At 68.5% G+C, this 166,811-nt stretch carries 176 protein-coding genes and 2 pseudogenes; 75 read left to right on the forward strand and 103 right to left on the reverse strand.

Annotated elements, in window-relative coordinates:
• Positions 1–983, reverse strand: a pseudogene (locus ACSMFO_RS30065) (hypothetical protein); the annotation flags it as partial.
• Positions 984–1,137: 154 nt separating this feature from the next.
• Between ACSMFO_RS30065 and ACSMFO_RS30070 the strand changes: the two are divergent.
• Complete coding sequence (locus ACSMFO_RS30070; RefSeq protein WP_034304513.1) at positions 1,138–1,437, forward strand: DUF3017 domain-containing protein; 300 nt, start codon at positions 1,138–1,140, stop codon at positions 1,435–1,437.
• 4 nt (positions 1,438–1,441) lie between these two features.
• Here the strand turns inward: ACSMFO_RS30070 and ACSMFO_RS30075 are convergent, their stop codons facing one another.
• Positions 1,442–2,614 (reverse strand): MFS transporter, encoded by a 1,173-nt coding sequence (locus tag ACSMFO_RS30075; protein WP_038519557.1) that lies wholly within the window; start codon positions 2,612–2,614, stop codon positions 1,442–1,444.
• A gap of 197 nt (positions 2,615–2,811) precedes the next feature.
• Positions 2,812–3,126 carry an ArsR/SmtB family transcription factor gene (locus ACSMFO_RS30080; RefSeq protein ID WP_436461348.1) on the reverse strand — a complete coding sequence of 105 codons (315 nt, stop codon included), beginning with the start codon at positions 3,124–3,126 and terminating at the stop codon, positions 2,812–2,814.
• Positions 3,127–3,302: 176 nt separating this feature from the next.
• Here ACSMFO_RS30080 and ACSMFO_RS30085 point away from each other — a divergent pair, with 176 nt between their 5' ends.
• On the forward strand, positions 3,303–4,472 hold the full coding sequence (locus ACSMFO_RS30085) for an MFS transporter (RefSeq protein WP_436461349.1): 1,170 nt from the start codon (positions 3,303–3,305) through the stop codon (positions 4,470–4,472).
• Positions 4,473–4,475: 3 nt separating this feature from the next.
• Here ACSMFO_RS30085 and ACSMFO_RS30090 read toward each other — a convergent pair whose 3' ends face one another.
• A complete protein-coding gene (locus ACSMFO_RS30090) occupies positions 4,476–4,664 on the reverse strand; it encodes a DUF1918 domain-containing protein (RefSeq protein ID WP_436461350.1) in 189 nt (62 codons plus the stop codon).
• A gap of 102 nt (positions 4,665–4,766) precedes the next feature.
• On the opposite strand from ACSMFO_RS30090, the gene ACSMFO_RS30095 reads away from it, so the two are divergent.
• Genes ACSMFO_RS30095 through ACSMFO_RS30110 form a run of 4 tightly spaced genes read left to right on the forward strand, consistent with a single transcriptional unit; the run spans position 4,767 to position 7,092 of the window.
• Positions 4,767–5,285 (forward strand): TrmH family RNA methyltransferase, encoded by a 519-nt coding sequence (locus tag ACSMFO_RS30095; protein WP_378415595.1) that lies wholly within the window; start codon positions 4,767–4,769, stop codon positions 5,283–5,285.
• Positions 5,286–5,307: 22 nt separating this feature from the next.
• Entirely contained in the window at positions 5,308–5,952 is a 645-nt protein-coding gene (locus ACSMFO_RS30100) for a spermidine synthase (RefSeq protein ID WP_038519549.1), read from the forward strand.
• A complete protein-coding gene (locus tag ACSMFO_RS30105) occupies positions 5,934–6,515 on the forward strand; it encodes a hypothetical protein (RefSeq protein ID WP_436461351.1) in 582 nt (193 codons plus the stop codon). The genes ACSMFO_RS30100 and ACSMFO_RS30105 overlap by 19 nt, the downstream gene beginning before the upstream one ends.
• 7 nt (positions 6,516–6,522) lie before the next feature.
• Positions 6,523–7,092, forward strand: coding sequence for a GNAT family N-acetyltransferase (locus ACSMFO_RS30110; protein WP_436461352.1), 570 nt, complete (start codon positions 6,523–6,525; stop codon positions 7,090–7,092).
• On the opposite strand, the gene ACSMFO_RS30115 is transcribed toward ACSMFO_RS30110, so the two are convergent.
• The 15 genes from ACSMFO_RS30115 to ACSMFO_RS30185 all read right to left on the reverse strand — a co-directional run bounded on the left by ACSMFO_RS30115 (position 7,093) and on the right by ACSMFO_RS30185 (position 20,184).
• Positions 7,093–7,581 (reverse strand): quercetin 2,3-dioxygenase, encoded by a 489-nt coding sequence (locus tag ACSMFO_RS30115; protein ID WP_038519542.1) that lies wholly within the window; start codon positions 7,579–7,581, stop codon positions 7,093–7,095.
• Positions 7,582–7,589: 8 nt separating this feature from the next.
• Positions 7,590–8,135, reverse strand: coding sequence for a VOC family protein (locus ACSMFO_RS30120; RefSeq protein ID WP_436461353.1), 546 nt, complete (start codon positions 8,133–8,135; stop codon positions 7,590–7,592).
• On the reverse strand, positions 8,132–9,646 hold the full coding sequence (locus tag ACSMFO_RS30125) for an iron-containing alcohol dehydrogenase (protein ID WP_436461354.1): 1,515 nt from the start codon (positions 9,644–9,646) through the stop codon (positions 8,132–8,134). The genes ACSMFO_RS30120 and ACSMFO_RS30125 overlap by 4 nt, the downstream gene beginning before the upstream one ends.
• A 2-nt stretch (positions 9,647–9,648) precedes the next feature.
• Complete coding sequence (locus tag ACSMFO_RS30130; protein ID WP_436461355.1) at positions 9,649–10,884, reverse strand: DegT/DnrJ/EryC1/StrS family aminotransferase; 1,236 nt, start codon at positions 10,882–10,884, stop codon at positions 9,649–9,651.
• Entirely contained in the window at positions 10,853–12,430 is a 1,578-nt protein-coding gene (locus ACSMFO_RS30135; protein ID WP_436461356.1) for a GMC oxidoreductase, read from the reverse strand. The genes ACSMFO_RS30130 and ACSMFO_RS30135 overlap by 32 nt, the downstream gene beginning before the upstream one ends.
• 19 nt (positions 12,431–12,449) lie before the next feature.
• The gene (locus ACSMFO_RS30140; RefSeq protein WP_073847387.1) at positions 12,450–12,836 is read right to left on the reverse strand and encodes a cupin domain-containing protein; all 387 of its coding nucleotides are present in this window, start codon (positions 12,834–12,836) and stop codon (positions 12,450–12,452) included.
• Positions 12,833–13,552, reverse strand: coding sequence for a cupin domain-containing protein (locus tag ACSMFO_RS30145; protein ID WP_073847388.1), 720 nt, complete (start codon positions 13,550–13,552; stop codon positions 12,833–12,835). The genes ACSMFO_RS30140 and ACSMFO_RS30145 overlap by 4 nt, the downstream gene beginning before the upstream one ends.
• Positions 13,545–13,946, reverse strand: coding sequence for a cupin domain-containing protein (locus tag ACSMFO_RS30150; protein WP_436461357.1), 402 nt, complete (start codon positions 13,944–13,946; stop codon positions 13,545–13,547). The genes ACSMFO_RS30145 and ACSMFO_RS30150 overlap by 8 nt, the downstream gene beginning before the upstream one ends.
• Entirely contained in the window at positions 13,943–14,269 is a 327-nt protein-coding gene (locus ACSMFO_RS30155) for a hypothetical protein (RefSeq protein ID WP_038519521.1), read from the reverse strand. Before ACSMFO_RS30155 ends, ACSMFO_RS30150 begins: the two co-directional genes overlap by 4 nt.
• Positions 14,266–14,682: a cupin domain-containing protein gene (locus ACSMFO_RS30160; RefSeq protein ID WP_436461358.1), complete on the reverse strand. Its 417-nt coding sequence runs from the start codon at positions 14,680–14,682 to the stop codon at positions 14,266–14,268. The genes ACSMFO_RS30155 and ACSMFO_RS30160 overlap by 4 nt, the downstream gene beginning before the upstream one ends.
• Positions 14,679–14,936, reverse strand: coding sequence for a phosphopantetheine-binding protein (locus ACSMFO_RS30165; protein ID WP_007032082.1), 258 nt, complete (start codon positions 14,934–14,936; stop codon positions 14,679–14,681). Before ACSMFO_RS30165 ends, ACSMFO_RS30160 begins: the two co-directional genes overlap by 4 nt.
• A 1-nt stretch (position 14,937) precedes the next feature.
• Entirely contained in the window at positions 14,938–16,566 is a 1,629-nt protein-coding gene (locus tag ACSMFO_RS30170) for a (2,3-dihydroxybenzoyl)adenylate synthase (protein WP_436461359.1), read from the reverse strand.
• Between the two features lies 1 nt (position 16,567).
• Positions 16,568–17,611, reverse strand: coding sequence for a ketoacyl-ACP synthase III family protein (locus ACSMFO_RS30175; protein ID WP_436461360.1), 1,044 nt, complete (start codon positions 17,609–17,611; stop codon positions 16,568–16,570).
• Positions 17,608–18,954, reverse strand: a complete 1,347-nt coding sequence (locus tag ACSMFO_RS30180; RefSeq protein ID WP_436461361.1) for a salicylate synthase — start codon at positions 18,952–18,954, stop codon at positions 17,608–17,610. The genes ACSMFO_RS30175 and ACSMFO_RS30180 overlap by 4 nt, the downstream gene beginning before the upstream one ends.
• 66 nt (positions 18,955–19,020) lie before the next feature.
• Positions 19,021–20,184, reverse strand: coding sequence for a 3-deoxy-7-phosphoheptulonate synthase (locus tag ACSMFO_RS30185; RefSeq protein ID WP_436461362.1), 1,164 nt, complete (start codon positions 20,182–20,184; stop codon positions 19,021–19,023).
• A 307-nt stretch (positions 20,185–20,491) separates the two neighbouring features.
• On the opposite strand from ACSMFO_RS30185, the gene ACSMFO_RS30190 reads away from it, so the two are divergent.
• On the forward strand, positions 20,492–20,953 hold the full coding sequence (locus tag ACSMFO_RS30190) for an Rrf2 family transcriptional regulator (RefSeq protein ID WP_436461363.1): 462 nt from the start codon (positions 20,492–20,494) through the stop codon (positions 20,951–20,953).
• 519 nt (positions 20,954–21,472) lie between these two features.
• Positions 21,473–22,966, forward strand: coding sequence for a DHA2 family efflux MFS transporter permease subunit (locus ACSMFO_RS30195; protein ID WP_436461364.1), 1,494 nt, complete (start codon positions 21,473–21,475; stop codon positions 22,964–22,966).
• Between the two features lie 71 nt (positions 22,967–23,037).
• On the opposite strand, the gene ACSMFO_RS30200 is transcribed toward ACSMFO_RS30195, so the two are convergent.
• Together ACSMFO_RS30200 and ACSMFO_RS30205 are read right to left on the reverse strand one after the other, a co-directional pair.
• On the reverse strand, positions 23,038–23,814 hold the full coding sequence (locus ACSMFO_RS30200; protein WP_436461365.1) for an SDR family NAD(P)-dependent oxidoreductase: 777 nt from the start codon (positions 23,812–23,814) through the stop codon (positions 23,038–23,040).
• A 201-nt stretch (positions 23,815–24,015) separates the two neighbouring features.
• The gene (locus ACSMFO_RS30205) at positions 24,016–24,642 is read right to left on the reverse strand and encodes an LmbU family transcriptional regulator (RefSeq protein ID WP_228694724.1); all 627 of its coding nucleotides are present in this window, start codon (positions 24,640–24,642) and stop codon (positions 24,016–24,018) included.
• A gap of 469 nt (positions 24,643–25,111) precedes the next feature.
• Here ACSMFO_RS30205 and ACSMFO_RS30210 point away from each other — a divergent pair, with 469 nt between their 5' ends.
• Positions 25,112–26,800, forward strand: a complete 1,689-nt coding sequence (locus ACSMFO_RS30210; protein WP_436461366.1) for an FAD-binding oxidoreductase — start codon at positions 25,112–25,114, stop codon at positions 26,798–26,800.
• A gap of 7 nt (positions 26,801–26,807) precedes the next feature.
• Here ACSMFO_RS30210 and ACSMFO_RS30215 read toward each other — a convergent pair whose 3' ends face one another.
• On the reverse strand, positions 26,808–27,395 hold the full coding sequence (locus ACSMFO_RS30215) for an HhH-GPD-type base excision DNA repair protein (protein ID WP_038519499.1): 588 nt from the start codon (positions 27,393–27,395) through the stop codon (positions 26,808–26,810).
• A 95-nt stretch (positions 27,396–27,490) separates the two neighbouring features.
• Entirely contained in the window at positions 27,491–28,369 is an 879-nt protein-coding gene (locus ACSMFO_RS30220) for a LysR family transcriptional regulator ArgP (RefSeq protein ID WP_436461367.1), read from the reverse strand.
• Between the two features lie 66 nt (positions 28,370–28,435).
• Here ACSMFO_RS30220 and ACSMFO_RS30225 point away from each other — a divergent pair, with 66 nt between their 5' ends.
• Positions 28,436–29,050, forward strand: coding sequence for a LysE/ArgO family amino acid transporter (locus ACSMFO_RS30225; protein WP_037332475.1), 615 nt, complete (start codon positions 28,436–28,438; stop codon positions 29,048–29,050).
• On the opposite strand, the gene ACSMFO_RS30230 is transcribed toward ACSMFO_RS30225, so the two are convergent.
• Together ACSMFO_RS30230 and ACSMFO_RS30235 are read right to left on the reverse strand one after the other, a co-directional pair.
• A complete protein-coding gene (locus ACSMFO_RS30230) occupies positions 29,051–29,875 on the reverse strand; it encodes an aldo/keto reductase (protein WP_436461368.1) in 825 nt (274 codons plus the stop codon). It abuts the gene before it with no gap.
• 5 nt (positions 29,876–29,880) lie between these two features.
• Entirely contained in the window at positions 29,881–30,720 is an 840-nt protein-coding gene (locus ACSMFO_RS30235) for an NAD-dependent epimerase/dehydratase family protein (protein ID WP_436461369.1), read from the reverse strand.
• A 115-nt stretch (positions 30,721–30,835) separates the two neighbouring features.
• Between ACSMFO_RS30235 and ACSMFO_RS30240 the strand changes: the two genes are divergently transcribed.
• Together ACSMFO_RS30240 and ACSMFO_RS30245 are read left to right on the forward strand one after the other, a co-directional pair.
• Positions 30,836–31,270, forward strand: coding sequence for an Lrp/AsnC family transcriptional regulator (locus ACSMFO_RS30240; protein WP_198941760.1), 435 nt, complete (start codon positions 30,836–30,838; stop codon positions 31,268–31,270).
• A 108-nt stretch (positions 31,271–31,378) separates the two neighbouring features.
• A complete protein-coding gene (locus ACSMFO_RS30245; RefSeq protein WP_436461370.1) occupies positions 31,379–32,233 on the forward strand; it encodes an esterase/lipase family protein in 855 nt (284 codons plus the stop codon).
• 3 nt (positions 32,234–32,236) lie between these two features.
• Here the strand turns inward: ACSMFO_RS30245 and ACSMFO_RS30250 are convergent, their stop codons facing one another.
• The 3 genes from ACSMFO_RS30250 to ACSMFO_RS30260 all read right to left on the reverse strand — a co-directional run bounded on the left by ACSMFO_RS30250 (position 32,237) and on the right by ACSMFO_RS30260 (position 34,440).
• On the reverse strand, positions 32,237–33,232 hold the full coding sequence (locus tag ACSMFO_RS30250; RefSeq protein ID WP_436461371.1) for a DUF2203 family protein: 996 nt from the start codon (positions 33,230–33,232) through the stop codon (positions 32,237–32,239).
• Positions 33,233–33,253: 21 nt separating this feature from the next.
• Positions 33,254–33,847: a hypothetical protein gene (locus ACSMFO_RS30255; RefSeq protein ID WP_436461372.1), complete on the reverse strand. Its 594-nt coding sequence runs from the start codon at positions 33,845–33,847 to the stop codon at positions 33,254–33,256.
• Between the two features lie 83 nt (positions 33,848–33,930).
• Complete coding sequence (locus ACSMFO_RS30260; RefSeq protein WP_436461373.1) at positions 33,931–34,440, reverse strand: hypothetical protein; 510 nt, start codon at positions 34,438–34,440, stop codon at positions 33,931–33,933.
• 247 nt (positions 34,441–34,687) lie between these two features.
• Here ACSMFO_RS30260 and ACSMFO_RS30265 point away from each other — a divergent pair, with 247 nt between their 5' ends.
• Together ACSMFO_RS30265 and ACSMFO_RS30270 are read left to right on the forward strand one after the other, a co-directional pair.
• A complete protein-coding gene (locus tag ACSMFO_RS30265; protein ID WP_038519480.1) occupies positions 34,688–35,911 on the forward strand; it encodes an NADP-dependent isocitrate dehydrogenase in 1,224 nt (407 codons plus the stop codon).
• A 189-nt stretch (positions 35,912–36,100) separates the two neighbouring features.
• Complete coding sequence (locus ACSMFO_RS30270) at positions 36,101–36,406, forward strand: hypothetical protein (RefSeq protein WP_083650038.1); 306 nt, start codon at positions 36,101–36,103, stop codon at positions 36,404–36,406.
• Between the two features lie 60 nt (positions 36,407–36,466).
• Here the strand turns inward: ACSMFO_RS30270 and ACSMFO_RS30275 are convergent, their stop codons facing one another.
• Positions 36,467–37,210: an MBL fold metallo-hydrolase gene (locus ACSMFO_RS30275; RefSeq protein WP_436461374.1), complete on the reverse strand. Its 744-nt coding sequence runs from the start codon at positions 37,208–37,210 to the stop codon at positions 36,467–36,469.
• 45 nt (positions 37,211–37,255) lie between these two features.
• Between ACSMFO_RS30275 and ACSMFO_RS30280 the strand changes: the two genes are divergently transcribed.
• Entirely contained in the window at positions 37,256–38,062 is an 807-nt protein-coding gene (locus tag ACSMFO_RS30280) for an exodeoxyribonuclease III (protein WP_143202621.1), read from the forward strand.
• 28 nt (positions 38,063–38,090) lie between these two features.
• Complete coding sequence (locus tag ACSMFO_RS30285; RefSeq protein ID WP_436461375.1) at positions 38,091–38,936, forward strand: hypothetical protein; 846 nt, start codon at positions 38,091–38,093, stop codon at positions 38,934–38,936.
• Here ACSMFO_RS30285 and ACSMFO_RS30290 read toward each other — a convergent pair.
• Positions 38,930–39,430, reverse strand: coding sequence for a cupin domain-containing protein (locus ACSMFO_RS30290; RefSeq protein ID WP_436461376.1), 501 nt, complete (start codon positions 39,428–39,430; stop codon positions 38,930–38,932). The genes ACSMFO_RS30285 and ACSMFO_RS30290 overlap by 7 nt on opposite strands.
• A gap of 65 nt (positions 39,431–39,495) precedes the next feature.
• Between ACSMFO_RS30290 and ACSMFO_RS30295 the strand changes: the two genes are divergently transcribed.
• Positions 39,496–39,999: a MarR family winged helix-turn-helix transcriptional regulator gene (locus ACSMFO_RS30295; protein WP_360129161.1), complete on the forward strand. Its 504-nt coding sequence runs from the start codon at positions 39,496–39,498 to the stop codon at positions 39,997–39,999.
• Positions 40,000–40,055: 56 nt separating this feature from the next.
• On the opposite strand, the gene ACSMFO_RS30300 is transcribed toward ACSMFO_RS30295, so the two are convergent.
• Positions 40,056–40,943, reverse strand: coding sequence for a glycoside hydrolase family 19 protein (locus ACSMFO_RS30300; protein ID WP_436461377.1), 888 nt, complete (start codon positions 40,941–40,943; stop codon positions 40,056–40,058).
• 401 nt (positions 40,944–41,344) lie between these two features.
• On the opposite strand from ACSMFO_RS30300, the gene ACSMFO_RS30305 reads away from it, so the two are divergent.
• Positions 41,345–41,668 carry a hypothetical protein gene (locus ACSMFO_RS30305; protein ID WP_436461444.1) on the forward strand — a complete coding sequence of 108 codons (324 nt, stop codon included), beginning with the start codon at positions 41,345–41,347 and terminating at the stop codon, positions 41,666–41,668.
• A gap of 470 nt (positions 41,669–42,138) precedes the next feature.
• Here the strand turns inward: ACSMFO_RS30305 and ACSMFO_RS30310 are convergent, their stop codons facing one another.
• Positions 42,139–42,885, reverse strand: coding sequence for a S1 family peptidase (locus tag ACSMFO_RS30310; protein WP_360129166.1), 747 nt, complete (start codon positions 42,883–42,885; stop codon positions 42,139–42,141).
• Between the two features lie 163 nt (positions 42,886–43,048).
• Here ACSMFO_RS30310 and trpS point away from each other — a divergent pair, with 163 nt between their 5' ends.
• Together trpS and ACSMFO_RS30320 are read left to right on the forward strand one after the other, a co-directional pair.
• The gene (gene trpS / locus ACSMFO_RS30315; RefSeq protein ID WP_038519455.1) at positions 43,049–44,068 is read left to right on the forward strand and encodes a tryptophan--tRNA ligase; all 1,020 of its coding nucleotides are present in this window, start codon (positions 43,049–43,051) and stop codon (positions 44,066–44,068) included.
• 41 nt (positions 44,069–44,109) lie between these two features.
• Entirely contained in the window at positions 44,110–45,132 is a 1,023-nt protein-coding gene (locus tag ACSMFO_RS30320) for a YhjD/YihY/BrkB family envelope integrity protein (RefSeq protein ID WP_436461378.1), read from the forward strand.
• A gap of 1 nt (position 45,133) precedes the next feature.
• On the opposite strand, the gene ACSMFO_RS30325 is transcribed toward ACSMFO_RS30320, so the two are convergent.
• Positions 45,134–45,331, reverse strand: a complete 198-nt coding sequence (locus ACSMFO_RS30325) for a hypothetical protein (RefSeq protein ID WP_436461379.1) — start codon at positions 45,329–45,331, stop codon at positions 45,134–45,136.
• A gap of 85 nt (positions 45,332–45,416) precedes the next feature.
• Positions 45,417–46,655, reverse strand: coding sequence for a D-alanyl-D-alanine carboxypeptidase family protein (locus tag ACSMFO_RS30330; protein ID WP_436461380.1), 1,239 nt, complete (start codon positions 46,653–46,655; stop codon positions 45,417–45,419).
• A 43-nt stretch (positions 46,656–46,698) separates the two neighbouring features.
• On the opposite strand from ACSMFO_RS30330, the gene ACSMFO_RS30335 reads away from it, so the two are divergent.
• Entirely contained in the window at positions 46,699–46,953 is a 255-nt protein-coding gene (locus ACSMFO_RS30335; protein WP_184899326.1) for an SCO4848 family membrane protein, read from the forward strand.
• A gap of 78 nt (positions 46,954–47,031) precedes the next feature.
• Positions 47,032–48,444, forward strand: a complete 1,413-nt coding sequence (locus ACSMFO_RS30340) for a S8 family peptidase (protein ID WP_038519448.1) — start codon at positions 47,032–47,034, stop codon at positions 48,442–48,444.
• Between the two features lie 52 nt (positions 48,445–48,496).
• Here the strand turns inward: ACSMFO_RS30340 and ACSMFO_RS30345 are convergent, their stop codons facing one another.
• Entirely contained in the window at positions 48,497–49,414 is a 918-nt protein-coding gene (locus ACSMFO_RS30345) for a hypothetical protein (RefSeq protein WP_436461381.1), read from the reverse strand.
• A gap of 140 nt (positions 49,415–49,554) precedes the next feature.
• Between ACSMFO_RS30345 and ACSMFO_RS30350 the strand changes: the two genes are divergently transcribed.
• The gene (locus ACSMFO_RS30350) at positions 49,555–50,769 is read left to right on the forward strand and encodes a M14 family zinc carboxypeptidase (RefSeq protein WP_436461382.1); all 1,215 of its coding nucleotides are present in this window, start codon (positions 49,555–49,557) and stop codon (positions 50,767–50,769) included.
• 73 nt (positions 50,770–50,842) lie between these two features.
• Here the strand turns inward: ACSMFO_RS30350 and ACSMFO_RS30355 are convergent, their stop codons facing one another.
• The 5 genes from ACSMFO_RS30355 to sdhC all read right to left on the reverse strand — a co-directional run bounded on the left by ACSMFO_RS30355 (position 50,843) and on the right by sdhC (position 55,390).
• Entirely contained in the window at positions 50,843–51,808 is a 966-nt protein-coding gene (locus ACSMFO_RS30355) for a hypothetical protein (RefSeq protein ID WP_436461383.1), read from the reverse strand.
• A gap of 160 nt (positions 51,809–51,968) precedes the next feature.
• Positions 51,969–52,739, reverse strand: a complete 771-nt coding sequence (locus tag ACSMFO_RS30360; RefSeq protein WP_038519442.1) for a succinate dehydrogenase iron-sulfur subunit — start codon at positions 52,737–52,739, stop codon at positions 51,969–51,971.
• Positions 52,739–54,493 carry a succinate dehydrogenase flavoprotein subunit gene (sdhA, locus tag ACSMFO_RS30365; RefSeq protein WP_436461384.1) on the reverse strand — a complete coding sequence of 585 codons (1,755 nt, stop codon included), beginning with the start codon at positions 54,491–54,493 and terminating at the stop codon, positions 52,739–52,741. Before sdhA ends, ACSMFO_RS30360 begins: the two co-directional genes overlap by 1 nt.
• Positions 54,494–54,524: 31 nt before the next feature.
• Complete coding sequence (locus ACSMFO_RS30370) at positions 54,525–54,944, reverse strand: succinate dehydrogenase hydrophobic membrane anchor subunit (RefSeq protein WP_007032045.1); 420 nt, start codon at positions 54,942–54,944, stop codon at positions 54,525–54,527.
• Positions 54,945–54,946: 2 nt separating this feature from the next.
• On the reverse strand, positions 54,947–55,390 hold the full coding sequence (sdhC, locus tag ACSMFO_RS30375; RefSeq protein WP_360084213.1) for a succinate dehydrogenase, cytochrome b556 subunit: 444 nt from the start codon (positions 55,388–55,390) through the stop codon (positions 54,947–54,949).
• A 544-nt stretch (positions 55,391–55,934) separates the two neighbouring features.
• On the opposite strand from sdhC, the gene ACSMFO_RS30380 reads away from it, so the two are divergent.
• The 6 genes from ACSMFO_RS30380 to ACSMFO_RS30405 all read left to right on the forward strand — a co-directional run bounded on the left by ACSMFO_RS30380 (position 55,935) and on the right by ACSMFO_RS30405 (position 62,757).
• Complete coding sequence (locus ACSMFO_RS30380) at positions 55,935–57,074, forward strand: BMP family lipoprotein (RefSeq protein ID WP_038519437.1); 1,140 nt, start codon at positions 55,935–55,937, stop codon at positions 57,072–57,074.
• An 81-nt stretch (positions 57,075–57,155) separates the two neighbouring features.
• On the forward strand, positions 57,156–58,736 hold the full coding sequence (locus ACSMFO_RS30385; protein WP_073847419.1) for an ABC transporter ATP-binding protein: 1,581 nt from the start codon (positions 57,156–57,158) through the stop codon (positions 58,734–58,736).
• Positions 58,733–59,821 (forward strand): ABC transporter permease, encoded by a 1,089-nt coding sequence (locus tag ACSMFO_RS30390; protein WP_007032042.1) that lies wholly within the window; start codon positions 58,733–58,735, stop codon positions 59,819–59,821. Before ACSMFO_RS30385 ends, ACSMFO_RS30390 begins: the two co-directional genes overlap by 4 nt.
• A 38-nt stretch (positions 59,822–59,859) precedes the next feature.
• A complete protein-coding gene (locus tag ACSMFO_RS30395; protein ID WP_436461445.1) occupies positions 59,860–61,089 on the forward strand; it encodes an ABC transporter permease in 1,230 nt (409 codons plus the stop codon).
• A 1-nt stretch (position 61,090) separates the two neighbouring features.
• Positions 61,091–61,480, forward strand: a complete 390-nt coding sequence (locus tag ACSMFO_RS30400) for a cytidine deaminase (protein WP_016331264.1) — start codon at positions 61,091–61,093, stop codon at positions 61,478–61,480.
• Positions 61,477–62,757 carry a thymidine phosphorylase gene (locus tag ACSMFO_RS30405; protein WP_436461385.1) on the forward strand — a complete coding sequence of 427 codons (1,281 nt, stop codon included), beginning with the start codon at positions 61,477–61,479 and terminating at the stop codon, positions 62,755–62,757. Before ACSMFO_RS30400 ends, ACSMFO_RS30405 begins: the two co-directional genes overlap by 4 nt.
• A 476-nt stretch (positions 62,758–63,233) precedes the next feature.
• On the opposite strand, the gene ACSMFO_RS30410 is transcribed toward ACSMFO_RS30405, so the two are convergent.
• Positions 63,234–64,322: a PA containing protein gene (locus ACSMFO_RS30410; RefSeq protein WP_436461386.1), complete on the reverse strand. Its 1,089-nt coding sequence runs from the start codon at positions 64,320–64,322 to the stop codon at positions 63,234–63,236.
• 209 nt (positions 64,323–64,531) lie between these two features.
• On the opposite strand from ACSMFO_RS30410, the gene ACSMFO_RS30415 reads away from it, so the two are divergent.
• Both ACSMFO_RS30415 and ACSMFO_RS30420 read left to right on the forward strand, forming a co-directional pair.
• Complete coding sequence (locus ACSMFO_RS30415; protein WP_436461387.1) at positions 64,532–65,632, forward strand: adenosine deaminase; 1,101 nt, start codon at positions 64,532–64,534, stop codon at positions 65,630–65,632.
• Positions 65,633–65,697: 65 nt separating this feature from the next.
• Positions 65,698–66,903 (forward strand): MFS transporter, encoded by a 1,206-nt coding sequence (locus ACSMFO_RS30420; protein ID WP_436461388.1) that lies wholly within the window; start codon positions 65,698–65,700, stop codon positions 66,901–66,903.
• Positions 66,904–67,089: 186 nt separating this feature from the next.
• Here the strand turns inward: ACSMFO_RS30420 and ACSMFO_RS30425 are convergent, their stop codons facing one another.
• Positions 67,090–68,331, reverse strand: a complete 1,242-nt coding sequence (locus ACSMFO_RS30425; RefSeq protein ID WP_436461389.1) for a primosomal protein — start codon at positions 68,329–68,331, stop codon at positions 67,090–67,092.
• A gap of 151 nt (positions 68,332–68,482) precedes the next feature.
• Here ACSMFO_RS30425 and ACSMFO_RS30430 point away from each other — a divergent pair, with 151 nt between their 5' ends.
• The gene (locus ACSMFO_RS30430) at positions 68,483–71,002 is read left to right on the forward strand and encodes a DEAD/DEAH box helicase (protein WP_436461390.1); all 2,520 of its coding nucleotides are present in this window, start codon (positions 68,483–68,485) and stop codon (positions 71,000–71,002) included.
• Here ACSMFO_RS30430 and ACSMFO_RS30435 read toward each other — a convergent pair.
• On the reverse strand, positions 70,965–71,624 hold the full coding sequence (locus tag ACSMFO_RS30435; protein WP_436461391.1) for a hypothetical protein: 660 nt from the start codon (positions 71,622–71,624) through the stop codon (positions 70,965–70,967). The genes ACSMFO_RS30430 and ACSMFO_RS30435 overlap by 38 nt on opposite strands.
• Before the next feature lie 54 nt (positions 71,625–71,678).
• A complete protein-coding gene (locus ACSMFO_RS30440) occupies positions 71,679–72,269 on the reverse strand; it encodes an NADPH-dependent F420 reductase (RefSeq protein WP_436461392.1) in 591 nt (196 codons plus the stop codon).
• A 76-nt stretch (positions 72,270–72,345) separates the two neighbouring features.
• On the opposite strand from ACSMFO_RS30440, the gene ACSMFO_RS30445 reads away from it, so the two are divergent.
• A complete protein-coding gene (locus tag ACSMFO_RS30445) occupies positions 72,346–72,708 on the forward strand; it encodes a winged helix-turn-helix transcriptional regulator (protein WP_436461393.1) in 363 nt (120 codons plus the stop codon).
• A 57-nt stretch (positions 72,709–72,765) separates the two neighbouring features.
• Here ACSMFO_RS30445 and ACSMFO_RS30450 read toward each other — a convergent pair whose 3' ends face one another.
• Positions 72,766–73,746, reverse strand: a complete 981-nt coding sequence (locus tag ACSMFO_RS30450; protein WP_436461394.1) for a sugar-binding transcriptional regulator — start codon at positions 73,744–73,746, stop codon at positions 72,766–72,768.
• A gap of 127 nt (positions 73,747–73,873) precedes the next feature.
• Here ACSMFO_RS30450 and ACSMFO_RS30455 point away from each other — a divergent pair, with 127 nt between their 5' ends.
• From ACSMFO_RS30455 to ACSMFO_RS30470, 4 genes are read left to right on the forward strand one after another with little or no spacing between them, the layout of a single operon-like run.
• Positions 73,874–74,878 (forward strand): zinc-dependent alcohol dehydrogenase family protein, encoded by a 1,005-nt coding sequence (locus ACSMFO_RS30455; RefSeq protein ID WP_436461395.1) that lies wholly within the window; start codon positions 73,874–73,876, stop codon positions 74,876–74,878.
• On the forward strand, positions 74,871–76,211 hold the full coding sequence (locus ACSMFO_RS30460) for an ABC transporter substrate-binding protein (protein WP_436461396.1): 1,341 nt from the start codon (positions 74,871–74,873) through the stop codon (positions 76,209–76,211). Before ACSMFO_RS30455 ends, ACSMFO_RS30460 begins: the two co-directional genes overlap by 8 nt.
• Positions 76,211–77,146 carry a carbohydrate ABC transporter permease gene (locus ACSMFO_RS30465; protein ID WP_038519394.1) on the forward strand — a complete coding sequence of 312 codons (936 nt, stop codon included), beginning with the start codon at positions 76,211–76,213 and terminating at the stop codon, positions 77,144–77,146. Before ACSMFO_RS30460 ends, ACSMFO_RS30465 begins: the two co-directional genes overlap by 1 nt.
• On the forward strand, positions 77,143–77,958 hold the full coding sequence (locus ACSMFO_RS30470) for a carbohydrate ABC transporter permease (protein ID WP_360125699.1): 816 nt from the start codon (positions 77,143–77,145) through the stop codon (positions 77,956–77,958). The genes ACSMFO_RS30465 and ACSMFO_RS30470 overlap by 4 nt, the downstream gene beginning before the upstream one ends.
• Positions 77,959–78,031: 73 nt before the next feature.
• Here ACSMFO_RS30470 and ACSMFO_RS30475 read toward each other — a convergent pair whose 3' ends face one another.
• Together ACSMFO_RS30475 and ACSMFO_RS30480 are read right to left on the reverse strand one after the other, a co-directional pair.
• A complete protein-coding gene (locus ACSMFO_RS30475; RefSeq protein ID WP_037332400.1) occupies positions 78,032–78,226 on the reverse strand; it encodes a ferredoxin in 195 nt (64 codons plus the stop codon).
• An 8-nt stretch (positions 78,227–78,234) separates the two neighbouring features.
• Positions 78,235–79,449 carry a cytochrome P450 gene (locus tag ACSMFO_RS30480; RefSeq protein WP_436461397.1) on the reverse strand — a complete coding sequence of 405 codons (1,215 nt, stop codon included), beginning with the start codon at positions 79,447–79,449 and terminating at the stop codon, positions 78,235–78,237.
• Positions 79,450–79,664: 215 nt separating this feature from the next.
• Between ACSMFO_RS30480 and ACSMFO_RS30485 the strand changes: the two genes are divergently transcribed.
• On the forward strand, positions 79,665–80,303 hold the full coding sequence (locus ACSMFO_RS30485; protein ID WP_436461398.1) for a TetR/AcrR family transcriptional regulator: 639 nt from the start codon (positions 79,665–79,667) through the stop codon (positions 80,301–80,303).
• Positions 80,304–80,417: 114 nt separating this feature from the next.
• On the opposite strand, the gene ACSMFO_RS30490 is transcribed toward ACSMFO_RS30485, so the two are convergent.
• From ACSMFO_RS30490 to ACSMFO_RS30510, 5 genes are read right to left on the reverse strand one after another with little or no spacing between them, the layout of a single operon-like run.
• On the reverse strand, positions 80,418–81,284 hold the full coding sequence (locus ACSMFO_RS30490) for an aldehyde dehydrogenase family protein (protein WP_038519387.1): 867 nt from the start codon (positions 81,282–81,284) through the stop codon (positions 80,418–80,420).
• The gene (locus ACSMFO_RS30495) at positions 81,277–82,710 is read right to left on the reverse strand and encodes an aldehyde dehydrogenase family protein (protein WP_436461399.1); all 1,434 of its coding nucleotides are present in this window, start codon (positions 82,708–82,710) and stop codon (positions 81,277–81,279) included. The genes ACSMFO_RS30490 and ACSMFO_RS30495 overlap by 8 nt, the downstream gene beginning before the upstream one ends.
• Before the next feature lie 3 nt (positions 82,711–82,713).
• Entirely contained in the window at positions 82,714–83,688 is a 975-nt protein-coding gene (gene deoC / locus ACSMFO_RS30500; protein WP_436461400.1) for a deoxyribose-phosphate aldolase, read from the reverse strand.
• Between the two features lie 19 nt (positions 83,689–83,707).
• The gene (locus tag ACSMFO_RS30505) at positions 83,708–84,868 is read right to left on the reverse strand and encodes a serine hydrolase domain-containing protein (protein WP_436461401.1); all 1,161 of its coding nucleotides are present in this window, start codon (positions 84,866–84,868) and stop codon (positions 83,708–83,710) included.
• A gap of 24 nt (positions 84,869–84,892) precedes the next feature.
• Positions 84,893–85,504, reverse strand: a complete 612-nt coding sequence (locus ACSMFO_RS30510; RefSeq protein WP_436461446.1) for a DUF1707 SHOCT-like domain-containing protein — start codon at positions 85,502–85,504, stop codon at positions 84,893–84,895.
• A 105-nt stretch (positions 85,505–85,609) separates the two neighbouring features.
• Here ACSMFO_RS30510 and ACSMFO_RS30515 point away from each other — a divergent pair, with 105 nt between their 5' ends.
• From ACSMFO_RS30515 to ACSMFO_RS30530, 4 genes are all read left to right on the forward strand, one after another.
• A complete protein-coding gene (locus ACSMFO_RS30515) occupies positions 85,610–86,053 on the forward strand; it encodes a protein-tyrosine phosphatase family protein (protein WP_073847435.1) in 444 nt (147 codons plus the stop codon).
• 18 nt (positions 86,054–86,071) lie between these two features.
• On the forward strand, positions 86,072–86,695 hold the full coding sequence (gene upp, locus ACSMFO_RS30520; protein ID WP_350573163.1) for a uracil phosphoribosyltransferase: 624 nt from the start codon (positions 86,072–86,074) through the stop codon (positions 86,693–86,695).
• 80 nt (positions 86,696–86,775) lie between these two features.
• A complete protein-coding gene (locus tag ACSMFO_RS30525; protein WP_436461447.1) occupies positions 86,776–87,369 on the forward strand; it encodes an RNA polymerase sigma factor in 594 nt (197 codons plus the stop codon).
• Positions 87,366–88,622, forward strand: coding sequence for a hypothetical protein (locus ACSMFO_RS30530; protein ID WP_436461402.1), 1,257 nt, complete (start codon positions 87,366–87,368; stop codon positions 88,620–88,622). Before ACSMFO_RS30525 ends, ACSMFO_RS30530 begins: the two co-directional genes overlap by 4 nt.
• Positions 88,623–88,636: 14 nt before the next feature.
• On the opposite strand, the gene ACSMFO_RS30535 is transcribed toward ACSMFO_RS30530, so the two are convergent.
• A complete protein-coding gene (locus ACSMFO_RS30535; protein ID WP_038519371.1) occupies positions 88,637–89,233 on the reverse strand; it encodes a TetR/AcrR family transcriptional regulator in 597 nt (198 codons plus the stop codon).
• 84 nt (positions 89,234–89,317) lie between these two features.
• On the opposite strand from ACSMFO_RS30535, the gene ACSMFO_RS30540 reads away from it, so the two are divergent.
• From ACSMFO_RS30540 to ACSMFO_RS30550, 3 genes are read left to right on the forward strand one after another with little or no spacing between them, the layout of a single operon-like run.
• Positions 89,318–89,719: a MerR family transcriptional regulator gene (locus ACSMFO_RS30540; RefSeq protein WP_436461403.1), complete on the forward strand. Its 402-nt coding sequence runs from the start codon at positions 89,318–89,320 to the stop codon at positions 89,717–89,719.
• Positions 89,716–90,699: an aldo/keto reductase gene (locus tag ACSMFO_RS30545; RefSeq protein WP_436461404.1), complete on the forward strand. Its 984-nt coding sequence runs from the start codon at positions 89,716–89,718 to the stop codon at positions 90,697–90,699. Before ACSMFO_RS30540 ends, ACSMFO_RS30545 begins: the two co-directional genes overlap by 4 nt.
• Before the next feature lie 25 nt (positions 90,700–90,724).
• On the forward strand, positions 90,725–91,726 hold the full coding sequence (locus ACSMFO_RS30550; protein ID WP_436461405.1) for an aldo/keto reductase: 1,002 nt from the start codon (positions 90,725–90,727) through the stop codon (positions 91,724–91,726).
• A gap of 48 nt (positions 91,727–91,774) precedes the next feature.
• Here the strand turns inward: ACSMFO_RS30550 and hisS are convergent, their stop codons facing one another.
• The 8 genes from hisS to ACSMFO_RS30590 all read right to left on the reverse strand — a co-directional run bounded on the left by hisS (position 91,775) and on the right by ACSMFO_RS30590 (position 99,475).
• Positions 91,775–93,061, reverse strand: coding sequence for a histidine--tRNA ligase (gene hisS / locus ACSMFO_RS30555; protein WP_436461406.1), 1,287 nt, complete (start codon positions 93,059–93,061; stop codon positions 91,775–91,777).
• A gap of 36 nt (positions 93,062–93,097) precedes the next feature.
• Positions 93,098–93,487 (reverse strand): hypothetical protein, encoded by a 390-nt coding sequence (locus ACSMFO_RS30560; protein WP_038519358.1) that lies wholly within the window; start codon positions 93,485–93,487, stop codon positions 93,098–93,100.
• Positions 93,488–93,747: 260 nt separating this feature from the next.
• Positions 93,748–94,941: an amidohydrolase family protein gene (locus ACSMFO_RS30565; protein ID WP_436461407.1), complete on the reverse strand. Its 1,194-nt coding sequence runs from the start codon at positions 94,939–94,941 to the stop codon at positions 93,748–93,750.
• The gene (locus ACSMFO_RS30570; RefSeq protein WP_360092435.1) at positions 94,938–96,071 is read right to left on the reverse strand and encodes an MAB_1171c family putative transporter; all 1,134 of its coding nucleotides are present in this window, start codon (positions 96,069–96,071) and stop codon (positions 94,938–94,940) included. The genes ACSMFO_RS30565 and ACSMFO_RS30570 overlap by 4 nt, the downstream gene beginning before the upstream one ends.
• Positions 96,068–96,589 carry a hypothetical protein gene (locus tag ACSMFO_RS30575; protein WP_016331300.1) on the reverse strand — a complete coding sequence of 174 codons (522 nt, stop codon included), beginning with the start codon at positions 96,587–96,589 and terminating at the stop codon, positions 96,068–96,070. The genes ACSMFO_RS30570 and ACSMFO_RS30575 overlap by 4 nt, the downstream gene beginning before the upstream one ends.
• On the reverse strand, positions 96,586–96,978 hold the full coding sequence (locus tag ACSMFO_RS30580; protein ID WP_038519350.1) for a helix-turn-helix domain-containing protein: 393 nt from the start codon (positions 96,976–96,978) through the stop codon (positions 96,586–96,588). Before ACSMFO_RS30580 ends, ACSMFO_RS30575 begins: the two co-directional genes overlap by 4 nt.
• A gap of 405 nt (positions 96,979–97,383) precedes the next feature.
• On the reverse strand, positions 97,384–97,836 hold the full coding sequence (locus ACSMFO_RS30585; protein WP_436461408.1) for a flavodoxin family protein: 453 nt from the start codon (positions 97,834–97,836) through the stop codon (positions 97,384–97,386).
• 1 nt (position 97,837) lies between these two features.
• Positions 97,838–99,475, reverse strand: coding sequence for a phospho-sugar mutase (locus ACSMFO_RS30590; RefSeq protein ID WP_436461409.1), 1,638 nt, complete (start codon positions 99,473–99,475; stop codon positions 97,838–97,840).
• A 29-nt stretch (positions 99,476–99,504) separates the two neighbouring features.
• On the opposite strand from ACSMFO_RS30590, the gene ACSMFO_RS30595 reads away from it, so the two are divergent.
• A complete protein-coding gene (locus tag ACSMFO_RS30595) occupies positions 99,505–100,662 on the forward strand; it encodes a glycosyltransferase (protein ID WP_436461410.1) in 1,158 nt (385 codons plus the stop codon).
• 73 nt (positions 100,663–100,735) lie between these two features.
• Here the strand turns inward: ACSMFO_RS30595 and ACSMFO_RS30600 are convergent, their stop codons facing one another.
• From ACSMFO_RS30600 to ACSMFO_RS30610, 3 genes are read right to left on the reverse strand one after another with little or no spacing between them, the layout of a single operon-like run.
• The gene (locus ACSMFO_RS30600; protein ID WP_073847445.1) at positions 100,736–101,521 is read right to left on the reverse strand and encodes a purine-nucleoside phosphorylase; all 786 of its coding nucleotides are present in this window, start codon (positions 101,519–101,521) and stop codon (positions 100,736–100,738) included.
• Entirely contained in the window at positions 101,514–101,945 is a 432-nt protein-coding gene (locus tag ACSMFO_RS30605) for an ABA4-like family protein (protein WP_436461411.1), read from the reverse strand. The genes ACSMFO_RS30600 and ACSMFO_RS30605 overlap by 8 nt, the downstream gene beginning before the upstream one ends.
• Positions 101,942–102,916: a hypothetical protein gene (locus ACSMFO_RS30610; RefSeq protein ID WP_436461412.1), complete on the reverse strand. Its 975-nt coding sequence runs from the start codon at positions 102,914–102,916 to the stop codon at positions 101,942–101,944. Before ACSMFO_RS30610 ends, ACSMFO_RS30605 begins: the two co-directional genes overlap by 4 nt.
• 76 nt (positions 102,917–102,992) lie before the next feature.
• Here ACSMFO_RS30610 and ACSMFO_RS30615 point away from each other — a divergent pair, with 76 nt between their 5' ends.
• Complete coding sequence (locus ACSMFO_RS30615; protein WP_436461413.1) at positions 102,993–103,715, forward strand: MerR family transcriptional regulator; 723 nt, start codon at positions 102,993–102,995, stop codon at positions 103,713–103,715.
• Here ACSMFO_RS30615 and ACSMFO_RS30620 read toward each other — a convergent pair.
• Complete coding sequence (locus ACSMFO_RS30620) at positions 103,659–105,425, reverse strand: serine/threonine-protein kinase (RefSeq protein WP_038519342.1); 1,767 nt, start codon at positions 105,423–105,425, stop codon at positions 103,659–103,661. The genes ACSMFO_RS30615 and ACSMFO_RS30620 overlap by 57 nt on opposite strands.
• Positions 105,426–105,786: 361 nt before the next feature.
• Here ACSMFO_RS30620 and ACSMFO_RS30625 point away from each other — a divergent pair, with 361 nt between their 5' ends.
• The 6 genes from ACSMFO_RS30625 to ACSMFO_RS30650 all read left to right on the forward strand — a co-directional run bounded on the left by ACSMFO_RS30625 (position 105,787) and on the right by ACSMFO_RS30650 (position 113,812).
• Positions 105,787–107,667, forward strand: coding sequence for a methylmalonyl-CoA mutase family protein (locus ACSMFO_RS30625; RefSeq protein ID WP_436461414.1), 1,881 nt, complete (start codon positions 105,787–105,789; stop codon positions 107,665–107,667).
• On the forward strand, positions 107,667–109,835 hold the full coding sequence (gene scpA, locus ACSMFO_RS30630) for a methylmalonyl-CoA mutase (protein WP_038519340.1): 2,169 nt from the start codon (positions 107,667–107,669) through the stop codon (positions 109,833–109,835). Before ACSMFO_RS30625 ends, scpA begins: the two co-directional genes overlap by 1 nt.
• Positions 109,836–109,838: 3 nt before the next feature.
• The gene (gene meaB, locus ACSMFO_RS30635) at positions 109,839–110,837 is read left to right on the forward strand and encodes a methylmalonyl Co-A mutase-associated GTPase MeaB (protein WP_038519337.1); all 999 of its coding nucleotides are present in this window, start codon (positions 109,839–109,841) and stop codon (positions 110,835–110,837) included.
• A gap of 57 nt (positions 110,838–110,894) precedes the next feature.
• The gene (locus ACSMFO_RS30640; RefSeq protein ID WP_436461415.1) at positions 110,895–111,194 is read left to right on the forward strand and encodes a hypothetical protein; all 300 of its coding nucleotides are present in this window, start codon (positions 110,895–110,897) and stop codon (positions 111,192–111,194) included.
• A 238-nt stretch (positions 111,195–111,432) separates the two neighbouring features.
• Positions 111,433–112,731, forward strand: coding sequence for an amidohydrolase (locus ACSMFO_RS30645; RefSeq protein WP_360092461.1), 1,299 nt, complete (start codon positions 111,433–111,435; stop codon positions 112,729–112,731).
• Between the two features lie 238 nt (positions 112,732–112,969).
• Complete coding sequence (locus ACSMFO_RS30650; RefSeq protein WP_436461448.1) at positions 112,970–113,812, forward strand: DUF559 domain-containing protein; 843 nt, start codon at positions 112,970–112,972, stop codon at positions 113,810–113,812.
• 83 nt (positions 113,813–113,895) lie between these two features.
• Here ACSMFO_RS30650 and ACSMFO_RS30655 read toward each other — a convergent pair whose 3' ends face one another.
• On the reverse strand, positions 113,896–114,348 hold the full coding sequence (locus tag ACSMFO_RS30655; protein WP_007031956.1) for a gamma-glutamylcyclotransferase: 453 nt from the start codon (positions 114,346–114,348) through the stop codon (positions 113,896–113,898).
• 127 nt (positions 114,349–114,475) lie between these two features.
• Here ACSMFO_RS30655 and ACSMFO_RS30660 point away from each other — a divergent pair, with 127 nt between their 5' ends.
• From ACSMFO_RS30660 to ACSMFO_RS30675, 4 genes are all read left to right on the forward strand, one after another.
• Positions 114,476–115,879, forward strand: coding sequence for an NAD(P)H-quinone dehydrogenase (locus ACSMFO_RS30660; protein ID WP_016331316.1), 1,404 nt, complete (start codon positions 114,476–114,478; stop codon positions 115,877–115,879).
• A gap of 103 nt (positions 115,880–115,982) precedes the next feature.
• Complete coding sequence (locus tag ACSMFO_RS30665; protein WP_436461449.1) at positions 115,983–116,423, forward strand: hypothetical protein; 441 nt, start codon at positions 115,983–115,985, stop codon at positions 116,421–116,423.
• Between the two features lie 151 nt (positions 116,424–116,574).
• Complete coding sequence (locus tag ACSMFO_RS30670) at positions 116,575–117,228, forward strand: class F sortase (protein ID WP_436461416.1); 654 nt, start codon at positions 116,575–116,577, stop codon at positions 117,226–117,228.
• A 5-nt stretch (positions 117,229–117,233) separates the two neighbouring features.
• Positions 117,234–117,776 carry a hypothetical protein gene (locus ACSMFO_RS30675; RefSeq protein ID WP_436461417.1) on the forward strand — a complete coding sequence of 181 codons (543 nt, stop codon included), beginning with the start codon at positions 117,234–117,236 and terminating at the stop codon, positions 117,774–117,776.
• Between the two features lie 81 nt (positions 117,777–117,857).
• Here ACSMFO_RS30675 and ACSMFO_RS30680 read toward each other — a convergent pair whose 3' ends face one another.
• From ACSMFO_RS30680 to ACSMFO_RS30690, 3 genes are all read right to left on the reverse strand, one after another.
• Entirely contained in the window at positions 117,858–118,334 is a 477-nt protein-coding gene (locus ACSMFO_RS30680) for a hypothetical protein (RefSeq protein WP_228694718.1), read from the reverse strand.
• A 118-nt stretch (positions 118,335–118,452) separates the two neighbouring features.
• Entirely contained in the window at positions 118,453–119,964 is a 1,512-nt protein-coding gene (gene glpK, locus ACSMFO_RS30685) for a glycerol kinase GlpK (RefSeq protein ID WP_038519322.1), read from the reverse strand.
• A gap of 13 nt (positions 119,965–119,977) precedes the next feature.
• Positions 119,978–120,733, reverse strand: a complete 756-nt coding sequence (locus ACSMFO_RS30690; RefSeq protein WP_436461418.1) for an MIP/aquaporin family protein — start codon at positions 120,731–120,733, stop codon at positions 119,978–119,980.
• Positions 120,734–120,981: 248 nt separating this feature from the next.
• On the opposite strand from ACSMFO_RS30690, the gene ACSMFO_RS30695 reads away from it, so the two are divergent.
• Both ACSMFO_RS30695 and ACSMFO_RS30700 read left to right on the forward strand, forming a co-directional pair.
• Entirely contained in the window at positions 120,982–122,721 is a 1,740-nt protein-coding gene (locus ACSMFO_RS30695) for a glycerol-3-phosphate dehydrogenase/oxidase (RefSeq protein WP_052120197.1), read from the forward strand.
• Between the two features lie 98 nt (positions 122,722–122,819).
• Positions 122,820–124,283 carry an aldehyde dehydrogenase family protein gene (locus ACSMFO_RS30700; RefSeq protein WP_436461419.1) on the forward strand — a complete coding sequence of 488 codons (1,464 nt, stop codon included), beginning with the start codon at positions 122,820–122,822 and terminating at the stop codon, positions 124,281–124,283.
• Positions 124,284–124,377: 94 nt separating this feature from the next.
• On the opposite strand, the gene ACSMFO_RS30705 is transcribed toward ACSMFO_RS30700, so the two are convergent.
• The 5 genes from ACSMFO_RS30705 to ACSMFO_RS30725 form a co-directional block, all read right to left on the reverse strand.
• Entirely contained in the window at positions 124,378–124,908 is a 531-nt protein-coding gene (locus tag ACSMFO_RS30705) for a GNAT family N-acetyltransferase (RefSeq protein ID WP_125732402.1), read from the reverse strand.
• Between the two features lie 21 nt (positions 124,909–124,929).
• The gene (locus ACSMFO_RS30710) at positions 124,930–125,304 is read right to left on the reverse strand and encodes a DUF1707 SHOCT-like domain-containing protein (protein ID WP_038519317.1); all 375 of its coding nucleotides are present in this window, start codon (positions 125,302–125,304) and stop codon (positions 124,930–124,932) included.
• A gap of 41 nt (positions 125,305–125,345) precedes the next feature.
• Complete coding sequence (locus ACSMFO_RS30715; RefSeq protein ID WP_436461420.1) at positions 125,346–125,810, reverse strand: DUF1707 SHOCT-like domain-containing protein; 465 nt, start codon at positions 125,808–125,810, stop codon at positions 125,346–125,348.
• A 46-nt stretch (positions 125,811–125,856) separates the two neighbouring features.
• Positions 125,857–127,647 (reverse strand): acetyl/propionyl/methylcrotonyl-CoA carboxylase subunit alpha, encoded by a 1,791-nt coding sequence (locus tag ACSMFO_RS30720; protein ID WP_073847456.1) that lies wholly within the window; start codon positions 127,645–127,647, stop codon positions 125,857–125,859.
• 109 nt (positions 127,648–127,756) lie between these two features.
• On the reverse strand, positions 127,757–128,041 hold the full coding sequence (locus ACSMFO_RS30725) for an SAV_915 family protein (RefSeq protein WP_037332331.1): 285 nt from the start codon (positions 128,039–128,041) through the stop codon (positions 127,757–127,759).
• Positions 128,042–128,124: 83 nt separating this feature from the next.
• Between ACSMFO_RS30725 and ACSMFO_RS30730 the strand changes: the two genes are divergently transcribed.
• On the forward strand, positions 128,125–128,808 hold the full coding sequence (locus tag ACSMFO_RS30730; protein ID WP_083650026.1) for a hypothetical protein: 684 nt from the start codon (positions 128,125–128,127) through the stop codon (positions 128,806–128,808).
• Positions 128,809–128,926: 118 nt separating this feature from the next.
• On the opposite strand, the gene ACSMFO_RS30735 is transcribed toward ACSMFO_RS30730, so the two are convergent.
• Positions 128,927–130,291: a dicarboxylate/amino acid:cation symporter gene (locus tag ACSMFO_RS30735; RefSeq protein WP_436461421.1), complete on the reverse strand. Its 1,365-nt coding sequence runs from the start codon at positions 130,289–130,291 to the stop codon at positions 128,927–128,929.
• Positions 130,292–130,391: 100 nt separating this feature from the next.
• Positions 130,392–131,018, reverse strand: a complete 627-nt coding sequence (locus ACSMFO_RS30740; RefSeq protein WP_436461422.1) for a Maf family protein — start codon at positions 131,016–131,018, stop codon at positions 130,392–130,394.
• A gap of 166 nt (positions 131,019–131,184) precedes the next feature.
• On the opposite strand from ACSMFO_RS30740, the gene ACSMFO_RS30745 reads away from it, so the two are divergent.
• Positions 131,185–132,990 carry a glycoside hydrolase family 3 protein gene (locus ACSMFO_RS30745; RefSeq protein WP_436461423.1) on the forward strand — a complete coding sequence of 602 codons (1,806 nt, stop codon included), beginning with the start codon at positions 131,185–131,187 and terminating at the stop codon, positions 132,988–132,990.
• A 123-nt stretch (positions 132,991–133,113) separates the two neighbouring features.
• On the opposite strand, the gene ACSMFO_RS30750 is transcribed toward ACSMFO_RS30745, so the two are convergent.
• The 11 genes from ACSMFO_RS30750 to ACSMFO_RS30800 all read right to left on the reverse strand — a co-directional run bounded on the left by ACSMFO_RS30750 (position 133,114) and on the right by ACSMFO_RS30800 (position 142,588).
• Positions 133,114–134,724, reverse strand: a complete 1,611-nt coding sequence (locus ACSMFO_RS30750) for a DHA2 family efflux MFS transporter permease subunit (protein ID WP_436461424.1) — start codon at positions 134,722–134,724, stop codon at positions 133,114–133,116.
• Positions 134,705–135,331: a PadR family transcriptional regulator gene (locus ACSMFO_RS30755; RefSeq protein ID WP_038519299.1), complete on the reverse strand. Its 627-nt coding sequence runs from the start codon at positions 135,329–135,331 to the stop codon at positions 134,705–134,707. The genes ACSMFO_RS30750 and ACSMFO_RS30755 overlap by 20 nt, the downstream gene beginning before the upstream one ends.
• A 99-nt stretch (positions 135,332–135,430) precedes the next feature.
• A complete protein-coding gene (locus ACSMFO_RS30760) occupies positions 135,431–135,751 on the reverse strand; it encodes a hypothetical protein (protein ID WP_016331336.1) in 321 nt (106 codons plus the stop codon).
• Positions 135,748–135,954: a DUF397 domain-containing protein gene (locus tag ACSMFO_RS30765; RefSeq protein ID WP_038519296.1), complete on the reverse strand. Its 207-nt coding sequence runs from the start codon at positions 135,952–135,954 to the stop codon at positions 135,748–135,750. Before ACSMFO_RS30765 ends, ACSMFO_RS30760 begins: the two co-directional genes overlap by 4 nt.
• Before the next feature lie 197 nt (positions 135,955–136,151).
• A complete protein-coding gene (locus ACSMFO_RS30770) occupies positions 136,152–136,985 on the reverse strand; it encodes a helix-turn-helix domain-containing protein (protein WP_436461425.1) in 834 nt (277 codons plus the stop codon).
• 61 nt (positions 136,986–137,046) lie between these two features.
• A complete protein-coding gene (locus tag ACSMFO_RS30775) occupies positions 137,047–137,265 on the reverse strand; it encodes an acyl-CoA carboxylase subunit epsilon (RefSeq protein ID WP_037332313.1) in 219 nt (72 codons plus the stop codon).
• Positions 137,262–138,899, reverse strand: a complete 1,638-nt coding sequence (locus ACSMFO_RS30780; protein ID WP_016331340.1) for an acyl-CoA carboxylase subunit beta — start codon at positions 138,897–138,899, stop codon at positions 137,262–137,264. Before ACSMFO_RS30780 ends, ACSMFO_RS30775 begins: the two co-directional genes overlap by 4 nt.
• A 168-nt stretch (positions 138,900–139,067) precedes the next feature.
• A complete protein-coding gene (locus ACSMFO_RS30785) occupies positions 139,068–139,730 on the reverse strand; it encodes a response regulator (protein ID WP_038519287.1) in 663 nt (220 codons plus the stop codon).
• Positions 139,727–140,878, reverse strand: coding sequence for a sensor histidine kinase (locus ACSMFO_RS30790; RefSeq protein WP_436461426.1), 1,152 nt, complete (start codon positions 140,876–140,878; stop codon positions 139,727–139,729). Before ACSMFO_RS30790 ends, ACSMFO_RS30785 begins: the two co-directional genes overlap by 4 nt.
• Before the next feature lie 68 nt (positions 140,879–140,946).
• Positions 140,947–141,765 carry an SRPBCC family protein gene (locus tag ACSMFO_RS30795; protein ID WP_436461427.1) on the reverse strand — a complete coding sequence of 273 codons (819 nt, stop codon included), beginning with the start codon at positions 141,763–141,765 and terminating at the stop codon, positions 140,947–140,949.
• A 52-nt stretch (positions 141,766–141,817) separates the two neighbouring features.
• Positions 141,818–142,588, reverse strand: coding sequence for an NAD(P)H-dependent oxidoreductase (locus ACSMFO_RS30800; RefSeq protein WP_436461428.1), 771 nt, complete (start codon positions 142,586–142,588; stop codon positions 141,818–141,820).
• A 43-nt stretch (positions 142,589–142,631) separates the two neighbouring features.
• On the opposite strand from ACSMFO_RS30800, the gene ACSMFO_RS30805 reads away from it, so the two are divergent.
• From ACSMFO_RS30805 to ACSMFO_RS30825, 5 genes are read left to right on the forward strand one after another with little or no spacing between them, the layout of a single operon-like run.
• Positions 142,632–143,642, forward strand: a complete 1,011-nt coding sequence (locus tag ACSMFO_RS30805; protein WP_436461450.1) for a GlxA family transcriptional regulator — start codon at positions 142,632–142,634, stop codon at positions 143,640–143,642.
• A 52-nt stretch (positions 143,643–143,694) separates the two neighbouring features.
• Entirely contained in the window at positions 143,695–144,393 is a 699-nt protein-coding gene (locus ACSMFO_RS30810) for a lysoplasmalogenase family protein (RefSeq protein WP_436461429.1), read from the forward strand.
• Between the two features lie 59 nt (positions 144,394–144,452).
• Entirely contained in the window at positions 144,453–144,770 is a 318-nt protein-coding gene (locus ACSMFO_RS30815; protein ID WP_436461451.1) for an ArsR/SmtB family transcription factor, read from the forward strand.
• Positions 144,767–145,207, forward strand: a complete 441-nt coding sequence (locus ACSMFO_RS30820; RefSeq protein ID WP_038519273.1) for an SRPBCC domain-containing protein — start codon at positions 144,767–144,769, stop codon at positions 145,205–145,207. Before ACSMFO_RS30815 ends, ACSMFO_RS30820 begins: the two co-directional genes overlap by 4 nt.
• Positions 145,208–145,211: 4 nt before the next feature.
• The gene (locus ACSMFO_RS30825; RefSeq protein WP_436461430.1) at positions 145,212–146,972 is read left to right on the forward strand and encodes a prolyl oligopeptidase family serine peptidase; all 1,761 of its coding nucleotides are present in this window, start codon (positions 145,212–145,214) and stop codon (positions 146,970–146,972) included.
• Here ACSMFO_RS30825 and ACSMFO_RS30830 read toward each other — a convergent pair.
• From ACSMFO_RS30830 to ACSMFO_RS30850, 5 genes are all read right to left on the reverse strand, one after another.
• On the reverse strand, positions 146,969–147,394 hold the full coding sequence (locus ACSMFO_RS30830; RefSeq protein ID WP_436461431.1) for a VOC family protein: 426 nt from the start codon (positions 147,392–147,394) through the stop codon (positions 146,969–146,971). The two genes, ACSMFO_RS30825 and ACSMFO_RS30830, sit on opposite strands and share 4 nt — an antisense overlap.
• A gap of 46 nt (positions 147,395–147,440) precedes the next feature.
• Complete coding sequence (locus ACSMFO_RS30835; RefSeq protein ID WP_436461432.1) at positions 147,441–148,064, reverse strand: LysE/ArgO family amino acid transporter; 624 nt, start codon at positions 148,062–148,064, stop codon at positions 147,441–147,443.
• Positions 148,065–148,466: 402 nt separating this feature from the next.
• Entirely contained in the window at positions 148,467–148,802 is a 336-nt protein-coding gene (gene trxA / locus ACSMFO_RS30840; protein WP_350573221.1) for a thioredoxin, read from the reverse strand.
• A complete protein-coding gene (locus tag ACSMFO_RS30845; RefSeq protein WP_436461433.1) occupies positions 148,803–149,198 on the reverse strand; it encodes a MerR family transcriptional regulator in 396 nt (131 codons plus the stop codon).
• A 42-nt stretch (positions 149,199–149,240) separates the two neighbouring features.
• Positions 149,241–149,636: a nitroreductase/quinone reductase family protein gene (locus ACSMFO_RS30850; protein ID WP_436461434.1), complete on the reverse strand. Its 396-nt coding sequence runs from the start codon at positions 149,634–149,636 to the stop codon at positions 149,241–149,243.
• Between the two features lie 27 nt (positions 149,637–149,663).
• On the opposite strand from ACSMFO_RS30850, the gene ACSMFO_RS30855 reads away from it, so the two are divergent.
• A complete protein-coding gene (locus ACSMFO_RS30855) occupies positions 149,664–150,494 on the forward strand; it encodes an alpha/beta fold hydrolase (protein ID WP_436461435.1) in 831 nt (276 codons plus the stop codon).
• Between the two features lie 389 nt (positions 150,495–150,883).
• On the opposite strand, the gene ACSMFO_RS30860 is transcribed toward ACSMFO_RS30855, so the two are convergent.
• Both ACSMFO_RS30860 and ACSMFO_RS30865 read right to left on the reverse strand, forming a co-directional pair.
• Entirely contained in the window at positions 150,884–151,360 is a 477-nt protein-coding gene (locus ACSMFO_RS30860; protein WP_436461436.1) for a hypothetical protein, read from the reverse strand.
• 53 nt (positions 151,361–151,413) lie between these two features.
• Positions 151,414–152,529 carry a C40 family peptidase gene (locus ACSMFO_RS30865; RefSeq protein WP_174492066.1) on the reverse strand — a complete coding sequence of 372 codons (1,116 nt, stop codon included), beginning with the start codon at positions 152,527–152,529 and terminating at the stop codon, positions 151,414–151,416.
• An 80-nt stretch (positions 152,530–152,609) separates the two neighbouring features.
• Between ACSMFO_RS30865 and ACSMFO_RS30870 the strand changes: the two genes are divergently transcribed.
• The 5 genes from ACSMFO_RS30870 (at position 152,610) to ACSMFO_RS30890 (ending at position 156,231) form a co-directional block, all read left to right on the forward strand.
• Positions 152,610–153,434 carry a biotin--[acetyl-CoA-carboxylase] ligase gene (locus ACSMFO_RS30870; protein ID WP_436461437.1) on the forward strand — a complete coding sequence of 275 codons (825 nt, stop codon included), beginning with the start codon at positions 152,610–152,612 and terminating at the stop codon, positions 153,432–153,434.
• Between the two features lie 97 nt (positions 153,435–153,531).
• Positions 153,532–154,104 (forward strand): PH domain-containing protein, encoded by a 573-nt coding sequence (locus ACSMFO_RS30875; RefSeq protein WP_436461438.1) that lies wholly within the window; start codon positions 153,532–153,534, stop codon positions 154,102–154,104.
• Positions 154,104–155,036 (forward strand): hydroxymethylglutaryl-CoA lyase, encoded by a 933-nt coding sequence (locus tag ACSMFO_RS30880; protein ID WP_436461439.1) that lies wholly within the window; start codon positions 154,104–154,106, stop codon positions 155,034–155,036. Before ACSMFO_RS30875 ends, ACSMFO_RS30880 begins: the two co-directional genes overlap by 1 nt.
• Before the next feature lie 119 nt (positions 155,037–155,155).
• Entirely contained in the window at positions 155,156–155,956 is an 801-nt protein-coding gene (locus ACSMFO_RS30885; RefSeq protein WP_436461440.1) for a TNT domain-containing protein, read from the forward strand.
• Positions 155,953–156,231, forward strand: a complete 279-nt coding sequence (locus ACSMFO_RS30890; protein WP_350573240.1) for a hypothetical protein — start codon at positions 155,953–155,955, stop codon at positions 156,229–156,231. The genes ACSMFO_RS30885 and ACSMFO_RS30890 overlap by 4 nt, the downstream gene beginning before the upstream one ends.
• A gap of 219 nt (positions 156,232–156,450) precedes the next feature.
• Here the strand turns inward: ACSMFO_RS30890 and hisN are convergent, their stop codons facing one another.
• On the reverse strand, positions 156,451–157,236 hold the full coding sequence (hisN, locus tag ACSMFO_RS30895) for a histidinol-phosphatase (RefSeq protein ID WP_378412521.1): 786 nt from the start codon (positions 157,234–157,236) through the stop codon (positions 156,451–156,453).
• Between the two features lie 42 nt (positions 157,237–157,278).
• On the opposite strand from hisN, the gene ACSMFO_RS30900 reads away from it, so the two are divergent.
• The 3 genes from ACSMFO_RS30900 to ACSMFO_RS30910 all read left to right on the forward strand — a co-directional run bounded on the left by ACSMFO_RS30900 (position 157,279) and on the right by ACSMFO_RS30910 (position 159,845).
• A complete protein-coding gene (locus ACSMFO_RS30900; protein ID WP_038519243.1) occupies positions 157,279–157,983 on the forward strand; it encodes a response regulator transcription factor in 705 nt (234 codons plus the stop codon).
• A 1-nt stretch (position 157,984) separates the two neighbouring features.
• A complete protein-coding gene (locus ACSMFO_RS30905; RefSeq protein ID WP_360098038.1) occupies positions 157,985–159,268 on the forward strand; it encodes an ATP-binding protein in 1,284 nt (427 codons plus the stop codon).
• Positions 159,269–159,332: 64 nt separating this feature from the next.
• Entirely contained in the window at positions 159,333–159,845 is a 513-nt protein-coding gene (locus ACSMFO_RS30910; RefSeq protein ID WP_436461441.1) for a hypothetical protein, read from the forward strand.
• Here the strand turns inward: ACSMFO_RS30910 and ACSMFO_RS30915 are convergent.
• From ACSMFO_RS30915 to ACSMFO_RS30950, 8 genes and pseudogenes are all read right to left on the reverse strand, one after another.
• Positions 159,823–160,236, reverse strand: a complete 414-nt coding sequence (locus ACSMFO_RS30915) for a hypothetical protein (RefSeq protein WP_037332271.1) — start codon at positions 160,234–160,236, stop codon at positions 159,823–159,825. The genes ACSMFO_RS30910 and ACSMFO_RS30915 overlap by 23 nt on opposite strands.
• A gap of 4 nt (positions 160,237–160,240) precedes the next feature.
• Entirely contained in the window at positions 160,241–160,873 is a 633-nt protein-coding gene (locus tag ACSMFO_RS30920; protein WP_016331368.1) for a helix-turn-helix transcriptional regulator, read from the reverse strand.
• Between the two features lie 135 nt (positions 160,874–161,008).
• Complete coding sequence (locus ACSMFO_RS30925; protein WP_037332268.1) at positions 161,009–161,656, reverse strand: response regulator; 648 nt, start codon at positions 161,654–161,656, stop codon at positions 161,009–161,011.
• Between the two features lie 220 nt (positions 161,657–161,876).
• Positions 161,877–162,713, reverse strand: a complete 837-nt coding sequence (locus ACSMFO_RS30930) for an NAD(P)H-binding protein (protein WP_436461442.1) — start codon at positions 162,711–162,713, stop codon at positions 161,877–161,879.
• An 11-nt stretch (positions 162,714–162,724) separates the two neighbouring features.
• The gene (locus ACSMFO_RS30935; protein ID WP_436461443.1) at positions 162,725–164,083 is read right to left on the reverse strand and encodes an MDR family MFS transporter; all 1,359 of its coding nucleotides are present in this window, start codon (positions 164,081–164,083) and stop codon (positions 162,725–162,727) included.
• A 248-nt stretch (positions 164,084–164,331) separates the two neighbouring features.
• Positions 164,332–164,871, reverse strand: coding sequence for a GtrA family protein (locus tag ACSMFO_RS30940; RefSeq protein ID WP_016331373.1), 540 nt, complete (start codon positions 164,869–164,871; stop codon positions 164,332–164,334).
• Between the two features lie 261 nt (positions 164,872–165,132).
• On the reverse strand, positions 165,133–165,633 hold the full coding sequence (locus tag ACSMFO_RS30945; protein WP_038519230.1) for a GtrA family protein: 501 nt from the start codon (positions 165,631–165,633) through the stop codon (positions 165,133–165,135).
• Between the two features lie 10 nt (positions 165,634–165,643).
• Positions 165,644–166,811, reverse strand: a pseudogene (locus ACSMFO_RS30950) (sigma-70 family RNA polymerase sigma factor); the annotation flags it as partial.

The following is a 166,811-nucleotide window of genomic DNA, read 5'->3' on the forward strand; positions in this document are numbered from 1 at the left end:
CCCGGACCACCGGGACCGGGCTGACCCGGAGCGCCGGGACCGGCCTGCTGCGAAGGCGCCGGGCCGTTCTGCGGCGGGCCCTGCGGAGGCGGGCCCGCGGGCACGCCGTTGGGTCCACCCGGGCCACCGGGGCCGGGGCGCTGCTGCGGGGGCTGATTCCCCCGGGTGAGGTACCCCGCCGCGGCCTGCAGCGTCGGGGCGTCGACCTCGGGCAGCGCGAAGTCGTTCTGCCGGACGTGGTCGATCAGGTCGAGCTCCGGCGAGACGCCGTACTCGCGCAGGTAGAAGTTGACGGCGGCGGGCCAGATCCACTGCCCGTCGCTGTGGAAGGCGACCGGGACGGTGGCCTCGGGCGTCTGGGCGAGCCTGTCGATGTCGTAACCGCGTTCGGTAACCACCAGCGGCGCGTGGTCGAGGTATTCGAGCAGCCTGTCCTGCTCCTCGATCTCCAGGTCGGGCCGGTTGATCACCGGACGTCCGGCCGGGCCGATGGTGTCGAAGATGCGGGCGATGCGGAAATGCGGTCCTGGCTGCTCGGGGCCGAGGCCGGACATGCGCCGGATCAGCCATTCGGGCACGTTCTCCTCGGAGCGGGGGAACATGCGCAGTTCGTCGGAGAGCGCCTGCGGAGGCGGCGCGAGACGCCACTGCGGCTCGTCGCGGTTGTATTCGAGGTTGTAGCTGGACGGGTGGTCGAGCTGGTAACGGGCGTTGAACCAGGTGCCGCGGCCGTCGCGGTACATCCCGGCACGGAGCCTGCCGAACAGCGTCGCGATGTCGTGCGTCGCGACCCACTCGTGCGAGGTGCCGTCCTCGGTGATGATCTCGCCGGTCATCTCGTGGTACCTGCCGACGGCTCGGTACTCGGCGGTCACCTTCCGCCAATCACGCGGAGCGGCCCGCAGCAGGGCGAGGCCGATCTGTTTGACCAGGGTGTCCTGCTCGGTCGCGTTCAACTGAGTCGTCGGTTGTGCCACGGTCACATTTTGACCGTATCCGCGCTCCTGTGCACCCCGCATGTGGGTTTTGCCGCTATTGACTCCCCCGGAAGTCGCCCTGACCTGCTGCCCGATCACTCACCCGGGATACTGACGGGGTGAACCGATTTGCCGGCGAGACCCCGAAGGACGAGGACTGATGGCGGTGGCCGGACAGCGGCGTGACCGTGGGGCACTGCTCCATCACCTGCCGTTTCTGCTGGTGATGCTGGTGGTGGCGGTCGCCGCCCTGCGGATCGGCCAGTACCACTGGCGGCAGGGGGCCGCGCTGATCGGCGGGGCGTTGCTGCTCGCCGGCCTGCTCCGGGCGGTGCTGCCCGAAGCGAAGGCCGGGTTGCTGGCGATCCGGGGCAAGCCGGTCGACGTCCTGACCTACGGCGCGCTGTCGGTGTTGATCCTCTTCATCGCGTTCACGATCACCGGCGGGCCCCTGTCCTAAGAGGTCAGGACGCCATCGCGGGGGCCAGGCGTGCTTCGCGGCGGTCCATGCCGCCGGACACGACGGCCAGCGAGAGCCCCAGGACGGCCAGCGACGCGCCGACCCAGTTCGGCGCGACCAGGCCGAAGCCGCCCGCGATCACCAGTCCGCCCAGGTAGGCGCCGATCGAGTTCGCGATGTTGAACGCCGACTGCACGGCCGCGGAGACCAGCGACGGCGTCCCGCCCGCCTTCTCCATGATCCGGGCCTGCATCATCGGGCCGATCATGAACCCGGCGAGGCCCACGAAGAAGATCGTCACCGCCGCGCCGACCTTGCCGTTCGCGGTGAAGGTGAAGATCGCCAGCACCGTGGCCAGGCCGAACAACGAGACGTAGAGGCTCGGCATCAGCGCCTTGTCGGCGAGCCTGCCGCCGAGGATGTTTCCGATCGTCATACCGACCCCGGCCAGCGAGAGCAGCAGGGTGACGTTCGACGGCGAGTAGCCGGTGACGTCGGTCAGCATCGGCGCGATGTAGGAGAGGCAGGCGAACACGCCGCCGAGGCCGAAGGTGACGATCGCGAGGGCGAGCCACACCTGCGGACGGCGGAACGCGCCGAGTTCGCCGCGCAGCGACGGCTCGGCCGGTTTGCCCTGGTGGGGGACCAGTTTCGCGATCGCGGCCATGGCGATCAGGCCGATCACGGCGACGACGCCGAAGGTCGCGCGCCAGCCGACCTTCTGGCCGAGCAGCGTCCCCAGCGGCACGCCGACGACGTTGGCCAGGGTCAGGCCCAGGAACATCATCGAGACGGCCTTCGCGCGTTCGCCCGGCTTGGCCAGGCTGGACGCGACCACCGCGCCGGCGCCGAAGAACGCGCCGTGCGGCAGGCCGGCGAGGAAGCGGAAGGCGACACCGAACTCCTGGTTCGGCGAAAGCGCGAAGAGGGTGTTGCCGAGCGTGAACAGCCCCATCATCGCCAGCAGCATCGTCTTGCGTGGCAGCCGGACGGCGGCGGCGGTGAGCAGCGGTGCGCCGACCACGACGCCCAGGGCGTAGCCGGAGATGAGGTAACCGGCGGACGGGATCGACACGCCGAAGTCGGCGGCGGCTTCGGGCAGCACGCCCATCATGACGAATTCGGTGGTCCCGATGCCGAAGGCACCGATGGCGAGCGCGAGCAGCGCGACGGGCACGGCTCTCCTTCCGGGGGTCGTACGTGAGTAAACGATTACTCGCCCAGCGTCGCGGATGGGGAGCTGAATCGATTTAGGTCTCGGGCACAAAAGAAGACAGCGCGCGTGCGGCCCCAGCGTCGACGAGCTGTCCTGCGTCCAGTTCAACGGATCGAGGGGGCGTTTGTCATCCCGGTTTCGGGTGAGGCTGACCACCCTCAGCGGCGGGCGGCGAGCACGCCCTGGAGCAGTCCCGGGAAGAGCTCGTCGAGATCGTTGCGGCGCAACGAGTTGTAGCGGGCGGTGCCCTGCTGGCGGCCCATGATGATGCCCGCTTCGCGCAGTGTGCGCAGGTGATGGGTGAGTGTGGACTTGGTCACGGCGACGTCGAAACCGCTGCACGAGATCTCGGATCCGGCGTCGGCCAGCTGGCGGACCATGTCGAGCCGGACCGGGTCCGCGAGCGCGGCGAGGACCGCCTCGATCCGGATCTCGTCCCGATCGGGATAGGCGTACTGCTGCGTCGCGGCCATCCGTCCATAGTACGACGCCCCTCGAACTTCCCGCCTATCCGTAGTACGGTCACCATCGAACTACGACAACCATCGAACAACGACCCCGTGTCGCCTTTCGCGGGCTAACCGCGATCCGGCGCCGACCTGCGTTTAGCGGGCTAAACGCGATCTGTGGGGTCTGGAGCTGGGGAGTCATGACTTTCGCACCACCCAGGACCGCGGTGCTGGCGCTCGGCACCTTCGCGGTCGGGACCAGCGGCTACGTCGTCGCCGGGCTGCTGCCGGCGCTGACCGGCGAGCTCGCCGTCTCCGAGACGGCCGCCGCCCAGCTGGTCACCGCCTTCGCCATCGCGTACGCGGTCGGCTCGCCCTTGTTCGCCGCGGTCACCGGCCGCTGGGAGCGCCGCACGCTCCTGGTCGCCGCGCTCGTCGTCACCGCCATCGGCAACGCGCTCGCCGCCCTCGCGCCCGGCTACGTGACCCTGCTGCTCGCGCGCGTCGTCACCGCGATCGGCGCTGCGGTCTTCACCCCGGCCGCGAGCGCCGTCGCCGCCGAGCTCACGTCGCCGGAACGCCGGGGCCGCGCGGTCGCGCTCGTCTTCGGCGGGCTCACCGTCGCGACGATCCTGGGCGTCCCGCTCGGCAGTGTCCTTTCGCAGAGCGTCGGCTACCAGGCCGTCTTCGCGCTCGTCGCGGCCTTCTCGCTCCTCGGCGCCTTCGCCGTCCGGATGGTCTTGCCCGCCGTCCCGGCGCCGCCCCCGGTCCGGCTGGTCGAACGGTTCACCGTCGCCAAGGATCCACGTGTGCTCGCCATGCTCGGCGCGACCGTGCTCGGCTGCCTCGCCGCGTTCTCCGTCTACACCTTCATCTCGCCGGTCCTGTCGGCCACCGCGGGTATCCACGGCACGACGGTCAGCCTGCTGCTGTTCGTCTACGGCGCGGGTGGCGCGCTCGGCAACGTCCTCGGCGGCCGCGCCACCGACCGCTGGGGCGCGAGGGGACCGCTGCTGATCGTGTTCGGCGGGATCACCGTGGTGCTCGCGATGCTGCCGCTGGTGGCGACCACCGTCGCGGGCGCGGCCGTCGTCCTCTTCCTCTGGGGCCTGGCCACCTGGTCGGTCAACCCACCGATCCAGCACCGGCTGATCGAGCTGTCCAAGCAGAACGCCGGGCTCGTGCTCTCGCTCAACGCGTCCGCGATCTACCTCGGCGTCGGCCTCTCCGGCCTGGTCGGGGGAGCGGTGCTCAGCGGCGGCGGGCCGCTCCTGCTGCCCGAGATCGCGGCGGTGCTGACCGCGCTCGGCGCGGCCGTGGTCGTGGCGGGCTGGCGGAGCCGCGTGAAGCAGCCCGCCATGGCCGAGTGACGACTACTCGGCGCGCGTCTGGACTTCGCAGTCGGGGCCGGGGAAGACCAGCCCTTCGTGTCCGTCCGCGAACCGGACGAGATACGGCGGGGCACCGTGTTCGCCGCGTACCTCGAGGATCTCGCCGCGTTGTCCGGCCGAGCCCACCGTGCGTCCGTGCACGTGGATCTCGTCTCCGACGGTCGCCTGCATGAGAACCACCTCCGACGTTTCAAGGTTAGGAGCGTCGGACTGATCCCGCTACAGTGTCGGCATGATCCTCGAAATCCTTGGAGGCGCGACGCCTCACGTCCGGTGAGCCCGTCGATCCGGGTCCGCACGCCCTCGGAGCTGCGTGCGGCCAGAAGAAGGAAATCCCATTCCTGCTGGGGGCATCTCGTCGCGGCACCGCTGTGGCCGCTGCACGGCGCGAACCTCGGCACCCTGCTGCGGACCTGCGACGCCGTGGGCGCTTGCCTTGCCGTACCGAGGTTTCCCTGGGTGCCGGAGGCGCTGCGCCGGGGGAACACGTTGCGGCGTCCGGCTTGTGTGCACTGGGTGCACGATCCACCCGGCTGGCTGACGCGGGAGAAGGCGGCGGGCACGGTGATCGTCGGCGTCGAACTCGCCGACGAGGCCGTGCGCCTCGCCGATCTCCCGCCCGCGCGAGGGCGGACGATCGCCGTGCTCGGCCATGAGCAGCAGGGGATTCCGCCGGAAGCGCTCGACCTTCTCGACACCGTCGTCGAAATCCCGATGGTGGGCACCGGCGCGAGCCTCAACGTCGCCGTCGCCGGCAGTCTGGTGTTGTACAAATTGGCGGGCTTGCTCTGACCGTCGTCGATAGGCTGCCCGGATGACCGACGTACTCGACAAGGTGGCCGGGAAGAGCGGCGAATTGGTGCTCCGCAGGGCGGGCGATGATTTCGAGGTCATCGCCAACGGCGTCTTCCTGATGGACACCCGTAACGGTGAATCCGAACGGTTGCTCGTCTCGGTGGCCGCGGATCTGGTGCCGGGCAAGGCGCGGATGCTGATCGGCGGGCTCGGGGTCGGCTATTCGCTGCGCGCCGCGCTGGACCACCCCGGTGTCGGCGAGGTCGTGGTCGTCGAGCGCGAGCCCGCCGTGATCGGCTGGAACCGCGAGGGCCCGCTCAAGGACGTCCACGACGACGCCCTGTCCGACGAACGGGTCACCGTGGTCGAGGCCGATCTGGTGAAATGGTTGCGCCGTACGGAAGAGCGGTTCGACGCGCTGTGTCTCGACATCGACAACGGTCCTGAGTGGACGGTCACCGACGGCAACGCGAAGCTGTATTCCGACGCCGGTCTCGATATGCTCACCGCGCGGTTGCGGCCGGGCGGCGTGCTCGCGGTGTGGAGTGCCGAGTCGGTGCCGTCGTTCGCGAAACGGCTGCGGGCGCGGTTCGGCGAGGTTCGGGAGCTGAAGATCCCGGTGCCGCAAGGAGAACCGGACGTGCTGTGGTTCGCGCGGGTGTAGCCGACGCCGCGCGCGTCAACGCCCGCTGGTGCGATGTGGTGTGCCGGACCGGCACCTTCACCGCTCGCGTCTGGAAGTCGCCGATCCGGACGCCGCCGCTGTACCCCGACGCGGTGACTCTGACTCCCGACGCGACGGTCGCGGAGGTGCTGGACGGGATCGACGCCTCACCGGGCTGCGCGGTGAAGGACAGCTTCGCCTGCCTGGATCTCGCGCGCGAAGGTTTCGAGGTGCTCTTCGAGGCGACGTGGATCGCGCGGATGGCCGACGTGCCGCTCGAACCGGGCTGGGCCCGGGTCGACGACCGGTTCGACGATCCGTCCGTCGCCGTGTGGTCGAACGGCGTCGCCGGAGTGACGGCCAATCGTGACGGCGGCTTCGCTGGACTGTCCAATTTGTACACTCAGGGCGACCTGGACGAGGCCTGGCGCGGCGCGACCTCGGCCGTCGCGGCGAGCTTCCCCGGCTTGCCGATCACCGGCTACGAACGCGGCGAAGATCTCGACGCCGCCCTCCGCGACGGCTACACGGCGCTGGGGCCGCTGCGGGTCTGGCTGAAATGATCCCCGCATGGAGATCACCACCTGGCACCTCGAACAGACCTCACCGGACGACCTGAGCGCGGCGAAGCCGCCTGCCGTCCCGGTGACGGTCACCCGCGCCGAGCTGGTCAGCCCGGAGCTGAACCGCTACCTCTACACCGCCGTCGGCGGCGACTGGTTCTGGATCGATCGGCTCGGCTGGTCGTGGGATCAGTGGATCGAGTGGCTGGACAGGCCGGGCGTCGAGACCTGGGTGGCGTACGCGCAGGGGACGCCGTGCGGGTACTTCGAGCTCGACGGCACTGTCGAGGGCGAAGTGGAACTCGCGTACTTCGGCCTGATGCCGTCCTTCGTCGGCAAGGGCCTCGGAGGGCATCTGCTGACCGTCGCGCTGCGGGAGGCGTGGACGCTCGCGGAGCGCTGGCCGGGCAAAGCGCCGGCGCGCCGCGTCACGGTCCACACGTGCACCACCGACGGCCCGGCCGCGCTCAAGAACTACCAGGCGCGCGGCTTCCGGCTGTTCCGCACCGAGGTCGAGCAGGCCGAACTGCCCGCCGAGACGCCGGGACCGTGGCCGGGAGCCGGGAAGAGGAAGTAGCTACCGGCCGGCCTCCTGCTCCGTCCTCGGCCCCTCCCAGCCGTGCCGGGCGGCGATCTCCGCCGCCCGTTCGAACTCCGCGGGCCCCCACTTCGGGACCGGCATGCCCGGCACGGCCGGATCACCCGCCTCCTGGAAGAACTTCTCGAACCCGGCGGGGGTGTAGACGAAGATCGTGTGCGCGACGTGGGCGCTGATGTTCTTGAAGCAGTGCGGGACGCCGCGGGGGACGAGCACGAAATCCCCCGCCTTGCCGAGGAACTGCTCGTCGCCGACGGTGAAACTCAGCTGGCCGGACAGGACGTAGAACGCCTCGTCCTCCTGCGTGTGGACGTGCAGCGGCGGACCGCTTCCCGGCAGGATCGAGGACTCCAGGACGGACATGGCGCCGTTGGTGCTCTCGGCGCTCGCCTTCACGGTGTAGACGTTGCCGTCGAACCAGGTCGTCGGCCCGTGGCCGGCGGGAACGAGCGCGGATGGTTCGGTCATGCTGCTCCTTAGCGGTTGGCCCATGGCCGGTCGGACTGGTACGGGCGCGCGGCGGTCTCCTGTTCGAACGGCGCGCCCGCGGGGATGTCGATCAATTCCATCTGCATCCCCCACGGCGTCAGGAAGTACACCCATCGATCTCCCGCGATCGGCCCGTCGGTGATCGTTTCCGGGTCGCCGAGGACACGGACACCCGGTCGGGTCCGCAGATAGGCCGCGGCGGCGTCGACGTCCGTGACGTGGATCGCCAGGTGGTGACCGCCCCAGTCGCTGTTGCGGGGAAGCTCGCGGCGCTGATCCGGCGCGGTGTACTCGAAGAGCTCCAGGTTGGTCACCGGTCCCATCCGGAGCATGGCGACCCTGGCGACGGCCGAGGCGTCCACGGCGAGTTTGCGGGTCATCCAGTCGCCTTCCCGGTCCTGCACCGGGCCCTCGGTGTAGATCAGCTCCGCGCCGACGACCTCGACGAAGAACTCGACCGCCTGCTCCAGATCCGGGACGGTGTAGGCGACATGGTGCACCGCCCTGGCCCCGGGGATGCCCCGCCGGGTCATGCCACGCCGCCGGGCACTTCGATCATCAGCCAGTTCAGGTGTTCAGTGCCCTGATTCGCGAAACGGTGCACCGCACCGGCTCGGGTGGCGATCAGGTCGCCGGGGCGCAAGTCGTGCGACACCTCGTCGACCCGCAGCGCACCTTCGCCCGACAGCACGAAACAGAACTTGTCGGTCCCGGCCCGCGTGTCCTCCACCCGGAGGCCGCCGGGCGGCAGCGAAGCCCAGTGGATCGCCTGCCAGGTGCTGCTCAGCCCACCCCGGTCGATCAGGCGGTTCCCGTCGGCGTCGGACCGGCCGCCGACGTCGGTGACGATCACCTCGTCCGCCCCCGTCTCGTGCAGCGTACGAAGGTTCTCCGCCGCATGGGCGAGTTCGGCGGCGGTGAGGTCGTTGAGGAAACAGGCCGCACCGATCCCGACCGGGATCGGCATCCGTTGCAGCCCGTCCCGGTGCCGGACCGTCTCCCGTAGCGCGTGGTCCAGCAGTTCGGCCTCCATCAACGGATGCCAGACGGGCAGGCGCAGCCGACGCATGAGCCGGAAGATCCGCTCGCGGTCCACTGTGGACACCAGGCCGCGGGCCTCGGCGAGCACCGTGGTCAGCGCCATGTCGATGGTCACGGCCTCGCCGTGCAGCAACGCGGGAAGCGCCCGCATCTCCAGCGTGGGACTGAACGAGTGACCGTAGTCGACCACCCGTTCCAGCTGCTTCTCCCACAGGTTCGGCTGCAGCTCCTCCAGCATGCCGCCCACCGCCCGGCTGAACACCTCGCCGGCGACGAGGTCGCCGGTCTGCGTCTGGCCTGTGAGCCGTTCGGCGAGGAGCAACTCGGCGTGGTCCTCCAGCAGCCGGAACAGCCTCGCGTCCTTGATCAGCGCGATCTTGAGGATCTCGGCGAGGCCGTTGCTGATGTGCCGACCGTCCACTGTGGCCAGGAAATCGCGGTCCAGCAACGCCACCGTCGGCGCGAAGTACGAGCCGAGACGGTTCTTGTGGTCGCCGTGGTTCACGCCGGTCTTGATGCCGACGCCGGCGTCGACCAGCCCGATCAGTGAAGTGGGGACCCGGACGTACGGGGTCCCGCGCCGGTACAGGCTGCCGACCAGGCCGACGATGTCGAGCACGACGCCGCCACCGATGGCGATGATCGGCTCGTTCCGGCGGGAGATACCGAACGAGTCGAGGTCGTTCACCACGGTGAACACCGACTCCATCGTCTTGGTCTCCTCCGAGACGGGCAGGACGCAGAGGCTGTATTCGACGTTGTGGTGTTCCAGGTATTTGCGCACGTTGTCGCCGTAGATGGCGTAGACCTCGGCGTCGACCACGACGAACCGCCGAAGCCGTTCGGCGCGGACGAGGGTGCCCGCGTCGAGCAACGCCGGGTTGGACGGGTCGAGTACGCCGGTGGTCAGCCGGACTTCGTAGTCGACGGGGAGCTGGGCCTCGACCCGCCAGTGGTGGGCGGGCGGACCCGTCTCCACCGGTTTCGATTCGACCGGTTGCATGTTCACGTCCTCGCGACCACTTCGTTGACGGCTGATTTGACTGCGGTGGCGACGGCCTCGATCTCGTCGGCCGTCGAGAGCGGTGTGATGCCGAATCCGGCGCCGAGATAGCCGTCGACCACGCCGACGGACAGCGTGATCGACCGGCCGAGGATGTCGTCGGTACGCGGCAGCATGTGCGGTTCGTACCGGACCTCGGTGGGATGGGCCTGGCAGCCGAAAGGATGTTCCGACGCGGTGGGCATGCGACGGCTGATCAGCTGGGGCATGTTCCCGTAGTAGTGACGGCCGGAATCGATGAGCGTGGAGGTGCCGAGCTTGGCGGCCACCGCCCGCGCCGTCTCGACGGTTTCGAACCGCAGCACGAAGAAGGAATGGCATTCGCCGTCCGGATCGTTGAGCCGCCTCCGCTCGACGCCGGGCAGCTCACCGATCGCCTCGGCGAGCGCGGTCTTCTGCTTGCGCAGGGTTTCCAGGATGAGATCGATCTTGCGCAGCTGGCCGAGCGCGACGGCGCCGCTCAGCTCGTGCATCCGCAGGTTCAGCCCGAACAGCGAGTCGGCGTCGGCGATGCCGTGGCGCATCGGTTTGAACCCGTGGTCGTGGAAGGCGAAAGCACGTTCGTAGGCCTCGTCGTCCGCGATCGTGAGAAGCCCGCCGTCACCGCTGGTGATGATCTTGAAGAGGTTGAGGGAAAAGGCGCCGGCGTCGCCGACGGTGCCGAGTGCGCGGCCCCGGTACCGTCCGCCGGTGGCCTGGGCGGCGTCCTCGATCAGGAACAGGCCGTGGTCGTCCGCGATCCGGCGCAGCTCGTCCAGCGCGGCGGGCGCTCCCAGCATGTGCACCGCGAGAATGGCCTTGGTCGCGGGGGTGATCCGGCGCGCCACGTCTTCGGGGTCGAGGGTCAGCGATTCGTCGATCTCGGCGAGCACCGGGACCGCGCCGCGGTGGACGATGGCGGCGATGGACGCGATGAACGTGTAGCCGGGGACGATCACCTCGTCGCCGGGGCCGACGCCCAGCGCCGCGAGCGCGGTGAGCAGCGCGGAGGTGCAGCTGTTCACCGCCAAGCAGTGGGCGGCGCCGGTCCGCTGCTCGAATTCGCGTTCGAGCGTGAACACCATGGACGGTTCGGCGTTCTCGTCGAACCGGTACCTGTTCAGCTGCCAGGTGTCCAGCGCACGAGTGACCAACGCCTTCTCTTCGTCACCGAGGAACAAGTAGCCCGGGCCGCTCATCTGCGCGCCTTTCCGCCGAGGATGGATGTTCAGTGCCGAGAATTCCGCGCGCCGCCCGCAACGCCATCGCGACGCTGGTCAGGGTCGGGTTGCTCGCGTTGGGGGTCGGGATGAGGCCGTTTCCGCCGAGATAGAGGTTTTCGACGCCCCAGACCCGCGAACCGGGGCCGACCACGCTGGTGTCCGCGTCGGTGCCCATCCGGGTGGTTCCCGCGATGTGCAACGGAAGCGTGGGAACGATGAACCGTGGTTCCGACCCCGGCAGGTACGACCCGAGCGCGGCCGCGGCCCGCCGGAGGTCCGCCATCATCCGATGCTGCCGTTCGCGATCCCGTTCGCCGAGCGAGAAGTCGAAGCCCGGTCGCGGCAGGCCGAAGACATCCTGTTCGGTGTCGGAGAACCGCACCCGGTTCTCCGGGCGCGGGTCGACGAGCCCGAACCAGCGCAGGTCGACCACCAGCCGCTTGTCGATTTCCCGGTTCGGCACCAGATCGGCGTAGGGCAGGTCGCGATGGATCTGGCAGTGCCACGGACGGTCCGCCGACACCGGGATCCAGACGTTCGGATCGGCGTCGTCCACCGGGATGGGCAGGGGATCGGCGGGACGGCTCGCCCGGTGGGCGGCGACCCGCTCGGCGAAGCGCTCGTCGGCCGCCACGCGAGCGACGAGGTCGTCGCGGAGCACGACCTGGCAGAAGGCGACCGGCTGTTCGGTGAGGTAGCGGCCGAGCGCCGGCGGACGGATACCGGAGGCGTACAGCAACTGTGGGGTGAGCACGGCGCCGCAGGCGAGGACGTACGTGTTCGCCGTGACCCGCAGCGTCCGCCAGTCGCGGTGGTCCTCGATCTCGGCGTACTCGATCCGCCCGCCGTCCGCCGACGGTACGAGACGGCGGCACAGATGCTGTTCGCGCAGCACGAAATCGTCCCGCCCGCCGTCCGCGAGCGGGCCGAGAACGGTGTCCGTCCCGGTCCAGCGCACGAGCCGCGGGTTGTCGGCACGGCGTCGCGCCGCCATCGGCAGATGCCGGACCCCGTATGCGTCGGGCAGCTCGCGGTATTCCGAAGCGAGCGCGTCCAGGACGATCCGATGCGAGACGGCGTCCGCGGTCAGGTCGGCTCCGGTGTGAAGCAGTGCCTCGGCGTCGTCGTAGAGCCGGTTCCACTCGGCGGCGGTGAAGGCGTCGGACAGTTCGACGGCCGGGTGGTGCCGTGGGGTCACCCCGGTCCAATGGGTGGCCATCCCGCCGACCGCATAGGTGGCGACGCCCGCGTCCAGGCTGATCAACCGGCCGGGCTCGGCAGGCTCGGCGGCCGGAACCGACAGCGGGTGCAGATGCCCGCTGACCAGACCGCCGAAGCGCTCATGGCTGTGCTGGTAGGCGAAGTGGTTCTTCAGGTGCTCGCCAGGACGGCTGGAGAGCTGCGGACCGGCGTCCACCATCATGACGCTGCGTCCGCCTTCGACGAGCGTGCGCGCGAAGGTCGCGCCCACCGGCCCGGAACCGACGACGAGAACGTCGACCTCGATTCGCTGGTGACTCATGGGACTCTCCTTTCCCTGGTCAGTCGGACGGGGTGCGGGTCGGCAACCGCAGGCTCACCGAAGCGGGCATCAACGCCAGGAACAGCATTTCCAGCGGGGAGTCGCCGACGTTCCGCCAATGACCGGCCGACGCGTGCGCGCAGAAGACCAGTTCGCCTTCGCGGGCGCGCAGCGGGTCTTGGCCGTCCTCGACGAACTCGGCCTCGCCGCGAAGCACGAACCAGGCTTCTTCGATGTCACTCCGGCCACGTCCGTCGAGGACCGCGCCCGGTGCGAGGCGGACGAAATCGAAGGATTCGCATTCACTGAACAACATCCCGCGGCGCCCGAGGCACCGCCACACCGCTTCCCCGGCGTCGCCGTCGAGGGTCCGGGTGAGTCCGTCGCCGGAGTCGGAGACGATCATTCCGCACCTCCCGCGTCAGCCGGGACGACCAGGCTGACCACGAAGAACTCCAGTCCGTCCGGCCCGCCCTCGACGGTGACGGAACCGCGGAACGGCACCCCGACCGATACCCCGTAGCGCAACGGGACGGTGGTGGACCCGGATTTCGCGGATCCGGTGCCGCCGAGCGTGAAAAGCACGTGCTCCTGCTCGTCGGCCACCAGGGTCTCGGCCTGCCCTGGAGCGAGCTCGATCAGCCGGGCCCGGCGAAGCGGCCCGGACAGATAGTCCAGCGCGTCGACATCGCGGACCTCGCGGAGCTTGATCACCTCGGCGCGGTCGCCGCTGGTGTCCTGTGCGGGTACCTCCGGCACCATTCCCGGGCCGGAAACCTCGATGACCAGCCAGATCAGGTCTTCGTCACCGACATTGCGGATACCGTGCCGGGTGCCGAGGCAGGTGGTGAGCAGATCGCCGGCGGTGACCGGATGGTCGACGCCGTCGATCGTCATCACGCCGCTGCCGGAGACCACATAGTCGAATTGCTCGGTCCGGCTGTGCAGGTGCACGCCGCTGGCCCCGCCCGCGGGCAGGAAGGAACACTCCACCGCTTCCCATGCCCCGAACAGATTGTTCCGCCTGGCAAGGCATTTCCACCGGGCGACCTTCTCGCCGCCGTGCATTTCGTAGACCTCGGACAGCTCGTCCAGCGTCGTGACGGTCAGCCGGTCAGCCATGGTCGGCTCCGGTCAACGGCGCGGGCGCCACCGGGATCCGCGCGGGGAGCCGGTCGGTCACCGCGGTGGGCAGCACCGCGAAGGAAAGCAGTTCGAGGTGACCGGTGGACGGGTTGTGCACCGAACCGCGCGTTCCGCCCGACCAGAGCACCAGGTCGCCAGGGTGCAGCGGGACGGAATCCTCGGCACCTGGCCTGAATTCTCCTTCGCCGCTGAGCACGAACCAGACCGCGTCGACCCCTTCCCGGCCGCGCCCGTCCCTCGTCCCGCCCGGCGGCAGGCGGAGATAGTCGAAGGCCTCGCATTCGCTGTGCAACATCCCGCGCCGGGCCAGACAGCGCCAGGCGCCGCCGTCCTGGCTCCGGCTCAGCCCCTCGGCGTTGGTGACGATCACCGCGCCGCCCCGGCGGTCTGCGGTGTGGTGAGGCTGGCGATGAACAGTTCCAGGCCTTCGTCGCCCGCTTCCACCGTGACACTGCTGCCCAGCGGCAGGGTCAGGGCGACGCCGGCGCGCAGCGGCACCGTCGTCGATCCGGTCACCGCGGTTCCGTTGCCGCGCACGATGAACAGGGTGTGCTCCTGGTCCTCGGCGATCAGCGTCTCCTGCTGGCCGGGCTCGAACTGCGGCAGCCGGATCCGGCCGAGCGGTCCGCTCAAGAAGACACGCGCGTCGATCTCCCGTACTTCACGAAGATTGATCACCACGGCGTTGCTCATCGTTTTCCCCCGTTTTCGGTCAGTTTCTGGTGTTCGGAATAGACGGCGGCCATAAGCGGGCCGACCACTTCGACGACCAGCCAGGTCAGCCGGTCTTCGCCCGAGTTGATCAGGCCGTGCCGGGTGCCGATGCCGTTCAGGATCAGGTCACCGCCCCGCACCGGGTGCTCCTGACCGTCGAGGAGCATGGTCCCCGTGCCGGAGATGACGAAATAGAGTTCTTCGGTCCGGGTGTGCACGTGTTCGCCGCTGATCCCGCCGGGCGGCAGCGCGGCCCATTCGACCGCCTCCCACGAGCCGAACAGGTCATGGCGGCGGGCGAACGCCTTCCATTCGGAGGCGCCGTCCGCGCCGTGCACGCCGTGGACCACCGACGCCTGGTCGAGGTCGGCGACCACCATGCCGCGGCTCATTTCCGCAGTCCGTCGAAGTGGGCGAGCCAGCCGTTCAGCGTGGGAGCGGAAGCCAGCTCTTCGAAGACGACCGGCACCTTCGCCCGGCGCCAGCGACCGACCAGCCGCATCATGTCGATCGAAGTCAGGCCCTGCAGGATCAGGTTGGCGTCGCCGGGAACGTCCTCGGGCCGGGTGTCCAGCAACGGGGCCAGGAGTTCGCGCAGTTCCTGCTCGCCGGGTGGTTGCGTACTCGACGGGGAATCGGTGTCCATGTCAGCCTTTCCGGTTCGTTACCGACAGACGGGATCGCTCGGCGAGCCGCACCAGCGCCACCTTGTCGACCTTGCCCAAGGGGGTGACCGGGAGTTCGTCGACGAACTCGACCCGGTCGGGAAGCTTGTAGCCGGCCAGCCCGCAGTCGTGCAGGGCCCGCTTGAGGTCGGGCAATGACGGGCGTTCGCCTGCCACCACGAGATAGGCGCAGGTCCGTTCCCCGAGGAGGTCGTCCGGCACGCCGACCACCGCCGCGCGGAGCACTCCCGGATAACCGAGCAGGTGCCCTTCCACCTCGGCCGCGGAGATCTTGTCGCCGCCCCGGATGATCACGTCCTTGATCCGGCCCTCGATGACCAGATCGCCGTCGGCGGTCAGCCGGGCGAGGTCCCCGCTGCGGTAGAAACCGTCCTCGGTGAACGCGATCGCGTTGTGCTCGGGCGCGCGGTAGTAGCCCCGCAAGGTGTAGGGGCCGCGGGTGAGCAGTTCGCCGATCTCGCCGTCGGCGACATCGCGGTCGTCCGGGCCGACGATCCGGATTTCGTCCTCTTCGGACAGTGGCCTGCCCTGGGTACCCAGTACCACCTCCGGTGCGTCGCCGAGCCTGGTGAGGGTGAGCAGCCCCTCGGCCATACCGAAGACCTGCTGGAGCTCGCAGCCGAGGACCGGGGTGATCCGCTCGGCGACCGACCGCTGCAGTTTGGCGCCGCCGATCTGGACCACCCGCAGGCTCGACAGGTCCGCCTCGGACCACTCCGCCGCCTCCAGCCACAGCTGGGCGATGCTCGGCACCACCGAGGTCACGGTGACCCGCTCGCGTGAGATCAGGGCGAAACAGTCGTCGGCCGTCGGGTCGTCGGCGAGTACCACCGTGCCGCCGGAGACCAGCGTGCCGAGCACTCCGGGGCAGCCCCAGGTGAAATTGAACTCCAGCGGCAGGACCGCGAGGTAAACGTCCGAAGTGGACATTCCGAGCACCGCGGACGTGGCGCGGATCTGGTAGGCGTAATCGTCGTGGGTGCGCGGGATGACCTTCGGCAAGGCCGTCGTCCCGCCGGAGAGCAGGAAGAACGCCGCGTCCGACGGATCCTGCCCGGGGAGCTCGACCGGTTCCGCGTCCACCGTGGACAGATCGATGACATCGCCGCCCTTGCCGCTGAGGCTGAACAACAGCCGGAGCGAGGGTGCTCCCGAGCGGACCTCCTTCGCCAGCACCCGGTGGTCGAACCCGCGGTGCACCCCGGGCAGCACATACGCCACCGCGCCGGTGATCCGGCACAGATGCCCGATCTCCTGCGAGCGGTGCGCGGTCAGCGCGAACACCGGTTTGGCGCCGAGCCGGAACAAGGCGAAACACACCGCGACGAACTCCGGCACATTGGGCAGCTGGACCACGACCCGGTCGCCGGGGGAGATGCCGTACCTGGCGAAGCCCGCCGCCATCCGATCCGCCCAGCGGTCGAGTTCGGCGTAGGTGATCCGGCGGTCGCCGTGCACCAGCGCGATGGCGTCGCCGTACTCGGCGGCGGCCGTCCGCAGCACGGTGCCGAGTGTCTCGCCCCGCCACAGCAGGGCTTCCCGGTAGCGCCGCGCCGGATCGGCGGGCCAGGGGGTGCATCCTTCCAACACGTCAGTTCTCCGTCGCTGGCTGAGGGGCGGTGAGGATTTCGACGACGGCGGCGCCCATGGAGGCGCCCGCTCCCGAGGACACCAGGAGTACGCGGTCACCGGGGCCGACCTGTCCGGAGGTCCACAGATGTTCGAGGCCGAGGAACACCTCGGTCACCCCGGCGTGCCCGACCTTCCTGATGTAGTCCCAGATCCCGCGTTCGGCGTCGATCCCCAGCGGATCGAGGAACATCGTTTCCAGCGATTCCCAGCCGAAACCGGGATGCGCGACCCTCGCGATCTCGTCGAAGGTGACATCCGCTTCCTTGAGCACCGACTCGGTGACGGCGACGATCTTGTCGCCGAAGTAGCCGATGGGCGGGGTGACCCCCTGCGCCCATTGCTCGCGCATGTACTCCCGCCGCTTGGTGAAGTCCAACGGCTCCCCGACGGTCACCCCCGGCGGGAACAGCGGGTCGCCGCCGCGGTCGAGCGCCTCCATCCGGGCGTCGGACACCGAACCGATCGCCAGCAGCCGGGCGAATCCGCCGCCGCGGGACAGGGCCACCGCCGCGGCGGAGTCGGCGAGCACGAACGCCGAGGAGGTGCGCCAGCGGTCCACCAGCGGGATGGAGAAGTTGTCCGCGGCGGTCACGAGCGCGGACGGGTGGCTCGGATTGGCCAGCAACCGGGTCGCGGCGAGTTCGAGCGCGGCCAGCCCGCCGAGGCAGCCCTGTTTGACCTCGATCGCCGGGATCGGCCGGTCCAGGGTGTTGTTCAGGATGTAGTGCGCGGGCGACCAGGCGTCCGGGCCCTGGTGATGGGCGTGGCTGTGGAACAGGACACCGAAATCGTCCGCGGTCCGGCCGGAACGCCGGATCGCCACGTTCGCGGCCTCGACCGCCATGTCCGGCGCGGGCGTCGACCCGGCGACCGTGACCGACAGGATCCCCGACGCCTCGCGGTCCGCCTCGTCGTACCAGCCTCGCGTCACCGCGGATTCGGTGCTCACCCGGTCCGGCAGGACGCTGCCGATCCCGGAAAGGTAGACGTCCTCCGTCCTCACGCGGGCACCTCCGCCTTGATCTCGGCGGCGACCAGGAAACGCGCGACGCTGTCGAGCTTCTCGCAGGTCTCCTCGAACTCCCGGTCCGGCTGCGACCGGCCGACGATGCCCGCACCGGCCCTCAGCCAGGTCCGGCCGTCCTGGCGGTAGACGGTCCGCAGCACCAGCGCGGCGTCCATCGCTCCTGACTCGTCCACGGTCAGCACGGCGCCGCTGTACAGGCCGCGACGTTCGGTCTCATAGCGGCGAATGGCCTCGTACGCGGCCTCTTTCGACACCCCGGACGCGGTCACCGCGGGAAAGACGGCGGAGAAGGCGTCCCAAGCGTCGTGACCGGCGGAGAGCTTGCCGGTCACCCGGGAGGCGATGTGCTGGACACTGCCTCGTTCTTCCAGCGTCATCAGGTTGCGGACACCCACCGAGTCCGGTTCGCAGACGGTGAGCAGTTCGTCGTTGCCGACCTTCACCGAGATCGCGTGCTCGTAGATCTCCTTCTCGTCCGACAGCAGTTCCCCGCGCAGCCGGTCGTTGGTCGCGGCATCCGCGGTGAGCGCCCTGGTGCCGGCCAGCGGCTGGCTGACGACCGTGCCGTCCTCGGTCACGCTGACCACGATCTCCGGGCTGAACCCGGCGGCTTCCAGGCCGCCCAGCCGGATGAGGAAGGACCGGGCCGGGGTGTTCCGGCGGCGGCCGAGCACATAGGTGCCGACCAGGTCGATGTCCTCGTCCACCTGTACGAGCCTGGACAGGATCACCTTCTGCAGCCGCGCGTCGGCGATGTCCTGTACGGCGCCCGCGACCGCGGCGCGGTACTCGTCGCGGCCGGTCTGCCTGACGTCCAGCGGAACGGCGTCGCTCTCACGGCCTTCGGCGGGGCGGCCGAGCAGGTCGACGAGGACGGCGAGGGTGTCGGGGTCGGTGGAGCGCACCCATGCCCGGCCGGAGCCGATGCGCACCTCGCTCTTGGGCACCACGAGATGCAGCAGGGGCTGGTCGTCCACATGCTTCAGGTCGCCGTCCTTGGCGTAGGACAGCTCGAACGTCGCGGCACCGTAGGCCCGCCAGCCCCGGACGGGCACCATCCCGAGCAGTTCCTTGACCTGACGCAACGGCCGATCACTCCAGGGCAGCCGCGCGGTCCGCACGCCGCCGAGCCGGGCCCCGTCCCGGTCGAGCGTCACTTCGGCGAGCACTCCGCCCGCATAGGACCACTGCCCGTCCTTCTCGTAGATGACGAATTCGCCGTGCGGGCCCGCCTCGGCCAGCCTTGCCGACACCTCCAGCGGATCACCCGCCACCTCGATCGACGTCTCGACGTAGTGCGCCCACTCTGTCCCGCCCATTACAAAGCCCTCGATTCTGCTGACACGACGACAGGAAAGGAATACGGATCCGAATCAGCCCTGGTGCTACCGGCGCCAGGCGGAAACCACTTCGATCGCCTGTTTCGGGTTGAGCCTCGGATCACAGAAACTGGTGTATTTGTCGCCGACATGGCCGATCATCGACTCGTCGGCGACACATTCGGTGACCTCGTCGGGAGTGGTCTCCAAATGCAGCCCGGCGGCCACTCCTCGTCCTTCGGACACCGCACTCCTGAATTCGAGGATCTCCCGTACGACGGTTTCCACGAACCGGGTCTTCAGCCCGTCCGGGCCGCTCACGGTGTTGCCGTGCATGGGATCGGTGAGCCAGCCTGCCCGATGGCCGGCCTCGCGGACCGCGGCGACCAGTGGTGGCAGGCGCTCGGCCGCCTTCCCGGCGCCCATGCGGGAGATGAGGGTGAGCCTGCCGGGGACGCGGAAGGGGTCGAGGCGCTCGCAGAGCGCGACCAGCGCGTCCGGCGTCATATCCGGCCCCACCTTGCAGGCGATCGGGTTGTCGATCGTGGCCAGCAGGGCGGCGTGGGCACCGTCCGGCTGGTTGGTGCGGTTGCCGATCCATGGCCAATGCGTCGAGGTGAGGAGCCATCGGCCCGCCTCGGTCCGGCGCAGCATCGGCAGCTCGTAGTCGAGCAGCAGTGCCTCGTGGCTGGTCCAGACCGACGCCTCCGGCCGTTCGCCGTTGCGCAGGCGCAGGTACTCCATCGCCGCGTTCGCCGCGTCGTAGCACTCGAGCAGGCGCTCCGGATCCGGCCTGCGAAGCACGGGATCCGGCTCCGGGCTGTTGACCAGGTGACCGCGATAGACGGGCAGGTCGACGCCACCGACCCGCTCGGCGGGCCGGGACCGCGGCTTGGCGAACTGGCCCGCGATCCGCCCCACTCGCAGTACGGGTTTGCCGGTGGCCATCTTCAACGCCCCGGCCAGCATGTCCAGCAAGGCGATCTTGCGGGCCACGTACCCCGGCGTGCATTCCGCCGGATCCTCGGCACAGTCGCCCGTCTGCACGACCAGGAGTTCCCCTGCCGCGACCCTCGACAGGTGAGAACCCAGCTTGTGGACATCGTCCGCGTACACCAGCGGCGGCCGATCGGCGAGTATCTCTCTCACCATTCGCGCATGCTGGTGATCGGGCCATTCCGGCTGTTGCAAAGCCGATTCGGCCGAAATCACCGGTAGATCACTCCGCACCAGAGCCTCCCCCAATGAGCCGAGTTCGCCGGAATTCGATCGCTTGATCGGCGGCGTTCGACCATTACTTAATCGCTGGGCATGAGCGGCGAATTCACTCGCCAGACACCGCTGAATTTTCGCGGCGGATTCGATCACCGAATCTATCAGAACACCGGGCACCTGAGTAGATCCGCGGTTCCCCGCCGTCTCGCCAGCGGGACAAATGCGGCCCGCCCGCTATCGGCGACGAATCCGGCAGTTCGCCGGTCGTTGACGCCTGCTCCAACTGAAACTATGCTGGTTGCAGTTTCGAAGGGGGGATGAGGTGGCTCTCAGCAGCAGGAGCGCGGCGGCCATTCACGCGCTGACGATGCTGGCGCGCTGGGAGGATTCGCTGACCTCCGCGGAGATCGCGGACAGTCTGGCGAGCAATCCGGTGCTGGTCCGGCGCATTCTCGGCAGCCTTCGCGACGCCGGGCTGGTGCGGTCGACGGAGGGACGTGGCGGCGGTTGGACGCTGGCGCGTCCGCCGGGGGAGATCACGCTCTACGACGCGTACACCGCGGTCGAGCAGGGGCCGATCCTGACGCGCCATGCCCATCCGCCCAGTACGACGTGCGATGTCGGCCGCCATATGCGCGCTCTGCTCGACGCGGAGTTCCGGGAAGCCGAACAGGCCATGGAAGAACGGCTCGGCCGCACGACGATCGCCCATCTCGTCCAGCAGGTGCTGGCCAAGGGACGCGAGCTCGCCCGCGAAGAAGGTCTTCGCGCCGGCCGCGTCTGAGGTCGGAGCCCTGGTATGGCGTCTCGGGTTCCCGGTCGCGCCCGTGTCTTGGCGTGCGTGGGTGGCGATGTCGCGTGATCAGCGGGACGACACGCGTGACGGGATGGACGACACGCGTGTCCAGGGGGACGACCCGCCGTGCAGCCCGGTCGCGCCCGTGTCGTCCGTTCAGTCACGCGTGTCGTCTACCCGATCACGCGTGTCGTCCGTTCGGTCATGGGAAACGAGAAGCGCCGCAGGCCGGAACACCTGGGATGAAGGGACTTTCTTCGCATGCGATGACGCGGTTGTTCAGTCGAGACTGGGCCGATCAGGCCCACCGCAGCAGAACCCGGTCAAGTCCATCCATAAAGGACGGTCAATGAGCGCGAAACGTCTGATCCGTACCTATCGGTGCGGTGTTCCTGCCGCTGCGCGCGGGCTGAAGGCTCCAGCGGAAGTACATGAAGGACCCCTTCCTTGCGCCTAGGTACAGGAAGGGGGCCTTCATGTACAGCGGAGACGACCAGAACGGAAGCCATGTCCTCGAAATCCAACCCGTGGCCCGCGCTCTACGCGGTCATCGTCGGTTTTTTCCTGCTCCTGCTGGACATGAGCATCGTCGCGGTGGCCAACCCGGCGATCATGGCGGATCTGCACGCCGACATCTCCCAGGCGATCTGGGCCACCAGCGCGTACCTGCTGGCCTACGCGGTGCCGCTGCTGATCACCGGACGGCTCGGCGACCGCTTCGGCCCCAAGAACGTCTACCTGCTCGGCCTGGTGGTGTTCACCGGCGCCTCGCTCTGGTGCGGAGCGTCCACCAGTATCGACATGCTGATCGCGGCGCGCGTCGTGCAGGGACTGGGCGCGGCCCTGATGACGCCGCAGACCATGGCCGTCATCACCCGGACCTTCCCGCCGGACAAGCGCGGCGCGGCCATGGGGCTTTGGGGTGGCGCGGCCGGGCTGGCGGCGCTGGTCGGCCCGATCGTGGGCGGCGTGCTGGTGGATTGGCAGGGCTGGCAATGGATCTTCTACGTGAACGTGCCCATCGGCATCCTCGCCTTCGTACTGGCGGTCTGGCTGGTGCCCGCGCTGGAGACCCGGGAGCACAAATTCGACATCACCGGGATGGCGCTGTCCGCGATCGGCATGTTCCTGCTGGTGTTCGGTATCCAGGAGGGCAACGCCAGGAACTGGGACCTCGTCATCTGGGCGCTGATCGTCACCGGGGTCGCCGTGCTGATCCTGTTCGTCGTCAACCAATCCCGCAACACGCGGGAACCACTGGTCCCGCTGAGCCTGTTCAAGGACCGCAACTTCTCACTGTCCAATGTGGCCGTCACTTCGATGGCCTCGGCGGTGAACGGCCTGTTCGTGATCGCCTACTTCTATCTGCAGCAGGTGCGTGACCTGTCACCGACGAAGTCGGCGATGGTCTTCGCGCCGATGGCGATCCTCACCGGCTTGCTCGCGCCCTTCGTCGGCAAGATCGCCGATCGGCTGCCGCCGCGGATGATCCCGACCATCGGTTTCGCCTTGTTCGCCGGGACCTTGTTCGGCTACACGTGGGTCATGACGCCGGATTCGTCCCTGGCGCTGTTCGTCGTCCTCGGCGCGATCGCCGGTATCGCGAACGCCTTCGTCTGGGCGCCGCTCGCGGCCAACGCGATCCGGAACCTGTCCATGCATCAGGCGGGAGCAGGCTCCGGCGTGTTCCTGACCACCCGCCAAATGGGTTTCACGCTCGGCTCGGCCGCCATCAGCGCGCTGCTGTCGACGCGCATCGCGGCACAGGGGCTTCCCGCCGGTCCGATCGGCGAAACCGGTGACGGCACCAGTGTGCGCGACCTGCAACCCGAACTGCGCGAAACGGTGCTGCACAAGCTGAGCAGCGCGCTCAGCCAGTCCATGTACCTGCCGGCGTTGGTCCTGCTGGTCGGTTTGGTGGCGTCCGCGCTGTTCGTGGGACGGCCCCGCGCCGCGGAAGTCTCGACGGCGCAGGCGGAGAAATCCCCCGCGGGGCGTTGAAGCCCCGCACACCACAGAATGCGGAAAAGCCCCTTTCGCTTCGGCGAAAGGGGCCTTTTCGGTCGACCGGCTCAGACGGTCTTCATCATTCCGCCGTCGATCACCAGATCCGCACCGCTCATATTGGCCACCTTGCCGGAGGCGAGGAACACCACGAGCGCCGCGATCTCCTCCGGGTCGGCGAACTCGCCGGTCGAGGTGCCGACGGTGGCGGGCAGCTGATCCTTGAAGGTGTCCAGCGTGGCACCGGCTCGTTGGGCGATCATTTCGCCGGGACCGCCGGGCGAAGTCCACAGATCGGTCCACACCGGGCCGGGTGAAATGGTGTTCACCCGCAGACCCTGTCCGCCGAACTCCTCGGCGAGTGCCTTGCCGAGATTCGACACCGCGGCCTTGACCGCGGATTGCGCGACCAGCCGGGGCTGGGGCAGTTTCGCGTTGACCGAACTGATGTTGATCACCGCGCCGCGGCGCTCGAGAAGGCTCGGCAGCGCGGCCCGCGTCGCACGGACATTCGACATGAACGTCACATTGAAGGTGTGCAGGAAAGCCTCGTCGTCGAGCTGGAGAAATCCGCCGGGCGGCGTCGACGTGCCCGCGACATTGTTGACCAGCAGGTCGATTCCGCCATGCTGGTCGAGAGCGTGCCGTACGACGCGGGCGGGCTCGTCGGGATGGCCGAGATCGGCCTCGAGCGCGTCCGCGGTCAGTTCCTTCAATCCGGCGGTGACGGTGCGGCTGCCCGCGACGACGGTGTATCCGTCTTCGACCAGCGCGCGAACGATCGCGAGGCCGATCCCCCTTCCGGCTCCGGTCACTACAGCGACACGTGTTTTCTTCGTCGTCATGAGAGGTGTCCTCCACCGCTTCAGCGGCAATAGTCGTGCTGGATCGAATCCCGCATCGGCCCGAACAGGCGACCGTCCCGGAGGTTCGTCCCGCCAGCGGGACGAACCTCCGGCCGTCGATCGGGCTCTGTGAAAACCGCGTTCACGTGTAATATCCCTTTCGGTGAGCGTCTCCGCGCCGCCGACAGGCATTTACCGTCATCACGTCGATTTCGTACTCAATATATCCTCTGCCGCCCGGTCGAGTATCAGGACCATCCAGTTCTCCAGATGATCATCCGCCTGTTGTGCGGCGGCTCGCCAGCGCTCGACGCGTTCCCTGGCGACGGCCAGTCTCGGCACCACCGAGGCAGGCTCCGCACCGGTCTTCTTGTTCGCTTTGATCCCCCGCAGCCGGCGGCGTAGCTCATTGCGCGACCATCTTTCTTTCTCGGCACGGTCCAGCCAATGGTCCTGTTCCCTGGTGTCGAGTGCGGCGACCTCGGCGTGATGCTGGAAACTCAGCAGTTCACGGCGTCTCTCCAGTTGGAAACGGCGCGTGACCCAGGCATAGTTACGCAGGGTCTGATAGTCGAGGCCCGCGGCGTCGATCGCCCGGACATAGCGATCGGCGTAGTTCTCCTGACCGCAGACCAGCCAGTCGCCAAGGCACCAGGCCGATGAATCGAAGATCCGGGAAAGCTGCAGTCCCGCTCGTTCCCAGTCGCCATAGGTGAGGCTGGGCGGAATACGCAGGCCAAGGCGCGAGATCAGCACCTGGTCGGCGCGGACCTGCGGTTTCGGTTCTACTTGCGCCGGCTCGAGAACATCTCGGTTGGTTGGTGGCACAGTTCCCCCTGAAGGGTCGGACATTGTCGTTTGGTGTACTCGCGATGAATTCCAGACGGCGTGGATCGACGCGGCAGACAATGGGCGACCTGACGGAGCCGTCGATGAAACGATAATGGACGGCCCCCGCGCGTCTCACTCCGTGAAACCGCTCCGGGTATACCGGCTGGACGCCGTGAACTCACCGCATGGACACCCCCCATAGGCCACCTCCGATAGTAGCCCAGTCGTTACTCATGTGCGTTGCCCGTGACACCTGTTACGGGCTACTCCGAATGCGCACCCAATCGTCGCAGTGCTCTGGTAGGCTCGCGCTCACTTGGTGGCATGGGGGCCCGCCGAGGATGGGGTGTTGTTGGGGGCAGTTGCGCATTTTCTCCGACGGCTCGTCTCGATGACGACGTCCGTCGTCCTTGTTCTGCCCCCTGGTCTACAGCGCGTATTCGACATGACTTCAGTGGGGAAAACAATGGAAGAAAGAATCGCCGATGCCGCGCGCGGAAAGGGCAGGCGGGCATTTCTCAGCGCAAGCGCCGGGTTGGCCGTCGGCGCCGCCGCGCTCCCGTTCCTCGGCTCCGGGACCGCGAACGCGACCGATCGTACGACCGACGCGTTCGGTCCCTTCACCGTCAAGCCGGGCGACCCCCGTTACGGGGAATTGATCACCGGCAACAATCAGCGCTGGGTGGGTTCTCCCGACTGTTTCCAGCTGGTCGGCTCGACCCAGCAGGTCGTCGACGCCGTCCAAGCCGCGGTCACGTCGGGCAGGCGGATCGCCGTGCGCAGCGGCGGACACTGCTACGAGGACTTCGTCAGCAATCCCGACGTGCGCACGGTGATCGACATGTCCGAAATGGACTCGGTCTCCTACGACCCGAACATGAAGGCCTTCGCCGTCGAACCCGGTGCGCGGCTGCTGAATCTGTACGCCACCCTGTACAAGGGCTGGGGCGTGACCCTCCCCGGTGGACGGTGCTACTCGGTGGGCGCGGGCGGCCACATCTGCGGCGGCGGCGATGGTCCGCTGTCCCGGCGCCTCGGGCTCACCGTCGATCATCTGTACGCCGTCGAGGTCGTCGTGGTCGATCAAACGGGCAAGGCGCGCAGTGTCGTGGCGACCCGCGAGCCCGCCGATCCCCATCGTGATCTGTGGTGGGCGCACACCGGTGGCGGCGGCGGGAACTTCGGCGTGATCACCCGCTACTGGCTGCGCTCGCCCGGCGTGAGCGGTGCCGATCCGGCGAACGCGCTGCCCAAACCGCCGTCGACCGTCCTGGTCAACGGAATGTCGTTCTCCTGGGCGGAACTCACCGAGGCGAAATTCGCCAGGCTGGTGAAGAACTTCACCGGATGGCACGAGCGCAACAGCGCACCGGATTCGCCGGGTACGGCATTGTCGGCTTCGCTCGCCCTCAATCACAAGTCCAACGGCAACGTGGGCATGTTCGTCCAGGTCGACGGCGACGTTCCGAACGCGGAGCAGTTGCTGCAGGATTTCGTGACCGAGATTCGCGACGGCGTGTCGGCGACGATGCTTCCGCTGAGCGGAAACGTGGGCGAATACAGCGCGATGCCACAGCTGGTCAATGCCCAGCGGCTGCCCTGGTTCCAGTCGGTTCGGCTGCTGGCGACCAATTCGCCCATGCTGACGAATCCGACGCTACGCGCCGACCACAAGTCGGCCTACCACCGCAAGGCGTTCACCGACGCGGACGTGGCGGTCGTCTACAAGCACCTCACGAGCACCACGATCGACAACCCGAACGCGATGCTGCTGTTGCTTCCGTACGGTGGGAAGGTGAACGCCGTGGACCAGGCCGCGACCGCCGCCTCGCACCGGAGTTCGGCGTTCCAGGCGCTCTGCCAGACCTTCTGGTCCGCTCCCGGCGACGACGCCAAGAACCTGGCCTGGGTCCGCGCGTTCTACGCCGAGCTCTACGGCGCCACCGGGGGCGTGCCCGTCCCCAACGACCGCACCGACGGCTGCTACGTCAACTATCCCGACACCGACCTGTCGGACCCCGCGTACAACTCTTCCAAGGTTCCCTGGCACGACCTGTACTACAAGTCCAATTACGCACGCCTGCAACAGGTCAAGGCCAAATGGGACCCGAAGGACATCTTCCGGCACAAGCAATCCGTCAAACGTCCGTCCTGATCCGTGCTTATTCGGCGCTCGCCCGGGAGGCCTCTTTGGCCGCCTTCTTGAAGGCGCGGACCTGGGCGAGCGTTTCGGGGCTGGTGACGTCGGCGATGGAACGGCGGGAGCCGCGGTCGCCGTAGGCGCCGGCGAGGGCGCGCCAGCCTTTGGGCTGGACGCCCAGTTGTTTGCCGAGGAGCGCGAGGAGGATCTTGGCCTTCTGCTCGCCGTAGCCGGGGAGTGCTTTGAGGCGTTTGAGGACCTCTTCGCCGTTGGGTTTGGGGCGGCCTGCCGTCCAGATCGCGGTGGTGTCGCCGTCGTAGTGCTCGATGACGTGCCGGGCAAGGGTCTGGACGCGCCGGGCCATGGAGCCGCCGTAGCGGTGGATGGCGGGTGGGGTGACGCAGAGTTCGACGAACGTCTCGGTGTCGGCTTCGGCGATTTTGTGGATGTCGAAGCCGTCCATCCGGTCGGCGATCTTCTTCGGTCCCCGGAAGGCGTGTTCCATGGGGTACTGCTGATCAAGGAGGAGCCCGGTCACCAGGGCGAACGGATCGTCGTTGAGCAGCTTGTCGGCGTCGGCGTCGCCGGTCAGTCGGAGCTCGTTCGGCATGACATCATCTTCCCGGATCAGTGGTGGCGCGGCGGTTACCCGCGATACGCGCGTCCTGCGCCCAGGATCTCACGATCTGGCCGGAGCGCGCGTCCTCATCCGTGCGGATCCACCAACAGGTCCGCCGCCGCGGTCGTGACGGCGTCCGACACCGCCGCCAGCGCGGGGGAGTCGAGTTTCCACTGCTGCCAGAACAGTGGTACGTCGATCGGGTGATCCGGGTCGAGGCAGGCGAAGGTGCCGTCGCGCAGCCGGTCGCCGATCTGCGCGAGCGGCACCATGCCCCAGCCCATGCCGGCCGCGACGGCGTCGAAGAACCCTTCGGACGACGGGACGTAGTGCCGCAGTGAGCTCGCGATCGTGCCGCGCTCGCGCGCGAAGCGGTCCTGAAGGTCGTCACGGCGGTCGAAGACGACGACGGGTGCTTCGGCGAGGTCGAGGTCCGTGCCGAGCGCCGGGCTCACGACGGCCAGGTAACGCATGTGCCCGAGCCGGTGCACCGAACACCCCGCGACCGGATCGGGTGACGACGTCACGGCGGCCATCACCAGGCCCTCCCGCAGCAGGGTCGTGGTGTGGTCCTGGTCCTCGCGATGCAGTTCGAAGCAGATCTTCTGCTCGGGCGGCACCCGCGTGAGGGCGGGCAGGAACCAGGTCGCCAGCGAATCCGCGTTCACCGCGATCGGCAGCCGGACCGGTTCGTCGCCGGCGGTCAGGCCGAGTTCGGCCCGGGTGTCGGCCTCCAGCAGGGCCATCTGACGGCCGAACCGCACCACCGCCTGCCCGGATTCGGTCAGGCGCACCGGTTTCGTGCGGATCATCAGGACAAGGCCGGTGCGCTGTTCGAGCGCCTTGACGCGCTGGCTGATCGCCGACGGCGTCACGTGCAGCGCCGACGCCGCCGCGTCGAACGTGCCTTCGTCGGCGACCACCAGCAGCGTGCGGACCAGGTCGAGCGGCAGATCTGTCATCACGAACGCTAATCTTACGTAAGAATCTTTAGCTGTACTGTTGACGATCGGCTTCCTAGCCTGGTCCGTATGGGAGACGTTCTGTTCAGCCTGGGCGCCGGATTCGGCGCCACCATGGCCCTCATCGTCGCGATCGGCGCCCAGAACGCGTTCGTGCTGCGCCAGGGCATCCGTCGCGAGGCGGTGCTCGTGGTGGTGCTGATCTGCATCTTCTCGGACGCCATCCTGGTCAGCCTCGGCGTCGGCGGGGTCGGCGCGCTGGTCGGGACGTCACCCGAAGCGCTGACCGTCGTCGCCCTGATCGGCGGCGCCTTCCTGCTTTGCTACGGCGCTCTCGCGGCCCGCCGCGCGTTCAAACCGGCCGCGCTGGAGACCGGCGGCCCGGAGACCGGCGGATCGCTGCGCCGCATCGTGCTGACCACGCTGGCGATCACGTGGCTGAACCCGCACGTCTACCTCGACACCCTCCTCCTGCTCGGCGCGATCGCGGCCGGGCACGGCAGCGACCGGTGGGCGTTCGGGGTCGGTGCCGTGTCGGCCAGCGTGCTCTGGTTCCTCGCGCTCGGTTTCGGCGCGCGGCTGCTCAGCGGGTTCTTCCGCAAACCGTCGTCGTGGCGGGTGCTGGACGGCCTGGTCGCCGCGACGATGATCGGTCTGGGCGTGGCGCTGGTGGCCGGCGCCTGATCACGGCAGGCGGGCCAGCTCTTCGGCGGTGAGCACGAGATCGGCCGCGGCCGCCGAATCGCGGATGGTGACGGGCCTCGTCGAGCCGGGGATCGCGATCATCGACGGTGACTTCGCGAGCAGCCACGCCAGGCACACCCGCTGGGCGCTGACGCCGCGTTCCTCCGCCACGGCACGGAATTCCGCGCCGATCCCGCGGAGCGGGCCCCACGGCAGATACGCGAGCCCGAGTTCGGTGCACAGAGCCAGCTCCGGTTCGTGCACCAGATGCGCGGGCGCGTGCTCGTTCTGCACCGAAACCAGTGTCTCGCCGAGGATCTCCCGTGCTTCGAGGATCTGCGCCCGGGACACGTTGGAGATCCCGGCGAGCCGGATCTTGCCTTCGTCCGCCAGTTCCTTGATCGCGCCGACGGACTCCGCCCACGGCACGTTCTCGTCGGGCTTGTGCAGCTGGTAGAGCCCGATCGCGTCGACGCCGAGCCGGTTCAGCGAACCCTCGCAGGCGGCCTTGAGATGCGCGGGAGTCCCGGTGACGGTCCATGAGCCGTCACCGGGACGGCCACGGCCGCCCTTGGTCGCCACGAGCACCGCGTCCGCTCCACTGTGGACTGACAGTGCGGCGGCGATCAGCTCCTCGTTGTGGCCGATTTCGTCCGCGTGCCAGTGGTAGGAATCGGCCGTGTCGATCAGCGTGACCCCGGCGTCGAGCGCGGCGTGGATGGTGGCGATCGCGCGGTCGCGATCCGGTCGGCCTTCGATCGACAGCGGCATCGCGCCAAGGCCGATCGCGCTCACTTCGACGTCTCCGATGCTGCGATAACGCATGGGGGTCAAGCCTTTCTGAGTTCTTCGACGGCTTCGCCGAGCCAGTCGGTGGTGGTGGAGAAGGAGAAGCCGAGGCCGGTCGCGCGCGAGGTGTCCAAGACGGCGTAGCGGTCGAAGGAGAACGGCGAGGCGTCCTGCTCGACGACCCGGAACTCCGGCTCCGCGCTGATCGCGGCGGCGAGCTCGAGCACCGACAGTTCTCCGTGCGAACCCGCGTTGACCGGACCGGTGAAGTCCGCGAGCGTGGCCCAGGTCAGGAAGTCCGCGATTTCACGCGCATGGATGAACGTCGAGGGTCGCGGATCCGCGTGGATGTCCACGGCGTCCCCGGCGTCCAGCCGTTCGACGTAATGCCGCAGCCGCCCGGTGAAGTCTTCGCCACCGAGGACGTGCGCGACGCGTACCGGGACGAACGGTGTGTCTCCCGCGGCGAAGACCGTCTCGGCCTGCCGCTTGCCATCGCCGTAGTCGTACTCGGGAAGTTCGAGATCGACGGTCGCCGGGGTGACCAGCGATTCGGTCATCGGGGTCTCGGTCCGGACCTGGTCGTAGACCTCGATCGTGGACGTCATGACGTAGCGGTCCGCGCGCAGGACACGGCGCGCGATCTCCGCCTGGACCGGCGTGTAGCAGACCTGGTCGAGCACGACGTCGAACGAACGGGAACCCAGCGCGGCCTTGAGTTCGACTTCGTCGTCGCGGTCGGCGATCAGCTGCGCGACGCCGGACGGCGCGGGGGTGGAGCCGCGGTTCAGGACGGTGACGTCCATCCCGGCATCGCGCAGCCGCTCGACCACCCCGCGGCCGAAGTACCGGCTTCCGCCGAGAACGAGCACTTTCTTCATGGGCACCAGTGTTACGGTGGTGATCCAGGTGTTTAAAGGGGAAAACATGGGTGAAACAGCCGGATCGCTGAAAGAACCTCGGTCGAATCGAGGATCCACTGAAAACTCACTGGACGTGATCGATCGGCGACTTCTCGAACTCCTTCAGGAGGAAGGCCGCATCACCCTGAGCGAACTCGGGCGCCGTGTCTCGCTGAGCCCCGCCGCCGTCGGCGAACGCGTCAAACGCCTCGAAGCCGACGGCACGATCACCGGCTACGCGGCCCTCGTTTCGCCGTCCGGGATCGGTCTCGGGCTGCGGGCGTTCGTGCGGATGGCGCCGCACAGCGGGTTCACCGTCCGGCATCCGCGCACGCGGAAGATCATGGACCGCCCCGAAATCCTCGAACTGCACCATGTGGTGGGGGAGGACTGCTGGATCCTGAAGATCGCCGTGCGGGACACGAGCCACCTGGAAGAACTGCTGGAGGACCTGTCCGCATTGGGCGCCACGACGACGTCGATCGTCATGTCCAGCCCGATCGAGAGGCGCGTGGTACTGCCCTTGTGATCTGTCACAAGAGGCGGCGTGTAAGTCTGGTCGTTCTCCCGGTTCCGCTCGTCGATTTGTGACGCATGATGACTTGCATCACATACTGACGAGTAACCGGAGGCAGGGATGCGGGCTCGGATCCTCACCACGCTTGTCGCGGCCTTGACGTTCACGATCGCCGTCCCGGCGGTGGCGAGCGCGGCGCCGTCGAGCGGTTGGAACGACTGGTCGTGCGAGCCGAGCGCGAGCCATCCCGAGCCGGTGGTGCTGGTGCACGGCCTCGGCGGCAACGCGACGACCAACTGGTTCTACCACGCGCCGAAGCTCAAGGACGCCGGCTACTGCGTCTATTCGCTGACCTACGGCTCCACCGTCCTGGGTGGACGGTTGTTCGGCGGGCTCGCCTCGATGCGGAAGAGCGCGGCCGAACTCGGCGCGTTCGTCGACCGCGTGCGCACGAGCACCGGCGCGGACAAGGTCGACATCGTCGGGCATTCCGAGGGGACGACGATGCCCGCGTACTACCTCAAATTCGAGGGAGGTGCGGAGAAGGTGAAGCATTTCGTCGGCTTCGGCTCGAACTTCAAGGGCACGTCGCTCAACGGCTTCTCCGAGCTCGCGAAGGCCGTGCTTTCGCTGCCAGGGATCGACCTGCTCGCCGACGGCGTCTGTGGGGCGTGCCGTGAATACCTCGCGCCATCGGCGTTTCTCGACGACCTCGCCCGCGGTGGGGTGAGCGTGCCTGGGCCGACGTACACGAGCATCGTGAGCCGACACGATCGAGTGGTCACGCCGTACACCAGCGGTGTGCTCGGCGAGCCGGGCACGACCGACATCGTGTTGCAGGACCGGTGCGGCGTGGACGTTTCCGGGCATCTCAGCCAGGCGATCGACCCGAACGTGACAGGCCTGATCCTCAAGGCGCTCGACCCGGAAGGCGCTCCCGCGCCGAAGTGCGTGCCGTTCTTCGCGCCGCTGTAGACCTCAGGGCCTGGTCGCGTGCACGACGAACACCGACCGGACCCGATCGTCGGACTCGACGTCGAGCCGCTTCACGGTCACCTCGGTGAAGCCGGCTTCGGTGGCCAGTTCCGCCGCGTCGTCCTCGGTTTCCGGCAGCTTCAGGTCGGTGGGGACGATCGCGGCGAACGCCTCCGACGGCCGGAACGCGGACGCGATCGGCAGGCTGAAACCGACCCGTCCGCCCGGGCGCAGCGCACGCAGCCAGTCGCGCAGGGCGGCCGCGCCGAGGAAATGCAGCGAGGACGCGCACAGCACCGCGTCCGCGCCCTCGTCCTCCACCGGCGACGGGACCGCGGAGGCGACCTGCCAGGTGATGCGCTTGCCGGGATCGTGAGTCGCCGCCTTCGCCTCGGCCTGGGCGATCATGCCCGGCGAGATGTCGATCGCCAGCACTTCGCCCGGCTCCAGGCGCAGCGCGGCGAACGCGGCCACCCCGGTCCCGGTCGCGACGTCGAGAACGCGCTCGGGCGCGGTGCTGCCGAGACCGTCGACGAGCGCGTCGGCGACGAGGCCGTGGAAGGTGTCTTCGTCGTAGTGCGCGGCGATGCCGTCGAACAGCCCGGCCGCGATCTCCTCGCTCACGACCGCGACCCTATCCGGGAGGCGGCGCCGCCCGGCGAAACCCAGGTCGACGCGGTGATACCAGCACAGCTCCGGGTCGCCTTCGAGCCAGCACAGCAGGACGTCGACGCCGTCGAGCTCGGCGGGGAAGTCGATCAGGAGCGGGGCGAACCCCTTCAGCTCCGCACCCGTCCGCTGGACGGTGGTCATCAGGTCGTCCAGCCGGGCCTGCGCGGCCTTCCACTCCGGCATCCCGCCGAGCGAGGTCTCCCGGCCGCCCGGGCGCAGGGAAGCGGCGAGCTCGGCCGCGTCGGCGCGGAGACGGACGAGCTCATCGAGCACCGGGCGTAGCCGGGCGAGCTCGGCGCGGGCTTCGGGAACGGTGAACAGACCCATGCGCCGATGGTCCCAGCCCGCTCAGCGGCGCCTCCGGGCGAGTCTCGACGCGAGGCCCGCGCCGATCAGGAGGAAACCGGTCGCGAGCAGGCCGCCGATGAACAGCCAGCTCGTGACGCCGTAGGTGACATCGTTCTGCGGCAACAGCTTCACCAGCCGGAAACCCCACTCCGGGACGGCGATGGTGGCCACGCCGGGTGCGACGCCCCAGACGAGACCGCCGAGGATCGGGCCGGTCGCCGAGAGCGCGCCGAGCAGCCCGACGGCGAACAGGAGGATCCCGCCGCCCACGAGCAGGCCGATGCTGAAGACGTCACGCTGGGTGCTGAGCGTCGCCTGGACGAGCATCTGCTGCCGCAGCCCGCCCCAGGCCAGCAGGCCGAGGGCGACCGGCGTCAGGATCAGGCCGCCCGCGCCACTGAGGACGCGTCGCACACCTCGGCCGGCGCGCGGGTCTTCGGCGCCCAGGTCGTCGTCGAACGGCTCGTACGGTTCGTACGACTCGACGTCCTCGTACGGTCTCCGGGGATCTCGCGGGTTTTCGGGTTGCTCGTACTCGCCGTACTCCTGGTAGTCCTCGTCGTCGTACTCCGCGACGTACCGGTGCGATGACATGGGCGGGTCACCTCCCTTGCCCCGGACTACGGACGCCGGCCCCCTTCGGTTCACTTTGATCTCCGCGGAGCGCGTTTAGCCCGCTAAACGCGATTTGAACGACGGCGCGAGAGGGTGCCCACCAGGCCCGCCCCGATCAACAGGAAACCGCTCCCGACCAGCGCGCCCATGATCAGCCAGGTCAGCAGGCCGACGCCGAGTTCCCTGGCCCCGACGTCGTAGACGAGGCTCATGATGTCGTGAGGGCTCAAGAAGAACGCGAGGCCCGGCAGCACACCCCACAGCAGCCCGCCCAGCACCGGCCCGATCCCGGACAGCGCCCCGAGGAACGCGACGCCGAGCAGAAGCAGGCTGCCGACGATCAGCAGGATCAGGCCGAGCGGGTCTTCGGCGACGCTGTAGGCACGCGAGAAGCCCTGCTGCAGCCGCGAGCCGCCGTAGATCGTGACGCTCAACGCGACCGGCGTGAGCAGGAAACCGCCGAGCCCGCTGATCACCCGGGGCACCGCCCGGCTGCTTTGCCTAGGCTGGGGGTAAGGCTCCGGCGTCGCCGGCTGCCCGTGCGGTGGCACGGCGTAGGGGTCGGTGGTCATGAGGTCCGCCTTTCCGGTGGCCGACGTGCCGATTGTCGGGTTCGGTTCGATGATGGCGCGGTCGCCGCCGTTCCCGTGACGGCCGGATGGCCGTCGTACGACCGGGTGACGTCGGACACATCAGCCTCGTGGAGACTTGATACCGACCACTACTGGAACCATCCAGGACCGTTAAGCAGTACGCTTGTACCGCTACCGGAGAGACTGAAGAAGAACGCGAAGATCCGCGGAAGGAGCACCGCTGCTCATGGCCAAGATCAAGGTCCAGGGCACCGTCGTCGAGCTCGACGGTGATGAGATGACCCGCATCATTTGGCAGTTCATCAAGGACAGGCTGATCCACCCGTACCTGGACGTGAACCTGGAGTACTACGACCTGGGCATCGAGGAGCGGGACCGCACCGACGACCAGATCACCGTCGACTCCGCCAACGCGATCAAGAAGCACGGCGTCGGCGTCAAGTGCGCCACGATCACGCCGGACGAGGCGCGCGTCGAAGAGTTCGGCCTGAAGAAGATGTGGCTCTCGCCCAACGGGACGATCCGCAACATCCTCGGCGGCGTGATCTTCCGCGAGCCGATCGTCATCCAGAACATCCCGCGCCTGGTACCGGGCTGGACCAAGCCGATCATCATCGGCCGTCACGCGCACGGTGACCAGTACAAGGCGACCAACTTCAAGGTCCCCGGCCCGGGCACGCTGACCATGACCTACACCCCGGCCGACGGTTCCGAGCCGATGGAGTTCCAGGTCGCGCAGTACCCCGAGGGCGGCGGCGTCGCCATGGGGATGTTCAACTTCCGCAAGTCCATCGAGGACTTCGCGCGCGCCTCGCTGCAGTACGGCCTCGACCGCGAGTACCCGGTCTACATGTCGACCAAGAACACCATCCTGAAGGCCTACGACGGCATGTTCAAGGACGTGTTCGAGGAGATCTACCAGGCCGAGTTCAAGGCCGACTTCGACGCCAAGGGCATCTCCTACGAGCACCGCCTGATCGACGACATGGTCGCCGCGGCGATGAAGTGGGAGGGCGGCTACGTCTGGGCCTGCAAGAACTACGACGGTGACGTGCAGTCCGACACGGTCGCGCAGGGCTTCGGCTCGCTGGGCCTGATGACCTCGGTGCTGCGCACCCCGGACGGCAAGACCGTCGAGGCCGAGGCCGCGCACGGCACGGTGACCCGGCACTACCGCCAGCACCAGCAGGGCAAGCCGACCTCGACGAACCCGATCGCGTCCATCTTCGCGTGGACCCGTGGCCTCGAGCACCGCGGCAAGCTGGACTCGAACCCGGAACTGATCGGCTTCGCGAACAAGCTGGAGCAGGTCGTCATCGAGACCGTCGAGAGCGGCAAGATGACCAAGGACCTCGCGCTGCTGATCAGCAAGGACCAGCCGTTCCAGACCACCGAGGAGTTCCTCGCGACGCTGGACGCCAACCTGGCCAAGAAGATCGCCCAGGGCTGAGTCTCGTAAGCGCTCGAAGGCCCCCTTCCCTCGCGGAAGGGGGCCTTTCGCGTTGTGACGGTGGGTAGCCCGTGACCGGCCGGGTTGGCGCCTCCGGGTGGTAGGCGATCCGGGATCTGGGCGGCCGCCCCGGCTTCTGCCACTCTGGACCGGACAGAAAACGATTCCCTTGTTCGAGGAGTGACCATCATGGCCATCTCGAAACCGGTCTTGTTCATCGGCGGTGGACTGGCGCTGATCGTCGTCGTCGCCATCTCGGGACAGGACAGGGAGTCGAGCGCGTCGAGCCCGACCGGTTGCCAGGTCGTGGTGACGGCGGACGTGCTCAACGCGCGCGACGCCCCCGGTGGGCAGAAGATCGTCGGCAAGTACGTCAAGGACGCGAAGATCGACGCGCAGCCGGTGGTCGAGAACGGCTTCCGCAAGATCGCCGAGGGCAAATGGGTTTCGGCCGAGTTCGCGCCCCCGGTCGAAGGGTCGAAATGTGGCCCGTGACCTGCGGCTTCGCGTTTAGCCCGCGAAAGGCGACGTGGGCGTTGACCTGCGGGATCGCGTTTAGCCCGCGAAACGCAGGTGGGTGCCTTCCGCGGCCGCCAGGACCTCGCCACTGAACTCCTGCCGCGCTTCGGCCACCGAGAGCTCGCGGTCGGAGCCGGGCCAGAAGTGGGCGAGCAGCAACCGCCCGGCACCTCCGCGCTCGGCCCAGTACCCGGCCTCGCCCGCCGTCGACACCAGGCGTGGCGTCTCGTCGGGGGAGGGCCCCTGGAGCGTGGCGTCGGCGATGAGCAGGTCGGCGTCGCGCGCCAGCTCCGCGAGGATCGGGCTCGGCCCGCTGTCGCCGGTGTAGGCGACAGTGAGTCCGGGCGCGGTCAGCCGCACCCCGTAGTTCGGCACGTGGTGCGGCAGCAGGAACGTCGTCATCCGGAACGGCCCGACCTCGCGCGGCGGGCCGAGTTCGTGCACGTCGAAGATCGTCGTCGGATGCGGGCGCGGCTCCATCGCTTCGAGCCGTCGCACCGTGCCGGGCGTGCAGTGCAGCGGGATCCGCGGCTCGTCCGGCAGCCCGTAGGCGCGGGCCCGGCCGAGCGCGCTCACGTCGGCGCAGTGATCGGGATGCTCGTGCGTCACCACCACCGCGTCGACCCGGCCTTCCGGGCAGTACTCGAACAGCCGTGACGCGGCGCCGTAGCCGAGGTCGAGCACCACCTTGAAACCCTCGTGGACCAGGAGGAAGCCGGCGCAGGCCCGGCCGGGTTCGGGCCAGGCCCCGCAGCTGCCCAGCACGGTCAGCTCGCTCATGCGCGCAGTCTCCCAGTGCCGATTCTGTCGGACCCCCCGGGTAGCGTGCGAAGGGTGCTGACCGTCTCCACTGTGAATGTCAACGGCCTCCGTGCCGCCGCGAAAAAGGGCTTCGTCGAGTGGCTGGGCTCGACGAAGGCGGACGTCGTCGCCTGCCAGGAGGTCCGGGCCGAGCTCAAGGAGCTCCCGGCCGGTGCCGCCGCGCCCGAAGGCTGGCACGTGGTGCACGCGCCGTCGGTGCAAAAGGGGCGCAACGGCGTCATGCTCTTCAGCCGGGCGGAACCGGAAGAGGTCCGCATCGGTTTCGGCGAGCCCGAATTCGAGGACAGCGGCCGCTACGCCGAGATCCACCTGCCGAACGTCGTCGTCGCGAGCCTGTACCTGCCCAGCGGCGACGTCGGGACGCCGCGCCAGGACGAGAAGGAGCGCTTCATGGCGGCGTTCCTGCCGTACCTCGTCGACCTGCGCGCCAAGGCCGAAGCCGGTGGCCGCGAGGTCGTCGTCGTGGGCGACTGGAACATCGCGTACGACAAGATCGACCTGAAGAACTGGCGCGGGAACCAGAAGAGTTCGGGCTTCCTGCCGGAGGAGCGGGAGTGGCTCGGCCGCGTGTTCAGCGAGGCAGGCTACGTCGACGTGCAGCGCAAGCTCGATCCGGAAGGCCCCGGCCCGTACACGTGGTGGTCGTACCGCGGGAAGGCGTTCGACAACGACACGGGCTGGCGCATCGACTGCCAGATCGCCACCCCCGGCCTGGCCGAGCGGTGCACCTCCGTCGTGGTCGAGCGCGCCGAGGCCTACGACCAGCGCTGGTCCGACCACGCGCCGGTGACGGCGACGTACTCCGGATAGCCTGCGCGCGGGAGATCCGGGGGTTGCGATGGAGACGAACGAAGCCAGGCGTATCGAGGCGACCAACGCCGAGCGCTACGCGATGTCCGGCCAGTACGGGTGGGAGTTCAGCCCGGACGCGCCGAACCTGCTGGAGCGCTGGACGGTCCTGCCGTTCAACCAGCGCGGCGACAAGCGGATGGCGTTCGGCGCGCTGAGCGGCGCGTACAACGGCCTTCGCTTCAGCGTCTTCGACCATCACCGCCGCCCGACGGTCACGAGCGTGCACACGCGGTGGACCAACAAGAAGGTCAACGAGCTCGACACGATCTCGATCGACACGGTCTGGGTCGTCACCTTGCCCGCGCCGATGCCGAACTTCCAGATCGTGTCGAGTATCGAGTCCGCCTGGGACGTCGATCAGTACCCGGAGCCCGCCACCGCGGACCGGAAGTTCAACCGCTGGTACAAGCTGATCGACACCGACCCGAACGTCGCGGTCGCCGTGCTCACGCCGCAGGTCGCCGCCACGATGCGGTCGTCGAAGCTGCACACCTGGTCGCTGGTGGGCGCGGAACTGGTCTACGTCGAGAATCCGACCTTCGGCCGGACCAAGCCGGACGACGTGCTCTCCACACTCGGGAGGCTCGCGCAACTGGTGTCGCTGCTGCCGTTCCACCTCGGCGGCGGTGGGCAGCCCGCCGCGCCGCCTCCGCCGCAGCCTTACCATCCGCAACAGCCGTACCCGCCGCAGAACCCCGGGTATCCGCCGCAGTACCCGCCCCCGCCGCAGTACGGTCAGCCGCCGTATCCGCCGCAATATCCGGGACACCCGCCGCAGCAATTTCCGCCACAGCAGTATCCGCCGCCGGGATATCCGCCGCGCGGCTACTGACGGGACTTCGCGCTCTCCGTCCACACTGGACTTTCGACGAAGTGGTTGTCGAACTTTTCCTGGCTGTCCAAGAGATCCTGGACAGTCGCCTCGCCGTGCCCGACCTTCTCCAGTAGCCGGAAGTAGTCGAACCGTTCGACGCCGGGGATGAACACGATCAGGACGTCCGCCGCCGAGTCCACGGCCGCACGGAACGCGTGGGTGGTCAGCGGCGGCACGACGAGCATGTCGCCTTCGGAAACGGTCACGATCTCTTCTCCCACAAGGACTTCCAGCTTTCCGCCGAGCATGAAGAACATCTCGGACGAGCCGGTGTGAAAGTGCGGTGCCGCGCCGTTGGCGCCCACGCCAAGCTGGGTTCTCGCGCTGCTCATGACTCCGCCCGTGGTCGAGACGTCGGCGAGCAGTGTGACGAGGGTGGGGGCCGCGCCGACGGTCTCGGCTTCGGCGGCGCGGACGAGGACGGTTTCACGGGTTTCGATGCGCTGTGTCATGGACACGATAGTTCCACCGCTGATAGTTCGCTGTCAAACTATCTCCCGTCGAATAGACTGCGTTCGTGAGTGAACAACGAAGCGCGGACGCGATCGACGCCGTCGTCGATGCCTGGCACCGCGAGCGGCCGGAACTGGACTTGACCGCGATCGGGGTCGCCGGCCGCCTCGGCCGCGTCACGATGCTGACCACGCCGATGGTCGAGGCCGTCTTCGCGAAACACGGCTTGAAGCAGGGGGAGTTCGACGTGCTCGCGGCGCTCAGGCGGTCCGGGAAGCCGTACACGCTGATCCCGTCCGAACTGTCCGCGACCCTGATGATGTCCAGGGCCGGGATGACCAGCCGGATCGACAGGCTCGAGTCGGCCGGGCTGGTCGAGCGGGCGCTCGATCCCGAAGACCGGCGCAGCTTCCGGGTCACGTTGACCGAGCGCGGTTTCGAGGTCGTCGACGCCGCGATGACCGAGCACACGGCGAACGTCGCGAAGCTGCTCTCGCCGCTGGGCGAGGACCTCGGCGTCCTCGACGCTTCGCTGCGTCGGCTGCTGGCGTCCCTCGACGAAAACTGAAGGGGCCCTTCGCCGCGTGGCATGCGGCGAAGGGCCCCTTCAGCTCCCTGGGCGGATCAGCAGTACAGGTTGCCTCCGGGGTCGACGCCGAGGATGCCCGTGAACTGCTGGTACTTGCTCACGCGGCTCTGCACCTGGGCGGGGTTGCCGCCGTTGCACTCGATGCTCCCGTTGATGCTGCGGATCGTCTCGCCGAAGCCGCGGCTGTTGATCATCGCGTTGTGCGGGGTCATCGTGCCGGGACCGTTCTGGGTCATCCAGTACCAGATGCCGGTCTTCCAGGCGACCGCCGCGTCGTTCTGCACCAGCCACGGGTTGGTCAGCAGCGGCAGGCCCAGCGCGTCGCCGGCGGCCTTGTAGTTGAAGTTCCAGCTGAGCTGGATCGGGCCGCGGCCGTAGTACGCGGCGTTGCCGGCGGGGCAGCCGTAGGACTGGCTCGTGTCGCAGTAGTGCGGGTAGTTCGCCTCGTTCTGCTCGACGATGTGGACCAGGCCGCCGGTCTCGTGGCTGACGTTCGCCAGGAAGGCCGCCGCTTCCTGCTTCTTCACGGTGTCGCTGCCCGTGCCCGCGAAGGCCGGGTACGCGCTGAGGGCGGTGACCAGGCCGTTGTAGGTGTAGAAGGGGTTCCGGCTCGGGAACATCTGGTTGAACTGTGCCTCGCTGACCACGAAGCCGGACGGGTTCGGCGGGTTGGTCGTCCCGCCGCCGCAGGCGCCCTGATCGGCCCAGACCTGCGCCGTACCTGGGGTTTCGTTCTGCGTCCACCACTTCGCGGACCAGTTGTGCCCGTTGTAGGAGGCGGTGTTGCCGCCCCAGTAGACCGAGCTCGCGTTCCACGGCGCCACGCAGTCCGCGGCGGAGGCGGACTGGGTCGGGACGACCACGGCGACCGTCGTGGCGGCGAAGGTGGCGGCGACCGCCGCGAGAATACGTCGAAGAGACATCGGTGGCTCCTTCGTACGAGGGGACCATGCAGGGAGATATTGGTCTATACCTTTTAAGGGGTATGGCCAACAGGTATAGACCATTGCGCACAAGAAACCAACCGGGGAAAGTCGGATCGTGCCTGTTCGGCCGCGTGCGACAACCGAATGGCCTAACCCCTGTCCGGTTCTGTCAGAAACCGATTGCCCGCATGACAACTCTGAGGCGAGGGGTGCTCGAAACATCCCCCCTGTGAGGGGCTAGTCTCGGGCCCCGAGTTGATCAGAACCCACAGGTCTTGACACGCTCGGTAGTTTTTTGACCAGCAACCTGGAAATGCTCACTCGTTCGGGTTAGCGTTCCGGTTCGGCAATGTCACGTCACGGGAGGCACTCCGGTGCGGAACCCAGTTCATCTCCTGATGCGATCGTCCGTGCCCGCGGCCCGGGCCGCGGCGGTCATCGCGATCCCGGTCGCGTTGCTCGTCGCGGGCGCCGTTCCGGCGTCGGCCGCGGAGTCGGCGTCACGTTCGGAGATGGCGTTCGGCCTGCTGGGCCCGGTCGGCCTGATCGCCGTCGCGCTCGGCATCGTCGGCATGGCCTTCGGTGTGTTCCGTCAGCGCCGGAAGGCCCGCGCGGCCGCCGTCGCTCCCGTCGCCCCGTCGCAGCCCGCCGCCCCGCATGTGGCCGCGATGGCCGAGGCCGTGCTCGCGGACGACGCCCTCACTCGCCAGCAGCGCCCCTGACCTGCTTTTTCCCGTTTCGGATCGCGTTTAGCCCGCGAAACGCAGGTCGGTGCCCTGGGGCCGGCAGATCGCGTTTAGCCCGCTAAAGGCGAAGTGGCGGATTTCTTGGGTAGGTACACCTAGTCCCGCCCGGATTGTTTAGCCGCCCGCTGATCGCCACGCTCGGGTCCATGACGGTGACGCGGCGTCGCAGCCGGCCCGGTGACCCCTTCCCCCGCGCCCTGGACCGGGCGATCACGGAAAGCGGCCTCGGGCTCGACCGGATCCGGCACCGGCTCGCCCAGCAGGGAGTCCGGATCAGTGTCGCGACCTTGAGCTACTGGCGGACAGGAAGAAGCCGCCCCGAGCGGTGCGACTCCCTGAGGGCGGTCGCGCTGCTGGAGCGGCTCTTCGAACTACCGCACGGTTCCTTGCTGAACCGGCTGGGCCCGCGTCGCCCCCGGGGGCGGTGGGGCGACGCGGGGACCGGGTCAGACGCCGGAGTTGGTGCGGATCCAGCTGCGGAAGTAGGGGACGTCCACGTAGATCGACGGCCCGGTCGCGCAGGTGCTGCTGTTGTTCCCGGCGCGGCTGGTGGCGCCGACCAGCTGCCAGACACCGCTGACCTGCTTCACCTGCGGGCCGCCCGAGTCGCCGTAGCAGGCGCCCGAGTTGCCGTTGGGGTTGTTGGTGCAGATCTCGCTGGCGCCGTTGATGCCGCTGCACCGGGTGTCGGCGACGATCGAGGTGTTCAGCTCCTGGAGGTTGATCGGGGCGCCACAACCACCGCGGACGGGGCAGGTCTGGCCCCAGCCGATGATCCGCGTCGCGGTGCCAACGGCCCCGGACGAAGCGGCGATCGTGACCGGCGCCTGCGACACCGCCGACGAGAGACGCAGCAGCGCCAGGTCGGCGCTCGGGTGGGCGATGCGCTGGGCGACGCGGGCGACGGAACCGCCGCTGGTGCGGTTCGTGGTGCCGACCCGCACCTGGTACGGCGTGCCACAGTGCGCCGCGGTGACCACCCAGGTCGAGCTGATCAGTGAGCCACCACACTGGTGGCTGCCGGAGCTCGACTGCTGGGACACCATGAACGAGTAGACCTGGGTCGCGTTGCCGCCGCCGACGATGTTCGGCTGGACGCCTCCGGTGGGCTCGGCCGCCGCCGCGACGCCGGAAAGCGAGAAGACGGCCGCAGCCGCCATGGCCAAGCCCATCAGCAGGGATCGTGCCTTCATCTGGGTTCTCCTTCGGTGTGGCCGGAAGATCCGGTGCCATGAACGCTAGGAATCGGACACCGCGCCCAGAACCGTCGGAAGTATGTGGCGTTTAACCGTTTAGCCCGTTCGGCCGGGCCGAGGCCGGATGACCCGCCGCGGCGTGGCCTGACAGAATCCGGGCGTGTCCGACGAACAGAAGCGCCCGCGCGTGCTCTCCGGGATCCAGCCGACCGCCGACTCGTTCCACCTGGGCAACTACCTGGGTGCGCTGCGGCAGTGGGTGCGGCTGCAGGACACCCACGACACCTTCTACATGGTCGTCGACCTGCACGCGATCACCGTCGAGCAGGACCCGAAGGTGCTGCGCGAGCGCACGCGCCGCTCGGCCGCGCAGCTGCTCGCGCTCGGGGTCGACCCCGCCCGCAGCGCGCTGTTCGTCCAGAGCCAGGTGCCCGAGCACGCCCAGCTGAGCTGGGTGCTGGAGTGCCAGACCGGGTTCGGCGAGGCGAGCCGGATGACGCAGTTCAAGGACAAGGCCGCGAAGCAGGGCACGGATCGCGCCAGCGTCGGCCTGTTCACGTACCCGGTCCTGCAGGCCGCGGACATCCTGCTGTACCAGGCGAACGAGGTCCCCGTCGGCGAGGACCAGCGGCAGCACCTGGAGTTGACGCGCAACCTCGCTCAGCGGTTCAACAACCGCTACGGCAAGACGTTCACCGTGCCGGAGCCGCATATCGTCAAGGACACGGCGAAGATCTACGACCTGCAGGACCCGACCGCGAAGATGAGCAAGTCCTCGTCGACCGGCAACGGCCTCATCGAGCTGCTCGAAGACCCGAAGAAGTCGGCGAAGAAGGTGCGTTCGGCGGTCACCGACACCGGCCGCGAGATCGTCTTCGACGCCGAGAACAAGCCGGGCGTCTCGAACCTGCTGACGATCCTGTCCGCCCTGACCGACCAGCCGGTCGCCGAACTCCAGAACGCCTACGAGGGCAAGGGCTACGGCGACCTGAAGAAGGGCGTCGGCGAGGCGTTCGTCGAGTGGGTCACGCCGGTGCAGGAGCGCGTCCGGTCCTACCTGGACGACGTCGCCGAACTCGACAAGGCCTTGGCGCTCGGTGCGGAACGGGCCAGGGAGGTCGCTTCGGTGACCTTGCGGAACGTCTACGAGAACATCGGGTTCCTTCCCCCGGCAGGCTGATTCGCGCTGCGCGGCCGCGGCCGTGTGGTTAGCGTTTCAAGGTGGCGAAAGATGACGGCGCGAAGCCGGAAGAGGACAAGCTGTTACCGCGCCTGAGGCGGAAGTACGGCTGGCTCGATCACCTCATCCGGGCCAATGACGCCTTCACCGAGCGCTACGGCAACCACTACGCGGCCGCCATCACCTACTTCAGTGTGCTTTCGGTGATCCCGATCTTGATGGTCGCCTTCGCGATCATCAAGATCGTGCTCGCCGGCGACCAGGTGGTGACGAACCAGCTCGTCGACGGCATCAAGAAGTCGGTCCCGGAAGGCCTGAGCGATCTCGTCGGCAGCATCATCAAGGCGGCGCTCGACTCCGGCGGCGGCATCGGGGTGTTCGGTCTGCTGCTCGCCCTCTACTCGGGCATCGGCTGGATGTCGAACCTGCGTGACGCGCTGACCGCCCAGTGGGGGCAGGAAAAGCAGAAGCTTCCGCTGGTTTCGACCACCATCAAGGATCTGCTGTCCCTCGTCGGGCTCGGCCTCGCGCTGGTGGTCTCGTTCGGCCTCACCGCGGCGGGCAGCGGCGTCGGGCGGTTCCTGCTCGAACTGGTCGGCCTCGAGAACCAGGGCTGGGCCGTGTTCCTGCTGAAGGTCGCGACGATCCTGCTCGGCCTCCTCGCGAACACCCTGGTGTTCCTGTGGGTCATCGCGAGGTTGCCTCGTGAGCACGTGGCGCTGCGCAGCGCGGTCAAGGGCGCGATCTTCGCCGCCGTCGGATTCATCGTGCTCCAGCAGGCCGCGACCGTCTACCTCGGCAGCGTCACGAAATCACCGGCGTTCACGCTGTTCGGCCCGGTGATCGGTCTGCTCGTGTTCGCGAACCTCGTGTCGCGGTTCCTGCTGTTCGTCACCGCGTGGACGGCGACGGCGAAGGAGAACCAGCAGACGGTCGTCGAGCCGCCGGCCCCGGTGTTGATCCACCCGAGAGTGACCGTGCAGCAGGGGCCGGGGCTCGGTGCCGTCGGCGGCGCTTTCGCGACCGGTGCCCTGTTGGGCTGGTTCGGCCGCCGGAAGTCCTGACTTACCGGCCGGGCTCCTGCGTGACCGGAGCCGGCTGCGCCTGGGCGGCCTTCTTGGCGCGGACGATGCCCGCGACGAGCAGGACGACACCGAGCACCGGCTGGTAGTCCTCGGCCCACATCAGCAGGATGAACTGGCGGTCGGTGTAGGTCAGCGCGACCGAGCCGAAACCGAGCAGGATGAAATCGGGGACACCCACGGCCGTCCCCCGAACGGCGCGCTGGGTGGAGACCGAAGGTTAGCGGTCTCTGCCGTCGCTGTCCGCCGATTTCGTTTTCCGCGGTCTACTCGCCCGCCATGGCCTTTTTCCGTTGGTGACCGACGACGAACGACGCCACGATGATCAGGAAGACGACCAGCGTGATGATCCAGCCCGTCACGCCGAACGGGTCTTCGGCCGCGGCCGCGGCGCCGCTGTTGGAGGCTCCGTCCCCGTTCGGTGTGACGTTCGCCGGGTCCGCGTTCACGGTCTCCGGTGACCGGTATTCGATACGCCCCACCGATTCGGCCTTGGCCTCGCGCAGCGCGATGCCGTAGTCGAGGAGTTTCGCCGCCTGCTCGACGACCCGCGTCGGGCGCTGTTCGGCGCGAAGCATCACGACCCCGATCCGGTGACCGTTCTGGACCGCGCTGCCCGCGTAGGTGTGGCGCGCGTCGTCGGTGAAACCGGTCTTCCCGCCGGTGAACCCGGGGTAGCTGCCGAGGAGTTTGTTGTCGTTGTAGATCGTGATGAGCGGCTTTCCCGCGGTGGGCGGGATTTCGAAGCTCTTGGTCTTGACCACCTTGGCGAATTCGGGCTTCTTCATCGCGTAGTGGAAGATCAGGCTCATGTCGTAGGCCGAGGTCGACATACCGGGGCCGTCGAGCCCGGACGGCGTCGCGGCCCGGGTGTCCGTGGCGCCGATGCGGGCGGCCAGCGCGTTCATCTTCGCGACGGTCGCGTCCACCCCGCCGAGCACGGTGGAGAGCGCGTGCGCCGCGTCGTTGCCCGAATGCATCAGCAGGCCGTGCAGCAGCTGGTCCACTGTGTACTGACCGCCCGCGGCGATGCCCATGCAGGTGCACTCCTGCTCGGCGTCCTCCTTGGTCGGCACGATGCTCTTGTTCGGCGGGAGCTCGGTGACCACGACCAGCCCGAGCAGCACCTTGATCAGCGACGCCGGCCGCTGACGGGCGTGCGGATCCTTCGCCGCGATGATGTCGCCGTTGTCGAGGTCCTGCAGCACCCACGACGCGGAGGTGTTCCCCTCGGGCGGGTTCAGCGCGCGCTTCGGGAGCACGAGCCCGCATTCGGCCATCCGGTCGCCGCCCACCGGGACCGGCGGGACCGGCAACGGCTCCGGCGCGGCCTCACCGGGACGCGGCTTCTCGGAGGTGTCGATGGGCGGGGGAGGCGTCGTCTTGTTCGCGCACGGCTGCGCCTGGGCTGGTGGCTTCGGGGCGGCTGTGGCCACCGGCGTCACCGCGAGGGCGAGCACACCGGAAACGAGGACCAGGAGCGACCGGGAGATAGCGCTGTGCACCCGAGCAATGTAGCGTCGCCGGGCCCGCTGCATACTCAGGGGCATGCGCATTTCGCGAGGTACTTCGATGTTCCTGCTGGGTTTCGGCGTCTGGTCGTGGATCATCTGGATCACGTTCGCCAAGAACCTCTGGGACAGCGACCGCGCCTGGGCCGCGGACGGCTCGCCCACCGCCTACTTCATCGTGCACGCGGTGCTGACGGTGGTCTCGTTCGTGCTCGGCACCGTCATCGGCGTCATCGGTCTGCGCACGCTTCGTGGCGCCAAGTCACGGGACGCGGAAAAGGCTGACGCCTGATCCGGTTTGTCGTCCTTTTGACGGTGGTGGCCCGCCTTCGGCTCGCTTACGTTCACTCCACCGAATCATGGAGGTGGAATGTCCCGGATCAGACGCCTGCTCGTCCCCGCGCTCGTCGCGGCGGCGGCGGGAAGCGTGTTCGCGGCCCCGTCGGCGAGCGCCGCGCCCGCGCCGCAGTGCGACACCGCGAGCGCGCCGTTCAACTACGTGGTGCTCTACAACCCGCGTACCCCGGAGCGCAAGGTCGACAGCGAGCTGCGCGCCAAGTGCGGCGAGAAGGTCGCGTACTACCCGGAGATCGGGGTCGCCGTGGCGACCTCGCGCAACGCCGACTTCCAGGCGAAGATCGGCGTCTTCCGCGCCTACTCGGGCGGCCGTGACGTCGCGTTCCCGCCGGCGGCCACCGCTCGCGCGACCCGCTCCGCCGTGGTCGACACCAAGGAGAACGAAGAGACCACCAGCGTCGCGGTCGAAGAGGACCTGTCGGCCCAGCAGTGGGACATGCGGGCGATCCAGGCTCCCGAGGCGAACAAGATCTCCGGTGGCAGCAGCTCGGTGACCGTCGGCGTGCTGGACTCGGGCATCGAGCCCACCCACCCCGCGCTGAAGGCGGCCCTCGACCCGAACGTGTCGGCAGGCTGCAACAGCGGCGCGCCCGACACCACGCCCGCCGCCTGGGCGCCCACGAACTCCGACCACGGCACGCACGTCGCCGGCACGATCGCGGGCAAGGACGCGTCGCGCGGCTTCACCGGTGTCGCGCCCGGCGTCAAGCTCGCGTCGGTGAAGGTCGTGAACGACGACGGCCTGATCCTCCCCGAGGCCGCGGTGTGCGGGTTCATGTGGGCGGCGAAGCACCGCTTCCCGGTCACGAACAACAGCTACTACATCGACCCGGGCATGTTCTACTGCGCGAAGGAGCCGGGCGACGCGGCCGCGTTCGAGGCCGTCCGCCGCGCGGTGACCTACTCGACGGGCCGCGGCGTGCTGAACGTCGCCGCCGCCGGCAACAGCGGCTTCGACCCGGACGAGCAGACCACCGACCCGAACCGCCCGCACCCGGTCGACGAGAGCTGCGGCATCCTGCCCAAGGCCATCGACGGCGTCGTCAACGTCTCGGCCATCGGCTACGCGGGCACGAAGTCGTCGTACAGCAACTACGGCGACGACGTTTCGGTCACCGCCCCCGGTGGCGACCGCGCCCAGCTGCCGCCCGCCGGCCAGGGTGTCGGTTGCCCGCTGTCGACGATCTTCAACGGCGGCTACGGCGCCAAGTGCGGTACCTCGATGGCGTCTCCGCACGCCGCCGGTGTCGCCGCGCTGCTGGCTTCCCGCTACCGCCACGCTCCGCCGCGGCTGCTGACCTGGCTGCTGGAGCACCAGGCGGACGAAGTTCCGTGCGGCACCGCGGCGCCGGTCTGTGAAGGCCCGGCGAAGGACAACTCGTACTACGGGCACGGCCGCGTCAACGCCCTGGACGCGGTGAAGTAAAAGGATTTCCGCTTTTCGGAGGCCGGCCCGGGTGTTTCGGGCCGGCCTCCGGTCATGCGGGCCGTCGTACGTCGGCGACGAACCCGAAGCGGTCGCCGCGCCGCGGTGATGTTCCCGAAATCCGGAGTATCGCGTCCTGGCCATCGCGTGAACGTTCCACTTGCGTCGTAGGCAGGGGTTTCACCTTCAATGCGGTGTCGTCTTCGAGATTCCGGAATTTCACCTGGAAAGCGAACTCGGCGACCGTGGTGGTGAAGGAGGTGTCGAACGCCTCGGGGCGGATTCCCTTCATGAGTTCAGCCGAGTGTTTCGGCCAATGCCATTCAGCGGTGACCACGTCCCCTTCTTCCACCGCGCGGCCGAGATGAACGTAGATCGTCAGGCTCGAATGGCCCCGTTCCGTCTCTGACCACCTTGAAGTCGTGGGAACCCGTACTCCGGATCCTGGTGCCGAAGCCGTGGCGTGGACGAAGTCGTACGTGACTTTCCGCTTGTCGCGATTCGTGAGCTTGTTTTGGCTGTAACAAATCGTCGTGAAGGTGAGGTATCGAAGGTGGCGGTCCTTGGCCTCAGCCATCGTCATCTCGCGACGTATCCAGGCGTCGCCGTTTTCCTCGATCGACGTTTCCTGCTTCCAGCGACGAATGCCGACTGGGTCTGTCTTGGGTAAGTCCGGCAAGTAGGAGTGAAGGAGCTGCTCGGTCTGAGTCAAGCGATCTCGCAGCCTCCGGGTCGCGGAGAACGAAATGAGTGCGGCGGTCAAGAACAGAAGAGCGGCCGCAGTCGCGAAGATCGTGCGCAACCAGGCGAGCCCGAGGACTTGGCCGAGCAACCCGATGGTGCCCAACATGGCGACGGCTCCGGCGACCACCCGGAGGTAGCCGTGGCGGTATACGAGGTCTTCGAGGTCCGACAGCAGCGGCAGGAGCCGGCGGGACAGGGTCTTGCGCAGTTCGGTCGTCGTTTCCATGGGATCCCCTCGGATCGACCAGCCGATGACCCATCAGGCTAGCTCGATCACGCGTTCGCCGGGTCTCGGCACTTTCGCCGGATTCGCGATCGGTGCGTTCTCGCTACGTTGTGAACACCTTCGACAGTGGGGAGTTCACGATGTCGGTGTTCGGTCGGTTGGTTCCCGTGGTGGTCGGGCTGGCGATGCTCCCGCTGGTCAGCACGCCCGCGGCGGCGGCTCCGGTGGCGCCTTGCAGCGAGGAACCGCGGGAGCTGCCCATCAACGAGTTCACCGACTACCGCGAAATGGTGCGGGAACTCGGCAGGCTCGAGCGCGTGAGCAAGGGGCGCGTGGCGGTCAAGGAGGTCGGGCGGTCCAACCGCGGCCGGGTGATCCATCAAGCGACCGTCGGGACCGGCCCGAAGGTCTTCGTGGTCTCCAGTGAGATCCACGGGAACGAGAAGACCGGCACCGACGCCCTGCTCCGGATCCTGGACTACCTGGGCACCTCCGAGTCGCGGGACGCCGAGCGGCTGCGGAAGACCATCACCTTCGTCGCGGTGCCGAAACTGAACCCGGACGGCGCCGAACTCGACCGGCGGGGCAACGACCTCTCGTGGGCCGAGGTACAGCGGAAGTTCCCCCAGCTGAAGGACCGGCCGCCCGCCTGGAACTACCTCAGCGACGTCCTCCAGGGCGACGACTACCGGAAGCGGCCCGGGTTCGACGTCAACCGCGACTTCAATCCGGACCTGAACTACGTCCCGCGCGCGGAGGACTTCCCGGGCGCGCCGGATCAACCGGGCTGGTTCATCACGCCCGAGGCGCGGGCTCTGCGGTCTGTGTACGTGGAGCTGACCGCCCGGCGCGGGAAGGTGCCCGACGTCTACGTCGATCTGCACCATCAAGGAGCGTGCGTCCGCCAGGAAGGCAGCAACCGGCTCCTCGACGTCGGCATCGACTACCCGCCGCTGCCGGACAAGTTCTTCGAGCCCGGCCAGAAATACGCGAAGTACCGCGACGTGTACACAAAGGACGAATCGCGGCAGTTGGCGATCAGTGGCTTCAACGGGATGACGTCGCGGGGGTTCGTCGGGGCGCGGTATCCGCATGGCGCGGATCGTGATCTGCCCGGGCAGGCGCGGTGTTCGTTCGCGTTGAACGGGACGGGGACGGTGTTGTTCGAGGTGCGCGGGCAGACGCAGACGCTCGGGCAGCAGCACCGGGAGCACTTCACGCGCGCGGTGATGGCGGGGCTGTACAACATGCTGCGGGATGTGAGCACGGGCGCTGTGGACCGCATCGATCCGGAGGCCTTCGACCTGCTTCCCGGCACCGCCGACTCGGCCGCCGCTGCCCGCATCTTGGAGTAGCTCGCCAGTTCGAGGAAGTACATGATGGCCCCCTTCCTGTACCTAGGCGCAAGGAAGGGGGCCTTCATGTACTTCAGGCGGCTGTTGAGAGGTGGATATCGGGTCGAGGCCTGGCCGAGGCTACGTCGTGCGCGGCCGTGAGGTCGGCGAGGACGCCATCTGGGTCGTCTCGCAGGCGGAAGGGCAGAGTTTGCACCACGACCAGGCCCGCCGCCGCATACCGTGTGTTGCGCTCGACGGTTCGCGCATAGTCCGACTTGCGGAAATGAAACTCGAAGGAGTCGATTTCCCAAACGAGACCGACGTCGTCCCACAACGCATCAGGGCGTCCGATGTAGCGTCCTCGCCGGTCGTGGATCGCCGCGTTCCAGTGGCTCGGTGGGACCGGCATGCGCTGGCTGAGAATCCTGGCGCGCGATTCCGCCATGGACCGAAGGTCTACCCAGCTCGTCAGCAGACGTCTAGGTACAGCGCTACCACGGAGAGACCCGCGATCGAGTTCGCGAAGCAGAGCCTTCGGATGGCATCCGCCTTTCTGGACCGCTTCGATCAAGATCGCCTCGACCTGCTCCGCGTCCCCGAACCGCCGCGCCGTATCCGTCGTTGCCCGGATCAGCGGCGCCAGCGGAAAGCCGTGTCGGATGATCGGCGTCGGCAAGTGGATCGTCCGTTCCATCGTCACGAAGCCGGTGCTACGGATCTTCCGGTCGTGCGGGATCAGCAGATGCAGCCCCATGTCCGGTGGCATCGCGGTCGGACGCAGTCCGTGCCGCCGACAGGCTTCGATTCCGGTGAGAACCGCGTCCGCCCCGCCGTGCAGTAGTCCCGCGGTAACGAGCTGCTCGCTCGTGGGTTCGTTGTTGTGCAACAGGATTATGCCGGGCAGCAGGCGTTGCCATGGACCACCGGGCAGGCATCGGGTGTAGATCGTCCGGCTGCTCATTTCGAGGCATTCCAGGTCGGAAGCCCGGATCACGCCGTCGCGACTTCGTTCTTGCAGCAGTTCGGGATGCTGAGCCCATCTCCCCCGTTTGGTCATGTGATCAGCGTGACGGCAGGAACGCCGGCGCCGCCAGAGCCGATTCGCCGGCCTGTGGATAAGTGTTCCGTTGTGGATAACTCAGCTCCAAGTACATGAAGGCCCCCTTCCTTGCGCCTAGCGCAAGGAAGGGGGCCTTCATGTACTTGGTCCAGAAGCGTCAGACGCGCTTGAAGAGCAAAGCGCGCTTAACCTCCTGAATCGCCTTCGTCACCTGGATACCGCGCGGACAGGCGTCGGTGCAGTTGAACGTCGTCCGGCAGCGCCAGACACCCTCGGAGTCGTTCAGGATGTCGAGACGCTCTTCGGCGCCTTCGTCACGCGAGTCGAAGATGAACCGGTGCGCGTTGACGATCGCGGCCGGGCCGAAGTACGAGCCGTCGTTCCAGTACACCGGGCACGAGGACGTGCAGCAGGCGCACAGGATGCACTTGGTCGTGTCGTCGAACCGGTCGCGGTCGGCCTGCGACTGGATCCGCTCGCGCGTGGGCTCGTTCCCGTAGGCGATCAGGTACGGCTTCACGGCCTTGTACGCCTCGAAGAACGGGTCCATGTCGACGTAAAGGTCCTTGAGCGTCGTCAGGCCCTTGATCGGCGCGATGGTGATCGTCGTCTTCTTGCCGTCCTGCGACAGCAGGTCCTTCATCAGGACCTTGCACGCCAGCCGGTTGATGCCGTTGATCTGCATCGCGTCGGAACCACAGACGCCGTGCGCGCACGAGCGCCGGAACGAGAACGTCCCGTCGATGTAGTCCTTCACGTAGAAGAGCAGGTTCAGCAGCCGGTCGGTGCGCTGCGCCGGGACGTCGTAGGACTCCCAGTGCGGCTCGTTGTCGATCTCGGGGTTGAACCGGAGGATCTTCAGCGTGACGGTGATCGGCGTGTGGTCGGAGGACACGGCCTCCGACTTCTCGGGGGTGGCCGTGGTCATCAGTACTTCCGCTCCATCGGTTCGTAGCGGGTGAAGGTCACCGGCTTGTAGTCCAGGCGGACGTCGGCGGTGAGACCGTCGCCCTCCTTGTAGGCCATGGTGTGCCGCATGAAGTTCGTGTCGTCGCGGTTCGGGTAGTCCTCGCGCGCGTGCCCGCCGCGGGATTCCTTGCGCGCCAGGGCGCCGACGACCAGGACCTCGGCGAGTTCGAGCAGGAAGCCCAGCTCGACGGCCTCGAGGACGTCGGTGTTGTACCGCTTCCCCTTGTCCGACACGGTGATCCGGCTGTACCGCTCCTTCAGCGCCTGCACGTCGGTCAGCGCCTGCTTCAGCGTGTCCTCGGTGCGGTACACCGAAGCGTGCGAGTCCATCGTCCGCTGCAGCTCGGTGCGGATGTCGGCGACGCGCTCGTCACCGTGCTCCGAAAGCAGCAGCGCGAGCTGGTCTTCCACCACCTTGGTCGGGTTCTCCGGCAGCTCGATGTGCTCGTGCGCCAGCGCGTACTCGGCGGCCGCGATGCCGGCGCGACGGCCGAACACGTTGATGTCGAGCAGCGAGTTCGTGCCGAGCCGGTTAGAGCCGTGCACGGACACGCACGCGACCTCACCCGCGGCGTACAGGCCGGGGATGACGTTTTCGTTGTCCCGCAACGCCTCGCCGTGGATATTGGTCGGGATGCCGCCCATCACGTAGTGGCAGGTCGGGAACACCGGCACCGGCTCGGTGACCGGGTCGACGCCCAGGTACGTCCGCGAGAACTCCATGATGTCCGGGAGTTTCGCGTTCAGCGTCTCTTCCGGGATGTGCGTGACGTCGAGGACGACGTAGTCCTTGTTCGGCCCGCAACCGCGGCCCTGCAGCACTTCCTGCACCATCGACCGGGCGACGATGTCCCGCGGCGCGAGGTCCTTGATGGTGGGGGCGTAGCGCTCCATGAACCGCTCGCCGTCGGCGTTGCGGAGGATGCCGCCCTCGCCGCGCACGGCCTCGGAGATGAGGATGCCGAGCCCGGCCAGACCTGTCGGGTGGAACTGGAAGAACTCCATGTCCTCCAGCGGCAGGCCCTTGCGGAAGATGATGCCGAGGCCGTCACCGGTGAGGGTGTGCGCGTTCGACGTCGTCTTGAAGATCTTGCCCGCGCCGCCGGTGGCGAACACGATCGACTTCGCCTGGAAGACGTGCAGCTCGCCGGTCGCCAGCTCGTAGGCGACGACGCCGGACGCAGCGGGGTTGCCGTTCTCGTCCGGGGTCAGCACCAGGTCGAGCACGTAGAACTCGTTGAAGAACTCGGTGCCGTGCTTGACGCAGTTTTGATACAGCGTCTGCAGGATCATGTGCCCGGTGCGGTCCGCGGCGTAGCAGGCGCGGCGCACCGCGGCCTTGCCGTGGTCACGGGTGTGCCCGCCGAAGCGGCGCTGGTCGATCTTGCCTTCGGGCGTCCGGTTGAACGGCAGGCCCATCTTCTCGAGGTCGAGGACCGCGTCGATGGCTTCCTTCGCCATGATCTCGGCGGCGTCCTGGTCGACCAGGTAGTCGCCGCCCTTGATCGTGTCGAAGGTGTGCCACTCCCAGTTGTCCTCTTCGACGTTCGCGAGCGCGGCGCACATGCCGCCCTGCGCGGCGCCGGTGTGCGAACGCGTCGGGTAGAGCTTGGTGAGGACCGCGGTGCGGGCACGCTGGCCGGATTCGATGGCCGCGCGCATGCCGGCGCCACCGGCGCCGACGATCACCACGTCGTACTTGTGGAACTGCATGAGGACTCCGCTTTGAACGTGTGGTGGGGCGTCAGTTGGCCGAGATGCCGGGATCGAAGGTGAAGATCACCATCGTGCCGACGGCGAGGATCAGCACCATCGAGACGTAGAGCACGATCTTCAGCCAGAACCGGGTGCTGTCCTTGCGGGCGTAGTCGTCGATGATCGTCCGCAGGCCGTTGCCGCCGTGGATCTCGGCGAGCCACAGCATCGACAGGTCCCAGAACTGCCAGAACGGCGAGGCCCAGCGGCCGGCGACGAAGCCCCAGTTGATGCGGTGCACACCGCCGTCGAGGATGTTCATGATGAACAGGTGGCCGAGCACCAGCACGATCAGGGCGAGGCCCGAGATGCGCATGAACAGCCAGCTGTAGAGCTCGAAGTTGCTGCGGCGGGCGGCGGGGCGCTTCGGCGAGCGCGGCTTGTCGAGGGTGAGGACTTCGGATGCCATGGTCAGTTACCCCCGAAGAGCGTCTCGACGGTGCGCTTCATCATGAAGAACGCGCCCGGAATCATCACCACGACCCAGATGGCCAGGATGGTCCAGAGCATCGGCTTCTGGAACTTCGGTCCCTTCTCCCAGAAGTCGACCAGCATGACCCGGATGCCGTTGAGCGCGTGGAACAGCACCGCGCCGACCAGGCCGACCTCGAGGAGGTTGACCAGCGGGGTCTTGTAGGTCTCGATGACCTCGTTGTACGTGTCGGGTGACACGCGCACGAGCGCGGTGTCGAGCACGTGCACGAAGAGGAAGAAGAATGTCAGCACGCCGGTGATGCGGTGCAGCACCCAGGACCACATGCCGGGGTCGCCCCGGTAGAAGGTCCCTTGCCGGCGTGAGGCACCCGCCCGATCGCTTGCGGTCGCCTCTGCGGCGGCGCTAGCCGTGGTGGACATCGGTGAACGGCCTCCAACGTCATGGCTTGGGCCCGCTGACCGCTGGTTCCGCGCCTGCCGCCGGGACGTCCACCTGGGGACGGCTCCGGCGACGGTGCCGAGATCATGGTCATCGAGCGTGGATGAAAAGGATGCTAGACCCGCACCTCACGGTGGGCTCACCTCCGGGTTCCTCTGTGTGATGGACCAGACATCGGGACCGTCGCACTATCGAGTGACGCGGGCCGGTAACTCACCGGTTCGTCCACTGTGGACGCGCGGGCGGTCCCGACGGAGCGCCTGAACGGTGCGTGACGATCTTCGGCGTGTCACGCGGTCCGAAGGCCGCGAGCTGCCTGCGATTACTCCATTCCGATCACTGTGAGTACTCCGTTCGTCGCGCTCGCGACTCATGAGTAAACGTTTGTGTTACGTAGCGTGCCTTTCCTATGGCAGCAAAGCGGCCGTTAGGTACCGTTCCTCGGTCGAACCCGGCAGTGTCGCCGGGTCGCTTTCTTCGGACCATCCGCTGGATCAGCGGGGAGGGAGACACACGTTGCGTCGCATGCGTGGAACCGCGCTGGCCGCCGCCGCCATGGCCGGTGCACTGGTACTGGCCGGGTGCGCGAAGGATTCGGGTGCGGGGAACAACAACAACGCGAGCACGGGGGACCAGTCCGCCAGCTGCGTGACGGCGCCGAAGCCGCCCGCCGCGCCGGCCGCGTCGAGCAGCTCCGCGCAGTCGGGTGAGAAGGTCGACGGCAGCAAGCTCAAGGTCGCGCTGGCCTTCGACGTCGGCGGCCGTGGCGACGCGTCGTTCAACGACTCCGCCGCCGCCGGTACCGACAAGGCGAAGAGCGAGCTCGGCGTCACCTCGGTGACCGAAAGCACCGCCGCCGCGACCGAGGACGAGGCCGCGAAGTCGCAGCGTCTCGACCAGCTCGCTTCGCAGGGCTTCAGCCCGGTCATCGCGGTCGGCTTCGCCTACGCCAAGGCCGTCGGCGCCATCGCGCCGAAGTACCCGAACACCCAGTTCGCGATCGTCGACGACGACTCCGTCAAGGCGCCGAACGTCACCCCGCTGGTGTTCGCCGAGGAGCAGGGCTCGTTCCTGGCCGGTGTCGCCGCCGCCTACAAGTCCAAGAAGTGCCACGTGGGCTTCGTCGGTGGCGTGAACACGCCGCTGATCCAGAAGTTCGAGGCCGGCTTCCTCCAGGGTGTGAAGGCCGCGTCGAGCAAGGCCAAGATCGAGGACGAGTACCTCACCCCGGCCGGTGACTTCTCCGGGTTCCAGGACCCGGCGAAGGGCAACGTGAAGGCCGCCGCCCAGATCGCCAAGGGCGCGGACGTCGTCTACCACGCCGCCGGTGCCTCCGGTAAGGGCGTTTTCGAGGCGGCCAAGTCCAACAACGCCATGGCCATCGGCGTCGACTCCGACCAGTACAACCAGAAGACGGTCGAGGCGTCGAAGGACGTCATCATCACCTCGATGCTCAAGCGCGTCGACGTGGCGGTGTTCGACTACCTGCGCGCGCTGGCGAAGGGCGACCTGACGTCGCTGCCGAAGCGGTTCGACCTCAAGGTCGACGGCATCGGCTACGCCACCTCCGGCGGCAAGGTCGACGACATCAAGGACGTCCTCGACGGCTACAAGGCGCAGATCGTCTCCGGGGCGATCACCGTCTCGGACAAGCCGCAGAAGTAAGGTTCGTCTGGCAGCGGGGCTCGGGAGGGTAACCCCTTCCGAGCCCCCACCTGTTTACCCCCAGAACTGGATGGCTTTTTCATGAGCGCTCCCCAGGCCGAGGTCACCGACGCCCCCGACCGGGGTGAACCGGCCGTGCAGCTGACCGGGATCACGAAGCGATTCCCCGGTGTCGTGGCCAACTCCGACGTCAACCTCACCGTCACCAAGGGCGAGGTGCACGCAGTCTGCGGCGAGAACGGCGCGGGCAAATCGACCCTGATGAAGATCCTCTACGGCATGCAGCAGCCGGACGAGGGCGACATCGCGATCAACGGTCAGCCGGTGAAACTGCGCAACCCGCAGGACGCCATCAAGACCGGGATCGGGATGGTCCACCAGCACTTCATGCTGGCCGACAACCTGACCGTCGGGGAAAACGTCTTCCTCGGCGCGGAGAACCTGCACGGCATCGGCCGCGCGGCGAGGGCGAAGCTGGCGGAACTCGCCGGCCGCGTCGGCCTGCGCGCCCGCCCGGACGCGCTGCTGGAAGAGCTCGGCGTCGCCGACCGCCAGCGCGTGGAGATCGTCAAGGTGCTCTACCGCGGCGCGCGGATCATCATCCTCGACGAGCCCACCGCGGTGCTCGTGCCGCAGGAGGTCGACGCGCTGTTCGAGACCGTCCGCGCCATGCAGAAGGACGGCTTCACCTTCATCTTCATCTCGCACAAGCTCGACGAGGTGCGCGCGATCGCCGACACGGTCACCGTGATCCGCCGCGGCACCACCGTCGGCACGGCGGATCCGAAGACGATCACCTCACGCCAGCTGGCCGAGATGATGGTCGGCACGGAGCTGCCCAGCCCGGAGACCCGCGAGTCCACCGTCACCGACCGGGACGTCCTCCGCCTGGACGACGTGTGCCTGAGCGTCGAGGGTTCCGAGCGGAACGTGCTCGACCACATCTCCTTCACCGTGCACGCGGGTGAGGTGCTCGGGATCGCCGGCGTCGAGGGCAACGGCCAGACAGAACTCGTCGAGACGATCATGGGCATGCGCAAGGGCGGCGGCCGGATCGAACTGACCGAGGCCGACGGCAAGGTCGTCGAACTGCACAAACTGGGGACACTCGCCCGCCGCGAGGCCGGCATCGGCTACATCGCCGAAGACCGCACGCGGCACAGCCTCCTGCTCACGCAACCCTTGTGGGTCAACCGGATCCTCGGTTACCAGACGCGCAAGCCGGTCGCGAAAGGACAGTTGCTCGACATCGACGGCGCGCGGGAGGACACCCGCCGCATCGTCGAGGAGTACGACGTCCGCACACCGGGTATCGACGTCCCCGCCGCCGCGCTTTCGGGTGGTAACCAGCAGAAGCTGATCGTCGGGCGCGAACTTTCCGGCAACCCCGTCCTGCTGATCGCGTCGCATCCGACGCGCGGTGTCGACGTCGGCGCGCAGGCGCTGATCTGGGAACAGATCCGCCAGGCGCGTGCCGCCGGGCTGGCCGTCCTGCTGGTTTCGGCCGACCTCGACGAGCTGATCGGGCTTTCCGACACCATTCAGGTCATGCTTCGCGGACGGCTGGTCGGCGAGGCCGACCCCGCGACCGTGACCCCGCAGCAACTGGGCTCCGCGATGACGGGTGCTTCCGAAGACTCCGAAGAGGACGGTGCGGCGTGAGTTCCTGGCGTACGAGGCTGCTGCCGCCTCTGCTCGCGATCGTTTTCGCGGTCATCCTGACGGCCATCGCGCTGATCATCTCGGGGGCGGATCCGCTCCAGGCCTACGGCACGATGATCGGCCAGCTCTTCAAGGGCTCGACGGCCGTCGACACGGTGAACCTCGCGACGGTCTACTACCTGTCCGGGCTCGCGGTGGCCATCGGCTTCCAGATGAACCTCTTCAACATCGGTGTCGAGGGCCAGTACCGGTTCGCCGCCATCGTCACCGCCATCATCGGCGGGGCGCTGCAGCTGCCGCCGGTGATCCACGTGATCGCGATCCTCATCGTCGCGGTGGCCAGCGGCATGCTCTACGCGGCGATTCCCGCCGTGCTGAAGGTGACCCGCGGGGTTTCCGAGGTCATCTCGACGATCATGCTGAACGCGATCGTCGGCGGCATCGTGGCGTTCCTGGTCAACGCGGACCAGTTCGGCGTGCAGACCGGCAACAACATCGCCACCCGCGAGATCGCCGAGACCGGCCGGATCCCCGGTATCCCGATCGGGTCCGGCGAGCTGTTCGGCTTCGTGATCATCGCGGCGCTGATCGGCGCGGCCTACTGGTTCATGCTCAACCGGACCCGGTTCGGTTTCGAGCTCAAGGCCTCCGGCGAATCGACGACGGCCGCCGCGGCGGGTGGCGTCAACGCCAAGAAGATGACGCTGATCGCGATGCTGCTTTCCGGTGGTGTGGCCGGTCTGGTCGCGATGCCGGAACTGCTCGGCCGCGACTTCAGCTACGGCATCACCTCGACCCAGATGTACGGCTTCACCGGCATCGCGGTCGCCCTGCTCGGGCGTAATCACCCGGCCGGGATCGCGCTGGGCGCCCTGCTGTGGGCGTTCCTCGACCGGTCCGCCGTTTCGCTCGAGCAGATCAACGTGTCCAAAGAGATCGCCACGATCATGCAGGGCGTGATCGTGCTGTCGGTCGTCATCGCGTACGAGATCGTGCGCCGCGCCGACCTGGCCGCCGAACAGCGTCGCGTCGGTCGCGCGCTGGCGGGTAAGGGTTCCAGCGTTTCCGAAGGGGGTGCGGTGTGAGCACGGATGTTCTGTCGTCCAACACGGGCGGGACCACCATGCCGGTGAAGCCGCCGAAGCGGCGTATCCCGGGCTGGCTCAAAGGCGCCATCTGGGGTCTGCTGGCGGTCGGTGTGCTCGCGATCGCGTCGTACGCCACCGGCGTCAACACGCTGACCTCCACCAACACCGCGCACACCGCGTTGCGGCTGGCGCTGCCGATCCTGCTGTGCGCGCTCGGCGGTCTCTGGGCCGAACGCGCGGGCGTGATCAACATCGGCCTCGAAGGCATGATGATCCTCGGCACCTGGGGTGCCGCGTGGGGCGCGTACCACGGCGGGGTCTGGGCCGGGCTGATCTCGGCGGTCGTGTTCGGCGCGCTCGGCGGTCTGCTGCACGCCGTCGCGACGGTGACCTTCAACGTCAACCACATCGTCTCCGGTGTGGCGATCAACCTGCTGGGTCTCGGTGTCGCGAAGTACCTGGCGAACCTGGTGTTCACCCCGCTTTCGGGTAACCCGCGCCAGTCGCCGCCGGTGCCGAAGTTCGACACGTACTCGGCGACGTTCCTCTCGGACTGGTTGTCGGATCTGGAAAAGATGCAGCGCGTCTTCATCTCCGACCTCGCCGGCATCCTCAACGGCCTGATCACCGAGGTCGCGCCGCTGACGATGATCGCGATCGCGCTGGTGCCGATCAGCTACTTCGTGCTGTGGCGCACGCGGTTCGGCCTGCGGCTGCGGTCCTGTGGTGAGAACCCGGTGGCGGCGGAATCCCTCGGCGTCAACGTCTACCTGCACAAGTACGTCGCGATGATCATCTCCGGCGGGCTCGCCGGAATGGGTGGCGCGTCGCTGGTGCTGCTCGCGGGTGGCGCGGACTACCTGGAGAACCAGACCAACAACCGCGGGTACATCGGCCTCGCGGCGATGATCTTCGGCAACTGGCGGCCGGGCGGCCTGCTCGGCGGCGCGGCACTGTTCGGCTACGCGGACGGTCTCCAGCTCGCCGGCGGCGGCACCGCGGTGCTCGCGCTGCTGTACGGCGCGGTGATCCTCCTGGCCGTGATCGTGGCGGTGCAGTTGTTCCGGCGTCAGTGGATCGCCGCCGGACTCGGTGTCGTCGGCGCCGGCCTGCTGTACGCGATCTACTGGACCAACGACGACCTGCCCAGCGACCTCATCCCGTACACGGCGCACTTCGTGACGCTGATCGTGCTGGCGGTGGCTTCGCAGCGGCTGCGGCCGCCGAAGGCCGACGGCGCGCTGTACCGACGAGGTGAGGACTGACATGGCGGAGTACGACTGGGAAGCCTTGCGGGCTCAGGCCATCGAGGCGGCGAAGTCGGCGTACGCGCCGTACTCGGGCCTGCACGTCGGTGTCGCGGCCGTGGTGGACGACGGCCGGATCGTCGTCGGCTGCAACGTCGAGAACGCTTCGTACGGCTTGGGCATGTGCGCGGAATGCACGATGGCGGGGCAGCTGCGGCTGACCGGTGGCGGCAAGCTCGTCGCCGTCGCGTGCCGCAGCGGTGAAGGCGCGCTGCTGATGCCGTGCGGGCGCTGCCGCCAGATCCTGTTCGAGCACGGTGGTTCCGACTGCCTGGTGGACACCCCGAGCGGCATCCTGCCGATGTCGGCGGTGCTGCCGGACGCCTTCGGCCCGGACGACCTGCCGTGAGCGCTTTCGCCGCCGTCGACGTCATCCGCGCGAAGCGGGACGGCGGACGGCTGTCCGACGAGCAGATCGACTGGACGATCGACGCGTACACGCGCGGCGACATCGCCGAGGAACAGATGGCCGCGCTCGCGATGGCCATCTTCCTGCGGGGGATGGACTCCGGCGAGATCGCGCGCTGGACCGGCGCGATGATCTCGTCGGGGGAGCGGCTGGATCTGAAGGTCAGCCGTCCGACGATCGACAAGCACTCGACCGGCGGGGTCGGCGACAAGATCACGCTGCCGCTGGCGCCGCTCGTCGCGGCCTGTGGCGCGGCCGTGCCGCAGCTGTCCGGGCGCGGGCTCGGGCACACCGGCGGGACGCTGGACAAACTGGAGTCGATTCCGGGCTGGCGTGCCTCTTTGTCGACATCGGAGATCATCCGGCAGCTCGACGAGGTCGGCGCGGTGGTCTGCGCGGCCACTGAAGGGTTGGCGCCCGCGGACAAGAAGCTGTACGCGCTGCGCGACGTGACGTCGACGGTGGAGTCGATCCCGCTGATCGCGAGCTCGATCATGAGCAAGAAGATCGCCGAGGGCTCGGCCGGGCTGGTGCTCGACGTGAAGACGGGTTCGGGCGCGTTCATGAAGACGCTTCCGCAGGCCCGCGAACTCGCGCGGACGCTGGTGGAGATCGGGACCGCGCACGGCGTCGCGACGACGGCGCTGATCACGGACATGAACGTGCCGTTGGGGCACGCCGTCGGCAACGCGATCGAGGTCGCGGAGTCGGTCGAGGTACTGCGCGGCGGCGGTCCTTCCGACGTCGTCGAGCTGACCGTGGCGTTGGCGCGGGAGATGCTGGCGCTGGCCGGGTTGTCCGATGTGGACCCGGCGGCGGTGTTGGCTTCGGGCCGGGCTTACGAGACGTGGTGCCGGATGATCGCCGCTCAGGGCGGGGATCCGGAGGCTGCTTTGCCGCGGCCTCGTTATGTGCACGTGGTTCCGGCGCCCGCCGATGGTGTCCTGGCGTCTCTGGACGCGTACGCGGTCGGGGTCGCCGCTTGGCGGCTCGGGGCCGGGCGGGCGCGCAAGGAGGACCCGGTGCAGGCCGCGGCCGGCGTCCTATGCCTGGCGAAGCCGGGCGACAAGGTCGCGACCGGGCAGCCGCTGCTGGAGCTGCACACCGATACGCCGGAGGCTGTTCCTTCGGCTCTCGCTGCGCTCGAAGACGCCTACGCCGTCTCCTCGGAGGCTCCGGCCTCCGCTCCGCTCGTCCTGGAAACCGTGCGCCCCTGACCTGCGTTTCGCGGGCTAAACGCGATCCGATGGTCGCCCTGCTCGCGGCCCCTGTGTCCTGAAGGCCCCCTTTGAGACGTTGAACGTCCTAAAGGGGGCCTTCGCGATCTGTCGGCGCCCTGCGCCCCGCGTTTCGTCCTCTGGATGCGGTACTTGCGCGTGCAACTACCGCATCCAGAGGACGAAACGCGGGGGCCGCCGGATCGCGATTAGCCCGCGAAACGCAGGTCGGCGCGGGGCGGGTGTCCCCAATGTGGCGTTGGGGACGCTGAGCGCCTCCAATGTCACATTGGGGACATCGGGCCCGGCCCGGCCGACGCCGGGCCCCGGGACGTGCACCGCATTTAGAGGACGAAACGCGCGACCGCCGGATCGCGTTTAGCCCGCTAAACGCAGGTCGTGGCCGTAGAAGCGTGAAGGCCCCCTTCCCTCGGCTGAGCCGTGGGAAGGGGGCCTTCACGCGTTAAGAGAGGGCGTCAGTCCGAGGTCTCGTCGCCGCCGTCGGCCTTCGCCTTGGCGTCGGCTGCCTTGGGCGCCCGGCCGTTGCGCGAGCTGCGGCGCGGCTGACGCGGGGCGGGCGGCGGCGGGGAGATCTGCTGCACGGCCGGGCCGCCGCCGAGCATCAGCTCCGCGAAGGTCGCCATGGCCTCGTCCAGCTGGCCGCCGATGCGGCGCACGGACTCGTCGTTGCTCTTGCGCACCAGCGAGTCGACCGAGTCGGTGTCCGGCTGCTTCTGCAGCGTGCTCTCGACCTTCGACAGACCGGAGCGGATCGAGCCATCGAGGTCGCCGAGGCGCCCGGTGAAGCCGTCCTCGACCTTGTCGAGCCGCTCCGCCAGGTCGTCGAGCCGCGAGGTGACCTTCTCGAGCCGGTCGCCGAGGCCGTCGAGGCGCTCCGAAGCGTCGATCATCTCGCCGGTCTCGGTCAGCGCGGTCTTCAGCGCCTCGGTGTTCGCGGTGAGGCTTTCCTTGGTGGCCTTGTCGAGGTTCTCGACGCGGGTGCGCAGCTCGCGGTCGACGGTGTCGACGCGGTCCCGCAGGGTGGACTCGGCCTGCTCGACGCGCTCGCGCACCGGCCCGATCACCGACTGCGGCAGCGCGTCGGTCTTCACGTCCTGCTTGTCGAGGTGCGCGCCGAGCTCGTCGAGACGGCGGTGGATGTTCTGGAGTTTGTCCTCGAGCCCGTCCATCCGGCCCCCGACGCCTTCCAGACGCGCGGCCATGCCGTCGAGGCGGCCGTCGAGCTGAGCGAACGGCTTGGCCAGCTTGTCGACGATGCTTTCGACGGCGCGGGTCAGCGCGGCGATCGCGGTGTCCTGCGCTTCGAGCCGCGACATGGTCTCGTCGAGCCGCTCGGCGAGCACGCTGGTCTCGGTGCGGTCGGGCATCTCGGAGAGCCGCTTGCGCACCGCGCCGAGCGAGTCGACGGGGGCCAGACGTGCGTAGATGTCGTCGAGCGCGTCGAAGATCTGCTGCTGTTCGCTCTCACGCACTTCGGCCGCGCGCACCAGCATGTTGCGCATCCGGTCGAAGGACGGGGCTGCAATGTGGTTGTCAGTGGTCACTGCGGTGTCCTTCGTGGGCGGGGAAATGGGAGGGACGTGACGTGAAGCTTATCCATTGCGAAATTGCTCTGCGTATGGCCCCCGGGTATCGGACAATGCCGAGCTCTGCCCTGATGGCCGATTCAGCCGGTGATCCACAAAGCCGAGGGTTAAGTCAAGCATGAGACTTACAGCCATGTAGGGGAATGACAGGCTGGTTACCGTTACGTATGTCCTCTGAAAGCAGCAGATCCCGCATCCCGGAGGCGGTACTGGCCCGCGCTCCCAAGGTTCTCCTCCACGACCACCTGGACGGCGGATTGCGTCCCGCCACCGTCGCCGAACTCGCCGAACAGACCGGCTACGAGGCCTTGCCGGCCACCGATCCCGTGGAACTCGGCCGCTGGTTCCGCGACGCCGCCGATTCCGGCTCGCTCGTCTCGTACCTTGAGACGTTCGCGCATACCTGCGGCGTCATGCAGACCGAGGAAGCGCTGGTCAGAGTGGCCGCCGAGGCGGTGGAAGACCTCGCGGCGGACGGCGTCGTCTACGCCGAGGTGCGTTATGCCCCCGAACTCTTCGTCGAACGCGGACTGTCACTCGATGCGGTGGTCGAGGCCGTTCAGGCCGGGTTCGCCGAAGGTGAACGGAGAGTGGCGGCCGACGGCGGCCGGATTCGTGTCGGGACGTTGCTCTGCGCGATGCGCCAGCACGCCAGGGCGCTGGAGATCGCCGGGCTGGCCGTCCGCTACCGCGACGCCGGCGTGGTCGGGTTCGACATCGCCGGACCGGAAGACGGATTCCCGCCTACCAGAAATCTCGACGCATTCGAGTTTCTGCGGACGAATAATGCGCATTTCACCATTCATGCCGGGGAGGCGTTCGGGCTCGCGTCCATTTGGGAGGCGATTCAGCATTGCGGCGCGGAGCGGCTGGGCCACGGCGTGCGCATCGTCGACGACATCAAGACCGACAGTGACGGCACGGTCCATTTGGGACGGTTGGCCGCCTACGTCCGCGACCGGCGGATCCCGCTCGAGATCTGCCCCACGTCCAATGTCCAGACGGGAGCGGCGCGCTCGATCGGCGAGCATCCCATCGGCCTGCTCGCCAGGCTGCGGTTCCGGGTCACCGTCAACACCGACAACCGGCTGATGAGCGGCTGCTCGATGACCAGCGAATTCGCGGCCCTGAGCGAGGCGTTCGGCTTCGGGCCGGCCGATCTCGAGTGGTTCACGATCAATGCGATGAAATCCGCCTTCCTCGATTTCGACCAGCGGCTCGACATCATCAACACGGTCATCAAGCCCGGGTACGCGGCCTTGCGTTAGTTAGCAGTGGCAACTATCGTTCACTATGTAGGAGTTCAATCTCAAATAGTGGAACGGTGGCGAAGATGGCGCAGGTCGTGGACGTGGGGATCGGCGGCAAACGACGCTGGCTCATCCTCGCGCTCGGCCTCGCCGCGCAGACCGCGAGCTGCTCGTTCCTCTACGGGCTCCCGTTCCTGGTGCCGTCGATGCAGCGTGCGGAGGGTCTCACGCTCGCCGAAGCGGGAACCGTGGTCGCGGCGCCGAGTCTTGGCCTGCTGTTCACCTTGATCCTGTGGGGCGCGGCCGCGGACCGTTACGGAGAGCGTTTGGTAATGGCCATCGGGCTCGGCGTCTCGGGGTTACTCCTCGTGTACGCGGCCGTCGGTGACCACTCGCTCGGGATCCTCTTTGGGGTGTTCTTGCTCGCCGGCGCGAGCACCGCGTCAGTGAACGCCGCGAGCGGCCGGGCCGTCCTGGGCTGGTTCGGCCCGGCCGAACGCGGCTTCGCGATGGGCATCCGCCAGATGGCCCAGCCGCTCGGGGTGGGCGTCGCCGCCTTCGGCCTCCCGCCGCTCGCGGACCGCTGGGGTTTCCAGGTCTCGCTCCTGCTGCCCGCGCTGACCGCGATCGGCGTCGCGCTCCTGGTCGCCTGGCTCCTGATCGACCCGCCGCGTCCGGAATCCGGGACGGCGGGGGAGAAACCGCCGTCGCCGTACCGGAGGCCGGCGTTGTGGCGGGTCCACGGCGCGAGCGCGCTGCTCGTCGTCCCGCAGTTCACGGTCTCCGCGTTCACCCCCGTGTACCTGGTGACCATGCACGACTGGACGGCGGCGTCCGCGGGCTGGTTCGTCGGCGCCGTCCAGGTCCTCGGCGCGTTGGGCAGGCTGGTGTCGGGCTACTGGTCCGACCGCGTCGGGAGCAGGCTGCGGCCGATGCGGCAGCTGGCGATCGCGAGCGGCGCGGTGATGCTGCTGGTCGCGCTCGGGGACGCGACGTGGCCGTGGCTGGTGCTGCTGGCGCTCGTCCTGGCCGCGGTGATCACCGTGTCCGACAACGGGCTCGGGTTCACCGCGTCGGCGGAGATGGCCGGGCTCGCCTGGGCGGGGCGGGCGATGGGTACGCAGAACACCGGCCAGAACATCGCCGCCGCCCTGACCCCTCCGATGCTGGGCCTGGTCATCGGCGATTCGCGGTACGCGCTGGCGTTCTGCGTGGCCGCGATCTTCCCCGCACTGGCCGTGGCCCTGGTGCCCGTCAAAGACGAAAAGGGCCCCTCAGGACGAACCTGAGGGGCCCTTCAAGGTGACCGGCAGACCGTCTCTCGGAAGCGCGCCAGCGCGACGAGAGACTTCACCTCGCGCGCCCTCTTTCGGGCCGAAGGCCCACGAAAACGCGATGAAGGGGCGCCTTCCCGATCAACGTGACGTTGATCGGGAACGACGCCCCCTTCGGCGCGCTTTTCGTCAGCGCGCGAGCTACAACACCGTGAGCCGGTTCTCGAAGGTCTCGACGAGCTTGCGCCACTCGGACTGCTCGGCGTCGAACGGAGCGCTCGGTTCCAGACGCGACGGGTCCGGCCGCAGCACGAACGACACCAGCCAGCCGAGGCTTTCGTTGGCGGCCAGCGCGGTTTCGACGCTGTCGTCTTCGGCCCACTCGGCGGCGTCGGTGATCAGCTCGACGGCCAGCTCCAGCTGGGTCGGGTCGATCGACTCCGGGCCTTCGGCGATGTCGTCGGCGATCCCGTTGAGCACGTAGGTGTTCTCGATGTCGACCTCGATCTCGAGCTCGCCCGCGGTGGCCTTCGTGGTCACCTCGTCCCAAGTGGACACTTGGGCGAGGTCGTTGCCCGCCAGCTCCTTGCCGTCCGCGATCGCGCGGATGAGGGCCTTCTCGGAGGTGAAGACGTCGATCTCGCCTTCGCTCCCGAGGAAGATCGGCTTGTCGTCGAGGTAGCAGCGCAGCGTGTAGTACTCGGCGCCGGAGGTGATGATCTTGATCGGGTCGATGCCGACCTCGCCCCAGAAGCCGACGGGCTCGTCGTCTTCCTCGTCTTCGTCGTCCTCGTCCACGAGATCCGCGTCGACGGCGGCCGCTTCGGCCTCGGCGGACTCCGCGAGGAAGGTCGCGAGCTCCTCCGCCGTCTGCTCCAGCACCTTCTCGTCGACGTCGGGGACGGTCACCAGGCCGTCGATCGCGTCGAGGACGGTGTCCCACTTCTCGGAGACCGCCTGCGACAGGTCCGCCCAGAGGCGCTCGCCGTCGCGGCCGGAGAAGGGCAGCGTGCCCTGGTCCAGCAGCGAGAAGCTCTCGTGCGCGTCGAGGACTTCGTGGACCTCGTCCAGCTCGCACACGTCCGCGAGCGAACGCACGATGCCGATGATCTCGGCCAGCTCGCCGAGCGTCCACTGGTCCGGCTTCTCGGCCACCAGCTCGGGGACGCCCACCAGGTCGTAGGTGTGGTCGTCGTCCGGGATGAGCTCGGGCACGTTCAGCGCCGGGACGACCTCCCACGCGGGGTGGTCGAGCAGGTCGTGCTGCTCGGAGGTCCGCACGAAGGCGGCGAGATGCGCGGCGTCCGGGAAGGCGTACAGGTCTTCCTCGTCGCCGAGGAAGGCTTCCCATTCCTCGCCGTCTTCCCGCCAGCGCGGCGCCCAGAGGGTGACGACGTCACCCTGTGGCAGGCCGAGTTCGATCGGGATGATGTCCTGTGCCATTCCTTTAGCCCTCTCGGATTACCGCCTGTGTGCGCGGCCGGGTGATGGTGCCCGGAAGGTGCGCGGTACCGCGAAGCCTACGGGTTTCCGCCGATGGGCGCGATCACCCCTGGGCAAGAAGCGACCAACGGATGGCACGATAGGTCCTCTGATGACACTTACAGACCTCCTGCCTGCGGATCCCGACCCCGACTCGCTGTTCGAAGCCTTCTCCACCTGGACGGCCGAGCGCGGGTTGGAGCTGTACCCCGCGCAGGAAGAGGCCATCATCGAGGTGGTCTCCGGCGCGAACCTGATCCTGTCGACGCCGACGGGCTCGGGTAAGAGCCTCGTCGCCGTCGGGGCGCACTTCACCGCGCTCGCACACGGCCGCCGCAGCTACTACACGGCACCCATCAAGGCGCTCGTCTCGGAGAAGTTCTTCCAGCTCATCGAGATCTTCGGCGCGGACAACGTCGGCATGATGACCGGCGACTCGGCGGTCAACGCCGACGCGCCGATCATCTGCTGCACGGCGGAAATCCTGGCGAACATGGCGTTGCGCTTCGGTGCCGACGCGCCGGTCGGCCAGGTCGTCGCGGACGAGTTCCACTTCTATTCGGAGCCGGATCGCGGCTGGGCCTGGCAGGTGCCGCTGCTGGAACTGCCGAACGCGCAGTTCGTGCTGATGTCGGCCACGCTGGGCGACGTCTCGTTCTTCGAAAAAGATCTCACCCGCCGGACCGGCCGTCCGACCGCGGTGGTCACCTCGGCGCAGCGGCCGGTGCCGCTGACCTTCCGTTACGCGCTGACGCCGTTGCACGAGACGATGTCCGAGCTGCTCAACGGCGGGCAGTCGCCGGTCTACGTCGTGCACTTCTCGCAGGCCGCGGCGATCGAACGCGCGCAGACGCTGATGAGCATCAACGTCACTTCGAAGGCGGAGAAGGAGGCCATCGCCGACATGCTCGGCGATTTCCGCTTCTCGGCCGGGTTCGGGAAGACGCTGTCGCGGCTGGTCCGGCACGGTATCGGCGTGCACCACGCCGGCATGCTGCCGAAGTACCGGCGCCTCGTCGAGCAGCTCGCGCAGGCGGGGCTGCTGAAGGTGATCTGCGGGACCGACACGCTCGGCGTCGGCATCAACGTACCAATCCGCACGGTGGTCTTTTCAGCGCTGACGAAGTACGACGGTGTGCGGCAACGGCATCTCAAGGCGCGCGAGTTCCATCAGATCGCCGGCCGCGCGGGCCGCGCCGGATACGACACCGACGGCTACGTCGTCGTGCAGGCGCCGGACCACGTCGTCGAAAACGCCAAGGCGCTGGAGAAGGCGGGCGACGATCCCAAGAAGAAAAAGAAGATCGTCCGCAAGAAGGCGCCCGAAGGGTTCGTCAACTGGACGGAGAGCACCTTCGACCGGCTGATCGCGGCCGAGCCGGAGCCGCTGACGTCGAGCTTCCACGTCAGCCACTCGATGCTGCTGAACGTGATCTCCCGGCCGGGCAACGCGTTCGACTCGATGCGGCATCTGCTGGAGGACAACCACTCCGACCGTCCCGCCCAGCGGAAACTGATCCTGCGCGCGATCGCGATCTACCGCGCGCTGCTCGCGGCCGGTGTCGTGGAACGGCTCGATGAACCCGACGAGCAGGGCCGCATCGTCCGGCTGACCGTGGACCTGCAGTTCGATTTCGCGCTGAACCAGCCGCTTTCGCCGTTCGCGCTCGCCGCGATCGAACTCCTCGACGTCGAGTCGCCGTCCTATCCGCTCGACGTGGTGTCCATTGTGGAATCCACTGTGGACAATCCGCGTCCGGTGCTGTCGCAGCAGCAGTTCAAGGCGCGCGGTGAGGCCGTGCAGGCGATGAAGGCCGAAGGCATCGAGTACGACGAGCGGATGGAGCTGCTCGAAAACGTCACGTACCCGAAGCCGCTGGAGGGACTGCTGGAGGCGGCGTATTCCCGCTACCGGCAAGGGCATCCGTGGGTCGAGGACTACGAGCTCAAGCCGAAGTCCGTCGTGCGCGACATGTACGAGCGCGCGATGAACTTCGTGGAGTACATCGGTTTCTACCAGCTCGCCCGCTCGGAAGGGCTGGTGCTGCGGTATCTCACCGACACCTACGACTCCCTGCGGCACACGGTGCCCGACGAGGCCAAGAACGAGGGATTGCAGGACCTCATCGAATGGCTCGGCGAACTCGTGCGCCAGGTCGACTCCAGCCTCCTGGACGAGTGGGAGGCCTTGCGGCATCCCGAAGAGGAGGGCCCGGTTTCGACGAGGCCGCCGTCCGAGCCGCCCGCGGTCACGCGTAACGAGCGGGCGTTCCGGGTGCTCGTGCGCAACGAGCTGTTCCGGCGGGTGGAGCTGGCTTCGCGGCGCGCCTACGACACGCTCGGCGAGCTGGACGCCGCGTCGGGCTGGGACGCGGACGCGTGGGAAGACGCCATCGAGGACTACTACGACGAGCACGAAACGCTGGGCATCGGGCCGGACGCACGTGGGCCGAAGTTGCTGATCATCGAGCAGGAGACGGGGATCTGGCGGGTGCGGCAGATCTTCGACGATCCGGCGGGCGATCACGACTGGGGCATCAGCGCCGAGGTCGATCTGGCCGCTTCGGACGAGGCGGGCTCGGCGGTCATCCGGATCACGGCGGTGGACCAGCTGGGACTGTCGGCCGGGTAACGAGCAGCAGCCGCCGGCGCCGGACCAGCTGGACGATCAGCACCACCAGCGAAAGCGCCGGCAGCGGATAGCCGAGGAGCAGGCCCACCGTGATATCGGTGAGCGGCGCGAGGACCGCGGCGACGAACACCCACGTCGGCGCGGTCGGAAGTTTCGCGCCGGAACGGACCTTGCCCCACGGTTTCGCCACGGAAAGCCAGGCCTGGAAAGCCAACGCGCTCGCCATCAGCGCGGTCCCGGCGACCAGCGCCACCGGCGGCGGATCACCGGCCCTGGCGGCGTCGACGGAATCCCGCAAAGCGCCCGACAGCAGGAAGATCCCGGCGTAGAGCTGGACGAGCGTGATCGCGAACTTCGCCAGCACCCACCAGTGCCGGGTGAACCCCCACGCCGTCGCCGCGGCGAGCATGAACCCGGTGAAGGCCGACGCGTTCGCCAGCGGCGCCAGCAGGAACGAGTCGATCTCGTGCGCCATCGACGTCGCCGCGACGCGGATCTCGCCGTCCGCGCTCGTCCGGCCGATCGCCAGGAGGGTGAACAGGGCCAAGGCCTGCCCCATCCAGCCCACCGAGGTGACGACGTGCAGCCACACGGTCAGCTGCCGCCAGGTCTTCGTCCGCATGGCGCACAGATTCGCGTGACCGCCCGGCCCGGCGCATCGGGGACGACCCTGAAATCAGGCCGGAAGGGGTGGGAAACAGGCCTGGGCGTCGTGGCCGTCGAACCAGAGACCGACCATGAACGCCATGGTCGCCTCCATGAGGCCCGCCCGGTCGAGCCCGCCGGCGTTCAGCGGCGTGCAGCCGAGGTCGCGGACCAGCGAGCTCACCACTTCGACGGCCTCCGGCGCACCGCAGAGCGGCACCGCGAGCGGGCGGCCGCCGAACACCGGGGGAGTCATCCGCCAGACGTCCACCTCACAGAGGTTGAACGCCTTGACCACGTGCGCGCCGGGTGCGGCGGCGGCGATCCGGGCGGCCTGGTCCGGGACCGTGAGCACGGCGCCTGGACCGACGGCGTTCGTGCAGTCGATCAGCACCTTGCCGTCGAGATTCCCCGCCGCGGCAAGGACTTCCAGCACCGACGCGGCGGGAAGGGCGAGCAGGATCACGTCGCTCGCGCGGGCGGTCTCCGCCCACGTTCCGACCCGCGCGGAGATCTTGGCGGCCTTCGCCTGATCGCGCGCCGCGACCATCACGTCGTGCCCGGACCACTGGCCGCCGAGCGCCGCCGCCATCCCGCCCGCCCCGAAAATACCGATACGCATGTGCTGCTCCCTAAGATCGAGTGACGACACCGACCGTAGAAAGCCGCGCGGGTACCGAATGGTTACCGGAGGTCCGATGAACGACGTCTTCCTCGCCGATTGCCGTGCCCGGCTGGCCTTCGACCTGATGGCGAACACGTGGAACCCGGTCGTGCTGTGGGCCCTGCGTGAAGGCCCGCAGCGCCCGGCCGAGCTGCGGCGACGGCTGGGCGGGATCAGCACGAAGGTGCTCACGGAGACGGTCCGGCGGCTGGAGTCCAACGGTCTCGTCCACCGGCGTGACTGCGGGCGGACGGCCAAGGTCGAGTACTCGCTGACGGAACTCGGGACCACGTTGCTGGCGCCCATCGAGGCCTTCGGGGAGTGGGCGTTCCGGTACGGCGACGAGGTCATGGCGGCGCAGGACGAGGCGGCCGGTTTGGCGATCTCGCGTGATTGAACGCCGATCTCGCGTGATTGAGGGGCGATCATGCGTGATTGGGCGGACGACACGGGGTCAGGGGAGTGGGCGGGCCTCGGCCAGCCGGAGTAGCGGGACGGCCGCGGCGGCGTCGGTGATCAGGGTCGAGACCATGCCGGAGCGCAGGACGGCGTCTATCGCTTCGGCCTTCGGTTCCGTGTAGCCCAGCGCGATCACCTCGGGGACGGCGAGGAGTTCCTCGGCGCTGATGGCCAGCACGTGGTGGGCCAAGCCGGTGGACATCGGGTTGCCGTCGGCGTCGAACAGGCGGGCCGAGACCTCGGCCTTGGCGCCGCGTTTCGCGATCGCGCTCCGTTCGGCCTCGTCGAGCGCGTCGTACACCGTCGACTCTTCGGGTTTCCACGCGCCGATGCTGACGACGGCCTTGGTCAGGTTCTTGAACTGCCCGAAGGTCTCCGCGATACCCGGCTGCCTGCGCAGCGTTTCGGTGGTGCGGCGGTCGGGGAGGACGAGCGGGCCGAAGATCGGGTACGGCGCGCCGCCCGAGACGGAGGCGACCCGGCTGACCGTCTCCACCGACCGGTCGCGCATGTCCATCCCCGCCTGCACGCCGCACAGTTGCACGATCGGGCATTTCGGCAGCGACTCGATCGCGTCGGTCATCGCGTTCACCGAACGTGCCCAAGAAAGGCCGAGGACGTCGCCTGGAGTGACGATTTCGGCCAGGAGCCGGGCGGCGAGCGTGCCGATCTTGCGCCGGGCCACCTCGCGGGATTCCGGTTCCGGCGCTCGTTCGAGCACCAGCACCCGGTCCAGCCGGTACGCGGCGCGGATCTCCTCGGACAGCACGAGATCGACCGGTGCGGGCAGGTGGAACCCGACCTTGACGATGCCGCTTTCCCTGGCCGTGTCCAGCATTCGCGCGACCTTGAACCGGCTGATCCCGAACTCTTCGGCGATCTCGAGTTTCGAGGCGCCCTGTTCGTAGAAGCGCCGGGCCACCGCGGCCAGGCGTAGTGACTCCACCAGGCCTGGACCCTGTTTCTTCGCGCTCATATGAGCACTATAACGCGAAATCCTACCGAAAGGTTGACGTAACACCAGGGAAAAGTTCACCATGCCTGGACATGCAGTCCGAAGCATAAGCCCTGCCTGCTCATTTGAGCGGAGAAGAGGAGCTGGCATGCGTGCCGCGATCGTGGACAAGCCCGGGGAGATCAGGGTCGGCGAGGTACCCGACCCGAAACCGGGGGATCGCCAGGTCGTCGTCAAGGTGGGTGCCTGCGGGATCTGCGGGACCGACCTCCACATCGCCGACGGGCATTTCCCGCCGACGCCCTATCCGATCGTCCCCGGCCACGAATTCGCCGGCGAGATCGTCGAACTCGGCGCGGACGTGCCGGGTGGCTGGAAGATCGGCGACCGGGTGGCCGTCGACCCGTCGCTGTTCTGCGGCTACTGCAAACCTTGCCGGTCCGGCCGCGGCAACCTCTGCGAGAACTGGAACGCGACCGGCGACACCGTCGACGGCGCTTTCGCCGAGTACGTCGCCGTTCCCTCCGCGAACTGCTACCGCATGCCGGACACGATGACCTGGGAACAGGGCGCCCTCGTCGAGCCGGTCTCCTGCGCGGTGCACGGCGTGCGCCGGATCGGGGTCGAGGCGGGGGAGCGGTTCCTCGTCGTCGGCGCGGGCACGATGGGGCTGATCATGCAGCAGTTGCTGCAGCGCGCGGGCGCCCACGTCACGGTGGTCGACCGCAACACCTCCCGCCTCGGCCGGGCCATGGACCTCGGCGCGGCCGCGGTCGCGGGTGACGTGAAGGACCTGGACGACGAGAAGTTCGACGCCGCCGCGGACTGCACCGGCGCCGCACCCGCCATCGAAGCCGCTTTCGATTCGCTTCAACGCGGAGGCCGTCTGCTGGTCTTCGGGGTCGCGCCCGCCGAAGCCCGCGTCGCGCTTTCACCGTTCCGGATCTACAACGACGAGATCACCGTCGTCGGCTCGATGGCCGTCATGAACAGCTTCGGTGCCGCGCTCGACCTGGTCGCCGACGGCGCCGTCGACACCGCCGCGCTGCTCACCGACACCCTTCCGCTGGAGCGGTACCCCGACGCCCTCGCCCTCATGCGCAGCGGCGCCGGCTTGAAGGTGCAGGTCGTACCGGGAGGCGAAAGTGCGTAAAGCGGCCGCTCTGCTCGCGGTACTCCTGCTGACCCTCACCGGATGCGCCGGTGCGGGCGCGCTCGGCACCGGTGACCGGACGCTCGTCGTCGCGATCGTCGCGAACCCGCAGATGAAGGACGCCATCGAGCTTTCCGGCGAGTTCGAGAAGGCGAATCCCGGCGTCAGCCTCAAATTCGTGTCGCTGCCGGAGAACCAGGCACGCGCGAAGATCACCGCGTCGACGGCCACCGAGGGCGGCGAATTCGACGTCGTCATGATCAGCAACTACGAGGCGCCGCAATGGGCCGCGAACGGCTGGCTCGAAGACCTCGGCCCGCATATCGCGGCGAATCCTTCCTACGACGCGGACGACTTCATCCCGAGTATCAAGGAATCCCTGTCGCACAACGGGTCCATGTACGCGGTGCCGTTCTACGGCGAGTCGTCGTTCCTGGCCTACCGGAAGGATCTGTTCGAACAGGCCGGGATCACCATGCCCGCCAAGCCGACGTGGACCCAGATCGCCGAGTACGCCGCGAAACTGGACGACAAGGCCAAGGGCATCGCGGGGATCTGCCTGCGCGGCAAGCCCGGCTGGGGTGAGAGCCTCGCGCCGTTCACCACGGTCGCCAACACCTTCGGCGCACAATGGTTCGACAAGGACTGGAACGCGAAGCTGGCCAGTCCCGAGTTCAAGGCGGCCGCCGAGTTCTACGTGAACCTCGTGCGGAACCACGGCGAGGTCGGCGCGTCGAGCGCGGGCTTCTCCGAATGCGGCACGCGGTACACCCAGGGCCAGGCCGCGATGTGGTACGACGCCACGGTCATGGCGGGTACGAACGAGGACCCGTCGGCCAGCAAGGTCGTCGGGAAGTCCGGCTACGCCCCGGCGCCGGTGGAGAAGACGCAGGCGAGCGGCTGGCTCTACACCTGGGCTTTGGCGATCCCCAAGGTCGCCAAGGACAAGGACGCCGCCTTCAAGTTCATGGCCTGGATGACCGACAAGGCCTACGTGCAGCGGGTCGCGAAGGAGTTCGGCGACTGGAACCGTGTCCCGCCGGGCGTGCGGAAATCGACCTACGACATCCCGCAGTACCGCGAGGCCGCCAAGGCCTACGCGCAGCCGACGCTGGACGGCATCGCGGACGCCGACCAGCGCAAGGCGATGGCGAATCCGGTGCCCTATCCCGGGATCCAGTTCGTCGGTATCCCCGAGTTCCAGGATCTCGGCACGCGGGTGAGCCAGCAGCTTTCGGCGGCGATCGCGGGCCAGATCACCGTGGACGAAGCGCTCAAGCAGTCGCAGGAATACGCGCAGACCGTCGGCAAGTCGTATCAGGAGGTGCAGTGATGGCCACGATCTCCGCTCCTGCTCGCCCAGAGCCCGCCCATGCGAAGAAGGCGGCTCCGAAACGCGGCACCGACACGCCGTTCAAACGACGGCTGCCGCTCCTGCCGGCGCTGCTGTTCGTCGTCGCCGTGACGCAGTTGCCGTTCGTGCTGACGGTGTTCTATTCGTTCCAGTCGTGGAACCTGGTGCGGCCGGGTTCGCGGCATTTCGTGGGGCTGCAGAACTACATCGACGTCTTCGCCGACTCGACGTTCCTCGGGGCGTTGCTGAACACCGTCGTGCTCACGGTGGTGTGCGTGTTCTTCTCGCTGCTGCTGGGGCTGGGGCTGGCGATCTTGCTGGACCGCAAGTTCCTCGGCCGCGGGGTGGTCCGGACCCTGCTGATCACGCCGTTCCTCATCCTGCCCGCGGCGGGCGCGCTGCTGTGGAAGACGACGATGTTCGACCCGACGTACGGGTTGCTGCACTTCGTTTTCGGCACCGACGTCGACTGGCTGTCGGAATTCCCGCTGGCCGCCGTGATGGCGCAGGTCGTCTGGCAGTGGACGCCGTTCATGATGCTGCTGATCCTGGCCGGGCTGCAGAGCCAGCCGAAGGACGTGCTGGAGGCCGCGTCGGTCGACGGCGCCGGCCGCTGGCGGACGTTCACCGCGATCACGCTGCCGCATCTGAGCCGGTTCCTGCAGCTGGCGACGTTGCTGGGCGCGATCTACATCGTGAACAGCTTCGACGCGATCTTCCTGATGACACAAGGCGGCCCGGGGACGGCCAGCACGAACCTGCCGTTCTACATCTATCAGCGGGCGTTCCAAGGATTCGACATCGGGCAGTCGTCCGCGATGGGCGTGATCGTCGTGATCCTGACGATGATCGTCGCGACCTTCGCGCTGCGGCTGATGTTCCGCACGTTCTCGGTACAGGGAGGCGCGAAATGAAAAGCCGTCTCGGCCCCGGCGCGCTGACGGTCGCGACCTGGGTGATCGCGATCCTGTTCGTGTTCCCGCTGCTGTGGATGATCCTCACGGCCTTCAAACAGGAGGCCGACGCCTACACCGATCCGCCTCGGCTGCTGTTCACCCCGACCCTCGACCAGTTCGCTGGCGTACTCGAACGCGGCTTCCTGCCGTACCTGTCGAACTCGGCCTTCGTGACCGTGGTGTCGACGCTTTTCGTGCTGCTGCTGGGAATCCCGGCGGCGTACGCGCTGTCGCTGGCGCCGGTGAAGGGGACGAGCAACGCGCTCGGCTTCTTCCTGTCGACGAAGATGCTGCCGATCGTGGCGGCGATCATCCCGCTTTACGTGATCTCGCAGAACACCCAGTTGCTGGACAACGTGTGGGCGCTGATCATCCTGTACACCTCGATGAACCTGCCGCTGGCCATCTGGATGATGCGGTCGTTCTTCCTGGAGGTGCCGCACGAGATGATCGAGGCGGGCCGGATCGACGGGGCGACGCTGCCGATCCTGCTGCGGAAGATCATCATGCCGGTCGTCGCGCCCGGGGTGGCCGCGACCGCGCTGATCTGCGTGATCTTCTCGTGGACCGAGTTCTTCTATTCGGTCAACCTCACCGCCGCGCGGGCCGGGACGGTGCCGGTGTTCCTGGTCGGCTTCATCACCAGCGAAGGCCTGTACTGGGCGCAGCTTTCCGCCGCCGCTCTGCTCGCGTCGCTGCCGGTGATGATCGTCGGCTGGATCGCGCAGAACCACCTGGTGCGCGGCCTTTCGATGGGCGCGGTCAAGTAAGGCGCTGGGTCCAGGTGGTCGTGAGTGGTAAGTGACGTTCTAACGACACTTACCACTCACGACGCCCCACGCCTCACGCGAGCGACAAGGCCTGCCCAGGACAAATATGCACGGCGGTGCGGGCGTTCTCCTCAGCTTCTTCGCCTTCGGGCTCGGCGTTCAGCAGAAGGACCGTCCCGTCGTCCTCGTTCTGGTCGAACAGATCGGGATCGGTGAGCACGCACTGGCCCGCACCGACGCATTTCCCGGTGTCCGCGATGATCTTCATGGCTCCTCCTACCAGGTGACCGGCAGGGCGTGGAGGCCGTAGATCGTCGAATCGTGCTTGAACGGCAGTTCGTCGACCGGTACGGCGATCCGGATGCCCGGCACTCGCCGGAACAACGTATCGAACACGATCTGGAGTTCCAACCTCGCCAAGTTCTGCCCGAGGCATTGGTGCACACCGAATCCGAAGGCGACGTGATGCCGCGCGCCGCGCTCGATGTCGAAGGTGTCCGGGTTCTCGAAGCCGGCCGGATCGTGGTTGCCCGCGTTGCTCAGGCCGATGACGCCTTCACCCGCGCGGATGAGCGTGCCGCCGATCTCGACGTCCGCGGTGGCGAAGCGCGAGGTCGCCGACTCCGCGATCGTGAACACCCGCAGGAGTTCTTCGATCGCGGCGAGGGTCTTGTCCGGATCCGCCTTGATCTTCGCCAGCTGATCCGGGTTCTCCAGCAGGGTCACCGTGCCGAGCGAGATCATGTTCGCGGTGGTCTCGTGTCCGGCGATGAGCAGCAGGAACGCCAAACCGACGAGTTCGCCGTGGTCGGCTTCGCCCGATTCACGCTGCTTCAGGATCTGACGGCCGAGGAGATCGTCCTCGGTGGCGTTCGCTTCCTTCTTGGTGACGAGGTCGTCGAGATAGTTCCGGAGGCCTTCGAACGCCGTCTGCCGCTCTTCGGGGCTGACCTCCCGGCTGAGCATGCGGGAACTGCACGACTGGAAGAAATCGTGGTCCGCATAGGGAACGCCGAGCAGTTCGCAGATCACCAGCGACGGAACCGGCAGGGAAAGCGCTTGGACCAGGTCGGCGGGTTTGGGTCCGGCGAGCAGGGCGTCGATATGGTCGTCGACGATCTCCTGGATCCGCGGCTGCAACGCCTTCATGCGTTTGACCGTGAATTCGCCGACGACGTCGCGCCGGGCCTGGCTGTGCTCCGGCGGATCCATGCCGATGAGGGAGGGGCGGAACGAGTCGTCCTCCGGGCGGACCGGGCGCGCCACCAGCAGCGGGAACGACGGATTACGCCGGTCGGAGCTGAAATGCGGGCTGCTCAGCATTTCGCGGATGTCTTCGAGCCGGGTGAGTGCCCACGCCGTTTGCCCGGACGGGAGACCGACCCGGGAAATCGGACTTTCCTCGCGAAGCGTCTCGTATTCGGGAGGCGGCGAAAACGGGCATTTACGCGCCAGCGGCAAGGTCGCGGTGGTTTCCTCGACGTCGGTCATCGGTTGTCCTTCCCCAGAATGTCGGGTGGGTTCGGGCGATATCGGACAGCGAGCCCCAAAACGTATGCGGATGGTTTCATTCCGCTTATGCACCCAAGGTACTCAAGTGGAGACAGGTCGTCCACTCGCGAAGGGGTGGTTTCGCGGGAGGCGTGAAGGGCACGCCCTTACGTGCGAGAATCACGGCCCTGAAGGACCTTCGAGAGGCGAGGACCATGACAGCCGACCCCGAGACCCGCTTGCGTGCCGACGCGCGCCGGAACCGGGATCAGATCCTGGCCGCCGCGAGAGTCATCTTCGCCGCCCAGGGCGCCGAGGTCCCGATGGAGGAGATCGCGCGCTCGGCCGGCGTCGGAGTCGGCACCCTTTACCGGCGCTTCCCGGATCGGGACGCGCTGATCCGGGCGGTCGCCGTCGACAACTTCGACCGGGTTCTCAGCGACGCGAAGGCCGCGAAGGACCAGGAGTCCTCGGACTGGGAAGCGCTGATCCGGCTCCTGCACCAGTCGATGGAACTCCAGCTGAGCATTCAGCTCGCGATGGTCTCGCCGCGGGCGCTGGCGATCCTGAAGAGCGACCCCGCGATCAAGGCCCTGCGTGACGAGTTGCTCCTGGTGATGGACTCGTTCGTCCGGGGCGCGCAGGCGGAGGGCAGGCTCCGGACGGACGTCGCCACCGGTGACGTCGCGATCCTGTTCGCGACGCTGCTGCGGCAGATGCCCGGCAAGGGCGAGGAGGTCGCGCGGATGGCGACGAGGCGGTGCATCGGGATCATGATCGACGGGTTGCGGGCCGTGGACTCGAACGAGCCGCTGCCGGGCCGGGTGCTGACCGGGGCCGATCTCGATCCGTGAGCCCCTGAGGTCCCGGATGTCAGGAAAGGGTCGTTCAGGACATAAAACGTCCTGAACGACCCTTTCCTGACATTTGCCCGCGGTCAGGTGTCCAACTGCGGAAAACGGACCGGCTCAGACACCCAGCGGGTGCCAGACGGTCTTCGCCTCCAGGTATCGCCGCAGTCGCGCGATGTCGGCGTCGGCGGTCCAGTCCGGCTCGGTGTCCGGGACGGTCAGGACCCGCTTCACGGTGCCAGCGGCCTCACGCGCCAGATCCGCCCGCGCGGACGGCTCCGCGCCGGTCGGGTCGAGGGCGTTGACGTCGCCGTGCGACGCCAGCCACGAGCCCAGCTCCGACGCGCGGCCGGTCAGGATGTTCGCGACGCCGCCGGGCAGGTCGGACGTCGCCAGGACCTCCGAAAGCGTGATCGCGGGCAGCGGCCGGTCCGCGCTGGAGACGACCACCGCGGTCGAGCCGGTCGCCAGCACCGGGGCCAGCACGCTCACCAGACCCAGCAGCGACGACTGCTGCGGCGCGAGCACGCCCACGACACCGGTCGGTTCCGGCACGGTGAAGGAGAAGTACGGGCCCGCGACCGGGTTGGCCGCGCCGAGCACGGTCGCGATCTTGTCCGTCCAGCCCGCGTACCAGACCCAGCGGTCGATCGAGGCGTCCACAATGGACTGAGCCTTCTTCGCCGCGACGCCTTCGGACGCGGACACCTCCGCGACGAACTGCTCGCGGCGGCCTTCCAGCATCTCCGCCACCCGGTACAGCACCTGGCCGCGGTTGTAGGCGGTCGCCGCCGACCAGCCGCCGAAAGCCTTGCGGGCGGCCGAAACCGCGTCACGGACGTCCTTGCGCGACGCGTGCGAGGCGTTCGCCAGGAACTTGCCCTTGGTGTCGGTGACCGGGTACACCCGGCCCGACTCCGAACGCGGGAACTTGCCGCCGATGTAGAGCTTGTAGGTCTTCGCCACCGAAATACGGTCAGACATCGAGGTAGGCCTCCAGTCCGGTGCGTCCGCCTTCGCGGCCGAAACCCGACTCCTGGTAGCCGCCGAACGGCGCGGCGGGATCGAAGCGGTTGAACGTGTTGGCCCAGACGACGCCGGCACGGAGCTGGTTCGCCATCCAGAGAATGCGCGAGCCCTTTTCGGTCCAGATTCCGGCGGAGAGCCCGTACGGCGTGTTGTTCGCCTTGGTCACGGCCTCGTCCGGCGTGCGGAAGGTCAGCACCGAGAGCACCGGACCGAAGATCTCCTCGCGGGCGATGCGCATCGACTGCTGGACGTCGGAGAACACCGTGGGAGCGAAGAAGAAACCGCGTTCCGGCACCGGGCACGGGCTGGTCCAGCGCTGTGCGCCCTCGGCGTCGCCGGACTCCACGAGCCCCTTGATCTTCGCGAGCTGCTCGGCGGAGTTGATCGCGCCGATGTCGGTGTTCTTGTCCAGCGGGTCGCCCAGCCGCAGCGTCGAGACGCGGTAGCGCAGCTTTTCGAGCAGCTCCTCGGCGATGGACTCCTGCACCAGCAGGCGCGAGCCCGCGCAGCAGACGTGGCCCTGGTTGAAGAAGATCCCGTTGACGATCCCCTCGACGGCCTGGTCCAGCGGAGCGTCATCGAAGACGACGTTCGCGGCCTTGCCGCCCAGCTCCAGCGTCAGCTTCTTCGCGGTACCCGCGATCTGGCGCTGGATGGCCTTGCCGACCTCGGTCGATCCGGTGAAGGCGACCTTGTTCACGTCGCCGTGGCCGACCAGCGCGGCGCCGATGTCCCCGGCGCCGGGCAGGATGTTGACCACACCGGGCGGGAGTTCGGCCTGCTGACAGATCTCCGCGAACACGAGCGCGGTCAGCGGCGTGGTCTCCGCGGGCTTGAGCACCACGGTGTTGCCGGTGGCCAGCGCGGGCGCGATCTTCCACGCGAGCATCAGCAGCGGGAAGTTCCACGGGATGACCTGGCCCGCGACGCCGAGCGGCTTCGGGTTCGGGCCGTAGCCCGCGTAATCGAGCTTGTCGGCCCAGCCCGCGTGGTAGAAGAAGTGCGCGGCGGCCGTCGGCACGTCGGAATCACGCGATTCCTTGATCGGCTTGCCGTTGTCGAGACTCTCCAGCACGGCCAGTTCCCGCGACCGCTCCTGGATCAGGCGCGCGATGCGGAACAGGTACTTGGCGCGCTCGGAGCCCGGCATCTTCGACCAGACATTGTCGTACGCCTTGCGAGCGGCCTTCACCGCGATGTCCACATCGGACACCGACGCGGTGCCGACCTCGGCGAGCACCTCTTCGGTGGCCGGGTTGATCGTCTTGAGCGGCTCACCCGAGCCGTCGACGAATTCGCCGTTCACGAACGGCCGGTAATGCGACTTGAGGTTCGCGAGGTCGCGCGATTCGGGCGCGGGCGCGTACTCGAAGATGCCCATGGATCAGTCCACCGTCACGTAGTCGGGACCGCTGTAGTGGCCGTCGGCCTGGGTGCGGCGCTGCAGCAGGAGGTCGTTGAGCAGGCTGGACGCCCCGAACCGGAAGAGATCCGGGTTCAGCCATTGCTCGCCGGCGACCTCGTGCACCGCGACCAGGTACTTGATCGCGTCCTTGGTCGTCCGGATGCCACCGGCCGGTTTGACGCCGCGCAGTTCACCGGTCTGGACGAACCAGTCGCGGACGGCCTGCAGCATCACGTGGGTGACCGGCAGCGTCGCGGCGGGCGAGACCTTGCCGGTGGAGGTCTTGATGAAGTCGCCGCCCGCCAGCAGCGCGAGCCAGGACGCGCGGCGGACGTTGTCGTAGGTCGCGAGCTCACCGGTTTCGAGGATGACCTTGAGGTGAGCGCTGCCACAGGCGGACTTGATCGCCTGGATCTCCTCGAAGACCTCCAGGTAACGGCCTTCCAGGAACGCGCCTCGATCGATCACCATGTCGATCTCGGCGGCGCCGGCGTCCACGGCGATCTTGGTGTCGGCCAGCTTGATCTCGCGGCTCGTGCGGCCCGCCGGGAAGCCGGTGGCCACACTCGCGACGTGGATGCCGGTGCCGCGAAGCGCCTCGACAGCCGTCTCGACCATGTCCGGGTACACGCAGACGGCCGCGACCTGCGGGGTGTCCGGGCGTTCCGGGTCCGGCCGCTTGGCCTTGGCCGCGAGCGCGCGGACCTTGCCCTGGGTGTCGGCGCCTTCGAGGGTCGTCAGGTCGACCATCGAGATGGCGGTGTCGATCGCCCAGAGCTTGGCGGCCTTCTTGATGCTGCGCGTGCCGAGTCCCGCCGCCCGCTGCTCGACGCCGACCTGGTCGACACCAGGCAGCCCGTGCAGGAACCGGCGCAGGCTCGCCTCGTCGCGAGTCGCGTCCGCCAGCGGCGACGGGGTGGCCGTCGCCGCTGACGAGCTGGTCGTAGCTGTCATACGGGTGAGTGTAAGCGGCCTACAAGCTGGGCACCGGGGCCTGGGCGACGGCCCTGGTCGAGGGCACCACCGGGGTGCAGAACTCGCTGACCATGGGCAGCTGGCGCTTGAGCGCGGCGTCCGGCGACACGGTGAGGTCGACGGTGGCCAGCGTGGAGATGTCCTTGCCGGAGTCGTCGTGGAAGCTCAGGGTGTTGAAGCCCGGCAGATCGCCGCCGTGACCCCAGACGACGTGGTCGTCCGCGCAGGCGCCCGCGGTCTTGAGGTTCAGCTTCATCAGGCCGAGGCCGTACTCCATGCCGCCCGCCGGGACCGTCGTCTTCATCTGCTTCAGCAGGTCCGCGGGGAGCAGACGGCCGCCGAACAGCGCCTCGAAGAAACGGTTGAGGTCCTTGCCCGAAGACACCATGCCGCCCGCGCCGAAGTAGCGCGAGTAGTTGTAGGTGGTGACGTCGGTGAGGCCGCGCGGCGCGTCGTACAGCTGCTCGTAGCCGCGGGCGGCCGGGCGGATCAGGAACGGGAAGTCGCGGGGGAGCGAGGTGTCGCGCAGGTGCAGCGGCCCGGTGATCCGTTCGGCGAGCGCGCGTTCCAGCGGCTTGCGCGTGGTCTTCTCGACCAGCAGGCCGAGGACGTTGTAGCCGGTGTTCGAGTACGCCCAGCTCGTCCCGGGTTTGAACTGCAGCGGCTGCTTCGTGACGCTCAGGCGGATCTGATCGTCGCTGTCGAAGTGTTCGAAGCGTTCGGTGTCGACCTCCGGACCGGAGGCCCAGGTGTCCTCGGGGGCCAGGTCGCGCGGGAGGCCGCTGGTGTGCTGCAGCAGCTGGCGGACGGTGATCGGCTCCGGATACGGCAGCAATCCGGGCAGATAGCGCTGGACGGGCTCGTCGAGCCCGACACGCTTCTCCGCCACGAGCTGCAGGACCAGCGTCGCGACGAACACCTTGGACACACTCGCGATCCGCCAGCGGCCCGACGCGTCGGGCTTGCCGGGACGCTCGATGTCCGCGACGCCGCTGACACCGCGGAAATCGTCGGCGACGGCGACCATGCCGGGGATGCCCGCGGCGACCGCCGCGTCCATCGCGGTCTGGCGCGGATCGGTCCTCCCGGCGGCCGCTGCCGGGAGGGCGGTAACGGAAAGCAGTGCGGCACAAGCGATCGCGACGACGGTTCGGCGCATCGGATGAATCCCCCAGGTTGTGTTTCAGCCTTCGATTTCAGGTGCGTCCCTCTTGCGTGGCTTCCGCTTGACGACGACCCCACCCCAGAATGCCAGGCCGGTGATCTTCACGGTGGGCGCCGTCGGCGGCGCCGCGGGCGTCCCGGCACGGTCTTCCAGCTCGAACGCGCCCATGAAGCCGATTCCGGTGACGTCCACGTTGATGTCGTCGGGCACGATGATGTCGATCCCGCCCATGATCGCGACCGCGGTGATCGTCGAGTGCTTCTCGGCGAACCGCGCGTGCCGCAGATCGAGTTCGGCGCCGCCCCAGAACGCGAAACTGTTGTGCTGCGGCGGGACGACCCAGCTGCCCTTGCGCGACGCGCCGGACATGACGGCGATCGACGCGCCGGAGCCGGGATGCCCGCCGATACGGTCGTCGGGCAGGCCGAGCGCGCGCGAGGTCGCCGGCTCGATCGCCGACCGTGACTGCTGCGGCAGATCCGCGGTGACCGGCTTGAGATCGCCGACGGTCTTCGCCGCGTACACGGTGGTGAGCCGCTCTTCCAGCTCGTTGATGGTGATGCGCCCTTCGGACATCGCCGCGTGCAGCACCTGCGCGACCTGCTCGCGATCGGCGTCGGAGATGCGCATCTGTTCGGGGCCCGGCAGGGCCGGTTCTTCACTCACGCGGAGGAGCCTAGCGCCGACGGGAGGGCCAAGCGTCCATCTTATGGTCGACAGTGGCATCCTCCCGAGATGGGGAACTCACTACCCGGCGCCGTCGAGCTGCCGGACGGGATCAAGGTGCGCGGACGGGGCCTGGGGCGTCCCTGGCCGGACGGGCCTTCGCCGGATTTCGGACTGTATTTGGGCGGCGCGAAGCTGCGCCGGAAACACGATCACAAAATGGACTGGGACCGGGCGTGGATCCGCTGGCCCGACTTCCTGTTGCCGACGGACTGGGCGGACGCGCGGCGGCGCATCGTCGATCTGCACGAGCGGGCGGCGAGGGGTGAAGGGGTCGAGGTCGCCTGTTACGGCGGAGTCGGGCGGACCGGCACGGTGCTGTCCTGCCTCGCCACGCTTTCCGGGCTGAGCGCCGACGAGGCCGTGGCCTGGGCGCGAGCCAACCACGACAAGCGTTCGGTGGAGACGCCCTGGCAGCGCCGCTGGGTCGGCTGGTTCGCGCGGCAGGCGTGAACGGCTAAATTGACCGGCATGGATGTGCACGTCGTTGATCACCCGCTGGCCAAGGCCAGGCTCTCCACCATGCGCGACGCGCGCACCGACAGCGCCGCCTTCCGCGCGGCGCTGCACGAACTGACCGTCATGCTGGTCTACGAAGCCACGCGCGACATGCCGGTGCGGATCGAGCGGATCCACACGCCGGTGGCGCGCACCGACGGCTACGCGCTGGCGAGCCCGCCGCTGCTCGTGCCGGTGCTGCGCGCCGGGCTCGGGATGGCGGATCAGGCGCACAAGCTGATCCCCGACGCCCAGATGGGTTTCGTCGGCCTCGCCCGCGACGAGGAGACCCTCAAGCCGACGCCGTACCTCGAATCGCTGCCCGAATCGCTCGCCGACCGGCCGGTGCTGGTGCTCGACCCGATGCTGGCGACCGGTGGGTCGATGGAGTACACGATCCGGCTGCTCACCGACCGCGGCGCCACCGACGTCACGGCGATCTGCGCGCTGGCGGCACCCGAGGGCATCGAGCATCTGAAGAAGACCGGGCTGCCGCTGCGAGTGGTGACCGCGAGCATCGACGAGCGGCTGAACGACTCCGGGTTCATCGTGCCGGGGCTCGGGGACGCGGGGGACCGGCAGTACGGGGCCGTCTGACCCCGGATCGCGTTTAGCGGGCTGAACGCGATCCGCAACATCTCCGCCGTTGCCGGTCACTGACAGGTGTGACCAGAACAGTGACCGGAACGGTGGGGGTACCGGTGGACTCACGCGAACCTCCTTCCGACAGGAGCGACACGGAGCTGTGGCGGACGGCCGCGGGCGGTGATCACGGGGCGTTCACCGAGCTGTTCGAACGGCATGTCCAGTCGGTGTGGAACCACGCCTACCGGCTGACGGGGTCGTGGGCGTCGGCCGAAGACCTGACGTCGGCGGCCTTCCTCACCGCCTGGCGGCGCAGGGTGGACATCACGCTCATCCGCGACAGCGCGCTGCCCTGGCTGTACACCGTCGTGGGCAACCTCGCGCGCACCGAACACCGCGGTGCCGGGCGGCGGCTGCGGCTCGTCCGGCGGCTGCCGGAACCGCGGTCGGTGTCCGACCACGCCGACACCGTCGTCGATCAGCTCGACGGCGAAGACCGTCTCCGGCACGTGCTCGCCTTGGTCGCGAAACTGCCGAAGTCGCAACGACAAGCCGTCGAACTCTGCCTGCTCGGCGATCTCTCCGTGCCGGACGCCGCCGAACTGCTCGGCGTCGCCGAGGTGACCGTTCGCGCCCACATCTCGCGGGCCCGCGCCCAGCTGCGGGCCGCCCTGGAGGAGAAATGACCGACGACCTCGGCCTGCCGGGCAGGCGTGAACTTCCTCCGGAAGTGCTGGACAACCTGCGGATGACGCTGCGGGAGGGAATGGGAAAACCCGCGCGGCGGCGATGGCCGATCGTCGCCGCGGCCGCCGCCGTCGTCCTGGTGCTCGCGGGTGCGCTGGTCGCGACCGTGGTCATCCGGGACTCGGACGGGCAGGGGCCCGTCGTCGCGAACCCTGACTTCTCCCTCGACTGGCCGAAGGCCGTGACGGCGATGGACCGGTGCTGGGCCGTCGTCGAGTCGAAGGCGGGCTTCCCCGGCCGGAACGAATGGGTTCCGCGGTTCACCGCCGCTTCACCGTCGGTCACCGTCGTCGCGGTGATGGCACGCGGCAAACCCTTCTTCTGCGAGACCACGCTGATGACGGCGACCGTGTCCGACCCGGACGCCGCTCCGCTCTACCTGCCGGGCACGGGGACCGCGGCCCTGCTGATGACGCCGGCCGGGACGGTCGCGGGTATCGCCGATCCCGCATGGCCGAAGGTGGAAATGACGGGGCAGAACGACGCTTCGTTGTCCACAAGGGACATTCCGGTCTTCCGGCCGGGGAACCTGTTCGTGCACATCGCGCCGATGAAGCCTTCTCGGACCACCTACGCCGTCGGACCGACGCCCGGGGAGCAATCCCGCCCTCCCGGATACCACGCGCCGTACCCGCTGCGTCCCGCGCCGGAGCCGGCCGCGACGAAGCTCGACAAGCCGGTGTTCCCGGTGCCCGACCGGGCCACGCCGGCGGGTGAGTTCTTCAACGTCTGCGTGGAGAGGGCGTCCGAGGTGCTGGCCGACAGGGACGCCTACGAGATGGGCGCGTTCCTCGAAGGCCAGGACGTCGGGGTCGTCGTCGCCCGTCTCGGCGGGATGGTCACCGTATGCCAGGGAGGGCTCGGGTACGGGGACGGGAAGACCGAGTACTACCAGATCATGTACGACCAGCCGAAGCCCGCGGGACCGGTGTACGCGTTGCGGACCGAAACGGTCGGCAGGGTGGCCGGGAAGATCCAGAACGCGTACCTGGGGGTCGTGCCCGAGGGCGCGGCCGCCGTGAAGCTCGACTTCGGGACCGGCAAGACCGTCGACGCGGTGGTCGGGGCCGGGACCTTCGGGGCCTGGATACCGGACGGCGTCAGTCAGGACTACGAGAACGCGCGGGTGGGGATCACCGTCCTGGACGCGGCGGGGGCGATCCTGCACCAGGGCACGCTGGCGCTCTACTGATCGCGTTTAGCGGGCTAAACGCGACGCAGCCAGCCCGAGGCGTTCGCCCGCAGCGCGGCCTCGTAAGCCGCGCTCACGGTGAACTCGTCGGGCAGGTTCCCGTTCAGCTCCAGCGACACGAGCCCGTGCACGATGCCCCAGCAGCTCACGGCGATGACCTCGGGCGGCACGTCGAGGAAGGCGCCGTCGGCGACGGCCTTGCGGATCGTCTCCTCGAGTGGCGCCATCGTGGCGCGCGCCTGGCCCGCCGTTTCGTCCGCCGGCTCGAAACCCGGCACCGACTTCGTGAACATGATCGCGTAGAGATGCGGGTCGGCCAGCGCGCTTTCCCGGTACGCGACGCCCAGCCGCACCAGGTCCTCGACCGGGTCACCGCTCAGCGTGACCCCCGACATCCGCCGTCCGAACCGGCGGAAGCCCTCGGTGAAGAGCGCGCTGACGAGATCCGTCTTCCCGCCGAAGAGCGAGTAGACCGCGGTGGTGGACGTGCCGACGTCGGCGGCCAGTTTGCGGAGGCTGAGCGCCTTCGGGCCGTCGGCCGAGATGAGCTCACCGGCGCGGTCCAGCAGTTTCAGCCGGAGGTTCTCGTCGTGCGTCCTGGGGCGGGGCATGATCCCAGCGTAACGCAACGCTGTTATCAATCGCTCGGATTCGGAGTTGACCTGGAGCGCACTCCAGGTCGTAGTGTCGTTCACATGAGCTACTCGATAGCGGAAGCCGCGCGACGTAGCGGACTGTCCATCGACACTCTCCGGTACTACGAGCGCATCAAACTCGTCGAGCCCCCGGCGCGGGACGCCGCAGGCCGGCGCGCCTACACCGACGCCGACCTCGGATGGCTGGGGTTCCTGACCAAACTGCGCCTGACCGGCATGCCCATCAAGCGGATGCGGGAGTACGCCTCCCTGCGTCACCACGGGGCGGCGAGCGCGGGGCGGCGCAAGTCGATCCTCGTCGACCAGCGCACCTCGGTCGCCGAGAGGATCGCCGAGCTGCAGGCCTGCCTCGACATCCTCGACTACAAGATCGACCACTACGACCAGGTGGAGCGCAAGGTGCTCGGCACCGGAGCCACCGTGGAGGGAATTTCAGCGTGATCAGCACCAGGAGGCTCGGCGGTCTGGAAGTCGGGGCGCAGGGGCTCGGCTGCATGGGGATGAGCCAGGCCTACGGTGTCCGCGACGACGACACGGAGTCGATCGCCACCGTCCACCGCGCCCTCGAACTGGGCGTGACCCTGCTCGACACCGCGAACGTCTACGGCGCGGGAGCGAACGAGGAGCTGGTCGGCCGCGCGATCGCGGGCAAACGGGACCAGGTCGTGCTGGCGACCAAGTTCGGCATCGTCTGGGACAAGGACGGCGGGATGTCCGCCCGCGGCGACGCGGCGTACGTCAAGCAGAGCTGCGAAGAGTCCCTTCGCCGGTTGAACGTCGACCACATCGACCTCTACTACCAGCACCGCGTCGACCCGGACACGCCGGTCGAGGAAACCTGGGGAGCGCTCGCGGAGCTGGTCCAGGAAGGCAAGATCCGCTTCGCCGGGATCTCCGAGGCCAGCGCCGAGACCATCCGTCGCGCGCACGCCGTCCACCCGGTGACCGCGCTGCAGAGCGAGTGGTCGCTGTGGACGCGCGGCATCGAGGGCGAGATCCTTTCGACCGCGCGTGAGCTGGGCGTCGGCATCGTGCCGTTCTCGCCGCTCGGCCGCGGTTTCCTCACCGGCAGCGTGACGTCGGTGAAGGACCTTCCGGAGGACGACATGCGCCGCGGGCTGCCCCGGTTCGCCGAGGGCAACTTCGAGCGCAACATGGCCATCGTCGAGGCTCTGCGCGCGCTGGCCGAGCAGAAGGGCGTCACCGCCGGACAGCTCGCGCTCGCCTGGGTGCAGGCGCAGGGCGACGACGTCGTGCCGATCCCGGGTACGAAGCGCCGCAAGTACCTCGAAGAGAACACCGCCGCCGCGGATCTGGAACTGTCCGAAGTGGACATCGAAGCCATCGAAAAGGCCGCGCCCCTCGAGGCGATCGCCGGTGAGCGTTACCCGGAGCGGCTCGCCCGCGCGGCCGGCAAATAACCCGAGAGAAGTGCGAGAAGAAATCATGACGGGTTCCACCCTGCCCACCCGCGGGCTCGGCACGCTGGAAGTCGGCGCGCAAGGGCTCGGCTGCATGGGCATGAGCGAGTTCTACGGCCAAGGTGACGACACCGAATCCATCGCGACGATCCACCGCGCGATCGAGCTGGGCGTCACCCTGATCGACACCGCCGACATGTACGGCTTCGGCCGCAACGAGGAACTGGTCGGCCGCGCCCTCGCGGGCAAGCGCGACCAGGTCGTGCTGGCGACCAAGTTCGGCATCGTGCGCGACGAGGCGGATCCCTCGAAGCGCGGCATCCGAGGCGACGAATTCTATGTACGGCAACAGGTCGAGGCGTCGCTGCGCCGGCTGGACGTCGACCACATCGACCTCTACTACCAGCACCGCGTCGATCCGGAGGTGCCGATCGAGGAGACCGCGGGTGCGCTGTCTTCGCTGGTCGAGCAGGGGAAGATCCGGCACATCGGGTTGTCCGAGGCCGGTCCGGAGACGATCCGCCGGGCGCACGCCGTGCATCCGGTGACGGCCGTGCAGACGGAATGGTCACTGTGGTCGCGCGACATCGAGAACGAGGTCGTCCCGGTCTGCCGCGAACTCGGCATCGGGCTGGTGCCGTATTCCCCGCTGGGCCGTGGTTTCCTCACCGGTCGCTTCAAGTCCAAAGAGGACTTCGCGGACGGTGACTTCCGTCAGACGACCCAGCCGCGGTTCGCCGAGGGCAACCTGGAGCGGAACCTGGCGATCGTCGAGGCTCTGCGCGCGCTGGCCGAGCAGAAGGGCGTCACCGCCGGTCAGCTGGCGCTCGCCTGGGTGCAGGCGCAGGGCGACGACGTCGTGCCGATCCCGGGTACGAAGCGCCGCAAGTACCTCGAAGAGAACGTCGCGTCCGTCGGTCTGGACCTGACCGCCGAGGACATCGCCGCGATCGAAGAGGCGGTCCCCGCCGACGCGGTCGCGGGGGAGCGCTACCCGGAAGCGGCCATGCGCCTGCTGTCCCGCTGAACACGAAAAAGCCGGCGCCCCCGAAGAGGGCGCCGGCTTTTCTCGTTGTCAGAGCGAGGAGTTGACCGCGTCGACCACGCCGTCGAGCGCCACGGTCTGCTGTTCGCGGGTCGCGAGACCGCGCACCGTCACGTTCCCGGCGTCCCAGTCCTCCTGGCCCACGATCACCACGGCCCGCGCCCCGGCCTTGTCCGCCCGGGTGAGCTCCTTGCCCAGCTTGCGGAGTTCGACGGGTGTGGACGTGCGCAGACCGGCCTTGCGGAGCCGTCCCGCGACCTCGCGCGCGGCGTCGGTGAGCTCTTCGACCACCGGGATCACCACGACGTCGACCTCGCTGCGCGGCTTCGGGGTGAGGCCGTGCGTGTCGAGGAAGTCGATCAGCGTGACGTCGCCCATGCCGAAGCCGATCCCGGGGATCTGCTGCGACGTGAACAGCGACGCCAGGTCGCTGTACCGGCCGCCGCCGAAGAGGGCGCGACGGTTCTCCGGAGAGGTGTCGAAGACCTCGAACACGGTCGACGTGTAGTACGCGAGCCCGCGCACGATCATCGGATCGAACGTGATCAGGTCCGCGGCGCCGCTGTTCAGCACCTTGACCAGGTTCGAGTTCTCCTTGACCTGCTCGGGCAGCTCGTCGAGCAGGGCCGAGCCCGAGGACAGGATCTCGGTCAGCTTCTCGAACTGCTTGTCGGTCAGCCCGATCTCGGTCGCGGTGTCGCTCAGCTTCGTGCGGTCCGACTTCTCCCAGCGGTCCACCAGGGTGAACACCTGCGGCAACTGCTCCGCGGTCACGCCGACGATGTCGGTGAGCGCCGACGAGAGCAGGTTCCGGTCGTTGGCCCGCACCTGGAACATGTCCGGGGTCGCCCCGAGCGCGCTCATCATGTCGTGGACCAGCTCGAAGATCTCGACCTCGCAGTTCGCGCTGTCCGAACCGAAGATGTCCGCGTTGATCTGCCAGTGCTCACGGACCCGCCCGCGCTGCGGCCGCTCGTAGCGGTGGCAGTTCGGGTGGCTGTACCAGCGCACCGGGAACTGCAGCGATTTGGCGTTGCCCGCGATCATCCTGGCGACCGACGGCGTCATCTCCGGGCGCAGCGCCAGCCGCTCGCCGCCCTTGGTGGTCAGCGTGTACAGCTGCTGGTCGGCGATCTCCTGCCCGGACTTCCGCTCGTAGATCTCGGCGGGTTCGAGGATCGGCCCGTCGTAGCGGAGGAAACCCCGCAGTTCGAGCACGTCGTAGAGATGGCCGAACACCTGCGTCCGGACGGACATCTCGGCGGGCAGGAAGTCGCGGGTCCCCTTGGCGGGGGCTGTCGGCAGGTATTCAGGCACGTCAACAAGCTTAACGAGCCGTTGCCAGTGGTTTTGTCAGGGGAAGGCCACGCCGTACGCGGTGGTCAGGATCGCCGCCCCGAGCAGGACCGCCCCGGCGCTGGTGACCCGCCCGCCGAGCTTGCCCTTGCCCGGGGCGAGGTGCAGGAAGAAGCCGCCGGACTGGGCGAGCACGCCGAACAGCAGCAGGAAGCAGACGATCCACCGCGCGGTGTCCGGGAGCCCGGTCCGGCCGAGGATCTGCAGCGCGACCAGCGCGAGGACCAGCAGCACGCCGGCGTGCGCGTGGCCTGCGCGGAACATCCCGCGCTGGTGTTCGGTCAGCTTCTTGTCGCGCAGGACACCCATCAGCGCGTAGCCGCCGTACATCACCGTCGGCAGCGAAACGAGGGCGATGACGGTGAAGAGTTTGATCGGTCCTTCCATGAGGCAACGATAACACTGTTTTAAAACGCTGTCACCAAACTCGGCGTCCCACTTCCGGGAACGGGTGGTACGAGCTTGATCGGCCCCCGTCAACGCTCGGCACGCCGAGCAGCCGACCCTGACACGGCCAGGTAATTCGAGTGGGGAGGATCAGGGACACTCAACGTCCCAAATCCTCCCCGCTCGACCGTGTCGCGGCATCGAAACCCCAGACTGGCGCCCCTTCGACGACCGCTGGCACGTCGCGTTCGCCGGTCGCTCTAACCCGAAACGCCACTCACGATCAACCCGCGTGAAAGCACCAAACGCAGGTTTCGCAGGGCGGAAAGATCGGCGAGCGGATCGCCCTCGACCGCCAGGACATCGGCACTCAGCCCCGGGGCGAGCCGTCCGGTGACGTCGCCGAGGCCGAGCCCGGCGGCGGAGTCCTCGGTCGCGATCTCGAGGATCCGGCGCCTGCCGAAACCGAGCCATTCGTAGAGTTCGAGGGCGCCGACGGGGTCGTCGAAGACCGAACCGGGCAAACCGGCGTCCGTGCCCGCGAGGAGCGGAACACCCAGCTCCTCCAGCCAGGACAGCCTGCCGTAGACGGTCTTCGCGAGCTCCTCGCCCATGCGCTCGGCGAGCATCCGCCAGTTGCGGCTGCTGGTCGAACAGGCCGCGATGCCCTCGGCGGCCATCCGCTTGGCGACGCCCTCGCGCCGGTCCTGCCGCTGCGGTCCGGTCATCCAGGTGCAGTGCTCGATCGTCGCCACACCTGCCTCGACCGACGCCTCGATCGCGTCGGCGCCGTGGGCGTGCGCCGCGACCGGGAGCCCGTGGCGCTCCGCGTGCTCGACGATCAGGCGCAGCGCCCGGACGTCGAACTGGGACTCCCACATGTCCGCGCCGCCCTCGGTGATCTGGCCGCCGCTGGCCATCACCTTGATCACGTCCGCGCCGGCGGCCGCGTTCGCGTCGATCAGGGCCCGGATCGCGTCGTCGTCGCCGACCTCGCCGCCGAAGAAGTGGCAGTGTCCATTGAGGACGGTCAGGGGTGATCCGGCGGTCAGCAGACGCGGCGCGGCGGTGCCTTCGAGTTCCGCGCGGACCCGCGCGCCCAAGGCGCCGCGATCGCCGAGATCCCGCACCGTCGTGACGCCGCTGCGCAGCATTTGCCCCAGTCGATCCTTGGCGCCCGAGCACAGGGCTTCGTCGTCGCTCGCCAGGAAGTTCGGCAGCATCTCGCGGGTGGCGTCGAACGCCAGGTGCACGTGGGCGTTGAACAGACCGGGCAACAGGGTCGCGCCGGGGAAGTCGAGTTTCTCGGCCTCCGGCGACGCCTGTGCCGTGACCTCGGCGCGCGGGCCCGCCGCGAGGATGCGGTCGCCCTCGACGAGCACGGCGCCGTCTTCGACCGGCGTGCTCGGACGCGACAGGATCCGGCTCGCGGTCAGCAAAAGCTGTGTCGTCATGCGTCGCTCCTGGAGACGGCGGCGGAGAGCGCGAGCAACGGCCGCACGTCGGATTCGATGTCGGAGGCGCCACCGGGGAGCACGAGTTTCGCGCGCCCGTCGGTCTCCTCGCCCGCGGTCTGCCGGGCGATCGCGCGCTTGAGCGCTTCCGCCGCCGCGTGCGGATCGTCCGCGGCGAGTGCGGTCAGATCGGTTTCCAGATAGGGGCTCAGCTGCACGAGCCCGTCCCGGATCTCGATCACCCGGCGGTAGTACCGGCGGTGGACCGTACGCGGACGCCACCGCTCCCACGCTCCCTGTGGCGTGGTCCGGAGCACGATGTTCGGGTAGATCCCGGCCAGCGCGGTCCACAGCGGGGTGAGCTCGTCGTGGTGCCGCCGGTGCTGGCGGCGGCGGCGCAGCGCGGCGAACCGCGCGCGGGCGCCGGGATAGGTGATCCCGGCGAGGAACAGCACGATCCCGAGGAGCACCAGCGGGACGGCGACCGTGAGCAGGAGCGGGATCGACGGCCCGAACGCCCAGGCGATAACGATGTAGAGCGCGCGGAAGACGCTGCCGACCGAAAGGCAGATCAGTCCGGCGGCGCTGAGTTTCAGCCCGATCTTCAGATGGCGGTCGGCGGTGCGGATGTACCGGAAGATCCACCAGGCGCAGGCGGCGAGGCCGTAGATCAGGTAGATCCCGGCGCCGAGGTAGAACAGCGCCACCCCGGGCACGTGCACGAGTTTCGGGCTCAGCGCCAGCCCCCGCACCTCCGGCGGGGTGACGGCCATGGCGACCAGCATCAGCGCGATCGCGCCGGACAACGGGATCAGCTCGAACAGGACGCGCCCCGGCCTGCGCGGGCCCAGCGCGGAGCCGAGGAACACGATCAACAGCGCGCAGACGCCGATCGCGAGCAGGACGTTGTTGACCAGGCGGCCGGTGCCCTTGCCGGTCAGGTCGTCGAGCCAGCCGACGATGACCTTCTGCTGGGCGAGGAAGGAGCCTGCGACACAGACGATCGTGATCGTGATCGCCCAGTTCGGCAGCAGGCGGGGTGCTCGGTAGGTCTGGTAGATCCGCCAGGCGAGCGCGGTCGCGAACAGCACCATCGCCACGACGTTGATGGGGGAGAACAGTGAGGTCACAGCCACCCTTGATGGTCGCCCAGCGCGCCTTGGACGCGGCGGACGTCATCGTCGTCGGCGCGACGGGGAATCGTGTAGTTCAAGACCGACGCCCATTCGAGGATGATGGTCGCCACGGTCTCGGCTTCCCATTCGTGCGCCTCATCGTAGGAGGTGCGGCGTAAAGCGCGGTGTACCGCGTCGCCGTCGAGGCCGGGGGCGGGGCCGCGCAGGAAGTCGGCGGGTTCGGCGTCGCCGCCGGGATGGTGATCGGCGAGCATATGCCCGAGTTCGTGCAGGATGATGTGGTCCTGGTGGGACTTCGTGGTCTCCTGCTGGAAGAAGATGTAGTCCGCCGAACCGGTGGCGATCCAGCAGCCGAACGGGCCGGGGACCTCCAGCGGATACGGCATCAGGCGGATCGGCCTGCCGCGCTGTTCGCCGAGCCGTTCGCAGAGCACGCCGACGTCGAGCGGCGGCTCGATGTCGAGCTTGTTCAGCATCTTGCGGCAGCGTTTGCGGAGTTCCCGTTCCTTCATCGGTTCTCTTCCGGCTGCTCGCGCTCGGCCCGTTCGTAGCGTTCGACGAGCTCCAGCAGGTCCATCACCTGACGACGGCCCTGCGGGGACAGTTCCTGTGCGCGCATGGCCATGAGCGTCGCCTCTCCGACCGGTTGGGGCTCCTGCTCGTCGAAGAAGTACGTGATCGGCACCCCGAACAGTTTCGCCAGCGCTTCGACGTAGTGGATCTTCGGGTTGACCCGTTTGCCCGTGGCGAGCTGCTGGAGGTACGCGGGCGACATGGTGGGCCCGCCGGCACGGTCGATCGCCGCGGACAGCTCGCGATAGCTGTGCGGGGCGCCTTCGTCCGCGCGCACCGAATCGATCAGCGCGGTCAGTTTCTGGGCGAAGGTCTGATACGGCGACATGACCCCCCAACCGTTCCGTAGTCCCGTTCCGTAGTTGGAGTGTAACGCGATACGGCCTGTCCGCAGCTGTTGACAGCGCATGTATGCAGTGGTTTACAGTTGTCAAGCGGTTTCGTGCCGTGTCCGGTCTCTCACTCCGGAATCCGTGCCCTGGGGGTGTACGGACGCCGGAGTGAGAGCCGTTTTTTCCGGTGGGTGCACAAGATCGTGCCGGATGTAGTACGCTGAGGCAGCCAAGGTTGATCGCCATCACGGCGAACCCTTGGCCTAGGCCTGTTGCCGGAGGTCGACCCCCAGGGCTTCCGGTGACAGGCCCCTTTACTTTCACCCCTCGCGTTTCGTCCTCTGAATGCGATAGTCCGCATCGCGAACGACCGCATTCAGAGGACGAAACGCGGGCAGGGGTCAGGGCATGAGCGTGGCGGCCAGGGTGCCGCCCAAGTCGAAACAGGCCTCGAGATCCGCTTTGCCCGGTTCGCCGGTGACGAGCACCGGCGAGGCCGCGCTTTCCCAGCCGAGGCCGGTCGTGATGGCCTCGATCCCGCGCACGGTGCCGGACGTGTCGTTGTCGCCGTGCACGAAGAACCCGAACGGACGCCCCCGCGTGGAATCCAGGCACGGGTAATAGACGGTGTCGAAGAAGTGCTTCAGTGCGCCGGACATGTAGCCCAGATTCGCCGGGGTGCCGAGCAGGTAGCCGTCGGCCTCCAGGACGTCGGGCACGGTCGCGCCCAGCGCCGCGCGGCGCACGACGTCGACGCCCTCGATGTCCGGATGGTTCGCGCCGGAGAGCACGGCTTCGAACATCGCCTGCGTCGAGGGCGACGGCGTGTGGTGGACGATCAGCAGCTTCGGCATGTCAGGCCAGCCGGGACTCGATGTCGGCCCGGAGTGTCGCCAGTCGCGCGTCCGCGGCGGCTCGCGCCTCGGCGAGATCGCCGGTGACCGGCTCCTTGATCTGCAGGTACGCCTTCAGTTTCGGCTCGGTCCCGGACGGCCTGATCACGACACGCAGCCCCTCGCCGGTCAGGCGGAGGACGTCGGCGTCGGGCAGGAGGTCCTCCATCGTGACGTCGGTGCCGCCCAACGACGCCGGGGGAGTGGCGCGCAGGCCAGCCATGAGGCGCTCCCGCACCGACAGGTCGGTGACGCGCAGCGAGACCTGATCCGTCACGTGTACGCCGTGCTTCACGGCCAGTTCGTCGAGGACGTCCAGCGGTCCGCGGCCCGCCGCGCGCAGGGAGGCGGCCAGGCCCGCGGCGAGCACGGCGGCGGAGATGCCGTCCTTGTCGCGCACGAAACCGGGGTTCACGCAGAGGCCGAGCGCCTCTTCGTAAGCGAACACGAGCCCTTCGCCGGCACGGACCAGCCATTTGAACCCGGTCAAGGTCTCCGCGTAGCGCGCCCCGAATTCCTTCGCGACTTCGCCGAGCATCGACGACGAGACGATCGTCGTGGCCACCAGCGGATCAGCACTGTCTACAGTGGACAGAACGTGCCAGCCGAGCAGGACGCCCGTTTCGTCCCCGCGCAGCATCCGCCACGAACCGTCCCGCTCGCGCACGCCCAGCGCGCAGCGGTCGGCGTCCGGGTCGAGCGCGATCGCCAGGTCGGCGCCGCCCTCGGACGCCAGTGCCAGCAAGAGATCCGTCGCGCCCGGTTCCTCCGGATTCGGGAAGGCGACCGTCGGGAAGTCGGGATCCGGCGTGGATTGCTCGGCGACCAGGCTCAGCTCGGTGAAACCGGCGCGTTCGAACGCGGCGCGCAGGGTTTCCGCGCCGACACCGTGCAACGCCGTCGCGGCGACCTTGACCGCGCGTTCCGGGCCGCGCGGAAGCAGCGCGACCTTGGCGAGGTACGCGTCGCGGAGTTCGTCGCCCAGCACTTCGGCGCCGGGCTCGCGCGGCACGCTGATCGCCGGGGGAGCGGCTTCGATGGCGCGCTCGATCTCGCCGTCCGAAGGCGGGACGATCTGGCCGCCCGTCGCGTCGTAAAGCTTGTAACCGTTGTCGGCCGGGGGATTGTGCGACGCGGTGATCTGGATACCCGCCACCGCGCCGAGTTCCAGTACGGCGAACGCGAGCACCGGCGTGGGCAGCGGGCCGGGCAGCGTCTTCACCGCGAACCCGGCGGCCGTCAGCACCTCGGCGGCGGCCTTGGCGAAGGCCTCCGAACCGTGCCGCGCGTCGCGGCCGACCACCACGACACCGCCCGAACGTCCTTGTGCGGTCAGCCAGGCCGCGACACCCGCCGTCGTCCGGGTGACGACCGCGACGTTCATCCCATGGGGGCCCGCGCGCACCGGGCCGCGCAGCCCGGCGGTGCCGAATTCGAGCGGTCCGGCCATGCGGTCCGCGAGTTCGTCCGCAGCACCGGCTTCGCCGCCCATCGCGCGGGCGAGGATGTTCTGCAGCTCGACGCGGGAATCGTCGTCCGGGTCGTCGGCGATCCAGCGGAACGCCCGATCCCGGAGATCCGAGGTCAAGGAAGTCGTCACCGAGTCAGCCTACGGGTACGTTGGAGAGGGTGCGATTGATCTTCACTTCTCTGGTGAGTCATGGTCATCTCTATCCCCTACTACCGCTCGCCGTCGCCGCTCGCGACGCCGGGCACGAGGTCGTCTTCGCCACCGGCGAAGACATGCTGGCGGTGGTCGAAAAGGCCGGTCTGGCAGTGGAAATCGCCGGATTCGGGATGCGGGAGGCGTTCGAGTCGATCGCCGGGCCCGACGCTCCGAAACCCAACGCCTCCGACGCCCCGCCCGAATCGTTCAATCCCGTCATCGGCGAAGTGTTCGGAAATGCGCTGCCCCGGCGGTTCGTCGCCGATCTCACACCCCTGCTGGAACGGCACCGGCCGGATCTCGTCGTCTACGAAAGCGGCAACGCCGGTGGCGCCATCGCCGCCCACCTCGCCGGGATTCCCGCGATCGGGCACGGTTTCGGCCGGTTCTCGCCGGGTGACGTCATGGACGTCATCTACGGCCGCGTCGCGGAATTCGCCACGGAAGTCGGTTTGGGTGGCTTGAAGCTGCCGTCCTTCGGCGATCCCGTCGTCGACATCTGTCCGGAATCGGTGCAAGCGCCGGATTTCCTGGCCACGGCGACCCGGATCCCGCTACGTCCGGTCGGCTGGGCCGAGCCGGGAGACCTCCCGGCGGGTGTGGTCGGCCGGGACAAGAGCCGTCCGCTCGTCTACCTCACCCTCGGGACCGCCTTCGGTGACGAAGACGTGTTGAAGCGGGCCATCGGCGCCCTCGCGCGGCTCGACGCGGACGTCATCGTCGCGGCGGGCCCGACGGTCGATCCGGCGGCACTGGGCGAAGTCCCGGGCAATGTCCGGGTCGAGAGCTGGGTGCCGCAGGTCGAGCTCCTGCCGCACGTCGATCTCGTGGTCCACCACGGCGGCAGCGGGACGACGATGGGTGCCTTCGGCGCCGGGCTGCCGCAGCTGGTGCTGCCGCAGGGGGCGGACCAGTTCACGAACGCCGAGGCCGTCGTCGCGGCCGGGGTGGGCGCGCAGCTGATCGGTGCCGAGGCCGTCGAGGACGTCATTTTCGAGCAGGCGCGAAAGCTGCTCGCCGACGAGGCCGTCCACGGTGCTGCACGTCGGCTCGCCGACGAGGTCGCCGCGATGCCTTCGCCCGCGGAGGTCGCCCAGCGGCTTCCCGAGTTCGCCGGCTGAGAAGCGCCCCCGGATGTCATGAAAGGGTCGTTCAGGACGAAAAATGTCCTGAACGACCCTTTCATGACACATCTCAGGCGCGGGAGACGAGTTCCTTGAGCAGGGTGCCCATCCGGGTGGCGGACTGACGGCCCGCCTCGAGGACCTCTTCGTGGTTCAGCGGTTCCCCGGTCATCCCGGCCGCCAGGTTGGTCACCAGCGAAAGCCCGAACACCTCGACCCCGGCGGCGCGGGCGGCGATGGCCTCCAGCACCGTCGACATGCCGACGAGGTCGGCGCCGAGCGTCCGCAGCATGCGGATTTCCGCGGGCGTCTCGAAATGCGGCCCGGTGAGCCCCGCGTACACGCCCTCCTCCAGCGAAGGGTCGATTTCGCGCGCGATGTCGCGCAGCCGCTTCGAGTAGAGATCCGTCAGGTCGACGAAGTTCGCGCCGACGATCGGCGAGCGCGCGGTGAGGTTCAGGTGGTCGGAGATCAGCACCGGCTGCCCGACGCGGAAGCCCTCGCGCAGGCCGCCCGCGGCGTTGGTCAGCAGCACCGTCCTGGCACCGGCCGCCGCGGCGGTGCGCACGTTGTGCACGACCGGGTCGATGCCCTTGCCCTCGTAGAAATGCGTGCGGCCCAGCAGGATCAGCGCGCGCTTCTCGCCGACGCGGACCGACCGGACGGTTCCCCCGTGCCCGACCGCGCCCGGCGCGGCGAAGCCGGGCAGTTCGCCCAGCGGGATCTCCGCCTCGGGCTCCCCGATGACGTCCGCCGCCGGGCGCCAGCCCGAACCGAGCACGACGGCGATGTCGTGCTTCTCGACGCCGGTGCGTTCGGCGATGGCGGCGGCCGCCGCGACCTCGTTCTCACTCATGCGACGAGCGTATCCGGACGGTTCGCACGAGCAGGAACGCCACCAGCCCGAACGGGGACAGGAAGATCGTGAGCGCCAGGATCGGCCCGGTCACCAGCGGGTGGATCCGGTGCTCGCGGGATTCGAGGTACATCCAGCGCGCGATGAACAGGTCGAAGGCGATCAGATGCGCCCAGATCGTGGCCGCCCCGTACGGCGAACCGGTGAACGCGCCGAGCACGCCGAGGTCCGGCCTGCTGACCGCCGTCCAGAGCTCGCCGAAATGCGCGATCGCGAGCACGAAGTACGGGATCAGCGGCAGCAGCGGCGTCCAGGGTGACGCCATGATCCGGCGGGTCCACGACCAGCCCGGCAGGAGGATCATCAGCAGCCAGAACGGCGTCGCCAGCGGGAAGGTCCAGGTGAACAGGGTCTCGACGCTCATCGCAGCGAGGCCTCCAGCTCCCTGTCCTTCGCCGGCCGCCCGATCGCGATCAGCCCGCTAAAGGCGACGCCCGCGATCAGGAGGGCGAAGGCGGTGAGGGTCTGGCTGTCGGGGGAGACGATCGACTGGCCGCGCAGCGCCTGCCAGGTGAGCAACGCGAGCAGGCCCGCGTAGCCGACGCCGGCGATCACCACGAGCCGCAGCCGGAGGACGTCGTCGCGAAGCCGCGGGTAGCGCGCGGCCAGGACGCCGAGGACGAGCGCGAGCAGCGGAAGCGCCTGGAGGCCGTGCAGGCCGAGGAAATGCGGGATCCGCAGGTCGCCGCCGACGGTGCTCCAGCCGAGGATCGGCAGGCCGGGGCCGCCGTCGGGGAGGCCGACGGTATGCGCGCCGATCATCGCGGACTGGCCGGTCGCGTCGAGCAGGGCCTGCTGGTCCGGGGACGGGCCGCTCATCAGCGTCGCCAGCGAGATCCCGATCATGCCGAGGATCGCGCCGATCCGGGCCGCCCACGCCGTCGCGCGGTCGGGGATCCGGGTGAACATGACGGCGATCGTCAGGACGAGGTTGACCATCCAGAGCACGGCGATCATCCCGCCCATGACCTGGAAGATCGTGTTGTCGAGCGGCGTCGCGTTGTTGAAGTGGCTCGCGCGGACGCGGGCGGCCTGGAAGATCACGAGCGCGTATTCGGCGCCGAAGATCACGACGAGCACGTTCGCCAGCCAGCTCGCGGTCCGCCGGAACCTGGGCAGCAGGGAGACGAGCCAGCTCCAGGTGAAGAAGTACAGCGTGGCGGAGACGGCGAATTTGAACGGTTTCGCCCAGAGCGGGGCGCCGTTCAGCGTCCGCTGGTCGATCAGCATGGCCAAGACGCACAGCACGGTGATCACGGCGAAGGCCTGGGCGAAGCGATACGAACCCCGGTGCCAGGTGCGGGTTCTCTCGCGGAGATCGGTCAAGATGGTCATGGGTCCCTCCCAGAAATGGATAGTCAAGCTCTCCGTTATGGGAAGCTAAACTATCCATCCTGAGAAGTCTTCAGGGATGACCCTGGAACCGTCCCCGAGATGGGAGAACGCACGCGTGCGGATGGCCGAACTGAGCGAAAAAGCCGGGATCCCGGTCGCCACGATCAAGTACTACCTGCGGGAAGGACTGCTCCCGCCGGGCGAGCGGACCAGCCCGAACCAGGCGAAGTACGACGACGGGCACGTGCAGCGGATCAAATTGATCAGGGCGCTGATGGACGTCGGCGGCCTTTCGCTCGCGACGGTCGGCGAAGTGCTCGCCGCGGTCGACGCCGGGGAGGCCGGCCCCCACCACGTTCTCGGTATCGCGCAGCAGGGCATCACGACGTCGAAGCGGGTCGTCGACGACGAAGCCCGCGAGTGGGCGCTCGCTACGGTCCGCGACCTCGCCGACCGCCGCGGCTGGCCCTGCAAGGACGAAGACGACCTGGTCATCCAGGCACTGGTAAGCGTCCTGTGCACGATCCGCGAGGTCGGGCACGGCTGGTATCTCGAAAAACTCGACGCCTATGCCGAGATCGCCGACCGGACCGCCGACCTCGACCTCGAAGGGATCTCGGGGATCGAGTCGCTGGATCAGATCATCGAGATCGCCGTCGTGGAGACGGTTCTGGGCGACAGGCTGCTCTCGGTGCTGCGGAGGCTGGCACAGCAGCGCGCCTCGAAGGCGTACTTCGCCGGGCTAACCGTCGACGATGAACGACAAGGCGACCGGCTCGAAGATCCCGGTCTTCGCTGAGTTCTCCTGCTCGATCGTCGAGGTCACCGACAGGATCCACAGATCCGTGCCGCCGCTGAACAGATCCATGTACGTCGTCCGCGTGATGCTCTCGTTCACGGCGTCCCGGTTGCCGGCGGCACGCTCCGTCGTCCGGTACGTGTACCGCTGACTGTCGTCGCCCCGGCCGGGGACGGTGGTCGGCCCGCCGATGGGGGCGATCTCCGGATGCTGGCTCCTCAGCCAGCTGAAGTAGGCGGGCGGCGGGCTCTCGGCCAGGAAACCGCTCAGCCGCTCGACGCGGATGGCCTGACGGCCGTCGGGCGAGACGTACTGGACCACCGTGCTCGGCACACCCCTGGTGATATGCGGCGCGACGAACTTCTGCCAGCCCTCCGGGACACCGAGGCTGAACCGGCCGCCCTTGAGGCCGTTCACGGTGCTCGCGTCACCCTGTTGCGTGATCAGTTTCGGCGGCGGCTGGGTGATGATCGTGTCGCCTTGCTGCAGCTTCTCCGGCGGTCGCAGATCCTGTCCGCCGACGGCCCTGGCCAGCACGAAACCGCCGCCCGCGGCCAGCAGGAACAGGACGACCGACGCGAGCGCCAGCACCACGGTGCCCACCGTCGAGCGGCCGGGCCGCCGGGGCGGCGGTGGCGTGACGGTCGGCATCGGCGCGAGTTCGACGGGAGGAGCCGGCGCGGGCTGGTTGAGGAACGGCAGCGGACCGGGGTCTGCGGCGAGTTCCGAACTCGTGCCCTCGCCCGGTTTCTCCGGCGCGACCGGCTTGATCACCTGGGTGTCGGTGGCGTCGAGATGCGCGGTGGTCTTCTTACCGTCGGGCGTGTGGAACAGCTCGGCGGGGAAGAGGTCGATGAGCGTCTTGGCCTGCAACGGGTACAGCCGGCGCCGGACCTCACGCAGGGTGATCCGCTTCGACGGCTCCTTCTTCATGAGCGCGCCGATCACGTCGGCCAGCGGGCCGGGGCCGGGCTTCGGCACCTTCCCGTTGACGACCTTGCCGACCGTTTCGAGCGGGTCGCCGTCGGCGTCGTACGGCGGCGAGCCCTCGATGGCGGCGAACAGTGTCGCGCCTAGCCCCCACAGATCGGCGGCGGGGACGACGGCGCCGCCGGAAGCGACCTCGGGCGCGATGTAGGCGGGCGAGCCCAGCATCATCCCGGTGCGGGTCATGGTGGCTTCGGAGACGTTGCGCGCGATGCCGAAGTCCGTGAGCTTGATCCGGCCGTCACCCGCGACGAGGACGTTGCCCGGTTTGACGTCACGGTGGGTGATCCCGGCGGCGTGCGCGGCTTCGAGCGCGGACGCCACCGCGATGCCGACCGCCGCGGCCTGCTCGACCGTCAGCGGCCCGTGGTCGCGCAGGATGTGCGCGAGGCTGCGCGACGGCAGCAGCTCCATCACGACGAACGGTTCGTCGTTCTCGCGGGCGACGTCGTGCAGGATGATCACGTTCGGGTGGCTCAGGACGGCGATCGCGCGGGCTTCGCGCAGGGTCCGTTCGCGCAGTTCGTCGGCCTGCGACGCCGGGACGCCGGGCGGGAGGCGGACCTCCTTGACCGCGACGGGGCGGTGCAGGAACTCGTCGTAGGCCGACCAGACCGTGCCCATCGACCCTGATCCGATGACCGAGCGCAACCGATATCGCCCGGCGACTACACGCTTCTCGTCGCCGGGACTCTCGCTGGACTCGGTGGTGTCGGACGGCACGGCCCAATTGTGTCGTATGCCCGCGTGGCGGCCCTATGCGCCGTGCCCTGTCGGAATGAACGGGGCCGCCCGGACAGCGGCACCCGCGCGGTGCACTGCCGGGTCGTTTCGTGTGATCAGACGGACGACACACGTGACCGGCCGGACGGCACACGTGATCAGACGGACGACTCGAGGCGGAAGCCCGGCTCCGAGCGTGTCGTCCATTCCATCACGCGTGTCGTCCGTCTGATCACACGTGCCGTCCGGCCAGTCACGCGAAACCGCCGTTCACGACCGCCCGGCATCGCCCCCTAATCACCCCCTAGGCGCGACTAGCGTCACAGGTGGTGCCACTTGAGGGCCGTTAGCATCGTTGGCTATGACGGAAGTGGCCGAGACGGAGTCAGTGCCGACCCCTGGCGAGCCCGACGCGCCGGAAGAATTGGAGCTCGCGGCGGAGTTCCCCGAAGCGAGCCGGGAACAGTGGCGCGAGCTGGTCGCGGGCGTGCTGCGCAAGAGCGGCGCCATCGACGAGTCCTTCGACGGCCTGCCCGAAAGCAAGCTGGTCACGCGGACGTACGACGGCCTGGAGATCCAGCCGCTCTACACCGCCGAAGACACCGTCGACGGGACTGGCTTCCCCGGTCTTCCGCCGTTCGTGCGAAGCGCCCGGCCCGAGGGTGCGGTGACGACCGGCTGGGACGTCCGTGCCCGGTACGCGCGCCGCGACGCCAAGGCCACGAACGCCGCGATCCTCGCCGACCTCGAAGGCGGCGTCAGCTCGATCTGGCTGCGTGCCGGTGCGACCGGCGTTCCCGTCGCCGATCTGGGCGACGCGCTGAACGAGGTCTACGTCGACCTCGCACCCGTCACGCTTGACGCGGGCGAAGAGTACGAAGCCGCCGCGAACGAGTTGCTCACGCTCTTCGCCGAGCGCGAGATCCCGGCGAGCGCGGTCACCGCGACCCTGGGCGCCGACCCGATCGGCTCGACCGCGCGCACCGGCACCGCGCATCCGCTCGCCCCCGCCGCGGACTTGGCCGCGCGCGTCGCCGCCAGTCACCCGAAGGTGCGAACGATCGTCGCCGACGGCCTCCCGTTCCACGAAGCGGGCGGCTCGGACGCGCAGGAACTCGGCGCGGCCATCGCCGCGGGCGTCGCGTATCTGCGGGCACTCACCGAAGCGGGATTGGACGTCGACACCGCGGCCGGTCAGCTCGAATTCCGGCTCGCCGCCACCGCCGACCAGTTCCTCACGATCGCCAAGTTCCGTGCCGCGCGGCGCCTGTGGGCCCGCGTCACCGAAGTCGCTGGGGTCTCAGCCGGCAAGGGCGCGGGTATGCGGCAGCACGCGGTCACCTCGCCCGCGATGCTGACCCAGCGCGACCCGTGGGTGAACATGCTGCGGACCACGCTCGCCTGTTTCGGCGCCGGGGTCGGCGGCGCGGACGCGATCACCGTGCTCCCGTTCGACGCCGCGATCGGCCAGCCGGACGCGTTCTCCGCGCGGATCGCGCGCAACACGCACGCCGTCCTGCTGGAGGAGTCCAAACTGGCCGGTGTCATCGATCCGGCGGGCGGCTCCTGGTACGTCGAGAACCTCACCGACGAGCTGGCCAAGGCCGCGTGGCGCGAGTTCACCGCCATCGAGGCGGCGGGCGGGATCGAGGCGGAACTGGCCTCCGGCGCCCTCGCGGCACGGCTCGCCGAGACCTGGGAGAAGCGGTCGAAGCGGATCGGGACCCGACGCGATCCGATCACCGGCGTCAGCGAATTCCCCAATCTGAAGGAGAAAGCGGTCGTCCGCGACCCGCTCGGCGACCTGCCGGGTGGCGGCCTGCCGCGCTACCGGTACGCCGAAGCGTTCGAGGCGCTGCGAGACCGGGCGGACGCGCATCCCAGCCGTCCTCGCGTTTTCCTCGCCACCCTCGGCCCGGTCGCGGCGCACACCGCGCGGGCGAGTTTCGCGGCGAACCTGTTCCAGGCGGGCGGAATCGAGGCGGTGAACCCCGGTGCGCCCGAGGACGTCGTCGCGGAATTCCGGGCCAGTGGAACGAAGATCGCCTGCCTCTGCGGCAGCAACACTTCCTACGCCGAAGAAGCGGACAGCGTCGCGAAGGCGTTGAAGGAAGCGGGCGCGACGTCGGTGCTGCTCGCCGGGAAACCCGGCGACCACCCGGACGTCACGGGCTACCTCTTCACGGGCTGCGACGCCCTGGAAATCCTGACCGGCACGTTGAACGAGCTCGGAGTGCAGTGATGACCATCCCGAACTTCGCCGGAATCGAGCTCGGCAGCCCCGAGCCGGGCGACCGTCCTCAGTGGACCGAAGCATTGCACGCCGCCACCGGCAAGGGCCCCGACGCGCTCGCGTGGGAGACGCCGGAGGGTATCGGCGTCAAGCCGGTGTACACCGCCGACGATCTGTCCGGAGTGGACTTCCTCGGCACGTATCCCGGTGTCGCGCCGTATCTGCGCGGCCCGTACCCGACGATGTACGTCAACCAGCCGTGGACCATCCGCCAGTACGCGGGTTTCTCCACCGCCGAGGAGTCGAACGCCTTCTACCGCCGCAACCTCGCCGCCGGGCAGAAGGGCCTTTCGGTCGCCTTCGACCTCGCGACACACCGCGGCTACGACTCCGACCACCCGCGTGTCGCCGGTGACGTCGGCATGGCGGGTGTCGCGATCGACTCGATCTACGACATGCGCCAGCTCTTCGACGGCATCCCGCTCGACAAGATGAGCGTTTCGATGACCATGAACGGCGCCGTCCTGCCGGTGCTCGCGCTCTACGTCGTCGCGGCCGAGGAACAGGGGGTCACGCCGGACAAACTGGCCGGGACCATCCAGAACGACATCCTCAAGGAGTTCATGGTCCGCAACACCTACATCTACCCGCCGCAGCCGTCGATGCGGATCATTTCGGACATCTTCTCGTTCACCTCGCGGAACATGCCGAAGTACAACTCGATCTCCATCTCCGGCTACCACATGCAGGAAGCCGGGGCGACCGCCGACCTGGAGCTGGCGTACACGCTCGCGGACGGTGTCGAGTACATCCGCGCCGGGGTCGAGGCCGGGCTGGACGTCGACAAGTTCGCGCCGCGCCTGTCCTTCTTCTGGGCGATCGGGATGAACTTCTTCATGGAGGTCGCGAAACTCCGCGCGGCGCGTCTTCTGTGGGCGAAGCTGGTGAAGGGCTTCGAGCCCAAGTCGTCGAAGTCCCTGTCGTTGAGGACGCATTCGCAGACCTCCGGCTGGTCGCTGACCGCGCAGGACGTCTACAACAACGTCGTCCGCACCTGTGTCGAGGCGATGGCGGCGACCCAGGGCCACACGCAGTCGTTGCACACCAACGCCCTCGACGAGGCCCTCGCACTGCCGACCGACTTCTCCGCCCGCATCGCGCGGAACACGCAGTTGTTGCTGCAGCAGGAATCCGGCACCACGCGCGTCATCGACCCGTGGGGCGGCAGTGCGTTCGTCGAGAAGCTGACGTACGACCTCGCGCGCAAGGCGTGGGGCCACATCACCGAGGTCGAGCAGGCGGGCGGGATGGCGAAGGCGATCGACGCCGGCATCCCCAAACTGCGCATCGAAGAGGCCGCGGCGCGGACGCAGGCGCGGATCGACTCCGGCCGCCAGCCGGTGATCGGCGTCAACAAGTACCAAGTGACCGACGACGAGCAGATCGACGTGCTCAAGGTCGACAACGCGGGCGTGCGCGCGCAGCAGCTGGAGAAGCTGCGGCGGCTGCGCGAAGAGCGCGACGAGGACGCCACCCAGGACGCGCTGCGGCGGCTCACCGCGGGCGCCGAGTCCGACGGGAACCTGCTCGCGCTGGCCATCGACGCCGCGAGGGCGAAGGCCACCGTCGGCGAGATCTCCGACTCGCTGGAGAAGATCTGGGGGCGCCACTCCGGCCAGATTCGTACCATCTCCGGTGTGTACCGCGAGGAGGTCGGCAAGACCGAGAACGTCGAGCAGGCGCGCGAGCTGGTCGAGAAGTTCGCCGAGGAGGAAGGCCGCCGTCCCCGGATCCTGGTCGCGAAGATGGGCCAGGACGGCCACGACCGCGGCCAGAAGGTGATCGCGACCGGCTTCGCCGACATCGGTTTCGACGTCGACGTCGGCCCGCTGTTCTCCACGCCCGGCGAGGTCGCGCGGCAGGCGATCGAGGCGGACGTGCACGTGATCGGCGTTTCGTCGCTGGCCGCCGGGCACCTCTCGCTGGTGCCCGCGCTGCGCGCCGAACTCGCCGAGCAGGGCCGCGAGGACATCATCGTCGTGGTCGGCGGCGTCATCCCGCCGCAGGACTACGAGGAGCTGCGCGCGGCGGGCGCGGCGGCGATCTTCGGCCCCGGCACGGTGATCGCCGAAGCCGCGATCGACCTCATCGGACAGCTGACCGCCCAGGAGTCCTGAACCTTGCCGCGCAAGATCGACGTCGGGGCACTGGCCAAAGGTGTCCTCGCGGGTGACCGCGGCCTGCTGTCGCGGGCGATCACGCTCGTCGAGTCCAATCGGGACGATCACCGGGCGCAGGCGCAGGAGCTACTGGTCGAGCTGCTCCCGCACGCGGGTGGGGCGCGGCGCGTCGGCATCACCGGGGTTCCCGGTGTCGGCAAGTCGACCTTCATCGATCAGCTCGGCACGGATCTGACCGAGGCCGGGCACAAGGTCGCCGTGCTGGCCGTCGACCCGTCGTCGACGCGGACCGGTGGCTCGATCCTGGGCGACAAGACCCGGATGGCGCGGCTCGCGGTGGACCCGAAGGCGTTCATCCGCCCTTCGCCGACTTCGGGCACGCTCGGCGGCGTCGCGCGGGCGACCCGCGAGACGATCGTGCTGATGGAGGCGGCCGGGTACGACATCGTGCTGGTCGAGACCGTCGGCGTCGGGCAGTCCGAGGTGACCGTGGCGAACATGGTCGACTGCTTCCTGTTCCTGACCCTGGCTCGCACCGGCGACCAGCTGCAGGGGATCAAGAAGGGCGTCCTCGAACTGGCGGACGTCATCGCGGTCAACAAGGCCGACGGCGACCACGAACGCGACGCGAAACGCGCGGCTCGCGAACTGGCGGGCGCGTTGCGGATGATCTACGGCCGGGACGCCGAGTGGACGCCCCCGGTGCTGACCTGCAGCGCGCTCACCGACGTCGGGCTCGACGAGATCTGGGCCGAAATCGGGCGCCACCGTGACGTGCTGACCGCTTCGGGTGAACTGGACGGGCGGCGACGGCGGCAGCAGGTGGAGTGGACCTGGGCGATGGTCCGCGAACAGCTGCTCGGACGGCTCGCCGCGCATCCGGACGTGCGAGCGGTCGTTCCGGACGTCGAACGGGCGGTCCGGGACGGTGAGCTGACCCCGACGCTGGCCGCCCAACGGATTCTGGAGGCGTTCTCCGGTCCTCCGCGTGGCGGCTGACGCGGGAACCCGGCAGAGTGCAGAATCGGACTCGCGCTACGCCGACGAAAGGGAGTCATGCCGAAAAGGTCTCGTCTCGGGCAGCTGGCCGGGCTGGTCGCCGCCGGGCTGGTCGCCTGCGCTCCCGTCGCGCAGGCCGTTGAGATCCAGGCGCCCGCGCCGGTGATCATGCAGGCAGCGGCGGTGCACGAAGCGCTCGAGCAGGCGCCTCCGGGGCCGGTGCTCGACCCCGCCGAGACCGACAAGGCCAACAGCCAGGAGACCAAGAACAAGGTCATCGCGGGTATCGCCGCGGCCATCCTGCTCGGCTTGGTGATCCTCGGGCGCCGCTCCCGTTCCAAGAAGAAGAAGTCCTGAACCGCTACCCGTAAGTAGAAGGACTCTCCGCTTAGCCCGGGCCGAACTCTCGCAGCCGTTCATCGCAGATCCACTACCGGCCATCTCCGGCTCGATCACTCGACGAGCGGCTTGTCATCTGCATGGTGCACGATCTATCGCAAATGCGTATCACAGATCGAACGGCACCCAGCGTGCCTTCAGCGACCACTCGTACGGTGGTAGACGAAGGTGACTGTGTTGCGGGAGGAGGTGCGGCGTGACGGTGCTCGATTCACGTCCGGACATTCCAGGCGACCCCGAGGGTCGCGTCGTTGCCCCTATAGAGGCGCCCACCGCGCTGATCTCCGAGGCCGGCGTCAGCATGGCACCTGTGCATGATCTGGGTGCCGGGCGTGGCCCCTTCTGGCTCGACGACTGGCTCCGCGCGAACGCCACCGACGTCGTCGCGTGGCGTCGTCGCATCCACGCGCACCCGGAGCTCTCCCGCCACGAGTTCGCCACGACCGAAATGGTCATGTCCCTGCTCCGCTCGGTGGGGCTCAAGCCATGGGTGCTGCCCTCGGGCACCGGCGTGGTCTGCGACATCGGCAGCGGCGACCGCTGCGTCGCGTTGCGCGCCGACATGGACGCCCTGCCGCTGACCGAGGCCACCGGGCTCCCGTACGCCTCCAAGACCGACGGCGCCGCGCATATGTGCGGGCACGACGCGCACACGGCGATCCTCCTGGGCGCCGCCCGGGCGCTGGCGGGCGCGCCGGAGCTGCCGGGCCGGGTGCGGCTGATCTTCCAGCCCGCCGAGGAGGTCATGCCCGGCGGCGCGCTGGACATGATCGCCGCCGGCGCGATGGAAGGCGTCGAGCGGATCTACGGGCTGCACTGCGACCCGCGGCTCGAGGTCGGCAAGGTCGGGCTGCGCGTCGGCGCGCTGACCTCGGCCGCCGACCTCATCGAGCTGCGGCTCACGTCGCCGGGCGGGCACACCTCGCGGCCGCATCTGACCGCGGACCTGGTGCACGCGCTCGGCACCGTGATCACGTCGCTGCCCGCGGTCCTTTCGCGGCGTGTCGACCCGCGATCCGGGACCGTGCTGGTCTGGGGCGCGGTGCACGCCGGGCAGGCCGCGAACGCCGTCCCGCAGGACGGGGTACTGCGGGGCACGCTGCGCACGGCGGACCACGAGGTCTGGACGATGCTGGAGCCGCTCGTCGCGGCTTCGGTGGAGTCGCTGCTCGCGCCGACCGGGGTCGGGTTCTCCCTCGACTACCGCCGCGGCGTGCCGCCGGTCGTCTCCGATCCGGAGTCGCACGCGCTGATGCGGGCCGGCGTCGAGGCCGCGCTCGGCGAGACCGCCGTGGCCGGGACCGAGCAGTCGTCCGGTGGCGAGGACTTCGGGTGGTACCTGGAGCACGTCCAGGGCGCTTTCGCACGGCTCGGCGTGTGGTCCGGTGAAGGCCCGATGGCCGACATCCACCGCCCGACCTTCACTCTCGACGAGCGTTCGCTCCTGTGCGGAGTCCGCACGCTGGTCCACACCGCCCTGGCCACCCTGGCCTGAGTTCCGCTCCCAATCACGCGAGTTCCGTCTTCAATCACGCGAGTTCCGCCCCTGTGCACGGATGTTCGCCCTAACGGGTCCGGACATCCGCGCACAGGGTTATCCACAGCCTGGGCGAGTTATCCACAGCTCGGGAAATCGGGTCTTCCCAAGGCCGATCCGATCTTCGATTCTCGAAGACGTGATCAACTGGGGAGGACGTCATGGGGTGGTCTCGCGTAGTGAGGCCGACAGGATCTTGGGGCGGAGAGCCGTCCTCGAAGGCTTGGCGCGCGGCGTGCTGGTGCAGCCGTGGCGGGGCGTCGTCGTCCACGCCGCGGATCTGCTCAAGCTGCCGACGCTGGCGCAGGCGGCACTGCTCGCGATCGGGCCGCCCGCCGTCCTGTCCGGCGTCACTTCTCTTGCCCTGCATGGGATTTCGGCTGCGGAGGGCGCCGCGGTCCACCTGACCGTCCCGTACTCGAGACGGGTCGAATCGAGGTCAGGGCTCGTGGTGCACAGGGCGGAATTTCACCCGTCCGATATCGTCGAACTGGACGAACTTCCCGTGTTCTCGTTGGACCGCGCGCTGGCCGATCACCTCTGCGACGGTGCCGAACGAACAGCGTTCGCCGCACTCGAAGAGGCCATGCACAACCTCGCGCCGAACCATCGCGCGGTCCTGCACACCAACGTCCGGGATCGTCTTCTCGACCGCCGCGACCGGCGAGGTATCCACAGGGCACAGATGCTGCTCGCGCTCGCGACGGGCGAGGCCGAATCGCCGTCGGAGAGCATCCTGCGCTTGATCGTCGTGGAAGCCGGACTGCCGGTGCCGGTCGCCCAGTACGAGATCGGCACCATCGACGGGCGGAAGCTGTACGTCCTCGACCTCGCGTGGCCTGAGTTGCGTATCGCCCTGGAGTACGACGGCTACGCCGCTCACGAGGGCAGGCAGGACTACGACGCGGAGCGGGACGCCCGGATGGCGGCGCGCGGATGGATCACGATTCGTGCGACGGCGGCCGACCTGCGGGATCCGCGACGGTTACTGGCGGAGTTGCGGGGAGCGTTCGAGCGTCGTACGGCGCGACTCGCGTGATTGAGACCGTGATTCGCGTGATTGAAGGCGGAACTCGCGTGATTGAAGGCGGAACTCGCGTGATTGGGGGCGGAACTCGCGGGTCAGCCGGAGATGCCCTGGCAGGGGCGGGTGCGGAGGGCGTCGACGTAGTCGGCGGGGGCGCCGGCGGCCTCGGCCGCGTCGGCCAGCACGCCGAGGTAGCGCGCGGACGGGAGGCCGCCCTCGTAGGCGTCCAGGACGTACAGCCACGCCAGCACGGAGCCGTCCATGGTCTGCACGCGGAGGCGGATCTTGGAGTGGATGCCCAGCTCGCCGCCTTCCCAGCGGTCGAGTCCGGGCTCGTCCAGCGAGGTGACGTCGTACAACACCACGAAGACCCGGGAGCCCGGGTCTTCGACGATGGTCGCCAGCGCGCCTTCCCAGCCGAGGTCCTCGCCGCCGAAGGTCAGCCTCCAGCCCTCCAGCCAGCCGGTGCCGGCCATGGGCGAGTGCGGAGCGCGCTCCAGCATCTGGGCGGGCTCCATATTGGATCCATACGCGGCATACAACGGCACGGCGACAGCCTAGCGACCTACCGCTCACCCGGCTGGACGCACATGCCGTGTCCGGCCACTCAATCCGCCCAACGGTCGCCCGCGTACGGTAAACGCAGTCACAGACACCGCTGCGAGGAGGAGACCAGTGACCAAGATCGTGATCATGGGCGGAGGCCCCGCCGGTTACGAAGCGGCACTGGTCGCGGCCCAGCACGGAGCCGACGTCACCATCGTCGAACGGGACGGTCTCGGCGGCGCGTGCGTGCTCTACGACTGCGTCCCGTCGAAGACGTTCATCGCCTCCTCCGGCGCGCTCGCGAACATGCACGACCTCCGTGAGCTCGGCATCAACACCGACATGGCCGACACCAGCGTCGACCTGCCGACCGTCCACGGCCGCGTGAAGGGCCTCGCACTCGCGCAGTCCGCCGACATCCGCGCCCGCGTCCAGCGCGAGGGCGTCCGCGTCGTCATCGGCCAGGCTCGTTTCGACGACGAAGAGGCCGGTCTCGCCACGCACAAGGTCGCCGTCACCGCCCCCGACGGCTCGACCGAGGTGCTCGACGCCGACGTCGTCCTCATCTCGACCGGCGCCACGCCGCGGGTGCTGCCCGGCGCCGTGCCGGACGGCGAGCGCATCCTCGACTGGCGTCAGCTCTACGACCTGCGCGAACTGCCCGAGCACCTGGCCGTCATCGGTTCGGGTGTCACCGGCGCCGAGTTCGCCTCGGCCTACACCGAGATGGGCGTCAAGGTCACCGTCGTCTCCAGCCGCGACCGCGTGCTCCCGCACGAGGACGCCGACGCCGCCGCCGTGCTCGAAGAGGTCTTCTCCCAGCGCGGCACCACGGTCGTCAAGCAGGCCCGCGCCGACAAGGTCGAGCGCACCGAAAAGGGCGTCGAGATCCACCTCTCCGACGGCCGCGTGATCGAAGCCAGCCACGCGCTGATGACCGTCGGTTCGGTGCCCAACACCACCGACATCGGCCTGGAGAAGGTCGGCATCGAGCCCGGCCCTGGCGGCTTCATCGGCGTCGACCGCGTTTCCCGCACCAGCGCGCCCGGTATCTACGCCGCCGGCGACTGCACCGGGGTGCTCATGCTCGCCTCCGTGGCCAGCATGCAGGGCCGCATCGCGATGTGGCACGCGCTCGGTGAGGGTGTCGCGCCGATCAAGCTCAAGACCGTCGCCGCCAACGTGTTCACCCACCCCGAGATCGCGACCGTCGGCATCAGCCAGCAGGCGATCGACTCGGGTGAGGTGCCCGCCCGCACCATCATGCTCCCGCTCGCGACGAACGCCCGCGCGAAGATGGAAGGCCTGCGACGCGGTTTCGTGAAGCTGTTCTGCCGCCCCGCCACCGGCGTGGTCGTCGGTGGGGTGGTCGTGGCGCCGACGGCGAGCGAACTCATCCTTCCCATCGCGCTCGCCGTCCAGAACCAGCTCACAGTGGAACACCTGGCACTGACATTTTCGGTGTACCCGTCGCTGTCGGGGTCGATCACCGAGGCGGGCCGCCAGCTCATGCGGCACGACGACTTGGACTGATCTTCGTCGCCGAGCAACCTTCGCGGGGGTGCCCGCGTCTAGCGCGTGTCGGTGTTTCGTTGACAGCTAGGGGTTTTTCGTGATTCGCAGGGTGCTCGCCGGAGTGGTGGCGATCGGTGCGGCGGTGCTGGCGGGGCCGTCGACCGGTTTCGCTCAGCAACCCCAGCCGGATCCCGGGGTCACCGTGCAGCTCAACGACGACACGGCCTACGAACTCGGGCTCGTCGACAAGTACGTGCACGGCGACGCCAACGTGGCGCTGGCGCAATGCCCCGGCGGAGACGGCATGAAGGCGCCGACGTCGACGACGTTCTCTTCGCCGGTGCTGACCATCGGGAAATACGACTACGGTCCGCTCATCGGGGTCCCGGCGAATGTCAGCGCCGACGTCGAACTCAAGGCGGGCACGGCTCCCGGCAGCTACCCGCTGACCGTCAACTGCAACGGAAAGTCTTATACGGCAACGTTTTCCGTGCCGCCCCGGCAGGTGAGCGCGGTACCCGACGGTGCCGCCCACGCGGGAGACGGCAGCATGGCCTCCTGACTTCCTTCCTCTCGCACCGGCGGTCGCGATCATTTCGTGACCCTGGCGGGCAACCGCCGGGCCGCCTGTGGCGTTTGGCAGTCGTGGGGTGAACGACGAGCCGGTCCCGGTCTGGGGGCCGGGACCGGCTCGTCGCGCCCGGGAGGTGGACATGAAAGCGAACTGGATGCGAGGGCGACGGGCGCCGCTGGTGCTCGCGGCCGTCCTGTTGGCCGTCTTGGCGACGCTGGCGATCGTCCTGTCCGGTCCGGGGGAGACCGGCCAGGCCGCGCCTCCGGTGAGTGCGGAGCGGACCGAGGTGCCGGTGGCCCCGAGCAACGAGCCGGTGGCCGAGCCGGTCGGCGGGATGCCGAAGGCCGATCCGGTGTCGATCGACGTGCCGAAGATCGAGGCGAAGTCCAGTCTGATCCCGCTCGGGCTCAACGCGGACAACACCATCGAGGTACCGCCGGTGACCCGGCCGTTGCAGGCGGGCTGGTACGTGAACGGTCCGACGCCGGGGGAGGTCGGGCCGTCGGTGATCCTCGGGCACGTGGACGGCAACAAGCAGAAGGGCATCTTCTTCCGGCTGAAGGAACTGGCGCCCGGCGACAAGGTCTCGGTCGCCCGCAAGGACGGCACGACGGCCGAGTTCGCGGTCACGAAGGTCGAGCGGGTGGCGAAGGACAAGTTCCCGACCGACGCCGTCTACGGCGACACCGCCGAACCGGAACTGCGGCTCATCACCTGCGGCGGGGTCTTCGACAAGGCGTCACGCAACTATCTCGACAACATCATCGTTTTCGCCCGGTTGATCGCGAGGTGAGTTCCATGATCAGGTCCGCCCTGGTGCTGGCGTGCGGGGTCGCGCTGGCCGCCCCGGCCGTCGCGTACGCGCAGGACGCCCCGTCCACGAGCCCGAAGGCGAATCCGCACCCGTTTCTCGGGCTCTCGCCCCGGCAGTCGGTGGCGGGGGAGGAGATCCTGGTCTCGGTCGGCTGCCCGGTCGGCGAACTGGGCGAGGTGAAGTCGAAGGTGCTCGACCGCATCGGCGAATTCACGGTGACCAACGAGATTCCGGTGATCCAGGGCGCCGTCGCGCATGTCGACGCCGAGGCACGGCCTGCCTTCTACACGGTCACGGCGATCTGCAAGACCACGAAGATCACGGCGAACCTCGAAATCGTGCCGGACAAGACGCCGACCTCGTCGAGTAAACCACCGGCGCCGAAGCCGACAATGCTGCCGAAGCCTTCTTCGCCGGGAAAACCGGCTTCGGGCCGTCAGGTTTCGAAAATTCCGGTGGGGGCGCCGCAGACCGGGGCAACCGATTCCCTTTCCCGATGGTGTTCTCAGTGCGAGGGCTCGCATTGAGGGAGAAAAGATCATGGGAATGAAGGGAATCGTCGCGGGCGCCGGTTTGCTCGCGATGACGGCGGGAGTGTTCCTCGCTCCTCAGGCGTCGGCCACCGCACCGCCGCCGAAATTGTCGGTCAGCCCGGCGAAGGTCGCGCCGGGGCAGGCGCTGGACTTCACCGCCAGTTGCCATGGCACGCGCAGCGCCGTGACGTCGCCGGGCCTGACCGGTCCGGTCACGCTCTCGGCCCAGTCCGGCGCGACGTACACCGGGCACGGGAAGGCCGCGGGGAGGACCGGCAAGTTCAAGGCGAGTTTCCGGTGCGACGGCGGGCCGAACCTGCCCGCCGCCAGTGGGACGGCGACCGTCGAGTTCGAGATCGTCTGCCCGCCGCCGACGACCACGCCCACCAGCCCGCCGTCGAGCAGCCAGCCGCCGTCGAGCAGCAAGCCCCCGTCCAGCAGTGAACCGCCGTCGAGCAGCAGCGCGCCGTCGTCGAGCTCGGCGCGGGTCGTTCCGGCCGCGTTGACGAAGCCGTGCGGTACGCCGGGCAAGACGCCGCAGGTGAAGGTCAAGCCCGCCGGCGCTCCGCAAACCGGCGGCGGCATTTAGTCCTCTGAATGCGCCAAGTAAGTGAAGGCCTCCTTGAGGGACGCAGGGTCCCTCAAGGAGGCCTTCACGGACAACCGCAGGTCAGTCTTCGTCGACCCAGTCGAAGGTCTTCGTGACCGCCTTCTTCCAGTTCCGGTACTCTGACTCGCGGCGGGCCTCGTCCATCGACGGGTCCCACTGCTTGTCCTGCGCCCAGTTGTTGCGGATGTCGTCTTCGCTCTTCCAGAAGCCCACCGCGAGACCGGCCGCATAGGCCGCGCCGAGCGCGGTGGTCTCGTTGACCACCGGCCGGATCACCGGCACGCCGAGGATGTCGGCCTGGAACTGCATGAGCAGCTCGTTGACGACCATGCCGCCGTCGACCTTCAGCGACTTCAGCGGGACGCCGGAGTCGGCGTTCATCGCGTCGATCACCTCGCGCGACTGGAACGCCGTCGCCTCCAGGACCGCCCGCGAGATGTGTCCCTTGTTGACGAACCGGGTGAGGCCGACGATCGCGCCGCGGGCGTCGGAGCGCCAGTACGGCGCGAAGAGACCCGAGAACGCCGGCACGAAGTACGCGCCACCGTTGTCCTCGACGGTCCGGGCGTGCTGCTCGACCTCGGCCGCGGAGCCGATGAGGCCGAGGTTGTCCCGCAGCCACTGCACGAGCGAGCCGGTGACCGCGATCGAGCCTTCGAGCGCGTACACCGTGTCGTTCGAGCCGATCTTGTAGCAGACCGTGGTGAGCAGCCCGTTGTCCGACATGACCTTCTCGGTGCCGGTGTTGAGCAGCATGAAGTTGCCGGTGCCGTAGGTGTTCTTGGCTTCACCCGGCGACAGGCACGCCTGTCCGAAGGTCGCCGCCTGCTGGTCGCCCAGGATGCCCGAGATCGGGACCCCGGCCAGCGCGCCCTTCTCCCGGACCTTGCCGTAGGTCTCCGACGACGACCGGATCTCCGGCAGCATCGACAGCGGGATCGTCATCTCCTCGGCGATCTCCGCGTCCCAGGCCAGCGTGTCGAGGTCCATCAGCATGGTCCGCGACGCGTTGGTCGGGTCGGTGACGTGCACGCCGCCGTCGACCCCGCCGGTCATGTTCCACAGCACCCAGGTGTCCATGTTGCCGAAGATCAGGTCCCCGGCTTCGGCCTTCGCGCGGGCGCCGTCAACGTTGTCGAGGATCCACTTGATCTTCGGTCCGGAGAAGTAGGTCGCCAGCGGCAGGCCCACCTTCGCGCGGTAGCGCTCCTGCCCGCCGCCGAGCGCGCCCAGGTCGCTGACGATCTTGTCGGTGCGGGTGTCCTGCCACACGATCGCGTTGTACACCGGCTTGCCGGTGGTGCGGTCCCAGACCAGCGTGGTCTCGCGCTGGTTGGTGATGCCGACCGCGACGATGTCGCCCGCGACCAGGTCGCCCTTGGCCAGCGCGCCCGCGGCGACGGCCCGCGTGTTCTCCCAGATCTCTTCGGCGTTGTGCTCGACCCAGCCCGCCTTCGGGAAGATCTGCTCGTGTTCCCGCTGGTCGACGGCGACCACCCGGCCGGAGTGGTCGAAGATCATGCAGCGGGTCGACGTGGTGCCCTGGTCGATCGCGGCTACGTACGAAGTCATCGAAACTCCAGTCTCAGGTGAGGTTGTGGACGGCGAGGAAGAGCAGGGCGGCCAGGGCACCGCCGACCAGCGGGCCGGCGACCGGGACCCAGGAGTAGCCCCAGTTCGGGTTGGCCTTGTTCTTGATGGGCAGCAGGAACGCGTACGCGATGCGGGGGCCGAGGTCTCGGGCCGGGTTGATGGCGTAACCGGTCGGGCCACCGAGGGACTGGCCGATGACCAGCACGACGAACGCTACACCCGCGTAGCCGAGCGCGGAGTTGCCGAAGTTCGGCGTGCCGCCCTCACCCGTGGCGTTGGCGTAGACCGGGCTGAGCAGGATCCACGCGACCAGCACGAAGGTGCCGATGATCTCGGTGACGAGGTTCCACGCCTTGTTCGGGATCTGCGGCGCGGTCGAGAAGATGCCGAGCGTCTCGTCGCGCTGCGGGTGGTCGTCGAACTGCAGCTTGTAGGCGGCCCAGCAGAGCACGGCGCCGAGGATCGCGCCGACCATCTGCCCGGCGAAGTAGATCGGGACGTCCGCCCACTTCGTCTTGTCCGCGATGGCGAGGCCCAGCGTGACCGCGGGGTTCAGATGCGCGCCGCTCGGCGCGGCGATGCTCGCGCCGGCGAAGACCGCGAACGCCCACCCGAGGGTGATCATCACGACGCCACCGTTGTGGCCGTTGTTCTTCCGCAACACGTGGTTGGCGACCACGCCGTTACCCAACAGGATCAGGACCGCCGTTCCCAGCAGCTCCCAGACGAATATGGCTCCATAACTCACCGCTTGACCTCCACTGTGGACACAACGCGTGGGACATTGCGCGCAGGGTCGAACACGGTGTGCTACGGCGCCCTTGCCGACCCACGTCCGTGGCACGTTACCGTCGCGTATTTGTTCGTTCCAGGCATCGCGGGAACCAATCCTTCCAAGATCGACGAGGGTTACGCCACACGTGTCACCCGCATAACGGACCGGTCGCGGCCGATCGTGCGATGCTGGAGCCACAGCGGCACAAGGAGGAATGTCACGTGGCAAGCTCTCAGCGCGAAGCCGAAAACAGCCCCGCCAGGCTGGGACCGCTCAAGCGGGAAGAGTCTTGGCAGCGGCTGGGTGAGGACAAATTCGACCTCGTCGTCATCGGCGGCGGAGTGGTCGGGGCGGGCACGGCGCTCGACGCCGCGACACGCGGCCTGCGGGTCGCCCTCGTCGAAGCGCGCGACCTCGCCTCGGGAACGTCGAGCCGGTCCAGCAAGCTCTTCCACGGCGGGCTCCGTTACCTCGAACAGCTGGAATTCGGGCTGGTTCGGGAAGCCCTGCGGGAACGCGAGCTGATGCTGACGACGATCGCCCCGCATCTGGTGAAGCCGGTCAGCTTCCTGTACCCGCTGACCCACCGGATCTGGGAGCGTCCGTACACCGCGGCCGGCCTGCTGATGTACGACACGATGGGCGGCGCGCGGTCGGTCCCCGGCCAGAAACACCTGAGCCGCGCGGGCGCGCTGCGGATGGTCCCGGCGCTGAAGCGGTCCGCGTTGATCGGCGGGATCCGTTACTACGACGCGCAATCCGACGACGCGCGGCACACGATGACCGTCGCCCGCACAGCCGCGCACTACGGCGCCGTCGTGCGCACTTCCACCCAGGTGGTCGGTTTCCTCCGCGAGGCGGACCGTATTTCCGGTGTCCGCGTGCGCGACGTCGAGGACGGCCGCGAGACCGAGATCCACGCCTCCGCGGTGGTCAACTGCACCGGCGTGTGGACCGACGAACTGCAGCGCCTTTCCGGTGGCCGCGGCCGGTTCCGTGTGCGGGCGAGCAAGGGCGTGCACATCGTCGTCCCGCGCGACCGGATCGTCTCGGAATCCGGCATGATCCTGCGCACCGAGAAGTCCGTGCTGTTCGTCATCCCGTGGCGCAACCACTGGATCGTCGGGACCACCGACACCGACTGGAACCTCGACCTCGCGCATCCCGCCGCGACCAAGCACGACATCGACTACCTCCTCGAACACGTCAACACCGTGCTCGCGACGCCGCTCACGCACGACGACATCGAAGGCGTCTACGCCGGGCTACGGCCTTTGCTCGCCGGGGAAAGCGAAGAGACGTCGAAGCTTTCGCGTGAGCACGCGGTCGCGCGTGTCGCGCCGGGACTGGTCGCGATCGCGGGCGGCAAGTACACGACGTACCGGGTGATGGCGGCGGACGCCGTCGACGCCGCGGCCGTCGACCTGCCGGGCAGGCCGCAGTCGTCCATCACGGACAAGGTGCCGCTGCTCGGCGCCGACGGCTACCACGCGCTGGTGAACCAGGCCGACCATCTGGCCAGCGAGCACGGGCTGCACCCGTACCGCGTGCGTCACCTGCTCGACCGGTACGGCTCGATGGTGCACGAGGTCCTCGCGCTCGGCGAAGGACGGCCGGAGCTGCTGAAGCCGCTGGAGCACGCTCCGGACTACCTGGGCGTCGAGGTCGTCTACGCGGCGAGCCACGAGGGCGCGCTTCACCTGGAAGACGTGCTCGCGCGCCGGACCCGGATCTCGATCGAGTACGCGCACCGCGGAGTCGACTGCGCCGCGCAGGTCGCCACGCTGGTGGGCGAAGTGCTCGGCTGGTCGAAGGACGAGGAGAAGCGCGAGGTCGAGGTGTACAAGGCGCGGGTCGACGCGGAACGGGAGTCCCAGTCGCAGCCGAGCGACGAGGCCGCCGACGCGTTGCGCTCCGCCGCGCCGGAAGCACGCTCGGGGATCATCGAGCCGGTGAGTTGATCGCCGCCGCCGCGTGGTGTGCCAGGCGCGCAGAGATCGTTGCCTGATCCGGTGAATCTGGCATAGCGTCGGCCGTCCCAGAGACGGAAGGCGGCCTTGTGGTGTTTCTCGACGCGTCGACGTGGACGGACCGGATCTTCGCCGGCGGTGCCTGGGTGCCCGGATCCGGTGGCGTCCGTGACGTCACGGAGCCCGCGACCGGGGCGGTGCTGGGAAGCATCGGGATGGCCTCGGCCGAAGACGCCGCGAAAGCGGCTGAAACGGCGGCCGAGGCACAGCGGGCTTGGGCGGCGACACCGCACGTCCAGCGGGCCGCGATCCTGCGCAAGGCAGCCACGCTGTGGTCGGAGTACGCCGACGAGATCCGCTGGTGGAACGTCCGCGAGGTCGGCGCGGTGCCGGGAGTCGCGGGCTTTTCGCTGCACGTCGCGGAGCAGGAGTGCTACGAGGCGGCGGCCCTGCCCGGCCGCCCTTACGGCGAACTCCTGCCGAGTGAGGAGCCGCGCCTCTCGATGGCGCGCCGTGTCCCGGCCGGTGTGGTCGCGGTGATCTCGCCGTTCAACATGCCGATCATCCTGGGTATCCGCTCGGTCGCCCCGGCGCTCGCGCTGGGGAACGCGGTCATCCTGAAGCCGGATCCGCGCACCGCCGTCACCGGTGGCGTCGTCCTCGCGCGGATCTTCGAGGAGGCGGGGCTGCCGCCGGGTGTGCTGCAGATGCTGCCGGGCGGCGCGGACGTCGGCGAGACGCTGGTGACGCATCCGGCGGTCCGGGTCATCTCGTTCACCGGGTCGACCGGCGCCGGGCGCAAGGTCGGCGAACTCGCCGGAAAGCATTTGAAGCGGGCACATCTGGAGCTGGGCGGGAACTCCGCGCTCATCGTGCTCGACGACGCGGACGTCGACGAGGCCGCCGGGGTCGCCGCGTTCGGCTCGTTCTTCCACCAGGGCCAGATCTGCATGACCACCGGGCGGCACCTTGTGCACGAGCGGCTCTACGACGACTTCGTCGAGCGGCTGGCGGCGAAGGCGGCCGCGTTGCGGGTGGGCGACCCGGCGCGGGACGAGGTCGCGCTCGGGCCGATCATCGACGCCGGACAGCGGGACAAGATCCACGACCTGGTCACGGCCAGCGTGGCGGCGGGGGCGCGGGTCGCCGCCGGCGCCGAGTACGACCGGCTGTTCTACTCGGCGACGGTGCTCGCCGACGTGCCGCCGACGGCACCCGCGGTCGCCCAGGAGATCTTCGGCCCGGTCGCGCCGGTCGTGCGGTTCTCCGACGCGGAGGAGGCCATCCGCCTCGCGACGGCGAGCGAGTACGGGCTTTCGCTGGGGATCGTCACGCGCGATGTCCTCAAAGGACTGGAGCTCGCGGACCGCGTCCCGACCGGGATCGTGCACATCAACGACCAGACCGTCAGCGATGAGGCGAACAGCCCCTTCGGCGGCGTCGCCGCTTCGGGCACCGGGAGCCGCTTCGGCGGTGCGGCGGCGAACATCGAGGCGTTCACCGAGACCCGCTGGGTCACCGTCCGGAACCCGCCGCCGACCTACCCCTTCTGACCCCCGCATTTAGTCCTCTGGATGCGGTGGTTCGTGACGCGTACTACCGCATTCAGAGGACTAAATGCGTCGCGATTAGCCCGCTAAACGCAGGTCAGGCGGTGCGGCGCCAGCGGATGAGGCGTTCCCCGGTCGGGGCCGGATCGAGTTCGGGCCCGACCAGGGTGAACCCGCATTTGCGGGCGACCGAGGCGGACACCTCGTTCGTCTCCTCGTAGCGGTAGCTGACCTCGCGCAGGCCGAGCCCGCCGAAACCGAAGCGCAGGGCCGCGTTGAGCGCGGTGCTCGCGACCCCCTTGCCCCGCGACGCCGCGCGCACCCAGACCGACGCCTCCGCGTACCCGGCGTCGAGATCGAGATCCCGCAGGCCGACCTCGCCCAGCAGATCCCCGGTCGTCGGCTCGGCCACCGCCCAGGAACAGCGCTCGTCACCAGCCCACTGGGCGGCGCGCAGCGCGACGTACTCGGTCGCCTCGTCCAGGTCCCGCAAGCGGTAGTTCAGGACGTACTTGCGGTGCGTCGGGTCCGCGAAGGCCGCGACCAGCGCCGGACGGTCGTCGAGGGCCTTGTCCGCCCGCAGCTGCCGCAGGTAGTACTCGCCCGCGTTGATCTCCACCGGTTCCACCCTTCGAGGGTAACCGGCGCTTCAGCGGCGGCGGCTCATGATCAGCGCGACCGCCAGCGGCAGCAGGAAGACCAGGAACGTCCCGCGGGTGAAGAAGAACAACGCGATCGCGACGGCGGCGGCGATCGGCACGGCACTGGCCGTCAGCCATTTCGACGGCTGGATCTCGTTCTTCGCGGACGCCTGCGAGACGCCGGGCATCGGCGGCAGGGGGAGCAGCGCGCTGGGCCGGGGCGAAGGCAGGTCCGTGAACAGCGGTTCGAGTTCGCTCGCCATCCTCGCGGCGCTGACCTTCGCCGACCGCGAACCGAACTCGTCGAGGTCGAGTCTGCCGGTGCGGACATGCTCTTCCAGCGCTTCGAGCGCGTCTTGGCGTTCGGCGTCGCTCAGCCGCATGTCCGGTCTCTCGGCACTCACGTCCCGAGTCTACGGGCGGATCAGCCGTCGAGTTCCCGTCGACGCTGCTTCCCGAGCTTCTTGTGGGAGTTCTCCCAGCCCTTACCCCAGATGCCCTCGCCGACGGCGCTGATCCCGATCGGGACGAGGATGAACCACCAGGTGATGCCGGTGGTGATGATCAGCGCGATGGTGGCGATGAACAGGATCGGCAGGAGCGCGCCCATGACGCGTTGCGTCGGGGAGATACCCGCCCACGTCGACGCCGGTTTCCCCGGTTCGCCGACGGCGGCCTTGGGCGTGTCGTAGCGGGGGTGCGGCTCGGGCAGGTCGAGGAAGATCTGGGCCAGCTCGCCGCGGGTTTTGGCGGCGGTGATCCGGGCGGACCGGTCGCCGAACTCGTCGATGTCGATCCTGCCGACGGTCATGTGCTCGCCGAGCGCGGTCAGCGCGGACTCGCGATCCTGATCACTGATCCGCAGCCGCGGAGACGGAACCTCGCTCACCCTTTCGAGAATAGGCCGGGCGAGGCCCCGTCAACCACGACATTCGTCAGTCTTTGAGCTCGAACAGCTGCGTGCCCTGCGTCACCGCGGCGCCGACCTCGACCGAAAGCCCGGTGACGGTGCCGGCTTTATGCGCGGTGACCGGGTTCTCCATCTTCATCGCTTCGAGCACGACGACCAGCTCGCCCGCTTCGACCTGCTGGCCCTCTTCGACGGCGACCTTGACGATGGTGCCCTGCATCGGCGCGGTGACCGCGTCACCGCTCACCGCGGCCTTGGTACCGCCCGCGCGTTTGCGCGGCTTGGCCTTCACGGCCGTCCCGCCGCCACCGGCGTCGAGCGAGAAACCGCCGGGGAGCGACACTTCGAGCCGACGGCCGCCGACCTCGACGACGACGTTCTGCCGGGGCTGCTCTTCCTCGGCCTCTACGGTTTCCGGCGCCACGAACGGCTCGATGGTGTTCTCGAACTCGGTCTCGATCCAGCGGGTGTGGACGCTGAAACCGTTCTCGTCGCCGATGAAGGCCGGGTCGTCCACGATCACGCGGTGGAACGGCAGCACCGTCGCCATCCCGTCGGCGACCATCTCGGCCAGCGCGCGGCGGCTGCGCTCGAGCGCGTTCTGCCGGTCCGAGCCGGTGACGATCAGCTTCGCGAGCATCGAGTCGAACTGGCCGCCGATGACGCTGCCGGACTCGACGCCCGAGTCGACGCGGACGCCGGGGCCGCTCGGCGCGACGAACCTCGTCACGGTGCCGGGCGCGGGCAGGAAGCCGCGGCCGGCGTCCTCGCCGTTGATGCGGAACTCGATCGAGTGGCCGCGCGGTTCCGGATCTTCGGTGATGCGCAGCTTCTCGCCGCGAGCGATGCGGAACATCTCGCGCACGAGGTCGAGGCCCGTCGTCTCCTCGGACACCGGGTGCTCGACCTGCAGCCGCGTGTTGACCTCGAGGAACGAGATCGTGCCGTCGACGGCGACGAGGTACTCGACCGTCCCGGCGCCGTAGTAGCCGGCTTCCTTGCAGATCGCCTTGGCGGATTCGTGGATGCGCTTGCGCTGCTCGTCGGTCAGGAACGGCGCGGGCGCCTCCTCGACGAGCTTCTGGTGGCGGCGCTGCAGCGAGCAGTCGCGGGTGCCGACGACGATGGCGTTGCCGTGCTGGTCGGCGAGGACCTGCGCCTCGACGTGGCGCGGCTTGTCGAGGTAGCGCTCGACGAAGCATTCGCCGCGGCCGAAGGCGGAGATCGCCTCGCGCGTCGCCGATTCGAAGAGCTCCGGGATCTCTTCGCGGGTGCGGGCGACCTTCAGGCCGCGGCCGCCACCGCCGAACGCCGCCTTGATCGCCACCGGCAGGCCGTGCTCGTCGGCGAAGGCGACGATCTCGTCGGCGTTCGCGACGGGGTCCTTGGTGCCGGGCACGAGCGGGGCGCCGGCGCGCAGCGCGATGTGGCGCGCGGTGACCTTGTCCCCGAGGTCGCGGATGGCCTGCGGGCTCGGCCCGATCCAGGTCAGCCCGGCGTCGATGACCGCCTGGGCGAAGTCCGCGTTCTCGGAGAGGAACCCGTAGCCGGGGTGGACCGAGTCCGCGCCTGACCGTTTGGCGGCGTCGAGCAGCTTGTCGAAGACGAGGTAGCTCTCGGCCGCGGTGGTGCCGCCGAGCGCGAAGGCCTCGTCCGCGAGGCGCACGTGGGGTGCGTCGCGGTCAGGATCGGCGTAGACGGCGACGCTGGTCAGCCCGGCGTCCTTCGCCGCCCTGATCACCCGTACCGCGATTTCCCCGCGGTTCGCGATCAGGATCTTGGTCACCGGACCACCTGTGCCGGCCTGCTCGGTCACGCCGTACCTCCTGCGTTCGCACGTCGGGCCGCCCCGATGCGGCTCCGCAGCAGTTTACGGAAGTTCCCGCCCCGATTAATGAGAGCAAGGCCACCCGGTGACCTTTGCTTTATACCAGCGCTTCGCGGTGCCGCAGTTCTTCCGGAAGGTCGGAATCGAGCACGATCAAGTCGTACGGCTGGGCCTGGTGGACGCGGCCGAGGTGCTCGGATTTGACCAGTGCCCACGGCTGGTGCGGCCCGCAGCATTCGACCAGACGCTGCACGGAACTGAAGGCGATCAACGCCATCCGGCCGTCTTTGGTCGCGCGGAGTTCGATCTCCGCGCTCGTGTAGTCCTTCGGCTTTTTCGCCGTCGGAAGGAACAGAGCGGTGGGCAGTCCGGGGTTCGTCACAGGAACAACATAGACGTGCACTCTGCGCTAGATCACTTACGCTCTCGGATATGCGGAAACAGGAAGCGCGGGCGCCACTATCCGTGCTGTTCACCGCCCTGCTGGCGGTGGTGGTGACGGCGGGCGTGATCGTCGCCGTGATCCTGCTCCGCCCGGCCGCCCCGACGCCCGACGGCGACCCCGGCGTGCCTCCGGTGTCCGATGGCGCCCCAAGTGCGCCCGGGGTGAACTGCGGGGACGCGGCCTGCCGCGAGATCGGCGCGATGACCGTCGGCGGGCTGCCCGTCGTGCTGCTGGCCGACGGCGCGGGGAAGCAGGGTGTGGTCCGGATCGGCGCGGACACCGCGTACCCGCTGATGATCAACGACATGGGGGTCACCCTGAAGGGCGATTCTTTGCGCTGTGTCGACGGGGCGACGCCGGTGTGCCTGGTGCGCGGCGAGACGGGCGCCGGTGCGGCGGGGGAGCTGTTCGTCGCGCGCGGCGGGATCTGGCGGGACACCGGGAAGCCGTATTTCTCCGACGCCGGGACGGTCGCTCTGAGCGACGTGACCGCCGACGGGGTCGCGGACGTCATCGTCGTGCGGCACGAATGCCCCGGCGCGCAGTCCGGATCGGCGCGGTGCCAGGCGGCGCCGGTGCTCGCCGAGGTCTACGACGTCGCCCGCGGTTCCGTGGGGTGCACGCGGCGGTACACGGCGCCTTCGGAGCTGAGGGGCTGGCCGGATGTCCGGCTGACGAAGGCTGATCTGCGGGCCTGCCCCTGACCGGGAGCAAGGGACCTTTGCTACCACTTCTCGCGGCCGGTCCCAGCCCAAGTACATGAAGGCCCCCTTCACAGCGCCAGGCGCAAGGAAGGGGGCCTTCATGTACTTGAGAAGGGCATCAGGCCCCAGCGGTGGCAGGCTCCTTCGCGGAGGCGGTAGCCGCTTCGCCGTCGGATGTCGGCGAAGGGTCTGTCGGCGAGTTGAGCACCTCGTCGTCCAGAAGGCCTTCGCCGCGGGCGACGACCACCGGCACGACGATCTGGCCTGCGACGTTGGTCGCGGTCCGCATCATGTCCATGATCGGGTTCACCGAGTAGATCAGCGCGATCCCGAGCGCCACCTGCTGCGCGTCGAGGCCGATGAACGCGGTGGTCAGGGTCAGCGCGGTCAGCCAGCCGGTGGTGCCCGCGGTGGCCAGCGCGCCGAGCACGGCGACCACGACGATCCCGACGTACTGCCAGATGTTCAGCGAAACCCCGGACAGGTTCGCGATGAAGATGGCGCCGATCGCGGGGAACACCGCGGCGCAGCCGTCCATCTTCGTGGCGCTGCCCAGCGGAGTCGCGAAGGCGGCGTACGCGGGCTGGACGCCCAGGTTCACGGCGGACTGCCGGGTGAGGGGCAGTGTCGCGGCCGAAGACTGCGAAGCGAACGCGAACTGGATCGCCGTGCCCGCCTTCGAGAAGAACTTCAGCGGGCTGACCTTCGCCACGAACTGCAGCAGGATCGGATAGACCACCAGCAGCACCACGAGGCAGCCGACGTACACCGCGAGAGTGGTGGTGAACAGCGGACGGAACAGGGCGTCACCGTAGTTCGCGACCGCGGCGCCGATCAGGCCGATGATGCCGATCGGGGCGAGCCGGACGATCCAGCCGAGGTAGCGCTGGATGATCTCGAAGACGCTGGTGGTGAAGTCGACGAACGGCTTGGCCTTGTCACCGAGGCTGTAGGCCGCCGCGCCGATGATCACGGCGAGGAACAGCACCTGCAGCGTCGAGCCTTCGGTGAAAGCCGTGAAGAAGTTCTTCGGCAGGAAGCCTTCGACGAAGGCGCTCCAGGAACCCCAGTTGTCGACGCTCTTGGTGGCCTTGTCCGCGTTCTTCGCGGTCGCGGCGACGCCTTCGCCAAGGCCGCCGCTGCCCGGGTTGAACAGCTTCGCGACGGCGATGCCGATCAGCGACGCGATGAACGAGGTGATCGCGAACCACAGGACGGTCTTGCCACCCAGCCGCGCGGCCTTCTTGCCGCCGCCGAGGTTGCGCAGGCTGTTGATGCCGACCACGATCGCCGTGAAGACCAGCGGGATCACCGCGATCTGCAGCAGCGTCGTGAAGATCGTGCCGATCTGGTCGAGCAGGTCGGTCAGCCAGCTCGCCTCGGTCGTCCTGGCGAGGACGCCGAGCAGGGCGCCCACGACGAGCGAGCCGAGGACCGCCGCCGCGAAGACCCTTGGCCTTGTGTAGGTCCGAATGAAAGACACGGGGCGACTCCGGTGCGTGAAAGTTTCCTGATTTCCCGAACGTGAAGAACGTTCGGCGAGGCAGGACTCTTCCGGATCACCCGATCGTGTGGGAGTCGTCTCAGGATGCGGGACGGGCCCAGAGATCGATGACGCTCACGCCGACCTCCGTCAGCAAACGCCGGGTCAGCGGCAGGCTGATGCCGATGACGCTCGAGAAATCACCGTCGATTCCCTCGATGAACCAGCCGCCGAGCCCGTCGAGGGTGAAGCCGCCGGCCACCTGAAGCGGCTCTCCGGAAGCGATGTACGCCTCGATCTCTTCTTGTGACGGTGTGCCGAAGCGAACAGTGGTCCCTTCGGTCCCGGAGGCTTCCTTCGTCCTCTCACCGTTCTCGACGCGGATGATCGCGTGGCCGGTCAGAAGTTCACCGGTTTTGCCCGCCATCGACGCCCAGCGCTCGCGCGCGGCTTCCGGCGTGATCGGCTTCCCGACCATTTCGCCGTTGATCGACAGCATCGAATCGCAACCCACGATGACCATGTCGGAGTGACCGTCAAGGGCCTCGAAAACCGCTTCGGCCTTCGCGGCGGCGAGTGCGCGGACCAGCTCTTCGGGGGCTGGATCGATCAGGGACGCGGCGACCGCGTCCTCGTCGACGCCGGACACGACGACGCTCGGATCGAAGCCGGCGGAACGCAGGACACCGAGGCGGGCGGGGGACTGGGACGCGAGAACGAAACGCACGTGAGGAAGGTACTCGACGGCTTGCCGTTGCCTGATTGTGACCTGGAACACCCGATCGTGGAGTTAGTTTGTTGTGGCGCGCAACATATGGATTGTTCGAGCTACGGAGGAACCAATGTCGCCCCGCCTCCGCGTCAGAAGATCTCTTCGCACGACGCAAACCACAATGCTCGCAGGACTGCTCCTGGCCGGTTCGGCCCTGACCCCGGTCGCGTCCGCCGCCCCTGGACCGCTCTACAAGAATCCGCACGCTTCGACGTCCGCGCGGGTGAACGACCTGCTCAAGCGGATGAGCCTCGACGACAAGATCGGCCAGATGACGCAGGCCGAACGCGGCGCGGTCACCCCCGACCAGGCCGCCGCGCTCAAACTGGGGTCCTTGCTCTCCGGCGGTGGCTCGGTGCCCGCCAGCAACACCCCGAACGGGTGGGCCGACATGGTCGACTCGTATCAGAAGGCAGCGGTTTCGACGCCGCTCGGCATTCCCACGATCTACGGCGTCGACGCCGTGCACGGCCACAACAACGTCTACGGCGCCACGATCTTCCCGCACAACATCGGCCTCGGTGCCGCGAACAATCCGCGCCTGGTCGAGAAGATCGGCCGGGCGACGGCGCTCGAAGTCGCCGGAACCGGCCCGCAGTGGGACTTTTCGCCGTGCCTGTGCGTCGCCCGCGACGACCGCTGGGGCCGGACCTACGAATCCTTCGGCGAATCCCCGCGTGACGCCATCGCGAACGCGTCGGCCATCACCGGGCTTCAGGGACGCAGGCTCGGCGAGAAACCGGGATCCGTGCTCGCGACGGCGAAACACTACGTCGGCGACGGTGGCACGACGAACGGCGTCGATCAGGGCAACACCGAAGTGAGCGAACGCGAACTGCGCCAGATCCACCTGCCGCCGTTCCGCGAGGCGATCGACCGCGGGGTCGGCTCGGTGATGATCTCGTTCTCCAGCTTCCAGGGAGTGCGCATGCACGCCCAGAAGTACCTCATCACCGACGTCCTCAAGAAGGAACTGCGGTTCCGCGGGCTGGTGATCTCGGACTACAACGCGATCAACCAGATCGACGGCAAGGAGGGCTTCACTCCCGAAGAGGTGCGGCTCTCGGTGAACGCGGGCATCGACATGTTCATGGTCCCGTGGGACGCGCCGCAGTTCATCGCCTACCTCAAGGCCGAAGTCGAGGCGGGGCGCGTCTCGCGCGACCGGATCGACGACGCGAACCGCCGCATCCTGGCGGAGAAGTTCGAACTCGGCCTGTTCGAGCACCCGTACACCGACCGGTCTCTCCAGAAGACGTTCGGCAGCAAGGAACATCGCGAACTGGCCCGGCAGGCGGTCCGCGAATCCCAGGTGTTGCTGAAGAACGACGGTGTGCTGCCGCTGGCGAAGAAGAACAACAAGATCTTCGTCGCGGGCAAGAACGCGAACGACATCGGAAACCAGGCGGGCGGCTGGACGCTCACCTGGCAGGGACAGAGCGGCCCGGTGATCCCGGGCACGACCATCCTCGACGGCATCAAGTCGGGGGCGGGGAAGGGAACCACGGTGACCTATGACCGTGCGGGTGACGGAATCGACGGCAGCTACCAGGTCGCCGTCGCCGTGGTGGGCGAAACGCCGTACGCCGAAGGACAGGGAGACCGGCCGAACGGCTTCGGACTCGACGCGGAAGACCTCGCCACGATCGCCAAGCTGAAGAGTTCGGGTGTTCCGGTCGTCGTGGTGACCGTGTCCGGGCGTCCGCTCGACATCGCCGCGCAACTGCCGCGGTTCGACGGGCTGGTCGCGGCCTGGCTGCCGGGCAGTGAAGGCGCCGGCGTCGCCGATGTCCTTTACGGCGACTACAGCCCGACCGGGAAGCTGACGTTCAGCTGGCCGGTCAGTGCGGCGCAAGAGCCGGTGAACGTCGGTGACGGCAAGAAGGCGCTGTACCCGTACGGCTACGGCCTTCGGTACCGCCGGTAGCTTCCGCCTCCCGCGGATGAGAGGAACGGTCCTTTCCTTGCGAAATTTGCAAGGAAAGGACCGTTCATTGCGCCGGTGGTGGGCCCACGACCCGCATTCAGAGGACTAAATGCGGGAGGAGGGTCAGGCGGCGCTGGCGGCGGGTTCGCGAGCGGGCGGGTGGGGTGCCCGGGAAGGGCGGCGCATGGTGAGCGCGGCGAGCACGCCCAGCACGAGCACCGCGGCCGGAAGCAGCAGTGTCACCCGAGCCGCGTCGGTGAGTCCATTGTGGACGGCTTCGAGCGCGAGCCGCTGAGCCTGCTCGGCGACCCCGGACGGCAAGCCGGGGAACGCGGCCGCCCCGGAAGAACCGAACTCCCCGGTCGATTCCGCGGCTTTCGCGACTCCTTCCGCGAACGGTGCCCGGTACTGCTCCGGCAACGCGCTCGCGGCCGACGCCGCCTCGTCGGCGATCGACGTACCGATCCGTGCCTGCAGCAGCACGCCGACGGCCGCGCTGCCGAGCACGCCGCCGACCTGCCTGGCCGTGTTGAAGATGCCCGACGCGGTCCCGACGAGCCGCGGTTCGACCGAACTCATCGCCAGATTGCCCATCGGCGCGAAGATGAAACCGATGCCGACGCCCGCCACCAGCAGCGCCGGGGTGAGCGTCCACGCGTTCGCGCCCGCCTCGGCGATCAGGGCCGCCAGACCCATTCCCGCGGCGAGCGCGGTGAGCCCGACGATCAGCAGGATCTTCCCGTTGACCTTGTCCGAAGCGCGGCCGACGAACGGTCCGATCAGGCCGGCCAGCAACGACATCGGCGCGAACAGCAGGCCGGACATCGTCGGCGACTCGCCCAGCACTGCCTGGATGTAGATCACCAGCGGCAGGAACATGCCGGTCATCGCGAAGCCGACGGTGACCGAGGTCAGCGTGCCCGCCGAGAAGTTGCGGTTCGCGAAAACGCCGAGGGGAAGCAGTGGTTCCCGGCGGTTGAACCGTTGCCACGCCACGAAAGCGACCAGCAGGGCGACACCGAAACCGATGATCTCGAACACGGTGATCGGCCCGAACACCCGTCCCCAGTCGTAGTGCTGTCCATTTTGGACGCCGTAGACGACGCAGAACAGACCGGTGCCGGACAGCAGGATTCCCGGGACGTCGAAGGAATGCGAGTGCTTCGGCTGCCAGTCCGGCACCTTGAGCAGCGCCAGCGAGATCGCGACCACGCCGACCGGCAGGTTGACGAAGAAGATCCATTCCCAGCCGAGGTGGTCGACGAGCACGCCGCCGAGCACCGGCCCGACGATGGCCGCGATCCCGGCGACGCCGCTCCAGAGCCCCATCGCGGGGCCACGCTTCGACGGCGGGAACAGATGGCTGATGAACGCCAGGGTCTGCGGAGTCATCAAGGCGGCGCCGAGGCCTTGCACCGCGCGGGCCGCGATCAGCATTTCGACCGAACCGGACAGGCCGCACCACAGCGAGGCCAGGGTGAACACCACGAGCCCGGCCAGGTAGACGCGTTTCGGGCCGAAGCGGTCGCCGAGACGGCTGGCGAACAGCATCGGCACCGCGTAAGTGAGCAGATAGACGCTGATCACCCAGACGATCGCGTTCAGCCCGGCGCCGAGCTCCCGCAGCATCGCGGGGATCGCGGTCGAGACGATCGTGGTGTCCAGCAGGATCATGAAGAAACCCAGGCACAGCGCGGAAAGCGCGGCCCAGGGGTTAGCTTGTCTTGCGTTCATCGCTGTCGTCCTCGGTGACCAGGTTCAGTTGTGGCGTGCAGTGGCCCTGGAACCGGATGCGGCCGGATTCCAGGTCTGCGACGAGTTTTTGGGTCCATTCGAGCTCGAAGGCCCGCCGCGCGGTGGCGTAGGACCAGTCGAGCCAGTAGATCTCGGGGAGTTTGTGCTCGTTGACCAGGTTTTCGAGCACGACCTGGTCGGAGGCGATGGCGGCCTGCAGCCGCAGCACGCGGTGCTTGAGCTGCGTGAGCGACATTTCCGGGCCGAGCTCGTCGATGACGGCGAGCGCGCTGAGGTACTCGGGGTACTCCTCGGCGGGTGTGGCCAGCATGTCCTGCGCCCGGGTGACGAACTCGTCGCGGCCGGTGTCCGTCATCGCGTACACGGTGCGCTCGGGGCGTTTCCCGTCCCGCTGCGTTTCGACGACCTCGACGAAACCGTTCTGCACCAGGCGATCCACCGTGTGGTAGAGCGAGCCCGCCTTCACCTTCACGCGCGTGTTGACGAAGCGCTCGCGCATCAGCTGCGCCATCTCGTACGGATGCATGGGCCGCTCATGCAGGAGTTCGAGCACCGCCATGGCGAGCGGGGTGAGCTTCGCGGCCATGAATGTCCCCCTTGGAAGATTCCCTGCTGATTATTCCGTGTGGAATATATGCCAGGCAGGGCTGAACCTTCAAGGGGGTGTCGGTGCTGCGGCCGGCCGCTAGTCGAGCGGTCTCGGCCCGATCTCACGTTCGAGGAAGCGGTGGTACTCGATGGCCGCGATCGAGTTCTCCAGCTGCTCGAACGTCGGCGCGGGGAGTGCGCCGTTGAAGACGATGGTCAAGCTCTTCCGCGGGATGTTGATGACATACGGATCGACGTCGAGTTCCTCGCAGTGCCCGCGCAGGACGGCGGTCCAGTGGTCGAGGTCCTCGTCCTCGCCGAGGTGCTCCCACCGCGCGACGATCCAGTTGCCGTTGATCAGCTGGCCCGCCATCTCCCGCGGATCGTGGACCATGTACGGCTCGGCGACGTCGTTCATCGTCCGAGGTGCTCGAGGAGCGCGGCGAAGGACTCGGCCGGGAGCACCAGGATCGGACGGCTCTCGTCCGGCAGTGCCCACTGTTTGGTGTCCCGGATGCCCACGAGGCCGGGTGCGGTGCCGACCTCGACGCAGGCGTTCTCTTCCCAGTGCGTGTAGGTCGACTTGTGCCAGCCGGTCATGTTTTCGTGCCAGGTGGTCATAGGAGGGCCTTTCCCCAGTGACTGTTTCGGCAAGTAGACGGGTTGCGTGGCAGCAAGGTTGGCGAGATCGGGTGATCTGTGCCGATCGGTCGGTGAGCGGCTCCGCTGATCGCGTTCGGCGCACGGAAAGGGACCTTCACCGACAGCTGCTTTACACACGATGCACTCTCGGAGTGCATAAGGCCAAGGGTCTTAGGTCACCGAAGTGAACCGGCCGCGAGCTGTCGGTAGTCGGCGGCGATACGTGTCAGATGCCCGCAGGCGATGTCGCCATAGGTGGCGTAGCGCTCGACTTCGGCGAAGTTCTTTTCGTAGTCGGCGACTTCGCGTTCGTCCGTGACGAGGGCCGTGGCCGTCTGCGTCCCGAGGAGCACCGCGCGCGAGTCGTAGATGTCGAAACCGTGGAGGACGGGGACCGACACCGGAGTCGTCCACGGGATCACGCCGAGCCGCACCCGGTCGCGGCGGGAGATCTCGATGAGATGGCCGAGCTGGGCCAGCATGGTCGCCGCTCCGCCCATGTTCCAGCGCAGGGCGCCTTCGGTGAGCACGAAATGGAACCGGCGATTCGAATCGAGGATCCGCTGGCGCTCCAGCCGGGCCTCGACCGTCTGGTCGCGTTCGTCCTCCGGCAGCGCGTCGCCGAAGAGCGCGGTGATGTAGTCGCGGGTCTGGAGCAGGCCGAACACGATGGTCGGCTGGAAACTCCGGATACGGGCGGACGCCGTCTCGATCTTGCCGATGCGCTGCTGCATCCGCCAGGCACCGCGCTGAAGGACGACGCGGGCGGACGACGCCTCTTCACGGAGGTCCCGGGTGATCGCGACCAGCTCCCGCCGGACCTTCGCGGGCGCGCGATAGACGCGGCACAGCGCGACGACCTGCTCCTCGGTCGGCATGAACGCGCCGGTCTCGACCCGCGACACCTTCGACTGACTGAGGCCGGTGAGACTCGCCGCTTCGGTACCGGACAACCCGGCGGCTTTGCGCAGACGGCGCAACTCGGCGGAGAGATGGTCCTGGTTCGTCACGCACGGCTTTCTGAGGCGATCGCGGTCGGCAGGACTGTTACGATAGCCCGCCGAGCCCGTCTCAGCGAGGAAGCGCCGACGCCCGCCAGGCACCCTCTCCCGGGGCGAGCGGGGCCCGCACGAGCGATGCCTTGTCCGCCCACCACGAATCCCGCTTCGGCGCCGGTTCCGGTGCCCGCGCACCGGCCACCGCCGCGACGACGGCGGTCAGCGCGGCGAGCTCGGCGTCGTCCGGGTTGCCCCGGACGACGCGCAGCAGCGGGGTTTCGGGCGCGGTCACAGCGGGATGTTCCCGTGCTTCTTGGGCGGCAGCGACTCACGCTTGCCCTGGAGCAGCGAGAGCGCCTTCGCGACGTGGCCACGGGTGTGCGCGGGCACGATCACCGAGTCGACGTAACCGCGCTCGGCCGCCGCGTACGGGTTCAGGAGGGTGTCTTCGTACTCCTGGATGAGCTCGGCCCGCAGCGCGTCGACGTCCTTGCCGTCGGCGGCGGCCGCGGCGAGTGTCTTGCGGTGCACGATGTTCGCCGCGCCCTGCGCGCCCATGACCGCGACCTGCGCCGTCGGCCAGGCCAGGTTGATGTCCGCGCCGAGGTGCTTCGACCCCATGACGTCGTACGCGCCGCCGTACGCCTTGCGGGTGATGACGGTGACGAGCGGGACGGTCGCTTCGGCGTAGGCGTAGATCAGCTTCGCGCCGCGCCGGATGATGCCGTTCCACTCCTGGTCGGTGCCGGGCAGGAAGCCGGGGACGTCGACGAAGGTCAGCACCGGGATGTTGAACGCGTCGCAGGTGCGCACGAACCGCGCGGCCTTCTCGGAGGCGTCGATGTCGAGGCAGCCGGCGAACTGGGTCGGCTGGTTCGCCACGATGCCGACGCTGCGCCCGTCCACCCGGCCGAAGCCGACCAGGATGTTGGGCGCGAACAGCTCGTGCACCTCGAGGAAGTCACCGTCGTCGACGACGCGGTTGATGACCTCGTGCATGTCGTACGGCTGGTTCGGCGAGTCCGGGATCAGCGTGTCGAGCTCGCGATCGGTGTCGGTGACATCGTCGAAGAACCCACCTGGCGCCGAGCCGGTCTCGAACAGCGGCGCTTCGGACAGGTTGTTCGCCGGGAGGAACGCGAGCAGTTCCTTCACGTACGCGATGGCGTCCTCGTCGTCGGAACCGAGGTAGTGCGCGACACCCGAACGGGTGTTGTGCGTGCGACCGCCGCCGAGTTCTTCGAAGGAGACCTCTTCGCCGGTCACGGTCTTCACGACGTCGGGGCCGGTGATGAACATGTGCGAGGTCTTGTCGACCATCACCACGAAGTCGGTCAGCGCGGGGGAGTAGACGTGCCCGCCCGCGTTGGCGCCCATGATCAGCGAGATCTGCGGGATGACGCCGGACGCCTTGACGTTGCGGTTGAAGATCTCGCCGTACAGCCCGAGCGAGACGACGCCTTCCTGGATCCGCGCGCCGCCGCCCTCGTTGATGCCGATGATCGGGCGGCCGGTCTTGATCGCCAGGTCCATCACCTTGACGATCTTCTCGCCGTACACCTCACCGAGTGAACCGCCGAAGACGGTGACGTCCTGGCTGAACACGCACACCGGGCGGCCGTCGACCGTGCCGTAGCCGGTGACGACGCCGTCGCCGTAGGGGCGGTTCTTCTCCTGGCCGAAGTTGACCGAGCGGTGCTTCGCCAGCTCGTCGAGCTCGACGAAGGAACCCTCGTCCAGCAGCAGGTCGATCCGCTCGCGGGCGGTCTTCTTGCCCTTGGCGTGCTGTTTCTCCACCGCCCTCGCGGAACCCGCGTGCACCGCCTCGTCATACCGGCGGTACAGGTCGGCCAGCTTGCCGGCCGTCGTGTGGATGTCCGGTTCGTCCTCGGGCGGCGTCCCGAGCGGCTCCGTCGCACTGCTCATGAAACCGCAGCCTAGCTACTCGACGGTCACTTCGCGTGTGGCGTAGGCAACGTCCTGGGGGTCTGGCACCTGAAGTACGTGAAGGCCCCCTTCACTGCGTCTAGCGCAGTGAAGGGGGCCTTCATGTACTTGGGAAGGAGGCCTTCACGGACCGGACCGAACAGATCGCTAGACCGACGCCCGCACCAGCCCGGACTCATAAGCCGCGATCACGAGCTGCGCCCGGTCCCGCGCCGCGAGTTTGTGCAGCAGATGGCCGATATGCGTCTTCACCGTCGCCAGCCCGAGGTGCAGGGTCCCGGCGATCTCGTCGTTCGACAGGCCGCGCGCGATCAGGCTCAGCACTTCGCGTTCGCGCGTGGTGATGTTGTCCAGCGACGCCGCGACGCGCTGGCCGGGTTCGGGCAGCCGGGCGAACTCCGCGATGAGCCTTCGCGTGATCGAAGGGGCGAGAAGCCCTTCGCCCGCCGCGACGACGCGGATCGCGGTCAGCAGTTCGGCGGGCGGGGTGTCCTTCAGCAGGAAGCCGCTCGCGCCCGCGCGCAGGGCCGAATAGACGTAGGCGTCGAGGTCGAAAGTGGTCAGCATCAGCACGTGGACGCCTTCGGTGGCGGGCGACGCGCAGATCCGCCGGGTCGCTTCGATCCCGTCCAGCTCCGGCATGCGGACGTCCATCAGCACGACGTCGGGGCGTTCCTTCTCGGCGAGTTCGGCGGCTTCCGCGCCGTCGCTCGCCTCCCCGACGACTTCGAGGTCCGGCGCGCTGTCGACGAGCACGCGGAAACTGCCGCGCAGCAACGCCTGGTCGTCGGCGATCAGTACGCGGATCATCGTGTCCCCACTTCCTTGGCGGCGTACGGAAGCCGCGCGAACACCCGGAATCCCCCGGCGGGCAGCGGGCCCGCCTCGAAGTCACCACCGTAGACGGCGACGCGTTCGCGCATGCCGATCAAACCGTGTCCGCCCACGGCGGGTGGCGAGCCTTCGCCGCGTCCGTCGTCGACGATTTCGACGATCACTTCACCGGGGCCTTCGGTGATCGTGACCCGGCACGCCGACGGTCCCGCGTGCTTCACGACGTTGGTCACCGCCTCCTGCGTGATGCGGTAGACCGAAAGCGCGACACCTTCGGGCAGGTCGTCCACCGCCTCGCCGGTCAGCTCGACCCGCACCCCGGCCTGTCCGGCGCGTTCGGCGAGGGTCCGCAGGTCGGCGAGTTTCGGCGCGGGTCCGAGCGCGGCTTCGGGCGTGCCGTCACCGGAACGGAGGACGCCGAGCATCCGCCGGAGTTCGACGAGGGTCTCGCGGCTGGTGAGTTCGATGACCCGCAATGCCTCGCGTGCTTCTTCGGGCTGTTCCTCCGCGACGTGGTTGCCGACGGCCGCCTTGACCGCGATCAGGCTCATACTGTGCGCGACGACGTCGTGCATCTCGCGCGCGATACGCAGCCGTTCGTCGGAAACCGCCTGATCGGCCTGGGTTTCGGCGAGCTGGGCCAGGTTCGCGCGTCGTTGCCGCGTCATCCAGCCCAACGCCCACGAGCCCGCGACGCCGCCGCCCGCGAAGGCCGTCGAGGCGATCGTGTTCGGCCCGAGCCGCAGCAGTTCGAAGATCATGACGACGACGAGGCCGAGGCCCATCGCGATCAGCGAGCGGGCGCGTGGGTGTTCCAGCGCCACGGTGTACAGCGCGCATCCGGTCGCCAGGAGCGCGGCCGGACCCAGTCCGTTGCCGGCGATCAGGGCCGGGACGAGGCTGCCCAGGCCGAGACCGTAGGCGATCAGCGGGCGGTGACGCCGCAGCGCGATCGCGATCCCGCTGGCGGCGACCGTCGCCCAGGCGAGCCACATCGGGATGACGACGAGGAACGTCCAGGTCTGCGCGGCGAGGTTCCCGCCGACGGCCACGACGAGCACCAGCGCGAGGAGCGCGTCGATCGTGTACGCCACCCGCTGGGAGAGCGCCGACGGCTGTTTCATACGGCGAACTCAACCAGACGGGCGGCGTCTCCGCGTCCGTCCGGTGGAGGTCATCCCCAGGGTGGAGATCAGCTTCCGTGAGCCGCCGCGAAGAACTCCTTCAACTTCTCTCGCCAGCTTCGCAGCGCTTCGGGTACGACGTCGTCCTGTCCGGCGGGGACGGTCTGGGTCAGCTCGACCATGGTGCCGTCGAGTTCGGAATGGCTGAACTCCCAGCGGACGACGCCACCTCGCGGCAGGCTGAACTCCAGCAGCCGCGGCGGTTCTTCGCGGATGACCGTCCCCCCGGCCTTTTCGGCCGAGAGAAGGCCCCAGACCTCGTCGAGCGGTTTCCAGACCAGATCACGGCGGAAGCGGATCACCTTGCCGTCGCCGGTTTCCAGGACCTCGCCCTCGGCGAGCCCGAACTCCTCGGTGTAGGCCTCGATCGGGCCGACCCAGTCCTGCGGCGGCTCGTGATCCTCGCCGTCGAGCAGGGCGATGAGCGCGACGAGGCAGCTGTCCCAGCCGGCGGCCGTGCGGCCCGCGGCGATCCTGGCGACGGCGGGTTCACCCCTGCCGAACGTATGCGTGAACAGCAGACGGCTGCCTTCACCCTCCGGGATGATCTCCCAGCGCAGCACGTCGTCGTTCCAGCTGAACGCGAAGACGCGGGGTTCGTCGGCTTCGAGGACTTCGCCCACTGTCGGCGCCTCTTCGCCTTCGAAGGTGAACTCGATGGCCCCACCCGGCCGCAGGTCGACGGTGACCGCCGCGGGGAACCAGTTCGCGAGCTCCGACGGTTCGGTGATCGCCCGCCAGACGCGCTCCGGCCGATGCGCGAGACGGCGTTCGATCCGCAGCGCGGGACGTTCTCCGACGGTTTCCAACCGGGCGCGAGCGTTCACGGTCACCTCCTAATGTGCCTTGAGGGAAATATAACCGCGACGTAATATTGGGTCAACCGGCGAGGTGGACGCCGATCCCGCTCTGCCCCGGCGCCAGTTCGTCACGCAGGACCAGGGCGTCGTCGTAGTCGCCGCCGTTCTGACGGCGGAACGGGATCGGGTCCTGAGTGGACAGTGTCCGCAGCCGCTCGCGCAATGACTCCGCGGCAGCCTCGTACTGTTCGGGCGAAACGCGGTCGGCGCCGCAGATCGTCAACGGGGGCAACACGGACATGCCCGCGTACCACAATGTTCCGTGCTGCAGCGGGAACAGCAGATCGCCGATCTCGCCGTTCACGCCACGCGGTCCGATGGTGGCCTCCGGCGCTCCCGCGGTCAGCACGACCATGGCGCGCTTCCCGGCCAGTGCTCCTTCTCCGTAGCGTGCCGTCCGGCCGTCGGGGCGCTGGACGCCGTAGGCGAAACCCTTGACGAAGACGCGGTCGAACCAGCCCTTGAGGATCGCGGGCATTCCGTACCACCACAGCGGGAATTGGAAGATCACGGTGTCCGCCCACGTCAGCTTTTCGTGCTCGGCGCGGATGTCCTCGCCGAGTTCGCCCGTCCGGAAGGCGTCCTTCGACGTCGAGCCGACGATGAGCCGATCTGTGGACGCGGCCCGGCCGAAGTCGTCGGCGTCGACGACGGCCTTCCATTTCATCGCGTACAGATCGGATTCCCGGACGTCGGCGCCCTGCGCGCGGAGGGTGCGCAAGCCTTCGTCGCGCAGCGAGCCGCCGAGGGAGCGGGGTTCGGGATGGGCGAAGATCCACAGCACGTTCATGGCTCCACCGTCGCGCGGTCTCGTCGTCGAAACGAGTGGCCCGATGGACAATATGTGCAAGAATCGAGCCATGGGCTTTTTCGCGCATCCCGGCTGCCACCGGGTCGCCGTGCTGGTCCGGCACGGAATGCTGGTGATGGAGCTGGGCATCGTCACCCGGCTGTTCGGCACAGCCAGATCGGCCGACGGCGAGCCGCTCTACGAAGTCGTCACCTGCACGCCGGAACCCGGGCAGATCCGGACCGACGCCGACGTCACCATCTCGGTCGCGCACGGCCCGGAAGTGCTGGCCGAGGCCGACACCGTCGTCATACCGGCGTCCTCCACCGAATACGAACCCTCGGGGCACGACCTCACCGAGCCGCTCGCCCGGGCGTTGGAGCTGATCCGGCCGGAGGCCAGGATCGCGTCGATCTGCACGGGTGCCTTCGTGCTCGCCGCCGCCGGCCTGCTCGACGGCCGGAAGGCGACCACGCACTGGCGTTCGGCGCTGGACTTCCAGGCGAAGTTCCCGAAGGTCGCCCTCGACCCGAACGTGCTCTACACCGACGACGGGAACGTCCTCACCGCGGCGGGCGTCGCGTCCGGGATCGACCTCTGCCTGCACATGATCCGCTGTGATCACGGTGCCGCGGTCGCGAACGAGGTCGCGCGCGGAACGGTCGTCTCACCGCATCGCGAGGGCGGGCAGGCGCAGTTCATCCGGCGGCCGGTGCCGGAGCCGCAGTCCTCGTCGACGGCGACGGCCAGGGCTTGGGCGCTGGAGAACCTCGACAGGCCGCTGACACTGCGCGAGCTGGCGGCGAAAGAGGCGATGAGCACGAGGACGTTCACGCGGCGGTTCCGCGACGAGGTCGGGATTTCGGCGTTGCAGTGGCTGACCCAGCAGCGGATCGAACGGGCGCGTCAGCTGCTCGAAGAGACCGATCTGCCGGTGGACAAGGTCGCCGCCGAGGCGGGTTTCGGCACCGCCGCGTCGCTGCGCCAGCATCTGCAGGCGGCGCTGGGGGTCTCGCCGAGCGCGTACCGGAACACCTTCCGCGAAGCCGTCTGACTTTGACTGACCTCCTGGTAACTTACCCAGAAATAAGTTCCGGAGGTGGTAGGTGAAAGCCCTCAAGATCGCCGAACGCGTGTTGTTCGCCGGTGCCGCGATCGGCACGGTGTATTCCGCCAGAACCGGCAATCGGAAGCTGCAGCTGGCGACCAAACCCGCCGCGGTGCCGGTGCTCGCCGCCCGGGTCGCGCGTTCGCGGGGGCTCGCGCCGGGAGAGAAGGGGCTGCTCGTCTCCGCGTTGGTCGCGGCCGGGGCGGGCGACCATTTCATGGGCCGGTCCGATGAAGACGGCGAGCTGATCAAGGGCGCGACGTCGTTCGGCGTGATGCAGGTGCTGTACTCCGCGCTGCTGTGGCGCCGGGGTGCCCGCCCGCGCGCGGCGACCGCGCCGCCCCGGCTGGCGGCCTGGGCGGCGGCCGCGGTCGCGATGGCGTTGCCGAAGCCGTCTCCGGTCTCTTCGGTGCTTTCGGTCTACGGAGGCCTGCTGAGCACGACGTCGACCCTCGCGGCGGACCCGGTGCTGGCGCCGAAGGCCAAGGTCTCGGGCGGGATGGTCATCCCGTCGGGTGACCGCCGGACCTGGATCGCCGCCGGCGCGCTGCTGTTCTCCGCGTCGGATCTGGCGATCCTGATCCGCCGCAACTTCGTCACCAGCGAGCGAGTGCGAGCCAATCTCGAAACCTTCGTGCTCACCTCGTACCTGGCGTCGCAGTGGTTGCTCGTCGAGGGGATGACCGCAGAAAGTTAAGCACCTACTTGACTATTGCTCGGCGTGGGTGGATGGTTAAGCGTGTGCCTAACCAACGGATGGATCAGGTGTTCAAGGCGCTGTCCGACGGGACGCGCCGCGAAATGATCGAGCGCCTCACCCGGGGACCCGCCTCGGTGGGGGAGCTCGCGCGGCCGCTGTCGATGTCGCTGCCCGCCGTGATGCAGCACCTCCAGGTGCTGGAGGCGAGCGGGCTCGTCCGGTCGGAGAAGGCGGGGCGGGTCCGCACCTGCCATCTCGAACCGGACGGCCTGCGGATGGCCGAGGACTGGCTCGGCGGACAGCGCACCGGCTGGGAACACCGGCTCGATCGTCTTGGTGGCTTTCTGAACTCCGACGAAGGGAACAGGTCATGACCGTCAAACACGCCACGTTCACCCTCGAACGCGTCTACCCCGTGTCGCCGGAACGCGTTTTCGCGGCCTGGGCCGATCCCGCCGCGAAAGCCGGCTGGTTCACCGTGTCCGGTGGCGAGCATTCCCTGGACTTCCGCGTCGGTGGCCGCGAGATCACCACGGGTCCCCATGGCGACGGCCGGAAGCTGATCGCCGATTCGCGGTACGAGGACATCGTCGACAACGAGCGGATCGTCTACGCCACGTCCTTGTCCACCGACGACGTCCTCGCGACCGTCTCGCTCACGACGGTGCTGCTCGAACCCGAGGCGGACGGGACCCGCCTGACGCTGATCGAGCAGGGCACCTTCCTCGACGGACAGGAAGAACCGGCCTGGCGCGAGCAGGGAACCGGATGCTGGCTCGACGCACTGGGGAAGGCTTTGTCGGCAGTATGAACACATGCTGACCGCTGAGCTGATCGCCGACAGCCGAGTCCCGTCGAATCCCGCGCTTTCCGCCGACGGGCGGTGGGTCGCCTATCAGGTCGACACCATCGCGGACCCCGTTCCCGAGATCTGGTTCGCGTCCGTCGACGGTCGCGAGGAACCCCGGAGGCTGGCCGAGGGCTCCATGCCCAAATGGTCGTCGAACTCCCTCTGTTTCCTCCGGGACGGCCTGATCCACACGGTGGACGGGCCGCTGTTCGCCTGGCGGAGTGAGATCACCGCGTTCCTCCCGATGCGGGAGCGGATCGTGTTCATCGCCGAGGACGGGACACCCGCCGCGGCCATCCGGGTCTGGAGCGAGAGCCTCCGCCCGGCGCGGCTCCGGAGTTTCGATCGGCGGACCGGGGAGATCACGACGCTGGTCGAAGAGCACGTCGTCGGAGTCGCCCGCCGTCAGGACGACGGGGCGCTCGCGGTGCTGACCTGGCCGACCCCGGAGCTCGATCCCGGCGGGCTCGAACCCCGGCTTTCCGTGCTGGACCTGGAAACCGGGGAGCGGCGCGACCTCGGGAGAACCGCGGTCGAAGCCACGAGCCCGGTCTGGTGGCGGGACGGCGAAGACTGGCACGTCGCCTATCTCGCGACACCGGAGATGGTCGGTGGCTGGGCGGTCTTCGACGTGCCCGTGGAAACCGGCGAACATCGGAATCTGACCCCGGAATCGGCCTGCCCGATCAGGCTCGCGCAGGTCGATTCCGGTGCTCCGCTGGTACTCGTCGCCGATGGACTCGACACGGCCCTCCACCGGCTCGGATCAGGAGAAGTGGCGTTCTGGCGCGGGCAAGCGGACGCCGTCGCGTCGAACGGCGAGGTCGTGGCCATCGTGCTGAGCACCGCTCACCGGCCGAAAGATGTCCATTGTGGACCGATCGGCGAGCCGTTGACGCGGGTGAGCGACACCGCGCCGGAGTTCGCCGAAGTTACTTGGGGCGCTCAGGAACGCTTGTCCTACAAGGCTTCCGATGGCCTGGCTCTGGACGGGCTGCTCGTCCTCCCGCCGGGAAAGACCCGGGACGACGGCCCGTTCTCCCTGATCACCTTGCCGCACGGCGGACCGTACGACCGGTACGCGGACGGCCTCCGGCTCGGCTGGTTTCCGTCCGCGCAATGGCTCGCGCCGGCGGGGCACGCGGTCTTCCTGCCGAATGCCCGTGGGGGACAAGGACATGGCCACGAATTCGCCGCCGCCGTCGCGGGACGCGTCGGGCTGGAGGAATGGAGCGATCTCGAAACCGGGATCGATCTGCTCGTCGCCGAAGGGGTGGCCGATCCGGATCGGCTCGGCATCGCGGGCTGGAGCCACGGCGGGTTCGTGTCGGCCTGGGCCGTCGGCCGGACCAGGCGGTTCAAGGCGGCGTTGATGGGCGCCGGTATCTGTGACTGGGGGATGCTCGCCGCGACCGGCGAGTTCGGCCCGTTCGAAGCCGCGCTCGGCGGAAGTACCGGCTGGGAAGGGGAAGGACCGCACCGGCACGATCGGCTCAGCCCGATCTCCCACGCGTCGGAGATCGAGACCCCCGTGCTGATCGTGCACGGTGCGGACGACACGAACGTTCCGCTGTCCCAGGCGGAATTCTTCCATCGCGCGCTACGCCACTTCGGCGTCGAACACGACTTCGTGGTCTATCCCGGCGAAGGACACTCGATTCGCGGGCGGGCCCATCAGCTGGATCTGCTGCGCCGCACCCGCGAGTGGTTCGCGCGGCTGCTCTAACCCTGCGGCTCGCCGGGGACGTACGTGCCGAAAGTCCATTCGTACCCTTCGAGATCGTCGACACGGCAACGGTAGTTGCCCCATTCGGTGTTCTCCGGTTTCCAGACCGGCGTCGCGCCGGCGTCGATGGCGGAAGCGAAGACGGCGTCCACGGCCTCTTGCGTCGGAAGGCTGACGTAGAGGCCGTGGCCGACGGTTTCGCCCTTGCGGGCCGGGCGGTCGTAGTCCTCTTCCGCGCTGAACACGATGATCCGGACTTCGCCGCGCCGCAGTTCCGAATGCAGGATCAACCCCTTGTCGTCGGCATACTCCGTGGTGGTCTCGAAGCCGAAGGCGCGTTCGAGCCAGCGAAGCGCCTTCGGGGCATCGCTGTACGCGAGGTAGGAGTGAAGGGAAGCCGGGCGTTCTTGGGTTTCGGTCATGGGCACAGCCTCGCAAGCGATGAGGACACCTACAGTCCTCGATTCGTCACCAAAGAAGGCGAATGCCGAGCACGGTGATGAGCGCGCTGGACGCCAGCGCGGTCGCCAGCCGTCCACGACGTCCGGTCAGCGCCTTGCCGAGCACGGCGCCGCCCCCCGCGAGGAACAACTGCCAGCTGGCCGAGGCCGCGAACGCCGCGAGCACGAAGACGACGTGTTCCGCCCCGCTCGCCGCGGCCATGTCCTTGCTGCCGAGTACGAGCGCCGCGAAGTAGACCACCGTCATCGGGTTCAGCAGGGTGATTCCGAGGAGGCTCACGTAGGCCTTGACCGGCCCGATCGCGACCGGTTCGGTCAGCTCGGCCCTCGCTGAGTCACGGTAGTTCCGGATTCCGGTGAATCCGATGTGGACGGCCAGCCCGAGCAGGACCACGACCGAAATCCAGCGCAGTGGCACCGCGATCGGCTCGATGACCGGAATCAGCTTGCCCCCGCCGAGGACCGCCACCAGGGCGTAAAGCCCGTCCGCGGTGGCGACCCCGAGTGCGGCGTACGCGCCGATCCTGAGCCCCGACCTGGCCGTCAACACCACGAGATAGGTCCCGACCGCGCCCACCGGGATGGCGATGCCATACCCGGCGAGCAGGCCGGCGACGAACGCGGCGCTCACAGTCGGACTGGTGTCGGCCTCCACCCGGACCCGGCCTGCTGCTGCTTCCGCACCCGTCGGACGACGGTGGACGGCGGCAGGAAGGTGAGGGTCGATGTCATGGGTGAAGGATGCGAGCGGGCGAGGCGCCACGCAACACAATTACCGAGCGGTTCGCGATAGGGCTCGTGAGTGGTAAGGACGGTTAGAGCCAAGGGTGTCTTAAGTACCTACGCGGAGCGCGGCTGCGGCTGATCCAACCTGCGTCAGTAGGCACTAGCGGAGTGGTGTGGGCTGAAGGCTCCCTTCACCGAGTCTGACGCGACGAAAGGAGCCTTCGCCCCCGGCCGGCTACGGGAGCGGTGGTTCGGTCGCAGGTGCCGCCTCGTGAGTGTTTTGGGTCGTTAGAACCGTCCTTACCACTCACGAGAGGGACGGCTGCAGAACGGCGTCCAGATCGGCCAGCAGCCGCGCCTTCGGCCGGGCGCCGACGGTCGTCCACACGGGACTCCCGTCGCGGAAGAGGATCAGCGTCGGCAGGGACATGACCTGATAATTCCTGGCCGTGAGCGGGTTTTCGTCGGAGTTGAGCTTGCGGATGATCAGCGATCCGGCACGTTCTTCGGCGATCTGTTCGAGCACCGGCGCGATCATGTGGCAAGGCGGGCACCATTGCGCCCAGAAGTCCACCAGGACGGGCTTGTCCTGGTCCAGGACGAGCGCTTGGAAGGTTTCGTCGGTGACTACGGAAAGGGACACTCAGACCTCCTCGGTTCGCGGCACGACGACGCACGGTCCCGGCGGCGTTTTCAGCGCGCCGGCGAGTTTGGTCAGCAAGCTGTCCCGCACGTCGTTGAGCCTGGCCAGACAGGCGTCCACCTCGGCGAGTTTGCGTTGGTAGACCTCGATCGAATCGGCGCACGAATCGCCGGTCTCGTGCCCGGCGCGCAGGCACTCGACGAACGGTCTGGTGTCCTCCAGACTGAGCCCCACCGCTTGAAGGGTCAGGATCTCGTTCACCAGACGGAAATCGTCCTCGTCGTACTCCCGGTACCCGTTCGACGCGCGCCGTGCGTCGAGAAGCCCTTGTGACTCATAGAAACGCAGCGCGCGGGTGGTGGTTCCGGTACGCGCGGCGAGTTCGCCGATCCGCATGGTCCCGAGCGTAAACCTTGCCCTTGGCGTCAAGGCAAACGTTCATTCGTCGAGATCGACCCGGATCGTGAGGAGGTTCGTGCCGATCGCGCGTACGGCGGCACTGTTGAGCTTGGGGAGCGCCCTGAGCCGCGCGCGGGGGTCATCGCCGGGGAGCAGGTGCGCCGTGCCGGTGTGCCAGCGGCCCCGGAGCCGGACGCGGACCCGCGGATCGGCCTGGATGTTGCGGACGTACTGCGACTTCTCGCCGAACTCCGAGACGATCCAGAACTCACGGCCCACCCGGCGGCCCCCGATCGGCGTCCGCCGGGCCTCGCCGGATTTGCGGCCGGTGGTCTCCAGGATCGGCTGGTTCGGCAGCCGGACGAGGATCGGGTTGCCGACGTGGCGCTGGAACGTCGTGGCCACCCGGTGCTTGATCTCGTGATAGCGGGACATGGCTCCAGGGTGCCCTACGCTCGGTTCATGGTGAACGAGTCGGACGTGGACCTGGGGGACGGGGCCACACTGCACACGTACGACACGGGCGGGGACGGGCCGGTGGTCTTCTGGCACCACGGGACCCCGAACATCGGCGCTCCGCCCGCCCCGCTGTTCCCGGCCGCCGAGCGGCTCGGACTGAGATGGGTCTCCTACGACCGGCCCGGTTACGGCGGTTCGTCGCCGCGGCCCGGCCGGGATGTCGCGTCGGCGGCGTCGGACGTCGAGAAGATCGCCGACGCCCTGGGCATCGAGCGGTTCGCGGTCTTCGGGCATTCCGGCGGCGGGCCGCACGCGTTCGCCTGCGCGGCTCTGCTGCCGGACCGGGTGTCGGCGATGGTCTGTGCCGCGAGCCTGGCCCCGTACGGCGCCGCCGGGCTGGACTGGTTCGCGGGGATGGGTCCGGCGGGCGTCGGATCCCTGACGGCCGCCGTGGCGGGGCGGGACGAAAAAGAGCGGTACGAGGCGACGGCCGAATACGACGCGGAGATGTTCACCCTGGCGGACCATGCGGCCTTGTCGGGTGACTGGAAGTGGATCCTCGACGTCGTCGGCCCCGCGGTCGAGGGTGGACCCGCCGCGCTGATCGACGACGACCTCGCCTACGTCGCGCCGTGGGGTTTCCAGCCGTCCGATCTCCGGGCGCCGGCCCTGTTCCTGCACGGCGGCGAGGACCGGATCGTGCCGCTCGCGCACGGCGAATGGCTGGCCCGGCAGTGCGCCACGGCCGAGTCGCGCGTGTTCCCCGAGGACGGGCACGTCTCGGTTCTGCGCCACGGGGAAGACGCGCTCGAGTGGCTGGCCGCTCATTCGTGAGCTGCGAGATCGTCCTCGTCCGGCACGCCGTTCATCGGCTGCGTATATCCGGAGGTGCCATATGGGTGGCGTGTCACGGAACCTGAACTACGACATGCCGTGGCCGGTCCCGGCGTTCGTCGGACTTTCGGTCGCTCAGGCTCTCGCCTGGCCGCGGAAGCGGAGATCGTGCTGTACGAGGCAGACGCGACGACGCCGTTGACGGGGCGCCCGGAAGGGCGAGTCGTGCGTCAGTCGTCGCCGGGTTCGCGGCGTCATCGGCCTACCCGGGTGACGGTCTGGATCGCGCCGTGAGGCCGTGTCGCGAAAGCCACTTTCGCGACATCAGACGTCGCGAAAGTGGCTTTCGCGACACCGGCTCCGGCTGGATCTGTCGGATAGCCGAAAGTTCAGCTGCCGAAAACGGCGCTGAGCGACCTCTCGTACTGCCGACGCGAGAACGTCAGAACTCCCATCGCGTCGTAGTTCCAGTCCCGGTACGTGTTGCGGAGACCCGACCACGTCACCGTGTCTTCGTCGGCCGCGATCTTCGCCACCAGCGCCCAGCACTCCTCGATACCGCACGCGCACCCCAGCAACAGGTACTCGTCGTCTTCCGCGCCATGCGGAACGCGATCCGGCGCTTCGCCGAGCAGGTGCCCGGCGGAAAGGCGCGTCGAATTCGCGTAATCCCCGGCGAGCAAGGGCGCGGGCTCCGTCGGGAACTCCTCGTTGCGCTCTTTCTGTTCCGCGAGCGCGTCGGGAAGTTCGGCCTCGCGCACCAGGTCCAGGAAAGAAACGCCGTCGATCAGTAACTGGAGCCACGTTTCTCGCTCGTCCGGTCGCCTTGGTTCCGTGGAGAACCTGCGGAACTCGATCTCACGCATGACCACACGGTAGGCATCGGCGACGGGCGCCGTCGCCGGTTGGCAGGTTGAGGTCAGGCCGCGGGCCGTCCGGCACCCGTGTAGTCGTCGCCCTTCGAGTGATACGTGTGGATCTGGATCGCCTGGCCCTGGGTGGGCGCGTTGATCATCAGCCCGTTCCCGAGGTACAGCCCCACGTGGTGGATTCGCGTCGACGGGTTCCCGTAGAAGACGAGGTCGCCGAGCTTCGGCTCGCCGGGCACCTGCGGCAGCGCGCGGAACTGGCTGTCCGCGGTCCGCGGGAGCGCGACACCGGCTTCGTCGTAGGACGCCTTGGTCAGCCCGGAGCAGTCGAAGCCCGCGGCGCCCGCTTCGGGGCCGTTGCCGCCCCACACGTACGGGAGGCCCAGCTGGCCGAGGGCGAAACGGGTCGCCTTCACCGCGGGGCTGGCGGAGCGCGCCGGGTCGAGGGACAGGGTCGCGTACAGCTGCGCGTTGCCCAGGACGCGCTGGCGGAACAGTTCGGCCTCGTTGCCCTTGCCGCCCTGGTAGCCGGCGATGGCCTTCCACCAGCCGTTGCCGCCGCCGAGGTCGGCTCCGGAAGCGCACAGGGCGCGGCCCGCGGCGACCGAAGCGGAGTCCGGGTCGGCGAGCGCGGGTTTCGCGATGCCGGGGATCGACGCGCCGTGCTTCTTCCACTGCTGCGCCGACAGGCCGAGGGGGTTGTCCCCGCCGCGTCCGTGGTTCGAGCTCGCCGCGCCGATCCCGGCCAGGGTGACCCAGGACAGGTGGCAGTTCGGCTGCTCGCCGCGCAGCGCCAGTTCGCCGTTCGCGTAGCCCATGAGCGATTTCGCCGGGATGTCCAGCGGCCCGGCCAGCTTCCCCGCCCACTCTTCGAGCGGCCGGGCGCCCTTCGGCGTCTCCTGCGCCTTGACCGGCGCGCTGACCTCCAGGACCGACGGACCCGCGCCGCCGCCGACGGTGGCCGGGTCCTGCTTCGCGGCGGGAACGGGCACGGGCTGACGTCCGTCGACCGGGGCGGGATCGTTTCCGCCCGCGAGCAGCCAGCCCGCCGTCGCGAGCCCCGCGACCAGCGGGAGCGCGACCAGGCCGCGCATCGCCACGCCGTGCGCCCACGACTTCTTCGGGCTGGGTTCGGACGCGCTCGGGGCGGGCTCGGGCTCGGTCACGCCGTCCAGATTATTGGAGACCACCTCTGCGTAACGAGCGAACGCCTTGCACGTTAGGGGGACTCTCATATTCTGGACGAATGAGTGAGACGGGAGCGCTCGACGCCGGGCGTCTGAGTGCCGCGCTGTCCGGCCGGTATGCCGCGATCCAGGTCGTGGCGAGCACCGGGTCCACCAACGCCGACCTGCGAGAAGCCGCCGCGAAAGGGGCTGAAGACCGCACTGTGCTGATCGCCGAGGAGCAGACGGCCGGGGTCGGTCGCCGCGCCCGGCACTGGTCTTCGCCGAAGGGATCGGGCCTCTACGCCAGTGTGCTGCTGCGCCCGGGCGGCGTCCCGTTCGCCAATTTGGGTTCACTTTCCGTGGTCGCGGGCCTCGCGGTCCGGGAGATCGCCGAGGGACTGGGCGTCGACGCCGTCCTCAAGTGGCCGAACGACGTCCTCGCCGGTCCGGAGCGCGCCAAATGCGCGGGAATCCTGGCGGAGGCCGTCGCGGGCGACGAGACCACCGTGATCCTCGGCATCGGCCTGAACGTGCTGCCGCTCGGCGAGAGCGTCCCGGCAGGGCCCGGCGGACTGCCCGCGACCTCGCTGGCCGAGCAGGGGGCGACGGAGACCGGCCGCGCGGAGATCGCCGTCCGGCTGCTCACCGCGTTCGACGAGCTCGAACGCCGTTGGCGGCTCGCGGGCGGGTCGCTGGCCGAGGCCGGTCTGCTCGGGGATTACCGGCGGTACTGCGCCACACTGGGCCAGGACGTCGAGGTCCAGCTGCCCGACGGCTCGGCGCTCACCGGCCGCGCCGCCGACATCGATCCCGCCGGCCAGCTCCAGGTCGACGTTCCCGGTGGTGAGCGGTACACGGTGTTCGCCGGAGACGTCGTCCACGTGCGGCCCGCCGAGGCCTGATCCGTGCGTCTCGATTTCCGGCGTCTCCTCTTCCGCCGGGACCGTTCGCCGGTACGGTGAGCTCACCAGCGCCGAACACACTTTGGGAGCGTCCGTCGTGGCCTATCCGGACGATTTGCTCAGCGAGAACGAGCACGTCGTGGTGCACAGTCACCCGCATTTCAAGATGCTGATCTTCCCGTTCCTCGCGCTGATCGTCACGCTCGGCGTGGGGATTTGGCTGGCCGTCATCGCGAAGGACGCGACGGCCCCGTGGGACCTGATCTCCGAGATCGCGATCGCCGCGGTCGGGCTCGGTCTCGTCGCATGGCTGTTCCTGGCGCCGTTCGTCCGGTGGCGCACGACGCATTTCATCGTCACCACGGACCGGTTGATCGCCCGCGAGGGTGTGCTCAAGCGGACCGGCATCGACATCCCGCTGTCGCGGATCAACAGCGTCCAGTTCGAGCACGGGCTGCTGGACCGTGTGTTCGGCTGCGGCACGCTGGTGATCGAGTCCGCTTCGGACGAACCGCTGAAGTTCGACGACATCCCCAAGGTCGAGCGCGTGCACACGGTCATCTACCGCGAAGTCAACGACAACCCGTACGACGACTTCGCGCCGGGACCGCAGCAGACCGAGCCGCTGCCGCCGCAAGGGCACCCGCCGCGCGGAAACCGGCGCCGCTGATGGGCACGCGAGAGCTGGGGCTGCCCGAGAAGGTCTCGTCCGTCTACTCCCTGCCGGAGCGGGTGACGATCTGGGAGGTCGGCCCGCGTGACGGTCTCCAGAACGAGAAGTCGATCGTCCCGGTCGAGGTCAAACTCGAATTCCTGGCCAGGCTCGCCGATTCCGGGCTGACCACGCTCGAGGCGACCAGCTTCGTGAGCCCGAAATGGGTGCCGCAGCTGGCCGACGCCGAGCAGCTCCTGGCCGGGCTCGACCAGCGCGAGGGCGTCCGGTACCCGGTGCTCGTGCCGAACGAGCGCGGGCTGGACAGGGCGCTGGAGGCCGGTGTCTCGCATATCGCGATCTTCGCCAGCGCCACCGAGACCTTCGCCAAGAAGAACCTCAACTCGACGGTCGACGACCAGTTCGCGATGTTCGAGCCGGTCGTCACCAGGGCGCGGGCCGCGGGGCTCGACGTCCGCGGGTACGTGTCGATGTGCTTCGGCGACCCGTGGGAGGGCGCCGTCCCGGCCGCGCAGGTCGCCGGAGTGGGTAAGCGGCTGCTGGACCTGGGCTGCTCGCAGCTCTCGCTCGGCGACACGATCGGCGTCGCCACCGCGGGTCAGGTCGAGACGCTGATCGGGGAGTTCGCCGGCGTCGACGCCCTGGCCGTCCATTTCCACGACACCTACGGCCAGGCGCTCGCGAACACGTTGGCCGCCCTCCGCTGCGGCGTGTCCACTGTGGACTCCTCGGCCGGTGGCCTCGGCGGCTGCCCGTATGCCGAATCGGCCACGGGGAACCTCGCGACCGAGGATCTCGTGTGGATGCTCGACGGTCTCGGCGTCGAAACCGGTGTCGATCTCGACGCGCTGGTGGCGACGAGCAAGTGGATGGCGGGCAAGCTGGGCAGGCCGAGTCCGTCCCGGGTGGTCAACGCGCTCGCCGGTTGAGGTTCGCCGCGCTTTCGGGTATCCGCCGACGAGAACGCCGGACGGCGCTAAGGTCGTAACGCGTCCTGTCCGCTGCCTCCCCCGTTCATCGGTGGGAACCGATTCCTGGGGGAGGTGCGGTGACCGATCCGAGCGAGGCCGGGACGGGCCCGATCCGGCTGCCCGTCGAGTACGACGCCCCGACACCACCGCACGGGGCTCGCGCTCCGTACGCGCCTTCGCCGTGGCCGCCTTCGGTGGCGCCTTTGCGGGTGCCTTTCCCGCCGAAGCCCGCCGCCCCGCCGCCCATGGGGGCGTTGCGGACGGAACGCGAGAGCGTGATCGCGCTGTTCCTCGTGCACATGTTCCCGATCGGGCATCTCCCGGTCGCGATGGGCAAACCCGCGCGTCAGTTGCCGCTGCCCGACGGCGGTTCCGGCCCGCAGGACCATCCCGAGGCGGACGTGCTCGACGACCTGGACGCGTTGTCCCATGTCAGCAGCGGTTTCCGTCGTTCACCGACGACTCCGGCCGCCGTTCCGCCGCCGGAGTTGACCAGGGGACACCATCCGTGGGGCGAAATGTCCGAAGAGGACTGGAAAGAGCGCTTCATGACCGGAACGGGTTATCTGTGGCCCTCTGACAACGATCCGGCGACGCCGACGATGCTCGAGGCCGGTACTCATCTCGACCGTTTCGGGGATCAGCACGGCCGGGTGTTCGCCGAGGACGCGACCCTGTTCCCGATGCGCTCGCTGCCGCCGGACCAGGCCGGTGCCTACCGGCGTTACCGCGTCGTCCGGCCGCTGCCGGTCTGGCGTTCGGTGACCGTCGGCTGGTTCGGACAGCCGGGCGGCGGAGTGCGGTTTCGCACGGTGCTGGGCGCCGATGAACTCGTCACGCTGGGCTACCTGGCGGACGTCACGGGGGAGGTTCGGTGAACACGGGGACGATCCTGCGCTGGCTGGCCGCGCTGGGCGTGCCGCCCGAAGTGGTCTCGGTCGGCGCGGAGGTGGACAACGCCTGGTGCCTCATGCGCACCGACGTCGAAGGCGCAGAGGGAGCCGCCTGGGAGGTCTTCTGGCGGGAGCAGGGCAACCGGTACGACTGGGCGCGGTTCACCAGCGAACAGGTCGCCTGCCACTACCTCTTCGGACGTCTCGCCTGGTCGCAGGTCGCGCGCGGTGCCGTCGGGCTGCTGCCCGGCGCGCAGTGACCTCGTTGCGCGTGAAGGAGGCCTTCACGCGCGCGTTCCCAGTGAGGGGTGAGTCGAGGGCGGCGTGTTGCGAAAGCCACTTTCGCAACGTTGGACGTTGGGAAAGTGGCTTTCGCAACGTCCGTGAAACAAGGTCTAGGCACGTCGCGAAAGCCACTTTCGCGACGTCAGATGTCCCGAAAGTGGCTTTCGGGACACGCTCCAGGCCTTCACGCGCGTTCAGCGCTTCAGGATCGCCAAGACCTCGTCGTGGAGCAGCCCGTTCGTCGAAAGCGCCGACCCGTTGTCGTAGCGCGCTTCGCCGTTCAGGTCGCTGAAGCGGCCACCGGCTTCGGTGACCAGCACCTGGGCCGCCGCGACGTCCCACGGGTTCACGATGCATTCCGCGGTGACGTCGAGCGCGCCCTCGGCGACCAGGCAGTGGTGCCAGAAATCGCCGAAGGCGCGGCTTTCCCAGCACGCGTCGACGAGGTCGATGTATTTCTCGCGTGAGTGGTACTCCACCCACGAGTTCAGGTCTGTTGTGGACAGATACGCGTCTTCGAGCGACGCGACCTTCGACACCGAGATGCGGCGTTCCCCGGCGGAGTCGCTCATCCAGGCGCCGTCACCGGTCGCGGCCCACCAGCGGCGGCCGAGCAGCGGTGCGCTGATCATGCCCACCACGGGGTCGCCGTCTTCGACCAGCGCGATCAGCGTCGCCCACACCGGGACGCCGCGCAGGAAGTTCTTGGTCCCGTCGATCGGGTCGAGCACCCAGGCGCGTCCGGTCGCGGCGGTGCCGCCCCGTTCCTCGCCGAGCACGGCGTCGTCCGGCCGGTCCGTGGCGAGGATCGCGCGGATGGCGTCCTCGACGGCGGTGTCCGCGTCGGTGACCGGCGTCCGGTCGGGTTTGCGTTCCACGGCCAGGTCGAGCGCGCGGAACCGGGCGGTGGTGATGGCGTCGGCGGCGTCGGCCAGCCGAGTGGCGAGTTCAAGATCATTCTCGTAGCCGGGCACGGTCACGATGGTTTCACGCCCGGCAGTCGTAGAGTTGGCCAGGTGAGCATGGTGCTACTCGCCGAGGACGACCCGGCCATCGCCGATCCGCTTTCCCGCGCACTCCAGCGGGAGGGGTACGAGGTGCGCGTCGTCGGCGACGGGCCCGCCGCCCTCGACGCGACCGAGAGCGACCGCGTGGACCTCCTGGTGCTCGATCTCGGCCTTCCTGGGATGGACGGGCTCGAGGTGTGCCGCCGCCTGCGCGCGAGCGGCACCGAGGTGCCCGTGCTGATGCTCACCGCGCGCACGGACGAGGTCGACTTCGTGGTCGGGCTCGACGCCGGCGCCGACGACTACGTCGCCAAGCCGTTCCGGCTGGCCGAACTGCTGGCCCGCATCCGGGCACTGCTCCGCCGCCGGGCGCCCGACGTGCTGGAAGCCGGGGGCGTGCGGATGGACCTCGGTGCCCGGATGGTCACCGTCGACCTGCACGAGGTGCAGCTGGCGAACAAGGAGTTCGAGCTGCTCCGGGTGCTGATGAGCCGCGCCGGGCAGGTGGTCAGCCGCGACGAGATCCTCGCCGAGGTGTGGAACGACCTCGAATCGAAGACCTCGAAGACACTCGACATGCACATGTCGTGGCTCCGCCGGAAGCTCGCCATCGCGGCCGACGAAGCGGCGGGCCGCGCGGGCAAACCCGGCGGGAACGGCGACGGCGAACGGCGGATAGCCACGGTCCGCGGCGTCGGCTTCCGCTTCAACGCGGAATAGCATGCGCCGCCGCATCCTCCTGGCGATCCTGCTCGCCGTCGCGGTCACCGCGGCCGTGCTGGGCATCCCGCTGGGGATCACCGCATGGCAGCTGGTCGAGAACCTCAACCGCGAGAACCTCGCCTCCTCGGCCCGCGGGATAGCGGCGACGCTGGACAACGAGATCGCCGTCGGCCAGCCGATCAATCTCGATCTGGTCCGGGTCGCCGTGCCGCAGGGCGGTTTGCTGACCGTCCGCGCGCAAGGGCAGATCGAGAAGCGCTACGGCTCCGACCCCGGCTCGGACGTGGTGTCCGAGCGGGCGCCGATCGCGTTGCACGGCGAGGTCGAGCTGTCCGTGCCCGCCGGGCCGATGCGCACACGTCAGACGCAGGTGACGTTGCTGGTGGTGCTGCTGGTCGTGCTGTCGGTGGGCACCGGCACCGTGGTCGCCACGGTGACCGCGCGAAGGCTCGCGAAACCGCTGAGACACGTCGCTGATCGCGCGGTCAAACTCGGCGGCGGTGATTTCCGGCCCGATCCGAAACGCTACGGCGTCGGCGAGCTCGACATGGTCGCCGAAGCGCTCGACGCGTCCGGCTCGGCGCTCGCGCAGCTCGTCCAGCGGGAACGCCAGCTCGTCGGCGACGTCTCCCACCAGCTGCGGAGCCGGTTGACCGCGTTGCAGCTGCGGCTCGAACCGCTGACCGTCCACTCCGATCAGGACGTCGTCGACGAGGCGAAGGCCGCGCAGGAACAGGCGGACCGGCTCGCCGAAGCGCTCGACGAACTGCTGGCCGCCGCGCGGGCGGCGCGCGAGGTCGGCGCGGAGCCGGTGAACCTGCCGGAAGTGCTCCCCGAGGTTTCCGAAGAGTGGCGGCAGTTGCTTCGCGCCGAGGGCAGGCATCTGCGGATCCGCGTCACCGACGGGCTGCGGGCGAGGGCGACGCCCGGCCGTTTGCGCGAGGTCGTCGGCGTCCTGCTCGACAACGCGCTGCGCCACGGCGCGGGAACGGTCACGCTCGCCGCCCGGCGCGGCGACGCGGACGGCACCGTCGTCATCGAGGTCGCCGACACCGGCTCCGGGGTGCCCGACGAGCTGGCGCCGCATATCTTCGAACGCGGATTCTCCGGCGGTGGGTCGACCGGTGTGGGTCTCGCGCTCGCCCGCGCGCTCATCGAGGCGGACGGCGGCAGGCTGGAGCTGTCGAGCAAGCAGCCGGCGGTGTTCAGCCTCTTCCTGAAGGTGCCCCGGCCGGGAGACGTGGCCGAGGTGCGGTGGCCCGCCGAGCGGGTCCCTCGCTAAGAAACGCCCCAAGGACGTCCCGATCGGGCAAGGCGGTGTCAGCGCGGCGACTTACCGTCGGGGGGTGCATGCGACGGCGTTCCGGTACCGCCCACCGGTGAGTCCGGTGGCCGCGGCGACCCTGGAGATCGGCAAGGTGGCGGTCACCGTGCGGTTGTCCTTCGACGGCGCGCTGTACGCGTGCCGACGTCCTCCCGGCGTGGTGGAGCGGATGGAGGCCGAAGCGCTCGACCTGCTCTCCCAAGGCCTGTTCGTCAGCGGGATCGACACGCCGGTCGCGACCGTCACCGGAGCGGCGGGCCATCGGTTCGTCCAGCGGAGCGCCGAATTCGAGCCGCCGGACGGCATGCTCTACCGCGGCATGTGCGGGGTCGGCGCCAGCCGGAACGGGCTGACCCTGACCGGCATCCTCGGCTACCGCCTCGAAGTCCGCGCGGAGTGGGCGAGACGGGCGGGTGACTGCGGCCCGCCAGGGAGCGCCGCCGAATGGTGCGAGCTCTTCGGCGGCGAGCTGGCGTCCATCGGCGGGGTGGTCCTGCGGCGGGCCTCGGTGCTCAGTCTCGGTACTCCGCCGTGACCGTGACGACGAACGCCGCACGGGCCGGCAGGCCGAGGCTGACCCACAACCCGGTCGGATCGGTCTCCTCCAGGGTGATCGGCAACGGCTGCTCGTCGACCACGAGGAACTCCGTCCCGATCAGGACGCCCAGCGAGCGGTCGAGCAGCGTGTGTTCGTCGCGGACCTTGTCCGCCCGCGCGGTGACCAAATAGGACAGCCGGCACCGCTTCGCCCGCACGGCGCCGGTTCCCGGGCCGGCGCCGTGCAGGGCGAAGAGGAACAGATCGACGCTCGACACCCGCGTCTCGGTCTGCCAGGTGGGTTTCGGCGGATCGAGCCGGACCACCGTCCCCTCCGGCAGATGGGGCGCGATGAGCCGGCACAACGCCTCGTCGACCTGGCTGATCACGGGGTCAGATCAATCCCTCACGCAGTGCGTAAGCCACCGCGTGCGAGCGGTTCCGGAGCTGGAACCGGTTGGTCACGTCGTGCAGGATGCTCTTCACCGTGCGCTGCGAGTAGCAGAGCTGGTCGGCGATCTCCTGCGTCGAGAACCCCGACGCGACCAGCTTGAGCACCTCGGTCTCCCGGTTGCTCATGCCACCGAGGTGCAGGCCGCGCGGCTGCAGCACCTGACGCTGCAGCCGTGAGACCCGGTGCAGCAGCCTGCCGAGCAGGTCGGGCGGCAGTGCGCCCTCCCCGGCCGCGGCCGCCTTGATCAGCCGGACCAGGACGTCGGCGCCCGCCTCGGAGCGGCGGGCGACGGCGCAGACGCCGTGTTCGATGGCGCTGAGGATCTCGTTGTCGTCGACTTCGCCCGCGATGAGCACGATGCGGGTGAAGCCCTGGTGGTGCAAGGCGGACAGCAGTTGCGTCATCGCCTCGTCGAGGCGATCGGTGACCAGGAGGGCCACCATGGTCGGGTCGGCGGTCTCCCCGTCCACCAGCCAGACGTCGTCACGGGAGCGGAGCGTCATGCAGACGCCGTTGTGCAGGATCGGATCGGTCGCGCGGACGACCACCGGTGTCCGGTTCGGTTCGAACATGTGATTCCCATTCCCCTCGAACGGTGCGAGGGCCCCACCCCTCGCACTGCTCACCCTGCCGGGTGAGGTGTCCCGAGCGCATGGGACTCCGGTCCCGGAATTGCCCGAAAAGCCGCCCTTATCGGGGTCGCTTTTTCAGCGACCCAGCCCCGCTTCACGGGCGCGCACGATCGCTTCGGCGCGATCCGCGACGTGAAGCTTGCTGAAAACGTTCGAAATATGGTTCCGCACGGTCTTCGGGCTGAGACACAGCGTGCTCGCGATGGCGGTGTTGCTGTGCCCGCCCGCGATGAGCGAGAGGACCTCTCGCTCGCGGACGGTGAGTTCCGGGAACACCGTGTCCGTCGTCGGCTGAGTGTGGTTGAAGAAGCCGAGAACCCGCGTCGCGATGTCGGGCCCGAAGATCGCTTCGCGCCTCGCGACGGCGTGCACGGCGCGAATGATTTCGTCGGGTTCCGCGTCTTTCAGCAGATATCCGCGGGCTCCGGCCCGCATCGCGGAGAAAACGGATTCGCTTTCGTCGGCCATCGTCAGCATGAGCACGCCGACGCCGGGCCGTTCGGCGACGATGTGCCGGGTCGCTTCGGCACCGCTGATATCGGGTAAATGCAGGTCCATGACCACGACGTCGGGCGCGAGCGCGCTCGCCGCGCTGATCGCGTGCGCGCCGCTCGCGGCCTCGCCGACCACGTCGATCAGCGGTTCGTTGTCGAGCAGTGTGCAGACCCCGAACCGGAACAGCGGATGGTCGTCGACCACGAGCACGCGAAGGCGTTCGTTCATACGGTTCCCCCTGTCTCCCCGACGCGGCACGTTAAGCGAGAGGGCCGGTCACGAACAACGCGAGGTCCGGACAGCGGACCGGCGAGAATTAAACGCCTGATGAGTATCGCGTATCGCGGGGGCCGGCCCAACCCATTAACCCTTTCGGCCCACGTTCAGGTCTCAAGTCCGTGAAGGCCTCCTTCCCTACCCTGAAGGTAGGGAAGGAGGCCTTCACGGATCAGGCGAAGGAAGCGGCGTGCTCGCGAGCCCAGTCCCCGAACGTCAGCGGCGCCCGGCCGAGGAGTTCGCGGACGGTGTCGAACACGATCTCCTCCTTCCCGGCGGACTGCCGTTTGAGCTCGAAGATCCCGTCGACCGCCGAAGCGGGCCAGCCGAACCCGAGCATCCGGGCGCGCGAAGCGGCTTCGGGCTCTTCGACGTAGGTCAACCGCCGCCCGAGCTCGTCGCCCAGGATCTCGACCTGCCGACGCGTCGTGAGCGCTTCGCCGCCGGTGATCGGGTAGGTCTTGCCCGCGTGCCCGTCGCCGGTCAGCACCGTCGCGGCGACCTCGGCGATGTCGCGGACGTGCACCAGCGCGGACGCCGGATCGCCTTCGGGGACGCGGATGACGCCGTCGCCGCGAACGGCGTGCAGCCAGGCGAACCGGTTGTCCATGAACGTGCCGGGGCGCAGGATCGTCCAGTCCGGCCCCGCCTCGCGCACGGCCCGCTCGGCCTCGGCGTGCACGAGGGAGATCGGGTCGGTCTGTCCGAAGTGGACGCCGGTGGTGGAGAGCTTGACGACGTGCGAGACGCCGGTGGCGGCCTTGAGCACGGCTTGTTCCTGGGCGAGCGGGTCCGAGCCGTGGCCGGAGGTCAGGACGAACACGCGCTCGACGCCGTCGAGCAGCCCCGGATCGAAGGCGTCGAGGTCACCGACGGCGACTTCGGCGCGCGGATCGATCCGGGCACGGGAGGGATCGCGCGTCAGGGCGCGGACTCGAGCGCCCCTGTCCAGCAGCGCGGGAACGAGTTCGCGGCCGATTTTGCCGGTGGAACCGAGAACGAGGATCATCGGAAGACTCCTTAGTGGTTGCGCCGCAAGGAAACGCGCGGCAGGAAGAGGGAAGCGGCGAGGCCGGCGGCGAGGACGGGGACCATCACCCAGAACACGCCGCCGAGCGCGGACGAGTAGCCGGCGGGACTGTCGTCGGTGAAGGCGTTCGTGAACACCGCGCCGAAAACGGTCAGTCCGGCAGTGGTGCCGAGGGAGCGAAGGAAGCCGACGGTCGCCGAAACGGCGCCGAGGTCGGTCCTGGCGACGTTCTGCTGTGCCGCCATGGAAAGCACCTGCATGTTGAGTCCGGCGGCCGCGCCGAACACGACGAGATAGGCGACGACGAGCGGCAACGGCGTTGTTTCGTCCATTGTGGACATCGCGAGCGCGGCGGCGAGGCCGAGGGTCATGCTGAGGATCGGCGCCCAGCGGTAAGCGCCGGTCTTGGCGATGACGCGGCCCGCGACCATCGACGACGCGGCGACCGCGAGCGTCATCGGCAGCAGCAGGAGCCCGGCTTCGGAAGGCCCGGCGCCACCCGCGGTCTGCAGGAAGAGCGCGAGGTAGTTGACCGAACCGAGGAAGACGAACCCGGCCGCGGCACTGGCCAGCACGCTCAGGCTGAACATCCTGGAGCGGAACAGCCGGAGCGGGACGACCGGTTCGGCCGCGCGGCGCTCGATGAGCAGGAAGGTGACGAGCAGCACCGCGCCGATCGACGCCGACAGGGGAGTCGCCAGGGTCAGGCCGACGATCGCGCCGGACAGGACGACGATGCCCGCGAAGTCGAACGGTGCGGCGGTCAGGCGTCGTTCGAGCCGCAGGAACCGTGCGACGACACCGAACGCGACCAGGCCGATCGGCACGTTGAGGCCGAAGATCGACCGCCAGCCCGCGAGGTCGGTCAGGACGCCGCCGACGACAGGGCCCGCCAGCGAGGACCCGGCGAAGCAGATCGAGAACCAGGCGAAGTAGCGAGCGCCTTCGCGACCGGGGAACAGTTCGCCGATGATCGCGGCGACCGCGACGAACAGGCCGCCGGAGCCGATGCCCTGCAGGACGCGGGCGGCGATCAGCAGCGGCATCGTCGGCGCGAGGGTGCAGGCGAGGGAGCCGAGGACGAACAGCGCGATCGCGACGAGGACGACGCGCTTGCGGCCGAAGAGATCGCCGAGCTTCCCGTAGACGGGCGCGCTGACGCTGCCGGCCAGCAGGTAGGACGTGGTGACCCAGGCGAATGACGTGGCTCCGCCGAGCTCGCCGACCATGCGGGGCAGGGCGGTCGCGACGACCTGGGCGTCGAGCATCGCCAGGAACACGGCGGCGAAGAGCCCGACGAGGGCAAGGGTGTTTCGGGCGCGCGGAGGCGCGCCGAGAGTGGTGCTCAAGAAAGAGATCCGTTCACTGGAAGAAACGAGGGAACGCGAGGGACGCGGAGCAGTGCTCGAAAGCAGCCCCGGATCCCCGCCAAGACGGGAAAAGGCTCAACCGTCATCCGAACCGGATGCGGTCCTCTTCGCGCTTGGCGATCACCTCGAATTCGTCCCGCTCGACCGTACGAACCCGGTCGGCGTCATCAGTGAAGGAACGTTGACATGGATGACCCTAGACAATCACATGTCTTTTGACAAGTGTTTCAGTGGAGCGGAACGACGTCGTCGTCCGGCTCGTCGCTGTCCCGGCGGCGTTTGCCCAGCTCATCGGGGAAGACCCACTTCTTGAAACCCCAGAAGCGGAAGAACATCGCCAGCAGCATGCCGATGATCGACCCGCTCGTGAAGTCCGCGAACTCCTGGACGAACCGGGTCACGTGCGGCACTTCGAGATCGAAGATGTAGCGCGACGTGTAGAGCGGGATCAGGTTGACCACCACGGCGATCCCGCTGATCACGAAGAAGAGCGCCGCCTCGTGATGCCGCTCGCGGCCGCCGCGGGTGCGGAAGGACCACTCGCGGTTGAGGATGTACGACACGATCGTCGCGACGATGATCGCGATCGCCTTCGCCGTGGTCGGCTTCGACTCCAGCACGCTGAGTTTCAGCAGGTACCAGACGCCGTTGTCGACCAGGAACGTCGTGCCGCCGACGATCGCGAACTTCAACAGCTCACGGTGCTTGATCAGCACGGATCGGAGCGGCTCGGGCGTCCTGGAAAGGACGGATTCGACCACGGTCACCAGATCAGTCTAATTCGCGTCGCCCGCCGAACGGGTCGGCAGGGGATGGACAGCGCGATATATGACGCTTTGGGTGTTTCGGCGCGTGGGTCGCGAGTGGAGGAGGCGACACGCTCGGCGCCTCTGCGTTCGCGGGGTTGCGAAAGCCACTTTCGCAACTTTCAACGTTGCGAAAGTGGCTTTCGCAACACGCCACTTTCGCCGTGCCCGAATCGCCCCTCGCCACCAGGGGAGCAAGGGACCTTTGCTACCACGTGGCGGTCAAGCGGCCGGATCGTCGGGAATGCCGGAAATCTCCCGTCCGCCGCCCCGCACCAGCCGCGGCCGCGCGCCGGCCTGCGGAAAGACCCACTTCTTGAACGACCACCACCGGAACGCCGTACCGAGCAGGGTCCCGACGAGCACTCCGCTGACGAAGTCGGCGACCTCCTGGGTCAGCAGCGAGACATGCGGCTCCTCCAGCTTGAACACGTACCGCGAAATCAGCTGCGGAAGCGCGTTGAGCCCGAGCGCGATCGCGCTGAGCAGGAAGAAGAGTGCCGCTTCGTGCGCGCGCTCGCGGCCGCCACGGGAGCGAAAGGACCATTCACGGTTCGCGACGTACGAGAAAACGGTCGCCACCAGGACACCGATGACCAGCGCGGTCACCGGTTTGTCGGTCAGCACGGTGAACTTCAGCCCGTAGGTGATCGTCATCGTGATGACGAAACTCGCGCCCCCGACCAGGACGAACCGCAGCAGCTCGCGATGCTTCCCCAGCATGCGGGCGACGCTACTGGAAAATGCGGTCGACCACTCCGTTGGGCTGGGTGGACGGCTTGGACTTTCCGGGCCGCGGCGGCGCGCTCGTGGTCGTGGTCGTCTCCGGCTGGGCCGGCTCTTGCTGCGCGGGCTCCGAAGACGTCACAGCCGGCGAAGGCTTCTTCGTCGGAACAGGCCATCCAGGACGCCCAGGCTTCGTCGTGTCCGGAGGGCCCGAAGGCTTCGAAGTGACCGAAGGCAGCGAAGGCACCGTAGTCGGCGGAAGCAGCGAGTTGTCGTCACACCCGTGGCGCCAGCAGTCGAAGTAGACCGCGACCGGCTTCGCCTGGGCGGTGCCGAGCGTGGCGTTCACCGTCACCGGCATCCCGTTCGCTGGACGGCCTTTCAGCGTCACCGACAGGTTCGCCCCGCGCCCCGGAGCCAGCGAACCACGTGAAGTGCACGACGTACCTTCACCGGTCGGCGTGCATCGGATGCCGGAGAAGCTCGACCAGTGGAGAATCCGGTGGTCGAGAGTGATCGTCACCGGTTTCGTCGACTCGCCGGTGTTCTTGACGTAGATGTTCACCCGCGGATTGCGGAACCAGGGGAACGAGGACAGCCAGTCGGTGTTGGCACTGAGGGTGAGGTCGTCCACGGGCGCGGGCGGCGCCGGCACCTTGACCTTCACCTCGATCGACACCTTGATCTGCGCGCCCGCCGTCACCGAACCGGTGACCACGCTGCCGTCCTCGGCCGTCCCGTCGGCGCGCAGCCGGAACTTCAGCACCGCCGACTGGCCCGGTTCGAGACCGGTACCGGTCCGGCAGGTCACCGTGCCGGTGCCGCCGGGGCAGCTCACCGTGATCGGGCCGGGTGCCTGCTGCCGGAAGCCGTTGGCGCCCATCGCCCCACCGCCGCCGGCGGCGGGAATGGCCCGCACCCCCTTCGGCAGGTTCAGCGAGACGGCCACAGGCTCGGACTTCGTTCCGCCGTCGTTGCGCACGGTGATCGGCAGGTCGGCCGGTTCGCCCGGCCTCAGCTGGACACCGCCGGGCGGGGTCGACGCCGTCATCACCGGAGGCGCCGGGATCACCGGCGTGGGTGCGGGCGGCTCGGCGGGGGTGGGCGTCGGGGCAGGCGCCGGGGCCTGGGCCGGAGGTGGCTCCTGCTGGGCGGGCGGCACGGGCTGCTGCGCC

The sequence above is a fragment of the Amycolatopsis sp. w19 genome (genome assembly GCF_051373225.1).
Taxonomy (GTDB): Bacteria; Actinomycetota; Actinomycetes; order Mycobacteriales; family Pseudonocardiaceae; genus Amycolatopsis; species Amycolatopsis japonica.

What these genes read in the sequence shown, in the direction of transcription:
- ACSMFO_RS30070 (WP_034304513.1), top strand. Translation starts at nt 1,138, where the DNA reads ATGGCGGTGGCCGGACAGCGGCGTGACCGTGGGGCACTGCTCCATCAC.
- ACSMFO_RS30080 (WP_436461348.1), bottom strand. Translation starts at nt 3,126, where the DNA reads ATGGCCGCGACGCAGCAGTACGCCTATCCCGATCGGGACGAGATCCGG.
- ACSMFO_RS30085 (WP_436461349.1), top strand. Translation starts at nt 3,303, where the DNA reads ATGACTTTCGCACCACCCAGGACCGCGGTGCTGGCGCTCGGCACCTTC.
- ACSMFO_RS30090 (WP_436461350.1), bottom strand. Translation starts at nt 4,664, where the DNA reads ATGCAGGCGACCGTCGGAGACGAGATCCACGTGCACGGACGCACGGTG.
- ACSMFO_RS30100 (WP_038519549.1), top strand. Translation starts at nt 5,308, where the DNA reads ATGACCGACGTACTCGACAAGGTGGCCGGGAAGAGCGGCGAATTGGTG.
- ACSMFO_RS30110 (WP_436461352.1), top strand. Translation starts at nt 6,523, where the DNA reads ATGGAGATCACCACCTGGCACCTCGAACAGACCTCACCGGACGACCTG.
- ACSMFO_RS30115 (WP_038519542.1), bottom strand. Translation starts at nt 7,581, where the DNA reads ATGACCGAACCATCCGCGCTCGTTCCCGCCGGCCACGGGCCGACGACC.
- ACSMFO_RS30120 (WP_436461353.1), bottom strand. Translation starts at nt 8,135, where the DNA reads ATGACCCGGCGGGGCATCCCCGGGGCCAGGGCGGTGCACCATGTCGCC.
- ACSMFO_RS30125 (WP_436461354.1), bottom strand. Translation starts at nt 9,646, where the DNA reads ATGCAACCGGTCGAATCGAAACCGGTGGAGACGGGTCCGCCCGCCCAC.
- ACSMFO_RS30130 (WP_436461355.1), bottom strand. Translation starts at nt 10,884, where the DNA reads ATGAGCGGCCCGGGCTACTTGTTCCTCGGTGACGAAGAGAAGGCGTTG.
- ACSMFO_RS30135 (WP_436461356.1), bottom strand. Translation starts at nt 12,430, where the DNA reads ATGAGTCACCAGCGAATCGAGGTCGACGTTCTCGTCGTCGGTTCCGGG.
- ACSMFO_RS30140 (WP_073847387.1), bottom strand. Translation starts at nt 12,836, where the DNA reads ATGATCGTCTCCGACTCCGGCGACGGACTCACCCGGACCCTCGACGGC.
- ACSMFO_RS30145 (WP_073847388.1), bottom strand. Translation starts at nt 13,552, where the DNA reads ATGGCTGACCGGCTGACCGTCACGACGCTGGACGAGCTGTCCGAGGTC.
- ACSMFO_RS30155 (WP_038519521.1), bottom strand. Translation starts at nt 14,269, where the DNA reads ATGAGCAACGCCGTGGTGATCAATCTTCGTGAAGTACGGGAGATCGAC.
- ACSMFO_RS30160 (WP_436461358.1), bottom strand. Translation starts at nt 14,682, where the DNA reads ATGAGCCGCGGCATGGTGGTCGCCGACCTCGACCAGGCGTCGGTGGTC.
- ACSMFO_RS30165 (WP_007032082.1), bottom strand. Translation starts at nt 14,936, where the DNA reads ATGGACACCGATTCCCCGTCGAGTACGCAACCACCCGGCGAGCAGGAA.
- ACSMFO_RS30180 (WP_436461361.1), bottom strand. Translation starts at nt 18,954, where the DNA reads ATGGGCGGGACAGAGTGGGCGCACTACGTCGAGACGTCGATCGAGGTG.
- ACSMFO_RS30195 (WP_436461364.1), top strand. Translation starts at nt 21,473, where the DNA reads ATGTCCTCGAAATCCAACCCGTGGCCCGCGCTCTACGCGGTCATCGTC.
- ACSMFO_RS30200 (WP_436461365.1), bottom strand. Translation starts at nt 23,814, where the DNA reads ATGACGACGAAGAAAACACGTGTCGCTGTAGTGACCGGAGCCGGAAGG.
- ACSMFO_RS30210 (WP_436461366.1), top strand. Translation starts at nt 25,112, where the DNA reads ATGGAAGAAAGAATCGCCGATGCCGCGCGCGGAAAGGGCAGGCGGGCA.
- ACSMFO_RS30215 (WP_038519499.1), bottom strand. Translation starts at nt 27,395, where the DNA reads ATGCCGAACGAGCTCCGACTGACCGGCGACGCCGACGCCGACAAGCTG.
- ACSMFO_RS30225 (WP_037332475.1), top strand. Translation starts at nt 28,436, where the DNA reads ATGGGAGACGTTCTGTTCAGCCTGGGCGCCGGATTCGGCGCCACCATG.
- ACSMFO_RS30230 (WP_436461368.1), bottom strand. Translation starts at nt 29,875, where the DNA reads ATGCGTTATCGCAGCATCGGAGACGTCGAAGTGAGCGCGATCGGCCTT.
- ACSMFO_RS30235 (WP_436461369.1), bottom strand. Translation starts at nt 30,720, where the DNA reads ATGAAGAAAGTGCTCGTTCTCGGCGGAAGCCGGTACTTCGGCCGCGGG.
- ACSMFO_RS30245 (WP_436461370.1), top strand. Translation starts at nt 31,379, where the DNA reads ATGCGGGCTCGGATCCTCACCACGCTTGTCGCGGCCTTGACGTTCACG.
- ACSMFO_RS30250 (WP_436461371.1), bottom strand. Translation starts at nt 33,232, where the DNA reads ATGGGTCTGTTCACCGTTCCCGAAGCCCGCGCCGAGCTCGCCCGGCTA.
- ACSMFO_RS30255 (WP_436461372.1), bottom strand. Translation starts at nt 33,847, where the DNA reads ATGTCATCGCACCGGTACGTCGCGGAGTACGACGACGAGGACTACCAG.
- ACSMFO_RS30260 (WP_436461373.1), bottom strand. Translation starts at nt 34,440, where the DNA reads ATGACCACCGACCCCTACGCCGTGCCACCGCACGGGCAGCCGGCGACG.
- ACSMFO_RS30265 (WP_038519480.1), top strand. Translation starts at nt 34,688, where the DNA reads ATGGCCAAGATCAAGGTCCAGGGCACCGTCGTCGAGCTCGACGGTGAT.
- ACSMFO_RS30270 (WP_083650038.1), top strand. Translation starts at nt 36,101, where the DNA reads ATGGCCATCTCGAAACCGGTCTTGTTCATCGGCGGTGGACTGGCGCTG.
- ACSMFO_RS30275 (WP_436461374.1), bottom strand. Translation starts at nt 37,210, where the DNA reads ATGAGCGAGCTGACCGTGCTGGGCAGCTGCGGGGCCTGGCCCGAACCC.
- ACSMFO_RS30285 (WP_436461375.1), top strand. Translation starts at nt 38,091, where the DNA reads ATGGAGACGAACGAAGCCAGGCGTATCGAGGCGACCAACGCCGAGCGC.
- ACSMFO_RS30290 (WP_436461376.1), bottom strand. Translation starts at nt 39,430, where the DNA reads ATGACACAGCGCATCGAAACCCGTGAAACCGTCCTCGTCCGCGCCGCC.
- ACSMFO_RS30300 (WP_436461377.1), bottom strand. Translation starts at nt 40,943, where the DNA reads ATGTCTCTTCGACGTATTCTCGCGGCGGTCGCCGCCACCTTCGCCGCC.
- ACSMFO_RS30305 (WP_436461444.1), top strand. Translation starts at nt 41,345, where the DNA reads ATGCGATCGTCCGTGCCCGCGGCCCGGGCCGCGGCGGTCATCGCGATC.
- ACSMFO_RS30310 (WP_360129166.1), bottom strand. Translation starts at nt 42,885, where the DNA reads ATGAAGGCACGATCCCTGCTGATGGGCTTGGCCATGGCGGCTGCGGCC.
- ACSMFO_RS30335 (WP_184899326.1), top strand. Translation starts at nt 46,699, where the DNA reads ATGCGCATTTCGCGAGGTACTTCGATGTTCCTGCTGGGTTTCGGCGTC.
- ACSMFO_RS30340 (WP_038519448.1), top strand. Translation starts at nt 47,032, where the DNA reads ATGTCCCGGATCAGACGCCTGCTCGTCCCCGCGCTCGTCGCGGCGGCG.
- ACSMFO_RS30345 (WP_436461381.1), bottom strand. Translation starts at nt 49,414, where the DNA reads ATGGAAACGACGACCGAACTGCGCAAGACCCTGTCCCGCCGGCTCCTG.
- ACSMFO_RS30350 (WP_436461382.1), top strand. Translation starts at nt 49,555, where the DNA reads ATGTCGGTGTTCGGTCGGTTGGTTCCCGTGGTGGTCGGGCTGGCGATG.
- ACSMFO_RS30355 (WP_436461383.1), bottom strand. Translation starts at nt 51,808, where the DNA reads ATGACCAAACGGGGGAGATGGGCTCAGCATCCCGAACTGCTGCAAGAA.
- ACSMFO_RS30360 (WP_038519442.1), bottom strand. Translation starts at nt 52,739, where the DNA reads ATGACCACGGCCACCCCCGAGAAGTCGGAGGCCGTGTCCTCCGACCAC.
- sdhA (WP_436461384.1), bottom strand. Translation starts at nt 54,493, where the DNA reads ATGCAGTTCCACAAGTACGACGTGGTGATCGTCGGCGCCGGTGGCGCC.
- ACSMFO_RS30370 (WP_007032045.1), bottom strand. Translation starts at nt 54,944, where the DNA reads ATGGCATCCGAAGTCCTCACCCTCGACAAGCCGCGCTCGCCGAAGCGC.
- sdhC (WP_360084213.1), bottom strand. Translation starts at nt 55,390, where the DNA reads ATGTCCACCACGGCTAGCGCCGCCGCAGAGGCGACCGCAAGCGATCGG.
- ACSMFO_RS30380 (WP_038519437.1), top strand. Translation starts at nt 55,935, where the DNA reads ATGCGTGGAACCGCGCTGGCCGCCGCCGCCATGGCCGGTGCACTGGTA.
- ACSMFO_RS30385 (WP_073847419.1), top strand. Translation starts at nt 57,156, where the DNA reads ATGAGCGCTCCCCAGGCCGAGGTCACCGACGCCCCCGACCGGGGTGAA.
- ACSMFO_RS30395 (WP_436461445.1), top strand. Translation starts at nt 59,860, where the DNA reads ATGCCGGTGAAGCCGCCGAAGCGGCGTATCCCGGGCTGGCTCAAAGGC.
- ACSMFO_RS30400 (WP_016331264.1), top strand. Translation starts at nt 61,091, where the DNA reads ATGGCGGAGTACGACTGGGAAGCCTTGCGGGCTCAGGCCATCGAGGCG.
- ACSMFO_RS30415 (WP_436461387.1), top strand. Translation starts at nt 64,532, where the DNA reads ATGTCCTCTGAAAGCAGCAGATCCCGCATCCCGGAGGCGGTACTGGCC.
- ACSMFO_RS30420 (WP_436461388.1), top strand. Translation starts at nt 65,698, where the DNA reads ATGGCGCAGGTCGTGGACGTGGGGATCGGCGGCAAACGACGCTGGCTC.
- ACSMFO_RS30425 (WP_436461389.1), bottom strand. Translation starts at nt 68,331, where the DNA reads ATGGCACAGGACATCATCCCGATCGAACTCGGCCTGCCACAGGGTGAC.
- ACSMFO_RS30430 (WP_436461390.1), top strand. Translation starts at nt 68,483, where the DNA reads ATGACACTTACAGACCTCCTGCCTGCGGATCCCGACCCCGACTCGCTG.
- ACSMFO_RS30435 (WP_436461391.1), bottom strand. Translation starts at nt 71,624, where the DNA reads ATGCGGACGAAGACCTGGCGGCAGCTGACCGTGTGGCTGCACGTCGTC.
- ACSMFO_RS30440 (WP_436461392.1), bottom strand. Translation starts at nt 72,269, where the DNA reads ATGCGTATCGGTATTTTCGGGGCGGGCGGGATGGCGGCGGCGCTCGGC.
- ACSMFO_RS30445 (WP_436461393.1), top strand. Translation starts at nt 72,346, where the DNA reads ATGAACGACGTCTTCCTCGCCGATTGCCGTGCCCGGCTGGCCTTCGAC.
- ACSMFO_RS30450 (WP_436461394.1), bottom strand. Translation starts at nt 73,746, where the DNA reads ATGAGCGCGAAGAAACAGGGTCCAGGCCTGGTGGAGTCACTACGCCTG.
- ACSMFO_RS30455 (WP_436461395.1), top strand. Translation starts at nt 73,874, where the DNA reads ATGCGTGCCGCGATCGTGGACAAGCCCGGGGAGATCAGGGTCGGCGAG.
- ACSMFO_RS30465 (WP_038519394.1), top strand. Translation starts at nt 76,211, where the DNA reads ATGGCCACGATCTCCGCTCCTGCTCGCCCAGAGCCCGCCCATGCGAAG.
- ACSMFO_RS30470 (WP_360125699.1), top strand. Translation starts at nt 77,143, where the DNA reads ATGAAAAGCCGTCTCGGCCCCGGCGCGCTGACGGTCGCGACCTGGGTG.
- ACSMFO_RS30475 (WP_037332400.1), bottom strand. Translation starts at nt 78,226, where the DNA reads ATGAAGATCATCGCGGACACCGGGAAATGCGTCGGTGCGGGCCAGTGC.
- ACSMFO_RS30480 (WP_436461397.1), bottom strand. Translation starts at nt 79,449, where the DNA reads ATGACCGACGTCGAGGAAACCACCGCGACCTTGCCGCTGGCGCGTAAA.
- ACSMFO_RS30485 (WP_436461398.1), top strand. Translation starts at nt 79,665, where the DNA reads ATGACAGCCGACCCCGAGACCCGCTTGCGTGCCGACGCGCGCCGGAAC.
- ACSMFO_RS30490 (WP_038519387.1), bottom strand. Translation starts at nt 81,284, where the DNA reads ATGTCTGACCGTATTTCGGTGGCGAAGACCTACAAGCTCTACATCGGC.
- ACSMFO_RS30495 (WP_436461399.1), bottom strand. Translation starts at nt 82,710, where the DNA reads ATGGGCATCTTCGAGTACGCGCCCGCGCCCGAATCGCGCGACCTCGCG.
- deoC (WP_436461400.1), bottom strand. Translation starts at nt 83,688, where the DNA reads ATGACAGCTACGACCAGCTCGTCAGCGGCGACGGCCACCCCGTCGCCG.
- ACSMFO_RS30505 (WP_436461401.1), bottom strand. Translation starts at nt 84,868, where the DNA reads ATGCGCCGAACCGTCGTCGCGATCGCTTGTGCCGCACTGCTTTCCGTT.
- ACSMFO_RS30510 (WP_436461446.1), bottom strand. Translation starts at nt 85,504, where the DNA reads ATGCGCATCTCCGACGCCGATCGCGAGCAGGTCGCGCAGGTGCTGCAC.
- ACSMFO_RS30515 (WP_073847435.1), top strand. Translation starts at nt 85,610, where the DNA reads ATGGGGAACTCACTACCCGGCGCCGTCGAGCTGCCGGACGGGATCAAG.
- upp (WP_350573163.1), top strand. Translation starts at nt 86,072, where the DNA reads ATGGATGTGCACGTCGTTGATCACCCGCTGGCCAAGGCCAGGCTCTCC.
- ACSMFO_RS30530 (WP_436461402.1), top strand. Translation starts at nt 87,366, where the DNA reads ATGACCGACGACCTCGGCCTGCCGGGCAGGCGTGAACTTCCTCCGGAA.
- ACSMFO_RS30535 (WP_038519371.1), bottom strand. Translation starts at nt 89,233, where the DNA reads ATGCCCCGCCCCAGGACGCACGACGAGAACCTCCGGCTGAAACTGCTG.
- ACSMFO_RS30540 (WP_436461403.1), top strand. Translation starts at nt 89,318, where the DNA reads ATGAGCTACTCGATAGCGGAAGCCGCGCGACGTAGCGGACTGTCCATC.
- ACSMFO_RS30550 (WP_436461405.1), top strand. Translation starts at nt 90,725, where the DNA reads ATGACGGGTTCCACCCTGCCCACCCGCGGGCTCGGCACGCTGGAAGTC.
- ACSMFO_RS30560 (WP_038519358.1), bottom strand. Translation starts at nt 93,487, where the DNA reads ATGGAAGGACCGATCAAACTCTTCACCGTCATCGCCCTCGTTTCGCTG.
- ACSMFO_RS30565 (WP_436461407.1), bottom strand. Translation starts at nt 94,941, where the DNA reads ATGACGACACAGCTTTTGCTGACCGCGAGCCGGATCCTGTCGCGTCCG.
- ACSMFO_RS30575 (WP_016331300.1), bottom strand. Translation starts at nt 96,589, where the DNA reads ATGAAGGAACGGGAACTCCGCAAACGCTGCCGCAAGATGCTGAACAAG.
- ACSMFO_RS30580 (WP_038519350.1), bottom strand. Translation starts at nt 96,978, where the DNA reads ATGTCGCCGTATCAGACCTTCGCCCAGAAACTGACCGCGCTGATCGAT.
- ACSMFO_RS30585 (WP_436461408.1), bottom strand. Translation starts at nt 97,836, where the DNA reads ATGCCGAAGCTGCTGATCGTCCACCACACGCCGTCGCCCTCGACGCAG.
- ACSMFO_RS30600 (WP_073847445.1), bottom strand. Translation starts at nt 101,521, where the DNA reads ATGAGTGAGAACGAGGTCGCGGCGGCCGCCGCCATCGCCGAACGCACC.
- ACSMFO_RS30605 (WP_436461411.1), bottom strand. Translation starts at nt 101,945, where the DNA reads ATGAGCGTCGAGACCCTGTTCACCTGGACCTTCCCGCTGGCGACGCCG.
- ACSMFO_RS30610 (WP_436461412.1), bottom strand. Translation starts at nt 102,916, where the DNA reads ATGACCATCTTGACCGATCTCCGCGAGAGAACCCGCACCTGGCACCGG.
- ACSMFO_RS30615 (WP_436461413.1), top strand. Translation starts at nt 102,993, where the DNA reads ATGACCCTGGAACCGTCCCCGAGATGGGAGAACGCACGCGTGCGGATG.
- ACSMFO_RS30625 (WP_436461414.1), top strand. Translation starts at nt 105,787, where the DNA reads ATGACGGAAGTGGCCGAGACGGAGTCAGTGCCGACCCCTGGCGAGCCC.
- scpA (WP_038519340.1), top strand. Translation starts at nt 107,667, where the DNA reads ATGACCATCCCGAACTTCGCCGGAATCGAGCTCGGCAGCCCCGAGCCG.
- ACSMFO_RS30640 (WP_436461415.1), top strand. Translation starts at nt 110,895, where the DNA reads ATGCCGAAAAGGTCTCGTCTCGGGCAGCTGGCCGGGCTGGTCGCCGCC.
- ACSMFO_RS30670 (WP_436461416.1), top strand. Translation starts at nt 116,575, where the DNA reads ATGAAAGCGAACTGGATGCGAGGGCGACGGGCGCCGCTGGTGCTCGCG.
- ACSMFO_RS30675 (WP_436461417.1), top strand. Translation starts at nt 117,234, where the DNA reads ATGATCAGGTCCGCCCTGGTGCTGGCGTGCGGGGTCGCGCTGGCCGCC.
- glpK (WP_038519322.1), bottom strand. Translation starts at nt 119,964, where the DNA reads ATGACTTCGTACGTAGCCGCGATCGACCAGGGCACCACGTCGACCCGC.
- ACSMFO_RS30710 (WP_038519317.1), bottom strand. Translation starts at nt 125,304, where the DNA reads ATGCGGCTGAGCGACGCCGAACGCCAAGACGCGCTCGAAGCGCTGGAA.
- ACSMFO_RS30745 (WP_436461423.1), top strand. Translation starts at nt 131,185, where the DNA reads ATGCTCGCAGGACTGCTCCTGGCCGGTTCGGCCCTGACCCCGGTCGCG.
- ACSMFO_RS30750 (WP_436461424.1), bottom strand. Translation starts at nt 134,724, where the DNA reads ATGAACGCAAGACAAGCTAACCCCTGGGCCGCGCTTTCCGCGCTGTGC.
- ACSMFO_RS30755 (WP_038519299.1), bottom strand. Translation starts at nt 135,331, where the DNA reads ATGGCCGCGAAGCTCACCCCGCTCGCCATGGCGGTGCTCGAACTCCTG.
- ACSMFO_RS30760 (WP_016331336.1), bottom strand. Translation starts at nt 135,751, where the DNA reads ATGAACGACGTCGCCGAGCCGTACATGGTCCACGATCCGCGGGAGATG.
- ACSMFO_RS30765 (WP_038519296.1), bottom strand. Translation starts at nt 135,954, where the DNA reads ATGACCACCTGGCACGAAAACATGACCGGCTGGCACAAGTCGACCTAC.
- ACSMFO_RS30780 (WP_016331340.1), bottom strand. Translation starts at nt 138,899, where the DNA reads ATGAGCAGTGCGACGGAGCCGCTCGGGACGCCGCCCGAGGACGAACCG.
- ACSMFO_RS30785 (WP_038519287.1), bottom strand. Translation starts at nt 139,730, where the DNA reads ATGATCCGCGTACTGATCGCCGACGACCAGGCGTTGCTGCGCGGCAGT.
- ACSMFO_RS30790 (WP_436461426.1), bottom strand. Translation starts at nt 140,878, where the DNA reads ATGAAACAGCCGTCGGCGCTCTCCCAGCGGGTGGCGTACACGATCGAC.
- ACSMFO_RS30800 (WP_436461428.1), bottom strand. Translation starts at nt 142,588, where the DNA reads ATGAACGTGCTGTGGATCTTCGCCCATCCCGAACCCCGCTCCCTCGGC.
- ACSMFO_RS30805 (WP_436461450.1), top strand. Translation starts at nt 142,632, where the DNA reads ATGGACAATATGTGCAAGAATCGAGCCATGGGCTTTTTCGCGCATCCC.
- ACSMFO_RS30815 (WP_436461451.1), top strand. Translation starts at nt 144,453, where the DNA reads ATGGATCAGGTGTTCAAGGCGCTGTCCGACGGGACGCGCCGCGAAATG.
- ACSMFO_RS30820 (WP_038519273.1), top strand. Translation starts at nt 144,767, where the DNA reads ATGACCGTCAAACACGCCACGTTCACCCTCGAACGCGTCTACCCCGTG.
- ACSMFO_RS30825 (WP_436461430.1), top strand. Translation starts at nt 145,212, where the DNA reads ATGCTGACCGCTGAGCTGATCGCCGACAGCCGAGTCCCGTCGAATCCC.
- ACSMFO_RS30830 (WP_436461431.1), bottom strand. Translation starts at nt 147,394, where the DNA reads ATGACCGAAACCCAAGAACGCCCGGCTTCCCTTCACTCCTACCTCGCG.
- ACSMFO_RS30845 (WP_436461433.1), bottom strand. Translation starts at nt 149,198, where the DNA reads ATGCGGATCGGCGAACTCGCCGCGCGTACCGGAACCACCACCCGCGCG.
- ACSMFO_RS30850 (WP_436461434.1), bottom strand. Translation starts at nt 149,636, where the DNA reads ATGTCCCGCTATCACGAGATCAAGCACCGGGTGGCCACGACGTTCCAG.
- ACSMFO_RS30855 (WP_436461435.1), top strand. Translation starts at nt 149,664, where the DNA reads ATGGTGAACGAGTCGGACGTGGACCTGGGGGACGGGGCCACACTGCAC.
- ACSMFO_RS30860 (WP_436461436.1), bottom strand. Translation starts at nt 151,360, where the DNA reads ATGCGTGAGATCGAGTTCCGCAGGTTCTCCACGGAACCAAGGCGACCG.
- ACSMFO_RS30870 (WP_436461437.1), top strand. Translation starts at nt 152,610, where the DNA reads ATGAGTGAGACGGGAGCGCTCGACGCCGGGCGTCTGAGTGCCGCGCTG.
- ACSMFO_RS30880 (WP_436461439.1), top strand. Translation starts at nt 154,104, where the DNA reads ATGGGCACGCGAGAGCTGGGGCTGCCCGAGAAGGTCTCGTCCGTCTAC.
- ACSMFO_RS30900 (WP_038519243.1), top strand. Translation starts at nt 157,279, where the DNA reads ATGGTGCTACTCGCCGAGGACGACCCGGCCATCGCCGATCCGCTTTCC.
- ACSMFO_RS30905 (WP_360098038.1), top strand. Translation starts at nt 157,985, where the DNA reads ATGCGCCGCCGCATCCTCCTGGCGATCCTGCTCGCCGTCGCGGTCACC.
- ACSMFO_RS30920 (WP_016331368.1), bottom strand. Translation starts at nt 160,873, where the DNA reads ATGTTCGAACCGAACCGGACACCGGTGGTCGTCCGCGCGACCGATCCG.
- ACSMFO_RS30925 (WP_037332268.1), bottom strand. Translation starts at nt 161,656, where the DNA reads ATGAACGAACGCCTTCGCGTGCTCGTGGTCGACGACCATCCGCTGTTC.
- ACSMFO_RS30930 (WP_436461442.1), bottom strand. Translation starts at nt 162,713, where the DNA reads ATGATCCTCGTTCTCGGTTCCACCGGCAAAATCGGCCGCGAACTCGTT.
- ACSMFO_RS30945 (WP_038519230.1), bottom strand. Translation starts at nt 165,633, where the DNA reads ATGCTGGGGAAGCATCGCGAGCTGCTGCGGTTCGTCCTGGTCGGGGGC.